Raw genomic sequence first — 230,686 nt, forward strand, 5'->3', positions numbered from 1 at the left:
CCCGCAAACGTCCCTTCCACTTCTTTCACTGGCTCTGAGAACGTCACCTTAAATGACGGCTGACTATTATGAACCGGCCTGTCTACTGGTAACCAATTCGTTACGTTAAGCACTTGTGGTTGAATGTTATCTATAAACTTGATAGCCAGGCTTGCTTTATCAGCCTCCAGATCCTTACCATTCTTACCCTCGGCCGTGATTAAGATATCACCACTTTCCCACGTCGAGATGTTTTTCGGATCAAGAGTCCAAACACCGTTAGTAACCTGGACATCTTCATGTTGATATTTAAGTTCATCTTTCAAATACACTTTAATGGTCAGTTTCGCGCCATTCTGAATACCTTTCGATGTACCTGAAATAACGAAGCTTTTTGCTAGTTCAGAATCTGAGTTGAATGAATCAATATGATTGATAGCAATAACCGGCTTAAGATCAATATCTTTGCTAAAAGAACCAGGGTTTGGTTCATTTGCAGTGTCTTGGTAACCCGATACTTCTAACTTTGCAGTCGATGAATTGTTAGGTAAGTCTAATGCTACTGTATGGCCTACCCATTGGTTAGAAACATCTCCATCAGGTTGGTCAAAAGTAATGCTCTGGCTATTGAGAGATGCCGTCGGCTCAGTAACTCGCTCACTGAATTTCAGGGTTACTTTGGCAGTTTTACCATCAACCAGTACGCTATCTGCCAGAGACGTTTCCGCTCCACCAGACATTTGGATCATACTTCCGCTTTCACTAAGTGAAGGAAGGACCTTATCCTTGTACGTGACCTTATCTTTCGTTTGAGACGCTGGCACATTTTGATCATTCTTGCCAGACACAGTGATCAACATTTCAGCCTCTTCCCAACTCTGGAAGCTGAGCACCTTAGACCAAGTACCGTCACTTTGTACCTTTAAATCTTCAGTATCGTCAGACTCATACTTATCAATGTCCTTACGGCTATCTTTCTTTGAGGTCACCGCCAATGACAGCTTCGCACCGGACTCTATCCCCTTGGTGGAACCGCTGATCACGACAGCACTGATATCTTCATCACCATGCCGGATGATATCGTCTGTCGCTACCTTGTTGATGGTAAGAACTGGCATAACACCGACGCTGGCTGTGATTTGTTCCCCAGCATTACCCAATGCATCAGCATACCCTTTGTCTACTACGATTACTTTAGAAGTTTCATCGACTTGTAGACTAATTTCATTTTGGGATGTACCAACCCATTCTGTTTTCGTCTGACTTGACTCGCCAAAATCAATTTTGATGCCGTCAATTGTAGCTTCTACAGCATTAACCGGCTTATCGAAATTGACCGTTACATCGACTGTACTGCCATCAACTGGATATTCAGGTTCTGTCTTGTCAACCAAACCCTTTGGTGCCACGTTATCAACATTGAATGTGGCAAGTAACGCCTCTTCGTTAGTCGTATTGTTCTTTGCGTCTTTCAGTACCGTTGCATAGGCCTCAAAACGAGTCACGCCCAGATGGGCGTCACTTGTAGAGTCGATGGCGAACTTAAGTACCTTTTTATAAGTATCACCACTCGCCTCCTCAAAAATTATGTTGGCCTCTTTTCTTTCCGTTGGATTGTCAGAATGGTACCAATAGATTTTGAATTCGGAAGCGGCTAAGTCCACACCAGAGATATCAGTCACCGTTATTAGCGAATGGACTTTGCCCGCAATAGTGTAAACATTTTCGCTCACCGCAACGTAAGCACCATCATCCTGAGTGGTATCCATTGACACTATTGCTACTGGTGGCTCGTTATCAATACTCCCACCAGCGTCTTTAAATATCGGTGTGTCATCTATTGTCGGGTTAGCGGTTGCAAAAACGTCTGCCTGAGCAACAGCAATTTGAGAATCAACACCATAACTAACTGCGAGGTCGTAATAGCCTTTAGCTAGATTCTTTCTGTAAGTGTCCGCATTAATGTCAATAAATTTGTCGCCAACTTGAATTGGCTTCTGAGCATCACTTCCAGAGTCGCCCTCTGCATTACCGTTCGCTAAGCCATCCGCTTTTAGGTCTTTGTAAAAAGCAAAAGCGTACTCTAAAGACGTCGTTTCACTCGATAAGCCCGCTAATGATTCTAAAAGAATGCGGTACTGATAAGCCGTAGCAGGGTTATTGGGTACTGGGTTGTCGGCATTGGTCGCATATCTACTGCTGAAAGGATCAAAGCCCAGTAGAGGTTTACTGTCACTATCACCGACTATGGCCTTTGCCACATCCGTCAGGATGGTTTCAGCATCATTTACCGTTCTGGCCGACTTATTCCATAGATACTCAAACAACCCTGTGTGGTAAGCGGAAAACTCAGTGAGATAAATGGTTTTGGTTTCTGCTTTAGTGAAATAGGTTCCAATAGCACCTGCTGCATCCGCAAAGTCAACTGTATACTTCACAGAATCTTGGCCTGCACTCTTAGACCATTGGTGATAATAAGTATCCTGACCATTTTGCAACGTCACTCTGAACAGATTGTAGAATTGAATCCGAGTATTGTAAGGCATAGAACACGTAGCAACGTTCGCAGCAACGTTCTTCGGATCATGCGTGAAGTCCGTACACGATTGTATTTGTTCGAACTTTTTATCTTTATCATTCCAGCCTTCAACTGTGGCTATCGCGCCAACAAAAGGAGTGACGATTGTTAACGTCGGTCTTTCAAAAGTGGTTTTAAAGTAGACCTGTTGTGAGGCACTAGAGTTGCCAGCCGGGTCTTCCACACTGACTTGGATTAGTTGCGAATCACCTTCTGATGCGTTGGAGAAGTCACTAAGCAGATCCGCCGTCAGTGGAAGATAGTAGTCCATTGAGAACACACGCTCTCCTGAACTTTCGTCAGGGAGTCGCTTAAAAGGAATACCACTATTATCGTCAAATGCCTCACTAGCAACCTGCGTCTTTGTACTTACAAGTGAGTATTGTTCTTCCGTCGAGCGCTTACGCAGGTACTCAACTCTTAAGGTTAAGTCATCTGCTGATGAACCGTAGGTATTTCTATCACTTAAGTCTTTAATCGTAGCAATAAAGTAGGGGATTGAATTACTTTGCAATACGCCTTCTGAAAGCTCGAAATCCTTATAGTTCAAACCTTCATGGGTTTCGTTTAAGCCAGAGGTGGCGAGAGCAAAATCAATATCCAAGTATCGATCGAGACTATCAACGCTACCTGAAGGGAATGTAGTTTGATCAAATAATCCAGAATACCCACTGCCATCAGTCTGTTTGTAATTGAAAAGTGCTTCTGAAAAAGTTAGGGATACTTGTGGTTTTTGATCATCTTTATAAACTGTAAAGCTTGCTTCACCCTTGTTACCATAAATATCCGTTGCAGCAACGGTAAACTCAACACTGGCTGAAAATAATTCCGTATCATAGCTGTGACTGAACTGGCATTGAGTGTTCAACTCTTTACACTCGATTTTAATCGGGTCGCCAGATCTCGCAATCGTCAAATAAACTGACTGTTCAACGATATCGTTCAACGTTTCTTTAACTATCCCTTCAAGAATATACGTTTTGATCTTGTTATTGTTATTGTCTGTATTTCGTACACTCTCGCTGGATGTAAACTCAATCACAGGCTTAACATTGTCCCATTTAAATGGGAGTGTGATGCCTGAGTTATCTTCATTGTCTAGGACATCAACTGTTCGAACGATTAAGTTTGCGTCTACAGTACCTTTAACAACGTTCTTATCAAGGGAAGTTGTATTGACGAAGACTTTCAAAGTCGTTTTACGTGGTCCCTTAACAAAGCTGGTTTTGTCCAACCAACAAATTGAAGCGGTATCCTGCTCACACAATACTTCTACTTCAGTACCAACGTTTTCATTGTCTTTATCTTTCTCAAGATATTTAACAGTCACACTTAAACCTTCAACACCAGTCTCGTCTTCAAGAGTGACTTCCATTGACTCCGTACCAACCAAAACACTACTGTCTGAGCGCTTCGCAGTTGGTGCGTTTTTATCCATTTCTTTTGGCTGACGCGACGGTATTGAGCCTTCACCACCGCTAGTCCCTAAATTATTGAGGTGGTTGGCTGTTGTTTCGTACTGATTAACTGGCGTACCTGAAACATTGACATTTGGATCACTCACCACGATCAGTGTGTGCTCTGCTACCGAGTGAGTGTAAAAGTCGGAAGTGATATATTGAGTACCAAAGCGCGCGTCTTCTAAGAAGTCTCGGCTATCATCAAGCACTTTTCCGTCTAGTAAGCCATCAGCAACAATATCGTCATAACCAATTCTAGCTAAGTTGATTGACGTATAAGTATCGGCACCCGTTGAGTCGTTTTCCAAAAATGAATAGGCATAGGAAGAATAGGCAGTTAACAGCGCACCGTATTTATGGCCATCTGTCGCTACAGCGTCGTGTCCGCCTGTAGTAATATCAATAGGGTTGACCGTATTAACGTTAAAGCCATACATTGAATTAATAGTACTTAGCGCGCTATTGATTGCAGATGAAGCGCTTTGCCCTTCCTTTTTAATTTTGTACTCCGCTAACCCTTGAGCCATATAGGTCATAGGGGTGATCATCACTTGCGCAGTTTCACCTTCGGAAAAATTAATCACACTGGCCAGTTCGATAACACCGTTAGAGCTCGTCCTAACAACATTATTTGAGAACGGGTCTCGATACCCACCACCCTGAACTTTTATGTAAACAGGCATGGAGGCAGAGTCTACGTTCAGAGTGTATTCGCCACTCGCGTTCGTTTTAGTTTGGCCTAACTCTCGACCTAACACGCCGTTTTTATATTCGTATGCCGTCACTACACCACCAGAGATAGGTGCATCGAATACAGTACCGGTGATAGTGCCCGTTTTACGTGACTGTGGTGAAGAGTCCCCATCTCCACCACCGCCGCCACAGGAACTTAGTGACAGGATGGACAGGATGGTGAGAATAAGTTTAATTTTATTAGTGAATCTCAACATGGTGCCGAAGTGACGTTGCAAAAAAAGTGGCTCAAGTATATTTTTGGCACTAATAATAACAACGCGGCGAATCACCACTAAATATGGAAAAATCGTCAGGGTTGTAGCGAACTTTTGATAAGAAAAAAGAAATTCAGAGAGGTATTTAGCACTGTTGTAGTAGTCAAAATGCCGTTCAATTGGCATTTCTTATACATCAACAGACAATATTTTTTTTATTTATGAGACCTAGATCACCCATAAATCTTCTTTAGCAAGGTTTAAAAATGCAACGCATTCATGTATTTGAAAGCGGTTAAACTTCAATCAAAACATTAAGTTAATACAGAATCACTATAGTTCACTTAGTTGATTTATAAAATACGACCAGTTCACAAACACAGAATATCAATTCATAAAGTGACTATTTGAGGCTTCATGTAACAACCATGTTTATCAAATTACTGATGGCATTTTGTCGCCAAAGGAACTATCCGGAGTGCCACTCAATGACTGATGATACTCAGTGCGGATTGCGCCCAGATGGATAAGAAGGATAACAACGAAAAGAGCGTATATCCTTTCGAATATACGCTCTTGAATGTAGATGGGTTGTCGCTAATTATTCAGTAGGTGAAATTGTTACTGGCTTGAAGGTCGCGACAGCATTGCCACCAGCTCCAGGACGATCGACATAAGTTGTGTTCTGCATCAAGGTATAATAAACATCAACGTAGTCATCATCATTGGTTAGTAAGCCATCTGGAATCACGTCAATGATCTTACCAGTAATCTGAGCAATGATAGCGTAGCCTTGAACTTCAGGATCCGGAATCATTTTAAGGATTTCTTCAGCAGCTTTGACCAATAGCTTCGCCAGCTCTTTGTAGTCAGTACCATCGTCTTGCTCCATCAGGATCATGTCGACAGCGCCCCAGCGGTAACGTGGCCAAAGCACCATTGTCTGTCCTGGGTAATAGTCTTGACCATCGTAGTCAAGGTAAGGCATTTCAACTAAATCAATTTCCGGTTCAACGCGACTTGGATCGACACCAGTAATGATGGCGTAGACTTCAGCTTTGCCAGAAATCCAAGGCTCTTGGTCGTCATTTAAACGAATTTTGGTCAACTGAGTGGTGTTAAGAGGCTCAACATCCGCAGCCATGACCGAGCGGCTCATTTTACTCATCTTAGCAGCAGGTTTTGGTGCAGAATCATTGGTTGTCAGCTCCGTATCCTGACCTAAACGCTTCATTTCTGCTTGCATGGCCATCAAACCAGCACGTAGTTCTTCTGCGCCATTACTATCGACAACCAATACAGGCACATCTGGCATCTCATAAACATCCAGTTGATGCACCTGGCCATAAACATCATACGCCTCGATAAATTGCCAGTTAGAGTCATCACCTGAAGGCTCGAACGCGAACAGTGGGCTTTCACCTTCTTTCCAGTTTTTCACCATTGAAGCGTCCGCGATACGCAGCTCCATGATTGAATCACTGTACTCACTAATGCCTTTCATTGCGCGATAGCTGCGATCCGCTTTTTGCATTTTTTGACTAAACGCAGAATACGGCTGAGCAGACTGTAGGTTGTTCAGAGGTGCTGATAGATGCTCTTCGTTAATCTGTGACTTGATAGAGGATTCAAGATCAGCATAGCGAGCACTGATCTGCAAAGCGATGGATTGTTTCTGTTGTGCAATCGCCTCAGCCTTAGATTGAGCATCTGTTGTGTCTACAGTCTGCGCATTCGACTGGAAGCCAACCACCGCCGTTGCAAGCATCATGCTAATAGATAGATTTGGTCTCATAAAAATGATCCTTATTTTAATTTTTATCATTATATAGAGCATTTGCCCTACACATAAAAACCTATCAGCAATATCAATAAGTGGAAGTAAAACGATTGCTTTTTGTTCCATTTTCCAGCTCAAGATCACTTTTTAACCAAATTGTATGATATTTAATCTTATCTAAATTAGAATGTGCGAATTAATAATCCAATCAATAATTAATTCATAATATTATTAGCTAAAAGAGCACCTTAAGTGCTCTTTTGTCTTTTCTAATAAGTGGCGTAAAGTTCGACTTCTCCACCTTGCTGTTCAGCGCTTAACGTAAAGTGAACATAACCCGCTTTCTCTACCTCAAACTGGACAAACTCATTGCTACCAGTTTGCTGACTAGCTGCATCAAAGTCTTCTCGTGTTGCCCAAGAATGTTTGCCAATAAAGACGTCCACGTTACTTGGAGTTTCGTCTAGCGCGCTTATCCAAAGCCGAACCGTTGCTGGTCTTTCAACATACATACCCACATAACGTGTCTTATTCACCTTTACTCGCAGGGGTTCATTCGCTGACATTAGTTTTGGCGTCAGGTCATCTTGCTCAACGGTAGGGGATTGAGTGACTGTTTTGCTTGTCACCCTGACAGATTCAAATGATTCGCGGGCTGTTAAGCTGAAATAGTAGCGACCCGGCGTAATGTACCCGTTTGGCTGTGGTTCAATCTCGATTGACTCTTCACTTCCTCGCTGAAAGTCCGAAAGCTGGTACTCATAGTAGTGCGCAACACTCTGGTAACTTGCATATAGATCAGCGTCCCCATCACCTTCAATCGAAACGGAGAATTCTGTCACTTCCGCAGGGATATCGATGTAAAACAGGTGCTCCTCGTAGGCGTTAGCGTTAAAGATCTGGGAATGGTTGGCGGCAAAACTCACTATTTCTGCTGAGTCTTGTGGCGATGGTTCTTTCTCACCGTCATCGTTGTGCGAGTCAGAATCGGTAGATGAGACTGCTTCTAGCCACAATTCAAACTCGTCATTGAACTCAACACCCAAACGCTTCGCTTGTTCGCTCCAAGTCACATAGTCTCCTCTCCTTGCAGACTCTAATAAACTAGCCATGTGCTGAGGGTGCTCTTCCAACATAAACCGAACCCCGAGATAACCCCAACGGTAGATACGGTTTACGTCATCTTCATACGTAGTTTCAATGACCTCGCTGAAAGACAGTGGCTGATGTTCAATCAAATCTATCGCCGCTTGGTAACCTTCTCGGTAATGCATATACTCTGCGAATCCTTCCAGCCACCAGACCATACGACCACGGCTTAAAGTGTCACTAAAGTCACCATAGAGGTTAAAACGACCATCTAAATAGTGAACGTATTCATGCTCAAGGTTTAGGATGGCAAGCTCATCACCGGAGTCGTAGCGATAGGCTAAAAAGCGAGCCACATTATCAGGTTTGGATGGATCACCCTCTAGATATTGCCCTCCATTGTCTGTGCTGTTGCCGAACAGAAAATTAGAGTAGGTAACGTAAGCATCATTGTCCTTCCAGACCACCACTTCAACATTATCATTGTGATCATCATCGACCGGAGCCCAACCAGAGTTCACCACTTGATGAAAATCGGCTTCAACCGCTGACAGAACGTCACACGCCTGTTCAGATTGTTGCTCTGATAAGTTTTGCGAACGAATGATCGCGGCACCCTGACATTCATAACGGTAAGGAAGAAGGCTAAGCTCAAGCTGCGATTTACTTTGTTCAAGCTTTAGTTTTTTGCCTTCCTCTGGCGCATAAAACAAAATCATCTCCGCAGCCGCAATCCATAAACGTTCGCCTTCACTGCCGATCGCATTACGTTCTAACGTACGTTTCATAAACGCCATCACCTGGTTACGTAGCTTCTCATCTCTACTCGCCAATAGTCGGCCAGATTCACGTACCGCATTGTAGATAAGAAATTCAGCGTCTGTGCCCAGTGCCCAGCGATTCTGTTCAACAAACCGTTCCAGCCTCACCAGATAGTAAGGGTGAACCGCGACATCCGCATAAAAATAGTCTCGCGCCACGTGACCACTCATCGCTCTGAACAAATTGTTTAATCCATCCACATACTGCAACTGTTGGCTATTTTGACGGTTGAAGCTTTCAAGCAGGTCCAACATGGCAGGCATTGCGGTAGGCAATTGTTTCACGCTATCGACCATTATGCTCATCGCAGACATTGCACGTACCTGTTCGCGCCCCAGCGCTTGAGCATATTGGCTACTTAAGAATCGAGCTGAAATTTGGGCAAGCTCACGACTCAACTCTTCAGAATAATAGCCATAGCTTGATTGAGTTGAGTAACGCGCAAAGTACGCCGCTTTGATAAATTCGCTAAGGTTGGCAATTCGCTTAGCCTGCTGTTCATCTCCTTCATACTGCGTCACTTCTTCAAGCAACTCGCGCTGTACTTGTCTTATTGACGTTTCGCTGTAGATGCCCGTCGCTGCTTCTTCTGGCGCATTGAACCATGAGTGATAACACGACGAATCGGCAAGTTTGATCTGTGTCAGCCAGTCAGAAGAGTGCGAAAGTAACTCATACTCACACTCCGGAGCAGATAAGGCATTGAAACTGATGCCAGCTAATAGCAAAGCGCTAGCAATTCTCTTGGGAATAAACAAACGTTGATTGTGCTTCATACGCAACACCACACTTATTGTAATGATTTGGAGCTGCGTTATATCAACGATCTATAAGTCACATAAGACCGATTGATGAGCAATTTAGAGGCTGGTTCCGATAATTTCTTAGATTAAATCTTCGCAAACGATTAAATAAAACACTTACTTAACAATTAGTTATAGTTAAAAAAGTTAATACGAAAGTCGCTAATCTTCTGCTCAACGTACTGTTGCCACTCAAGATCAGACATTGCTGACCCCGCCGTTGAACGTTGCTGATCGAGTGATTGTTTGAGATCAGATAACTGGCTTTGATAGCTTGCGACTTGTACCTCCTGACTCGCGACTTGCTGCTCTCGTTGAGCAATGGATGCCGACTGTTCAGCATTGAGGTATTTGGTGGCGAGCTGTGCTTTTGCTTGATCCTTTTGCTGCTGCGTAAAAGTGCTTGGTATTAGACTCACGCCTTTTTCATAACGTGCAGCACCGCTAACTAAAGACAGCGACTCATCATTGTGTTGCCATTTATTCAGCAATGCTTCATAGCTTTCAACATAACTCTCAGCGTTATCAGTCGCTAACTCCTGGGATGCCAAACTAAAGTCATATAGCGCATATTCTCCAGCAAACATAACACTTGCGAGCTCGCCCCAAATTAACAATGCCTGCCGCTTCATTTCTGCAATTCGATCAGCTAACGAGTGGTATTGGTTAAGATCCAGCTCTCCCATTACCTCTTGCCACTGGGCTTTCAATTGAGGGTAACGAGCAAGGAGGTGATACCTAGCGTCCGACAGTTCAGCTTGGTTCTGAACCAGTAGCTGTTCACAATCGTTGCGCTGTTGGCACTGTCGCCAAAAAGATTCCAACGCTTCAACTAGCGCGTTTCCTGACGCTTCCGCAAGAGGGTTTAGTACTTTGCCTTGATGGGGAATCGTATTTTCGGACTGACTTTCACCCTCTTCCACTGTTCGAGCAAGACTCTGGTTAGCAGCGACATATTGTTCCGAAAACTCCCTCTCAACCATCGCCCGAGAATTAACAACCTCATCGGAAGGCCAGAGAAAGATGCCCGCCACAACGGCGAGCATCAACAACAGGTAACGATAAACCATTATTTAATCACCGCCGACACAGGGAAATGGTCGGATAGATTGTAATGCTTCCACAAGCGTTCATCTGTGCTGCGCGGTACATCTACACGGTTATCGTTGAATGCTTTCACCGCATACTCGTCACTCACCATCACGTAGTCAAGATATTCGACATTCTCACCACCGGACATGGCTTCGCCAGCAAAATCATTAATGCGTGGATCGAAAGTCGATTCCGTATAGCCTGAGTATTGCGGTTCAATTGCGCTGAGGTTCGCAATCATCTGCTGATAGTCACCCGGGAACTTACGCTTGTTAACATTGAAATCACCACTGTAAACCACCGTTTCACTGGACGGGATATTGAGTGATGTCGCCAGTTCACGGATCTGTTTGAACTGACGCTGGCGATAATCACGAGCGGTGTCTGTATCGAACGACGCTGTATGCGTAGCAAACACGTGATAAGCCTTACCACCTTTAATTACTTCTGCGTAGTTGACGCCTTTGTCTGCGAAGCAATCTGTTCCGGTACAATCAGGAAATACATACTGGGCTTGATTGACGATTGGGTAGCGGCTGACGATAGTGACACCGCCGTCGTAAATGTTGATGCCATCTTTATCTAACATCTTGGTCTGATAAGGGTACTCTTTTGCCAATTCGCGTAGAAACTCCTCTCGACCGCTAGCAAACACTTCTTGCAGAGCCAACACATCGTAACCTTTGACGTATTCAGGGATCAGTGCGTAGCGATCGCTAATGTGTGAAGCAATAACAGGCAACGCCCAAATGTTGTAAGTCATTAACTTAAGCGTGTTTTCATCTGGCTCAACCGCTTCATCGACTTTGGCAGGTGTGATGGTGTAGTAAAGGTCATCATAACGGGCGGTATTCGCAGACTTAAACGCCAACTCCGCTTGTCGCTCACCAAATGCAGCCGTATTAAAGCGGTGTACATTACGGTCATCTTTTAAAGCCAGTTCAACATCAGATGAAGAGACTCCATATTCAATGGTTGAGTTATACCAATGACCTTCCATTACTTGGTTTAGTACAACGCTTTCACCTACAGGATTGGAAACCACGGTGTTGAATTGGTATGTCTTGCCCGATTTCACCCCTTCCCAGCGATTGAAGCTGAGCACTTGCTTGGTCTCCCATGGCCCAAGTGTTTCTGTGTGCTGTTTCCATTCTTCCCCATATTCAAGTAAATCGGAGCCATCATGGCTCACCTGAATAGTCAGAGACTGGTCTGAATTATTGGTCAAATATACATCTGTGTCCGCTAAAGCGGGAAGCGCAATCAAAGACGCTAACAAGATATTCCACTGCTTAAGATTCATGTTTTGTTCCTTAGTTTTTGTTTGAAGGCTAGAACTTAAAGCAAACAAGTTGCATATTTGTTATAAATATATGAAAAGACAAAAATCACGCAAGTTAATGAAAATATGTGATGAAACGTCTATTTTTTGATCGATTATTGTTCAGAATTTAACATTCACCCACACCTTACTAGACTCGATGTAGATCAATAACTTTATCAGTAGAGATGAGATAATTTCGGCACATTCTCCAGATGTTTTCGACGATGAGTGACGCAGAAATCCAACGAAAAATTGCCCAGTTCTCCTCCATAGAGGACACGTTAGATTATTTCGAGATCGGTTATGATCCAGCTTTTATAAGTGAGTATCGAACACCTCTAGTGAAGAGGTTTAATGGCTACTTAATTATGGTAAAACCTGAAGATTGGTTTGCAGCGCGGCGCTGCCTGAAAAGTGCCTACTGCAAAATTCAGCGTAGCCGTCTGGATCCTCATTCCCGCTCCGCATGCAGAGGGTGCACCACTTGTCAGCGACGTTAATCCCTCAGTGAAGCTAACAACGAAAAAGCTCAGCGAATGCTGAGCTTTGTTCGAAGTCACAACCTACTGACGGCAACCTGAAGTATTGAAATCAACCACCAGTGCTGCGTTGCTGAACTCTCCAGACACTTTCAAGTACCCCCAGTAATTCGCCTGACCATTAATAGTGATACATTCTGAGTTTCCTGAATTATCAGACCATCCATGAAGGTTGGAACCTTCATCATTTGGCCAGCCAAAGTTACTGTATTCCAGTTTGAGATCACCAGTACCATGCGCCGATGTAATCGACATCGACTGATACTCATTAACCCCTTCGATACTCAGCCATATTGGTGACTGAGGCGCCAAACATACTGGCTCTCCGGCGGTCAATCGCCCACCACTGACTTTCGGGCGAACGGCACAATCGGTAGGCAAAGAATCGTTGTCACCTTGGCTGCGAATATTGATCGATGCGCTGGTATTGGCCGTTAGGCCATCATTGTCTGTGACCGTTAAGCGGACCGAATAACTCCCCTCACTACTGTATTGGTGCGTCGGATTGGCCTCTGAACTGGTCGCGCCGTCACCGAATTCCCAGAGGTAACTCGAGATTTGACCGTCGGAGTCTGAGCTACCTTTACTGCTGAATGAAATGGATTCACCTACTTGTCCCTCACTATTAACCGATATCACCGCTGTTGGTGGCTGTTGTTCCGAACCACCATTCACCAACTCTTGCTGCCATTGTTCAAACTCACTTTGGTAAGCCGTAGACCAGCCGTTGATGATGGTTTTATATTGCGACCAATTACCTTTACGCGTTTCCACCAGCATCTGATTTACGTCGTCCATGTGGTGCTCAAACATGAAGCGGACTGCCAGATAACCCCAACGATAGATTCTGTCGACATCAAAACCGTCATACGTTGTTTCAAACACTTCACTCAGCGTGTAAGTTGAGCCGTCTTTGATCGTATCTATGGCTTTCTGATTGCTGTCTTCGTTGGCGATATACTCCGCTACCCCTTCACTCCACCACACAACCTTTTCAGTTGGATGACCAAAATCGCCATACATATCAAATCGTCCGTCCAGATAGTGGACATACTCATGTTCTAGGTTCCAGACAAAATGATCAGGATTAGCGTAAGAGGCTTCATAAGCAATGAAGTTAGGCACGTTGCCTTGCTTGGAAGGGTCACCTTCGAGGTACATACCGCCGTTGTTAGTATCAATACCAAAGATCGGTCCGGCGTATTTTCCGTAGTCATTGCTGCTGTCGAAGATGTTCACTTGCAATTGAGTATTGTAGTCATCAGCCACCGGTTGGTTACCCGTTTCTAAGCGCTGATGGAAATAACCTTCCTCATAACCCATTTTGTCACAGGCCGCTTGGTGTTGAACCTGAGTCATATTCTGGGACAAAATACGAACCGACGGGCCACAGGTATAGCTTTGTGACAGCACTAATGACTTCAATTCTGTTTTGAAGTTACATATGCCCAGCTCTGTACAATCTGAGTAGTATGAAGCAGTGTCCGCCGTTCCCAGCCACACTGCATCACCAAAGCCGTACATTTCATACTGATCAAAGATCTGCTTCACCTTCGCTTTGACACTAGCCTCAATAGTCGTGCTTTGATAACGCGTTAGTCGGCCCAGTTCACGGCCAGCATTGGCAGTCATAAACTCATCATCACGACCAATTGAGTTACGGTTTAGAGCGAAACTCGATAACGCATTCACTAGGTCAGTCTGCTCACCAATTTTCGCCTTGTATTCATCATTCCAACTGCCACCGAACAACACGGTGAAAACGCTGTTTACCGCGTTACGCATGTACCAGCTTTGCGCATAGTCGGCGTTCCAACGGTTGAGCCATTGCGTGACAACATCGATGTAATGATGTTCTAGGCTGGCGCTGTCCATAGTGATGATCACTTCTGCTAACACCTTACCGTGAGCATCACTGTTCTCGTAGAAATTGCTGTTAGCAACAAACGCATCTACTGCCTCTTTCACCGCTGGGCGCACCCAAGTGGTGAAGCTGACCTTATCGTTGTAAAACTCCGCGTAATAGCCAGCACGTAGATAGAGGAACAAAGCTTCCAGCTCATCGCTTCCTCCACCTTGGTAATTCTTAGCTAAAGTTGTGGTGTGTTTAGCGACGTTAAACATGTTGCCAGATTCAAACGTTGTTTCCTGAATACGGCTTTCAGCAGAGAACAGCTCATTAACACAGCTAGCACCTTGAGTTGTGATGGTATTAATCAGGCTGGTGCTGTTTGATGTCGCGAACGCTTCAACGTCACATGGTACAGCCGCTTCATCAGCTGCAATCATGTTGAACGCTTTGATGGTTGGTTGAGGCTTTTTGGGAGTGAGTTTCGTTGGGGCGTATTCGAGGTGTTGATCTTCTACACCATGGTGATGTTCGTGATTGTGTTCTGCATCAAGTTCGACAACCTGTGGTACGGGCGCGCTGATGGCGTAGGCATTCGCACTAAGTAATACACTAGCCACTGCCACTGTTATTTTTTTAAGTTCCATCTTTTTTTCTTCTGTCTGTCGTTAAGTAGGAGCACTTCGCGGTGAAGTGCCATATGCAATCGGTCACCCGATCGCTACTCACTCTAAACAGAGAAAAATGCGCATAGTAAGCAAAATATTAACACTGGATGTTGTGGTCTCAGTTTCTAATCTTGCTGGTTTCAGAAATGCGCTCTCAATTATATTTTCTGGTGGAAAAGCTATCTTATGCTACTAATTTAACAACCTTTTTAACGGCACAAGTTCCGTTAAATGCATACAAAAAAGCCACCTATTACAGGTGGCTTTCTTTTTACTCGTCGTCTGCTTTCGGGGCGACTTTCTTTTTCGGGATAAAGACCGAATCGCCCACAGCGACATTCTGATAGAAACCTTTATCACGCTGAGCAGGCTTCTTCGCTGTTTTCTTCGCTTGTGGTTTGGCTTTCTTAACCACTTTCTTCTTACCACGGTAGTCCGGTTTACGTGGTTTGATTCCTTTGAATTTACCTTTTAAACCTTCCAGTTCAGAGAACGTTAGGTCCTGCTGGAGGTAAGCTTCAACACGCTTAAAGCTATCCCAGTCTTTCGGGCCAACCAAAGACACTGCGTCACCTTTATTACCAGCCCGGCCAGTTCGGCCAACACGGTGAACGTACTCTTCAGTGTGCTTAGGCATGTCAAAGTTGACAACGTGTGTGACGTTCGCAATATCCAGACCACGAGAAGCGACATCTGTTGTGACCAGAATCTTGAACACTGCACGCTCAAACTGGCTCATGATGGTGTTACGCTGAGTCTGATTCAGGTTACCACTCAGAGCAATGGCTTTAAGCTTCTTCTCGTTGAGTTTGTCCGTTAAACGCTCCGTGTCTACGCGAGTCGCAGTAAAGATGATCAACTGCTTGTATTCCGCTTCTTCCAGAATGCGATCCAGAATCGCTTCTTTGTGATCAAGATGGTCACACAAATAGAATTTCTGCGTGATGTCTTTGTGCTCTTCATTAGAAACACCAATCGCGATACGTTTTGGAGCATCTAACATTTCAAAAGCAATCTCGTTCACTTCCGCGTGATCAAGGGTTGCTGAGAACATCAATGTTTGACGGCGACGGTGCTTAGCCGCATTGTGGATTCGACGTAGCTCAGGTGCGAAACCGAGATCCAGCATACGGTCAGCTTCATCGAGGATCAGAGTCTCTAATCCCTCTAAGTAAAGCGAACGGTGATCAAGGTGGTCAGCCAAACGACCCGGTGTGGCGACAATAAATTTCGGGTAACGACGCAACGCTTTCACCTGATCATTGAAGTTTTCACCACCCACAATCAGAGTCGCGTCATAAGACAAGCCACCCAGCATAGAACGCAGCTCACCGTAAACTTGCTTCGCCAGTTCACGGGTTGGAGCCAAAATCACACCACGAGGATCTTTCGCTGAAAATGCTTTGTTCTTTAACGACTTGTGTAGCATAGGTAGCACAAACGCCAGTGTTTTACCTGAGCCAGTTTTCGAAGAAGCCAACAGATCTTTACCAGCAATCGACACCGGAATGGCTTGTTGCTGTATCTCTGTCGCTTGCTTGAAGTCAAAGTGCTTCAGGTTTTTCAGTAAGCGATTGTCTAGGCCTAAATCTTTAAAGTGCAAAGTATTCTCCAAGTTCATAGATGTGTCTCAGCCCTGCTCTAGGTTATAGCTCAAACACGAAAGTTTTCAAAAACGCGCTATGATACCGTGAAAGATCCATACTGGATAGAGATCACAGAAAATTATCTTATTTCGCCGTGTTTACATCCCTCGATATAGTTAGCAGATTGACACTTATAGCTCTCGCCAGTGAGACATATATCAACTAATTTGATAATTGCTTAAATTCTTGGGTTTTTTTGACTTTTTTCTGCTTTTTGAAGCCTAGATTTGAGTCTACACTTTAGGAACCGTCACTATATGAGCAGAAATGTATAGGACGTCATTTTGATACTTACAATGCAAGGAGTTCATCTATGAACAAAATGTTGATCGCAGCTGCGGCGTCTTCTGTACTTCTTCTAGCTGGTTGTGCTTCTGGTCCAGACGAAGCATCTTCAGCAAAAATTGACGAGCTAAGCAATCAAGTTAGCCAGCTAAGCCAAGATGTACAGGCTCTACAGTCTGATGTACGTAAATCAGGCGATGCAGCAATGTCTGCTCAAGAAGAAGCAGCACGCGCTAACGAGCGTATCGACAACATTGCTCAGTCTTACACTAAGTAAGACAAAGGAATGGATTTAGCCTTTTTAAATCAATGATTTAAGTAATGGTTAAACGATAATTGGCGATGAAGTGGCGACACAATTTTGTGTCGCCACTTTTGTTTTATAGCTGACTACAAATTTGGCTTAGGTGTCTGAGCAGGTACATGTTTTCGTAGAATGAACTCCTCCCCTTTATACGAAAGATAAGGGAATGGATAGGCAAAATAGGCTTCTTTTTCACAGTTCGAGCACGTATGCCGCCACTGGTTATCTCTTGGGGCTTCTATTTTGTCTACTCGGTATACACCACCACTGCATTCATCACATTCAAACTCTACTAACTCTACCGTAATAGGTTTACTTTTCTTCATAATCAGTTAACAAAATCCGCTTTTTTGTGGTATCACTTTGTCTAATGTTATCGTAAAGATTTTCTTTTTTTCCTCTGTTCTATTTTGAAAAAATGTAAATCCACTAAAATTCGCTTTCAAGCCTTGTCTTATCTAGCTTAACAAGACACAAAAGAGATCATTACATATCCCTTTCAGATCATCAAAACAGTGACAAAAAACATCCCAGCTATTATTTATCAATAACTTACAAACAGACACTAGATCTTTTCTGATCGTTAATTTTTCAATTTTCTGAAAAAAACTGAAATGACTGAAATGACTGAAATTCTATATTGGGCTATATAAGCCATTTTGAGAAGGCTTGCCCCACCCCGAAGCCCCTTATATCAAAAGGCTTTGCACCTTATCCGCTTGGCTTTCTGACACCTTGATTTTTCATAACTCAAAAACTGAAAAAAAACTGATCGAAAAACCGCGCAGGCGGGTGAGGAGAGTGCGGATTTTGTCATCCAGTGGTTGTGCTTCGTGGCTCTGTGGTCGCTGTTTACCCCATAGTGGCGTTGTTCTGGTTTTGCCTCAGTTCAGGCAGCTGTTTGGCAACATTAATTGTAGGTAGGAACGTTTTCTATCAAATTCTATTAACACTAGCTATCAACGCCAATGTCACTCATTACAGTTGTTGCCAAAGAGTCTTGGTAGCTCAGCTAACTCTTCTTAGCTCGCAAATCATCATTAATCGGCTCTATCCCCGATAATATGTCGAGTATTCAATTGGACACTCTCAATGACTAGTTAAAGATTATTTTTAAATACATGGATTCGATTTGCAGCCAGATTGTGAAGTGGTTCAAGAATACAAGCGCTAAGAAACTATTTGCATAAGTGCAAGCTATGATATCAGTTGAGTATTAATTGTTATGAATTGGTAGGCTTAATATTTAGGTAAAAGATTAAGCTAGAGAGGAACACTCTAGTATCGATATACCCGAATAGGACAGCTCAATAAGGATATGAAATGAATCAAGAAATTTTAGAAAAAAATGAGTTTACTGATGTTTCAGAGATAGAAAAAACAGCAGAAATAGAAGGTATTTTGAAAGCGTTCAAAATATTAGAGGAAGATAATGTTCAAGATGATAGCAAGATACCAGCGTCATCTTATACCGGCGCAGTTACTAAAGGATTCACCCCTGACTCAACAACATCTAAGTTACTTTCAGAAGCTTCAGCCTCGGGACCGGAGTCTTTACAAAAGTACTCTGAATATTGTGCAGACTTAACTAATGTAATGGAAACAATAGCTGCGCATATTGATCCCGACAATATAAAAGTACACGAAATTCCAGAGACAGGAGAGGTTGTATTTCGTCAACACGCAAGTATAGGTGATAGAAAATTCACTTATACAGTAACCTCAAAAAGGAAGAGTAAAAGTCGAAAATTAATTAAAAATGGCCAGCCATATGTAACTTATGATGACCTAACTACTGAGGAGATATCAGAAGGTGGTACTACTGTGCACTCTGCTACATATATATCTAGTCTGGTGCTTGGGGTCTCAGAGTTTATTACTGGGATAACTACAGCTTTTTGTATAGCAAAAGTTTCTCAAGCTGTAAAAACGGCTAGAGCATCCTTAACTATAGATACAGGACTGATATACAGTGCTGCCGAAGGAGAATTTAAAGCAGCGCTAGACTTCCGAGTTAACAAACTTGTAAGGCTAAGCACGTCTAAATCAGTAAGACTTATCGCAAGAGTAGGCGTCGCCGCCAACGCATTAATGGTTGCTCTTTTAGTTACATCAATCGTGTTGTTATTTCTGTCTAAAACAACAATTTGGCAACTAACAATCTTAAACAAAAGTAACAAAAATATTTATTGGACTAATAAATTGGAACATGGAGATCTTAAGAGTGCTCCCTACGACTCAGAGACAAAGCAAACCTATGAAAAAATAGCAGCAAAATCAGTAACTTCTGCCGGTACAATTTATGAAGAGACTACATACACGCGAGCTGATCTCACGTTTGTGAACGAAGGTGCTTTATTTGGAGTTATAGGAAATCTAAAACTCCGACTAAAAAAAGATGCTAAAGTAGAACAGCCTACGTTTGATTTAAAATTTGACATACCTTATAGCGGTGCAAATACAGTTAGATTAACTGGTGATGACTCATTACCTACCGAAACTAATTATTTAGCGTATCAACTAGTCGATGAAAAAACTGGTCTTAAGTTTACGTATTCGTTGTCAGCAGAACATGATAAACATAGCGTTCCTACTATTAATCATGGGAAGAGTGGATGGAACTATACAAGTGCGCTGACCATCGAAGATTGGGAGAAGCCGAATAATGCCTAATGCAGCCGACACTTTAGTTTTGAATGAGCGACGATATATAGGCCGTTCTGAAGAAAGGGCTTATACGTCGAATATCACTGAGGTAGTTGTTGGCCCGAGGACAACGGATCTACATTTTAACTATGAGATGCCCTCGCAGGGCGCACTTGGTAAAGTACGAATCTGGGAAGGGCTGACCGTTAATTTCTCAGAAGAACCCGTTTATGAAGCTCCTTTAGATAATAACGAAGGCTTTGTTCAAGTTCTAACAAACGCCCTCAATTTTACCCAAGGTGCTTATATAATCACGATTTCTGCGGATGAGGATGTTCACTCAATAGCTGCCACCGAAACCTTGCTGAATGGTCAACCTCGTATGCGTGGGGATAGTTTTATTGCCGTTACAGCGAAAACTAGTAACTCGATTAGTACTGTTTATTCCAATCCTCCTAACTTAACAGCATACAAAGAGGCTGATTGGGCAATTATTTATGCTGGTTCTGAATTAGGAAAAGGAGAACCCCTTGCAAAAATGCCCGCTCCCTTGGACGAAACTTCGGGCATTATAACAATCAACTTTCCTAGGGGAACACTAAAAAGCGGTAACACTTATAATGTTTGTCTATCTGTAGGGTCAAGGTTATCAACAATTTCTGCGGCCTACGTCTTCAAATACCTGATATGAAGTACATTCATTCAAGCTAGATCTAATTCTTGTTTCAGAGAAGATAGTTTCCCGCTTTGATTAAGGACTTAGCTCCTTTCATCAAAGTGGGTAACTCGCGTGCATAATTCTAGCAATCCAACCCTTAAGGGTATCATCCAACTCTAACTCTTGAAGTATCGCAACAGATATATCGAATTTATACACAGGGTGTAAGAAATATTACTTGAACCTGATCAAGGACAACTAGTGTCAACAGAGTAAGTGCGATTAAATGCTATAAGCCCTCTGAATTATCGGGTCGATCCTTGCGTTTAGATCAGAGCTATCATCACCATGTTTGGTAATTGTGCCTGACTGATTAGGCGCTTGAGTGGATGCACCACCCGGCATAATCCCCGGATGAGTATGACTAGCCAATGTGTCGGCAAGTTCTTTCACTATCTGCATAAGTTCAGACAGAAGAATCAAGACATTCTCTTGCTTAGAGCCTACCCACGTTTTTGGTGACTGTAGCCATTGGTGATCAGCGGCGATACTTCGGCGAACTTTACCGATTGTCTCAACCAATTCGCCAGCGGTAGCCGTCTGCATGTTGCCCAAGCTGCCTAGCACAATGTCATCACCTGCTATTAGGTTAATTGCTCCTAGTGCTTCAATTAGCTTTTTGCCGATCACTTCTTCAATGCTGTGCTCATCAACCAAAATATGGTAGTGACCAAATTCACCACGATAGCGTTCTGCTTGGTCAAGTTTTTCGAATGCTGTTCGGTTGTGCGTTTGGTCTGTTTGCTGGGTGGTGTTTCCTGCTGCATCTATTCGGTTGCTTACCTCTTCACGTTGCTGCTGCAGTTGTTCCCCCGGCTCTATCGACGGCATAGCATATTCACGGCCATAGACACCACGAATGATAGGTCGGTCATTCCGACCATAAGCAAAAGCGATTTCAACCAATGTCCCCTCTAAAGGGTAAGACAGTAATCCAGATTCATGCCCACTCATAAGAACAGGCAATGGAATCGAACGATAGACAGGCACGTTAATATCTGGGTTTAAGTTTTCATCGAGCACCTGAACATCTACCGCAAACCTTGGGCGGAATGGGTCAGCGGCTTGCCCGGCAGTCGCTGTGTCTCTCACTACCTCAACACGGCCAAACTTAGGCAAATGAAAACCTGCTGCCAACTCAGGGAAGTTCTGCAGCGTTTCACGTTTCTTTGGTGATACTTCTGATTGCTCAGTTTTCCAATAAGCGGTCATTTCATCTTGAATCAAATCAACTCGATTAACTCGCTTGTCGTTCATGACTCTGCCCGGCCTTAGCATAGGGAACGGAACAAAGGTGACACTGTTACCACTTTGGCGACTGGTGAACTCTTCCGGTATCGGCATAGGTTTGTTGTTGAAGTGGCTATCTTGATAGGAACCGAAGTACACGACCTGATCAGTATGTTGGAACCAAACACAATCAGGAATAGAAAAAGCCTTAGCAATTTGCTCTAAACACTGATAGCCCGTGCCTTGACAAACAAAGTTTGGAATAGTGGTTTTGATGTAATCAGCATCAGGCAGATTGAATTCAAGCCCTGTCATATCCGAAAGAACGCCGATCACCTGCTCTGCGGTTGGGTGCTCTAAGCTAACCGTCCAGCGTTTAGACAAAATGCCAACCAGTTCTTTCACCGTAATCTTATGATAGCCGTTAGCAGCAGGTTGAACTTTATCGATATACCCCTCAAACCAAGGGGCGGTTTTATTCTCATAACCAATATCAAACCGAACAGACGCAAACTGCTCTGGCTTTTGCTTGGTTTCTACTTCGAAGATCGCAACACTGCCTAGTGATAGCTTTAGGCTCACCATGTTACTAACCAGTTTGACTTCTTCACCACTGATAAACAGGCGTTTTTCTAACTTCATTGCGTTGCTTCCTCTGCGTTATTCAGCGCCTGTCTTAGTCGGGTGTTTTCTCGCTGTTCCGGTTTGGTTTGCTCTTTGGCTCGTTGCTCTTTTTGTTCTGCCACACTGTTTTGCTCTCGCAACTCAAAAGAGACGTTCCAAGCCTGCAAAGTTTCATGCTCTCTCGCATTGATACGGCCAGTGAATTTCACGTTGCGAATCTTGAGTGCTAACGCAATATCATTACCAATCCGATAAACCCTGCGTGTATTGGTTTCATCTTTGTCCGATGCAAGCGAATACAACTGGGTGAGCGTTTCTACACGTGTGAAAGGAACTCGACCACTAAAGGTCAGTTTCTTGCCTTTATCGCCTTGCTCTGCCGTATCGGTACCCGATGATTGACCGCTCATGTCTTGGTCTTTTAACTCCATCGACATTTCAACTTTCATCGAGTCTAAATTAACCGGCACACCATCGAGAGCTAACATAGCAATTCCTCAAAAAAGGTCATTGGTTCATGGCTAAGCAATAGACTCGCCACGGTGAATTGATGATTGTTTGGCGCACCTGCTTGGCTAATCTGAGTTGCGATACTTTCAGCATTACCAGTAACAGAAAAAGCGTAAACACTGCCGTTTAAGTTTTTAAGTGCATTTATCTGGGCTTTGACATCACCCAACCTTTTAGCTCTCTTTTCTGCCAGTGCCTCCAGTTTGCCGATCACGTTACTTGCATCATCAGCTAACGATTCTAGTGTGGCGATTTGTGCACCCTGCCAATGCAAAGCGTCATGCAAAGGATTGGCATTGAGTTTCGCCATGGGTTTAAAGCGAGGTTGGACGATTGCAGCAGATTGGTGAAGCTTATCGGTTTCATTGGTCACTAATGCTTGAGTTTGCCTAGCCACCTGACACCAATCTGGCAAAGGAAACACGGAAACAAGATCCGCCAACTGATTAGCGAACTGCGCTAACTGTGAAGCGGTCACCATAAGCGCAATACAATGAAGATTGCCATTTGGTCGGTACTTGTCAGCATGATCACGGAGTTTGCCAGATAGCACTTTGACTGCTGCCTGTGGATTCAAGTAACAACCCGAATCCAACTTGGTACCTACTTGAAACTGGTAAGGTGTGGCGGTTAATACAGTGCCCGTTCTTAGCAAAGATTCAAGATCACCACGCAACCCAATTAACGCACTTGCATCTTCACTTAAAGAGTGACGCCCATAACTGGCGTCACTTTCAAGGTTGGTTAAGCGGCTAACTGAATCATTCATCGTTGTGCCGACTTGGTCTATTACCTGTTCGGCACTGGTTTGGATTGCTTGCGAGCTGCTAGGCCAACTGAGTGGTGACGTACTCCACATTCTATTTCTCCGAATATTTCAACTGAGTTACCGCTAGTATTGGCTTAAGTAGCATTGCTCATAATTTCTGGGCGACTGATTTCTTTTGGATCAACACCGAGTCTCGGCCTTATTTCTTGAATGTATGATTTAACTGCATTCATTTCTTGTTCTGTTATCTCTAACAAACCCAAGCGATAGTCTTCTTCAATACGAAGCGCTATCTTTTTCTCTTCATCAAAAAACAGAGTGGCCAATTGAAATATTTCTAGATCGGTTTTTGCTCGAACAAAGATTTTGTTTGTTGCTATGTCAATATCCCAATAATCACGCTCCCCTCGATCTTTTGGCATTTCTTCCACTAGGTAATCATTACTATTAAGAATTTCCCCATCAATGTATTGCACTATTGATATGCTGTTATCTGCATTTTTCGTTACCTTGTACATTAAGCTAGCTCCCCAAAGACAATGACATACGCTCTAGATACATCAACATTACGCTCTCGTCTTGAAAGCAACCGTATCTGTGTTTCTGAAATTAATGTTGGTGTTGTATCGGCTTTAACGTGTTCACCAAAGGTATAAGCATCAGCCTGATTTAAAATTGCAAACTGACCACAGATAATCACTCGCTTTTCAATGGAAACAGGATTCTCAAATTCGATTGTGTAATCTCCAATCCCATTATCAATGATACGATTAACGTTAAATGAACCGCGAGCTGGTACGTTAGGGGTCGCACCATCAAAATTAACCATCGCCACCATCGTCATACCACTAATATCTGACATTTTTGGACGGTTATATGTTGTGAAAAAATCGACCCAACGACCAGAGCCCCACTGAGGTCTGAACTTCGCATATCCATCACCAAAAAGTAATTGAGTTGCGTGGCCTTCAGCAGACATGATTTGGAGCTGATTACCTACAACTGAGGTCAATCCGCCAGAGTCTACAGGATCACCATTATTCCATCCTGTATATAAGCCAGCCTTGCTCACAAAAGACATGACATTGGTCTTTAAATTTAATTCTGAAAAACGAGCAGTGAGCTGTTTAGCTATTCCTCGCCAGAACTGAGGCAACTTAATGTGTTTACTCGCCGTGCTACCGCTGTCTATATCTGAGTTACTTGCTGCATTACTTTTTAGTTCAGCTAGTGCCAAACCACCTTTAACTCGCCAATCAACCACAGAACCATCAGCATTAATTCCAGCCAGTTCAGCAACGTAGTGTTGATCACCGTTGCCGTCGACATAATCGGTTAGCTCAGTTTCAGAAACTGTAATCGTGACTTTGTTTTCCCACACTGACAGTGCAGTACCTTGGCGAACGACATCCACGTACAAACCGTTTGGTTTAGTGGTGATGGTTTGCAACACTTCACCAGTTAACACTCCACGTAAACCTCCGACGTAAACGACACCAGGAGTCACTTTGTATTTGTTCGGGTCAGCTTGTTGGGTAACGTCGAACCCATCAACAAAAGCCGTATGACCATAGCTATCTAAGCAAGCCAATCGGTGGTCTTCTTCGATACCTTTCAAACGTGCTTGATAGTCAATCTGCCAAGTCGAAGCATCAACGGTAATTCCAGCAATTTGCGCGGCTCCGTCATAGGCTTGCACCAATGACTTAGTGCTAGCCATACCGTTTTCTTTGGTCTCTTCGGCTTTGTGTACCACCATTCCGCAAGAATTTGGCACACTCTTGTCACGTAGATAAATCGCGTTAAAGGTGAACTCTGCAACGGTACCGGGGATCACAACTGAATATGCCAGTGCGTTGTCACCAAGTTTACCCACTTGGTCGATGTCTTGTTGGTGAACCCATAGCGAAACATCAGGCAAACCATTTTCACGGTTAATTGGCTGGCTTGGGTCTAGCCCCGGAATGTGCGCAAAAATCATTTCGTTCATGTCTGGTGCATCACCGACACTAATCTGATTTTGCAAGTAACGCTCAAATTCGAGCGGGATTGCCGTTTGGCTCATTGGGTACCTCCCAGATACCTGTACAAATGTTTACCAGCTAAAGGCTGGCAATAAATACTTGTTGTTGATGTTCAACTGGCTGTGGTTTCACATTCATTTCAACGGCTTGCTTAGTCTTTGCTAAAAACAGGCTGAAATTGTGCGAGAACTCACCACTGGCAACGGTTAAGGTTGTCGGGAACGTCACTTGGAAACGGTAGCGGCGGCATGTCCGGCCATACTGTTCAATCAGTGTTTGAACCAACTTGGTGTTATTGGAAATATCACCGTCTGTTAGCTCAATGGTGCAAACATCCCACTGCACTGCATCTTCACGCTCTTTAAACGCAACGATACCAATGCCCAACCTTTCAAAAATTCGCTTAAACCCTGCAACGCTGCCTGCGTCTTTGGCATTCACAGCTGCGTATTTCACTCGCTTACGAAACAGCGAAAGCGGTTCGCCCTCAAAGCGTTTGATGTCTCTATCCCAAGCCATTAACTCCAAGGTGTTTTCGCTGCATGTCAGCGCATCCATTTGGCAAAGTGGAAACAGCAACCAACCCCAAACCATTTGAAAGAATGCAAACACGCCTTTTGATAGAAAGTGCGGCTCTTTGATTTCTTCCGATGTGGTGCTGCCGTCTTGCCACCATGGAATAACCGTTTCCGGTAACTCTGGTGCATGTTGTTCTTGGTTGTAGCTTTGAGGTTCAGACATGACTTACTACCTTACCGTTAGCGTTTTCAAACGTGGCTGCTCTAGGTCGCTGATAATGTCCTCTTGAACCTTTCCGCCTACGGTGAACTTTACCGATTCAACCTGCGCCATATTGGTGTGAATTTCAGTACCAAGCAGAGAAAGGCTAAAGCGACTTTCAGGTTTTGCGCGAGTCATTTCTGGATAAGCGGCAGTCTCACGAAATGCTGCCCTGATACGGTCTTCGACTTCCAGCAGTTCGTTAACCTTGGTTGCCTCGTCTAAGTTAGCCACCAACACAACATCGGCGATCACATCGTGCTCTGTATCTGGAATAGCCTTACAAGTCAGCACATCACCATGGCCGTGATGCCCTTTAGCCATAATGTGGTCATTTAACTGGTCAAGAACGGGTTGTGGTGTTGCTCCGACTTCCATCAAGATCAATGCTTCTGCAGTGCCCGGCGTCACTTCACCTGTATTGTTGAAATAGATGTTGTCGCTACGAATCCCGGCGACACTGGAAATAATGGAACGGTAAACATCATCAATGTGCCATTCACCTGAACTGGTGAAAGCGTTCTGAATACGCAGTGCCAGTTCTTCATTGCTTTCAGCGTCTGCGCCTATTTTGGTTATCCAATCAGGTTCGTTAACCGCATCGACAATACCCGGAATCTCTTCTGGAATGATATTGAAGTAACCTGCAGGTAAGTTAAAAGCTGCGCCTGCTTCGAATGCTTCAACCAGAACTTTGCCCGTTAGCTGACCCGCATCAATCACGGTTTCAGCAAGCACTCGAACTTTATACACCACTCCATCAATCGGCAGGGTTTGAACCACTTTACCCGCTTCTATCGTGACAGCATCAGCAGCGTTCGCCTTGGTTAAGGTAATCTTGCCTTGTGTTTTCTCTGCGTCTTTCGGCTCGATGTCATGTTCCCAAGCTTTCAGATCTAAAGCCCAACGTTCTGCCGTTGCCACAAACATATTTGGCATAACATGTTCAGCTAGTAGTGTTCTGATCAGCCACACGCATGGCGTAACTACAGCGGCGCGAACCCATCGCCAAAACGGTGACATTTCAGAGTCGTTAGATACTTTGCTGCCAGCTCCCACGACTTCTTGTTTTAGCTTCGCTTCAAATTCATCTTCGGTAACAGGCACACCCGATTCACTTAGAATCTCAACAAAGTCTGCGTTTGGTCGTTTGCTCATGCCCCGTTCTCTCCTACAGAAAGTTCTAGATCACCATATTCATAAGCGGTTGCCGTTAAGGTGAATTCACCCGCATCTAACTCTGTTGCCGTTGCAGTGCCGGGAACGACTCTCACATCACGCTCAGCTAACTGCTCAATCTGCACCATCACATCAGCGCGTAATGCTGGATTACGTTCAGCAACCAATTGACGGGCCAAACCCGACTCCATAATGGCGTGCTTAATATCTTGTGCGATGCTGTATAAATCACTGCATTCGGCAGGCTGTTGACCTGCGTCCATATCCCAGCCACCGTCAATCACTTTAATGTCGATGTACTTTTTGCTTTCTGATAAATAGCTATCCGGCATTGAGTTCATCCCATTCGGCTAACTGGTCTGGTGTAATTCCATTCGGCGCAGTGATGTAAACGTCACCGTATGAGTTCATGTTGCCGCCTTGTGGTTTATGGGTAGTCGTTACGTTTTGAACCATGCTTGGAGGTAGTGTTGGCATTGCTCCCGGCTGTTTGTATTCGGCAATGCTGCCACCTTTACCCGTTGGCATTTCTGGAGTGTCGAACGACATTGGCTGAATTGATGTCGGTGCGTTTCGCTCTGCTTGAACGGCTGCACTCACTTCTGGCGTATCAACCTTACTACCCAGTTCAATATCCACACCGGGGATCATGTTCAGTAAGTCAACAATGCTCTCAATCGCGACGGCAATAACATCAAACCAATCCGTATCTTTGAATGCTGCGGTTAAGTCATCCCACCAATAGATTGCAGCAGCCACACCGCCAATAAGCAGTGCAATACCAGCCACTACCCAAGTGATTGGGTTCGCCCATAAAGCGGCATTAAATAGCCAAGCAGCGGCGGTGCTTGCTATTGTGGTAATGCGTAGCAGTTTCATGATGCTGTTTAAGCCTGTCATGGTGACGGCCCAGCCTGCAGACATCATTTGCCCAATACCCATGGCAAGCGATAGTGTTGCGACTACGCCGCCAAGGGATAAACCCGCAATAGCGACATAACCCAGAATTTCAGCAAGCCAAGGAAATTCATCAGTCCAACCTACAACGACCATTAGACCATCAGCCATTGAACCCACCACTGCGTTAATAGACGGCAGAACAGCACCAAAAACCGCAGCGCGAACGGCAAACCAAACGGCTTGAAGTCGTTCCCACTGGTCAGTCATCGCACTGGCCATCTTTTCGGCTTTTGACATGCCTTGCACTTGGCCAAGAGTATCAATGCTCCCAGCTAGCCCTTCTGTATCAGCCATAAGTAACTTGATCATGGCGGTGGCTTCTTTTGTGCCAAACGCTTTATCGAGTTCTGCAGACTCTGCAACTGATAAGGTGTCACCGTACTTCCCTTTTAGCTCTTCAAGAATTTCGAGCATTGGAAGCATATTGCCGTGACTATCCGTAAAACTGAGCCCTAGTTCATCTTGAGCCTTTGCTACCCCACCCAAGAAAGCACGATACTTAGTACCCGCTTCACTGCCACTCATCGTCGCCTGCAGAGTACCCAAAATCGCCATTTGCTCTTCCATGGCGATACCTGCCGCCGTTGCATTCGCCCCCACACTGGTAAATGCACTGCTCATTCCTGCGCCCGTGGTCTTGAACATCTCAACAGATTGAGCGGTCATGCCTGCGACTTGCCTAGACCATTCGCCTACACCCATTTCATCAGCGGAGTTTTTAAATACTCCATACATGGTACCCATGTAGTCAGTGATAGTTGCTGTATCGGCTTTAGTCGCTGCGGCTAATACAGCGGAACTTTTAGTAATATCAGCAAGGCTCTCACCATCAATGTCGCCAAAAGCTGATTTAATATCGTAAGCTGCACCAACCATCTCTGTGGCAGATTTACCATATTGAACCGACGTGTATAGAGCCGTTCTAGATAGCTTGGCTAAATCTTCATCAAGAACCCCAAGCGATTTCACTTCACCTAGTTTTCTGTCCATTTCAATCGCAGGCATCAACGCATTTTGGATAGCAAAGCCAGCAGCAACCAAACCTGCGCCACCTGTCGCCATGTTCTGCATGCCTTGCTTGCCTGCTTCCATGGAGGATTGCACTTCTTTGGTAATGCCTTGCAGTGGTTTGGTTATTTGGTCAACCAGTGCCACATGCATTAATAGCTTTTCCATACTCATGCGTGATGCTCTACCTTACTTACTAAACAATCGGCTAATTGCGCTCATTACTGCTCGTTCGCTGCGTTCGAACTGGTGTTTATCCAGCCAGATAGCGCGGCTTAAACTTTGTTCGTCGTCTGGTTCATTGGGTAGAAGATGACGACGCAGGGCAAAGGCTTGTTCAAGTGGGTTATCTTCAATTCGCTTTGCCCTGTCAGTTATTTTTTTAGTGAGATTTCAATGCCACCTTTAGAGGCATTACTCACGGTCGCATACAGCTCGATGGTTAAACCGGGAACGCTATCAAGCAACTCGATCAGCGCATCTTTCTGCTCTGTTTTAACTGTGCGAGTCAAATACGTGTATGCAGGAGCCACTTTGTTATTTGGCATCATGTCATTGGTGTAGTTGTTCGCATCTTGTACCGTTGGGGTGAATTCGAAATCAGTACCACCGATAGTCACTTCTACAGGTTTTGATGTGAAAGCAGGTTTAGTCATGCTGCGTCTCTTCCTTTCAGTAAGTTGTAAATTCGATCAAAGCCCGATGCCATGTTGCGTTCCATTCTGTCGCCCAACTCTTTTACATCGTCTTTGGTTGCGTAGGTTTCAGCTACGTGGGTTTTGTGTTCTGCCAAATCTTTAGAAACGGCTGTTAATCGAGTGATAACCGCACCCACTACTACGGCAATCAGCATTCCTACTGCTGCGAGTGCAGCCACCCAATCCGCCATTTAGCCCCCTTTAATCGCTGTTTTTAGGGTGTTGAATGTACCTAATGGTGTTTTTCCCATAGACACTTGCTTGTCTTGCGAACGTTTGTGAATGTTGATGCCAAGCACAGTCAGCCCAATACCAAACAATGGCGTCATTGCTACCACGCTATTCACTACATTGGCTGCATGCTCTGGATGAAACATCATGACCACTGCAAGGCTCAAGAACAGCAATACCCAAGCGGCACACATCGAGTAACCCCAAGTAGGACGCCAACGGCGCACGTAAGGGTCATTGCTTGCAAGCTCGGCCTGCATCGTTGCGTGTTGTTGAGTCATAGCCAATTTACGTTCTTCGCTCTCAAGTTTTGCATGCTCAAATGCCAACTGTTTGAGTTCAATTTCATGTTCTACTTCTAACTGTTTGAGTTTCAAAACGGCTTCTGGATTTGCAGCTAACTCTTGCTCTATTGCTTGCGGTGTATTTTCAACACCTAGAGCACTAGACACCAAACCACCTACAGCGGTACCAACAGGGCCACCAATTAGCGTTCCAATCAAAGGGGCAGAATTACCGATCAGCGATTTAACCTTATCCCACATAGTCAGTCCTTAATGATGGTAAGTTGCGCAGCTTCGCCGGCTAACTCTTTCATTAACGCATTGAATGCAGCAGTTGAGTTCACCACCGCCCACTCACCATTCACAAACCCAAAATCAACACCTGGTGCTAAACAACCTTGTAACTCATTAGGTGAATTAGCTTTATGAATCAGAATGTGTGTGCGTAAGCTTGGCCCTTGTCGAGTTACACCCAACGTGTCAGCTTCTAAGGCATAGCAATCGCCAAATCGTGGTGACTGATGAGGGAACAGACTATAGGTACCCTCAACAATGCAAGATTCACTGGGTTTGTTGTTCAGCATTGGGCGTTCTACAACACAGCACACTTTGCTACCGTCTTCACGGTGTAACGTCGAATACGTTCCGTGTTCAAAGTAGCGGCGTTTCATCAAGTACTTTTTCATGGAATAACCCTAAATTAGACCTTTCTCTGCTAGCTGCTGACAGCTAACGCAATACTTACAACCTGCGACGTTAATACGGCGCAGCTCTGGGATTTCATCACCACACTCGTGGCACTCTTCCGCGCTTTCTTGGTGGCCTTTCTGCACTGACCGTTTAAGTTGGCTTGCAATAGCCATTTCGGTGAATTTGGCTTCATTTCTACTGGCATGGTCGATAAAATCCGGCATTCGTTATCTCTCTAGTTAGGCTTAAAGCAGACCGCGTGTGTCGTCTGAACTCAGGTATGAAATACCATTGATGCGGACAAAGTGTGGACTCGTCACAAAACCTTTAAGTTTGCGTTTGGTCTTATCACTGCTGTTAGGGTCGACACTCAGTAGATCTGAGATTTGGAGCTTCACACCAAACAACTCAACTTTGTCTTCATCGTCACCTGTATTTGCATAGAACATGCAATCGTGAGGCTTGATGCCACGCCAGCTACCTGCTTCACGTGCTTTTTGCTGCAACTTGCGGAAGTTGTTTAAATCCAACTCATATTCCACATCACAGCTAACTGCACCATGAGTAAAGCCCGTTGGAATCCCACGCTCTTTATCAACGGCTGATTCGTCATTGATGGTTGCGGTTGCCGATTCCACATGAACCAGAACACCCAGCATGTTTACGTCGAAGCTTCGACCTGTATAACGAGAAGTCATTGATTACTCTCCTAGACGTTGGTTAAGCATGATGCCGATTGTGATTTTCACTGGACATTCATAAGGCGTAACAGCTAGCAGAATTTCCACTTCTTCACTGTTAATCCAAGTGATGGTGATGTCTTCATCTTGTGGCGGTTTGATTTCACCGGGGAACTCGTAGTCACCAATTTTCGTTACTACCGCCATTTCGCGCAGGTCTTGGGTAAAGTAGAGTTTTGCGCTTGCTTCACTGCCCGGCGTTGAATTGAACTCACGATCAGCGATTCGAGCAATCGCACGTACACGAACTTTACGGGCTGCTTTCATCGCAACACGGATATGGCGAATATCTTGAAAGTCACCACCCGGAACATCTAAAGTACGGCCCGTTGTCCAGTACTGCCCCGGATAATCTGGGTACCACATTGGAACCGCAATTCGGGCGGCTTCCAGTGCTTTAAGGGTTGCCAACTCCAACGGTTTGCCGTCTTTATCCGTTGCTAGAGTCATGCTACCCAATACGCTGCCTGTTTTGACTCGTGCAGGGGAATCAGCAATAGACACTTCTTGGTTTGCTAAGCGGCCAGCGTAAATACCGACTGTTGAATTTTCTTTGTGAACTTGAGGAACGACGGTGATGTACTCACTTGCGATGCTGGTTGGTACCGCAACTTTCGCAGCCAACCACTCCGCCCATGTTTCACCCGTCACCGAATCATCATTGATACCCGGCAAGGTGCAGATCATGAACACTTCACGGCCTAACTTGTTTTTCAGTTCAGTGCGGAAAGCAACAGCACCTTCAAGAGTCGATGTGCCTGTATCTGGCTTATCAAGCACTACGGCTTCAAAGCTTGATGTTTCATTGGCTTTAAACACTGCGGCTTGCCAACTGTCTGCGGGGCCTAAGACGATCACACCTGCAGTCCAGTTCTGTTTCCCGTTTAACTGGGCAGCTTTTAGCGTAAGCATGTGCACAGGGTCGATGTTATCGAACGTGCTATCTGCAAAATCCGTGGTGTTGTCCACCATAATTAGGTTGCGCTCTGTCCCTGCGACTGTGCCGTACACAACAAACAGAAAGTGAAATTCAACGCCCGGAATCGGTCCGCGCATCATGTTCAGAATATTAATAATGACGGTAGGCCATGCCATGTTTAGTTGCTCCTGTTTCGATTCAATTCCCGTTTGATAATCATTGCTGCCCGTTTGGGACTAATGCCTATCAATCGGCGTTCTGGGCGATCTACTTCCCACTTACGTGATGGAGTTTTGTTTTCCAGATCACTAATCAGTTTTGCGGCTTCGGCTACGGTCATATTCTGAGTAATGAATTTGAGCGTTGGCTTTTTGCCTCTCTTCTGCCTGCCTTGGGGCGGAAGTCTGTAACCTAAATCGCGTAGCTCTTTAGCTTGCTCTCTAGTTGCTGGGTCGGTTTTCTTTGGCTCTTTCGCTTTCTTGGCTTGCTTGAATCTCTGTTGCAAACCGCTTTTCTCTGCTTCACCTGTATGGTGAGCCAGTGCTACGGTTCCTCGTCTTGAGGGCCAACCAACAACCAAAACCCGGTTATTGTCTTTTTGAAAATGCTTCAGCTTCTTGGTGAAGCCTCTAAGCATCTTGCGCCTGCCTTTTTTGCGCTTTGACCACGATTTACCGTCTGGGTCACGCTGTGCTCGAATGTTCTTTTTGGTCGTCTTGGTGATGTATTTACCAAGTTCTTTCAGCACTCTGGCTCTGGCTTTTTTATCAAGCTTTAACAGCTCGAATTGCTCTTTAACTCGCAGATAACTGCGCTTATCTGCCCGTATCTCATACATTGCGAATAACTACATTTGATAGTCTTTCCGCCTGCCAAATCTCGTACTCTTCAATCTTCCAGCGTTGACCATTCCAATGGATTGGCCCGTCTGGGTCAGCAGTCACTTTGACTGGTTCTTCAAACATCACTGAGATCAGCACTTCGGCGTTTTTCTCATCTTCCAACACTACATCTACGTCTGGGTCGTCTAAGTCTTCAATGTGAAAACGGTCAGAGTCGTTATCCATCAGCCAAGCCCCTACATTCGCAAACAGCACTGCAGGGTCGTATTCTTTGAAAGGAAATTTGCCAAAGTAGAATTCAGCAACGTAACGCTGATAAAGCAGATCAAAACCATGGCCCATGTGCTTGGTTTCTAGTTTCAATTCAACCTTGCCCATTTCACATTCCATGCGCTTGGCTATCTTGTCGCCCACAACGCTGATTAAAAATGCGTTTAGGTCACGCAGCTTGTAACCAGCTTGATACTGCGTACTCATAGCCGTTCCCTTCATAACAAAGCAACCGATGAACGGTTTAGCCCTTTCATATTTCGAATAATGCGCTGGCTTTCTGAAAGCAGTTCAGTGCGCACCTCTGCGCTTCTTTCTGCCATGTGATCGCCTTTGTCCTTGGTATGAACAGTCGCAATATCTGGCAGCAAATCAGCTTTGGCTCTCGCAAACACTGCTGATTCGTATTGATAGACAACACGGTTTTTACCGTGCAGCTTCGGAAAAGCAGGAACATCGCCAACAGTTGCATGTTCCTCTTCCTGATACTTCGCTTTTAAGTCTTCAAGTTGCTGATTAACTTCCGAAACAGCATTAACCAGAGCAATAGCGATACGTTCTGAATCTTGAGCTGCAGGAATACCGCGACGTTTTTCAAAGTCACCTGCATTGATGTTTGGCCAAAAACCGTCATTGGTGATTTCTGTCGTTTGGTAATCTGAACCGGAAGATCCTGTAAACATCGTTATTCCTCTTTAAATAAGTGAGCCTCTAGCCACTGGGTCGACGGTATTGAGTTAGCCGATTGGCACTCTTACCTCACCAGCCGAGGCTCGGCGGCGTAGGAGTCTTTAAAGATTCTTGCCATCTTTAATGGCACGAATACGTTGCTCGATTTGACCAATCTTGGTTTTCACACCCACTTTGTCGTACTTGTCGTGAGCGTGTTGCAGAAGCACCAAGGCTTTTTCTAGTGTTTCTAAACACCCGATTGCCGTTGGTTGTGGTTGGCCCTCTTCATTTCGAATAAGGTACAAGCCTGCGAATCGGTACCACTTGGCATGAACTTCTTCATGCAATCGCCACTCTTTCTCTACCTTTTGAAACACCTTGCCGAAATAAGGCTCAATTGAGTGACCACGGCCAGATTCTTTTTCTGCCCACGCAAGCACTGCATCAGCGCAGACAGTCGGCCAATCACGACGGAAGTTGTCAGGTGTAGGCAAGTCCAACTCAATAGCTTTCAAACACCAATCAATAGCGGTTTCCATGTCGTTGACATCGAACAGCCAAATCACCATATTGGTAAAGATTGGATTTTCGAATACTTCGCCTCTTTCCAAATACGCTTCCACGTAAGGTTTGTGCTTAGGTACTAAAACGTCTCGCTTATGCTTCACTTTGTCTTCAATAGCATTGAGCTGTTTTAGGTACTTACGGTCTGCTTCAAAGTCGATCAGTTTGATGTGCAGGCTTTCGGCATCTGCACCGGAATTCATTTCCGATGCAGACGGGTTAGCTTGCTTCTCAAGAATTTGTTTGCGCTGTCTTGCCAATGGGCTAACCATGTTTCACCCCTTATGCCGCTGGTGCAGGGTCAACAACCGTGACCGCTTCTATAGCAGCAAACTTGTGCAAGTTGCCGATGGCATAACCTTCCATACGTAAATAAGACGTTTCGTAACGTTTACGATCTTCGACATTGCCTGACTTACGCCACTGGGTACCCTTTTGAGTAAGAATCTGCAGGTTCTTAAGATTCGTCACCCAAACCATATTTTTAGGGAAGAAAGGTGGAATGTAGGCTCTCTTGCCTGCAATCGTCTTAGCAAGTTGCTGCGCAGCTTTGTGTTCTGTGGGAACGTCGGCTGCTTCTAGCAATCGGTGTTGCTCAGCTGAAACTAGGTCTCGCCCGATTAGCACTACTAAATCCGCATCTTCGGCATGCACTTCATGAATGGTGGTATTGACCAGATCATTCACCAAGGAATCAAGGTTTTTGTAACTATCGGGAGTTTGAGCAGACGGGTCTAAAGTCGCCGCAGACAAAACTTGCTCACTGGCTTTTTCTTTCGCTATCGCCAGCCAACCTTTATTGACATCCTGCCCTAGCTTGTTCGTTGATGGATTGGTCGTATCTGCTGTCGCAGCGGTACCATGAAAGCCAATGCGCAATTTATCCAAAGCAAAGCTTCGAGTAATTGCATTGTTCATCAACTTAGACCACTGCCCCTTAGTACCTGAGTTGGCCCAAATAGTTAAGGTAATCCAGTTGATATGCGCACCTGAGTCGGTTTCAACCAGTTCATAGTTATTACCCGATTGGGAGAGCTCTGCACTGAAGCGACCATCTTTAACACGGCCAGTAGTTAAGCCACTGTCACCCACGTCAATCACCTGACCTTTAATCTGGTCAACAAGAATGTTAGAGATCAGGTTAAGGAATGAATCGGACTCAACAATCGCCTGCTGAAGCTTGGTTTCCATTACTGGAGAGATGTTAAACTGCTTAGCCGCGTCCTGTACTTCAGCCGCTATGGCAATTTCTTGGCAGTACTCTTCAAGATACTTAGTAGATATAGCGTTCAACATTTACACCACCTCCATTCGGGTTTCACCTGCACCTGCTGGGTCTGGCAGTTGTCCCGGTACTTCTTGTGAAAGTTCTGCGAACTTGGTTTCCAAACCCGACACTTTTTCGAGGATTGGATTGAGTTTGTCATCCAAAGCTGCAGAGAACTGTTCAACAGTTGTCCCTGTATTTACTTCCGGCTCTGGTTCTGGGTTTTGCTGCGAAAACTCTTGCTTGAGTTCATCTTTCAGCTCGGTTTTTAAGGCACTAAATTTTTTATCAAATAGTGCTTCTAGTTGCTCTGGAGTCACGTCAATGTCCTCTGGTTCAGGCTCTACAGGTGTAATTTCTGGCAGTGCCCCGCCAGATTGGAAATGTTTTGCCAAATCTGAGAAAAACTTAGAGATAAAATTTGTTGTGAAGCATTCAGACACGTCTAACTCTTCAAGATCACTACATTCAATCTTGGTCACTTCACCTTGCTTGCGTGAGAACTCAAGGCGGTCTGTTCCTGTAGATGCTGGGGAGTCAGTCACAGCTAGGCCCATCAGGTAACATCGCCCCTCGCCTTTGTAATCAGGATTCGGCTCAATAGATGTAAATAGCTTTTGTCCGTCTTGGTTAGCATCAAGCAAATATTGGTTTGGCGTAATCTTGGCGAATAGCCTCAACTTGCCGTCTTTCTTTTCGGCTTTTAGCTCTTCAACTACACCCCAGTTTTTACCCTCAAACACACTCCAGTGAGAACGTGCGTGTTCAGGCCAGATCATCGCGGTGTACTCAGATGTTGAATACAGCGCTGCCATGTCTTTAATCCATGCTGCAGTTATTTGGCGACCATCTACAGTGGCTCCATCAGTTGCAACAATTTTCCAATCACTGGTTTTGCTCATGTTTGTCGTTTGCCTAGCTAAATCACGTCAAATAAATCTCGGTCACGGCAAACAATACGCCTTTGAATGGGTGGTTTCAGCCACTTCAATTCCTAGGAATTCGGATTTAGCCCATATCCGAATTCATCCGAATTTCGGTTAGTCATTTGCGAGATTTCGGGGCGTATGATGCGCTTATGGCATATTCTCCCGAAGTACGACAAGCCGCCCGAGCACTCTATTTGAAAGCTTGGACGCCACGTGAAATCGCTACCGAACTGAACCTGAATAATGAGCGCATCATTTATTACTGGGCAGATAAATTCGGTTGGCGCGATATGTTGCGTGAACAAACTATTGATGAAGCAATAGCAAACCGCATTCAAACGTTGCTCGAATTGGAAGACCCAAGCAAAAACCAGCTAGACATGCTCGATAGGCTTATCAAGCATCACGCAGCTTTGAAGAAACAAAGGGCACAAGAAAAGCAGCAAGGTGAACAGCCTTTAAATGCTGGCAACAAAAAACACGAGAACAAAAGTAGCCGTGGTGATCAGCAATCTGGCAGCAACTCAAAATCGAATAAGAAACGTAAAGGCAAAAAGAATGACATTAGCGAACTGAGTGAAGAAGACTTTGCCACGTGGCACGATTCGCTTTTCGCCTATCAGCACGTAATGCGCAACAACATCAAACAGCGTATTCGAAACATTCTTAAATCCCGCCAGATTGGTGCAACCTACTATTTCAGTGGTGAGGCTTTAGAAGATGCGATTCTAACTGGTGATAACCAAATCTTTTTGTCAGCATCACGAGCACAAGCCGAAGTTTTTCGCAGTTACATCATTGCGATTGCAAAAGAGTTCTTAGACATCGAGCTGACCGGAAATCCGATCATTCTCTCTAATGGTGCTGAGCTTCGCTTTTTATCGACCAACAGCAAAACCGCGCAGAGTTACCATGGCCATGTTTATGTTGATGAATACTTCTGGATACCGAAGTTTGACGAACTAAACAAACTCGCTTCGGCCATGGCTACCCATAAAAAATGGCGTAAAACCTACTTTTCGACACCCTCATCAAAAATGCACCAGGCATACCCATTTTGGACGGGCGATCAATGGAGAAAAGGCAGAGATTCACGCGCCAAGATTGAGTTTCCAACGTTCGAAGAATACCGCAATGGTGGTGTGCTTTGTCCTGATAAGCAGTGGCGTTATGTCGTTACTATTGAAGACGCCGCAGCAGGCGGTTGTGACCTATTTGATATTGAAGAACTGCAGGACGAATACAGCAAAGACGATTTCGACAACCTGTTTATGTGTGTCTTCGTCGACGGCTCTTTGTCTGTCTTCAAATTCACTGACCTCGAAAAAGGTATGGTTGACTCTGCCCAATGGCAGGACTTCAAGCCGAAAACAAAATCACCGTTTGCTGGACGTGAAGTATGGCTGGGTTATGACCCTAGCCGAACACGCGACAATGCTTGCTTAGTGGTAATAGCGCCACCTGCAGTTGCGGGGGAAAAGTTCCGTGTTTTAGAAAAGCACTACTGGAAAGGGCTTAACTTCCAGTACCACGTGAGTGAAATTGAAAAAGTGTTTAAACGCTACAAAGTCACTTACATAGGTGTTGATACTACGGGGATTGGCGGCGGTGTTTGGGACTTAATCAAGAAAAAGCACCCACGTGAAGCCCACGCCATACATTACAGCAACGAAAACAAGAATCGCCTTGTGATGAAGATGATCGACATTGTAGAAGCCAAGCGACTGCAGTTTGATGCGCAGCACAAAGACATTGCTATGGCATTCATGGCGATTAAGCGTGTACCAACCAACAGCGGTAACGCTATGACCTTTAAAGCAGAGCGAAGTGAAACAACAGGCCACGCCGATGCGTTTTGGGCCATTTCACACGCCATTATTAACGAACCGTTAGATCACGATACTCCAACTAAATCAACCTGGGCCACTGCAGCATGACCAACACAACAGAAACACTCGTTACGCAAGAAGAACAACATGCAGAATCTGTTTACCACATTGACTCTTCGCCAGAAGCTATCGACTCTAGCAGTTGGATGACGTCATACAATGAGCTTTTTTATAACGAAGATGATGACTACTGGGAACCACCAATCTCGCGACAAGGTTTGGCGGAAACATCACGCGCCAACGCCTACCATTGCTCACTGCTCAAGGCACGCGCCAACTATGTAGCTGCTCGATTCATAAATGGTGGCGGCATTCGACGTAGACAGATGCAAGCGTTCTGCAATAACTACTTTACCTTTGGCGATGCAGCATTCTTGAAAATCCGTGACGGCTTCGGCCGTGTAGTTCGACTGTTTCCACTACCAAGTATGCATTCACGACGACGCAAAAATGGTGACTTTGTGTTACTTGAACGAGACAACAAACAGCGAGTATACAAACAGAAGGACGTCATATTTTTACCCCAAGAGGACCTGCAACAACAGATATATGGCTTACCGGACTATTTGGGTAGTTTACAAAGCAGCTTACTGAACAAGGACGCGACGCTGTTCCGACGCCGATACTACAAGAACGGGGCTCACATGGGCTTTATCTTCTACGCGACCGACCCAAACCTGAGTGATGATGACGAAAAGATGCTCAAAGACAAAATCGCCAGCTCTAAAGGTGTGGGTAATTTCCGCAGCATGTTCGTCAATATACCCGGCGGCCATGAAAAAGGTATTCAGTTGATACCTGTTGGCGATATTGCTACCAAAGACGAATTCGAACGCATCAAGAATATTACAGCGCAAGACATCTTAGTAGGGCATCGTTTCCCAGTTGGTAAGGCTGGCATTATTCCGCAAGGAACAACTAGCCTAGGTGACCCGATCAAGATTGGCAGTGAATACGCTAAAGATGAAATCATTCCCGTCTGTGAATTGATAATTGACGAGGTGAATAGCGACCCTGAGATACCACGAAGCATGCATTTATATTTCAATACAACGCTATGAGTAGGCTCGAAACAAATCGGTCAAGCTGTTTCTTTCATCAATAAAACCAATCGTAAGCCGTTTCAGTTCCTTATGATCTCTAAAACTCTGTTGATGAGGGAAGCACATGAAAAAGGAACTGATTAAGGACTCACCAAAAACCTATAAAATTGAAAGCGCTAAATATAGTGCTATGTATGATAACTGCCAAATTATTCTACATCAGGAAAACAAAAACCATCGATTTGATAACTATAAAAACATATGCGATTCACTTGAATCGACTCATAAGAACATAGATGACGCAACAAGCAATAGTTCCTGTTTTTGTATCGTTCAATACGAAACCGAGAGAGATTCGTACATCGCTCACGGTAAAACAGGGGAAGGTCATGCAGAGTTTATGGCACTCAAATCTCTAGCAAAAATGATGTTTGATAACAAGGAAAAAGATTTTGACTTTTCAAAGGTACAATTTATATACACCAACATGAATAGCTGCATTGGGTGTTCTTATCTTCTTGAAATTTTAGGAGTGGACCATGATTGTATATCCCGAGTTGCTCCCAGTACATTCTCCGAATCAAAGTCATACAAGTTTCCCAAATCATTACTAAATACCCCCCTAATCGGCGCTAAAATCATAAGCGAACTCGAAGAGCATGGACTGACGAAAGGATCTGCAATATCAACTGAAAGAAACATCGGGGACAATGTTTATAAAAAAAATCATTTAGACGCGGCAATTTCAAATGAGAAAAAAACACTTAGAAAAAAAATAGGAAAGAAATCTCTTGCAGCTCCGCTTTCACAATTTAGTGATCAGAAAATTACTGTTCGCAAACCCAAACAACCCAAACAACCCAAACAACCCAAACAAGTAGCATCACGAAAGTCGGCCCGTATCAAGCAGAAAGATCAGGACAAGATTGAGATTGAATAGACACTGTACAAAAGAACAGCACTTATTCTATTATTGAACCGTCAGTCAATCAGTTAGGTCAATGTATGCGAGTTTATTGCAAATGTGGTGAACGCGCGATTGTAAGTAGAAGCATCGCTAAAGATGCCAATTGCGCAGATTTATCTTGTTCTTGTTCTAACCCAGAATGTGGGCATACCTTTGTGAGTTCTATCGGTTATCGCCACTCACTAAAACAGTCAAAGCTTCATTTCGGAATTGGTGCGACTAGTAAGCCGTCTTTGTTTGGTAGTCGCATTACTTGCGGTTGTGGCGAACGGGCGGTGATTAATAAAACCAACCGCCTATCGAACGATTGTGCAGATCTGTATTGTGAGTGTAAGAACCCAGTGTGTGAACATCAGTTTGTTATGTCTTTGTATTTTAGTCACACACTAAGCCCGTCATCGAGAGATACCAGTGAACTGGCTAACTGCTTAATCAAGGTGCTAAAGCCTGATCACCGTGACCACTTAAAGCAGCAGTTAGCTTTGTTTTAACCAATTCATTCTCGCATTCAGACCCCGCAACATGGACAGCTTTTAGCTGTCCTTTTTTGTGGGCAAGAATCAGCGAAAGTAAGAATAATCCTGTATCTTGATTCTCTTGATGGTCACCACTTGTATTCTCCGCCATTGCACATAATACAAATGCCTCCGCATTATTATGTAGTTCAGACATTTAGGCTCCTAACTGACGATTTCACTGTATATTAATACAGTAGTTTTTATCTAACAAATTTATTGTGGAGTTTTGTCGCCTATAATTTTTTGTAATGCGACGCTAACTCTTACCTAGCCTGCGCATAATACATAAGGTGCATAGCCACAAAGTTTATGTGGATCACCATTATTAGAAACCTCGTCACCGTTGGCATATTAATAGCAATAACTAGTCAGAACTGACTTGAGAAAGTGATACTGTGCCACGAAAAAACAAAGCTTTAGAGCCAATAGTTGAGTATTTAGTCCAACTCAGAATGACAAAACGCGAAACCCAAGAGCAAATTGCAACTCAAACTGGGATATCGCTGTCATCCTATCAACGCATTGAACAAGGCAATCGAGACCCTAGGCTAAGCGAGCTAAAGGGGTTGTTGGAGTACTATAATGTAACTTGGTTAGATGTTGCATGGGCAGAGCTCAACAAGAGAACAGCAACTGAATCAGACTTGGCGGCAGCTATGAAGCATGTCCCTGCCCATATCCGCCAACCAATACTTGAGCTGATAAAAGCTGTTAGTGATTAATGATCAACTTCATGCTGGTAGATAAAATCTCTCATACAGGCAAAATGTTCATAAAGTGCCAGTCTTTCTTCTGGGTCTTGCTCTAGGGCAATAAACTCAGATTCTATCAGTCTTAGTAGTATCTCAAGTTTCATGTTTTTGTAGCTCATTTGCTCTCCTCTCATCGGTTTAATACTCACAATACTCAGACGCACGTAAGGCAAAGTTCTGACCATATTTCCGCCAAAAATGCGGTTAACTTTTCCAAATTATCACGGCTTTTAAATTTCCAAAGCTTGCCGTCATAGCTGAGGTTAGCGAGTTGATAAACACCATACACACCTCAAAACGAGACTAGCTAATCTCTGCTACGGTTTGACAAAGGTGTAATAGTCCTTAAATAAAAAATGACTGTGGGGAGATGAGAAATCAACAAACATATGTGGGCGGCGTTTATTGACATGTATGTATTTTGGTTGTATCTGCCAAAATACATACATCAAAAACTAAAATACTCAATTAAATCATACAGTTATAACTATCTGATTTATAATGCATACTTTTTTGAACCTAGGTATGCTCAAACAGAGCATTAAAAACCAATGTCCATTAATGTGACAAACATCAACATAGAAAAACATGTCACCCCTAATTTGTTTGCGGCACATCAGCCGTTGCAGCATTAATCATCTCAAGTAGCTGTTCAATATCTTCCTGCTTACCGCCCCCGATTACCGTTTGAGTAAGCTGTTTCTGTAGTGCTGCGAACTTCTCCCTTCTGGCTTGGGTTGCGGGGGCTACCTTTGGTGTTTATTTAGCTTCATAGCTATTCCCCTATATTAACGGCCAGTCACCCCCATCAGGGAAAATCGACAGGTCGGGTTGTTCATAATCTTGCCTTTCCGGTTGAGCGAATAAGTTGCCCCAACCTTCGAAATCCATCCAATTCGTGTCGTCCGGACGTTGACGGCTCACTTCTACAAACTGGGCAGGACGTTTATTGCCGTGTTCGTCTAACTCCGCAGGCCGGATTTGAATACTGGTTGCATCGTCGATGCGAATTGAGCTGCCTTTTAGCAGTGCGGCCAGTGCCGCTTCATCAATATTTGGAGATTTATTCACCCGTTTATTTACTGGGTCCAATAATCGGGTTAGCTGATCGCTGACCTGTACTTTCTCAGGCTCCGTACAGTTATTGACAGAACTCCGAGAGGAGCCAGAGGCTCCAAAAGCGGTCGCTTCGCTCCCAAGAGCGCACGCTTTAGCATCATCATTAACCTTTGATTTCTTCTGAATCGTCCAAACTTTGGTGCGTGTTTTGATGGTTTCTTCTGGTGTCGCGAAACCTTCGATTTTGTGAACGTCTTCCCCATGTGGTGAGGCAAACGGAAAAACCTCATAAGAGTTCACGATCAGCAAATCTTCACGTTTAACGAATGGACCACCTTGCCCCATGATGTAACCTTGCCAGTTACCATGGTCGGCAGCTTTCAAAGTGTCTGTAATGCTTGCATCTTCTGACTTGGTGCGTGCTTGGTAGCTATCACCAATCACTTTCATTAACTCTTCATTGGTGATCAGCCTGCTCGGCTTGATAGGCCCAACCAAATCACGTTGCAGCATCGAGTAAATAGTGAGTAGGTCAACACGCTCTTGCATAAAGAGGTATTCCATAAACACTTTTTTGTTCTGGTTGGCAAAGCGACGCAATTCACGGTAAGTCGTAACTGGTGCACCACCAAAGAACTGGAACTGGCGAATGTTCCAACGGCTTTTCCAAGCACTCACATTCTTCGCCATGTCTTTCACTGATTTGCCAGTTTCATCGGACACTTCATCGTCCATCGCAAAACCGTCGATATTCTTGGAAATGTATTTAGCGATGTAGCCTGTTGCAGTGCCTAACTCTGGATCAATTTCACCTACATCACAGCGAGCTGAGTGATCAAATTTTCCTTGCTTATCGAATAGCTCGTGTTTATCTTCTTTCGTTGCGTAATCGACAAATATATCTGTAACTAACTCTGTGTCCTCTGGCTTAACCCAGATAAGCAAATGCCAGTGCGGGGTGCCATCGTGATGCGGCTCCGCAACACGAACCCCAAACCAACGGATATCTACGCGTCCTAACTTGGCTCGGATTCGTTGCCAGACATTGTTTAAGTATGTTTGGGCATCACGTGGACTTGCACCATTCCAGTGGCCAATGAAACCGCCTTTCTTGTATGAGTTGTGATACTTAGCAGGTGTAGTCAGCGTTAAGAACAAACCTTGCAAACCCAGCTCGTTGCCAATGTCCTCACAACCACGGCAACGAACCATTAATTCGTGACGGCGAATTGCAGGGTTTGAGACGCTTTTTAATACCATTGGTGCTAAGTCGGCCACTTCTTCGGTTTCTTCATCAAACAACTCACACTGCTTAATGAACTCCCAGTTTTTTAACTGCTGCTCTTGGTGCTCACGAACACAATCCCAAGACGCATAAGGTGATGCTTTTGAAGAGACCTGACCCATAGCAATGGCTAAGTGCTCACGCATTGTTTTGCGAATCTTCTTTAAGCGATTGCACCACCACTTTTCGCTGATTAGCTTTGAAATGTCTTGCAGTGCCGATAGTTCTGATTGGTCTTTGTACTTTCGAGGTGGCTTAACGCCGAAAGTGTTGATTACGAACTTAGCAACTTGTTCATAGGTGAACACCACTGCCATAGTGGCACCAAGTTCGGTCCTAGAGTGATACTTGTTGCTTTCTAATCGAGTGAAGCGATCAACGATGACAGAGATTTTAAAAGCCATCTCTTTGATTTCAGATGGCTCAAGCTCTGCCAGTAGTCGGCTTTTAACTGGCCTTCGGTTGCGCTCTGCCATTTCGAAATCAAAGCGCGTTTGCTCGTTTTGTGCAAAGTCGCTTTGCTCAGTGTCGCTAAACTCTTCACTAAGCAAAGAAACCTTTTGGGTTGTCGGTAACTTTTTGTATTTGCGTAAAACCATCAGCGCACGTTCAGCGGCTGGGCCCATACGCTCACGCAAAAATATGTTGGCGTCTTTACGACCTTTCTTTTCGAATACTGAAACGTAACGAGTAACAAAGTACTTGGTTAGGTAGTCCGGCAGGTCTTTAATCTTATCTTTCGCCCACTCGAAGTCGTCTGGGTTAGCATCAAATAACTTACGTTCCAGAACTGTAAGATCATCAGGTTCAATGATTGTATTGTATCGACGCGAACCAAAGCAGCCCGCTTCAACCTCAGTTAAAGGGGCTTGCCATGGAAAATCGTATAGGTCGATTTCAGTTGGTTCGATTAATGATTTCAATATGTTAATCTCAGTCTCAACGCATATAACAAAGAGTTGGCTAATGAAAACAAAACTATTTAAACCAGAACTAAAACTGGACTTTGACGATGCAATTGTTTCATTCGTTGAAAACTATGAATCAAACGAGCACCTACCTGAACTCAAGGTGGCTGTGCTATCTGATAAAGCTCAAAGCCAGTACCGTTCCATAACAGTCTTCGGTCAGGAGGCTTTAGAAGACCTGAACGAAGAAATGGAAGATTGGAATCTTGTTAATCTACAACCGGCCCATTCAGTTTCTTCTCCGTACGCGGCAATCTACGGTTTCGAGCCTGAGCCGCTTGATGACGATGAAGACGAAATATTCTTATAGCGTCATTAAAAGTGCCATCGGATAACACGGTGGCTTTCAAACATGCAAAATAACCCCAATTATTTAATTTCCAGCTATTGCCCACTTCTGTCATAAGCTCTTTCACCAAATTCAGGTTTCCAAATTTGCGGCTGCATTCTTGCTCAAAGCTTTCAATCAAATCATCCAAGGTAATTAGTGGGTCGTTCATACTTCCTCCAACTCCTGAGTAGTCACCAACATGTAACCACCTTTTCCTTCTCCCTTACTCAACACTCCTTTCGCTAAATGAGTGCAATTGAGGGAATTACATGCCTGCTCTATGGCCTGAGTGAGTGATTCAAAACTTCCAACCATTTCACAAGCAACTTCTTGTGTTATTTTGTGGCGCACAATTCCGCCATCCGGACAAAGAGCTATCGCTGCGTATTGCATGGTTCACCTCCGACTTTCACAACAAACTCGTTAGCCATTTCAATAAATGCACGAGCATCATTCGCCGTTCTTTCGGCATCTACAGTCGTATGTCCTGACTGTTTGATGATGTCGTGGCTTGCATCAATGCAGTCGCACGTTTCCTGCAGACGATCACGTAAAAAGCAGATCAGGTTTAGCGCTGATTTGCTGGTACCGCTTTTTAGGGACAAAACACACCAACCTTCCGCGATACCAAACTGACCACCCTGTAAAACGTGGCTAACTTCGGCATTCGCTTCTTGTCCGGTGTATTCCCCGTTTACATCAATCTCACGTAGGTTTAAGCAGTCACCTGCTTGGTAATCACGATCATTAATTCGAACTTCATGTGTTTTGCTGTGTGCAAGAACGTCAGCGAAATGAACTGATTGAATTTTTAATTCATGGATAGTGCTGCTCATGCCACTTCCTCCGCTTCCTGTTCGTAGCGGAGCTGTGCGACTCGCTCGATAATCTTGTCTTCCACTGCCAACAAATCTTCCAATGCTTTTTCGTTGTCCAGCAGCACTAGGTTGTGGGCGTGATGTGTAGTGGTATCCGAAAAAATGACAATGTTCATCAGCTTCATCTTTGATGAATACTCAATTCGAATACTGATTACATCCGCACTCTCTATAGCTAGTGCATACAAGCTGCTGATGGTTGATAGAATTGCGCGCTTAATAGCGACTTCGGCTACGGTCTTATTCATCTTTCATGCTCCTACGCTAAGACGAAAAAAAGCCCCCTGTTACAGGGGCAAGGCTGGCTAGGTTTAATGTGTACTACTGAATTGGAAGTGCTTGAGGCGACGAACATCGCCCAACTTGTTGTCGAACCCGACAATGGCATCTTTCAGATACCCCATACCCTTGCGCACTTTATGCAGCTCAAGGTCTGTGAAATCGTCAAAGTTTCTTTGATAGTCTCTAGCGGGCATACCACCTGCGATCAGAATTAAGCCGCGGGTTTTATCCGGTAGAGAGTTATAGAAACTGCGAATCTTGCATCGTGTCGCGGCGCCATTGAACAAAGCTCTGCAAGAGGCAATGCTCTCTGCTACATCTGGTGTTTTTTGGAATTCTTCTTGTTGTGTAATAGCTAACTGACTCATGGTTGTAACTCCTTAGGCGATGCCGGGGATTGGAGCACCATTAGCCAGAAAGTCTGTGCCCATTTGAACTAAGGGCTGCAGGCCTGTGGTGCGGTTTTCAAGGTCATTGATAAGCAAAACGAGATTGCCCAAAGCAGCTTGTGCTTTGGCGAGTGTTTTGCGTTTGGTTGATCGCGGTAAACGCTCTGCGGTGCACATGGCTAACGCATCGCTAGAAAGCTCACCGGAAAATGCCGAGTGTTTTAAAACCTTTTCGAATAGGTTCAGTTCATCTTCTGCTTTAGGAAGTGGGATAGTGACCACTCCATCATCTGCAAATAACGTGTTTACGATTGAGTAGTCACCGGAATCACGGCTAATCAGACTAAGCACTACTGGAGTAAGTACTCTCGACTGCGCAGGATTAAGCATATTTCGAATGACTTGCCCATCAACGCCGATTCTGCGCCCAATCGCTTCACAATCGTGATTGACAACAAAATCGCAGCAAGCCGCATCAAAAGCTTGTTGTTTGCGTTCACGTAATACATACATTGCGTCATTTACGTCCATAACTAATACTCAAATGAAGAGAAATGGTGCGAAAACGAATGCCCAGCCAACGAAATTGAGCCATAGCGGACATTTGTTTGGATACTTGTCTTCCCAAGACTCACTCATTGCATCTTGCAGGGAGAGTTTGGTTTTGGGTGGGGTAGCGAAGCTCATACTTGTTGCGCCGCTAGCTTTTCCATGTACTTAACCATGTTGACCATGATCAGGCCTTTGGCTTCTTGTTTTGGAACGACTGGAATGTTGCCAAGGTCTTTTTGGCGGTCGAACGTGGATGAAGACATACCAGTACGACGTAAAAATTCTTTTTTTGTGCAGATAGGCGCATCAATTGCTATTTGTAGTGTTGCCATAAGTGGTATCCTACTTGTTTGAGATTTGTTGATGCTTATTGGTGAAATATGAAAGCATCAACTCACATACGACACATTCTTGATCGCAAATACGAGTTAGTCAACTGTCATTTTCGACCGAATTAGCTGAATGCGACTTAAAAAATAACTTAAATGTGATCAAAAACGCACAATTAGTGCGCCATTTAGATAAGAGAACATCGAAATGAGCAGGGTTCCAGCAAAAGTACCAGCATTTGATTATTTGAAAGGCAGAGATTTCACGGAAAAGCTTAAAGAAGTGACGGGCTGTTCTACATTTGACTTAGTAGCTGATCACTACGGCGTACCAAAATCTACTTTCTTCACATGGCACACCCATAACCGAACAGGCTTTGAACTAATCGTTAGGGAGCATCTAGCTTCCGGTGCTTCTGTTCGTTATTTGGCACTGGGACAAGGTGAACCATTTCCCAAAAGCGAAGCCGCTCCAACTTCAAGCAGCATAGACAAATTTGCAATTGTTAACGGCGAACTAGAAAAAGTTGGTACTGTAGAGTTAGGTTTATCAACACTCAATGAATTCGGCCTAATCAAAGAAAACCTATTCGTTCTTGAACAAGATGGTAGCCATTTGTATATCAACACTGCTGAACGTCAACCTGCTTCTGGTGATTACTTGTTGGACATTGATGGCGTTCTATCAGTTAACTACCTCCAACGACTACCAGGTAAAAAGCTAGCTATCGCATTTGAAACTTCAACTATTGAAGTATCTGAAGAAGATATCAAAGTTGTTGGTCGTGTTGCGATGGAAATGAAGAAGAAGTGAATTCTATAAAAGTGTTTTGGTAAGTTTTATGGTTATGGCAAGCCCAGTGGGACATCTAACGGAGCATAGTTTTACATCCACATCGCGTGGTCTTATGACTTTGTTTGTAATTGGTCTTATCAAGATAGTTATTGGTATAGAGTTTACAACCAATACAATTTCAATCCCTTGGCTACCTAAAATCGAGTTGGCTCATATAGATAAGCTAGTGCTTATCTACTGGGGGATAGTGGTATATGCCATTTATCGATACAGCCTCTACAATATGGTGAGCTTTAAAGAGCTTTGGTTTGAAGCTCTATCCAATTCATTGCAACCTGGCGCAATAGGCGAAAAACTCGTGCATTCGGCAATTTTTACTGATGATATGTACTATGAAGTAAATACAAAAAAAATTGTGGACGATATGCCCCATCATTACATCAGCCTTAACCAATTCGCTGATGAAGATGAAGTGGCTTGCAGCTTCGATTTTTGCTTTGATCACAACTACAAATTTGATTTCATCGATTGCCAGATAAACCCGCATTACTCTTGCGAACACTTCGCACCGAACATTACAGAATTAAAAGAAAAATGGGGCTTTTACCATTACTCTGGTTCTCCCAATGGTGAACAAGGCTACAGAGTAAAACATTTTAATGGTTTCAAACTAACATTGTGGAGACTGGCTTATAGTCACTACATCAAGTTGTTGTTAACAGATAAAAGAGCATTTGACATGCTCTTACCTATTCTTCTCAATTGCTCACTTTTCGTCTACTGGGTAACCACTTACTTAACCCCGTAGCTTTCCTAAAACAAACTACATGGATGTACGTATGATTTTAGAAACTATCGAATTTTTTGGACTAACACGCTTAGCAAAGAAACACCTTGATAACCCAGTAAACTGGGTAGCGTTTATTAGGCGTTACAACCTTTCAAAAGAACAGCAAATGCATTGGCGCGACAGGCTTTGTCTGGAGCATCACTTTGATGGCGAGCTCAATGCGTAACCCTAGGACACCCCATGACTACATTTAAGAATCTAAAAGTTACTGGATGGAATCAGTTTGGCTCTGTAGATATATCTTTCGACAAGCGCTTTACCATTCTCACTGGTGCTAATGGCTCCGGTAAAACAACCTTGTTAAAACTGCTAGCACACCACTGTCAATTCCTGTCAGATCTTCACTATGTACCACAGGAAGGGCAGCAGAACTTCATAGTTTCTGTAGACGAGACGCACGACATAGTGGGACCTGCTAGGCCAGTAACAGTTGCAGCACTGACAACAACTAATGGCAAAATAATGCACTATGTAATGCCTTTTCATAGTAAAAGTGCTACATATCAAAGTACTTGGCAAAATATGACTGAGCATGTGCCATCTATCTTTATCCCCTCCGCGCGTCAATCTTTCGCCTATACCAAAGCTTCAAACATCCAGCCTGTAAAACTTCCAGTGCAAGCGGAAAAAGTTGTGAACATCCAAGGTGCATCGAGAAACGTAGCTCAAGAGATGAAGAATAAACTCATTAACTGGGCTGTTACAGGTTTTGGAAATCAAGTAATGCCAGCTGATGATGAGGCTCGTTTGTATTACGAAGGCTTCCAATCCCTACTAAAAGAAGTTCTCCCTAGAGAGCTGAAATTCTCACACATTAAAATTGTTAACTTTGAAGTTGTTATGTACTGCGAAGGAGGCTCTAGTTTTCTACTGGAATCCGTATCATCAGGTATAGGAACTTTAATTAGCATTGCTTGGCAACTGTTCCAATACAAATTCAACGATGAACAACCCTTCGTGATTATGATTGATGAAGTCGAAGCACATTTACACCCAAAAATGCAGAGAGAAATTCTTCATTCGTTAGCAGAAGCATTTCCGCGAGCTTCATTCATAGTATCGACACACAGTCCTTTGGTGATTAACTCTGTCGAAGATGCAGCGATCTATGTTCTTGCACCTAACGAGGCAGGAAAAATTGAATCGACAAGATTAGATTTCCAGAATTTTGCAAGCACAGCTAATGGAGTACTAGACGAAGTATTGGGAGTTAGCTCGACTTACCCTATCTGGGTTGAAGAGAAGCTAACTGAAATTGTGAACCGTTATTCTTCAATGCAAGCTGAAGAAATTGATTTTGAAGCACTAAAATCTGAGCTGTCCCGAATTGGACTAAATTCCGCATTTTTGCCAACCATGACAAGTGTTATGGAGAACATGAATGATTAAGTTATCTCGCCCAGAGTGTCCAAAACCAGAAGCCTTAGCAGATAAGGATTACAACCATCCTGATAACAAGGCAGCATTGAAGTCAGCCAGTAACAACAAATGTATGTACTGTGAAAGCGAAGTTTTGACTGTCGATCATGGTGAAATTGAGCACTTTCGCCCGCGCTCTAAGTACCCCGCGCTGATCTATGATTGGAATAACCTTGGATTCGTTTGCCATAGGTGTAACCATGCAAAACTAGCCAAGTTCGACGAAGGCACTCCATATATCGACCCTTACTCAGAGGACCCAGAGAACCACATCTTGTTTTGTGGGTTCGAGGCTAGACCTTTTCGGCAATGTGAAAGGGGTGAACTAACAATTTCAGACATTCAGTTAAACAGACCAGATCTACGAGAAAGTAGAATAGAAAAGTTAAAGGAAATAGACGCCTTTATTATCACTTGGAACAGCAAAAATAACGACAGATTGAAAGAAAAAGCGCTAGAAGAGCTTATTAAACTATCTCGTCCAGGTCACAAGTATTCTTCTATGGTCAAAACCTACTTAAGATTACAACAGCTTTTGTAATGTCAGTTAGAAAGATAGAAAACCGGAACAACAAGCTTTGGCTCTGCGAGTACGTTGCATTAAATATAAATTAGAGGTTGAAATGGGTCACCTAGAAGATTGGCAAGAGATCATCGCTGACCTCAAAGAGAGTAGCGATATTGAATGTAAGCGAGCTAAAGCTGCTGCACCAAAAGATATGTGGTCTACGTACAGCGCTTTTGCTAACACTTATGGCGGCACTATATTTTTGGGAATTACCGAAAATGATGACGGCACTTTTGAAGTAACAGGCGTCAATGATGCAGATAAGATAAAAAAAGATATCTTTAATAATCTGAGTAACCCTCAATCTGTAAGCGTAAATCTGTTTGAAGGTGACCCTGAAAAGTATGTTCAAGAGCTGAATGCCAATGGTAGGACGATTCTTAGGGTTACAGTACCAAGAGCTAATCGCAACCAAAAACCTGTATTCATTAAAAACAATCCTAAAACTGGCACATACATACGTGGGCACGAAGGGGATAATCATGCCTCCGCTGCAGTCCTTCAACACATGTTTGCAGAAAAAGGTACCGAGCCACGTGATTCGCTTGTTCTCGCGAACTTCGGCATGGAAGACATAGAACTTTCTACGCTAAAGAAATATCGCCAACATTTTCAAGCTCGTTCACCCGAACACCGATTCAACGATTTAGATGACAAAAACTTTCTTATCCGTATTGGGGCGTGGAAACGAGACCGAAACACAAATGAAGAGGGGCTAACACTGGCAGGCCTTCTAATGTTTGGGCAAGATATTGCTATAAAAGACTACATTAGCCACTACCACCTTGATTACATTGAACGTGAAAACGCCTCTCGGTCTTCACGTTATATTGACCGAGTTACACTCGATGGTAATTGGTCAGGAAATCTTTATGACTTTTACCTCATAGTATACAAAAAGCTAACGACTGACCTAAAAGTGCCATTCAAACTGGACTCTGATCAGCGTTCTGACTTCACCCCGATACATGAGGCCATTCGAGAAGCACTCGTAAACACGCTTGCACATGCCGATTTTTCATCCCCCAGATCAATTATCATAGTCAAACGCCCAGATATGTTTGGATTTTTAAATCCTGGGTTAATGCGCATTCCCCCTGAACAGGCCATGATAGGCGGTGATAGTGATTGTCGAAATGCAGCTATCCACGACATTTTCCGTATGGTTGGGCTTAGTGAAAGGATGGGCTCCGGTGTTAACCAGATTTTTTCTAACTGGAGTACTCAACATTGGCAAAAACCAAAACTGTATGAGAATACAATTGAAAGAAATGGTGCAATTCTTGAACAGACGGTGCTTGAGTTAAAAATGGTCAGCTTGGTACCGAGTGAAACAATTACCCGTCTTGAAAATTTGTTTGGTGATAAGTTCAACTGTCTAAGCGAACTGGAACGTTTAATCCTGATTACTGCAGATGTCGACCAATGGGTCAATCATGAGCGCATCATGCAACTTACAGATGAGCCCTCACGTACCGTAACATTAGCCCTGCCCAAGTTAGAGAATATGGGAATGTTGGTACCTAACGGTACCCACAAAGAAAAATTCTACACTTTACCCGGAGTGAAAGTATCAACTGTAGACGAAGTGTTTAAAAATGGCTCTATGAATGATGATAATTTCACCGCTACGAGTAATAGCTCCGAGTACTCGAAGCTCACCTCCGAGTACTCGGAGCTCACCTCCGAACCTTCAGCGAAAAATAATTCTTCCAAGCAACCTTCTACTGAATGTCGTGATGAACAAGGACGACGACTAATTGATGGTCTAGACTTGCCTATCATTGATAACATCGATGCATTGGACAAGAATTTTAGAGAAACTCTTGAAGGCATTACAGAAGATATTCGCAATAAAACTCGAGTTTCAAAAGGCACACTCGAAATATTAATTTTTGCCTTGTGCCATGAGCAATATATTTCACTAAAGGCACTTGCTACCTTACTAGGCCGAAACCCTGATGCATTGAGACAAAACCAGCTAAAGCCATTAGTAAACAAAGGGTTTCTAAAATTCGCTTTCCCTCAACAGAAAACACATGAGCTACAGGGGTACGCTTCAACTAATCTTCCTTCAACCATACCCAAAGATGAATAATGTCTGTTCGAAAAGTAGAAGATGGGAATAAAAAACCATGGCTTTGTGAGTGCTACCCGCAGGGCCGAAGCGGTAAACGTATTCGAAAGCGCTTCGCGACCAAAGGCGAGGCACTTGCGTTCGAAAAGTTCACCATGGCTGAGGTTGACGATAAGCCTTGGCTGGGTGACAGAAAGGACTTGCGCACACTTCAAGACTTAGTCGAACTCTGGTACAAGCTGCACGGCCAGTACCTCAAATCCGCTAAAAAGGTTTACCCCCGCCTCTGCACCATAGTCGAAGAACTCGGAAACCCATTTGCCATTAAGTTTACAGCAAAAGACTTTGTTCACTGGCGTTCTACCCGAATAGCGAAAGACCGATACGGGAAAGAGACTAGTGCGGGTAAAATGATTTCCGCACCTACTAATAATCTTGATTTGAGATATCTACGCTCTGTATTCAATGAACTCATTTCACTTGGCGAGTGGATGCAACCAAACCCTCTTGCCAGTGTGAAATCGATTCAAGTGGCTGAATCCGAAATGGGCTTTTTTTCAAATGAAGATATAACTGAGCTATTTGAGAGGATCAGTAAAAGCAAACGAGCCAAAGAGTTTGAACTCGTCTGCAAGATTTGCTTGTCTACTGGTGCTCGTATTTCCGAAGCGAATAACCTCCGCCTTTCACAGATTACGAAATACAAGATCACGTTTCTTGATACCAAGAGCAAAAAGAACCGGACTGTACCCATCACAGAGAAGCTGTATGACGAGCTGATGGAGTTTGAGCGAACTGGTGAAAAGGACAAGTTGTTTAAAAACTGCCTTCATGGTATTGCGTATGTTATCAACCAGACATTTCCTGACTTACCGGAAGGGCAAAACACACACGTCTTTCGTCATACCTTTGCGAGTCGATTTATGGAGGCAGGAGGAAACATTCTGGTATTGCAAAAAATCCTTGGTCACAGTGACATCAAAATGACGATGCGTTATTCACACTTCTCGCCCGATCACCTAATTCAAGCTGCCGAATTGAACCCTATTTCCAGCTTAGGATTGTAACCATACACTCGCAAAAAATGGCGACAAAGTGGCGGCAAATTTTATTAACATTGATGGTTATTGGGTTGTATTGATAAAACGGCACCTCTATAAGACTTTGAAATAACAGTGAAAGCCTTGATTTTGCTGGGCTCTAGAAATAACTATGCATTACACTAAGTAATTCTGTCAATTTTCGATAAGAAAGGGCCTGCAATTGCAGGCCCTTTCTCTTTAATAACAAGGCTCAGTTGACGTATGAATAACTCGGAGAGACCACTTCCACTGGTACACCATTTTGCGCAAGAATCGCCGCTCTCGCTTTAGCATCCGATAGATCAAACTCTTCCAGCCACCACTGTAATTCCTGCGGGATCTTCAAATCCTTTTTGCTACCATCGCTTCGCGTTAACGGTTCATGAGCTTCCAGAAACACACTGCGATCCGGCTCTAGTGCAATTTTAACTGGCTCGTTGATCACGCGAACTTTTTCACCCAACTCCACTTTCGGAAACAACCAGTCAATGTCCTTGGGGTTCATACGTATACAGCCTGAGCTGACACGCAGCCCAATACCAAAATCTTTGTTGGTACCATGGATAAGGTAGTCACCAACACCATAAGCCAGTCTCATCGCGTATTCCCCAAGTGGGTTTTCCGGACCAGCGGGCACAACAGGCGGAAGCTCAATGCCTTTCTCAAGGTACTCTTTGCGAATAGATGCGGGTGGTGTCCAAGTTGGATTGGGTCGTTTTTGACTAATACTGGTCACCATCTCAGGGGTATCGCGGCCAATTCGACCAATACCAACCGGAAAAATATGTACTAGGTTCTTCTCCGGCTGGAAGTAATACAGACGCAGCTCTGCCAGATTGATGACTATCCCTTCTCTTGGCACTTGAGGAAGAATGATTTGCGTCGGAATCGTCAGAACAAAGTCTTCAGCAGGTAGGAAAGGATCCACACCTTTGTTTGCTGCCATCAAAGTAAGAAAGCCGACATCATATTGCTTAGCGATATCTGCTAGGCTCTCACCGCTTTCCACTTGATGGTATTGTGTGCGCCCAACCATGCTGCTTCCCTCTGGAGGTAGTTCGTAGGTTGCAGCAAATAGTGAGGTACTAAAGCAGCAACAGAGGGAGAGTATTTTTCTCAGCATTCTAAGCGTCCTTCGCTTCCTTATAGAGCCGTAAGGTTACTTCTCTTTCCACCTTATGATCAACTATTGGCGGCGGATATGACAAGCTTCTTACACCACTCCATTTCCACGGTTTGTGCAGGTATTTATCAGGTACTTGTGCTAATTCAGGCAACCACTGACGGACAAATTCTCCTTGCGGGTCAAATCGCTCCCCCTGGGTAATAGGATTAAAAATTCGAAAATATGGCTGACCATCGCAGCCTGTCGACGCACACCATTGCCAGCCTCCATTATTCGCCGCGTAATCGCCATCAATCAGTTTATTGAGGAAGTACCGCTCCCCAATCCGCCAATCAACGTGGAGGTCTTTAACCAGAAAGCTCGCGACTATCATTCTGAGGCGATTATGCATCCACCCAGTCTGGGTGAGTTGCTTCATGGCAGCATCGACTATCGGGAAACCAGTTTTACCCTGCTTCCACGCCTCAATATGCTGTGGTTCATTCTTCCATACCAAGCGATCCCCCCAATCAACGAAAGACCTTCCTCTACTCAGCTTAGCTTCAAAGTAAATCAGATGCTGATAGAACTCGCGCCAGATCAACTCACTTTGCCAGACTTCTCTACCTTGGCTGAGAGGGGGAACCTGGCCAATCATCAAACGCGCCATACATTGACGAACAGATAAAGCGCCGATAGCTAAGTAAGGAGACAGTTGACTGGTTCCAGCAACAGCGGGAAAATCTCGGTTATCGGCATACCCTTCTACGTCTTGGCTACCAAAGTCTCGCAGCTTTTGAATTATCGACTGGGTATGTACGGCATATTGGTCGCTCGGCTCTCGCGGGTAACTGAAGGTCACATCATCAGCGAATAGTAGAGATTTCAAGTGCTCAGGTAATTCACCCGAAGACACCGTTTGTGGCTTTCTAACTTGAAACGAGCATTCACCGAGTTTAGCAAGATAGGCCCTCTTGAACGGCGTAAACACTTTGAAATAGCTACCTTGCTTGTTCACTATGCTACCGGGAGCAAATATGCATTTGTCATCACTGGACTCAAATTGAATGGCAGTGTCATTCAAACACAATTCAAGCGTGGCATCTCGACGCTGCTCATTAACCTCATATTCCTTGTTAACAAATACTCGATTCGCACTGAGCAAAGTAGCAATCTCAGCGACACGCTCGGCGCTCTCAGTATATGTATCCACTTGTTCATAAAGCAGTGGAATACGTAAAGACTCCAGATCTTGCTTTAATGCCTGTAGTCGACGGTAAATCAAATCCGCCTGCATAGCCGCTAAACCATGTTCATGCCAAGTCTCAGGAGTTGCAGTGTAAATGCAAATAACCGGCTCACCAGTCTCTACCGCATTAACCAGTGCTGAGTTATCTTCGATTCTGAGGTCACGCCGAAGCCAAACGAGATTCATTGCTTACCCTTTGAGACGCTGCAACAGATCTGATAGCACTAACTCACCAGAAAATGCCGACTCTAACTGTTTTATCGTTGTAAGCTGAGCCTCACTCACCGCACGAGAGCTGTAAACGGCAATTGCCGAAACTTCCTCAAGGCTCGAATGCGCCAGCAAGCCAGAAAGATCCTCGACTTCATCGATCAAAGTCACTTTATACCCTTGCTCAACCAACGAGAGTGCCATTAATCGAGAGTCGATATCGGTGTTACCTCGTATACATATCAAGAGCGCTGTGCCTGAGCGAGCGGCTTTGTTTTCGGCTTCAATGATGGCGTTGAGCTTGGTTAACATCAGCGTATGGAACAAACCAAACTGAAGTGAACGCAGGCTCTGCCTGACAAGTCCAAGCGCTTGCACTATTGGCTGAATAAACTGAACTTCAACAACGTTGAGTGGGTACTCCTTTAACACCGAGTTAATGAGGGTTTCAGCTTTCCCTTTGTTTAGGTTTGCCAAAGCATCTAAAACAGGTTCAACGTCATCTAATTGAGTTATGTTGTGCGAGACTTCGGATTCAGCCTGATCTCCAGATTCCAACAAGGCTTTCACTTTACCAATCGACACACCTTTACCTAGCCAGCCTTGAATGTCATTGATTAAGTCGATGTGCTTTTGGGTATATAGGCGATGGCCTTTCTCTGTCCTTTCAGGCTCTATCAAGTTATAACGGCGCTGCCAAGCGCGGAGCGTGACGGGTTTCACTCCCGTCAGCTCTGATATTTCTCTGATTGCGTATTTCTTCATTCTATAGTCCGTATCGCAAGCGCATTTCCTGAGGATGCGGCTGCAAATATTTCTGCTCAGATAAATAAGCATCCGGATAAGCAGCCAAGTAATGTTTAATTAAAGTGATAGGAGCCAGTAGTGGTAACGTACCTTGACGGTACTCATCAATCACACCACACAATTCCGCTTTCTGCTGCTTGGCAAGGTCTCGCTTGAAGTACCCTTGAAGATGCATCAAGACATTGGTGTTATTCTTACGACTGGCTCGGTGCGACACCGCATTCATCAAACCCACGCGGTATTTCTGATAGAAAGTATCGATATCATACTCTTTAATATTTGCGACCAAGCGCCCTAATTCTTTGTAAGACTGAGGGTGATGAGCCATTAAGGTAAGTTTATAGCGCGAGTGGAACGCTACAATTTTACCGGCAGTCGGAGCACCGTTCATTGAGTCGTAAAAATCTCTCAGCGTGTAAACACGAGTAATGAAGTTCTCTTTCAGCACGGGGTCATTCAAGCGACCATCTTCTTCGACGGGGAGCCAAGGCATTTGCTTCATTAGCTCTTGAGTGTAGAGACCCACGCCAGTATTGTCCGCCCCGCCTTTCTTGTACACTTTCACCCGCTCCATGCCACAGGTTGGTGATTTGGCACACACAATATAGCCGCACAGTTCTATGTCACTCAACTCAGCCACTTTGTTTTTAGAGTAATCCACCATTCTGTCGGTGTGGTCGATAGACGCGTTTTTTGTTTCTACCAGAGCAATCCGTTCTTTATCCGACACCAAACGGATAGTCGGCCTTGGCACGGGCATCCCCACTCCCACTTCAGGACAAACCGGAACAAACTCGAAAAAGTGAGCCAACTCTTTGGTGACAAATTTGCTGATCTTATGCCCTGAGTCAAAACGAACATTTTCACCTAAGACACAAGAACTGATACCGATTTTTATTACGTTGCTCATAGTTATGCTCCAGTTTCCTTTCTTGGTATACAAAAATTTCTTTTGTATAACTATTAGCACAGCATGATAAAGTTGTACAAGAAATTAAGATGTACAATACTCACTCGTGTTACGTAAATGATCCAATTTCAGGCCAAATCAAAAGCAATCGTTTTTCCAAATCGATTGCTTTAACCCTTTCAACAAAAAACGTTATAAAGACTTATATCTGTAGTGAAATGGATTACTTTTGTGACGAACTTCTCACGGAGCCTTGGCATATCTAGCTAGTATTGCTTCAACAGATTTTTGAGAATCAACAAAATTAGTAATCAGAACACAGGATTACTAATAAATTTGGAGTAACAACTATGGCAACCCCACACATTAACGCTCAACCAGGTGATTTCGCAGAAACGGTTTTGATGCCAGGCGATCCACTTCGCGCTAAATACATCGCGGAAACATTCCTAGAAGATGTAAAACAAGTTTGTGATGTTCGTAGCATGTTTGGTTTTACAGGCACTTACAAAGGTCAACGTGTTTCTGTGATGGGCCACGGTATGGGTATCCCATCTGCTTGTATCTACGTTCACGAGTTGATCGCTGAATATGGTGTGAAAAACGTAATTCGTGTTGGTAGCTGTGGTGCGGTACGTGATGACGTAAACCTAATGGACGTTGTCATTGGTATGGGTGCATCTACAGATTCAAAAGTGAACCGTATCCGTTTTAACGATCATGACTTCGCAGCAATTGCGGATTACGGCCTTCTAGAAGAAGCGGTAAACCAAGCACGCGCTCAAGAAGTACCAGTAAAAGTGGGTAACGTATTCTCTGCAGACCTTTTCTACACGCCAGAAGCCGACATCTTCGAGAAGATGGAAAAACTTGGCATCCTAGGTGTTGATATGGAAGCGGCTGGTATTTACGGTGTTGCTGCGGATCTAGGTGCAAAAGCACTGACTATCCTAACGGTTTCTGACCACATCATCCGTGGCGAGAAGTTGAGCTCAGAAGAGCGTCAAAAATCTTTCAACGACATGATGAAAGTTGCGCTTGAGACAGCCATCAACATCTAATCGCCATTCCTTCGCTGCCAGAACTGATGGTCTGGCAGCCCAGATAATCCCGAGGGGGAGATAGTGACGACTGGCAAACTGCCACAGGAAGCAGACGGGTTACAACTCAACTTTTGTAAAACATTGGCGTGTGACAACTTTGGATTGAGTGATGCACATCGATACGTCGTGCAACATGCTAACCCTAAGCGACCTGCGATGGTATGTCGGGAGTGCGGTGCTTTCCCCCCCTTACTTAACAATCAGGAAGTGCTAAACGAACTCCATCGTTTAAGACAACTCCACAGTGACGGCTTGCCAACCTGTCGCAATACCGATTGCGAAAATTTTGGCTTATCTGTCCATACTCACAAACACCTGTATCATGCCTTTGGTTACAGTGGTGACCGTCAACGTTATCGTTGCAAACTTTGCCAATCGACGTTCGTTGATAAATGGTCAGGTGCCAATAAAAAACTCTCCTTTCAGGAAAACCTCCTCGGTTTGCTCTTTATGGGCTACTCAGTACGTGAAATCTGCCGCAAATTAGAGATCAACCCGAAGACGTTTTACGATCATCTCGATCACATTGCTAGCCGGTGTCGTCGCAAGTTGGCTATGTTTGATGCCCGCTGGGTGAATCATGCTGAAAAGTATGAACTGGCCTCTTACTACGTGCCTCTGCAACCTAAGAGTAACAATGGCGTACTATGGATCGCGACCGGTGAAGCCAACTCAGGCTACATCCTCTGCCAACACGTCAACTATTCCGGTAATGAAGAGCCATTAGGCAGTATTGACCACGATCCGTATCAGGAAACAGCTCGATTCGTTTCGCGCGATCACTCATCTGAAGCCAGCATCCCAGTGCCTGAGCCATCACCTGTGCTCAGAGAACGTATCGATCAGCAATATCAAACGATCCTCGCGCGTGGCAATGTTGAAGACCCAATGGGTAATCTGACCGTGTTCAACTACCCATCAAAAGGGGCATTGATCAGACCGCCATATACGTCTTACGCCCACTTCCTCCATGTACTGGACCTGTGTAACAGCGATCGTCAGGTTTCTATCTATCTACCCCAAGACCCTGTTCTACGCTCTGCGGCACTAAGCGTCTGCTTGTCGCGCATCCAGCGTCAAAATGTCGACCTTATGTATGTTGAGGAAGATGAAAACTGGAATGAGCACAGCCTAGTCGGAAAAATCGATATTGTTCATATGGGCTGGTGGCGCGATCGCTGGGCTATCACCTCTTTTGCAAATTCATCAAAAGGGATTTGCTATCTTGCAGGGCAGAATAACGAGCCGAAAGAATGGCTTAGAAAGGCAAGCGTTCGCCAAACTGAATTCTACCAACAGCGCTTTCAAACTCTGTTTGAGAGCTTTATCAATGAGCCTCGTCGTAAACTTCGCCCTGGCGGCTTGTTACCAATGTTGGATATTTTCCGAGCATGGCATAATTTGTGCTATCAAGATAAGACCGGTATGACAGCGGCGCAAAGTCTTGGTTTAACTCAGTCACCTTTGACTCTGCGGGAACTGCTTTCATAATTACCAATATTGTGAAGTACGCCATTAAACCTTAGGCGTATTAATGCTTTTACTAGAGTTACATCAGTCACTATTTTTATAATACTTTTGAATGATATTAAGAATGGCTGTTAAGGGATTGATTCATTGGATAAAAGCCAGCATCTGCTAGACACAGAGATTGAACAGCTCAAAGCACGAATTGAAAGTGAGCCTGAGAAGGTTTTAGCCATCGCTGAACAGTGCGTGACGCGCGCCAATCAGATTCTGTATCCAGAAGGGGCTGTACAGTGCCTGATTATCATGTCTCGCTGTGCTTGGAGCTTGATGGACTACCGACGTGGGCTGAAATACATCAAAGAAGCCCATAGCAAACTCAACTCCCTAGATACCGACGACTTTCTTCCTGAAATTCTCCATATCCATGCGCTTCACTTCTGGGGCCAAGCCAAATATTACTCCGCCCAACAATTCTGGATTAATGCCCTTGAGCAATCCGCTTTAGTCGATGAGATCGAAATACAAATCGAGTCTTTAATCGGCCTGGGGAACGTCTGGCGAATCACCCATGAATATCAGCTTGCAAAAACGACCCACGAACTGGCCGTGACCGTTGCCAATAATACACGCATCGGTTGGCTCGAAGGTAAAGCAAGGATTCTACTGGCATGGGACCTTTACCTGCTCAACAGCTATGTCGAGATGCTGACTGTACTTGACGGTGCGACCGAAGCGCTCAAAGGCCACGAAGATAAAACCTGGCAAGCAGAAGTTTGGGATTTCAGAGGGTTAGCCCTGTTAGGACTTGAGAGAATTGAAGACGCAGAAATTGCGACAGGCAAGGCTCATGATCTGGCGGAAAAACACGATCTGGTGTGGATGAAAGCACATTCCTACATCAGTCAGGCAAGATTGGAATTACTGAGAAAGCGTCCGGAAGAAGCCACCAAACTACTAGTACAAGCCGAACGATCTGCATCGTCTTTCGATAACGGCGAACTGTTATCACAGATTTGTTTTCAACAGTCACGCGTGGCAGAAGAGCAAGGTAACTTTAAAGAGGCGCTACACGCGTTTCAAAAATATCGCAAACACTCAACGGATATGCTCAGAGAGCAAACCGCCCGCGTCAGCAACGACAAAGCCCGAGCGTCTAAACGCCAGCTTGAGCAACGCGCACGCAAATTGATTAACCGCATTCGCGGCCAACACGAATACGATCCGGAAAAACACCTCAATCAGATGGTGTCTGAGATTTACTGGTGGGAGCAACTGGTTCTGTTCAAGACCGAACTGAAACGTTCTAACCATGCAGTCGTTATCATTCAGCACAGCGACCCTGAATACATTGAAGTGTGTGCTGAACTCGCACACTCTTTGTGTACACAGCAAGACCTCCTTTCTCGACTCAGTAGTGATCGCCTCGGTGTCCTGTTGGCAGAGAAAGACGATGCCGCTTTGCAAGTGTTTCACGTATTGGCAAAAATGATCGAAATCTACCCATGGCACCGAAAAGGACTCGATAAGTCACTGCCTAAAGTGGTTTTTCAGGACATCCTGACGTTCCCATTTACTTTAGAACAACTAGAAGAAAGCCAACCATTGGAAGTACAGAATGGAAACTTTGCTTAATAAAATCTCCGAATCGGGTTTAGATGCTTCTTCTGTTTCAGGTGAAGAGGCGATTATTTTCTGGAACCACATTCGTCAGCATATTGCGACAACGCCTCAGGAAAAGGCGCAAAGCTTGATTATCAGTGCTGAGTATCGCAATGAGCTCAAGCAACCAAAAACCAGCATTGAAGAGTTAAGAAGTGCCCTCGAACACCTAACTCTGCCGAGCGACGCAGAGTTGATTCTAGAGGTGAAAAACAGCCTAGCTGACCGACTGGTTGAAGGGGGCGACTACTCAGGTGCTTTGCAGGAGTATATCTCTTCATCGACCATAGCCGTTGATACCAGCCATATCGACGCTTACGTACTGGCGGTGTTGGGCATGGGCAACCTATGTGATGCCTACGGCGACCACAACCGAGCATTGCGCTACTACCAAAAGATAGATGGCATCGATCACGCCATCTCCAGCCGCTCACTGCGTCTACGCTACAAGCTGTATATGTTGTCGTGCTACATCGAACTCAATCGTACCACGGCGGCAAAAGACCTACTTAAAGAGTGCGCTGAGTTGGCGATTCTAGTCAGCGACAAGGTACTTGCTGGGCAGATACTGCTCTATCAGGCAAAACTGTATCGTCGACAAGGCAAACAAGATAGAGCGATAGAGTGTTTGGGCAACGTTCAATACACAGCTGGTAATATCCACTCGATCTGGCTGTCGAATATGATTCGCCTTGAGCTGGCGCATAGCCTCAATGAATCAAACAAACCTCATCTGGCTAACTGGGTATTGGAAAGTGCTCAGAAGAAGATCAGACGTTACGCTTCACCTGTACTCAACCTCAAACTAAATACGGCATTAGGAGATATCTACGAGCAACAAGGCGATTTCCAAAAAGCACTGGAATGCCAGAAGCGAGCATTTCGCATCGAAAGTGACTTGATGAAGCAGATCCCAATCGGTGAACTTGGTGCGGCACAGCTGCGTCGTTTATCGCGATTTGAACTGCAACTCAAACTGATTCTATCTGAGCTTGAAAATCGTGAGCTCAAAGAAACCACGGAAAGCCAGAAGCACACCGTAGCTCAGCTCCAACAAGATGTGTTTACCGATCCGCTGACCAGCTTGCACAACCGACGCTGGCTGGATGTGAAGCTCAAAGATCTATTGCTGCATGACGTGCCTTTTGCACTCATGGTGATCGACATTGACCATTTTAAATCCATTAACGACGAGCTGAGCCACTTAGTTGGCGATAAAGCCATCGTGAACGTCTCTCATGAGCTGTCTGCCTACTTTAAGTTCCGCGATGCATCGAGCGTACGATTTGGTGGCGAGGAGTTTTTGGTGATTCTAGAGCGTACCACGATGGAGCAGGCCACGATGCATGCTGAAAATTATCGTGAGCGTATTTTTAAATTTGGCTGGCAAGATATTCTTGGTGAACGTGGCCTAACCGTCAGTATTGGCATAACCCTTCACCGGGAAGGCGAGAATACTCAACGTACATTCTACCGTGCAGATAAAGCTCTATACCGAGCAAAAGCCAACGGCCGTAATCAAGTCTGTACGGAATAAGCCTCAGCGCAGGAAAAACAATGATATCCCGCCAACCGCAGCCAAAGTACCAATGATGCTTTTGGCTGTGACTTTTTCCCCTTTCACCATATAGATAAACAACATAAATAACGGGCTGGTCGCAATCAGAGTTTGAGCGACAGCTGGGTTGGCGTGCTTCAAAGCGATTTGTTGAAGCCATAATGCTAAAAAAGTCCCCACAAAAATCGCACCTAGCAGCCAAAGAAAGGCCGATTTCGTAAGTTGTCCTAAGTGCTTTTTCATTGACGAGAAAGGTTTTTTCTCAAATACCACGATAACCATAGCCACCGCCAGCACACCGACAGACAGTCGAATTAACGCTCCTAACAGAGGCGGTAAATCTCCGGCCACCAAGGCGTAATGTGAGATCACCACTCCCGATGCCTGACACACACTCGCCAGCAAGCCAAAGCCTACACCTGACCAATTCGTTTGTTCACCACTGGCATCAGGCTGAAAAATCACGAAAGTGACGGCTAACGTCGTCAGTAACACACCAAGCCAACTTTGCAGAGGCAGAACTGAACCTAAGGCGACCAACGCCAACACACCAGAAAGCGGCGGCGCTAAGGATTCCAGTAACAAAGTTTTATTGGCACCAATTCGCTTTAAAGAGGCGAAATACGCGCTGTCTCCGATCGCAATTCCTATGATTCCTGACACTGCCAATATAGCCAGATGCGTAGAAGATATCGCCGTTGTGGGCATCTCAATCCATGGCATCACCACCAGCATCATGCCCGACGCAGCGACACCTTTGACAATATTCAGCTGCATGGCAGAAAAGTGGTGACTGAATTGACTGTAAATCCAAGTCGCCAACGCCCAGACCACCGCCGCCGACAACGCGGCAATCTCTCCCTGAAATTCCATCTACTGACCTTAGTATTGATTTGAAAAAATGAGGCAGACTCGCAAAGTACCTCTAATATCTTGTTTTTATTTCTATACTTAGCTTTGTATCACCGTACGTTTTATTGAATATAAACACAATAACAGGGACGCATTTATGTTTTTGGACTATTTCGCGCTAGGTCTACTCATCTTTGTTGCTCTGGTCATTTTCTACGGCATCATAGTAATTCACGATATTCCGTATGAGATAGCCAAAGAGCGAGAGCATCCACATCAGGATGCGATTCATTATGCTGGCTGGGTGAGTCTCTTCACACTTCACGCCATCTGGCCTTTTCTCTGGATATGGGCCACCTTGTGGCGCCAGGAACGAGGGTGGGGTTTTCAAAAACTCGAAGAGGAACAACATGATATTCATCACCGGGTTGATTCACTCATTGACCAAGTGAACCAGCTACAACAGGAAGTCCTTGAACTTAAGCAGCAACACAATAATCAAGCGGCTGTAACACCCCATATCAATGAACATGAGGAGGAGCAATAATGGATTTACTCCTCATTCTGACTTACGCCGCGTTGTGCATTGCGATTTTTAAAATCTTCAATATTCCCCTCAACAAGTGGACCGTTCCAACGGCCGTATTGGGAGGTGTGGTTTTAGTTGGTACCCTAATCTTGTTGATGAACTACAACCACCCCTTCACTCAGCTTGGCAATCAAGTCTTTTCCAGTACGCCTATCGTTTCAGGAGTCCGTGGCCGTGTAATCGAGGTGCCTGTAGAGCCCAACAAGCCACTCAAGCAAGGGGACATTCTCTTCATGATTGACCCTATCCCATACGAAGCTGAAGTTGAAAAGCTTGAAGCGCAGATTAAAGAGGCCAGCCAAGGTGCACTTGGATTGGAATCTGATGTGCAAGAAGCACAAGCCGCTCAAGCTCAGGCCATCGCAGACAGGGACAAAGCGCAGCGTGAATACGCCCGTTATCAACGTGGCTACGATAAAGGCGCCTTCACCGAGCAAGAGCTGGACACCCGACGCCAAGAATATAAAGCCACAGAGGCCGCGGTCAAAGTTGCGGAAGCCAGAGTGGATCAAGCCAAGATCGCACTCAACTCTGAAATTGGAGGAGAAAACACCACTGTGGCGCGCTTGCTAGCGGAGCTACGTCAAGCTGAGTTCGATCTAGAACAAACCATCGTCAGAGCGCCGACCGATGGCTTCGCAACCCAATTAGCATTGCGCCCTGGGGTGATGGCAGTCCCACTACCATTAGCACCAGTGATGACCTTTGTTCATACGGAAGAAATGCTCTATGCGGCCGCGTTCAGGCAAAACTCACTGCAACGCTTACAACCGGGTTATGAAGCAGAGTTTCTCTTCAGAGCGCTTCCTGGCAAGGTCTTTAAGGGAGAAGTGGTGGATGTGCTACCCGCCATTGGTGAGAGCCAATTTCAGGCCCGTGGCGCCCTGCTTGGTACGGAAGCATTACGCACCAGTGGACGAGTTTTCGTCACTCTCAATATCACTGATGATTTATCCGACTATCACTTACCCATGGGGACAGCGGTCGAAGTGGCAGTTTACTCCGATCAATTCACTCATGTTTCCATTATGCGCAAAGTGCTCATTCGAATGAAAAGCTGGCAGAACTATCTCTATCTGGACCACTAACATCAGTCAGAAAGCAAAAAGGCCTCTTAAAGAGGCCTTTTCATTTATATATGAGCACATTAGCCGATAAAGGAGATGTACCCTTGAAGAATAATTAAGTTCACAATGTCGATAAAGAAAGCACCCACAATCGGCACTACCATAAACGCTTGAGGTGAAGGACCAAATTTATTCACCAGAGAACCCATGTTCATAACGGCTGTCGGTGTCGCCCCAAGACCAAAACCACAGTGACCACCCGCAATCACGGCTGCATCGTAGTTTGAGCCCATCACTTTGAACGTCACAAAGTACGCAAAAATACCTAAAATGACAGACTGGACCGAAAGAATGATCAGGAACGGAATCGCCAGATCAAAGATATTCCATAGTTTCAGGCTCATCAGTGCCATGGCCAAGAACAAAGATAGTGAGACCGTGCCTAAAATATCAACAGTTTCTGCGTCTACCTTGTGTGTCTTAGTGACTTCCATAACGTTGGTGATGAAGACACCGATAAACAGAGCGTAAACAAAGTCTGGAATCATCAGCCAACTGATTTCTAAGCTACTCACCCACTGTTCAAGGTATTTAGCACCAGTCACACAGATAAGAAGAATAAACAGGATTTCAATGACCTTTTTCGCCGTCACCTTATCTTCTTCGTACTCGTTATACGTCACGACTTCTGGGAACTTTTCATGGGTTTGTGTTCCGCGTCCGTATTCAGATTCAAAGTTATTTTTAGTCACCAACTTCTGAGCAACCGGGCTACCGATAATACCGCCAATGATCAGGCCAAAAGTCGCTGACGCCATTGCGATTTCAAGTGTATTGCTCAACCCGTAAGTGTCAGTAAAAGTCTGAGACCACGCTGCACCCGTACCATGTCCACCTGACAACGTAATTGAGCCAGCAATCAGCCCCATTAGGGGATCCAAGCCAAGTGCGGTTGCCATTGATACACCAACACCGTTTTGAATGATGATGTAAAAAGACGCAACGGCTAGGAATAGAAAGACTTTAGCGCCGCCTTTCATCAGTTGAGTATAGTTTGCAGCCAGACCAACAGTACTGAAGAACATCAACATAAAGGTGTTTTGCAACGGTAATGAGAACTCTAAGCTAACCCCATTAAAATGCATTCCCGTGATGATCATCGCAACGATTAAACCACCAACAATAGGCTCTGGAATATTAAACTTCTTCAGAATAGGGAGCTTTGAGTTTACAAAGTGACCAAGAAACAACACGCTGATTGCGATTAAGAAAGATTCTAGTGGTCCAACCGAAATTATCTGATTCATATAACCTCTTTATTGTCTGTCACTCATCTTCCCTAACGAGTTAAGAGCATACTGCTCTGGGCCATTTTGCTACCAAGGTCTCAGGTAACAATTGCAGGCACTGATTGAGATATTCTCTATTGAAAAACGTCCTCTCTACAGCGGGTTTCCCCACTCCATTTCAACAGCGAAACCCTACGGTGTACTTTAGGGCTACAAAAAGAAAGCGGACATTATTAATAAACTCGCAGGCGTTTGTCGAGTATAGACAGAAAATTCGTGTCATGAATCCGTGTAAATTGACGAAGAGTTAACCAACGGACAAAAAAAAAGCCAACCGCAATGTTGGCGATTGGCATATATATAGTGTGAACAAATTCATTCACTAACAACGTCAGTTGGCTAGGTGACCCTCGGCTTAATAAGGGTCAGTTATATTAATGCATGTAGCGTGCCAACTTTAAAACCCATAAAACCACAATATTGATCCAACTTTTAGCCGATTTATTATATTGAATGTGCAAAATGAAAATTGCATTTTGCAAATAAGTGCAATTCGATATTAAACAAGTATCTTATCAACTAGTTTATCAATGCACTATTTTCATACTTTTTTTACGTTATTGTCGATATACTCCCACTACCTGAACTGAATTGCTGTATCGAATGAATTATCTATCCACTTTCTGCAAAGGCTTAGCCATGGGCGCGGCCGACGTTGTACCAGGAGTTTCTGGTGGCACTATCGCCTTCATCACAGGCATTTATGACACATTGTTGGAAAGCATCCGACGCATTAATCCCAGCCTGATTGGTGTATTGAAACGCGATGGCGTTAAAGCTGCGTTTAACCATATCAACGGCTTCTTTCTTATCGCCTTATTCGGGGGCGTTCTCACCAGCATTGCAACACTAGCTAAGCTGATTTCGTGGTTGTTGGTGACACACCCTATTCCGTTATGGTCTTTTTTCTTTGGCCTGATTCTGGTTTCCGTTTTCCATATACTGAAACAAATAGAAAAAAGAACCTTCAGTCGCCTTATCTTCCTATTACTTGGAGTCGGGTTTGCTTACAGCATTACCATCCTCAAACCCCTTCAAATGGATCCGACCAGCATTAATGTCATGTTTGCTGGAGCGATCGCCATTTGTGCGATGCTCTTACCCGGTATCTCTGGCAGTTTTATCCTGCTGCTCATTGGTATGTACAGCCCTGTACTTGGCGCAGTCAAATCATTGGATATCACCATTCTGCTGTTATTCCTCACGGGCTGTGTCATTGGTTTACTGAGCTTTTCCCACGTCTTATCCTGGCTCCTAAAACGATTCAGAGACATCACTCTTATCTTCCTGACTGGCCTAATGATTGGCACATTACCAAAGATCTGGCCTTGGAAAGAAACGTTGACGTGGCGCACTAACTCAAGTGGTGAACAAGTCCCGTTGATTGAACGCAACCTATCACCGTTTGATTTTGAAGCCATCACCTCACAACCTGCTCAGATAGGCATCGCCATCGTTCTCATGTTGTGTGCCATTGCGCTGGTCCTCGGCTTGGAAAAATTTGCCGAAAATCGCGATATCTAATTGTTTTAAAAGCAGCCTGTTGGCTGCTTTTTTTCATCTCTGTATTCTCAACCTCATTCCAAAAACTCATAACGGTCAACTTTTAATCGATTGCGCATCTAAGCTTTGTTGTACAGGATAAGGCTAATACGACCACCGAGTGACCTGTTATGTCCCACGTATTCCACCGACACTGTCATACACAACTACCTACTATCAGCCACGGCGAAGGTGTTTATCTTTATGATAAACATGGAAAAGCTTATCTAGATGCTTGTGGCGGCGCTGCAGTTTCTAATCTTGGCCATAGCCACCCGATGGTCAAACAAGCCATCGCTGAACAACTTGAGCGTATTCCTTTTGCTCACACTGGTTTTTTTACCAACGAGCCCTGTGAACAATTGGCGGATGCACTGTGTGCTTTGATGCCTTCGCAATTCAATCACGCTTACTTTGTCAGCGGAGGTTCTGAAGCCGTGGAGTCGGCGCTAAAAATGGCTCGACAGTATTTTGTTGAGCTAGGAAAACCAAGCAAGACTCAGTTCATTGCGCGTAAACAGAGTTACCACGGCAACACGCTAGGAGCACTTGCTGTCGGTGGAAATGAATGGCGTCGTGAGCCATTTCAGCCACTTCTCACAACCAGTCACCATATCGATCCTTGCTACGCCTACCGTTTACAACAACCACAAGAGTCAGAGCTGGACTATTCACTTCGCAGTGCCAATCAGCTTGAAGAAAAAATCCTCGAATTAGGCGCAGAAAACGTCATGGCGTTTGTCGCTGAACCTGTTGTTGGCGCGACGGCTGGCGCCGTGCCTGCGACAGAAGGCTACTTCAAACGAATTCGAGAGATTTGCGATCAATATGAAGTGTTGCTCATTTTGGATGAAGTCATGTGCGGAGTCGGTCGCAGCGGCAGTTTCTTTGCATTCGAGCAAGAGCAGATAGAACCCGATTTGGTCTGTATTGCAAAAGGACTGGGAGCGGGTTACCAACCTATCGGTGCCACCATCGCCAATGATCGGATTTACCAAGCCATTGCCGATGGCAGCGGCTTCTTCCAGCACGGTCACACCTTTATGGCGCATCCGATGGCATGTGCCTCTGCACTGGCCACAGTCGAAGCTATTCAACAACAAGCCTTGTTATCAGCGGTGCAATCCCACGGCGCAGACCTTAAACAAGCTCTGTCGAGTGAGTTGGGCGATTTGCCTTACGTGGGCGATATTCGCGGTAAAGGACTCTTCCTCGGCATTGAACTCGTCAAAGATAAAGCAAGCAAAACTCCGCTCGATGTCGCCACAAAAGCCAACGCTGCTGTTAAGTCTCAAGCGATGAAAAACGGCCTGATGTGTTACCCAATGTCTGGGACCATTGATGGAAAACAAGGTCATCACATTTTGTTAGCGCCACCTTTTATCATCGAACCAAGCCACATCGACGAGATTGTGACTAAACTGAAAACCACATTGGCTGAGGTGTCCGGAACATGGATTTAGCAACAGGTGATGCTGGCCACCAGCAAACCAGCGCAATTATCGTGGCACCAAATGGAGCACGAAAAACCAAGCGAGATCATCCCAATCTTCCAATGACCGAGGAGGAGATTATCTCTGAGGTCATTGCATGTCGTGATGCTGGCGCTGTAATGGTTCACCTTCACTCTCGAGATGAACATGGTCAGCACAGCCTAGAGATCGAACCCAATCGCCAACTGTATGACAAGGTGAAACAGGCCGTCGGTGACAGCATTATCGTCCAGCTGACAACTGAAGCCGTAGGGATTTATAGTGCAGAACAGCAAATAGCACTGACTAAAGCGGTCAAGCCCGAAGCCGCCTCATTCGCACTGCGTGAATTGATACCCGATGACAACCATATTGAGTCTGGAAAGGCCTTTTTCCACTGGGTCGCGGAACACGGAATCATCAGCCAAATCATTCTCTACGATCAAGATGATATTGACCGCTACTTCCAGCTACGTGCTCAGGGAATCTTGCCTACCGTGAATCAACACGCTCTCGTCGTTCTAGGCCGATACCATAACGGACAGCAATCCAGTCCGTGGGATTTAAAGCAACTTGACTTGAGTCTGTTTGTTCAACAAAACGTTCACCTCGCAGTATGTGCGTTTGGCGATCGTGAGCAGGACTGCCTCATCAGTGCCATGCTACTCGGCCTCGATGTACGAGTTGGGTTTGAGAACAATCACCTTGATCCACAAGGAATTCCAGCCATTAATAATGCGGAACAAGTGAGAAACCTCAAAAAAATTAACAAATTATTAAACATTTGCATTCATGATGCTTATAGTTTCCGAAAGGCGCTAAGCAAAAACTGATTAGTGTCTCTGGTAAGTAAGATAGGATCGTTACACGCAATAAAAAGGAATTATTATGACATTGCTAAAAAACGTACTGACTGCCGCCTCAGCAACTGCACTTTTAGGCGCCACTTTTTACGCTTCGGCTGCTGACAGATTTGTAACTATTGGTACTGGTGGTGTAACAGGCGTTTACTACCCAACAGGCGGTGCTATTTGCCGTTTGGTAAACAAGACGAAAAAAGAACACGGTATTCGTTGTTCTGTTGAGTCTACCGGTGGTTCCATCTACAACATAAACACGATTCGTGCAGGTGAACTGGACTTAGGTATCGCACAGTCTGACTGGCAATATCATGGCTACAACGGAACAAGTAAGTTCTCTGAAGCGGGCCCATTCAAAGAGCTACGCGCTGTGTTCTCTGTTCACCCAGAACCGTTCACCGTTGTTGCTCGCGCCGATTCGGGCATCAAGAGCTTTGAAGACCTGAAAGGTAAACGTGTCAACATCGGTAACCCAGGTTCGGGGCAACGCGGCACAATGGAAGTTCTGATGGACCAGTATGGTTGGACAACTAAAGACTTTAAGCTGGCTTCAGAACTGAAAGCGGCTGAACAGTCGAAAGCATTGTGCGATAACAAAATTGACGCGATGGTTTATGTGGTAGGTCACCCAAGTGGTGCAATTCAGGAAGCCACGACGTCATGTGAAAGTAATATCGTTCAGGTAGCAAGTCCGCAAGTCAACAAGCTTCTGTCTGATGCCAGCTACTACCGTACTGCAACGGTTCCTGGTGGCATGTACAAGGGCAACCCTGATGATGTGCAAACATTTGGTGTTGGCGCAACGTTTGTCTCTTCTACTGCGGTACCGGAAGATGTGGTCTACAACATTGTGAAAGCGGTATTCGAAAACTTCGATAACTTCCGCAAGCTGCACCCTGCGTTCGCAAACCTGAAAAAAGAAGAGATGGTTAAAGACGGTCTGTCTGCACCTCTTCACCCAGGAGCACTGAAATACTACAAAGAAGTGGGACTGATTAAGTAACCACGTCATAAGTAACAAACCCGGCAAACGCCGGGTTTTTTTATTTGCTTTCTTCGAGTTCGTCTCTGAGCCACTGGTGAAAGAGCTGAACTTTCCTTGAAGCCAAACGGTAATTCGGCACACTCAAATAGTAGCCATAGCCACTTAGCATAGATAGGCCAAGCAGATTGCTCACCTGAGCGTTTTCCAACATTTCACTCGCCATAAAATCAGGCACCAAAGCCAGCCCTTTCCCCCGCTTCACCGCCTCCAGTGACAAGTAAAAATGTTCGTAGCCAACACCATAATAGTTGAGCGACTCCGCGCACTGATGTTCTAACTTAAACAGCTCCCACAACTGTGGTCTGGTGGTGTGAGGTATCAATGCATGCTGAGTTAAGACAGAAGTGACGTCGCTACAGGCCGCGGCCTGCTCGCCAATCAAAAGTAGCTTTTCCTGACACAATAATTGACTGTGCTCGTAGTGCTGGGACAGTGGCAAGCAACGCAAGGCAATATCCGACTCACCCGCAAGTTTAAGCTGGGTATTCTCGCGAGTGCGAATTTTAACCTGCAGCTGAGGATGCAAACGGCGGAACTCTTCGATCTTAGGCAGCAACCATAAGCTGGCAAACGAAGGCGTCACATCAATAGTCAGTAACTCTTGCTGAGTGTCACTTTGAATCAAGCTGGCGGTAGCGTGCTGGATGATCTCCAGCGCTTCAATAACTTTGGGTAAATATTGCTTTCCAGCAGTCGTCAACTCAATGCCATTCAACTGGCGCTCTAACAGTGGTTGACCAACCATTTGCTCCAGTATCGCTATCTGCTTACTAACAGCACCCTGAGTGACATAAAGCTCTTCTGCTGCTTTTGAAAAACTCTGATGATGAGCAACAGCGATTAAGGATCGCAGTGCTTTAATCGATGGAAGTTCGCTTCCTTTGAGCATAGGTGTGAATCTATTCCTTTAATTCATACATGCAGAATAAGAGGCGTGACGGGCGGTTGTAAAGGGAAGTATCAATCCAAAACAAAACAGCCTGTCGAGTGACAGGCTGTTGTAAGATTATAAGTTGTTCTTGCGGCTTGGCAGGAAGACCTCACCCAACATACAACGAACACTACCACCACCGATTGATTCAATGGTCTGGACGTTGAATGGAAGAAGCTTACCGTGGCTCGACAACTGAGCACGTTGTGCAGGTGAAAACGCATCGTACGCCGATTGCGACATTGCAATCACTTTATCACCATTGACCGTCTCAAGCTCCAAGATGTTGCCACAGAACTGGTTCATCTGCTCAAGGCTGATAGAAACAACCTGCTTATCTTTCGCAAGAGATTTGAGTACAAAACGACGCTCAAATTCAGGAATCACTTCATCGCAAATCACGCAGAAATGCTCGCCGATCGCCATCATTACATTGGTGTGGTAGATAGGCTTGCCCGATGGAAGTGCCGTCTGGAAAGAAACCACACGCTCGTAGCCAATTCGCTGTGCGTAATCTTCCAACACTTCTCGATCACAGCGTTGTGACAGCGCAGCATAAATGGTGCGATTGACATGATCGATCACCATCACGCCGGTACTTTCTAGGTGGGCATTCTCTGCTAAGTAATCCGTCAGCGAATTTTCGCTAGATACAGCTCGACCTGCTGCTTCTAGAGCTTCACGCAGCGCATCTGGGCGAACTTCCTGTTGACGGTTCTCACACGCCATTGGGAACGTATACAGAGCACCGTCAGCAGTGGTGCTAAACCAGTTGTTTGGGAATACCGCGTCTGGCGTTTCCACGTCTCCAAGCGGGTAATCAAATTCGACCACTTGAACGCCGACCTGACGTAGCTGACCGACCATTGTCTTGAACTCTTGCATCGCTTGCTTGCGAACTTGTTCGGTCGACTCGGTCACCTGATGTTGAAACTCATTGTCTCGAGCGGTTTCAGCATTAAACGCAAATTCTTTTGGTGGCACCATCACCACGCAGTTAGCGTTTTGCACTGTAGAAACTGACTTTTCTAGTTGTGTTTGCTGTTTGAACATTGCGATAGACTCGTTATATCTCACTCACTTACGTAGAATTGTAGACATATTGTTAAAACAACAATTGCTGAATTCATCCATTTCAATAGATACAGACCGTGTATTTTTACTGTGAATTTCGTATTTTCCAGTAAATTTTATGGTCGGCATGACTTTTTAAACTTATTGCCTGAATAATATGCAGCAGTTCGTATAACAAATGGTTGATATATGGTTACATTTCAATCATTAACCAGCTACCATATGACACAAGCGCAATTGCCATGTCTGGCTCTCTCCTGCGTTGTAATATTTAAGGCGAGATATGTTTAAGAAATTTGAAGGCTTTACGAAACCTTTTCCCGATGAAGAACCCTCTCAGCCACCGAGTGGGATCTTTGCTTTTTGTCGCTATTACACCCGTGGATTTGAGGTACCTCTGATCCTGATGTCATTGATGGCCACTGTGGTTGCGATAGTGGAAGTATCGCTATTTGGTGCCATGGGTAACCTCGTTGACTGGCTATCAACCAGCAACCCAGACACTTTCTGGCAGGAAAATCAGTCAGAGCTGATGTTGTATGGTGGCTTGCTATTAGTAGTCATGCCTATATTGGTCGTTGCGTATTCCCTTTTGGTTCACCAGACACTGCTCGGCAACTACCCAATGTCTATTCGCTGGCTCGCGCACCGCTACCTGCTCAAACAGAGCCTGAACTTCTATCAGGATGACTTTGCAGGCCGCGTGGCGACGAAAGTGATGCAAACCTCTTTAGCCGTGCGTGAAACCGTGATGAAAACCATGGACGTTTTCGTTTATGTGTCAGTTTACTTTACCGCGATTGTTGTTCTGTTGGCGCAAGCTGACTGGCGTCTAATGATCCCAATGGTGATCTGGCTGATGTGTTATGTCTGTATTCAGCTTTACTTCGTGCCGAAATTGAAGAGGGTCGCGTCAGAGCAAGCCGATGCACGTTCGACCATGACTGGCCGTATCGTCGACAGCTACACCAACATTGCGACAGTTAAGCTGTTCTCCCACAGCAAACGTGAAACGGTGTACGCAGAAAATGGTATGCGTGGTTTCCTTGATACCGTTTACCGCCAGATGCGCTTAGTGACCGGTTTTGACGTCGCTGTTGAGATTACCAACTACCTACTGGTCTTCACTATCGGTGCACTCTCTATTTACCTGTGGATGGATAATTCGATCAGCATCGGTGCCATCGCAATAGCAATCGCTCTGGCCCTGCGCATCAACGGCATGTCTATGTGGATCATGTGGGAAGTCGGTGCGCTGTTTGAAAACATGGGTACCGTTGTCGATGGTATGAAAACGCTCTCCAAACCGATTGATATTCAGGACAAAGACAATGCTAAGCCTCTTGTGGTTGAGCAAGGTGGCATTGAGTTTGACAATGTCAGCTTCCACTACGGCGATGAAAGCAAAGGAGTGATCAGTCATCTCAATCTCAATATTAAGCCGGGTGAAAAGGTTGGCTTAGTTGGACGCTCTGGTGCAGGTAAATCGACCTTGGTCAACTTGCTGCTGCGCTTCCATGATGTCGAAAGTGGCAGCATTAAGATTGATGGTCAGGTGATTTCTGATGTCACTCAGGACTCACTGCGCAGCAATATTGGTATGGTTACGCAAGATACATCCCTACTTCACCGCTCTATTCGCGATAACATTCTTTATGGTAACCCTGACGCCACAGAAGATGACCTACTACGCGCCACTAAACAGGCTCATGCTCATGAGTTTATCGAGTCACTCAATGACCCGTTTGGCAACAAAGGTTACGATGCTCAGGTGGGTGAGCGAGGCGTTAAGCTGTCTGGCGGTCAACGACAGCGTATCGCCATCTCACGTGTGCTGCTTAAAGATGCCCCTTTGCTTATCTTGGATGAAGCGACCTCTGCTCTGGATTCAGAGGTGGAAGCGGCCATTCAGGAGAGCCTCAATGAACTGATGCAAGGCAAAACGGTTATTGCGATTGCACACCGCCTATCAACCATTGCAGCTATGGATCGATTAATCGTGCTTGATAAAGGCCAGATTGTTGAACAAGGCACTCATCAAGAATTGATTCAGAACGAAGGCATCTACGCTCAGCTTTGGGCCCATCAAACGGGTGGATTCATTGGCGATGAAAGCGAGCAGAAACAAACAGCCTGATCAAAGCGATCACCCAATACAAAAGCAGAGGTATTCCCTCTGCTTTTTTGTTTCCGATATTCAATCTCTACTAGCAATTGAGATATACTCGCGCCATTCCCATTCAATATTTTTCCACAAATCTAATGAATAAAAGCTTACTGACAAATTTGCTGGCACTAGCGCTATTGGCTGGTGGCTATCAGACAGACAACCAAATTGCTTTTTACGCAGGCCTATTCGCTTTCTCTGGCGCAATCACTAACTGGTTAGCGATTCACATGCTGTTCGAGAAAGTACCCGGCTTATACGGTTCTGGCGTGATCCCTGCGCGTTTTGAAGAGTTTAAGGCTGCCATCAAAAACTTGATGATGGAACAGTTTTTCACCGCAGAAAACATTGATCGATTCCTCAACAAAGAGATGTCGGGCAAAACACTCAATCTTGAGCCTGTACTAGAGAAAGTCGATTTCAATCCAACGTTTGATTCTCTAGTCAATGTCATTGCAAACTCTTCTTTTGGTAACATGCTGGCCATGTTTGGCGGTGCGGAAGCCCTGCAACCACTTAAAGAACCGTTTGTCGAAAAAATGCAGGAAGCGGTGGTAGAAATCAGCCAGAGCGATGCGGTTAAAGAAGCGCTAAAGGGTCAACTGGAATCGCCAGCCATGATGGAAGAGATTCAGGCCAACATTGAAAACATTATTGACCAGCGCCTAAGTGAACTGACGCCAAAACTGGTCAAAGAAATCGTCCAGAAAATGATTAAAGAGCATTTAGGCTGGCTGGTAGTCTGGGGTGGTGTGTTTGGCGGTCTAATCGGTATCGCATCATCATTCATTGCCTGATGTAGAACTCAGCAATTGACGAAAAAGGGAAGCGAATGCTTCCCTTTTCTTTTTCTACAGTGTTGCAATCAAATCCGCGTTTACACCAAAGCTGGTTTTATGCTCTTCAATCACCACTTCACTTCGCGTCTGTATCACACCCGGTAGTGTCCCGAGCTTGGTAGACATAAAGCTCTGATAGGCTTTCATATCTTTAACTCGTACTTTGATCATGGTGTCGAAATCGCCGGATAACGAATAGCACTCTTCGATCTCTGGCATGTCTTCCACTGCCTTGGCGAACTTTTCAAAGATAGAGAAGCTGGTTTGATCAAGACGAATATGGATGAAAACCTGAACGTCTAAGCCGAGTTTTTCCGGATTCAACTCTGCGTGATAGCCCTTAATGTAACCTTCTTTTTCCAGTCGTTTGACACGATCAGAACACGGGGAGGTAGTCAGGTTCACTTGCTTAGCAAGCTCGACGACAGGCAGACGCCCTTTAAGGTTTAGGGTGCGAAGGATTTCACGGTCAATTCTATCTAAGTCCATTTAACGCTCTGATTAGATGTCTTTCTTTATGCTTATCATAATCGAAACGAGTCAATGAAACCTAATAAAGGAACCGACTTAGAAGAAATTTTATTGAGAGGAATGGAAACTTAAGCGGCTTCAACGTTCGAGAGCTCACGCTCTTCGACTAAGTCTGCCTGAGTGTTGCACACTCGACAAAACGTCTGCTTTTCCATTTTTACATAGTGTGCGCCCTGAAAGAGGGTCGCAAAGAAACACGCCAAACTCTTTTTCACCGAGTCATGCTCTTCTTGGCATCGCTTCATAACAACTTTGTGGGCAGTCACTTTTTGGCAGCAATGGCAATATACCTGAGGCATTTTCTCTCTCCGTGAGCGATGGCGTTATTGATAGTGGACATATTAGTAAGGCCTTAGTTCCAATTGCTCAAATTTTCATTTTCAATTTGTGAACCAAGTTCAATTATTAACCAACTTTATTAAAAAAGCCCCGAATATCGGGGCTTTATGTTTCGTCAGTTTACCGCTTATTCAAGCTCAGTAAGCTGTTTTTCAAACTTAGCGTGCTGTGCTTTCACGGATTCTTCTGGTTCACCTGTCATCATGCTCACAACCACAATTGCGATAGTAGAGAAGATGATTCCCGGAACGATTTCGTAAACATCGAACCAACCACCCGTTAGCTGCTTCCATACCACGATAGTCACACCACCAATCACGATACCTGCAAGCGCACCGTTGCGGTTCATACGAGACCAGTACAAGCTAAGCACCAATGCTGGACCAAATGCAGCACCAAAGCCTGCCCAAGCGTAAGACACTAGGCCAAGAACTGAACTGTCTGGCGTCATCGCTAGGATTAGCGCCACGATAGAGATAGCCACTACCGCAATACGGCCAACCATCACAATCTCTTCAGATGTTGCGTCTTTTTTCACAAGCTGCTTGTAGAAATCTTCTGCCAATGCTGAAGAAGAAACCAAAAGCTGTGAGTCCGCAGTACTCATGATTGCCGCCAAGATCGCCGCAAGAAGAACACCTGCAACCACTGGGTGGAAGATAGAGTTCACCAGTAGCATGAAGATCTTCTCGCCGTCATCAATGGATACGCCAGAGTTGGTCACGTAAATCAGACCAACCAGACCAACCAGCATCGCGCCAACCATAGACAGGGCAGTCCAGATAACAGCGATACGGCGAGCCGTGGTCAAATCTTTGTTGCTACGCGCTGCTTTGAAACGAGCTAGAATGTGTGGCTGACCAAAGTAACCTAGACCCCACGCAACCAAAGAGATGATCGCGATCGCTGACAGCGGCTCACCTTTAGTATCATTCCACAGTGTCAGAAGCTGAGGGTTGATGTTAGATAGATCTGTACTTAGTTGACCAAAACCACCTTCCATCGCTGCAATAGGCACAATCATTAGCGCCGCCGCCATCAGAAGGCCCTGTACAAGGTCAGTCCAAGATACCGCTAAGAAACCACCAAACAATGTGTAAGAAACCACACAAACAGTACCAATAATAACTGCTGTGGTGTAATCCAATCCGAATACCGTTTCAAACAGTTTTCCGCCCGCTACCAGACCAGAGCTGGTGTAGAAAAGGAAGAATAAAAGGATAAAGAAAGCAGAGATAACCTGAATCAGTTTCGAATTATCGTTAAAGCGACGTGACAAGAACTCAGGCAGAGTCAGAGCATCTGTCGTAATACTGTATGTACGTAGACGTTTTGCACTGATTAGCCAGTTCAGCCAAGTACCGACTAGCAGACCACCAGCCAGCCACAAAGCCTCGATACCCGCTGCATACGCATAACCAGGCAGGCCAAGTAGCAACCAGCCACTCATGTCCGATGCACCCGCTGATAGCGCCGCAGGCCAAGGGCCTAATGAACGACCACCTAAGAAGTAATCGGTCGAGTTTTTCGTTCGTTGATAAGCAATAACGCCTATCGCCAACATCAGAATAAGATACGCAATAAACGTGGTCGTAATAGCAAAGCTATTTTCCATGTGTTTGTCCTCTATTAAGATCGCCTTCCATGAACGCCCTCACTTACACTGAGTGAGGGCTCTCTGAGAAAGGATTAGTGGGCCTCACTCCCAAGTTCTAACAAGGTCGCGTTGCCGCCCACTGCTGTTATATTTATTGTTCTCGTTCGCTCTGTGATAAAGCGAAGCGATAGATGTGGATCATGCGCTACCGGAATAGCCACAACATCCGTCTCCGAAACTAGGCCAACAATAGCACCTGTACGCTTCGACAATTGGCGGTTGATTGTTTGTTCAACCTCTTGATTCCCTATGTATCCGACACTACGTACATCTGACTCCAGCAGCTGATGATAAGCATCAAGAGAGGCAAATTGTAATAGGTTCATAGGTAAGGAAGACTGCGTGTAGGCAGCTTCCAGATTTTGAGTAAGCTGTGTGTCATCACTACACAAGATGACACTGTTACCCGCAACTAACGCAGCAGTCACCTGTGCAATCGTTGCTTTTTGTGCTGACTCTGACGACTCATCTTGAATAATCAGTGCCACACCTCGACCTGCGGTATACAGTTCGTTTGTTTCCCCAGTAGGGCCTACCAGTTGGTGCGTTTCAGCCAATAGTGCTGACGCATGTTCCATGTGATATGCCACAACAGAAGCTAAGTTCGGCTGTACTGATTGCAGAGCCTGTTTAAAAGCCAGTAGACACTCGCTTTTTGAATCAAAGTTAGTCAGATTCCAGTTTTCCCACGCTGAAAAAGCATCAGAAAAACGAGTTACTTGATGAACCATAATCTTTCTCCTTGCTTACAGATTAAGAAAACGAAGTTTGTGTAAAGCGGAATAGGTAGTGCGGACCGCCAGCTTTTGGACCAGTACCAGAAAGGCCCTGACCACCAAACGGTTGCACGCCAACAACAGCACCCACCTGATCACGGTTAATGTAGCAGTTACCCACACGTGCGTGTTTTTCAATCCAGCGGTAAGTGGTTTCGTTACGGCTATGAATACCCATAGTCAAACCAAAACCTGTGCTGTTAATACGCTCGACAATCTGGTGAAGTTCGTTCGCTTTAAAGCGGACAATGTGCAGAATCGGACCAAACTGTTCTTCTTCAAGACAAGAAATATCGCGAATCTCAAAGGCACTTGGCGCAACGAAATCACCGTGTTGATGTTCTTCACCCAAAGTAAGCTCAGCCACTTTCTTTTCCGTCGCGGTCATACGCTCAATATGCTTAACCAGTTTGGTTTTTGCTGTCGTATCGATAACCGGCCCCACATCAGTGGAATGAAGATAAGGAAGACCGACACTCAGTTCCTGCATCGCACCTTGAATCAGTGCAACGATGCGATCGGCAATGTCTTCCTGAACATAAAGTACGCGCAGAGCACTACAACGTTGGCCTGCTGATGCAAACGCAGAACGAATAACATCGCGCACAACCTGTTCAGGTAGTGCCGTACTGTCCACAATCATTGCGTTTTGACCGCCAGTTTCTGCGATGAAAGGCACAGGTGTCGCATCACGAGACGCCAATGTTTGATTGATTCGTTGCGCTGTTGCCGTTGAACCCGTAAAGGCAACACCAGCAATGGCAGAGTGAGAAGTTAACGCAGAACCAATTTCAGCACCGCGACCTGGCAGCAATTGAATTGTACCCGCTGGGAAACCTGCTTCATTCATCAACTCGACGGCACGTGCAGCAATCAAACTGGTTTGCTCGGCCGGCTTCGCAACCACAGTGTTACCTGCGACTAAAGCGGCTGTAATCTGACCGAGGAAAATCGCCAGTGGGAAGTTCCAAGGGCTGATACACACAAACACACCACGACCTTGACGAGACACTGTACGTGCCTGTCCATCAAAACCGTTTAAGTGAATCTCGCCTAAAGCATCGACCTGCTTAGCGTAGTAGCGACAGAAGTCAACAGCTTCACGAACTTCATCAATGCTATCGTGAATAGTTTTACCCGCTTCCTGATGACACAGAGCAACAAGTTCAGCAAGATTGGCTTCCAGTAGCTCTGCCAGTTTGTCCAGCATAGCGGCTCTCTGAGCTTTATCGCTGGTCTGCCATTTGGCAAACGCTTGCTGTGCACCATCGATGGCAGCGGAAACATGATCAAGAGTCGCGAAGGCAACCTGACCCACTTCAATACGGCGGTCGTAAGGCGCTGTTACAGCTTCAACATTGATGTTTTCCTTGATCATGCTTTCGGCATGAGCCTGACCATTGATGATCGGACCTGCCTGCCACTGATTCTTCAGGAAGCTTTCGACAGAGTGCTCAAATGGTTTGGCTTCTGATTCAATATCAACGTTCACACCATAAGAGTTCTGACGCTCAGGGAAGACCTGTGGTGGCAGTGGTATCTTAGCGTTGTTCAAGGTATCGAACGCTTTTAGCATATCGACTGGGTGCTGAGTCAAAGTTTCTACCGGGCAGCGAGCATCAACTAAGCGGTGTACAAATGAACTATTTGCACCGTTTTCAAGAAGGCGACGAACCAAATACGGCAATAGATCTTTGTGGCTGCCGACTGGTGCGTAGATACGCACAGATTGCTGATAAGCTTCCATCGCGTGGTTGTACAGGGAATCACCCATACCGTGCAAGCGCTGGAATTCGTAATCTTTGTGCTCAGCCATGACTGCAATAGACGTCACCGTCTGAGCGTTATGACTCGCAAATTGAGGGAAAATATTGCCACGAACATTCTCAGAAAGTAGGAATCGAGCACACGCTAGATAAGCAACATCCGTCGCTTCTTTGCGCGTGTAAACTGGATAGTTATCGTAACCAGCTTGTTGAGACCATTTGATCTCACTATCCCAGTATGCACCTTTAACCAGACGCAGTGGGATCAAATCACCCTGCTCTTTTGCCAAACCGTTAATCCAAACCAGCACAGGCAGTGCGCGTTTTGAATAAGCCTGAATAACCAGGCCAAACTTACCCCAGCCTTTCACTAAGTCGCTGCGATACACTTTCTCGAACAATTTCAGTGAAAGCTCAAGACGATCGGCTTCTTCCGCATCGATTGTGATAGCAACATCCAGCTCAACAGCTCGACGAAGAAGCTGCATCAGAGTATCAGCTAACTCAGTTAGAACGCGCTCTTCGTTTGCTACTTCATAGCGTGGATGCAAGGCTGACAACTTGATAGACACAGAAGGCGCAGGGCTAGTGTCTAAGCCATATTTGTCGCGGCCAACAGCTTCAATCGCCATCAGGTAATCTTTGAAGTATTTATTCGCATCTGCTGTCGTCAACGCGGCTTCACCCAACATATCGTAGGAGTAGGTAAAGCCTTTATCGCGCATGGTGCGACCGTTTTTCTGTGCTTCGGCAATACTACGCCCAAGGACGAACTGGTGGCCCATCACCTTCATCGCCTGATGCATCGCTTTGCGGATAACAGGCTCTGACATCTTGTTAACTAGGCGGTTAACCGCTGAAACAGGGCTTTGTGATTCGGCTTCTGACAAGCCAACCACTTTACCAGTCAGCATTAGGCCCCAAGTCGAGGCATTCACAAATACAGAATCAGAATTCTTTAGGTGAGATTTCCAATCGGCAACACTCAGCTTATCTCGAATCAATGCATCTGCCGTCGCTGAATCAGGGATACGCATCAAAGCTTCTGCCAGACACATCAACAAGATGCCTTCTTGAGTATCTAGGCTGTATTCGAGTAGCAAGGCGTCAATCATCTGGATTGATTTCTTATCAGCACGAATCGATTCGATTAGCTGGGTGGTCTTGTCGCTAATTTGTGCTTTTTCAGCATCAGTAGGGATTGCCAGAGGCAACAGTTGTTCAAGCCATTGGGATTCGTCCACCATGTAAAGTGGCGAGATCAATGACCATAACTTATCAAGCGGCTGCTCGACAAACTCGGCATTCAACACATCAGTTGCTGTAAACATGCGTTTTCCTCAATCTCAACCTGATAATTTCATCAGGATTCTTACAATGGCTTGCAGTGTATTTTGAGCGCGAGAGGATTACTTGTCAAAAACTCCGAGTTTTTTGCTAAAAACTCTGATTATTAACAAAACAAAAACAGAGTCACATGCATATAAGCAAAATAATATATGGTTTATCTTTTCTTATTTAACCAAATTGTTTCTTGTAATGAGATGGAGACATGCCTTGAAGGCGAGAAAAGGTATGAGTAAAAGCACTTTGGCCGGAGAAGCCCGTCAGCTCTGCCACTTGACCTAATGAGAGGTGGCCTTTTTCAATCAATGACTTGGCCATATCTATCCGCTTACCCAACACATATTGGTGGGGTGTAATACCCATCTGTTCTTTAAACAAGTTGTGAAACTGGCTCTCGCCAAGGAACACACTGCCTGCTAACTGAGCAACGGATATCTTCTGACTAAGATGTTGTTCAATGTATCTGTCGATGGCTTCAAGGTCGAAGCGTGAATCTTTACGAGATGTTGCAAAAGTCGACATGTGGCGCTGCATCAAAGCAATCACTGTGTCGTTGCAAGCTCGGCTAAGAAGCAAGTCCTCAGGGCTAGACTGCATTTCTGCAACGAGCATTTGTATCAGCTTCTGAATCTGACCATCGAGTTGGAAATAAGTATCGCGCTGATTGAGCTCATTGAGTTTTTGCAGCATTAACGGGTCATCACCCGACGGCGCTGGCATGTTCAACACCAGAATATCGGACTGCCCAACCACACCGCCAAACGCATGACCGGAACCTGATGTCACCACACAGCCTTGACCAGGCCCAACTAAATTGCCAAACCCACTCACTTCGAATTCCGCCTGCCCTTTCAATCCAATCACAATTTGGGTATAGCTGTGATCATGACAGTCCATATAAGACGGCAATGTCACTAGCTCTGCGGGCTTTGGTGACAAAAGTTTGGCATGTTCACCAATCAATGGTGTGTACTTAGATGCTGTCATGGCACAATTTGTGATCTCGAATGGCACTAGAGTCGCATGTTATACCAAAATCCCTTCAATTCGAAATTTATCGATTAATATGCAATTGGGTACAGCATCACATTATTGAAGAGTGAAAAAAGTACCGAACATAGGTTAAAAAGCACACTTTCAACCGCTCCGGAAGAATGATCAAGTGCACATAAATTACGGTATATGTCACTTCTAGCAACTTTTCTTTTTGAAGATGCCCAATCTTCACTTGCATATTTCCCCAATCAACTCAAAATGATAGATAGCATCCAAGTTTTATATACTTAAGTTAGATTAATCTGATTAATCTGTTAAAAAGAAAGATGCTAGGTTAAAAGAAAACTTGGGAGAGGCAGGGAAACAAGGACTGTCAAAAGTTTGTCTTTTTTTGGTTTTTACGTTGGTAAAATGAAACGTTAATTGTTGCAGGGAAATATGATAACACGTCGCATCCCAGCGCTTTTACTTGCGCTAAGCCCTATGTGGGTATCGACTTCGGTTTTTGCGGAAACGGCAACCTCTGCCGATCCTGTCGCAGCTATCGATGGAAAATTAGAGAACAAACAAAGTGAACTACAGACACTTGGAGCTGAGTTTGAACAAGAATCTGAGCGTTTACAGCAGCTAAGGGCTGAGCTGACCAAGTACCAGCGTGAAGAGCAAGAGCTAAACGCCAAACGTAACCGTGCCAAGTCTGCACTGGACAAACAATATAACCGCCTTCTAGACGATCCAGATGTTGACCTGCTTTCTTTCCAGCAGGAGTATCAACAAGCTTGGGCTTCTGTTAAAGAGAACCAAAGTCAGATTCTGGAGCAGAAACAGACCATTACCGAACAGGAAATGCGTTTGTCGCAAATCAAACAAAAACGCTCTCGCATTAACTCTGAGTTGTCTTACCTAAAAGAGCAGAAAGTCGAAGCGCGAGTGAAGCGTCTTGACGCGGAATTGCGCGAAAGCGATGTGCTCAACACGGCATTTAAGACCACTTGTTCTGCGACCATGACACTTGGTGAGTGTACCAATCAAGGTAAATACCTGACGAAGCAGCGCGCTGTAAACACGTTCAAAGCAAAATTGCTTGATGGTTTAACAGAAGCCAATTTGGCTAAGCAGAACCTTAAAGGTGTTCAACTGAATGTGTTTGTTCAGGAAAGCCAAATCATCCGCTCTGGTTTTGAAGGTAACAACAGCTACTACACTGAAATGCAGGCTCAACTTCAGGCGCGCCCAGAAGCTTCTGCAGCGTGTAAGCTATTGAACGTATCTTCTCGTTACTGCCTAAACGGCACTGAAGTTGTCAAAAAAGAACAAGGCAACAAAGAGAAGAGTTGGGCAAACATTACCATTCGTTCAGATCAGTACGAAGATCGCGTGACCATTAATGGTGTCAACTACGGCAGCACGCCAGTTGAAGTTGTGTTACCAAGAGGCAAACACCAGTTTACTGTGTCGAAAGATGGCTACCAAACCTACAACCGTACAATTCCAGTCAATGGCAACGATACAGTATGGGTGAAGTTGCGCCCAGATTCAGATATTTAACCCACTTCTCTTTTTGGAAAGAGGGGAGTTGCACAAAATTGACCTAAAACGCCGTTTTGTCGTAAGTTATCGCTTTATAACTTAAGACAAAATGGCGTTTTCGTTTAGAATAAGCCCATTAGATAGAAAAGAATTGTAGATATAGATAATGCGAACTGGTTTACCAACGCTTCTTCTTGCTTTATCACCATGCTTCATCACAGCTAATGTTGCGGCACAGGATACTCGTGATCCGATTGTCGAAATTGATCAGCAGTTATTTGATAGGCATGGAGAGCTGAAAGCGGCAACTCAAGCTCGGGATGAGCAAAAAGCGACGTATGAGCAACAGCAACAATCTGTCTCTGAGTTAACTAAGCTGGCCAAATCGCTTGATGAGGCACTGACCGAGGCAAAAACACGTCTTGAAAGTGACTATTCACGGATGATTGAAGACCCGAACATCGATCTCGCCGCCACTCAGAAAGCCTATCAAGATGCCTGGTCAAAGGTAAAACAAAACCAGAAAGAACGTTTATCAGAAGAACAGCAACTGCAAGAGCTTAAGCACCAGCTTGATCTCGCGAACAATGAAGTTGAGTCGATTGAGCAAGGCATTGATGCTCTCGACCAGAATAAGTTGCGTGCACGCGCAGAGCGCCTTCAAGAAGAACTGCAACAAGCCCATTCTTTATCTGTGAGTTTCACCAATCGTTGTCAGGCAGATATGACTATTGCCCAGTGTGATCGCCAGACTCGCGATCTTGCATTGCAGAAGGCGGTTAAGCAATTCCAGTCAGAACTTGTAGCAGGTACCAGTGAGCCTCAAGTGGTGAAACTGCATGCCAATAAGGTTCCCTTCAACATCCACGTTTTACGCTCAAAAGCGAAAGAATCTGGCTTCTATGATGGTGTTCGTTACCGTAGCCTGATGGATGTTGAGATGCAGGCCAGACCGACTCAGAGCGCGGCTTGTACCTTATTGGGCATCGATAAGAAATACTGCTTCGAACCTGAAGCACTCAGCGATAAAGATCAGTTTGTCAGCAATAAAGAAGTGGCTTGGGTCACGTTGAATATCCGTTCTAACCTCTACGATGATAACGTTGCGATCAACGGCGTAAATTATGGCAGTACACCTGTCGAAGTCATGTTACCCGTTGGCCCACATATGATTACCGTCCAGAAAGAAGGTTACCGCTCGTTCCATCGCGAACTAACCGTCAGACGTGATCAAAACCTTCGTGCCGTGCTGGTTGAAAAAGAAAACCCATTGCGTGAAGGTGACAAATTCGCAGACTCGCTGGGCTCTGGTTATCAAGGCCCTGAGTTATCCACGATTCTGTCAGGCCAATACATTCTTGGTGAACATGGCTCGAAGCAACTTCAACTAAAACACCCATTCGGCTTTGGTACGACTCCTATTACCGTCGGTCAGTTTAAAACGTTCGTTGACGCTACTAACTACCAGACTGACGCGGAGCTTAAGAACACCTGTACCGCTATTGTAAAAGGCGAAGTGACCCCCATCTCGAAAGGCTACTGGCGTAACCCAGGCTTTAAACAAGCAGCGAACTCTCCTGTGGTTTGTGTGAGTAGAAACGATGCTCAAGCCTACGTAAACTGGTTAAGCACAAAAACCAAGCATACCTATCGCCTACCAAGTGAAGATGAGTGGGAAGTGGCCGCAAGAGCAGGCGCTGAAACCAACTATTGGTGGGGTGACAGTTTTATCCCTAATCAAGCCAACACAGGTTGGGGTGGAACGCCTTGGTCAAACAAGAGTACCTCTCCAGTCAATGCATTCAAACCAAACCGTTTAGGCATTTACGATACTGTAGGTAACATCTGGCAATGGACCAGTGACTCACGCGGCCTGCTAAAAGGTGGCGCATGGAACTTTTCGCCAGACATGGCAGCGGCCCATCAACAGCTTTCGCTATCAAGCTCGTCTGCTGCTAACTATGTCGGATTCCGTGTCGTAAGAGACATCAACTAAATAAACAATACACATAATGGTTTAGGGGGGATTTCCCCCCTTTTTTGTACGTCATTTCCACGTAGAATTTCCCCTGAGCTCACCCAACAATGGGCTCAGTATCGATTGATACGTCTATGCTCAGTTCCTCGTACTGAGTGCATAGAACCTCTTCTACACGTCGACAAGAATTATTCTTGTGTTTGCCAGCCATCCTGTCGATCGCTGGCTTTTTTTCGTTCGATACTTGTCGATTTACCGCAAAAATTCTTATCTTTAAAGCCCTTACAGCAAATCTGGGATGGATTGACAGATTACTCATCTGATATCATAACCGGAGTACTGTAAAAGGTAGACATCGCTTTGGAACCGCACCTAATTTCTTTATTCAACCAACTCCCTGGCTACTGGGGTTGTAAAGACCTCAATTCCGTTTTCGCTTACGCCAACCACTCTTATGCCAAGCTCATTGGCTTTGAACTGCCTGAGGATTGTATCGGTCTTACCGATCATCAGATGCCCAGCCCAACCACTAAGTGTGCCAGTGACTTTCAGGAGCAAGATAGATTCGTAATAGAGACTCAACAGTCAATCAAGGTACTGGACGTTCACCCCTACCCTGATGGCAGCTGGCGTACACACATTTTCAGTAAGTCCCCTTGGTATGACACACAGGGAAACGTACAGGGCACTATTTTCTACGGTCAGGAGTTGACTGATACTGCGGTGTTGGAGGTCGGTCATTGGATTTGTCGGGCAACTGGTCTACACAGTGAAGAGCGAATCTCATTGAATCAATTGTCGCCGCAAAGCCATCAAATCAAGCTGACAACAAGAGAGTCGGAAGTACTGTTTTTGTTGTTGTACGGTAAGAAACCGAAGTACATAGCCAGTGTTATGAACATCTCGACTAAAACGCTGGAAAACTACGTGTTGCACCTGAGAGGAAAATTTGGAGCACACAGTAAAGCACAATTGATTGATATGGCTTTGGACGCCGGATTCGGCTCGCACATCCCTCAAACATTGCTGCGAACACAGCTTTCAGTGGTATTGAGTAATGAATACGCCGCATAGTGCGGCGTATTCAACATTTGTCTGGTAAGCGGTTAACTTATGGGGCTAAACGGTCAATTTGCCACTCGTTCTCTGACTTAGAGAATAAGAAACGGTCATGAAGGCGGTGATCGCCTCCCTGCCAAAATTCAATGCTTTCCGGCTTAATACGAAACCCTCCCCAAAAGCTAGGCACTGGAATCTCACCCTGAGCAAACTTTTGCTTCAGCTCGAGAAACTTACCTTCCAGTACGCCACGTGTGGAAATACGGCTACTTTGTCGACTAGCGATCGCCGCCAACTGGCTCTCTTTTGGACGTGAAGAGAAGTACTTAATATTTTCGGCAACACTCAGCTTTTCAGCCACACCCGTAATATGAACCTGACGCTCCAAAGGATGCCACGGAAAGTGCAGGCTGACTTTTGAATTAACTTCAATTTGTTGCGCTTTACGGCTGCCAAGGTTGGTATAAAACACAAACCCTTGTTCATCAACATACTTGAGTAACACGATTCGCTGGAATGGCTGACCATTTTCATCCACGGTTGCCACTGTCATTGCGGTTGGGTCAGACAGCTTGGCATCCATCGCTTGCTTCAACCAGAAATTAAACTGGTCAATGGGACTGGTTTTGAGGTCTTTTCTACGTAAGCCACCTTTGCTGTACTCACGGCGGATATCTTCGAGTTCCATCTTCTCTCCTGCGAAATTTTTTTGCTGATTGTGCGCTCATATATACAAGAACTCAAGCTTATGGGCCACATTGTGTTAGCGTTTAGCCCATCATTGCACCGGATGTGTGATTCGACTTAGGGATATCAACACAAATCACCGTATATACTTAGTACAACCGATTGATTGTTTTCTATTATTTAACTGCTTGATATGGAATATCGTTCTGTCAGCAACAGCTTAACATTTGGTATTTTGGGTAATAGAATCAATAAAATACGCAGAAGTAACAAGGATCATCAATGGGTCAAGACAATTACAACAAGCTCGCTGGCGATGAGCTTGAGTATGTGGACGACAAAACAGCAGCGCTCTTGCTCAATACGCCAAGTAGCGCGAGAGTTATGCTGTGGGTGATGGTTCTGTTTTTTGTCCTTGCAGGGGCATGGGCGTCTTGGGCTCAAATCGACAAAGTCACAGTCGGTCAGGGGAAGGTGGTTCCCTCATCACAAATACAGGTCGTACAAAACCTTGAAGGGGGGTTGGTTAAAGAGATTCTGGTTCGTGAAGGCCAAATTGTACAAAAAGGTCAGCAACTGCTCTTAATCGATGATACCCGCTTCCGCTCAGATTTTCGCGAACGCGAACAGCAAGTGGCGAACCTGACAGCCAGTGTATTGCAACTATCAGCGTCGATCACCAGCGTGAGTGTCAATGAAGACGTCAGTGAAAAATCTTGGCAACAAAGTGTTCAACTCGACTTCAGTAAACTGGCCTTTCCACCAGAGCTTGAAGAACGTCAACCAAAGCTCGTCGCCCGCCAACGTGCTGAGTACCGTCAAGACTTAAACAACCTACGTAACCAAATCTCTGTTATAGACCAACAAGTTAAGCAGAAGCAGCAAGATCTCGTCGAGATCCAGGCGAGGGTAAGAAACTTGCGTGAGAGCTACAATTTTGCTCGCAAAGAGCTGGAAATCACCAAACCACTTGCTGATGAAGGTGTCGTTCCGCGTATTGAATTGCTTAAATTGCAGCGTCAGGTGAACGATACCCGCCGTGAGATGACCTCCAGTGAGCTCAAAGTGCCTGTCTTAAGATCCGCCATCAAGGAATCCATGCTCAGCCGGATAGATGCCGCGCAGAAATTCCGCTCAGAGCAACAAGAAAAGCTCAACGAAGCGCAGGACAAGCTATCCGCCCTAACCGAGTCAACCGTCGGGCTCGAAGACAGAGTAAATCGAACTGTGGTCGTGTCCCCCGTCACCGGAACAGTAAAGACACTGAATGTGAATACCGTCGGTGGTGTTATTCAACCGGGCATGGATATCGTTGAGATTGTCCCAAGTGAAGATACTCTATTAGTCGAAGCAAAAATTGCCCCACAAGACATTGCCTTCCTCCGCCCTGAATTGCATGCCATCGTTAAGTTCAGTGCGTATGATTTCACCAAGTACGGTGGTCTTGAAGGGACACTAGAACACATCAGTGCTGATACCACCACAGACGAGGAAGGTAACAGCTTCTATCTGGTTCGAGTCCGAACAAAAGAGACCACGTTAAACAACGATAATTCATTGCCAATCATTCCAGGAATGACGGCTTCTGTCGATATCATCACAGGTAAACGCACCGTAATGGAATACTTACTCAAGCCAATTTTGGGTGCAAAGGACAATGCACTGAAGGAATAAAGATGCGAACAGCGACGACAAATCAGGTCAGAGCTCAGGCAGCATGAAGTACTGGCTCGCGACTATGCTCATCATACTGGCTTCCACAGCTTCACAAGCGCTCAATACACAAGAGCAGCGCTGGGTTGAAGCTGTGCGTAATACTTATGGTGATAGAGCAGGTAAACGTGTCGAGACATGGCGTCGTGAGATGGAGCAATTTCAGAGCCTGTCAGAAAGAGAGAAACTCACAGAGGTCAACGCTTTCTTCAACCAGCTAAATTTTGTTAACGATGATCGACTCTGGGGTAAAAAAGATTACTGGGCGACCCCGCTTGAGTTTCTAGGCAGTAATGCCGGTGACTGTGAAGACTTCACCATCGCCAAATATTTCTCTTTGCTAGAACTTGGCGTCTCAGATAAAAAGCTGCGTTTAGTATACGTTAAAGCCATCACGCTCAATCAATTCCATATGGTGTTGGCCTACTACTCCAAACCGAGTGCCGAACCAATTCTGCTCGATAATATCGACCCAGAAATAAAAAAAGCCTCCAAACGCAGGGACTTACTACCGATTTACAGCTTTAACGGTAAAAACCTTTGGCTGATGAAATCAAAACAAGGACAACTGGCAGGAAAATCATCCAGACTTAGTCTATGGAATGATCTTCGTGCACGAGAAAAATCACTCAAACTCAACAAACCAATAGTGAATTACGATGAGTAGGCAATATGACTTTATATAAACAGCTTGTCGCGGGAATGATTGCTGTATTTTTGATGCTGATGGCTTCGGTCTTCATCATCGAATTTAACACCACGCGCAATAACTTAGTGCAGCAGCAGCGCTCTGAAGTGAATAACACCATCAACACAGTCGGTCTTGCTTTGGCTCCTTATCTGGAGAACAAGGATCAGGTCGCCGTTGAATCCGTCATTAATGCCCTATTTGATGGCAGCAGTTATTCAGTCGTTCGACTGATTTTCCTCGATAACGGCGAGGAAATTCTTCGTTCGTATCCCGTCAAGCCACTGGATGTGCCAGATTGGTTTACCAAACTGCACCTGTTTGAGAAAATTCACGAGCGCCGAGTCGTTACTAGCGGATGGATGCAACTGGCAGAAGTTGAGATTGTCAGCCACACTGGGGATGCCTACACCCAGCTGTGGAACGCATTTGAGCGCCTAGTTATCGCGTTCAGTCTGATTTTCACTATCGGACTCTTATCGATTGCCTTCATTCTTAAGCGCGCCCTTCGTCCTCTTCAGCTCATCGTTGAAAAAATGGAGCAAGTGGCACGTAATCACTTTGGTGAACCACTTCCAAGGCCGAGCACGAAAGATCTTATTTATGTCGTTGACGGCATTAACAGCATGTCTGCTCAAGTAGAACAATCCTTTAAGGCGCAAGCAAAAGAAGCACAGCAATTACGTGAGCGTGCTTACATTGACCCAGTATCAGGGCTTGGAAACCGCGCTTACTATATGAGTCAGCTTAACTCGTGGCTTGGTGAAGGCGGAATCGGCGGTGTTGCGATTCTCGAAGCAAGCTTCATCAACGAGCTTTATGAAGAGAAAGGCTACGAAGCCGGTGATGGGATGGTACGTGAGTTGGCTGACCATCTTAAAATCTCTCTCACGTCTCCAGATGTGACGTTGGCTCGAATTTCCTCCGCAGAATTTGGTTTCATCTTACCGAATATGGATGAAGTGGACCTTAAACTGGTTTCGGATAGCATCGTAACTTATGTTCAGGACATCAACGCCGATCCGACAGGCATGGCTACCTCCAACCTGTCACTGGGTGTTGTATACAGTGAAACGACTAAGAACCCATCTGAAATTTTGACCATGCTGGATAATGCATTGGCGACGGCTAAGTCTGATCCGGAAATTACCTATGGCTACGTCACGGGTGATAACTCTGAGAATCTGATGGGTAAACAGCAATGGAAAACATTGGTTGAGGAGGCCATCAGTAACGATTGGTTCCAGTTCCGATTCCAGGCAGCCAATGACGAGGGCGGAAGAACTTATCACCGAGAAGTCTTTTCTGCGATTGAGAAAAATGGTGAACGCTTCAGTGCTAACCAATACCTGTTTGCCTTAGAACAGCTCAATGCCAGCCACCTGTTTGATGAATACGTTATCAAATCCATTGTCGAACGCCTTGAGAAAGGGGAATTTTCTGAACCTGTTGCCATCAACATTTCGCAAAGCAGTATCGCTCAGCCAAGCTTTATCCGCTGGATTACTCAGATGTTGAATCGCCATAAGTCCGTTGCCGATAAGCTACATTTCGAAGTTCCAGAAAGCTGCTTTGTGAATACACCACACCACACGGCTTTATTCTGTAATGCAGTTCGTGGGGCAGGTGCAGACTTTGGTGTCGATAACTACGGACGTAACTTCCAATCGCTGGATTACATTAACGAGTTCCGCCCGGCTTACGTCAAACTGGATTACCTATACACGCACCATCTGGATGATGAGAAGCAGAAATTTACCCTGACTTCTATCTCGCGTACCGCACATAACCTTGGTATTAAAACCATTGCGTCCCGAGTTGAGACACAAACCCAGTTGGATTTCTTGTCTGAGCACTTTATTGATGTCTTCCAAGGCTTCATTGTCGATAAGTAAAAAGGTTATAGATGCAGGATCCTTTATTAAATTCGCTGATTTACGTCAGCCGCTATTACGGTCTGGCTAACTCGCCGGAAGCCTTGATAAATGGCTTGCCTTTAACCGAAGGCAAGCTGACGCCATTTTTATTTCCTCGCTCGGCTGAGCGTGCCGGTCTGGTCGCGAAAGAGAACCGTTCCAAACTCGAAGATATTTCGGATTTAGTTTTGCCCGTGGTCTTACTGCTGAAAAGTGGTGATGCGTGCGTGCTTAACACTATCAACAGTGATAAACAAGAAGCAGAAATCGTCACGGGCGAATCCGGCTTAGTACCAATCGCCATTCCGCTTGATGAGCTGGAAGAACTCTACATTGGTCGCTACTTTCTGGTTAAGAAACAGTTCCGTTATGACGAACGTTCTCCAGAAGTCCTTAAAACACGCGAAGGCCACTGGTTCTGGAGTACGATTTGGCAGTCGAAAAACATCTACCGCGATGTATTGATTGCTTCGATTCTGATCAACTTGTTCGCTATCGCCGCACCGATGTTTACCCGCTTGGTGTATGACAAAGTAGTGCCCAACCTCGCCTTCGAAACGTTGTGGGTGCTGGCGAGCGGTATCTTTGTCATCTTCCTGTTTGATCTGACACTCAAGATAATGCGCAGCTACTTTATCGACGTAGCAGGCAAAAAATCCGATATTCTGATTTCCTCCAAACTGTTCAGTAAAGTTCTTGGCATTCGAATGGAGGCGAGACCACCGTCGGTCGGCGCGTTCGCTCGTCACTTACAAGAGTTTGAGTCCATTCGGGAGTTCTTCACTTCAGCTACCATTGGTTCTTTGATTGATTTGCCTTTTGCGCTGCTATTCCTTGTTTTGATCTGGCTGATGGCGGGTAATCTTGTTCTGGTTCCGATAGCAGGCGTACTGATCCTGATCATCTACTCAGCGCTGATTCAGGGACCGTTACGACGCACAATTGAGGAAGGCTCACGCCTTGCCTCACAAAAGTACGCCAACCTGATTGAGAGTTTGTCAGGGCTAGAAACCGTCAAGCTATTTGGTGCGCAAAGCCAGTTCCAGTTCCGCTGGGAAGAAGCAGTTGCTCATATGGCAAACTGGAATATCAAGAGCCGCCGAATCACCGACGGCATACAAAACACTGCGGGTTTCGTTCAACAGGCATCCAATGTCGGTATGATCATTCTTGGTGTGTACCTGATAGCTGAAGGTGACCTCACTATGGGTGGCCTGATTGCAGCCACCATGCTCAGCGGCCGAGCCATTGGCCCTATGGTTCAGCTTTCTTTGCTATCTACACGATACAACCAAGCCAAGTCTTCAATGACCATTATTGAACAAGTGATGGAAATGCCGGATGAGCAGGAGGAAGGGAAACGCTATATTCACCGTCCCATTGTTCACGGTAAGATTGAATTGGATAAGGTCACCTTCCACTATCCTGACTCACCGATAGCCTCTATTCGAGATCTGAGCATTACCATTAATCCCGGTGAAAAAGTCGCGATTATTGGTCGAATTGGCTCAGGTAAAACCACGCTTGAGCGTTTGATCCTTGGATTGTTTAAACCAACTGAAGGCCATGTTCGTATCGATGATACCGATATCGAGCAGCTGCATCACATCGACATCCGACGCAACATTGGCTGTGTGCCGCAAGACAGCCAGCTATTCTATGGTTCAATTCGCGATAACATTACCTTAGGTCGTCCATTGGCCGACGATCGTGATGTGATGGATGCGGCTAACCGCGCTGGTGTGACCGTATTTACTCAGCAAGACCCTGCTGGTCTGGAACGTCAGGTCGGTGAAGGAGGTCTCCTGCTCTCAGGTGGTCAACGTCAAGCCGTTACCATCGCACGCGCCTTCCTTGGTCGCCCACCAGTACTGTTAATGGATGAACCAACCAGTGCTATGGATAACCGCTCTGAAATGCACATCAAGCAGCAGTTAGCACAACTGAAACCATCGGAAACACTGATCTTGATTACGCACAAAACATCCATGCTAGATGTGGTAGATCGAGTCATCGTCATGGAGAAAGGCTGCGTCATCGCTGATGGACCTAAGGCTGAAGTACTCAACAGTCTTAAGCAAGGTAAAGTCAGAGCCGTTAACTAAGCTGACAGAAACAACAAAGCCGCTCAGTATTGAGCGGCTTTTCTTTATCTACGATAAGAAGAGTTGTCTAGATTAGCAGTTTGCAGGGCCTACTTCTTTCCAAACACCCCACTGGCCAGATTGAGTAGGATCATCACCTTGTGTCCACCACTTCGCTTCCCAGACTTTACCATCCCAAGTCACTTGGTCACCGCCATTGTAGATTGCGCCAGAATCCCAAGCGTTGGTACAAGTACCGCCACCAGTATCTTTCTTCGCGACAACAACAGTAGCCGAAGCAGAAGACGTCGCTTGAGAGTCACTGACCGTTACAGTAAATAGCAATGAAGTATCTTGCGTGTACTCAGCAGCAGTGAATGTCACCGTTGCACCACTAATGGTGGCATTGAGTCCCGCAGGCACATCCCAGCTGTACGTTAATGTGTCATTATCTGCATCACTAGAACCTGAGGCGTCTACCACCACTACGTCTCCAGCATTCGCTGTCGCAGGCGCCGATACTGCAGCAACTGGCGCAGTGTTTACAGGGCCAGTGTCTTTCGCCTGTACTGTCACTACCACAGTGTCGGCACCCGTAGCCCCTTCATTGTCTGTCACTGTCAGTTTGAAAGTAAGCGTTTCAGTCTGCGCAACTTCTGCCACATCGAAACTCGCCTGTGCGGTGTTGGCACCCGTTAGTGAAACGCTAGTACCTGAGAGTTGTTCCCACGCATAGCTTGCCACACTGCCATCCGAGTCGCTTGAGCTGCTGCCATCCAGTACAACCGATGCAGGGCCTGTCACTGAAACATCCGCGCCTGCTGCAGCAACTGGAGCTCGATTCGCTGGTGTTCCACCAGCTAGCCCTTCATGCATAGCATTGAGAATATCACCGTTATCAGCGTCAATCTCCCAAGAGAATAGACCAGCCAGGCCTAAATCACGTACATATGCCCCTTTCGCTTTCACAGAGCGGTCATCATCAAACGTAATCAGCTGACCTGTAGAACGATTCCAAACCCAAGGTGCTTCAGCTTGCGCGTCGTAGCCATATTCAAAACCGTTGATGCCAGTATTGTCCGCGCCAAGCATAAAGGATTTCACGCCTTTATAATCAATCACACCATCTTCCCAGACACCTTGCGCTGTGCTGCCTTTCAGCTTACCAGTACCTGTGCCTGTCATTGGGTCGTTAGGATCGGTGAGTGTATCAGGTGTCACGCCTTCCCAACCACGACCATACATGGCAGTACCCACAACGAGTTTATTCGCAGGAACACCTTGCGCTAGCAGAAGCTGAATACCGTTGTCCGTGGTGTAAGCAGGCCCTTTATACGCTTCGCCATTTTCATCTACACCAGTGCCATCACACTGGCCTGGGCGCATGAATGTACCGCAGTACAGTGCCGTCTGATGACCAGGAACATTGTTCCAACCGCCGTAGAAGTCATAGGTCATGGCAAAGATGTAATCCATGTACTGAACTGCATCCCCGTAGTTCACATCTTCAATTTTGTCGTAACCCACACCGATTGCTGACGTAAGCTCATACGTTCTGCCGGTGTCCGCTTCCAGCTGGTCAAGCATAGCGCGAAGCTCTTGCATTAGCGCAATATAAGCCGGGCCATCATTCACAGGGTCTCCTAAATCAGGAGCAGCACCGCCGCCACCTGGGAATTCCCAGTCAATGTCCACACCATCATAGAACTTCCACGTCGTCAGGAAGCGCTTAACAGAAGCGACAAACGTGTCTCGGTTCGCTTTGGTAGTAAAGTCAAAGAATGGGTCTGATAACGTCCAGCCACCAATGGAAGGGATGATTTTCAGGTCTGGATTGCGTTGCTTAAGCGCCATAAGCATGGCGTAGTTGCCTTTGATAGGAGAGCTGTACTCATGGCCTGCTTGAGGGAAGCTCTTCTGATAAGCCGCCCATGGGTCATGAATCACGACTTCATAGTCTGGAACCCCTTTACATGCAGTCATCAGTGCGTTGTAGCTGTTGCCACCGACTGATTTCACTGATTCATTCGGGCCACAAATTGGAATAAAGCCGTATAGAATATGGGTCAGGTTATCGGCAGGAATATTGTCTACCGTAAAGTCACGGCCATAGATACCCCACTCAACAAAGTAAGTACCAACGACCGTGTTAGGGTCCGTGTTGTAACTCTTGTTGTTTGGATCAACATTCATCGCCAGCGGTGCAAGGTGAGCACCATCGGTGTCAGCAACCACAATTTCAGCAGGCGCGCTCGTGCTACAACCGCTTGCGTCACACGCTTCAATCGTCATTTGATAACGACCGCCATTTGCATATTTGAAGCTTGCTGTGGTCTGGCTACCCGTAATTGCTCCGGTTGCTACCTGAGCACCGTCAAAGTAAACCTTGTAGGTGTCCCCCGTTGTGCCACTCCACTGATTAAATTTAATGGTGATATCTGCTTCATCGAAATATTTCACCATGTCGTTGTAACCAGAAGTGGTTTCCATTGCTAACTCAATCTTCGAGAACTGAAGATTGTTCGAGCCGTAAACATCAATACTAGGGGCTGTTGGTGCAGCCATCGCGGTGCCGGATAGCGCCAAAGCGATACTAGCGGCGCACAAAGTTATACGATTCATACCTATTTCTCTCATTCCTTGTACATTTACCCGAAAGTTGGGATGTGATACCTATCATCGTAAGCCGCGTTTAACTGCCTGCTGGCCAAGTATTGTGCCGAAAGACTTAGCGAGGATCGGTATTCGCTGTTCTACGGATACGTCGTGAAGAACATCACTTTCAGTATTTGAGAGACTTTTTTTTTGATGAAAAAAATAAAGGTTGTTTTCGAGGCAAGGTCAGAAAATAGTTGTATATACGAGGTCTGTTACATTACAAATCGGATTTCGACCCATAATTTATAAAATCACATCAGGACGAAAAACATACTTATTTGTCAATAATTTAAAGAATGAGATACCAAATATTAGAGGATTGCCATTACAAAATACTGCCCCCTAAAAATTTTAGGAGGCAGGTTTTAATCAAGGATTATTTGGACTTAAATCGCGCCGTGAAATGACGTAGCACAGGTGGTTCGTACTCAAACGTTAAACCTTTAAGTTCATGAGCACGCTCTTTGAGCGCAATGATCGCATCGGCAATGTAATCCATGTGATCGTTAGTGTACACGCGACGAGGAATGGTCAGACGCATCAGTTCCAATTCCGACGGTTTTTGCTTGCCTGTTTCCGGGTCACGCCCTAGCAGCAACGAGCCAATCTCGACCGCTCGAACACCGGCTTCAAGGTATAAGGCATTACACAAAACATGGGCTGGAAACTCTTCTGGTGGAATGTGAGGAAGAATCTTCGCTGCATCGACAAACACTGCGTGCCCACCTGTTGGATACTGAATGGGAATGCCCCCTTCACGCAGACGCTCACCAAGATATTGCACCTGACTGATCCTATAGTGGAGATAATCTTCGTCTGCACCTTCATAAAGACCACGAGCCAACGCTTCCATGTCTCGCCCTGCCATACCGCCATAAGTGACAAATCCTTCCATTGGCACACAACGTGTTTGCACGGCTTGGAACAACTCTTGGTGATCACGAATACAGCACAGGCCACCAATATTGACCATAGGGTCCTTCTTAGCGGACATAGTCAACATATCACCGTATTGATACATCTCTCGGATGATTTCGAGGATCGACTTGTCCTGATACCCTTCCTCACGCTGTTTAATGAAATAAGCGTTTTCACAATAGCGTGCGGAATCAATCACAACAGGGATGTCATTCTTGCTTGCCAACTCATAAACCGCACGCATGTTAGCCATAGACACCGGCTGACCACCAGAGCTGTTACAAGTCACCGTGGTGATGATGGCGCAAATATTATGTGCGCCATACTGCTCAATAGTCGCTTCAAGTTTGTCGAGGTCGAAATCACCTTTCCAGTCATACGGGGTCGTCGTATCGAAAGCATGTCTGTCGACGACATTAATAGCCTTACCCCCATTTAACTCAATGTGACCCGCCGTGGTGTCAAAGTGATAGTTGGAGATGAAAACTGGCTCGGTCCCGCCGCGAACACTGCGCATACGCTCAATCAATGCCGGGAAGAGAATTTGCTCCGCCCCGCGACCTTGGTGAGCGGGCACCGTTAGCTTATAACCAAAAAAGTGCTCTACGGCCTGACAAAGATTGTAATAGTTGCGACTCCCTGCGTAAGACTCGTCCCCCATCATCAAACCCGCCCACTGGTTGTCACTCATCGCACCTGTGCCCGAGTCAGTCAGAAGGTCAATATAGACATCATCACTTTTTAGCAAGAAAGGATTAAGACCGGCTTCATCAAGCGCAGCAACTCGGTCTTGATAAGTGGTCATTTTGATCGGTTCAACCATTTTAATGCGAAAGGGTTCTGGAATGCGTTTCATGTTTAATTTCCTATAGATAGATCGATCCCTGCAGACAATCTGCATCGGATTTAAAGCGTTAAATTGCGAAGAGGTGGTGCGAGTGCACCTAGGAAATCAAAGCGAAGGGGATTCTTTGCTCAAAAGCGATAGGCAAAAGTCTAAGTTGTACCATGACGACAACACAAAACGGCTGTCTTGCATCCAAATGCAGTTCATAGCGTTATCCTTCTCGTAGGTTATAGACATAACCATCAATATAGTCGTAGTTTCACCAATTTACCGTGAAACGTCACTCAAAATTTATAAATTTAGCACCCTGTAATGTTCAATTAATAAACCTTCGCTATAGAGGTCCTCCATAGCCATAAGCACTGGTCACACTTAGCTTGCGCTTAGTTAGTGGTTTATCATCACTGAAAGTTAAGTTTCCGTGAAATCTTATCACTTTGACATTCATCTAATTGAAATATCTGGACTTGCTAGGCAAAGTGTTGGCTAAGCAAATCAAATGGATCAAGTCATGAAAATCAAAACAACATTATTGGCCGCGGCTGCATTAAGCATCAGCGGTATGGCGGCGGCTGAAGTAACCATTACCGTCCCTGACACCGTGGATGTATTGGTTGCGAACGACGCAAAACCAGAGCTTTCTGGTGGCTTCTTTTCAGCAAATAAAACGCTGACTTTGCCGGACGGCGAAAACCAAATTTTGTTCCGCTACCAACCCTACTTCACGCAAGGTAATGACCGTATTATTCTTGAAAGCGATCCCATTATTGCCACGTTTGATACCAAGGATACTGAACTGACATTCGACATGCCTAAATACCGCGATCAACACGAAGCGGAGAAGAAGATTAAAAATGTCGACTGGCAGCTCACAACTGCAAGTGGCAGCGCCCTAGCAGTTACGCAGGATAAGCTCGTAAAAGATGGTATGCAGATTGGCCGTAACTTCCAGATTGAACTGGCTGATTACAACCGCCGAGGTGGTGTTGCCGCGGTTTCTGCTGCCGCTATTGGCGCTGCGGTACAACCTGTAACGTTACCAGCGCAAGTCACTAAAGAAGGCGTCAAAGGCGACTCGACTGCCGAAGAGATGCTGCACTTCTGGTATAACAAAGCCGATGCGGAAACACAGGCGCGCTTCAAACAGTTCTTACTAGAAAAGTAATCGAGCTCAAATAAGCCAAAAGCCAGCGCATTAAGCGCTGGCTTTATCTATGGCAGGGTGCCCTGTTGAAATCTGATAGCACTCCCGATCGTTCTCCATCAAACACTCAAACACAACAGAATCCAACTTCGATTCATCCACCAATTCCTGCAGTATTTGCATCGTTTCCTCAAGTGACACGCCTTGTCGATAAGGACGTGATTGAGTCAGAGCCTGAAACACATCGGCAATGGCCACAATTCGGCTTGGTTGATCGAGATCTTTGGCTGTTTTCCCTAACGGGTAACCAGACCCATCCAGCCTTTCATGGTGATTCGATGCCCAATCAATAACTTGGCTAGAGCGAAACATGTTGGTCAACGCGTGTCGAGTATCCGTTGCATGGCGCTTTATGCATGCATACTCTTCATCCGTCAGCTCTGCGGGTTTATGCAGAACCGCCACCGGAGTTTTCAGTTTTCCAATATCGTGCACTAACCCTGCCAGATACAGCATACGTTGTGCTTTGGTCGAGTACCCCAGCTGTTTACCCAGAAATGACGTTAACTCTGCAACGTGACGGGAATGCTGGAACGTGAAAGTGCTTTTGGCATCGACAATCTGGGCAAAGAATTCCGCCACCGCAATCGTGTCTTCTAATCCCAATCGAGATGAAAAGAAAGGCACCGACGGAAAGCGACTTGCCATTGTCTCGATATAGCGAGATTCCATCGAAAACCAGAAGTCATCGTTGTCTATCAACTCGCACATGTGCTGAACCATGTTAGGCTCAAACAAGATCCCAGCATTGGCGGTCAATTCGCCGATGATCGACTTTTTGTTGTTCTCGGTTATATTACCGTATTGATCTGGGTAAAAACGTGAGTAGAGATAATCAACTCGGTCAGAGATAAATAGCAGACCTGCGAGTAGTTTATCGTTTTCTGAGGCGCTGGTTTCGCCGCTCAGTTGCTCCCACCAGGTGTGATGGTACAAAACTGGCAAAGCTAATCCGGCCAGAGGCGGGCAAGCGTTTAACAGCCCATATCCTTTAATACAATGCTTTTTGGTGTTCTCCGGAACCATCGACTTGAATAGATAGGAACGCTCATTTGACTGCGATACACCGCAATCATGGATCAATCCTAGGGAAAAAGCGATTTGAGCCTGCTCTTCCTCCCACCCCATTCGTTTAGCACATTGATAAGCAATGTATGCAACCCGGTGACCGTGATTTATATCATCAATTCCGACTGCATCGAGGGCTGAAGCGATTTCAAATAGCACCTGACGTAAATCTACGCTTACGTTATCAAGCGGCTCATCCATTCGTAATAACCTAACTGACTAATTTTTCTTATTTTAGGCCTGCAAGGCTAAACGATTTCATTTCATAAAGACCACAAATTATTTAAGACTATTTATATAATTGTGATTTGCATAACGTCTTGGGTGAATTCCGTGCTACATAGAAAAAGTTTTTTGCAACAAGAGTTTATGGTCATACCAGTCTTACTCTGTTAAGTTAGCTTTTCATATTCAACTTGTTTAGGTTCCTTATGTTCACAATCTCTATCGACTCTGAACTCGAACTCGCTCTTGTTCAGGAATCATTTGCCACTCATTACAGTGAATTAGTATCCAGTCAAACCGAGTATTTATCCCAGTGGCTAGCCTGGCCGCCCTACTGCCAGTCAGAGCAAGACTTCCGTATGTTCGTTCAGCGCGTATTACATGAATATGCAGACGGGAAATCAATGACCTGTGCGATCATCTATAACAGCAACATCGTAGGAAACTGCAGCTTCAACACAATCAATTACGACACAAAAACTGTCGAGATTGGTTACTGGTTATCGCAGCACCAGCAAGGCAAAGGCATCATTACGCGCGTTGTGAACAAATTGATTGATATTGCGTTTAATGAATACCAGATGGAGAAGGTCCAGCTATCTGCCGCCAAAGATAACCTGCCGAGCCGACGAGTCGCCGAGCGAGTAGGTATGACCCTCGAGGGTATCATCACCAACAAAGAAAAAGTTGGAGATCGAATTCTCGATCATGCTGTCTATGGAATTCATCGCCAGAACACCCATCATTGAGTAGATTGATTCCAAGCACAGATTTATTTGTTGGCTGAGGTATTTAGACTCACTTGGTGCTAGGATTGCGGCTTTAGAATCAAAGAGAGAACACCGTGTCTTCAATGTTAAAGCTGCTCTTGGTCGTCGTAACGCTCGGTGCAGGCTTCTTCGCCGGTGACATTTACCAGTGGTTTAAAACCCGTTCCCAAGTCAAACCTTTGTCAGAATATTGTTTACTCACTACTGAAGCTTGTGAAAGCAACGATGTTCGTATAAAAGTTGATCGCGACATCAGTCAGCCACTGGTACCCACTGAAATCGTCGTCGACTGGCCCGAAGCTCAACAGGAAAGTCTGTTGCTGACTTTGGAAGGCCACGAGATGGAAATGGGTACCGCCGTATTTAAACTCAATAAAAGCTCAACAGGTCAGTTTACAGGCCAGGTTATTCTGCCGGTATGTACGACTGATGCCATGACTTGGGTTGGCGAACTCACTGACGGCCAACGGAGTGTGAGCACCTCGATTAGGATGGAACAATGAGTAAGAACTGGTCTTTAATTTTAGTTGCTGCGTTTGCACTAGGCTTTGGCGTGAAAGCGTATCTGGATTCACAGCCAGCGACCGAGGCTCCTGCTGCAACCAGTAAAGAAGTCGTCCTGTTCGGTGAAAACGATAAACCGGTCAAAATCTTCGATCAACAAGACTCTCGCGTACGCATCGTTTACTTTGGATTCACACGTTGTCCAGATGTCTGCCCAACCTCGCTAGCCATGTTAGCAGGCGCGCTGAATCAGGTGGATGATGAGGTAAAATCTCACTTCAGACCTATGTTTGTTTCGCTCGATCCTGAACGTGATGCCGCGGCGGACTCTTACAAATACGCCCAGTACTTCCATCCAATGATTGAAGGCTTGTCCGCGCCACTCGATGTCACCACACCTCTAGCACATAAATACGGCGTCATTTTCCGTAAGACCAAATTAGAAAACTCGGAGCTCAAGTACACCCTTGACCACAGCTCCTATTTTTATTTCCTAAAACCAGATGGCACATTAATTACTAAAGTGCCACACACGCTGACACCGGCTCCTTTGGTTGAAGCGATGAAAACACTTACGTCACAAGGAAAATCCTAATGAAGTTAAAAGCCCTCATTTTAGCGTCTATCGCACTTAGCCCACTTGCTCACGCTGCTTCAGACATCATGCTATCCCATACCTATGCACGTGCGACACCACCGAGTGCAGCCACTAGTGCTGTGTTCACTGAAATCATGAACCACAGCGCAAAAGACCACGTTATCGTATCAGCCAGTACAGACGCTGCAGGCAAAGTTGAGCTGCATGATGTGATTAAAGATGGCGATGTAATGAAAATGCGTCAGGTAGAGCAAATTACTGTGCCAGCCAATGGCATGGTCGAGCTAAAACCCGGTAGCCTACACATTATGTTATTTGACCTGAAAAAGCCGCTGGTCGAAGGTGAGAGCATTGATGTGAAACTAACCTTCGCAAACGGTGAGGAGCAGACTGTCTCAGCACCTATCAAGAAAGTCATGAGTGGAATGAGCCACAAACATCATCACTAAGTTTTGTTGATTAGCCCGGCCTTCGCTGGGCTTTTTAATTGTTCACTCTTTAGCGAGTTGGGTAGAGGTGAGCAAAGTTGTCCACCTGCTTTTCCCAGATTGGTGGTGTACCAATATGTGCCTGCACCGCAGAAATAAACTCTCTAACCAGCGCCGTTTGCTTACGATGTGGGTACAGGGCGTAAAGGGCGAGGCCGCGATTACATAGAGTGTAATGCGTCAGGATCGGTTTCAGGCTCATCTCGGCAACTGGACGGTATAGGTTGGAAGATGAAATCATGGCATAGCCAAGCCCATCTTGGACGGCCGCCAGTAAGGTCAGCACATCATTGACCTTATATTTACCCGTCATTTTGTGATTAATGAAGGTACTGCCACCCGGCGTTTCGCTAATACGTGCCGTATCTACGGTTAATGGCCCATTACTATAGACGACAGAAGGCAAGCTCATTAGCTCGTCCGGCGTCTGAGGTTCTCCGTGCTGCTCGATAAAGCTTTCAGACGCCAAAATCACCGGTCTGATATCAGCGATTTTCTTCGCAATCAAACTCGAATCTTCTAATCGACCCAGACGAAATGCGACATCAAAGTGATCAGAAATAATATCTGAACGCTTATCATCCATTTGCAGGTTAATTTCCACCTCAGGATAACTGCGCATAAATTGCGTAATCACAGGCTGAAGGTAGTGCTGACCAATATGCAGAGGGGCGGTAATACGTATGCGCCCTTTCGGCCTTTCCTGATAAGAGTCTGCGATGGAGTGAACATGCCCTAAAGTCCCAACCAGATTATGTGCCTGCTCGAGAATTTCTTCACCCGCTGGCGTTAGGGAAAAGGAGCGCGTTGAGCGATTAAGAAGCTGCACACCCAGCTCTACTTCCAGTTTTTTGATCTGTTTTGACAACGATGAGTTGTCCATATTGTGTAAGGTCGCAGCTTTAGTAAAAGAGCCCTGCTGCACCACATCAATAAACAGCGCTAACTGGTTAACCAAGGACATCCACTCCTCCTATTTTTGCGCCCTTTGCCACTGCACTAACCATTTGTCTAAATGGTTAGCAAATTGCTGTCGATCCGCTTGGTTTAGCGGTGCTGGGCCACCTGTTTGCACACCACTACTGCGCATGGTTTCCATAAAATCACGGATATTGAGGCGTGACTTTATGTTCTCTTTGGTAAACTGCTCACCCCGAGAACTTAACACGTGACCACCTTTGGTAATGATCTCGTCGGCCAGTGGGATGTCACTGGTGATCACCAGATCGCCGGCTTCACAGCGCTGGACAATCTCATTATCTGCGACGTCAAAGCCAGCCTGAACTTGTAGCATGGTGACTTTTGGAGAAGCAGGAGTACGGATAAACTGGTTAGCCACCAAAGTGACTTCCACACCAGTTCGCTCAGAAGCTCGAAAGAGTATGTCTCTGATAACGACCGGACACGCGTCTGCATCAACCCAAATTTTCATCTGTTACTTTCCTATATCTGCAATTGGCGCCATTACACCGCAAAAGCGCCTTGCTGAATAGCCTTATTTGAACTTCACCGCGGTACCACTGACGCTCACCATCATCATGCTGCCACCACTGCCAATCACTTCGTAATCAATGTCGATACCGACGATGCCATCGGCACCCAGCTCGCGTGCCCGCTCTTCCATTTCAGCAAAGGCTATCTCACGAGCTCGGCCCATCTCTCTTTCATAAGCACCAGAACGGCCACCCACTACATCTCGAATTGCACCAAACATATCTTTAAAGATGTTGGCCCCTAAGATAGCTTCACCGACGACAACCCCTAAGTAATCTTGTACAGGTCGGCCTTCAACTACGGAAGTCGTTGTTTTAATCATCATTTTTCTCCTTTGAATAGCTGTGATCCATATTAGCAGCGTTTAGACAAAAACCACGGGTGAAAAGTAATCTTGCTATATCAGCCACAAACAAAAAAGCACCAAACGTCATGCGCTTAGTGCTTTTAGCAACGAAACACTTCAAGTTGAAGCCGTAAACCCTGAATAGAGCTACACAGAGATCCATCATTTGAGCTTCAATGTGCTACTTTTCGCTGCACTCACATCGACGTCTAGTTGCGCGCTGCTGCTGGTTTCGCTGATCTTGATATCCGAGACCGATAACTCAAACTCATTTGACTCTGGGGCGTCACTGCAACCTGAAAATGCAAAGACTGCAATCACTACCACAACACCTTGTATGACTTTCTTTATCATGAGTTACCTCCGTTCTGTAGTGGCATCACAGCTCACCAGTCCTGTAGGGCACTTTTTGAATTGATAGGTGATGACCAGATGCGTATCGCCAGCGCTCAATTGCAAAGGCGTGGATAACGTGAACTCAAGCTGACCGTCGTCTTGAAGATAAATACCACTGGCGAGCAAGGTATCGCCTTCACCATTCGCATCGGTATCTTGATAAAGCGCGACTAGACTTAAATCAGTTTGCTCATTCAGATCACCCGACGAGGATATTTGTAAGCTATCCAATTGGGTTCCTGCCAAACTGGCTGTGACTTTCAACCGCAATACCACTTGTTCTTGGTCGTTACGACTAAAGGTATTGGCGTTATTACTCACCACCGCGATGCTGACTTCTGGCGTCGTCGAAGCGACAGCGATACCACCTGGGTCGCTGACAATACCATTGACCTTACCATCGGCGTCATTAGGGCCACCATCTTCAATCGTGAGCTGAATGCAGTCATCCCCTTGATTCAAACCGCTTTTGAAACTGGCATTACCCGGCGCGGGACAGTCGTCACTCACACTCGCCGCACTGGCAAGCGAGTTATTTGCATCTTCGACAAACGTAAACCACCCTTTTGATTCAATGTACTTACGATAAATCGCGTTTGCGGGAATAGCAGAGCTCAGCCGCAGTACAATCTGCGCGGAAGCGGCCAGTCGAAGTTGCTGCACTTCAAAGTCAAACAAGCCGCTTGGATACTGATAATCCCCATCCTGCTGCTGAGTGCTGAGGTTGTAATGGTCGACAATGTTATCCATCGACACACCGATGTAATCTTGACCATTGACGTAGGGAACATCGCCCAGAACAAACAATAAGCCAGTCTCGGTGTAAGCCAAATGATGGACAGAATCTGAATAAATTTGTGATGAGTTTTGGATTGGGTCAAGGTAATCGGGAATGCCATTTCCGTTACTGTCGCCGAAGCCTTCGCTGAGATCATCATTCCCATCGCCATCACTGTCTATTAACGCGCTCAGGCTAGGTAGTGCTGAACGAACGCTAATTTCTCTGCTAATAGTGACGGTGGTTCCGACGGGATCCGTGACCACAACACTCACCTCATGATTTCCGACGTGTCCCTGAGGGTCAAAGCTGAAGGTTTCACTGTTGAGGCCTTCACTAGGATCAAGTTCAACGTTTGTTTGGCTCCAGACAAAACTATAACCCGCAGTGCTACTCGCACTGTCCACTTGGGCCCTTAGCACCGCTGTTCCTTGATCCGCAAAAAATACAGAAACTGAGCTGCTTCCCTGACTCAGGACAATACGTGAACTCAAGGCTGCATCATCCAAAATGGCGAAGCTGACGCTCACATCATTCGCTGCTTCATAGTTGGTATCTCCTGACTGACTCGCGACGATAGTACATACACCTGAAGCAACGAGCGTCACCACGGCATTGGTCACCGTGCATACGGCGGATGTTGAGGAAGTGAAGCTGACGGACAACCCAGAGGTTGCGGTCGCGCTGATTGCCAGAGTGCTGGCTGATAAAGCCTGAGGGCTGATTGCTGCAAAGTTGATAGTCTGGTTGGTTTTATCAGCATTGTCTCCGATGCCGTCTCCATCGGTGTCTTTGGTTTCCGAAGCATCTAATGGAAAGGCATCATTAACGTCATCAACGCCGTCACCATCATCGTCTGTATCGGCGTTGTTCCCTATTCCATCTCCATCCGTATCGAGAGCTTCTGAAGCATCGAGTGGGAAAGCATCACTGCTGTCATCAACACCATCACCGTCATCGTCTGTATCGGCGTTGTTGCCCGTACCGTCGCCATCCGTATCGAGGGTTTCTGAGGCATCGAGTGGGAAAGCGTCGCTGCTGTCATTGACGCCATCGCCGTCATCGTCTGTATCGGCGCTGTTCCCTGTTCCATCTCCATCTGTATCGAGAGTTTCTGAAGCATCGAGTGGGAAAGCGTCACTACTGTCATTGACACCGTCGCCATCGTCGTCTGTATCAACGAGATCACTGATGCCATCACCATCGGTATCAAGGTCGTTAATCAGCTTTACAAACAGCGCCTGCTCGGTGGTATCCGTCATCTCTGCATAGCCCGCAAACACGATATCATTGTCACTGTCCAGCACCATATCTCTGGTAATGAACCTATCGTTACCCGGGTCGAGTTTGACCTGACCATTGTCACCAAAGTAGGTATCTAAGCTCCCGTCACTCTTCAAGCGCGCAACATGAAGATCACCATTTGAGTCATAGCCGGAAACAACAATGCGCCCATCGCTGCTTTTCGCGAGATCGACCGTTTGCAGCGTCTGATTGAGCGTCTGTATCCCCCCGTCACCAAAGCTTTCGGCGATATCTCCGTCCTCGTTCATAGCGATGATTTGCGACGCTGAGTTGGCCATAAGAATTTTATTATCAGCGGTGCCTAACATGGTTTGAATGGTGCCAAACACGCTAGGATTAAGGCCCGTGACACCTAAATGAACAAAACTGGTATCGACACTGCCGTCTGTTTTGTTTATTCGAACCAGATAGCGAGAACCATTGTTTTGCTGAAGAATGGTAAACAGATAGTTAGCCGTTTCAGCAACCGCCACTGACGTCACGGCGAAAAAGCTCGTTGGTCGTACATCCGCAGAGCCAGCAGTACCAAAGCTGGTATCCACCGTCAGGTCACTTTTAAAACGAGTGAAGTAAATCGTTGAGATGGGCACGCTGCCATTGGTACTACCTACCATAAAGCCGCCATCACTGAGTGGAAGTATCCCAATCGGAAACTGAGCTGGCAGCGTATAAATACCAGAAGAAAAGGCACTGGTCAGGCTGCCGGTCGAGTCGATATTGACCAACCTAGCTTCAGAGGAGTTACCTTCCCGGCCTATCGCCACATAGCTACCATCATTGGCAACGAACACATCGCCGAGAATTTCATTACAGCCAGTTGTGCAGGAAGCGGAACTGAATTGAAGCTTGCCGTCACCATCAAAGGTTGTATTTAGCGTTCCGTCTGAGTTGACCGAGATAACCGTGCCAAACTGACCACTGAATCCCCCAGCATTATTCTCGTTTTGACCCGCTGCAATAATGCCATCCGTCGACGTGACATCCACGCCATGTTGGTAGGTATAATCTTCATTCGCTTCTGTGGGAGTGACCAACCACCCCTGACTGTTAAAGCTCAGATCCCAGTCACCTGCATCATTCGTATCCGCGTTGTTCCCTGTGCCATCACCATCGACGTCAAAGGACTCACTGGCGTCATTGACGAATGCATCCAACTGGTCGATCACGCCATCTCCGTCGGTATCATTGTCAATGTAAAATGACAGTGTGACCCGATTGGCGGCGTTATTGTTACTGTCACCCGCTTGGTCAGCGTAGACCATACACAGACCACTGGTCACAAAGCTCAAAGTGGTGCCAGAAACCGTACAGACACTGGTCGTATTCGACCCAAATGTGACGCTTAAATTGGCAGTGGTCACCGCCGATAATGTTAATGAACTATTGGCTAAATTTTGCGGGCCAGGATTAGGAAAGAGAATACTTTGTGTATCTTTCGCTATCGTGGTTGACTGCGAAACATCTGGCGCTGGGTCGTAAGTGCCATCACCTGCCTGTGAAGCAACAATTGTACAGGTTCCGGTCGCGCCAATCGCAACATAAGGGCCTGAAATCGTACAGACAGAGGGCGTAGAGGAGGCAAAACTGACCGTTAAACCAGAGGTTGCCGTTGCGTTGATCGCAAATCGTGTATCCCCCACGTCATAGCTACCCGTCAGCGTAAAATCTATTGTTTGACTGAGCCCTGCCATGGCACATAGAGGTAAGAGATAAAGGCTAACTCCTAAGCTGAAATTTCGCCTTTTTCTGCACCTGCCCATCATCCACCAAATCCCTGTATTCTCTGGATACGGAATACATAGCTAATGCCTTACAATTAGCTAGCTCGCTTTCCTTCCACTTAACGACTTATCTATCAATAATAGTCAATAAACAGGGCTGGCATTTAATTTGGAGGTTTTTGAAATAGGGTCGTTTTTATCCGTTGCTTGGCGATTGAGCACTTGGAATGGCTTTAACATTCAGCTCATTAGGTAAGTGATCTTTATTGGTGTAAATACGTTCAAAATGAGCAAGAGGCGCAACCTTGATCGCAGTAGTGCGCTCCCATTTAGTGGCATCCGCCACCAGCCAAGTTTGGCGACTGTTGCGCATGATGGATTGAGACAAATCCGATTCTAACTGCTCGTGCTCCATTGCGAAGTGACTGCTTGTCACCGATGCGCAGCCGCATAGGCCGATATCGGCTTCAAAGCCCTCGAAGAAGTGAACCACACTGCTCCCCACCAGATCTTGATGCTCACGGCGAAACAGGCCGCCGGCAAGGTAGACTTCAATGTTCTGATTGGCTTCTAAGATTTTCGCGACTTGCAGGTTATTGGTAACGACGCGCAAGGTAGTTTTCCCCAATAGAAACTGAGCAATGCGCGTAACCGTAGTTCCAATACCAATCATCACGGTCGCACCATCTGGAATCGCTTCCGCGACCGCCATGGCGATGTCATCTTTGGTGGTCGACTCCACCTCTGAACGAAAGCGATAGCTGGTGTTTGTTAAGGTAGCAGGCAAACTGATCCCACCGTGAACTCGACGCGCTAGCCCTTGCTCGCACAAATTGTTTACATCGCGCCGAATGGTTTGCGTGGTCACTGAAAACAACTCGGCCAACTGGTCGATCTGAACATCCTGATCCACTTTAAGGGTCGCGAGAATCTGTTTTTGGCGTTGGTTCAGTTCCATAGTTCCTACTAAAATTCGTTTGGCTTATCCGTGATGATGTAATCCACACCCAAATCGTAAAACGCTTGTGCTTTGTCTGGTGCATTCAACGTCCAAACCTTTAACACCAAACCCGCGTTTTTAATCGACTTCGCAATCTTAGCATCAAGAATTTTGTGATCAATGTGGATGCTGAACAAGTCCAAGTCTTGCAACGACTCTAGGCTAAAATCATTCCACACTTCGCAGATGAATCCACGTCTTACTTCTGGTATCTGCGCTTGGCAAATGGCCAGTGCCTCTTTGCTAAAACTTGATAAAAGCAGCTTATCCAACGGGTAGTTTTTCTGCTTCACTACCTTAACTACTTGCTCGACCAGAGTGTCGATAGTTTTGTCATCGTAGGTTTTCAACTCAAGGTTCAGCGTGAGCCCGAGTTCGACACATTTATCCAACGCCTCTTCGAGAGTGGGAATGGATACTCCTTCGAACGATGCACCGAACCAACTCCCTGCATCGAGTGCTTTAAGCGCCTTAGTATCAAGGTCTGATACTTTACCTTTGCCGTTGGTACAACGATCAACCGTCTTATCGTGAATGATAACTGGAACGTTGTCGGCGCTGAGTTGGGTGTCGATTTCTACCCATAGGGCACCTGACTGAGCAGCGTATTCAATGCTCACCAAAGTATTCTCTGGTGCTAACGATGCTGCACCGCGATGGCCTGTAATCATAGTGTACTCTCAATGTTCATTTGAAAACCAAGCGACAATAGATTGGTTTTATTACAGTTTTATTATTTATAACGATCTATCCTTTAATTTAGCTGAAAAACGACATCAGCGGCAATGGCTGATGTTGCTAAACAATTGTGAGATCTCATTCAAAATATGTTCATATTAATAATGAAAATGTTCATATGAGTGTAATAATTCACTCGCATACTCTACAAATATTACATATCACTCTCTGATTTTTATAAAACAGCCATCAATAAGGTACTGACAAATGAAAAAGCTATTAGGTGCGGTAATTACAGCGGCAGCGCTACTTTTAGTAGGTTGTGGTGAATCGAAAAAGCCTGAAGCTGAGGCGACTGCTGATCCAATCAACATCAACATGAGCCTGGTATTTACGCAAAATGAGTTACTGACCAAGGAACTCATTAAGGCGACAGACAAAATCCGTGAACGTACTGACGGTTCAGTGAACATCAAAGTATTCCCAGGCGGGCAGCTACCTGTATACAAAGATAACTTAGAGCAGGTTGTGAACGGTGCAAACTGGATCGCGGTCGAAGATTTAACCTACCTAGGTGACTACGTGCCAGACTTCGCGGCGCTTGCCGGGCCAATGCTTTACAACACATACGATGAATACCTAGCAATGATGGACACAGAGTTTGTCGCTGGGCTAAAAGCGAAAGCAGAAGAAAAAGGCATTAAAGTACTGAATGCAGATTACATGTTCGGCTTCCGCCACATGATCACCAACAAAGAGATCGTGAACTCTGCAGATATGAAAGGCATGCGTATTCGCGTACCACAGAGCCAACTGTTCATTAGCACGCTATCTGCAATGGGCGCAGCACCAGCTTCTCTGCCATTCCCAGAAACTTACGCGGGTGTTCAGCAAGGTGTGGTTGACGGTCTGGAAGGTTCTATTCTGACGATGTACTCGACTAAGATCTATGAAGTCGCGAAGAACATGTCACTCACCAAGCACTTCCTTGGCACAGTCGGCATCTATATTTCTCCTAAGTTATGGGACAAGTTCACTCCAGAGCAGCAGCAAATCATTAACGAAGAGCTGGAAGCGGGCGCGATTTCAAACACCTCTGAGCTGGTCAAGCTAGATACGGAATATACCCAAAAGCTGGAAGAACTTGGCGTAACGTTTAACGAAGTCAACTCTGAAGAGTTCAACCAGCTAACGGCTGATGTCTACAACCAGTTCCCTGAATGGAGCGAAGGCATCCACGCTAAGATCATGCAAGAGCTAGAAACGATTCGTGCGGCTCAATAACTCACAAAACACTAACTAACCTAGATGCGGCTTGATGTTTTTCAGGCCGCATTGTTCGTAAATTATCTATGGTTAGTAGGTAATTTACCGGAGAAGATTTTTTGTTTTTACTAAGAAATATTGAAGAGATCCTCGCTTCGATTGCTATTTCAATCACAGTACTGGTTGTGATTGTGAACGTGGTTTTACGTTACGGGTTTGGCTTTGTCGTCCCTTGGAGCGAAGAGCTGTCTGTGATCTGCTTTATCTGGGCGGTGTACTTAGGTATCAGCTCTTGTTACAAGCACAAGCTGCATATGGGCGTCGACGTCATGGTCGCTATGCTGCCAAGCAAAGCGAAACCTGCATTTAAGCTCGGTGTATCCGTGTTCTTACTGGCCCTCAATATCTTGATGGCGATTCTGAGCTATCAATACCTGATGCTTTCTAACAAAGTTACGCCTGTAATGGGCCTGTCGTACTTCGCCATTAACGGCGTACTGGTACTTTGTTTTGTTCTTATGGCTATTCACACAGTGAAGTTCATTGTGGATGACGTCGCGTTACTTAAGCGTTCACATAAATAGGTTCTGTCGATGGAAAGCTATCTGCCAATCATCATTCTATTTGTCCTTTTTCTGCTCAATATTCCCATTGCTTTTTCACTGATCGCCTCATCGATGGTCTACTTCTTATTCATCAATGACTCGATTCCCGTGAGCTTGGTTATGCAGCGTTTCATCAGCTCCGCTGAATCTTTTCCGCTGTTAGCGATACCGTTTTTCATTATGGTCGGCTCGGTCATGAACTACGCCGGGATCAGCCGAAGCCTACTGGCCTTTGCGGACTCTATGATTGGTCACAAAACAGGTGGCCTGGCACAGGTTAACGTGGCATTAAGCACTCTAATGGGCGGCATCTCAGGTTCTGCCAACGCTGATGCTGCGATGCAGTCGAAAATACTGGCGCCAGAAATGACTAAACGCGGTTATGACCTACCCTTTACCGCAGCAGTAACCGCAGCTTCTTCAAGCATCAGCCCAGTGATTCCGCCGGGTATCAACCTGATCATTTTTGCGTTGCTCGCCAATGTTTCTGTTCACCAGATGTTTATTGCAGGTTATGTACCTGCGCTTCTGATGGCGGCTTCACTGATGCTGACCATCGCGTTTATCGCCCGCAAACGTAAGTACAAACCGTCTCGTTCGGAGCCTGCAACAGCGAAAGAGCGTTTCCATTACTTCCTGAAAGCTGTGCCTGCATTATTGATTCCTTTCGGCATCATTTTGGGAATGCGCTTTGGCTTATTTACACCGACAGAGGCAGGAGCGATTGCGGTTCTACTCTGCATCATCATTGGCGCATTTGTGTATCGCGAGCTTGGCTTTAAGCATATTCCAATGATCATGCGTGAAACGGTTCAAGGTACCAGTAGCGTCATGTTCATCATTATTGGTGCCATGGTGTTTGGCTACTACATGACGCTGGAACAAATCCCACACAATGTGGCCTCAGCACTGATTGAACTGACAGACAACAAACTGGTATTGCTGCTACTCATTAACGCTCTGCTGTTAGTTGTTGGGATGTTTATTGAAGGTGGCGCGGCGATGATCATCCTCACGCCATTGCTACTGCCAGCCGTACTGAACTTGGGCGTCAACCCAGTTCACTTCGGCATCATTGTCATTGTAAATATCATGATTGGGGGTGTGACACCGCCATTTGGTTCAATGATGTTCACCGTATGTTCCATCCTAAAGGTACGTATGGTTGATTTTGTACGAGAAGTGGCGCCACTACTGTTGGCGCTACTTACGGTGTTGATGCTGCTGACTTTCTCAGAAAGCTTAGTGATGTTTTTGCCGAATTTACTTTAACACGATGTATTGAAAGAATTTTGAGGTGTAGAAATGAATTCGGTAACGAATGATTTAAACCAAAACTGGAAACAGGTCGACTGGGTACTGACGGATGTCGATGACACCCTAACTTGGGAAGGCCGTTTGCCGCCAGAGACCTTAATCGCGCTACAAAAATTAAGAGACTCAGGCAAGAAGGTAGTCGCTGTAACTGGCGCTTGTGCGGGTTGGTGTGACCATATTGCCCAGCTTTGGCCTGTGGATGCCGTATTAGGTGAAAACGGCGCGTTTATTATGGAAAAGAAGGAGGGCTATCTTACCCTGCGCTCTGGTGTTCCGCTGGAAGCTATCCGCGACGACCAAACAAAGCTAAAAGCGCAGGTTGAAGACATCCTACGTGACTACCCAGATTTGTCACTGACGCTGGATCAATCCTATCGCTTGTGTGAAGTGGCGATTGATATCGGCCAGAACCGCCCCCGTGTAGACGAAGCCGTGATCGAAGAAATTGTCGCTAAGATTCATGCTTTAGGTGCCCACGCCACCGCCAGCTCGATTCACATTAATGCATGGTATGGCGAGCACTCGAAAAAGGCCACAGCAACAGCATTCCTTACCGAGAAAGGCCTGTCTAGCCAAGAGATCACAACGCGCGCCTGTTATGTCGGTGACTCAATGAACGACCAGCACATGTTTGAAATTATGCCAAACAGTGTTGGGGTTGCGAATATTAAGCACTATTGGGATCGCTTGGCGTTTCACCCTTCGGTCCTAATGACGGAGTCAGGTGGCTACGGTTTTGCCGAATTCACACAAAAGCTGCTCGCCATAAAATAGTCAAACATAGGCAGCTAAATGAACAAAAAGCGCTGACCTTATGTCAGCGCTTTTTAATTCTACTAAACTAGGTGAATCCGCGCGGTTCTCAGGTGCTCTTTACAACTCCTGCATCAGTTGGATGTAGTTACCACACGTATCGTCCAACACCGCAATCATAACGGGCCCTGCCTCTCGGGGTGCTATTGAAAACTGGACACCTAAATCCACTAGCCTTTGGTGTTCTTTATTAATGTCTTCCACAGCAAATGAAGTCCAAGGTATTCCCGCTTCCTTTAATGCGTTTTGATACTGCTTCGCGGGCGCAAAAGCCATAGGCTCTAACAACAGCTCAACACCTGACTGCTCTTGTGGAGACACAACAGTCAACCATTTATGCTCACCTAAAGGTACTTCTGTTTTTTTGATAAACCCTAAGATATTGGTATAGAAATCCAATGCTTTTTCCTGATCATCAACAGGAACACTCGTTAAACAAATTTTGATCACTTATATAGCCCTTTTCAGTGATGGAATAAGTACAAGATAGCCAAAACACCGAACAAAAACTTATTCCAGATTGCTTTTATGACGTTTTTGAAAATCTCTAGGGGAATAGCCCGTGCATTTTTTAAACACGCTAGAGAAAGTCGTTAAGCTTTCATAGCCAACCGAAAAACACGTATCCGTCATTGAGTGGCCTTCTCTAAGCAAAGTTTTAGCTCTCGAAATCCGCATATCTCTTAGATAGCTTCGAGGGGTAACACCATAGATTTGCTTGAAGATCCGCACGTAGTGAAAGCGTGACATAAGCGCCGCTTTAGCCAAATCATTTAGGTCTATTTTTTTGAAATAGTGTTGCTCCATGAACACTTTGGATTGCCTAACCAGCACGTACTGTTTGGGTCTCAGCGGTAACTCGCTATACAGGCGATCAAGCTCTTGTTCATAGAATGTCTTCGGCATAATTTCAACGCGTTGGAAGAGAAACATACGTTGATTTTAACACGCTAAGTTCAGCTGTGAGGTAGCCAATACTTAACTGTCGAACCACAGTTTTTGTAGCGATAAAATCCCAGCACTGTCCATTTCTAATCCGTGTAGAGAATTTGACACATCATAGCTTTCTGAGTCACGCCACAGAGGCACAAAGACACCATTTTGAATCAGCCAATCCTCACATCGATGGAGTTCACTAAGGAACTCCTCCTCGCTATCACTCACCATCATCAGTTGATCAACAATGGAGAGAAACGCTTGTTGTTGCCGAGCGGATAAACAAGAACTGAATACGGAGCTGCACAAAAGCCATTTGTAGTAACCAAAAACACTGTTCTTAGGGAACACATAGCCCCCAAGCTCGATATCAAACCATGTGCTTTTTGATTGCTCGACCGAGATAACTTCAAATTCCAACCCTTGCTGTCGAAGATACTCAAGCAATTGAAGCCTAGATGCGGTCTTCCCCGAAATACACACTCGCAATGGCCGACTTGGCTTAGCTTGGTTGGGGTGATATAGGAAGACACTTTTGTTTTGATGATAACCCGTTATCGAATTTGCTTGTGACAAAAATTCGTTTTCCCCGCTACGACAGAACTCTCGCGCTTGGTGAAAGATCCACGCCTTTTCATCCATCGACAGCTCTGACTGGTGATGTTGAAATTCCAGTACGTCACAGCCTGTTTGCAAAGCGATCTTATCGGCTCCAGCTTGTGGAGACGCCGGACACCTATGATGCACGATATGGCCTTGAACATTACTATCAACGCCGTCACTGGTCCAAAACTCCGCACGCTCAATAAACCCTCCTGTTGCGAAGTAATTTGGATTTTTAGTCAATACCCAGTGATGTTCAGAGCTCGATAACAGCATAAAAGGTCCCGTTCCATGCGGTATGCTATGAGCGCTAGTATCCAGATAGATGGCGGAATGCCCTTCTGACAGCAAATGTAGGATCGATTCATGCCTCTGAGACAGCTTAATCACAACCCATAGCCCCTCGGCCACCACTTCCAATACATGGCGATACAGAATTTGGTAAGTGTGTGACTTAGCGACTCGCTCCTCAATACATTTCGCCACATGGTGAGCTGTCAGTTTTTCACCATTATGAAAACAAACATCGGGACGCAATCGGAGCCAAAGCTCATCCCCTCTGAATTCGTAATGATGCGCTAGATGAGGTCTTACCCTTCCTGTCTCACTGTCATACCTGAGCAAAGTGTCGTACATGGCCTCCAAATACAGTTGTGAGTTAGCTCTGTACGCCCACAAAGGATGTAAAATCGGAAGAGAATAAGGAACTAAGGTCACTAGGGTGTTCAGGTTTTTGAGACTTTCTTGTGCCTGGGTTAACCAGTTGGGTAACTGCTTACGAAATGTTTCTGCGTAGCCAAAGTAATCAGCATACCTCGCTGCTTCACTTAGGCTCCCCTTTTTGCAATGCTGTTCAAGCACATGCATCAACGCCGAATCAAAACTCTCCAGTAGAATGATTTCAGACTTATTGCCACGCCCTCTCCCCGGCTGCCAAGATATCCAGCCTATATTCGCTAAGGTTTTCATCAACTTAGCAATATTACGTTCAGAGCAGCTAAGTTGTCCTGCCAAAGTTTGAACGTCCGTTTTCTCAGCGCTATTCAGAGGGTAATAGCGACTTAGTTGCTGTAAGCGCTGTAAATGAATCTGAGTGATAAAAGATGAACTCCGATTTTCTACCATATCATTATTACTTCCTGTTTATTTAACAATAATAACCAGCAGAGACAAAGAGAGCAGGAGACGTTTTTATGGACCCTTTAGGCTATACACTTTACACCTTGAATGGGAAGGAATATTTAGTCAACCCAGACGTGAAGCATCCCATTGTTTGCCATTCACACCGGCCCTCAACGCGTACGCAGTTATTAAGTGTCTTCTTCGTCGGTGTGTTGGTTGGGATGTTATTCTGATTGAGCGCAATAAACTGGAAGAAATCGAAAGCCATGGATTGGCTGAGGCAGGTCAAATTGGACGCTTTTACAGAGCTTTCAGTCGTTGATACAAAAAGGGAGAGACTTCTCCCTCTCTAACAATCGTACTTACTGATGCGCGCTCACCAAACGTTTATGAAGGTCATCCTTCATCACCGCGCGATCATGTTTCATCTTATGCATTTCTTCATCACTGAGTGGAGAATCCATCAGTTCAAGCTTGCGGATTTCTTTATCCAACGAGTCATAGGACTTCATCTCAGACAGAAAGCTGTCATCCATTTTGGCCAATGCACGAATGGTATCTTTGTATTGCGGGAATTCGCTTAATAGAGAGTGATCTTCACCTAGCATAACAACCCCTTTGTTTATCTTGGTGGATTTTACTGGTTAAATTTCATACAAACATAGCACCATTATGTGTCCATATTTGAGATCCAAATCGACAACTTCACTCTGAGAGCCAATTCTGACGGAATCTTAACTTTTCCTTCTTAAACCCTTTGTTCATCGGTCGCGCCGAAAATTCCCTGACTCTGCCCAATTAGTCACACCTCGATTCCAGTAGCGTTTGTAGGGATCAATCAAACCAGAATACATGGAGTCAAACATGAAAGAACTCACCTTATCCTCGTCGGTTGGAATTGGCGCGGACAACACACCTGATGATGTACTCAACGTACAAAAAGCCCTTAATCAATTGAGCGAAAAAATTGGCCTGACCGCACCACTTAAAGAAGATGGTGTCATCAGCTCAGAGCTTGGCCAATCGCCGACGTGTCAGGCGATCGCCGCTATGCAGAAAACAATTCTGGGTTTTCATAACCCTGATAGCCGTATCGATGCCAACGGCAAAAGCCACCGCACACTCAACAAAGAGCTGAGCGAAGGTCAAAATGCACTCAGCTCGTTATTCTTGCCAGCGATTGAACCTATCAAAGGGCTGACTGACGATGACTACAATGACGCAGCCGACTCCCTTGGCTGCGAAGTCGCTGCGATCAAAGCCGTCTCAGATGTTGAATCATCAGGCAGTGGTTTTTTTGAATCTGGCGCGCCTTGCATCTTGTTTGAAGCACACCAGTTCTCCAAATACAGTGGCCATCAATTTGATGACTCACACCCTAACATCTCTTCCCCAAAATGGGATCGCTCACTCTATGTGGGTGGTGAAAAAGAGTATGACCGCCTGAAGCAAGCCATCGACTTAGATAGAACCGCCGCTCTGAAATCCGCTTCCTTCGGCCGTTACCAAATCATGGGCTTTAACCATCAGGCAGCAGGTTATGACGATGTCGAAACCTTCGTTCGCGACATGTTCTTTGCTGAGCGTCACCACCTGATGGCTTTCGTGAATTTCATCAAATCAAACTCGAAACTGCACGAGGCGATCCAAGCACTCGACTGGCCGACCTTCGCCCGTTACTACAACGGCCCTGGCTACGCAGAAAACCGCTATGACGAAAGACTGGAGTCCGCCTACCAGACTCACTCAGCTTAAACGGCTTGCGCAGGGCAACCTGCGCAACATTCATTCAGGCGAAGAAAGGAGTCTATTCATGAACAACGTCCAATCTACAACTATCGCCCAATCCTACGACGATTATTATCGCATCGGCCTGTATACCTCTCGCTATCCAAAAGCCAATATCCGAGTTCTCAACACGCTCTTTCAGCACGCGCAATTTCTCGCTCAGGACTCATTAGCACTGGACTACGGATGCGGAAACGGCCGCTATAGCTATCCGATCCTCAAACAGACCAACTTGCACCTCTATGGCTTCGATATCAGTGAAATCGCCGTCCAACAAGCGAAGCAAGCAACACAACCATTCTCCGAGCGCGTCGACTGGTTCAGCGACCAAAATCAGCTTCATCAACACGTTGAAGACCGAGATGAGAAGTTCCAGCTAGGCATGCTTCTTTTCGGTGTCATGAGCCATATACGAGAACAGAAAGAACGCGCTAAGCTACTGAAATGGTTTTACAAACACATGAAGTCCGATGGATCACTGATCTTATCCGTGCCCAATCGACGACGGCGTTTTCTCACACTGCAATGGCGACAGAGAAATCAACAGAACTTGCCCGGAGATATTCAGTACCAACGCTTTCAATCAGGCCGAAAAATCCCTCTTTTTTATCATCTTTACACTGTAAACGAGATCAGAGCAGAGCTGATTGAAGCAGGGTTTGACATCGAAAAAGTCACTGCAGAAAGCATTTTTCCAGAGCGTTTTGTCATTCAGAACCCCGCCATGGCCTTTTTAGATAACCTGCTGTGTAATCTCCTACCCGCTTCGCTGGGTTACGGCCTACTGGTGGTCGCAAGGAGGCGTGCATGACTCGTTTCTTTACCCTCCTTATAGGTTGTTACCTATTGTTACCCAGCGTTCAGGCGCAAGATCTGCTGAGCAAAATTAAACAATCTGGACGGATTGTTATCGGCGTTAAAGCCGATTACCCACCTTGGGGAATGCTGGACAGCAACAATCAACCTGCTGGTTTTGAACCCGATTTGGCGCAAATGATCGGCCATGCGCTCAATGCAGAAGTGGAATTCAAAACCGTCACCAGTGCCAATCGTTTTCAAAAGCTAAACGAAGGGCAAGTAGACATGTTGATTGCAACGGTCGGTGACTCCATGCAACGTCGACAGCGTGTCCGTATGATCACGCCTCACTATTTTCGCAGTGGTGTCACCGCTCTGACTCACAAATCGAACAGTGTCGAAAAGTGGACTGACTTAATCGGCAAGCCGGTCTGCCTGACCGCTGGAGCCTATTTTAATAAGTCACTGGTACAGAATTATCGCATCAAACCGATCATTCTGATGAGCAACCGCGACTCAAAACTGGCACTGTTAACCAACAAATGTCAGGCATGGGCTTACGACAGCGGCATTCTGTTCCATTTATCGAATCAGAAAGAGTGGAGTGATTATAGCGTTGATGTAGAGACCATTATGCCAATCCACTGGTCGATGGTGACTCGCAAAGATACGGCATCACAGTCTTTAGCAAACTGGTTGTCTCGTTTTATCGCCAGCCGCATCAGAGATGGTCGTCTGAAGAGTCTCGCCCAACAATGGCAGCTGCCAGAACAGGATTACCTTGCTCAGCAACACAAAAACTGGAACTCAGTGGATGAGAATGGCGATGCCGTGTGTCAGGCGGATAGCGACAAAGTCAGCAAGAAAAAACTCTGCTTTGATACCGTCATTTCGCTAGGGCAACAAGGAGATAAACAGTTTTGGCCTTTTGACCAGTTCGATACCGAGCGGCTGATTCAATCTATGCTTCACACTGCTCTGTTTACTGTGGTTGCGATCTTAACCGCCATCGCTCTGGCGTTAGGCTTTACTCAAATGACGATGAGTAGCAAAAACTGGGTCGCCAAACCCATCGCGTTTCTCACTCATCTGCAAAGCTCGATTCCACCCATTTTGATGCTCTACCTGATTTACTTCGGCGCGCTGTCTTTTTGGAACGAACACGGCCAACACTGGCTATTGAGCGGGGCCAGTGTCGCCTGGCTGGTACTGGCGCTGTACACCGCTTCTGGTATCAACAACCTAGTCACCGCAGATGTGACATCACGGCTTTCCTTAACTCAGCGCTATCTTCATCACAGTGCTGGGGTCAAAGCTAACTTGGTCAACCTTGCCAAGGCTGCCGGTATGGCGAGTGTTATTGCTTCGCCTAATGCGGTTCTGGTGGTCAACACCTTAGTATCCAGTTCAGGCTACCCCGTTCTGCTCATGACACTTCTGGCTCTGTTTTATTACCTTGAGGTACTGCTGTTTGCCTATCTCCTCGGCAAGCTGTTCACCCGCTATTCCGATTATCTGAAAAGACAAACATCGCCCGACATCAACAACAAAGGAGCGTTGCAATGATTTTATCGGACATGACTTTATGGCTGTCGCTTACCTACTCCTTCAGCCTCAATATTCTTATTGCTATATCAGCGATGACGATAGGTTTTCCTATCGGAGCTCTGCTGAGTCGCGGCACCAATCACACTCAAGCACCAATCAAGTGGCTGGCAAAAGGAGCTCAGTCTCTGCTGTGTAACGTCCCCAGTTTTGTGATGCTGTTTTATCTTGCACTGATCGTCCCCTCACGCTGGGAAATGATGGGCTTTGAAATGTACGTACCCGCGCTCGGTAAAGCCATTATCGCTCTGGCGATCCCTGTTATGGGTTACAGCTGTGATTTAGCCACACAAAAGCGCACCAACGGTAAGTCCTTCTCGCTATCAGCAGTGAATCAGTTTTTTCTGGTGATCTTGATGGCCTCCACCACAGCATCGGCCATCGGCGTGGATGAAATACTGGCGACGGCAAACTCTTACATTGCGTCTTCCGGTCAAGCCGATGCGATATTGCCGATTTACACCATGGTGGCTTGCTTTTTCATCGTCAGCGGCGCTTTGTGTCAGAGCTTTTTGAAGACCTTTATCACGCTCACTGAAAAGCGCCAAAATCGGCATATTGAAGCGGGAGACGAATCATGATCAAACCTTCCGAACTTCAGTATTACCATTTGCGCTGGATTGCAGCGCTTATCTGGTCTGTTGCGGCTTTTATCACCATCACGCTTTACCAATTACACGCAGATGTTGATACTGACATTCGCCATCACTTGGTCGAACAGAGCCAAGCCGCGACTCAAGCCATCAACAAGCGCTTAGCGGAGTTATCGCAGAAAACGGAACTGTTAGCGGCGGCAATCAACCAAAAGCAACGCGATGATAAAGAACTGCGCCACTTGATCACTCAGTCAGTCATGACAACCCAAGGAGCGCACCGAGGTGGTGTGGCCTTTCGTAAGAACCGTTATTCGGATCCTGCGAATCCTTTGTATTCGCCCTACTTTCAGAGAAACGGAGACAATCGCCAAAGCCAGCAGATTTCTGAACGTTACGACTACACCTTGCCTGACAGGATGAACAACGGTCCGCGGACTTTTTGGTTTCATCAGCCGATGTCAAAAGGCAGTATGTGGATGGAGCCGTACTTTGGCACCACGGCCAATACCTGGCTGGCTGAATTCATCGTGCCCTTTGAGTCCAATTATGACGGGCAAATGAACAATGGTTTTGACGGTATCGTCTTCCTCAACTTCTCGCTCAATAGCCTGACCAAGCAAGTCTTGAATCTCGGTCTTGGTAGCCAAGGCTTTGGCATGCTGATTTCACGCACAGGTCAGATATTAGCCTACCCGAACAAGTCGGTTCTCGGCAAAGACATATACAGCTTGGACCCGACCGAGTACCCGCTGCTTGCTTCTATTTCGGAGCAGCTGACTAAGGGGGATCTGTCCACTTTTTCTCATCCGGTCACTGGGCGTGAGGAGTGGATGGTACTGAGTAATATCGAAGGGCTCGACGCTCAGCTTGGGCTCATCATCGACGCCGATGAACTCAGAACATCGACTGCATCTCACGCTGGGTATCAAGATCTGATTTGGTTTCTCAGTATTGCCGGTTTAATCATTTTTGTCGCTTCACTGCGTTTTCCCGATGCGTCGCGCGCCAAATTAAGACGCCTGTTTACTGTCTTGTCACTGTGCCTGTTGTCCTACCTGCTCCTGCTTTGGTATCAGGCTTTAGCACCCAAACCACTCAGCAAAGGCGAAGCTCTATTGGTCAATGAAGAAAGCGCGTACCTCGCTTGGCAAGCCCAATATCCACCGGGGAAAAAAGCCTCTTCGGAGCACATTCATCAGATCAACTTAACCGTTGAGTCACTTGATTTAGTTGAAGCGGATCAGGTCAGTATTGTCGGCAAAATCATCACCTCTGATCAGGCAACCGATGAGCCGCCACTGCACATCAATAATTCACTCGATACCTCTTGGTCTCTGATTCGGGAGAGTGAAGGATTCCAGCTGTGGCAGTTTGTCGCTCTCATCAAACAACCTTTTGATTACGAGTCTTTTCCGTTCGATCGTGAAGTCATTGAACTGACAATGATTCCGAGGCCAGACTCGGGCTACCTGATGCTGGTTCCGGAGTTTGACAGCTACCCTTCCATGCGACCCGAAGACTTACCCGGTATCAGAATGGCTGAACATGATTTTGGCAGCTGGAAGCTACTACAAAGTTACTTTAGCTATCAAACTGACAAGCTCTACAATGGCCATCAAACCGTCAATTTGAAGTACAACATGGTCATACAAAGGAGTATTACGGGGCCTTTGATCAGCCATATCATGCCACTGCTGGTCGTGAGCTTTCTTACTTATTGTATGTTGCTTCTTTGGACCAAGGACGAAAAGCAGCAAGCGCTGTGGGGCTTTAACACTGCCACCGTTCTCCAATATTGTGCTTCGCTATTTTTCATCTTGGTCATTGCGCATGTCGCACTTCGTGAGGAGCTGAATGCTCAAGGCGTTATCTTTATCGAGTACTTCTATTTCCTCGCTTACCTGCAGATTATTTTCACCTCCATCGGCGCTCTGGCGTACACCACGGAGATGAAAATACACGCGTTAGAATATCAACAAGGGCTGAGAGTCAAACAGTGGTACTGGCCACTACTCCTCATGCTTTCGCTGATTATTACCCTGCTGTTTATCGAAAAATAACCGAGCGTCGATTAGCGGCAATTCTGGTCAGGAATCCCCGAGTATCTTTCGGGGATTTCGCTACATTGGACACGTTAAATACCTCAATCAACAAGGAGTGACACGTGTCAGTGAATACCCAATACATTCAGCAGGAAGTGCTTAAGATCCTCAACCAAATGGCGTTACCAGAAAAGCTATCGAAAGAGGAGATGGACGAGTGTTGGCAACAACTTAACCAGCTTCAAGTACTGAGTCAGGTAGAGATTTCATCTCTAGACTTTAAAGGGACAACCTCACCTCTGGATGAGTCGATCACGATTAGAAATCGCGGCGATATGACTGCCGACATCGGTGGTTGGCATATACAGGCAGGTTCGCCAGATCAGCAATATATCTTCCCAGAACATACCTTCCTGTCGCCGTTTGAGTACATCAAAATTGATACATCTGGTAAGTCGGAGCACAGTTTTGGTTCCAATCAGCCCGTGTGGAATAACCGAGGCGACCTTGGCACTTTGGTCAACCACCACGGCCAAACGGTTTCAAGCTTCATTTATGGCGATAAAGCTCACCCCCATGCCATCATCAGCCACGTCAATTATGACGGTAAAGAGTTTCGCAGCGAAGGCGATGAGTACGTCGAGATTCACAACACGTCAGAGTATACGGTCGACCTTAGCCAGTGGCGTTTAGAAGCACTGCTCAATGACAATTGCTTTGTGTTTCCTGAAGACACTCAGTTGGCGCCGCTCACTTCCTTACGCGTTTTTACCAACAAAGCGTCGCTTGAAGATAACGAATACAGCTTTAATAGCCCTACAGCGCTTTGGAACAACGACGGTGGCGGCTGCAAGCTGATTGATTATCAGGACAGAGAAGTCTCCAGCTATAACTATTAATCGAAGGAGATAGCCGTTGGCGAGTGATTCATTAGTAAAATCGCGGACTCACGAATCGATCCCTGAGTCTGATTTACAGCAACTGATCCGTGAAGGTATTCAGCTACTGCAATACGTTGCTCGCCACGGTGATCTCACTATTGATCCAGAGATTGCCCAGGGAATATATCGCGCCAAATATCGTATTGATACTCGACACTGGAGCGTAGAAGATGAAACCTTGCTGCTGCAATGTTACGACCGTTTAGCCAAGCAGGTATACCCAGTGACGGTCGAGAGTATCAAAGCCGTCGTGCCTGACACTAAAGACGGCAAGCTTGAATTACCAGGCGCCTCAAGGGTAATAACCTGGTATCGGCGCTACACCGTATTAACCCTGATTTTCCTGCTCATTGTGCAGATGTACTACTTATTTGGCTACGCACTGACACAAAACCTTCTCACCTCTGTGGGGTCAACGGACGCCCTCAATTCTCCTATGCCCCCAGATATGGAAGCCAATTACCAGCTGCTGCGAAACTGGAACCACATCTGGCTAGGCGGACGTAACATACCATTGGATGCCGAAAGGACCGCTAATGAAGATTCACCCGTCGAATATTCCGCTAACCTGATCGCCGCTCAGTCGGTATTGCAAATGCTACAAAACTACATTCTACCGCTGATGTATGGCCTGCTTGGTGCTTTTATCTTTGTCCTGCGAAGCCTGCTGCAACAGGTGCGTACTCTGACGTATACCGCGAGTAGAGAGGTCGGCTATCGACTGCGCCTCACTCTGGGCTGTTTAGCGGGGATGATAACCGGATGGTTACTCAAGCCGGAAATGGGCGACATGGCACTTTCCCCAATGGCGCTGGCCTTTATCGCAGGTTACAGCATTGAGGTTCTGTTTACTTTGCTTGATCGTCTGATTGATGGGATTCGTCGTCAGCCTGACTCTGCTCCTGAGGCTTCTTCAACGGGGCGAGCGCCTGATTAGCCATCGTCGGTGCCTGCTCAACAAACGTTTTGACCAACTTAGCGACCAGTTCGAGAGACTCTTTCTGGAGTGATTCCAGCTTATCCATTCCTTGAAGTACACCGGTGACTTTCTGGTGTACTTTGACCTTCTGCTTCACTTGCTCCGGCGTCATCTTCAGTTTTTGCAATTTCGGCTTGTAGGCTTTTTTGACCAATTTAAGCGCATCGATTAAATCCGACATAGCATTTCCTTGCTAATTTTTCCTGCTTTTAACTTATCACTCAACAAGGAATAATCACGGCCAAATAACCCAATTATTCAGCCAATTAGCCTGAGCTACTTACCCTCTTTTCAAGTCATCATGGAGTGAAACCCGAAAAATAAGGACACATAATGAAAACTCGTTACCTCGGCTGGATCGCCGCCTGTTTGATATTACTGAGTGGCTGTACGTTGCGCTTGGTGGCTCCCTACGATCCTCAAACCGTTCAGCAGGCACAAAGTATCGAACGCGATATCGAATACCTCTACCTGAGCATGCAGGCGCTGCCTGAAAGTGAACGCCTCTACGCGAGATTCACCGAACAGTACCTCAAGATAGACGTGAGCGTGCGTGGATTAGAGCGCAGACAGGCAAGGCGAGAGCAAAACCAAGAGACCTTAACGCAGGCTCAAACACTAGTGCAATTCTGGCAGCAGGACATGAAAACTCATCAGCAAAAGCAAACCTTGTCAGATTTTCTCATCAAGCGTCGCTTAGATCAGTACAAACGGCTTATTGATGCGTTAATTCGTGGTGAACTCGCCAAACAATAATTCATTCAAGGAGCAGAAAGATGACGGAAAGCATAGATAACATCATTGAACAAATTACTAGCCAAATTGAAGACTCACCGATTAAGAACCTGCTGACCAGTGCGCTGACAGTCACACTGGATAAGCAAAAGGCTACCTTACAAGAGCTGATAGAAGCTAGAAACAACGGTGATTTAACCAATGAAGATTTTGAGCTTGAGATATTACGTGAAAAGCAAATTGCTGAGGCCGAAATGCTGACGTGGCAAATCAGCGCTAAATCCGAAGTGCAGAAAATCGTTAATAAAACCTTTAGCACACTAGTCGATACGCTGGTGTAACTGTTTCTGGCGGGAGCCTCCCGCCAATCTTGCTCATAAGGGGGAAGCATGGGCAAATATCGACGCCGCAGAGTCGTATGGGTTCCTCGTGGCTACCGACTCAAATCCCGCTATCGCAAAGCTAACAAAACTCAACCGGTAGAAGCGACTGTGCAGGAAGAGTCCGTTTTTTCGTCACCGGAAGAGTCGGAAAATACACCACCCGTTTCCCAGGCTAACCAAGATTCACCTTCACCAAAAGAACCACTCATGCAAGAGACGGCAGAAGTAACAAGCACGACCAACACCGAAAGCAAACTGGCGGAATTTGACGCCGGCTTTAACCCTTATCAAACCTATGTGCAGGATCTGGCGCGCTGCCTGACCAGCATGCCTAAAAGTGTGTTTACGGCCAGCTCGGAAGAGAAACCAGAGGTGCCTAGCGATGCCAACCATGTAGAAGAACCTGTCGACCACCTAAAAAAGCCATCAGAGCCCGTGCGCCCAAAATCTGGTAGTGAACGCCTCAGGCTCGAGCCAAACGCTTTACCACAAGACGATTCCAAGCCCAAAGCCAAGACTCAAACAACCAAAATCAACTGGTCTCAGCCTTCAAGCTATCAGGGCCATTCAAGTTACCCGTATCAGTTTAAGTTTGTGGCCAATGGCACATCAGATCATAAGCAGGAACCTGCAATACCAGAAGAAGATAAGCATGGCTTTCAACATGCTGAAAATAAAAGACAAACGGTGGAGAATTCCGCTCACTCAAAGCCTCAAAGTGCATTTCGACAACCTAATCTTCGCTGGCTCACGGGCGTGCGTTCCTGCATGCGTGCAACGGATCGTCAATAACCCCAAAAGAGTGAACTATTGCACCAAGTATGTAGTGCCTGAAAAACCTATTCTGCGGAGGTAACTACTCAACAGGAGAAACCAATGAGACAACTACTATTTCGCCTTTGCGAAGCTTCTGACGGACGTACCTTCGCATTCCTGACTGACCAGCCTGACGTTGAAGATTATTTTGATAGCGGCTACAAAGTCGCTTATAAGTATCGAGACGGGCACAAAGGGAAACAACTCCTAGCCCGCTGGCGAAACTCATACTCGGTGAAATCACAGAACTACAGTCAGGTTCCAGAGCAAGATGAACTGCCTGAAGGCGTCCAAAACGCGTTTGATACTATGATCTCCAGCCTGATCCCAGGTGTCGATGTCTTCTTCTGCGATTATAACTTAGCCATCGAAGCTGACCTGCCTATTTGCAATCAGGTCATGGATAACTACCGCTCTACAGACTTCGTCCTCTTCTCGTGTGAAGAGCTGATCGGTAACGATCCTAATACCCAGCCTTACATGGTGTCTTATGCAGCCCCTCGCTACCCAGAGTCGGGCAACACAGGCAGCCAACACCGTATTTACAGTAAAACGGATGGGTTCGCTTTTGCTCAGGCGGTGAATGCCATCGTCAACCAAAGAGATCGTGATGCGTTAAACGGTGGGCATATTCGCTCAGAAGTGGATACCTACATCAGTGAACCTTCCGTCAAAGAGTCCGTCGCAGAACAGGTCATCAACCGCTTTGTCGAAACGCTGCCGCAGTTTAACAGCAACGTGAAAGCCCTTAGCGCACCCACTGAATAATCCCGACCGGGAGGACTCTTAATGCGATCAGACCAAATGTATTATGCGGCCTTCAGCGCCGCATTATTGGCCGGAGCAGAGCCCGGCCTCGCCCAACGGCTGGCGTACCAACTGGCTTATCTGGCTCTTTCCTCCCCAGTGCAAGAGGAACCGCCCGCTTGTGAAAGCTCATCAGATTTACCTGAATGGTCACAACACTCACAAGCTGGTAAACCCATGTCGATACGCCCGATTAACCCTCTCAGCCATGTAGACTGGCTCAATGGTGGTGCACTGAATGAACGAGGTTCCAGACTCGGACAACACGGTATTTCCGGTCACTACCATTACTCTCATGAGCCAAGAGAGGTCAATCGACCACCCAAGCAGCCAACACCTGAGGAGAAATACGCTGGCAAGATCAATCGTGCCATCTTATTGGCAATGACCAATGCAGATAGCCTCGCCACCAGCAAATTTGTTGCTGCACTGTACCAGTACATGACAGTCGCCAAACCGAATGGAGCGGATGTTCAGCACGATTACTGGCTACTCATGCACACCATCCGCTGCTTTTTGTTTGGTACGACTTTTCAATGGCAATCGGGTTATGCCAAAAGTACCGATTCAAGGCAGCAAAGCAAACCTATGTATCCGGTCATCAAAGCATTGTGGTCATGCTTTGAAGGGGGAATTGAAGAGCCTGAGCTTTCCGATATTTTGTCTGAGCAGCTCAGTTATTTTTCTCCCACTCAGCAAGTTCAATGTCTATCTTTGGGCACAGCCTTTCGTCCAGAACTATTGAACGATTACAACCTTGCTAATCATGCCAGCCAGAGCAGAGTGTATCTACATGAATTGGATGATGCGCAGCTATGGCTAGAGAACGCATAACCGCAACCTAACGCCAGCATCCCCTATTCTATGCTGGCTTATCCCGAGTTTCTGCCCACTTCGATTGATACTCTGAACGCATCGCTCTTTCGGAGAAACCTTATGATTCAGCAATCACTACTTAGCCATCTCGCCGGCCAGCACGATTTCAACAAAGCGAATCAGGTCATCGCCATGCCTCAGGCAAAGCCTTTTGTACATTCCTGGCTCACGCTCGATCTCAGCCTGTCGCTGGCTCAATCTTCAGATATCGAGGATATCCATTTCGCCTCCCCCTACAGACATAATGACGAATACCTCAAATTTGTTAGCAAATCGGCTTCCGTCGAACCTTGCGACAAACGCTACGCGTCAAAAGCGGATCTGCGTATTTCAACGCCGGGTAAAAACCTTTGGTTTGAATTTCACGTTCTGCATCAGGACGAATTAGCGTCAAAAAAAGATCGCAACAAACTCTATGACGATACCAAACGTGTCGCATCCTTACGTAAGTCTTTACCCGAAGATGAAGTGATGCTGCTGGTCGGATTATGGGGAAGCTTCAGTGGCGAAGACATCAAGCATTTCGAGCCATTGGATAACAACACTCAGTGTGCGTATGTGCTTGATACCAGCTTAACGGGCAGCACTCAGATTGCGCGGCTCAGTCATATGAAAAAAGAAGGGGAGCCACGTTTTCTGCTGGCTGCATTTTGAGACGGGACATTAGTCCCGCTCCCAACATCATGGTTATCACGCGATGTAGCTTTCAATCGCGGCACGCGCATTATTTTGAATATGAACGTTGGCAAGATCCTTGAACAACTTACTTTGCTCTCCCAGCGGACCCGTTAACCCAGACTCACTGGCATAGAAAGTGCCACTCTTGAATTTGTCATCCAGCAGCCCATCCACAAAGCGCTGTGCACCCACTTCCAATTTATGCACTTTTCCCAGCATCAGCATGACCTGCATCATTCCCTTCATCATGTACTGACGCATTGGGCTAAGAGTATCAAAGCCTTCCGTACCTGTTGTCGCACCGGGGCTCATGGTCACAAAGCGGACTTGAGGATACTCACGAGCGATGGACGACATCCAAAGCGCCGCCATATACTTCACAGGCCCATAAGGGACCGTCGCGTCTTTTTGATGGTTGTATAATCGCCCTTCACAAATGTCCGCAAATTCCTGAACCGACGAGCTTTTCAGCTCAGGGCGTTTCATTCCCATCGACTTCACACCACGCGCCGCTTCAGAACCGGCATACAATGCGACCTTGTTGAGTTTATTGGCTTTTAGCAGACCGTTCGTCAGCGCCACATGACCAAGTAAATTCACCGCAACGATTTGGGTTACGCCAGCGCTGTTTCGCTCATAGAAACGTGCGCCACCTGTGCCACCCGCATTCATCACCAGTGCATCCACCGCTTCCGGTAGGGCTTCAACCGCAGCGTTAACTGATGCAAGATCAGAAACGTCGATATCCACAATATCAAATATGGCTCTTCCGGTTTGCTCCTCCAGCTCTCGCTTGGCAACCAGAGCTTTAGTGTAATTGCGACACCCTAGATAGATCTTCTCGATGTTTTGATTGGCCGCCAGCTGTCTCGCTGTTTCTTTACCTAAACCTGCATTCGCGCCTGTAATTAATACACTCTTCACCATGTTTCACCTCTAAATTTGACTATTGTTGCAGCTAATGCGCCGTCTTGATGGTGAAACTTTATCAACTCAGATGAAGCCGTTTTTGATATTTCTTGCGCTCTTTGAGGTGATTTCAATTTGGCCCCCTCTTCTAGACAAACAAAAAAATCCGCCAGTAATGGCGGATTTTTTCCTTACATCGACTGATTTAACCTTTCAACTGACGATACAACTCCATCAGTGGATAGCGCACTTGAACAAGCATGATCGTTTGCAAATAGATACCCAACAAATCTTCACAATTGGAAGACCTAAGCTTATATGGCACACATGAATCCAACGCTGCCCACGGCCCGTTGTTCTGACCACCTACCGCTTCGTAATAATCGTTAGAAGGGTTGTTGTTATCCAAGTTAGCGTCAAGAGTGAAGCAGATGTAAGTCGTATGAGCTCGGTTGTTCTGGTTCAATACTCTTTGGTTCATACCTTGTTGTATCTGGCTATTAAAACTGACCAGAATCTCTTTCGAGTTCACCGTCTCAATCACTCGAACATTATGGATATTGGTGGTACCAAACTTTTTGCTCTTCAGGTCAACAGCTCGGTTTTTAATGTCTGTATAGGCGTTGGTATTGACGGTAAGCTTAACTAGCCCCAGAGGGAAATCCATATTCTTAAAGAAGTCCTTACTGTCAAGTTGCAACCAAGCACTCAACAAAGCATCGTTAACCACTTTGAATTTGTCGTTTGGATTGACCTTCTTCGATTTTGGCTTGAGCAGTATTGATAGTGCGGTGTTGACTTGAGAGAAGGTTAAAGGGTTAAGAATGCAGGCTTTAAGGTTAGGTAGGTTTTTCATCAGTTTGTTGACATTACTTTGATCACAAGCCGCAGTGAGCTGCAAACCAGACCCCGTGATCGCTAAGTCATAATTACCTTCTACTGCTTTATTGATGTAACCATTCACGTCACCGGTCGGCCCTTGCTCATTGACGGAAGCCGCAAAGTGATTCACTTTACCGAGCAGATCATATTTTACCTGCGGGACGATACCTCTACGATGTGTACCGTTTTGCTGGTTGGGAATTTCTTGAATGGTTGCCGCGTTTCCAAGTGCTTTAAGATTCGCTCGGTTGTTGTTCAAACCGGCAATGGCATACATGGCAGCAGCTGCCCGTTTCTTTCTCTTTGCTTCTTTATGTGGGCTACCACTCACCCCTAATTCAATTTCACCAATAAGCAGTAGGTTTTCAAACAGCATATAGCGCCAACCCGGGATCTTAAAATCGCCGTTCTGGTCATCGTGCAATACCGTCACTTCATCCTTAGCTGAAATATAGGATTCAGGGTTACCCATACGCGGTGTCGATAAATCGACAACTTCAGATTTAAATCGGATATCCTCAGTATTACCGCCATGGGTGATCCTGAAGTCATACACAATGGCCAAACGGTAGAGTAAGAAGCCGGGGATGGTATGGTTAACATAGATAGTTGGAGTACACTGGGGCTGATAACCTAACCCACTGATATTATCGGTCATCGCGTGTGAAACCGTATCACCAAGTCCAAATTCAATTCTCTGAGTGTGATTGTTGAACAAACGATGGTTACGCATATCCCATTCAGGCAAATAACGCATATCGCGACCGACTTGGTAGCATCGACTTTGGTTATCCCGATACGCCACAGTTATTGGCCCGACGAGCCCAGTCTCTTCTCTGACCACATTTTCAATGATTCCCAATAACTCTCCAGTTAGCCAGTTATTCATCGTGGTGTTCATACCCACGGTGACATCATTTGGCCCTACACCCGCTCTCAGAGCTTGTGCGGCATCCTCTAGCACTTCAATCATTGCATCATGGACAGTATTAAGCTCCGCGTTTGGATTGGCACCCGTCGCCCACTTAGTGTACGTTGCCAAGTCAGGCATCACCTGAAAATCCCAGTCACTCGTTGGGTGCCCACCAGTATCCAACTTGGTTAACGCAGCCCCGCCCTTTAGGTAATGGTAATAAATGTTATTGGTGTTGAGACCTGCTTTCGTACGCAGCGCCGCATCAGCCCTTAACGCAGCAGCTTCCGTAGGTACTGCAACAACTTCAAGAAACTTCTCGGTAATTTCGCTATCGACACGACGCTTAATTTCACGCGCTTTTTGCTGAATGGCATTAATTGGCATCTTAGATTCCTGTTTACTGAACTAAAGGTTGGAAGCGCGCCTTTACGTGGAATTTGTTAACTCATCACAGCTCAAAAGTTGAGCGGTTACGAAGACGCACGGCTCCCTCCACTCTAACTAGGCAATGACTCCAATACTTTGGCGAACCGATGTGAAACCTAGGCGAACCGATGACGAAGCTTGTAGTTTTATAAGCCAGCGAATCGCTTCCATTTCTCAACTCAGCATTGCATACCCCGAGAAGATCACAGCTAACCCTGAGTGAATCCTTCGGCACATTCATATAGTTGAACCACTTCATGTGTAAGTCGTCAGCACAACGTCTGACGGCTTTTGAAATTCCACGCCTTGGACGCATCGTCCAGCCATTCAACCTAATTGGAGTGACAACAATGCCAACCAACACTAATCCGTTAAGACAGGGGGCTTCAGGCAGCTCAACTGAAAACGAGAGTGCCCCTCTCACAACCAGCCAACAGCAAGCTATGGATGAGTATCTGTGGCAACAACTCATAGCGTTAGAAAACATGAACGCAGAAGAACAGTAAGGAGCCCGTGATGACCATCAGAAATAGAGCGTGTAAGCATTTGGCTTCAATCCTCAAAAGCCGAGGGGATTGGGAAAAGGGCATGATACAAATGGATGTGGACACGATACCTGAGAAAGTTCAGTACAAAGAGTGGACGCATTATCTGTTGACTAGCGGTGACTTCGTGTACTTCCTGTATCAGGACTTTCCGACTGTTTTAGCCCATATGCAGACTGTGCTATCAGATTTACTCGCCAACAAAAATGTGAGTACACACACCTCCTTCTTGGATTCGCTTATCAACTCAAGCTCGAAAGAATCCGTTAAGAGCCTGAGTGGTGCTCAAGTCCACCTAGCCAAAGCAAGTAAACTATGCCCCAGCCTTGTTTCCCCTCTTGTTTTAGAGAAATCCAATGCTGCAACGATGGCTCAAGCTTTGTATGCTGATCTCAAGACCAGCTTCAATGGCATTAAAACCGAGATATCTGAATATCCTAAGAAGCTCCCGAAAGATATTCTTGATACTAACCCTGCTTCTACAAATTATGCCGATTGGTTAATGCAACTAATTAGCTCAGATTCCTTTAATCTGTTCTGCAACGAATATTCCCCACAAGCCATCACAGCGATGAACTTTTTGTGGCAAAAAATCAAATATGACACACATGTTGTCACCAGCACGGTAGAGGCGCCTTATGTGGTCTGTAGTGGATTATTTAGCAGCGACACCCCCGCCAACAAAGATGGTTTCGTCAAGTTCTTTGACGAGCAACTGGAGATCATCACGAAGAAGCTTGATTTTCCGACACCTGAAATCGAGGCGCCTGAATCGATCCATTTCGTCTCGATTCCGTTCGAGAAGATGCCACTCGCAGGCTTTCATTCGATAGATACGCTCATTACCCAAGTAAACCCAATGCTCGATTTAATTAAAGCCACACAGCGCCAGACCAGCGAAGAAACTTGGCTGGAGTGGTTCACTAAAAAAATCACCAGCATTCCAACAAAACTAAAAGATAATGCCCGCAGCATTTTATGGTTTGCACTGGGTCAAATCGCCAGTAAAGGGGGAACAGCGTTAGGCCTCCATTTCGGCGGAAACTTGCTGACTCCATTAACCGCAACGGTCGACTTTAATGTGTATATGGCCAAACAGCTGCTTCTATACGATCTCAAGCAACATGGCAAAGAGACGCTCAAACTCAAAGACGACGATCCTGTTGTGGCATCCATCATCTTGGCAATCGACAATATTGATTGGGCGGCCGTGCGCTACTCATTCAAAGTCACGCCATTCGGTCTGCTTATTTCTGCTTACAGTGGATTTAAATGGGTAGCGAGAAAAACGGGCGTGAGCGATGGTGATAAACCACAGGCGCAGAAACTGTTAGAAGTGGCCGATCTAATTCACAATAAAGATCACCACAATGATGCTCAGGTGCGCCTAGCACTGATTACCATTTTCCACTTAATGGAGCAAAAACCACACAAGTTCGTCGAGATCATGACGTGCCGAAAAGATGCTGCTATCAGTACTCTCGCAGGTAAACTAAGAGTCTAACTCTTTTGTTACGGCTCGATTCAAGCCCATAAACCATTATGGGCTTTCCTTCTACCTACAAGACGACTTTTCTTACCTTTCCGCGTTGAACTTAAATTCAATCAAAACCAAACTTTTCGCCATTATTTGTTGATAATGATTTTCATTCGTATAAATTATCACTCTGATGATATCAAGCTAACGGCGGAGGCCAATATGAATCAACCAGACATCACTGAACTGCTAATTCCTCAAAGCGAGTGGGCTTCCCCTGAACTTTACCTGTACGAAAACGATGACCGCCTATGCCTAGATTTAGCGGGGGCTATTCAATACAGCGGTATTAATAGTGTCGGTGGATTGGTGTTAGGTTTCAGGTTGGTTCAATACGCAGTTCAGCTCGGCGCAGGTAGTGAAGTATTACAGCGAGATGGAGTCAGTATCTATACTGCCTTCCCCGGTCGCGGCACACAGGATGCTTTTGAATACACCTGCCGAGCGCTACGCGATAAGCGCTATTGCTGCGATACCACCTTGCACCACCCAGGTGCTCAATCAGGTCAACGAGGCCAGTTCTTGTTCACGATGCGAGTCAATGAACAGTCCATGGTCATGACGCCTGCCGACGGTTTACCGAGACACAGCTATTTTGAGGCAGACAGAAGGTCCAAGGAAAGCCCGGAAGCTGGGCTGCAGTGGCGCAATGAAAAGATTCACTTTGCTAATACGCTGCTCAGTATTCCGCCAGAACAATGTTTGAGAGTGTTGTAGAAGACTTGATAAGCCACTTATAAAGTAAAAGCCCATAGGGACTGATCTCTATGGGCTTTCTCTATAACCAACCATCAACAAGCAGCTGGAATAATGCATTGAACTGGTAAAGTGTTAAAAAGCTCAACCAAATAATGAAAACTAAGTCTAAAATCCGCATTCACTTTCCTACCTTTCGAATGTCAATCCAAACTCTACAAGGTATTCACAAGTCATTCTCAGTTTAACCGAGGCATCTTTTTGGCTTAGGCATTAAGTCATGCTTTATCTTGGTTTTTTGGGTGGTGGAGCTGGATGATCTCTTTTTGTCACAGCATCTTCCATAGAATAGTGTGCTCGTTGATGGCGAAAGGATTTGAACTCTTGAGGTGCTTTTTCCCAGTCAAAAAGCACGCTTTTGTCATTGGACTCTATACACTCAAGACTAAGATCATCTTTAAGTAGCTTTAAAACCTTCTCAAACCGATCATCATTATCAGGGAAGATGTACAACCAAGACTTACCCAATACTCTGAAGACAGAGTCATCATGTTTAGTAGAAGGCTCACAAGCATCAGAACGGCTAAATATACATATAACCCCTCGATCTCGATTGTAACGCGAGCACATGAATTGTTCTGAGAGTACAACTTTTTTGTGAATATCATGAGGCTTTCTATTCACTAAACCAAAAGACACCAACATAAATGCCCCAACTCCAACTAATGCCTTTGGTCCAATAATAAAAATTAAGATAATACTTGCAATGCTACCGAAAAAACCAATACCTTTAACTAGTTGAGGAGCCCATTCTGGTTCACCAAATGTTTGGTACAAAGCCAACCCTTTATCTGACAAGATATAGTCAAATTTATCATCAACAGCATAACTAATATAAGAAGCCCACCAAACGACAGACAATGAGACTATTGTTGCTAATGCTAGCCCCTCAAGATTTATCCACATTTCTAAATCTAGTATCATCCCTAAGCCTATGAAAAGAAAAGATATCGCAGATATTATTGCGAACCACCATTTTTTTCTTATCCATCTGTCCGCTTCATCTACATTGCGACTGCTCCAACGCATAGAGCTCTCATCTTCTTTAAGCAAAAGCTCATGCTCCGCAACCTGCTCATCAAATTCACTTGGAGTTATATAAAATGGAAAACTTGACACCAACTGTACCTCAATAAATTATTGTAATACTCTCACTTAATGATTCAGATTGATACAACGCAACCTTCACCTCATCAAATTCTGCAGTATATGTACTTTCATCCTTCAATGTATGCTGATAATAATATGAATCAATAACACTTCCACTGCTGTACTCACTTGCTAACGTGACATATTCAACTTTAAGCAATAAATACTTGTCAGATATATCAACTGGCAATGTGAACGCACATTTTTTTCTGTCTGGATGCTCTTGCTCTTCTTCCCATTTAATATCCGTCTCAGAAGACATATCCAGATTAGTATACACTTTAATAGCGTCGAAACGTTCTCCTACAGGCACCTCTACTTCTATTTTGATCCCAGTTTGAGTTACAGACACTGCATTTACGCCATGCCACCTCGGCTCAACTATATTTATAGGGGTCTGCGTAATTACTGGCTGAGTAATGATTTTACTTAGCAACTTCATGTATCCTGTTACTAGCTCATTGTTCTCATTAACCTGTATTTCTAAATCTGAATTCGAGCTCCATTGCCTGCGACTTGGAGACGTACCCCACGGTAAAGATGATAGCCACTTTTGGTAATCATCCTGCTTATTTAGTTCTAGAAGTAGGCTTGTAGATACATAAATAATAACGGCTACTGCTAGTACACCAGTAATAACCAACCCTGCAGTTGCAGAAACTGATAATAATCCAGTATAACCAAAAGCTTGGACTCCCAATGCAGCTCCTGAAGCCATTAGAGACCCACCTTGGATAAGCAAGAGTTGTCTATCAACACCAGAACTAGTTGAGTATTTATTATAAACCCTGACGAGCTCAACCATGGTGGCGAAAATCCCTAGAACTGCGGTAACCCCTAACCACTTATTATATAAATTTAGACCTCTAAGTTGGCCTGAAACAAGCTGTAAGTCATAGCGATTTCTCATTAAGTATCGTAGTGAATGCTTCCTCAATAGAGGATTCCCTGAAACATTAGACCAAGCTTTACCCGCGCGGATACCGATTAATGCAGATAGCGAGTACATGCCTGTTTGTATTATTGCAAGATATTCATCCGTCTGGACAAAGTCATCTTCAAATGCATCATCTAAAGCATCATGAAAAGCAATCAAATTAAAGAGCAAACCAATAAAACCGAGACCACCAACTGAGTTGTAGTATTTACCTAGATTATCAATCTTACCCTTAAGAATATTTATATTCGTCCGTACCATCGCTGCTGCAAAGTCTGGTGGTAAAACAATTTTTTGAGGGTATTCCAATATATTTGCTCTGAGTACTTTTTTAGCATGAAGGTACTTTTTTCTGGCGACTTTGAAAGCACTTTTAGAGACCGATTTATCATTTCGATTAAACGCATCTATGATAGCTTTAGACTCTTTTAGTATCTTCACATTACGTTTGATCTTATCACGCCATTCGGCAAACTTAGTGGCATAGTCACCCGGTACTTCCACTCCCACTTTGAGAGCAAGGCGCTCTGCCATGGCCATTCTCATGTAAGTTGTATTTGCATTAGGCATGGGAGCAACCGCAGATAATACGAGCACTGAAGCTTGTGCAACTAAGCTGGCTCCAGCTTTAGGAACTGCGAGTGACAGTGCTTCGACTAATTCGCCAACAAGTAGCTGAAGATTCTTAGACCCTTCCGATAGTGACTGAATCAGTTTGCTACTATAAACATCCTCGTTGGTGAGAAAATCCACCAGTTTACTGTAAATACCTGTTGCATTTCCCCAGTTTGCAGCGGCAGATGCAAATTTATCTTGGCTTGAGGGGTCTATTTGCTGCTCCGCAGAAGCAACAGAAGCGTCATTGATACTCTCTGGAATAACAGAACCTATCACGTTGAATAGCTCACGACTAAAGCCGCTGGTGTTTAGCGGGATAATCGTCGTCGGACTATCAAACTGAGCGGCAATAAACTCTTGCTCTTCTTCACTCTGGATAAAAGTGACGGCCTCAACTATTTGCATGTGATAGTGAAGTAGCTCGTCCTGAGTCTCTCTATCCCATAAATCCATCAACCACTCAATACGATGAGGTGAGAATATCTCCAAGTTCTTGCGAAAATCTTCTCTCACCTTTACTACGGGTTCGAAGAGTTCCTCGCGCTTCTTGGTCAACTCTTCCATTTCAGAAAACATGCGCTGCCAGTCGAGCATTTTTCTCCATTTATCGGTTGCCGCCCACGTTTGATAGCTTTCTAACTTAGATGGAGAAATACTATATTTTTTTTGAAGATAAGCTTCGGCAGAGTCAGCTTCAGTAATAGCCTCAGACAATATTTGCTGCGTTGCATGCCCATATTTATCAGTGAACATATAGGGCATTTTTTTCACGGCATGTAAGCTTTCCTTACTAGAAAAGTAGCTAGAAAGGTCTTTATAGAACTCAAGCTCTTGGCCTCTTCGCTTGACGATAGATGGCATCTTGAGATCATCTTTTGAGCCAAACATGCAAAGCTGCATGGCGGTTTGCATCAGAGCCCATTGGTTGGTGTATTGTTCTTCGAATAACCGATAAGGAGATGCAACACCTACAAAATACGCAGAGACATCCCGCCCTTCTGCCAAGTAATCATCAATTGCCATGATGCAAGCAGCTTCTTCAGGGGGTAAAGCACTTTTAATCTCGGCTGCGGATGCCACAGGTTTCACTTCTAGATCTGGGTACTCACTATCCATCGAGGTTAGAACACTGCTGTTAGCAAAACGCTGGTCCTCAACCGCACTCTCCTCTATATCCGCCACTTGTGATAACAGCTCAATATCGCCGACATCAGAAGCATCTGGCAGCTTTAATGCCCGAGTAGACATAAACTGGCCGTTCTTCGCTTCGCCAGCACGGACTCTTTCGTAGCTCTCCCAGCTCCAACGATGTTTTGAGAACACACATGAAATGGCGGTTTTTGTAGAATAAGTGATATAAGGCTTTGCTTCTTGTGCCTGACCGCGGCTGTCTTTACCTAGTTCAGGATCTTCACTTTCGCCCATCAGATACTGAGTGAAGTTCACGCCCTTTACTTCGTATTCATCGAGCTCTTTTGTCATGTGGTCATAAACGTATAGCCAACCATCACGCAGTTGTCTTAGCGTATAACTTAAGCCTGAATCTGAACTGTATTTTGTTGAGCCTTTCCCCTTCCACTCTTCAGGCAGTCCAAATGGCTTTGTAGTAGGCTCAGCTTCCGGGTCTTCGATTTCATCTATCGCGTAACGCACAGGAACAATATTGATCGTTTCCCCTTCTACCTCTTTTTTCTTAAGGTTGAGTTTTTCTTCGGGCACGCCTTGTTCTGGCGGCTCAATCTTTTCCGTCTCCCCTTCCCAAAACATGCTGTGTTCAGGTGGCGATCCTGCAAGATCATCAGATTCCAAGTCAGACATCTGATTAAAGGATGTAAGAGTGCCATCTTGCTCATACGCTGTGACCGCATCATCATGGCTGAAGCTCTGATCGTTCCAAAACATGGATTTCTTAGGAGGAAGGGGGTTGTGGTTGCTCATAGTTACACCAGACGGACAAAAATTATCTGGATTAAGCAAATAGCGTACCTAATAAAAAGTTAACTAATTCAAATGATTAAAATGTTTCTTTTCTTGGTTACACAACATTTTGCTAATTTGAACAAGAAGTTGTGTTTTTAAACAAATTCTTGAGCACCTGACTATCCAAATTTCTTTGCCACATCAGCCGCTTTTTCACCCAATTCGGCAAAGTTGGCGGTGCCTTTTTCCATGATTTTCTGAGCTTGCTCGATAACCTGAACGTATTTTGGGTCACCTGTGGCAAGAAGTTCAGACAGAGCAACACCGATAGCGGTGGTACTGATGGTGTTGAGATTGCGCAAGTTGTCGGCAGCGTCTTGCACTGCGATGGCGGTAGATTGAGCGACCGATTGTTTGGCCTTGTCAGTCGTGCTCTCATTCGACATGAGCGGCTACCCGTTAGCCGCCTTTTTTGAGGATCAAGGCGCAAGCTGTCGAGGTTGAAGCATTGCTAATTGCCTGCATACCTTGTTGTATGGTCACGGCGTTTTGCATGTGCAGACCCATGGTGTCTGACATGGCTGACTCTGTCAGCTGATCGATCATCTCTGACACTTGTTTGAGGTCTTCCGCACTGCTTTTATCACTCATGGCTCACTCCTAAAACAAAAGGCCAATGTCATTAACTGAATTGGCCGTTGGGTCAAATGGTACTTTTGGCAAGAAAATCAAAGTGTGCTGACGTTTATTCTTCGTCTTTTTCGACGATCGCTTCTGTTGCTCGACCCAAAACTGCAGTACCAATAGCCGTTAGTGCGTTGACACCTTGAACCGTCGCCGCCTGCATACCAATGTTTGCCTGTTGCTGCGCTGAAGTCGCGTTATTGTTCAGGTTCGACATCGCCAAGCCCATAGAGGTAAACAGGTTACCCATCGCATTAGCTGGTGATCCCGCCAGCACTTGAGTATTGGTTTGAGTTACAGAGTCCGTGATCTGCTCGTTGACTTTTTTCGGCATGATAACCTCACTTATTGAATTTCATTTGGCAGCAGCTCCTGCAGCTGCTGATTGATTTTGCTGATTTCCTGCTCAAGCTGGCCTTCGATGTTATCCAACATACCCGTGACCGCGCTTTCCACTTCATCAATGGACTCAGTCACCTGGCCTGAACCAAAACGCTTCTGTGACTCTGCAATCAACTTTTGCACATCCTGTTGTTGCCGCTCGGTGAACGACTCAATCTGCTTGAGCTGTTCATTGACATCAAACTTCATCGTGTCATTGCTGGTCATCGTTCGCCCCTTTGTTTCTCTTCAGAAAACGTAACAAACTGAATGAGCGTTTTTTCTCTTCAGCGTCTTCCTGAATGTCTTCACTGCCGCCGTCCTCTCTTCCTAACCGATGACTGGCATCGACAAAGATGGCGGGCTCGGTTTTAGGCTCAACTTTCGCCTCAACCGTCGGTCGAGTTTGAGTCTGAAGTAAGCGGGCACAGGCGTTCGTCACCGAAGCCGCGGTGGTCATTTGTGACTGTTGCTGAGTGCTGACCGCGTTATGCATGGACAAACCTAACGTGTCAGCCAATGTGGTTTCCAGCAAGCTGGTTGGTTGCGACGAGAACGCCTGCAACGTATTAAACTGGTCGATAGCGTTTTGCGAGAGTTCCTGTTCGAACTCGTTTTCGAATCTTGTATCCTGCTCTTTCATGTTCACTCCTTGCGATGCCTTCAACAGGCGCTGAAACGAATGCTGAACTCACAAACCTGAAATGGAAATGAGAAGAACAGCAATAGTTACTGAGAGCGATCGTGTAGCACAGTCGCCACTTTATCGCCGACAACACCGAAGTTTTCGGCGCCGTTTGTCACTACTTTTTGCGCCTGGTCGATAATGTCCATGTACTTAGGATCACCCGTTTCCAGAAGTTGGCTTAACGCCGTGCCAATCGCAGTGGTGCTCAATGTGTTCAGGTTGCGCAGATTGTCTGTTGCATCCGCAAGTGCCATGGCGGTGGACTGAGCCACAGATTGATTCGCCGCGTGGAATGCTGACTCTGCCTGATCAGGGGGTGTGTTTACCGTTTTCATTCACATCTCCTTCAAATACACCTTTGCCAGTCATCAGACTGACAAAGGTGCGTATGGCATTACGAGTCTTTTTCGATGATGCCTTCTGCACTTCGGCCAACAACCGAAGAACCGATAGACATAAGCGAGTTAACGCCTTGAACCGTTGCTGCCTGCATAGTAATTTGTGCTTGCTGCTGGCCGCTTGTCGCGTTGTGAGCTGCAGTGCCTAACGCTTGGCTGGTAGACATTAGCAAGTTACCCATTGCCATTGCCGGAGTTTCACCAACCACTTTTGTGTTCACCTGTGTTACTGAGTCTGTTACTTGTTCATTAACTGGCATTGTTTCGTTCCTTATTTGTTGTTAACAATTAGTTTTTCCAACCTGGCTATAATTAGCCTTTTTCGATGATGCCTTCAGCACCACGGCCAATGACCGAAGAACCGATTGCCATCAAAGAGTTCACACCCTGTACTGTTGCAGCCTGCATAGTGATTTGTGCTTGCTGCTGTGCAGCCGTCGCGTTGTGAGCAGCATTACTCAAAGCGTGGCTGGTAGACATCAACAGGTTACCCATTGCCATTGCTGGCGTTTCGCCAACAACTTTCGTGTTCACCTGTGTTACTGAGTCTGTTACTTGTTCATTAACTGGCATAATTTGCTCCTAATTTCAGTTAATTAGCTTGCGCTAGGTTCTAGGATGAGTTCGACACTACGGCCTATAACCGCGGTACCTGTAGCGAGCAAAGAGTTCACTCCCTGCACTGTCGAAGACTGATGGACCAAAGTCGCTTGTTGGTTCGCCCCTGTACTGTTGAGTGCGGAGATGCCCATTGCCTGACTGGTAGAAAGCAACAGGTTTCCACTCGCAACAGCGGGGGTATCACCCACTACCTCGGTGTTTACTTGCGTCACGGAATCGGTGACCGCATCATTTACTGGCATATCAAATGCTCCTTTGCTGGTTAAGAAGTGCCGCATTGCACCTCAAAACTGACTAAGACCCTTTTGCTGCAATGGAATAAATCAACCCGGAACCTAACGCCGTATTGGTGACCACTATGGTCTGAATCTGCTGCTGAGCATGAGTTGCATTTTGTGATGCTTTCCCTAACGAATCGGCCACCATATTGAGGTACATATTGCGCGATGTTGTCGGGGTAAATTGACTCAGCATTTTCTCGATGTTGATTTCCATTTCAGAGGCTCTTGATGTTCGTCTCTATGCTTTCCATATTAAGAAGAAGTCCGCTTGATAACTTGGTCGAATCCATCAAGAATTGCGGCCTTTTCACCAACTTAGTTCGCCGCAAAGAGGCGAGCTTTTTCTCGTTCTTTCTGGCGGTACTGGCGTGGTGTGCATCCGACATTTCTCTTGAACATTTTCTCGAAATGACTCAGGTCGCCGAACCCGGATTGCAGGCATACTTCCGTCACTTTCATCATCGGTGACTCATCAATCAGCTGCTGGGCATAACAGATACGCACCTGTACCAGTAGTGACTTAAATGAGTAGCCAATGTGCTGGCGGAACAGATAAGAAAGGTGGGACTGGCTAGTAAACGCGGCGTTAGACAGGTCGGCTAACGTCAGTTCTTCGGTGAAGTTCTCGCTCATATAGTTGAGCGCTTTTAGCAATCCTGGGTGAAGATGACGGAATCCACTGAACTCTTGGCTTAATACCGCTTCAACAATGTCGAAGGTTTCACTTTCGGGGAAAAGATCGAGATTCTGAATGTCTTCAACATCAATGTTGTTATTGCAACAGGACGCTAGAGTCACAATGACTCTCTGCAACTGCTCAACATTGCCCGGCCAATGGTATTTATGAAGAAGTTGAATCGCTTCGGGGGTAAATCGTGTCGTGGTAAAGGATTGAAGTTTATTGAGTATATGATCGATGTGGTTGGAGAGGTCTTGCTTACGCTCCCTGACTGGCGGGATATGAAGCTCTAGGTGAGGAACCTCTGTCCCCAGCAACTTAGCCAAAAATTGCCGATTTCCTTCCGCACTGTTGATTGATTCGGTACAGGAGACGATCAGCTGGACCTTTTTTTCAGTCAAACAACTTTGAAACTCTTCCTGACTGAATAAGGTGGTCAGATAGTCTTTCTTTTCCTGTGGCAATACATCAACTTCAGAGAGATACAAGGTGCCTTGCTTCGCTCGATTGAGGCTACTCTCTAGGTACGCTTTAAATTGTGACTGATTATGGATGGTTGGCGGGATAAGAATAAAGCGGCCTTTACCTTCCAGTCGGTTTAGATGAATAAGAGAGGCGATGGAGCGTTTTTCCGTCCCTGTCTCTCCGCTGATAAATACTGGGTAGTTGGTTCTAGCAGCAAATTCAATCTGACTTTGGATTCTCTGTATTGAAGGGGATAAGCCTAGCAGAGGGTACTCTGCTCCACTTCTATTAACAGGGTTATGTGGGAACGAATTGTAATTATTAAGTACCATAGGAACGCCATTTCCGGTCGCTCCTGTATTGGCGTAGCTTAGCTCTGACATTGTAATTATTCCTTTATTTTAATGTAGTCTCTGACGTCGAGCTTCTATGCTAAGGGGAACATCCCTAGGTAAATTGGTGTTATTGGCTAAATTCACGGTTAAAGCAGTGAGAAACCCGTTGAATATGAAGTGACTAGCATTTACAAAGGAATAATTAACACGATAACTGTTGTTATCCACGCCCAACGCACGAGAAACAAGTGATGGCAAAGGAAAACCGTGCGTTATTTCGATGAAAAGGGCTTAACATCTCCCTATCAGGTACACTAAAAAGTGCATAACTATTGATTATCTATGCAAGCATCAAGTCATCCGACCTCCATATGCACCTGATTCCACAGGTAATGAGAATGACTTGTTTTTTAACACCTCCCAAACAAGATGTGAAATTTGAAAATACTTAGATAAAACATTTAACTAATATTGTTATCACAGAGTTAAAACCCAATAATCTCCAGTGATAAAGATCACATCTATAAATCTGATAATGCATTTTACTTTCGTATTTTCCGGTTCGACTGATAACCTCCTGCACGCCTTGAAGTGAACTCAAGGTGCATAACTATAAGGAGTGTTCACTATGAATACCAAGAAACCAATGTCGCTAACCAGCCGAGTAATTCTGGGCATGGTTGCGGGTATCTTGACAGGTTTTGCGATTCGCAGCCTTTTTGCCGACAACGGATTTGTCGACACATACATCGTCAATGGACTGTTTGAAGTTGGTGGCCAGATTTTCGTTGCCAGCTTAAAAATGCTTGTTGTCCCACTGGTTTTTGTTTCACTGGTTTGTGGTACAAGCTCACTGAAAGACCTATCTACTTTAGGCCGAATGGGTGGTAAAACACTCGCTTTCTATATTACTACAACCGCTGTTGCGATTACGCTTGCACTGACTATGGGTAACCTATTCCAGCCAGGTGCAGGTGCTGATCTGACCGCAGCGAGCTCATTCAAATCCGCAGAAGCACCGTCTCTGGGCCAGGTCATTATCGACATGTTCCCGACCAACCCGATCAGCGCCATGGCTGAAGGTAAAACCCTTCAGGTCATCGTATTTGCTGTACTGTTTGGTATCGCGATCAGTGCCGCGGGTAAACCAGGTGAGCGTATTGCCGCGGTATTTGCTGACCTTAATGAAGTCATCATGAAGCTGGTTGCGCTACTGATGAACCTAGCCCCTTACGGTGTGTTCTTCCTAATGGCGAAGCTATTCACAGGTCTAGGTCTGAGTGCAATTCTAAACTTAGCGGAATACTTCCTCGTTCTGGCGGGCACACTTGTGATTCACGGCCTAGTCACCTACAGCGTGATGCTGAAAGGCTTCACTGGTCTTAGCCCAATAACTTTCCTGAAGAAGATGGAAGACGCCATCATGTTCGCGTTTTCGACTGCATCTTCCAACGCGACAATCCCTGTCACGATGGAAACCGCAAAGAACCGAATGGGTGTTGATAACCGTATTTCTTCATTCACGGTTCCACTAGGCGCGACTGTGAACATGGATGGCACGGCCATCATGCAAGGTGTTGCGACAGCCTTTATTGCTCAGGCATTCAACATTGACCTGACTATGGGTGATTACCTGATGGTGATCATGACAGCAACACTTGCATCTATCGGTACGGCTGGTGTTCCGGGTGTAGGTCTGGTCATGCTAGCAATGGTACTTAACCAAGTAGGTCTACCGCTAGAAGGTATCGCACTAATTATGGGTGTAGACCGTCTACTAGACATGATCCGTACTGCTGTAAACATCACAGGTGACAGCGCGGTAACGGTTATCGTTGCTAAGTCAGAAGGGGCTCTGGATGAGTCACGCTTCAACGACCCTATGGCCGGTGCGAAAGAAGAAGAAGTTCAGCTGAAAAAAGCCAACGCTTAAGCTTGTTCTTAAAGTGAATTAAAAATCCCCGTGCCAATGCACGGGGATTTTTTGTTTCTGGGTTAAGAAGCGGTACGGAAGAACTGTAACTACAAAGACTGGTATTCTGATAGTTCAAAGTTTCACTGGAGAGTGGGTTAAGGGGCGCATATTTATTGGCGCTATTGGGTTTTCAAGCTAGCTATATAAATATCCCTGCTGGAGTCGATAGCCGAGGCGACTAAGCACCTCCTGCTGAGTGATGGTTTCAACACCTTCTTGAATGATTTGGCAATCGGAGATCACGCCTATCTCCGATAGCGTGACTAACAAGCGTTTTTTCACTTCATTGGATTCAATGCCATGAATAAATTCTTTATCAACTTTGAGGTAATCAGGGGATACCCGGTGAACGATTTCGACGTTATTGTTGCCCGTACCGAAGTCGTCCAGCGCAATCATAAAACCCAAAGACTTTAGGTATCGAATGTTGGCGTATATTTCTTCGTTATAGGCAAGCTTCGAATTTTCAGCGACTTCCAGCACAACTTCATTGGGCTCTAAGGTAAGCAGATACTTTTCTAACACATGGAAATTGCGATTCTGTAATGAGCTGGGGCAAATATTCATGCCATAAACCCCTACTTCACCGGCATGTCGGCCATTTTGAATCGTTTTAGCGATCAATACGGTATGTAGGGTAACCAGATTGGTTTCTGCCAAATTTGCAATGTACTGCAAAGCACTGCGGTGTTTCACACGAGTGAGGATCTCATGATAGAGCACAGTTTTTCGGTCCGTATCCACGATTTTTTCCAGCTTGAAGCGTATCGAATACCAGTCGTGACAAAATCGACTGAAACGTAACATGCATTTACCGTAGAAGAGCAGCGAATACAGAAAGCACAGAGATGCCCACTCGTAGAATAAGTTTTGGCTGTAAAAGGCGACTCGGGTCCCATTGTCCAGAGTCACATCATAAATTTTAACGCCTGACAGGTCCCCGATCTTAAAAACGTCTTCGACTTTGTTATTCACTCCCATCGAGTCAATCAGTACCGGCCAAAGGTTGTTACTATAACGATTACTGACGGCATTCGCGGAAATACGCCCTAGCACCAAGGTTCCATTGGTGGCATTTTCCCGAGTGGTATAAACAAACTGCGGCAGGTTAAGTAGCGCTTCAACGCTATTTTTATCGATCACTTGAGCCTGTTCCCTATCTACCAAACAGGCTTGGGAATCTGAAATCACAATCGCTGAATCTAAATTTAACGTGTCATTAAACGCCGACACTAAATTATGATCGTGACACCCCATTAGCATGAGATTTTTGGTCACTTTATCCGTATTCAGGCTATACCGTTCCACAATCGAAGTCAGATGGAGCACTTGGACCATGTAAAGCATGACGAGAATCAGCCCTGAAAAGAGTAGTGCTTTAGCCGCTTTATTGAGGATAGAGAAGTGGTATATTTCCATACATGTCTTGAACATGCTGAAAATGGTTGGTTTATAACTGTTAAAGTTAGTGGCGATGCTCTCTTTAATCTGATTGTTTTCTATCCGCTCTAAATCAATGTAATACCCCTTCTTGAATACATTGACGATCAACTCCTTATCTTCCATATCGCCATCGTATCCAGCGATAAGTTGCTTATACTTCTTACGTAATGAAGCAATGGTATTTTTGAGTGCATACAGTCCAAATTCATCGTCATAATATTCTTTGTATGCTGCTTCAATGTCTCTTGGACTGGATGGAAATTCTCTTGACGAGTTTTCTACCAAGAACTCAAAAATGAAGCGTTCTTTATCATTTAAGTCGAATTCTAGTTTTTTATCTTTGTCTTCAACGCTGTATAGAAGGCTTCCATTCAGAATTAAACTCTGAAGTCCATTTTCACTCAAACTAAATGAATAGAACATTCCTTACCCCATTCTATTATTTTATTTATATTTTTATAGCCTCAGTTGTAGATTTGATAAAATTACTATTGTCTATCAAGTCAATATAATCTTGATAAAGATAAATTAAGTTAACTTAAAAACACTTGATGATTTGGTATTTTTATCTCGTTCTTCTTTTTAGTTATTTATCCGAACTTGAGCCATATAACCTCACGCCAAGTCATTAAAACAAGAAAAAAGTAGGATATAAAGTAAAAGCAATTGGATAAAACTTAACTTTCAACAAGTTAAGACCATGATTCCAAATGTGTAAAAGTTCAATAAAGCCGCTTCTAACCCACATGGATTTTACCAAATGGTCCAACCACCATTCTAATTAACGTGTTTGCTCTATACCCATAATGAGTAATTATGATTATTTCCGATATCGTTATTAAACCTAACAATATCTAAGTTTGTGTACTAGTAATGATTCAATTAAGACTATTTTCATTGGGGAGATTAAGATAAAAAATCATCACGTAATTTTATATTTAACACGACATCAACAATCAAGTGAATATTATTAAGGTTTGTCTTATGAAATTAAATCCAAGGTTAATTATCTCTACTTTGTCTGCTTTAATTTGCTTCCCTAGCCAAGCGGATGAAGATGGCATGTATGTCATCCTCCTAAACACGGATAACACTAGGGCGATGACCAGCTACTCACAACAAGTCAGTGTCGAGGAAAGGGCAAACCGCATACTCAATAGTATTGTGAGCCAAGATGGACAAACTCAGTCATTCAACGCCCAGAGCAAGCCCTCACTCACCCATGCTTATGAAAACTTTAATAGCTTTGCAGCTCAGTTAACGAAAGAACAAATTGAACAACTGAAAAACCACCCCGCCGTCAAAGGGGTGTATAAGAATGTGACATTTACATCAGATGATATGGTTCAAGCGCAGCCCAGCTCCGTCGCATCATGGGGGTTAGATCGTTCCGATCAGAGATATCTTCCACTCGATGGTGGCTATGATGTCGGGCAATATTCGGGGAAAGGCGTTTCAATATACATCGTTGACTCGGGCATCGACCTCTCCCATTCAGATTTTGGGGGGCGTGCAGTATCTGGCTGGGACTTTGTCGACAACGATAGTGACGCATCCGACTGCCGTGGGCACGGCACTCACGTTGCTGGTACTGCAGCAGGCAGCCGCTTTGGTATTGCACCAGAAGCTGACATTTATTCAGTACGGGTGCTCAATTGTGAAGGCTCAGGCAACGGCTACGAGATTCTTGACGCATTCGACTGGGTCGTCGAGCATGCCAAACAGCAAGGTAAGCCTGCGGTCATCAACTACAGTATCTCTCGCAGTTCTCGTTGGGAGCCCATGGATACCGCCGTTGATGAAATAGTGCAAGTACACAACATTTCGTTTGTCCACTCCGCCGGTAACAGAGATAGTGATGCCTGTACTAAAAGCCCACACTCAGATTACTCCGTCACAGTGGGGGCATCGACTGATGATGACTATCGTAGCGATTACTCAAGCTGGGGAAACTGTGTTTCACTGTTCGCTCCCGGAGATAATATAACCTCTGTGGCAGATGGGGGTGGCTCAAAAGTAATGGACGGTACCTCGATGGCAACCCCGCACGTCACTGGTCACGTCGCCCGTATGCTACAGATGAACCCGCAAGCCACAACAGAGGAGATCAAACAAACGCTCATCAACCAGACAACCAAAAACACCTTGTTTGATGTTGGCCCCGGCTCTCCGAACCGCTTACTCTACACGCAGCTCGAAAGCGACAACACCAATAGTGCGCCTGTCGCACAAGCCACAATAAGCCACACTGAAATCAACCAATCTGGTTACGTTGAGCTGGATGCGTCAACATCTTATGATCCTGACAACGATACCCTTGCTTATCAATGGAAGGTAATTTCACCTCAATCCCATCAAGTCAATATCGCCAATGACAACGCAGTAACCACACAAGCCTATATACCTGAGACTCAGCAAGACACGCACTACGTTTTTCAGTTAACGGTATCTGATAGTCAACTCAGTGACAGTTCTCAAGTGTCAGTCCACTATGTGGTCGACGACGCGTCCTGCGAAGTCTGGGATGAATTCAAAATCTATGACCTACCAGGGAATGTTGTGACTTGGGACGACAAGTTCTGGGAGAACCAATGGTGGACCCAAGGGGATATACCTGGCACTGGAGGTGAATGGGGCGTATGGCGAGAGGTACAAGCCTCAGCCTGCAAATAACATTAAGAACAAAGAAAAAGCAGCCAATTTGGCTGCTTTTCTACTCTACCTATCGGGAAATTAGAACTCGTATTTGACGTTCACTTCTATGGTCTGTTCAGCACCATACCAACAGTTATTGCTGTCATAGCAGGTATAGTACTCTTCATTAAACAAGTTATTGACAATAAGGTTGGCATTCGCGCCCGTTAAAGACTCGCTGACTCTGCCTAAGTCATAACTAAGAGATAGATCTGCAATAGTGTAGGATGGCACCTTACCAGTGTTCTGAGCATCAATTTGCATCTCACCCACATAACGCCCTCCACCACTAACTCTAAGGCCATTTAATGCACCGTTATAGAAGTAGTAGTTTGCCCAAAGATTTGCTGTATGATCCGGTACATAAATTGGGGTTTTACCCTCAAATTGAACGTCCTTACTGATCGTCATATCGGTGTAGGTATAAGATGCATTCACATCTAATGCTTCATTAACAGCCCAACGACCTTCAAGTTCAACACCCTTGGACGTCACTTCGCCGACCTGAATCTTACGTTGATATGTCGGATCCGATGGATCAGCCACAAGCATGTTTTCTTTTACAATCTGGAATAAACCCAGTGTGGCCGCTTTCGAGTAATCCTCTGACTCGTATTTGATACCGCCTTCAATCTGCTTACCTTCTTCTGGCACAAACTGTTTGCCATCATTCCCACCTGTAACAGGTTCAAAGCTGGTCGCGTAGTTAACGTATGGCGAGAAACCGTAAGGCAGTTCATATAAAGCCCCTACTCGATAAGAGAAATGGTTTTGATCCGCTTTTGAGCCATACCATTCGCCTTCATACAAGTCATAACGTCCACCAGCAATCAAAACCAGTTTATCCAAGCGCACTTGATCCTGGAGATAGAAACCCAGTTGTTTTACTTCCACTTCATCTCGCGCAGTAGAAGATGCTCCCATGTTATCGCGATCAATCAAATTACTGTTTGGATTGATGATGTTCGTCATAAATGGAGTCGAGAAGTAGACTTGATCGGAGGTACCATCTAGATTTTGGTAATCAACGCCAAGCAAGATGTTATGCTCTGCCCCAGCAAGAGCTATGGTGCCAGAAAGTTGGTTATCAATCGTAAAACCAGTTGATTCCTCATCCGTACTATAAGCCAACTGTGCAATATTCCCTGTCGATGGATCAAACCCGCCACTCGGCATATAGGTATTTTCCTGATAGAGAGATGCATCCGTAAAGCGAGCATTTTGCAAGAATGTCCAGCCGCTCTCAAACTCGTGATTGACCTTGTAACCCAGCATCAGCACTTCACGTTCGAATGTGTTCCAGTCTGTATCACCAATGAATGTCGAAGGTGATGTTGAGCCATTTGGATTGCTAACAAACATACCTGACGACGGCAATGAAGAGTTCATCCCCATTTCAGGATCATTCTGATAGTACATATTGAAGTTAATCAGAGTACGATCAGACACTTGCCAATCCAGCGATGGAGCAAACACATAGCGCTCTTCTTTGGTGTTGTCGACCTGACCATCCTGAGTGCGTGCGAGTGCGATAATGCGGTAAGAAAGTGGACCATCTCCAATTTGACCTGTGGTATCAATGGATGCTTCAACAAGGTTACGCGATCCCGTTGCAAAGCTGACTTCAGTCGCTTTTTCTTGCTGAGGTGCTTTGGCGATCATGTTAATCATACCACCTGGAGGCATGGTACCGTATAGAACGGACGTCGGGCCCTTAAACACTTCTATTTGTTGTAACGCAACCGGATCAATTTGTGGTTGTAGATTCCAACCTGCCAGAGACTGGAGCACTAGGCCATCATAGTAACTTTGGTTAACTTTAAAGCCACGAATCGAAAAGGTGTCGTACATGGTGACAGCCGCGCCTTTCTGCTCTGTCACAACACCTGGCGCATAACGTAGCGCTTGATTTAAAGACTTCACACCACGCTGTTCAAGCTGCTCTCCTTCAATAATCGAGATACTTTGTGGTGTTTCTTCAGGTTCTAGCGATGTCTTGGTCGCCGTATTCCGATAGGCTTTGCCCATCACAGTGATGGTTTCTAGTTCAGTTGTATCTTGACTGACTTCATCCGCAGCCATTACGGAGGCTGAAAAGGCGGTAAGCAGCGCTAAAGTAAGTGTTGAGCGCTTAAAATTTGTTGGAGTTGTCATGTGTCCCTCAAGTACCAATGCTTTTTCTTATTAAGAATAAATCTCATTTGCATTCTACAAACCTGAGAAACAGGAAAGTTAACAATTTGGTGCATCTTGCGCGAAATAATTTAGTTAACTATCAGTAGTTCATTCATTTGATCATTGAGACAGGCGTTCAACAGGAATCCAATATTCCATAACTGCATCGGTATCATGTTGATTGTAATTGGCGGGATAGCATTCGAGTTCATAGCCATCAATGCCTCGATAGCCAGAATTAGGTAACCAATTAAGCAGAAACCACTCCAGCGTTTTTGGCAAATGCATCACCGGGCCACAATGTTTAACAACCGCGTACGTTTGCGCAGGCACCACCAAGGTACTCAGCTCAGAAGAGATGGCAGAAGGTAGTTGAGGCAACAACAGGTCATCGGTTAATTCCACCCCTGCCCAATATTCCATATTACTGCCGTCAAAGTGGCTTTGGGTGATATCAATGACGCCTGTTAAAGCAACCGGCCGCTCAGATTCATTTGGGAGGGTTTGCTCTAATCGGTGCCACAATGCCGGGACTTTTTGCTGAAAGTCAGGGTTGAGTGCGAATAGCCCATTAATTTCACCGTGAAGCCCTTTTAGGAAAAACTCATTCTTGGATTCCACTCTCACTTCAACGAAAAGCGTGCTGGCCTCTTCTGTCGTGCGTTGAGAAACTTGAATAGGTTTACGTAACCCCGTTCTGAGACCTTGCTGACGATAAGCTCTGGGACTGAGGCCAAACACTTGCTTAAACGAGCGACTGAAGCTGATTTCGGAGCTGAAGCCAAGCTCCAGAGCGATATCAATCACCCTATCAGAAGTGTCTATCAACCGTTCTGCGGCCTGACTGAGTTTGAGTTCTCGAACATAAGTAGCAACCGCCATGCCTGTTTCTGTCTGAAATACGCGCTGCAGTTGCCAGCGTGACCAACAGCTTTGGCGGGCAATATCATCCAGCGATAACGGTTCACTGATGTGCTGATGAATAAACGACAGTACCTTGCTTATCCGACTAAACGCGTTAGAAGGTCGTTCTGTGGACTTGCCTGTCGTCATGCCGTATCTCAATCAAGTAAGAGGGAATCCGACTATCCTAGCAAATTCATAAATGAGAATTAATACCAACTGACAAAATACCCATCTAACATAAAGAAGACTAGTGAAATTCCACTCACAAATACCGACTAAGTATTCACCTTGGTGCACAAAGATAAAAAAAGGTTGAAAAAGATAAAATCAAATACATTTGCTGCTTTTATATGCTCCATATAAAACAATATCAATATCAACGGCAACGTACAAAAACTAGAGGATTCATAGCGTCACACCCTAATGATCAAAAATTAATCACAATTTAACATTTGAGAAGCAATTGGCTGTAATCAACGATATGGGGGCTAACTAACCAATGAAATGCACTTAATACACAAGGAAGAACAACATGAAATTAAAAACAATTGCTCTCACACTAATTGGGATCTCTTCTATAACGGCGCTACCTGCGACAGCAAAAGATTTATACATGTTGTCACATTTTCCGGATTCAAATAGTCATAATGAGTTAGGCACCATAAATCTCGAAACTAAAGAATATAAAAAGCTAGAAGATGTAACTGCTGGCGCAGGGTTAGAAGTCGCAAATCAAAAAATTTACATCACAATTAGTTCAGGCAGTGAGTTCTCGCTATGGACAACCAACCTTGATGGTTCTGATGCCCAAATATTCAACAATGTCCCATTTGCAGGCAGTATGCCTATTAGTGTAAACAAGAACACCGATGACGTTTACATCAGTAGCTATCAGCAAGATGCCATTGCCCAAATTTACCCAGACTACTCTGGGACTCCAGGGGGAGCCGTTGAAGGAGAAGACTACACTTTAGTTTACCATCCAGTAGAAGAGGGCTGTAAGGCCGGTTGTGATCCCACAGCTACAGCTATCGATGAAGAAAACGAGCGGTTTTACTTCGCGCTAGGTACAGGGGAGTCTACTAAAATCATGAGCTCTGCGTTAGGGGATGATACTACTGTAGATCGGAGTGAAGAGCTGACCGAAGCAGATGGGCTTAACCACACGGAGCACTACCATAAGATAAACGCAATAAATATAGACCCTAAGTCTAAATATATGTATTTCTCTAATGAACACTCTATTTTCAGAGCGAGAATCAACAAAAATAATCCGAAAGTCGAGCTTCTATACACTACTGATTACACTCTGGGAATTAATGATATGGTTGTCGATTTCGAAGCAGATACAATCTACTGGACACTAGATGAAAACAAAAAATTGTACTCATCAGATATAAATGGAAACAATGTTGAAGTTATATTTGAGAGTGAGGACAAAGTGATGTACCAGCTAGCATTTAAGAAATAAATAAGTGGGATACGCATTTACCTCCTCTAGGTGCAAGTAGCCTCGCAACTTTTGTAAATGCATACCAAAGTTTCAGTAACACTACTGACCCAAAAACTTATACCTTCCTACAAAGATACTACTGGAATGAAAAAGCCAAAGCGTCGTAACACTTTGGCTTAAATACTTTAATTCGTTCAGCAAAACTCAAACAAACAGATTCATAACCAGCATCGCACCAAATGCATTAAGCACTGAAATAATGATCATGACTGGAATATAGCGACCTTCGGTACCAATTGGCCCCATAATACGTCCCATATACTGAACTTGTGAACCCATTAGGTAGATCGCTGGGGCCAAAATGGCAATGTGCGCGCCGTTAAGAATGCCTTGATCAAATAAGGTTATGACTACACCAACAGCACCTCCCATCGACATCCATGCTCCAATCAATACGGCAGCAGCTTCACCGGGTAAACCAAATATCGCCATAACGGGTGCGAAGACCGTCCCCATCATGTCTAACGCTCCTGTGATTTGCAGTGCTTTGATGATTACAAACGCCATCAGAACATTTGGCACCGTTGAAGTCGTTGCAATCACCCAACCTTTCTTTGCCCCTTCGACAAAAATATCCGTCACCATGGGTTTTCTCGTTTTCACTTCACTCATTGTGCAGCCTCCTGTTGTAAACGTTGCGTATCTTTATCTTGTTTACCTTCAGTGATGTTGAGGTAGATGCGAAACAGATTGGCGCCAACAAACTTAAAGACAAACATAATGGTTACAGCGAGACCAATTGACGACGTCACGGCCAGCGACCCGTCAGCCAAAGTCAGCGTGAACAACACGGCACCAGAAGAGAAGAAATTGACAATAGTCGCCCCCGCAGTGAACTGAAACATGGTAAATACATCGGTTTCACGTTTGGTCAGACGACCTTCATCCTTGAGTTGGCGCGTCATGGCAGCGCCGGCATCAGTACTTTGCAGTGACGCAATCAATGCAAGACCGGAGCTACCCGGTATTCCCATCAAAGGTCGTAATAAAGGAGTAAGCAATTTACGAGCAGCATCTAGTGCACCGTAATGCTCAAGGACATTGATCACACCGAGTGCGAACATCACGGTTGGAATCAAAGTTAATGCGAAGATAAAGCCATCACGTGCACCACTACCGCCTTTACCACGCAGTGACGTTGTTGCAGCTTCAACGCCATCCGCCGTTTCAGTCACGTTATACGCAACCTGCCCGAACGAGCCATTGAGAGTTGTAAAATCAAGCACACCATACCATTCGCCGGACTTCATCAAGCCAGAAAAGAATATGACAGCAAATGCGAGAGCAACGTAGCATCCCCAGGTTACTTTACGCTGCTTTGTGTTTGGATCGGACATATATCACCTATGTTTTATGTGGAACAGGACACATAGGATCTTGTTTTAAATCGTACGCTATAGTGATGATCCGTATCAATTACTTAGAAGGGGCAACTCTGACTAGAGATCTATTATCTTATTTTGTGATTATGTTCATAATCAGCGCTTTTATCTGCATATGAAATTCAACAATGCATATCAACATGATTCATAAATCGTTCATTTATTGATAAAAACTGGCGATAATTCAAACAGATCAAACCTATCTCACATACCGAAAATCAAAACCTCTTTAGAATGGCTCCACCATAACAACAATCTTCTTTCAAGGAGTGAAAGTATGAAATTGCAGTGGTCCGCTTTTGTCGCCCTTTTATTACTTCCCTTTTCGACTTTTGCAGCCAACAGCCCCCAAGAAACCTTACCTTTAACTCAATCTACCATCGGCTATGTGGCCATCCTGATTTTCACCTGTGCTTATGCGTTGGTGATGCTGGAAGAGTACCTGTCGCTGAGGAAGTCCAAACCGGTCCTGCTCGCAGCGGGCCTCATCTGGGCCATGATTGGTTACGTCTATTCGCAACATGGTCAAATTGAAGTCGCCAAGTCCGCTCTGGAGCACAACCTGCTGGAATACGCAGAGTTATTGCTGTTCTTACTAGTCGCTATGACCTATATCAGCGCAATGGAAGAGCGGCGATTGTTCGATGCACTGCAAGCGTGGATGGTTGGGAAAGGCTTTAATTACAAGTCGTTATTTTGGTTAACTGGTATTCTGGCTTTCTTTATTTCTCCGATTGCCGACAACCTCACTACCGCTTTATTGATGTGTGCCGTAGTGATGAAAGTCGCCGGAGATAACCCCAAATTCATCAACCTAGCGTGTATCAATATTGTGGTCGCTGCCAACGCCGGCGGCGCCTTCAGTCCATTTGGTGATATCACAACATTGATGGTGTGGCAGGCGGGCTATGTCTCATTCTCTGAGTTTTTGCCTTTGTTCTTGCCTTCCGTCGCCAACTACGTTGTACCGGCGATAATCATGTCGATGTTCGTGCCGAGCACCACACCGGATGTTGTCCACCAGCACGTAGAGTTAAAACGTGGGGCACGCCGGATTGTGGGGTTATTTATACTCACCATTGCTACTGCCGTCGCCTTCCATGCCGTGCTGCACTTCCCACCCGTAATTGGCATGATGATGGGTCTGGCTTATTTGCAATTTTTCGGCTTTTTCCTTCGCAAAACTCTTAAAGCATCGCTGCATAAGAAAGCGGCGCTCGCGATTGCCAATCGTGATGACATTGCATTGAAACGTCTAGGCTCCGTTGTGCCTTTCGATGTGTTTAGACGAGTCTCTCATGCGGAGTGGGATACGTTACTTTTCTTCTATGGTGTAGTGATGTGTGTCGGCGGCTTGAGTCTACTCGGCTACCTAGGTTTAGTATCTGAAGTGATGTACACCCAGTGGGATCCGATCTGGGCGAATGTCATGGTGGGGATCTTGTCTGCCATTGTCGATAACATCCCAGTTATGTTTGCCGTCCTGACCATGGAGCCAACCATGTCGATGGGTAACTGGCTACTGGTTACGCTGACCGCAGGTGTCGGTGGCAGTTTGCTATCAATAGGCTCTGCTGCTGGGGTTGCGCTGATGGGGGCTGCGCATGGTAAGTATACCTTCTTCGGCCATCTCAAATGGGCACCTGTGATAGGTATCGGCTATGCCGTCAGTATTGCGCTCCATCTGATGCTCAACTCTGCATTGTTCTGAAGCACCTAAGCACCCTACAACAAAAAAGGACAGCCAAATGGCTGTCCTTTTCAATTGCATCTAAACAAGTACGTGGTTATTCCAAGCGTTTCTGCCACACACTTGCCAGTTGGTATCTTGCACAGGTGCTGCAAGTGAGCGCCTCATTTTCCCCATGAATGCGCATAACAATGTCTTCGCGTTTCTCTTTAGAGTTGTTGCGCATTGTTATGGTAAGAAAGTTATCGTCCACCACAAAAGGTTTGGTGACATCTGGCGCACCGACGCGACTAATCGTCACCATCGCATCTTTAAACATCAGTAAATCTTGGGTATACAAATTTTCATATACCCCTTCAAACTCATAGGTTTGTTTGTTGATCATTCGATCAAGCTTTTCTTCAAAACACCCTTGCAGCAAAAGCATTACTAGCAAGGAGAAAATTCCTTTTTCTAACCGCATCACTCAGGTTCCCAATGCTCTATCTTTAACAATGCCGCCTTCCTTTCCAAGCCACCAGCATAACCAGTTAGCTTACCGCTTTTACCAATCACTCGATGGCAAGGCACAATCACAGAGATAGGATTCTTACCATTTGCTAGCCCCACAGCTCTAACGGCTTTTGGGTTACCAATGGCATCTGCAAGCTGTTGATAGCTCCACGTTTCTCCAAAAGGTATGGTCGTTAATGCCTTCCATACCTGCTGCTGAAACACCGTTCCTTCTGCTGCTAATGGTAGATCAAATTCCTTTCGGCTACCGGAAAAATACTCGTCTAACTGTTTGATTGCTTTAATAAGTATAGGATGTTCTTTATCGTTTTTGCCTAACTCTTCAGGTTGTGTGGTCTGAGTCTCAAACCAAGCACCTAACAAACCTTGCTCATTAGCCTGAATCGTCATCTGTCCAAGCGGCGTTTTAAAGGTGGTATAACTCTTGTTCATGCGTGACTCCAGCAATGGAATGTGGCGTAACTCCCCCATGGAGATACACTTTCAGCATTCAGTTCAGGGAATTGATTCAGGGCCTTCTTGACCACTAAATCACCCTCTAGGAAACAGTTGGGCTCAGAGGCGCCTCTCAATCTGGCGTAACTTACCGTCCACGGGCCAACTCCTTTTACATCAAGCCATTGCTCCAGACTCGCTTGAGGGTTTTCTACAATAAACTGCGCGAAGCGTGCCAATGTTTCTTTGCGACTTTGCGGCATACGTAGAAAAGATAGGTCTGCAACTGCCACCTCTTGTGGCGTGGGAAAATGTGTTACACCTTCCGGCTGCAAGGTTTGAACCAAAAGATTGAGTTGACCAATGGCCGCTTTGATCGACACTTGCTGGCCTAAAATGGCTCTAACGCCACCTTCCCAGGTGCTCCAGACGCCAGGAATACGAATCCCGCTACGCTGTATCAGGCTTGAATTCAGCGTATTCAGTTTCTGTTCAATGGTCAGAATGTCCGTATCTAGGTCAAACATTCTGCGCAGTTGATTCACCAACGCTTTCAAGCGGCGGGTATCAGATAGCTCAAACTCTACCCGCATGATTCCGGGTTTATGATAGCGAATCGCAAACCAGCCTTTCGCCCCTTCAATCTCAAACTTCCTCTGATAGCTTTCGTCGCGGATTTGCTCTAATCCTTTAATGGCTCGCAGGCGGTAAAAATCCAGCATATGTTGCCAATCTAAAGGCCCTTTAAACGCCAGATCGATATAACTACTTTCCACCGTAGAGGCGACCTGCTCTTTTCTGACCTGAGTCGGAGTCAGCTTAATAACCTGCTTAAAGGCATCATTAAAACGACGCACACTGTTGAACCCACTGGCGAACGCGATATCCGTCACCGACATAGAGCTGGAATGGAGCAGTTGTTTGGCAAACATCAGTTGATGGTAAAGGGCGTATTGTTTTGGTGCCATCCCAAGGTGGTCTTGAAACAGCTGTCTTAAATAGCGGTCACTGATCCCAAGACGTTCAGCCAATTCAGCCAGACTGGATGTCTGCAACTCCCCTTGCTCAATCATTTTCAGAGCACGAAGAAACGTAGTTTCGACCCCTTTCCATGCCCAAGAACTTGGCGCACTGTCAGGACGACAACGCAAGCAAGGTCGATAGCCCGCCTGAAGCGCCTGCGCTTTCTCGACAAAATATTCTACATTTTCTTCTTTTGGTAAATTGGCTGGGCATATGGGGCGACAAAAAATGCCCGTGGTTTTAACCGCCACATAGAAGCGACCATCGAAGCGTGCATCCCTTGCCTGACGGGCGCTTTGACACTCTTGCAGCGATATTGATGATAATCCGTTCACACTCTTAATCCCGACATCTTTCAAACTCTTAAAACGAGTCTAATCGGCTCACTTTTTAATACTAGCCATTTTCGGAAGTTAATCGAATTTGCTATCAGTTTAAACTCTTCTAGAGTTAAAATGCAGATGATACAAATAATAAGGAAGTTGGCTATGAACCTGCACACATGCACGATAGTGCTAAAAGATAATCTCACCCTTACGTATGACAGCGTCGAACAAAGCCTCAGCGTCATTGAACAACATGGTCAGTCAGGTATCAATAATATATTGATTGATGCGACTGATGGTCAGACCATTCGATCCTACCATAATCTATCGATTGAGGAGTCAATTGAAAGCCTGATGGACTTGTAATACACAACTTCACTTCAGGAACATTCATTCAATCAGACAAAGAAGTGGACGTATCCTTCATTCATTGATTCAATTTATGTAAACAGTGAACTGGAAGGATACATAAAGCATGAAATTGCTGCTGGTTGAAGATGACGCAGAGATTGCTGAGTTCATACATAAAGGCTTAACAGAACAAGGCCATTCTCTTTGTCACGAACCTGATGCGAAAACCGGACTCGTTCGCGCCGCGAGCGAGTCTTTCGACGTCATCATTTTTGACCGCATGCTTCCCAGCATGGATGGTATCGACGCGATACGCGTACTCAGGCAAAGCCAGATACACTCTCCCATTCTGATTCTCACCGCTAAAGACAGTATTGGTGATCGAGTCGCTGGCCTCGAAGCCGGTGCTGACGACTACATGGTCAAGCCTTTTGCCTTCGAAGAATTAAACGCGCGAGTCAAAGCTTTAGCGCGGCGCCAGCCAGTCAGTCAAGCCTCCACTCAGTTAACCGCCGGCCCACTCACGCTCGATAAGCTCAGTCGCAAAGTGACTCATTCAGGCACAGAAGTAGACCTGTTGCCCCGTGAATATCAGATTCTGGAATTGCTGATGGTTAATCAAGGTGAGTTGGTAACCCGAACCATGCTGCTGGAGCAGGTTTGGGGCTTTCAGTTTGACCCCAATACCAGTCTGGTTCAGACCCACGTAAGTCGCCTGAGAAACAAAGTCGATAAAGCCTTCAATACGGAACTGATCAAAACGGTACGCGGGGCTGGCTATGTCCTCTCGTTCTAATACCAACCCAACCACACTTTGGCATTCGTCCATTTTTAAATATACGCTGGTTTCCTCTGCGCTGTTTTTTGTGTCGGCGTTGATTTTGTTAGGTGTGGTTGGCGGAACCTTCCTGTACAACACCAATCAGATCGACAAGCAAGAACAACGCGACACGTTCCATTGGCTGGCGGAAGAAATCAATGACAATGGCATAGACTGGCTAATCGAAGAGTTGGGGCTGGAAACTGAGGAAATCAACGAGCCTGACTTTTGGCACAACCGGATAGAACGTAATCTCTATGTGATGTACCTAGAGTTCGGCGACCAAAGTTACGGTTTTGAACCTCTCCACCAAGCGCTGCCGGGTTGGAACTGGCAGCCTCTTGAGATCACTCACTATGACGAAGAGGATCAGCCATACGAAGAAACGTATCAGGTCAGAACCTTGCGCCAAAATCTGGACCAAGATGTCACACTGATCGTTGCCACCAGCGAGAGCTACGATTACCAATCCATCTTCAACACACTGTCGAGTGGGTTACTCTGGGTCTGCCTGACCGCTCTGCCTCTGTCTGTCCTGATTGCCTACCTGCTGAGCCGCAAAGTGTATCAGCGTCTTGATCTATTGTCGGACGAATTAGAGTCCATCGGCGCCACCAATCTTAGCCAACGAGTTCCTTTATCCATTCATGCCGATGAGTTTGATCGTCTGTCAGAAAACATCAACCAGATGCTAGAAAGGATCGAAAACCTCCACACCAATATCGAAGACGTGACAGTAGGTATCGCCCATGACTTAAAAACACCGCTTACCCGATTGGCCAATCAGCTCCAACTGATGGCAATGGATAATGACCACTCAGAGCAACACATCGAGAAAGCCCAAGATCAAGTTGCAGAGATGCTTAAAACGTTTAACAGCTTGCTGCGCCTGAGCGAAATTGAATCGGGCAAACGTAAAGCGCATTTCACCCCCATCAAATTGTCCGAGCTTGTTGAGGATCTGGTGGAGAGCTATCAGCCTGTCTTTGAAGATCATCACTTACAGCTCACCAGTGCTATCGTGCCCGGAATAATGCTTTCTGGGGATAATGAACTGCTGAATCAGATGATCATTAATCTGTTTGAGAACAACCTCAAGTACAGCCAAGAAAATGGCCAGATATGGGTGCACTTACAGCCTTCTGAATCAGGTTTAACTCTGCAACTGGGAGACGATGGCCCGGGTATCGCCTCTCAGCACCAAGCAAGAATTTTCGAACGCTTCTACACCGCCGACACCAGCCGAAGTAACGCCAGCAATGGTCTCGGGTTGAGCTTGGTTCAGAGTATCGCTCATCTTCATGGCGCCTCAGTTACTTTGTTACCCGACACTCAAGGGACAGTGTTTAATATTCAGTTTTTCACTAACCATACAAATTTGTAAGGTTAGCTGCCCTGATATGTAAACCGCGCTAGCACGCCAGATACATATACTCCTTTCAAGCCTTATGGAAAGGAGTATTGGCCATGCCATTGAATTACAAGTTATCGGTAATACTGTTACTGAACGTATTACTGACGGCTGCTTGTCAGAGCTCAGAGGATGAACAAGCAAACGAGGGCACGCTATCAACGAACACCCATCAAAACTGGCATTGCCAGAATTCCGATACCTCGCACCAAGTGCGTTTTCTGAATCAATCAACGTTTGGCGCAAACCGCACCGATGTGGCCCGTTTATGCCAGCTTGGGCAGTCGCAGTGGTTCCTAAATCAGCTCGATGAGCGCCCAAGTTATCTGATGCCCTATGTTCAGACTGAACTGGCACAAGCCGACCGAGAGTCAGAAGACGAGTTGAGCGCTTTTGTGTTTGAATCGCCTACGTTTGGTTTCTGGACGAATGCGATTGCAGGCAATGATCAGCTTCGACAGCGCATGGCCTTTGCGCTGTCTGAGATTTTTGTCATTTCGACGAAAGGGGGCGAGGTGCTGGCTGAAACGCCAACCGCAATTGCCCGCTATCAGGATTTGCTGATTAAACACGCTTTCGGCAACTATCGAACGCTCTTGGACGACATTACTTATTCAGCCACCATGGGCTACTACCTAACGTATATAGGCAGCAAAAAAGCCGACCCAGCAACGGGGAGAGTTCCAGACGAAAACTATGCTCGTGAGCTATTGCAACTGTTCAGTATTGGCGTCACTTTACTCAATCAGGATGGGACGCAAAAAACTGACAGTCAGGGAAAGCCTGTTGAAGCCTACAACAATCAGGATATTACCGGCCTAGCCAAAGTGTTTACGGGCTTTGACCTCGACGTGCCAGCAGCGCTCGATGAAGATGAACGCCACGATGCATGGATGGACGCCGCGCTCAAACCCATGGTCATCCGCACTGGGGATCACTCTCGGGTAGAAAAACACTTTCTAGGTAAGACTCTCGCGGCCAATACTCCCGCCAGACAAACGATTCAGCAAGCACTCGATCATATCTTCGCTCACCCGAATGTCGCACCATTTTTCAGTACTCAACTGATCAAAAGATTGACCTCCAGTAACCCATCCCCAGCTTACGTTAAGCGGGTTGCCGACAGCTTTGATGCGGGTTGGTACACCTTACCCAATGGGCAAGTTGTCGGCACTCGGCAACGTGGCGACTTAGGAGCAACGTTGGCGGCTATCTTATTTGAACCTGAAACACGCCAAGATCCTGCTTCTCAATATGGCAAACTGAGGGAGCCCATACTCACTTTCACGCAATGGGCACGCGCTTTCGAGATAAGAAAAGTCACTCCTCAATTTAAGCTCGATCTCTGGTCAACCGACAGTGCAGACGCGCTCTCTCAACACCCCTATCGTTCACCTTCGGTATTTAACTATTTCCGCCCCGGCTACGTTCCTCCGGGCAGTCACAGTGCCGATATGGGCTTAACCGCTCCTGAAATGCAACTTATTAATGCTTCTAGCCTTCCCGGTTACAGCAATTTTCTCACTCATTTTATTTTCAACAATATGGTGGAGGAAGATATTGACGACGCACAGGCTGAGCTGGCTGAAGAAGGCAAAAGAGTCAGCCGCTCACAAGTAAAACAGAGCTTTCACGCTCGCTATCAATACGAGTATCAACTTGCTCGCCACCCCGACAAACTGGTCCAACACTTAGACCTGCTTCTGACTGGTAACCGCCTGTCGACCGATACTAAGCGCTCTATTGCCACCAGCATCAACGAACTCGACTCAAACGAGGATCGCTTACTGCGAGTCCAGCTTGCCATCCTGATGGTCATGACGTCACCGGACTACCTATTTCAGTACTGAGGAGTAACGGATTATGAACCGTAGAAAATTCTTAAAAGGCGGTATAGCAGCAGCGACTATGACCCCATGTATGGCTTCATTTGCTGGGCTACTGTCGTCACTAAACAGCTCAGTGGCAAAAGCTGACACGCCCAGCGAGTACAAAGCCTTAGTATGTCTGTTCCTCTACGGGGGAATGGATAACCACGATACTGTGATTCCTTACGACGCAACAAACTATGAGCGATGGGCCAAAGTACGTCGACCTTTACTGAGCAGCAAAACGAAACGTGCCAGAGAAGATCTTAAGCGACTCAGCGGTACTGAAGGCCAGCAGCAATATGCGCTCCCCCCAGAATTATCCGGTATTCACTCGCTATACGAGCAAGGACATGCCGCGGTGATTGCCAACGTGGGCCCTTTGACTCGACCTACCAATGCCAGCAACTATGACAGCGTTCCAAACATTCAACCTGCTCGGTTGTTTTCTCACAATGATCAGCAATCTACATGGATGTCGGGACTTCCAGAAGGTGCTCGCTACGGATGGGGAGGCCGCCTTAGTGATGCTCTAGCTCGAAGTGGTCACTCGCCAGACACGCCATTCAATAACATTTCAACTGGGTCTGGTGAGCTGTTGTTAACCGGAGCCCGCAGCTACCCCTATCGAGTTGAGGGCGGGCAAGCAAGGCAACCTTACATACTGGAAGAAGCCGAAGGCGAACTGAGAAGTCACCTTCTGCGACATTTTCGTTCTTCCCACTATGTTTCATCAAACCCCATTCAACAGGATCTAGCTCGTAAAATGATGCAATCCTTTGATGCCAACCAAAGCTACAACCGTGCCACTGGTGGTGTCCGCATTGCGACTAAATTCCCTGATACAGAGCTGGGCAGTCAGCTTTGGAGCGTTGCCAATACGATGGCTGCGCGGCGTCAACTGGGTGTGGCGCGCCAGATATTTTCGGTAGATTTGGGGGGCTTTGATACTCACTCCAATCAAGCGACAACCCTGCCACAGTTACAACAGCAAATGAGTGCAGCGATCACCTCATTTTATTCCGCACTGCAAGAGCTCGGGCTGGAGAATCAAGTCACCCTATTTACGGCCTCAGATTTTGGTCGAACCTTGGCCGTCAATGACGACGGCACGGACCACGGCTGGGGCGGACATCACTTTGTGATTGGTGGCGCGGTGCAAGGTCGTCAAATCATCGGGGCTATGCCACCTCCGACGTTCGGACATAACCAAGATGCGGGCAACGGCAGGCTAATTCCAACGACTTCCGTTGACCAGTACGCTGCGGCGCTCGGAAGTTGGTGGGGAGCATCGGACAGCGCGCTATCAGAGATTTTCCCTAACCTGAAAAACTTTACGAAGATTAACGGCTTATTTAAGAGTTAAAGTGCCCAGTAAAGGTCATTTGAGCAAGACAGCCCTGCTGTTTTGGGTTGTCTTGCAATTCAAACTTCCAGCCATAACTCTGGCAGATACGGTTAACAATCAACAACCCTAAACCGTGCTCCGTTTCAGGCTTATCACTCAAGCCCGGCCCAGTATCGGTCACTTTTATCGAGTGTGAATCAATGGCAACGCTAATCTCGCCCTGCTCGGTAAACCTCAGCGCGTTTTCAATCAGGTTTTTTAAGACCATATTCAAGACACTCATCGGCAGGTTTATCTGACATCCGGTTGCAATCTCCAGAGTCAGTTCAACGCCCGGCTGAAGCTTTTGTCGATAACGCTCCATCACAATATCTTTCTCAACCACATCGAAATACTGATCGTTGCGATTGGCGTTTTCCTGCTTAACGATGTTAAGCAGCACTTCCACCGTTTCCTGCATTCCGGTTGCCGCTTTCAGAATGCGCTCTCGCTGCTTCGCCTGAAAATCGGTATCGGATTTCATGTTTTGCAAGTTTGCGGCACCAAGCACCACTGAAATGGGTGTTTTTAATTCATGACTGGCGTATTTGGCGAACATCAGCTCCTGCTTTGCTAAGCTCTCTTTCTTCTGTTTGTAGCCGTTAAGATGACGAGTCAGTTGCTTGATCTCATCGATCGCCTGTTCTGGTACATCAAAATCTTGATCCTTTTTCTCTGCTAATTGGTCAGACAAGGTCGAAATGGGCGACATCAACCCATCAAATACGCGTTTCAGAGATGCTCTCAGCACTAACAGTAAAAAAAACATCAGCAGCATTGAAATACCCATCAGCGTATCCCAATTATCATCACCAAAGTCGAGGGCAAAAGAATCAATAGCAAGATAGGTCGGAATCACCGCCCCTTGATATTCAAACTCAAAGTAAAACGCGACGTTACCGTGAAGGTCATAGGAATCTAATAGAAAGTCGGGAACATTCGGCTTGATATCCCGCTTGAGTTCATTGATGTGGTAATCGCGTTTAACCTGATTCGGCGCGAAAGGCTTCATTCTTTTCACCGCGTCACTCAGATAGCTTTCTCCATAATAGGCAATCACATGCTTGCTGAGATAGGACATAGGCACCTGTTCCAGCTGATAGTGCTTTATCGCAACTTGCTGAAAAGAGCGGAGGTGGTCTTCAAGCTGTTCCTCTTCTTGTAGTACCAAACCAATCGAGAACGCAAAAAAGACCAAAAATGATGTGGTCAGCGCAATCGCTGAGAAATTAAACAGCAAACGAAGTTTGACATCTTCTATGGAGTTGCCGCGCGGTTTTCTGAACCATTTTTTAATCGACATGATCGGTCACCAATTTGAAACCAAATTTTGGCACTGTTACCAGCATGGGGTAATCGAATGGCTTATCGAGGGCATTCCTCAGCAGATAAATGTGACTGCGCAAGATGTCTTTGTCTGGCGCGTCTTCCCCCCACAATTGCTGAATCAACGAGTCACGAGATACTACTTCGCCTTTGGCTTTCACCAGCATCAGCAAGATTTGATAGGTGGCGGGCGTCAGGTCAAGCTCGACATCAAGACGGGTCACTCTATGGGTCTTTTCTTCAATCGACAAATCGCCGTAGTTTAGGCGTGTACGGGTAACGTTGCCTTTATAACGCTTAATCAACGATATCAACCGGACTTCCAACTCTGGAAACTGAAATGGTTTACTGACGAAGTCATCGACTCCAGATTCAAATCCAGCCAGCAAGTCTTGCTGCCCATTGAGTGCGGTCAGCATCAAAATCGGCGTAGTGATTCCATTCTCTCTCAACTCTTTAGCAACTTGCATCCCATCTTTTTTCGGCATCATCACATCAAGAATAATCGCGTCAAACTCATGTTTTAATGCAAGATTAAGCCCTAATAAGCCGTTATTGGCAAAATCGACTTCAGCCCCTTTCACTTCGAGAAAATCAGCCAGAATCCCCTGCAACTCCTCGTTATCTTCGACGACCAGAATTCGACTACCTACTAACATATCCAGCTCCGATGATGGTGTTTCATTCATGGTGAAATCGCTCTTGTCGAAAAAATGTCAAATTGAGTGTGAAAGAGAATCTCAGTGCTGTCGAATACATTTCGACAAAAAGTCGACATCCCCAAATTCAGACTTTCTGTCATAGAACACGGGGAGACCACCATGAACATAAAACTTTCGATTCTCGCCCTCGCAGGCATTCTCATTACCGGACCCGCTCTCGCCATTGAGTTGATTGGTCAGGTGCAAAGCAAACACAGACAAAGCATCGTTGCTGAAGTCGACGGTGTGGTGGAGTCTGCACTGCTCGAACCGGGTGACTTAATTGGCAAAAATCAGATTCTAGCCAGAATCAAAGTGCAGGATTTTCGCTTTGAAGTAGCTAAAAAGAAAGCCAGCCTAGAGTTAGCCCAAGCCAATCTGCAACTGACTAAAGCCACGTTTGAACGTTATCAGGAGCTGGTCAGCAAAAAGAGCCTATCTGCCAACGAGTTGGATATCGCCAAAGCGGAATACCTCAATGCCAGAGCCAATGTCGATCTGGCTAAGATCGAGCTTGAAGAAGCGGAACAAGACCTAAGTGACACCAAAATAACGTCAAACATCGAAGGTTTTGTCGTCAGCCGTAGCGCAGAATCTGGTGATTGGGTCAATCAGGGCGACCTACTCTATCAACTGGTCAATATTGATACCTTGACCATACGCCTGCTTGCCAGTGAGCACGATATGAAGGCGCTCAATGTCGGGCAACCCATTGAACTCTGGACCGAAACCGCGCCAGACAACCGTATTCAATCCACCATTAAACGCATCGGGGTGGAAATGGATACCGAAACCCGCGCCTATCCGATTGAGATTGAAGTCGACAATCCGGGTTTCCACCTCAAGCCAGGCATGTCTGTCTACGCAACGACTTCACTTCCATCAAACTCAATCAGCGCTAACGCGCAAGATTAAGATCGGGAGGAACAATGGAATCACTGATTGCTTACTTTGCCACGCGCCAGTTTTTAGCCCGTATCATTACTATCATGGTGATGCTGGCCGGAGCCGCTTCTCTCTATACTCTTAAACTTCAAGAGTACCCTGATATCGCTTTTGATTCAGCGGACATAGAAACCTTTTACCCAGGCTCCACCGCTCAGGATGTTGAGCTCAACATTACCAATCCGATAGAAAAAGAACTGCGTAGTGTTGAAGGTATCAAGTATTTTTCCTCTCAGTCGACAGATGGTGTGTCGGCGATTGAAGTAGAATTCTTACCCGGCGAAGACGCTGCCCGCATTCTGCGCGACATTCAACAGGCAGTTGATCGAGTAGAAGGGTTACCGGAAGACATCACCAATCCTCCGGTCGTCACTCAGATGCAAACATCCTCACTCGATATATTGCGCTTTGGTGTTGAATTATCGAACCCAGAAGACGATGAGGCGCAGCTACAGAATTACGCTTACCAGCTAGAAAAGAGCCTCAACAATGTGTCCGGCGTCGGTAAAGTGACAATGTTTGGCTATAACGAGCGTGAATTCTGGGTTCAGATTGATCCTGAAAAATCCAGTCGCTATCAGGTGACGTTTGACGATCTCAGTCAGGCTGTAGAGCTGCACAACCTGTCCCAATCCGGTGGTGTGGTGGAGTCTTGGAGTCGAGAGCAAAAAATCGTCACCATGACACAAGTACAAACCGCGCAAGACATCAGCGATATCGTAGTCAAAAGCCTCAGCAACGGCACCATAGTCAAAGTTGGGGATGTCGCTACTGTGGTCGATACCTTTGCCAAGGCCACGCAGAAGGGTACAGTCAACGGCTCAGATGCGATTATTTTCTCCGTCACTAACAGCAGCAATGCCGATATCATTGCGACGGTTGAAAACGTCAAAGCACTGTTAGAGAAAGAGCAAACGCATCTTAACGGTCAGTTCCAGTTCGAGATCAGTGAGAACATTGCCGATGACATGAACGATAAATTTTCGATTGTCGCCACCAATGGCGGGATCGGACTGGTGTTGGTTTTACTCGTCTTAAGCCTGATTCTTAAGCGTCAAATCGCGTTCTGGGTGTCGGTGTCGATTCCATTCTGTGTGTTTGGCGTGATGATGGTGTTGCCTGTCATCGGGCTTAACTTAGACAGCATCACGTTGGCCGCACTGCTGTTGGTTGTCGGCATTATTGTCGATGACTCCGTCGTGGTGGCAGAAAGTATTTATCAGGAAAGAGAAAAAGGGAAAAAAGGCGTCGAGGCCGCAATCTCAGGCACCAAAAAGGTAATGAAGCCCATCATTGCCAGCTTAACCACAACCGCTCTGGTCTTTATCCCGATGGCCTTTATCCCCGGCGTGATGGGTAAAGCGGTCTTGGTGATTCCAATCACCGTGATTGCAGCGCTGCTGTTTTCCATGGCGGAATGTACCTTTACCCTGCCCGCGCATTTATCTGGCTCATTAGAAAGTAAAAAAGGCAATGACAAACCTGACCGCTTCGCCGCTATCAGCGTATTTTACACCGCACTTCTCACACGTTGTCTGAAATTCAAGAAAACGGTCTTGCTTGTGGCCATTGTGTGCTGTGTTGGCTCACTGGGGTTAATCAGCACCTTGAAGCTCGATATTTTCCCTTCGGAATCAGCGAAATACATCGAGATTTATACAGAAATCGAACCGGGCACACCTCTCGACAAAGTGCGTGAAGCCCACAGCGCCGTTGAGCAAGCCATTACTTCTCTGCCTGACAGCGAACTGGTTTCCTGGGATATGACCTACGAAACACCAGTCAGTGAAGGCGTTGTCACACTGACCAGCTATGATCAGCGCGAGCGCAGTGCAGCTCAGATCATTGAAGATCTCAATCATCAGTTGGAAATGAAGAAAAAGGACTTGTTCGTTAAATTCTCTATTGATGCAGGCGGGCCACCTCCGGGAGAGCCGGTCGAAATCCGTGTTCTTGGCGGAACCACCAGTGAACGTGATCAGGCCGTCGAACTGGTCAGCCAATGGCTGGAGCTACAAAACGGCGTTGCAGACATCACCAATAACGAAGCCCTCAAAGATCCGCAGCTAAATATAGTGCCGCAATACGACTGGCTCGCGACCTACAATCTGACCGTGTCTGACTTAGCCAACACACTGCGCCTAGCATTTGATGGTGATAGCGTGACATCAACTTGGCTCGGCGATCAGGAAGTCGACATCCGACTTTTACTTGATGCTCCATATCGAGATATAGAAAAGTTGAGTACGACCAAAATCTACACCTCGGATGGTGACCGAGTTCCACTCAGCCGATTGGCGACGGTTGAGCAGATTGAGGCACCGCGATTGATCAAGCACTACAATGGTGAACGTGAAGTCACGGTCACTGCGCAAATCACCAGTGACGACGTCAGCCCACTCGCGCTCTCGAATCAGCTTTTGAGTGACCTCAATGGCAAATACGCGTCGAGCATCACAATTGATGTCGGTGGTGAAGCGGAAAGCACCAACGAAACCATGAGTGGCTTTGTTGTCGCCTTCCCCGCAGCGATTGTCGCGATCTATTTCGTCTTAGCGATCATGTTCAATTCACTGCTACAGCCATTGTTGGTGATGTCGGTGATCCCTTTTGCCGTCGTTGCAGCGTTAATGGCGTTGGTGGTTCACCTGCAACCTCTGTCTATGTTCGCTTTGATCGGAGTACTGGGCATGACAGGCGTCGTGGTTAATAACTCGTTGGTTCTGATTAATCGCATCAACGAACTCAGAGCGGAAGGGCTTGCGGCTCTTAATGCAGTGGTTGAAGCGTCAGTGAGTCGACTGCGCCCGATTTTGCTCACCTCCATCACCACGGTAGCGGGCCTATTACCATTGGCGTATGGCCTGGGCGGAACCGATGTTTACATGGGACCAATGTCACTCACTCTCGGCTATGGCTTGTTGTTCTCGTTGCCCGTGGTATTGATTGTTGTTCCAGCGCTCTACGCGTTATGTTTCGCTCGAAAGCAAACCCTCGCAGAACAATGAGGTAACCAAGAAAATAACTAAGAATAAGGCTCACTTTGACCACTGCCATGGGGCTCAGGCTGAATATCTTCAGCTGGGCTAGTCTCAAAGTGAGCCGCTTTACACGCTAAATAAAGTCATTCAAAAATTTCGAATGTCTCGCTCGAAGAGAATGGATTTTTTCTCACTTCGGTTAAACCTAAACTTCGTTGCAACAGACACAAAGGCTCGATTGAATCCAGCCTGACTAGACAGAGAAACATGATTATGACGAATACACTTGTTCTTAAATCCAGCATTCTGGGCCCTCACTCTCAATCAAACCAGCTGATCGATCACGCTCTTGAAGGCAAATCGGGCATTATTGAGCGCGACCTAGCCGCAACACCTGTACCTATACTTGATATGAATGTCGCAACAGCACTGCGCAGTGACGGCAATGACCTATCAGATGAACTTAAAGCGGTACTAGAGCTATCTAACCAACTGATTGATGAGCTAAAAGCAGCAGATACCATTGTCATCGGTGCACCTATGTACAACTTCATGGTACCGACTCAGCTTAAAAACTGGTTTGACCTAATTGCTCGTGCTGGCGTGACCTTCTCTTACACTGAGAAAGGCCCGGTTGGCTTAATCGAAAACAAGAAAGTGATCGTCGTGACTACTCGTGGTGGCTTGCACAAAGACTCGCCACGTAACTCCATCGAAAGCTACCTGACGACAATGCTAGGTTTCATTGGCATTACCAATGTTGAGTTTGTCTACGCAGAAGCCCTGAACATGGGTGAAGATGCCGCAGCTGTGGCGCGTGAAGATGCACTAAAGCAGTTGGATGAATTGGTTTAACCCGATTCAGTAAAGCCCTCGGAACACCGAGGGCTTTTTGTTTATTCATCTAATGGCAAATCCGCCATTTGTTGTAATGAGTACGCGGTAATCGGGTCAATATCTTTCACCAACTCCTCCACCTGCTCAATCGCTTCAACCGAAGAGCTCGCCTTACGGTAACTTAAGTAGATAGGTCGGTGCCAGTCCTCAACACCCACCACTTTAAATAGCTGCCCGCTGGCAATAAATGGTTCCACTAGCGACGCAGGTAAGTAAGCACTTCCTCCTTTTTCAAGGATGAAATCCATTGCAATACGTGCAGTCGAGGTTCTCAAATAAGGTGCTGGAATTTTCGGATGTCGCTCAGCATGTTCAGACGCAAACTTGGTTCCCCAATCAACATAAGCATACTTATCCTCAAATACACTCTCTAGCGTATGCTCTTCTGTTGAAACCAGAACCAAAACGATATCGGCAACCTTTTTACAGTGCAGTTCGTCCGCTTTAATCTGGTCAAACGCGAACGCCATATCCAGTGTTCTCTCCTGCAAGCTGCGATTCAGCGCTTCTCGCCCCATCACTTCCGCCATAAACCCGTAACCACCAAACGAATCCGTCACAATGCTCAGGCAATTCTGCAAATACGCATCCCAGACATTCGGCGTTCCGCCCATCGTCAGTTGTAACGCTTTACCACTTTCCAAAGACAACTCCAACTTTGCTTGTTGAAGGGTCGCCACCATGACTTCGGCGTAACTCACCAAACGTTCACCAGACGACGTCAGTTTGATATTGTTCCTGTCACGAATAAACAACTGGGTATCAAAATAGCTTTCCAGTTGCTTAATTCGCGCACTCACAGCCGCCTGAGTGATGTATAGGTTCTCCGCCGCACGCCCGAAGTGACGCACATTGGCCAGTTCTAAAAATGTTTTGAAGACTTTGACGTCCATCGAAATACCTCAGTAAAGAGCATTAAAGGATAACAATAATGGGTTTCACTTATTTTCCCGTTAAACAAACTGTTATCTAACCTTCATAAAAGTGTTTAATTGAGACGATAAAAAGGTTTTGTTTTTCTTTTGTTAAATTTACGCCTACTTTTCGTTTTAGTTCAACCAAGTAGGTTTATAGAGGCTACCAAAATGTCTGACACTCTATTTCGTCACGGCAAAAAACGTTTTTATGACAACACCAAATTCCCACGTGGCTTTGCCAAGTCCGGGGATTTTACGCTTGCAGAAGAGGAAATCCTAACGCTTTATGGGGATACGATGCAGGGTTTGGAGATGCGGATACTTGAACCGGAAAATGCCGAGGAAAAGCACTTCATTAAGGTGATAGAAAATCCAGGTAAAGCGAAATCAAAACTGGAGCGAGTCTGGCTGAAGTATGTGCAGTTAGCGCGTGGTCGTAAGCGTTTTCATACCCTTAATGGTCGCAATAAGCCAGACGCCATTGAAGACTATTCTGAAGATGTTAGCTTGGCCGAAGAAGATTAGTAACAAAGACAAAGCCCCGTATCACGGGGCTTTTCATATCGCGAATGCATTACTTCGCTAGGGTCGCGACTTTCTTCAGAAAAGTATCACGCAGATGCTCCTGATCGTACTCCAGATGATAGGTATTGTGGAAACCGATCTTAAGCTCAACGCCGTTACCACGTAGATACACACTGTATCCGTCATAGTCCGAGAAGGCTTCTACCCCTTCATACATCTTGCCGTATTCAGTCGGCGTCCCGTTTGCCATCACCGTCTCATACGCGTGAAGTACTTTGGTCGGATCGAGTTCGTTTTTCATCACTTGCACTCCGTGTTTATACCTCTTAAGTATGAGTAGCACGTCTATTTTTCGCCATAACAGACTTTGAGCAAGGTCAAAAGTTAGGCAACTTTTCTTTCACTGTATACCCCAAAAACATTCATCGCCCGCATGAACAGTTAGATGAATTATTTGTAATGTTCAGGTCAGAAGGGATTTAGTTCCGTCACGTAATCTTGTTTGGGTCAACACAACATCCCTTACAGATCGAGGATTACACTATGTTTAAATCATCCATTGCTTTCATTTGCCTTTCACTCACTATGATAACGCCAGCGATGGCAAGCGAGAGCCAAAGCGGTCCAGCCCTCAGCGCAGTCGAAGCACTGCAACAAATCAAACGTGAATACCCAGCCAAATATGAGTACATCGCTTTGGCAGTCGATGAAAATGGTAAAGATCAATACATTGCTCAAGTCGAAGAAGCCAATCCACCACAATTGGTCAAACTCGACGGTCAGGGTGGTGCAAGCCAAGTCGTCGACACCAGCTCAACCAAATACAGCCTTTTGGACGTGCTGACATTTGTTGAGAACAACTTTCGTGGACAGGTTGGCGAAGCGTTTAAAGAATATCAGCCGGTCGGTGTCGTTTATCAAGTGATGCTGATGGACAAAGCTTACGCTGAGGAAGCAACGATGCTGCAGATCGACGGCAACACTCTAAAAGTCACCTCCATTTACCAAGAGTCCTTTGAAGACATGGAAATGTATGACGAGGATGTCGAAATGCACAACATGGCAGAACTATAATTTAAGATTATCTCATCATCAGCGTATATTAAGTCGATGATATCTAACGCCCTGGCCATCGTCAGGGCAAAGCAGTGGGTATATCCATAGATGAAACTATTACTCGTTGAAGACAATCAGGAGCAGGCTGACTTTTTGCGTCAGAGCTTTAGCCAAAGCGGTCATCAGATAGACGTTGTCGAGAATGGCAAACTGGGCCTGATCAGTGTCATGCAGTCTGACTACGACGTCATCATCACCGACCGTATGATGCCGGAAGTTGATGGCTTACAAATGGTGAAAGCGATTCGCTCCAGTGGTAAAGAGACACCTATCCTAATCCTCAGCGCTTTGGACAGTGTCGAAGAACGCGTCAACGGGCTGCGCAACGGCTGCGACGATTATTTGGTCAAGCCGTTCGCCTTTTCAGAGCTACTGGCTAGGGTTGAGCTACTTGCCTTAAGAGCGAATAGCAACTCTGACAAAACCGATAGCCAGGTTTTAGTGATTGACGATTTGGAGTTGGATCTGTTGTCCCGTCAGGCCAAGCGCGGCGACACTGTGATTAGCTTTAACAATCGCGAATTTCAGATCCTCCAGTACCTGATGAACAATGCAGGAAGAGTCATCACCAGAACCATGTTGCTGGAAAAAGTCTGGAGCTTCAGTTTTGACCCGCAAACCAATGTCATAGATGTTCATATCAGCCGTCTGAGAAAGAAAATCGACCTTGATGGCCACACACCTCTACTCCACACCGTGCGCGGCGCGGGCTACATTCTTCAGGTAAAAAACGATGTTCCTGACTGATCCATTTAAGAAATTTCTCTCATTTTATGGCGTTCTGGTGATGGCCGGAATTCTGATCATCTTGTTTGCCAAAAAAGAGCTCAGCAACTGGGTGCTGGATGTAGGTGCCTACCCTTTACTGGAGTCAGAAGCCAGAATGGTCGAAGACCTATGGTATGACGACGGGCAGTCTATCGTGCTCAAAGAACTGGTTCGGCAAGAGAGCAACCCCCTGTTTTATTATCAGCTTGGTCCAGTAGTCAGTAATGAGCAACTCAGCAACACACTCGGTGAAGAGTTGATCCCTGAAGGTTGGGATGTAGCTAAAGGTGAAGCCTCTCTGCTCGATGATCTCGGTATGCTGCCAGATGATGAAGACGCCGACGCGCTCTCATTATCGGATGTCCGTTTTAGTATCACTTTCAGTGGTTTAGACGATGCTGAAGCCGAAAGGAAAATGATCGAACTGCTGCAAAGCGACCCTGAAATTGAGCAGCCAGAACTCGCTCATCCGATCAACAATGACACGACAATCATGTTACTGCTGCCTAACCAGTCCCAGTGGCAAGTCATGTATATCTCGCTGAATTTGGACTACTTCGACTCCTTTACCAACACGATCAATTTGCTGCTGATGAGCATAGGGGCCGTCCTGATTGTGGGTTATCTGATCACCATGCTGATGTTGCGTAACATCAAAGCGCGCCTTACCGACATCAATACCACCAGCCACAAAATTCAGCAGACCAACAGTCTCAATCAGCGGATTGAAATCAATCAGCTCAGTGGGCCATTAGCAGAAACCAGCCAACAGATTAACCTGATGCTGGATAGCATTGAAGAGCAGGTCAACACCACTCGTGAGCAGGCCAATAACATTGCCCATGATTTACGCACTCCGATTACAGCGGTGTACAACAAAGTGCAAAGGTTAGCGGCTGAAAGCCCTCAGTTGGTTGATTTGGAAGTCACACTAGGAAAACTGGTCCACACCTTTAATACGCTGCTGCGAATCAACCGTCTTGAACGAGGTAGCGAAACACTCGACCTTCAGACCAATCACCTCAGTACCGTCATCAACAGTGTTCACGAGCTGTATGAACCGGTCATGGAAGAAAAACAACTCAACCTGACGCTAAACCTAGGGCATGATTTACAAGTCATGGCTAACGATGAGCTGCTGTTTCAGGTGTTGTGTAACCTGATCGATAACGCCGCCAAATTCTCCCCAACAGGAGGAGCGATTGAAATCAACACTAATGCCGACAATGATCACATCGTACTGACCATTGCCGATCAGGGTGGCGGCGTGGAAACGCAAAGCTTAACTAAGCTCGGTCAGAAGTTCTTCAGACAGGAAGCCAGCCGCTCAACAGAAGGCAATGGATTAGGGCTAAGTTTCGTCACCAGTGCCGTAGAAAAGATGTCCGGCGAAGTTAAGTTCAGTAACACGACTCTCAACCACCAGAGGGGGCTGAGGGTGGAGGTTAGGTTGAAGAAATCTTAGTCAGAGATAAAAGGGAGCTTCAAACAGCTCCCTTTTCTATTACGCCCAGAACGTAATGGCGATAAAGGTAAGTGCGACAATACACGCGATATTGAGGATCAGGCCGACGCGCATCATTTCACTTTGCTGAACATGCCCGGAGCCAAACACAATGGCATTAGGCGGGGTGGCAACGGGCAACATAAAGGCACAAGATGCCGCCACGGCGATCAATACAGACAACACCACTGGCGATAATCCAAATGCTTCTGCCACGCTGGCAAATACAGGGATAAGCAGCGCTGCACTGGCGGTGTTACTGGCAAACTCCGTTAGGAAGACCACAAATACAGCGATCACCGCAACGATGAAGAAGATGCCTAGGTGTGAAATCAACTCACTCAAGCCGTTGGCTAAGAAAACGCTGGTACCGGTTGCTTTAAGCACGTTGCTCAGACAGATACCACCACCAAACAACAGTAATACGCCCCAGTCAGCCGTCTTCTCGATGTCTTTCCAGTGCACCACGCGGGCAAAGTTAACCGCGACAATCGCACCCAAAGCGACAACTGTATCGAACTTAGCATACCCGCCAATCAACGCATTGATTGGCTTACTGAAAATCCACAGGCAAACCGTTACAGCAAAAATACCCAAGGTGACAATTTTGCCTTTGTCCCAGTTTACTGGTTCATTGTTAAGTTCAAACTGACCTTTCAGGTCTGGCTTAAGCACCATAAACAGCACAGCGACAGCGATGGGCAGCAAGGTGATGGCAGTCGGCAGGCCAAAGCTCATCCAGTCTGTAAAGCTCAGACCTACTTCTGCTGCTGCAATGGCATTTGGTGGGCTACCAACGATGGTCGCGATACCACCGATACTGGCGCTGTAAGCGATCCCGAGCAGGACAAACACGTAAGTTTTGTGGCCACTTTCGGAGTTCACTTTGCTCAAGACACCCATCACTAACGGCAACATCATCGCAGTGGTCGCGGTATTACTGATCCACATTGACAGCGCTGCAGTCACACCAAACAGCATAAAGACCGCGACACTCATCTTTCCTTTAGCGATGAGCAACACTTTATCGGCTATGACTTTGTCTAGCCCCTGACGGTGCATCGCTGCAGCCAATGCAAAACCGCCAAGAAACAGAAAGATGATGGAATTAGCAAAATTGTTTAAGGCCGTTTGAGTATCAAACACACCAAACAAAACGGCCATAACAGGCACCAAAATAGCGGTAACGGTTACGTGCAGCGCTTCAGTGAGCCAGAGAATGGCGATAAACGTTAACATGCTCAGACCAAGAACGACCTGAGGTTCGAAGGGCAGTGTAAAGTAGAGGGTCGCGAATAAGGCGACATTGGCGAGAACAATCAGGCTGTTGCGGTTTAACAGCCACTCCCGAGTGTTTGTGGGCAATGGAACACTATCATTTCTATTCATTATTATATTTCCTCATGAGGGCCAGATGGCAATGCAAATGGTCCCACATAAGCTCATGAGGAAATATTTTTCATTTCGAAATTGTTAACCATATCAAAAACGTGGTTAACTCTGTTAACACAATGAAATAACTGGAGTTTTATTTATAACCAATTTGTCTATTACGCAATCAACTCATCAAAACTTTGCATGACTTGAGGGCATTTCATTACTCGCCCATGGCCTTGTCCCTGAGTCGCGACCAAGGTGACATTTTCCATATCCTGTGCCGCTTTCTGCGATACAGAGAACTTAGCAAATTTATCCCCTTCGTCATGCACTATGATGGTTTTCGACTGGCGTAATTTCAGTTTGTTGTATGGGTCAATCGACTGAATCGGGTAGCGGTATTGCTCCTCCACTTCAGAGACTACCGCACTAAACAAACGCATTGAGTAGCCTGAGCGAGCGACGCTGCCAAACAGGTTATCAAGGTAATCCAATACTGGCGCGATAAGCAGTAACGGCTTGTCGACCAGTTTCTGATGGTGGCACTCAATCGCTGAAGCAGTTCCCATACTGTGGCCCACTAAACCTGCCACTTCATCAACGCTATCAAGAATTGCCTCCAAACCGTGCACAAACGCCGGAATATGTCCGTATAATCCGCCACTTTCACCATGTCCTGGATGATCATACGCCAGTGCGGTATAGCCCTGTGAAGCGATATGCTCCATCAATGGGAAGAACTGGCTCGCTGTACCAGACCAACCATGAGTGAGCACCCAAACCGGGCCTTGACCGAGTTGATAAGTCTTAAGTGGCCCTTCTTGAGATTGAACTTCGCCCATGACTAAGCCTTCCGGTTGAGCATTCTTTGGCTTAGTTCTCGCTGGCGTCAGCAGCAATTTGCGAGCCGTCTGCTTTGCGTGACTCGGTGCCAGCGTGTGATGCAAGCGTGTCGTCAGGTTAACTAAGCTCTTCTTAACACTGAACTTGTTCGAGGTATTAAAATAAATCTTCTCACTCATGGTCGTTATCCTTTTCGGGTTCGCCTCACTAAAAAGCGAACGACCGTGCTATTTTTAGTTAATTTATTGGCCGAGCCCAGTTCACGTTCAGACTAGTGGCTCAGCCAGCTAATGCTTACTTCCAGCTTGTCATCATGCGTTCAACGCCTTGCCAGAAATGTTGGTAACTCTCGTGCTCTCCGTGAATCGAATAGAACAAGTGAGCACTTAAATACAAACCATACAACTCAAACGTGGCCTGCTTCGGGTCAAGATCTTGGCGAAACTCACCATTTTCTACCCCTTTTGCGACCTGAATTCTCAAGTACTCGACCCAAGTCGCGATGGTTTTTTTCAACGCTTGTTGCGTTGGGTTCGCTTCTGGATTGGTCTCTTTCCATGCATCCAAAAACATGCAGCTGCCCTGAAACGAATGATTCCAACCAAGCCAATTATCCAGCAGGGTACGAATCTTCTGCTCCTGACGAAGGGCACTTTGCTCTCTCGCTGGCGCAATCACTCGTTGGGTAAAAATCAGGTTCGCATGCTCCAAAACCGCGATCTGTAAGTTATCTTTGGAGTTAAAATGGGCAAACAAACCACTTTTCGACATACCGCATTGCTTGGCTAATTCACCGATCGTGAGGCTTTCCAGCCCATTCTCGCTCGCCAATTCAAACGCCTTACTCAGGATATTGTCTCGGGTTACTTTACCTTTGCTCATCATGCTCTCACTTATTCACTCTTGTTATTTTTAGCACGTTCGTACTTTTTTGCAATCTATAAATGTCTCGGTAGTCAGGAATCCAGCCGATAAATGTAATAATTGTAAGGCCTCGACCCGACTCGCAGAATTGGCTCAATATCCAAGGAAACGCCCGAGGAGTTTGACCTGACACCGCTTATCGGCATCCTAAAACTGTTAGCGTAAGTGCAAATTATTCCTTATCCATGTTGCGATGAAAAAAGATAAAATTCACAGCATTGAGCTGGGTCGCATTATCGCTATTTTTGCGATTCTCGCGATGCACTGTCAGATGTTCCTCACCTATTGGCAATATCAAGGCACACCTTGGTTTGGCTACATTTTTAACCAGACGACGCGCTTCGCTGTGCCGCTGTTTTTCCTCATAGCCGGTTACCTGATTCAACCTAAGCTCAGTATCGCACCAATGGAAACACTCAAGCGCTACATAACACCATTATTTAGAATTTTTGTGGTCTGGAGTGTGATATGCCTGCTGATGCCATTCAACTTCGGTGTTTTATTCGAGCATGGCTACCTAGCTGAAAGACAAGGCTATTGGCACTTTCTGGCACAAAATCCGATAAACTCGCTGATGGAAGGAGGCTTGGTGCACTTGTGGTTCTTGCCTGCCTTAATGCTAGCGGCAACTCTGTGTGCGTTCTTCATTCATAAAGACATGCTCGGCTGGATGCTTCCTGTCGCCGCTTTGCTCTACTTATACGGCACGCTAGCAGGCAGCTACCAACTTGTTACTGAGATGTGGGCGCCCTTCTTTACTCGTAACGGCCCATTTTTCAGTACATTGTTGTTTACTGTAGGTTTACTCATTCGCCAGCAAAACCTTTCTGTCACCGCCAGACAAGCCTTGCTCATCGCACTTTCGGGTATGGTGATTCATTTTGGTGAAGCTTACTGGCTATCAGGATTAGGCCATACGTTTAACGAGAACGACTACCTGTTCGGCACTCTACTCTGGAGCCTAGGCTGCTTTCTCTGGCTACTCGCCAAACCAGAACTAGGCAAAGGTTGGGCAATAACATCGCTGTCAAAATATGTGCTGGCAATTTACGTATCGCATCTTCCAATGATTATTTTGATGATGAATATCACCGGGATGGCAGGCATGACTGGGGCAAGCAAAGATGCGGCAGTGTTGATCGGGACTGTTTTCTTAACCCTAACTTTCGTCACCACAATGAGCAAAACACCTCTCAGGCGCTGGCTATTCCGCTAGCCATGCACTGAGTTGGCCTTGTTTTTTCAATCTACAAATGCCTCAATTAAAAAAGAAAAGCTTCAGAATCATCGATTCTGAAGCTCAGTTTTAGGTTAACTCTTTTTCTGGACTCCACGTTAAGCACATCAATTGAAGTGAGTCTTTAAACTGTTGAGTATGCTTACGACGGAGCTTTAGGACATGTCGCTATGTATTACCACCGCAGTAAATACCAATACCTGTTGGGATGCAGATTGGGGAGCTCGGTGCACTACTAACTGCACATCCAGACAGAAACAAAACATAAAATGTAAGAATCACTCTCGCCAAGGAAAACCTCATTCTATTTAGATACGTTTTGTAATTAGTTAATGCAGATTCAATAAAGTTCCATGATGCTAAGCTACTTAGATGCATCCATGGAAATATATAAAAAGTCTCTTATTTAGGTCACACCTAGTTGAAGATCGGCTTAATCAGGGTTTTCTGGCCAAATCTCGCGCCAGAATCAAAGTCAGGCCAAAGACTTGCAAAAACAAACCGATGTTTTTGTACCAAGCGATTTTCTCATTCAAAGCCGCCATGACTTCGGTAATGGTAAGATTTTTCAGATAATAATCATCAATCTGATTGCGATAACCCTGCTGAGCCTGATTAATCTGCATCATTAATGGACTTAGATTTTCACGGCTGATCGGCGGAACACTTCCACCTAGCCAAGCACTAAGTTGGCCTTGAAGCGCGGTTTGTAGCGCATCATCGATCTTATCGTCTCCGACCTGACTCAAGTGCAGCAAAATAGCTTCGCGCTTACGCTCCAACGTTTCGACACTGCTCCAGGCGAGCTGAATCGAATAGATATTTTCGTCTTTCTGCTCTGCCAGAGTCGCGATCTGCGCACTCAACCTATCCAACACCACACTCGACATGACAATCGCAAGAATATTGAGGACTAGGCCAACCAGTACCAGAGACCAAGCGGGCGGAACTTTGAAAGGCATTACCATAATTTTCCAAAAGGCAGATACACGAGGTTAAGGACAATAAGCACCGCCATAACCAGAAAGGTCAACTTCATACCAGTAATTCGACCTTTGAGCTTCTCAGCCAATACCGCCTTAGCATGCATGAGTCGGCCAATGACAAATACAGCCCCAGCCAGATGGATCATCCAAGGGCTGGCACCGTTAAATTCAACCATCGCCATTAAGAACAAAGTGATTGGGATATAGTCCATCGCATTGCCCTGTGCACTGCGAGCAACCTGAAGGGCATTCACTCCACCATCTGCATAGGCAACTTTGGCACTGCGACGCTGTTTGATTACCTGTATCGACAGCCATATCATCAATGCGGCTAATATCGACGCGTAAAGCGCTGTAATCATAAGTATTTCTCCTTGTTACTCTGATTATTGTAGAGAATAATTTCAGAAGTTATGGAGAAAATCCATTAAAAAGCCCCACTTATGAGTGGGGCAAACAAACTCGAGTCTGGATTATTAACAGCAATTAGTGCCGCAACCTGAGTTGGCAATGCAATCTTCACCTTTACCTAGGAAAGTCTGATCAGACAGGTAAAAGCCGGTAAATGCTTCTTCAAAGTTTTCTGCGACGGTTTTTTCCACCAAACCAGACTCCAGAATCTTGTTCTGCCATGCCTGAACTTTTGGTAAACCTTCCAACATGTCAAAACAGGTACGAGACTTGATAATGTGCGCTCGATGCAACAGCGGCAGCCAAGCCATATCCACATTACTCATCTGCTCGCCTTTAAAGAATGGCCCAGCTAACTGCTTCTCAGCCTTGGCAAACGCTTTTGCCAGCTTCTCGACACGTTCCGTCAAGGTCGCTTCATCTGCGCTGCGCATTGTGCTGCACTGAACCAAATAGTGTTTTGACGCTAGATAGCTCCATGCACGATCCAATGCACGCTGCTCGTTTGTAACCCCTTGTTCAAGCGGGCCGAATTCATCTTCGATGTACTCAATAATCGCATCCGATTCAAACAGCGCCGTACCGTTTTCCGCTACCATGACCGGAACCTGACCATTAGGTGAGATATCAAGGAACCATTGCGGCTTGTTTTTCAGATCAATGTACTCAATCTCGTACGGGATCTTTTTCGCTTCCAGCGCAGCAGTCACACGTTGAACAAACGGACAAATTTTGAAGCTAACTACTTTAATCATCTTGTACACTCTCTTGTATCTTAAGAATCGATGCTTTTGCATCACTTACACCCTTAAGACGAGGCTAAGAAAAGGAAGACGATAAAAAGGCGAAATTATTTTAGAAAAGTCCAGCCAATAGGTTTAGCAACGACCACAACTATCTGATTTCTCGTCACAATCGATCACATTGCCGTGCTTGTCTAAAGAAAGAGAACAGCAGCCTTCGAACAATTTACGCAGCTCTGTTCGGCCTTTCTGTACGCGAGATTTCAGTGTGGAGTAGCTCACACCGGCCTTCTCAGCCAGCTCTTTCTGACTTGCACCTTGCAGTTCCACCGCGTCCAATAGTTCCGATTGATCGGCAGGTAACGCCTGAATGAAAGGCTTGATGCATTTCATCATGTCCTGCTCGATGGATTTTTCTTGCTCTTCAAACCACAAATCATTGGCTTCCAATTCACCGTCACGTTGCTGGCGGGCTCGCTTGCGGTAAAAATCAATGATGGTTCGGTTGGCGAGCTGAAACAGCCAGGATTTGACACTCTCAGCGTCTTTGACTGTGTTCAGGTTCTGATAGGTTTTGATCAGAATCTCCTGCTGAAGATCATCGACATCATCGGGGTTACTGACTTTGGAATGAAGAAAGGATTTAACCGCTTGCTGATACTGAGTCCAGACATCTTCAAGTTTTAAGGTGGGGTTAGCAACGTTCATCAGCACAACACTCATCTTGTAAGAAACCAATCACTCCTTCAAGGCACTCATACTCTGCAACACAATAAAGTGTGCGGCCTTCGCGACGCTGGCTGATTAAATTTGCCGATGCCAAACTGGAGATATGGTGAGACAACGTCGAACCGGGAATATTCAGCTGTTCCTGAATCGCACCAACGGCGATACCCTGAAACCCAGCTTTTACAACACTTTTATAGATGGAAAGACGCGTTGGGTGGCCTAGCTCTTTCAACGCTTTTGCGACAACTTCAAGTTCCATCAGTCACTCCTACATAAAACATTATTTCCAAGATAATCGAAATATATGTATTTTGCAATGTACTCAACAGAACATCCTAATATGGGCATGCTATTTTTCAGCAGTGACTCATTAAGAGTAGCCACCTAATCCTCGATTCCTGTTTTTTCGAAAACAAATCCTGAAGTGAATTTCACATTTAGCCAACCCGTTTTTGATATAGTCACAAGATAACGTGCTAATTAAGGGATAAAACATGAGAGTATCATTGATTGTAACGGCCATTGCTCTGCTGATTGGCGGCTGTTCCAACACATGGCAAGGGGTTAAAGATGATTCATCAAAAGTGTGGGGCGACACAAAACAAGCCATTCACGAAGCCACAGCAGAAGAGTAAAACCACGTCCTTTCTCAAAGCCAGAGGCTCAGCGTATCTGGCTTTTCCTTATCTCCCCCAACACTTGGGCTATTAACCGACAACCTCATTGTTAGGTTTAGAAGCCTCCAATTTAACTATCTGGTTTGACCATATTTTAGTCAGTTCATTCTCCTCCCCTCTGTCTATATGATGAGTTTGATCGGCTCAGATATTGAACTAACGCTTTGCGATATTTATCCAAACAAGTGCTTTGAGGAGAAATGAACGTGTCAAACTTTCTGTTTGTAGGTGACTTGCGATTGCAATTTAATTTTTGCGAATACCCCCACCGTATCAAGCTGACGGAAGGTGATTTCTATATGGATTTCAATTGCCTCCAACGCAAAACTACTAATATCCCTATAACTTTCCGTTTAAGTAAGTGCTACGAGCTTTCAGCTAGGGATGATGAAGATTACCTACACAACATGATTAAAGAGTGGCGACGCAATACACTAGCCTTATACAGAGGCTTTCCCGGTTGTCACTTTTGCTGGCCAGACTTACTCATGGGGGAATTAAAATCAGAAGGCACTAACGACTACCCAGAGTTCACCATGAGTGACACTGGCAAAGGCACAACTTGCTGGCTACCTGCCGCTGAGAAAAACATTGCCCAAGGTGTCTCTATTCAATGTTGTGATCAGTTCACACTAGGTCTTGCCATGCAGGAGGATGTCGCCATTCCAATTGGCTTCACGGTCAGAATTCCAGTCGGGAAAACTCAAGGTCAACGTATATGCTGGCTAAACAGTGGCGAAATATTAGTGCGTGGCCCGTTGATGAGCGGTCAGTACAACATGGACTCCATCACTTGGATGAAAAATGGTGGCCCTTCATTCACTAGTTGGCCTGCTCAGTTTCCAAATCTATTCTTACCGCCGCAAAGACCTTTTCAACCTGCGCACAAGCCGCAGATTGAAGACTGGTGGAAAACATGTAAAAGATGGATGGACGAGGTGCCCAGGAGCTTGAAAATATAAGGGGCGACCAGCGCCGGAGACAGGCTTCCGGCGTGACACTATTTGTTCGATGTCCATGAATAGTATTTATGTAGCTATTTAGGAATAAACAACACCGATTAAGTGTAGAAATGATCGTATCTGCCGGATTCTTGTGAACCCGCCACCAGAACGAGAAGAAACATCAGCTATTCATTAAATGTCCCACTGATTAGCTATGCACTCCAAGTGGAATATTCCAAAAGAAATAACCACGATCGCCAGTAGGAATAATTATTTCTGGATATTTCCTCTTTAAGTGAATAAAAATCCTGATTTTCTCAACTCTTCCTGCCAAATTGTATTTTGATTTTTATCACAATTGCCAGCTAACTATTCGCCTACTATCTCGTCACTCTCATCCAACACATAAACCCTACCAAAGATACACAGATATCTACGGACAACAGAGAAGGATAAACATCGACATGAGTGGCGGTATCATTAAAGTCTCCAGAAACACCGAACGCGCGCCGATCTGCGAGCTATCTTCGCAAACAGTGGCGTTTTCTCATTACAACAATATTTCGGCCCAATTACCTGTCAGCCCAGAAACAGGAGAGATAATTGTTGGAGATATCAAACAACAGGCGAAACAATGCCTAGAGAACATCAAAGCGATTGTTGAAAGCATCGATCACACGCTTGAGGACGTCGTAAAGATTAACGTTTTCCTTAGAAATATAAATGACTTAGACGCGGTCGATGAGGTCTACGCTGGCTACTTCCATCAACATCTACCTACACGTACCGCACTCGCCGTTGAAGACTTGCCGCTAAGTGATGCGTTAATTCAAATGGATGCCCTGATCTCAAATGGCGAAGGTACGGCACCACAAGCCCCTTGCGACTTGATTAAATTGTCCAGAAATACTGACAAAGCCCCAAAGAGTGCGTTATCGACACAAACAGTGGCCTTTTCTCACTACAACAATTTGTCGGCGCAATTGCCGATAGACCCAGCCACTGGCAGCCTTATTCAAGGCGGAGTGAAAGAGCAGGCTAAGCAATGCTTAACGAGCATCAAAGCCGTGATGGAAAGCATTGATGTTCCCTATGATGACATCGTTAATGTTCGAATCTATCTGACCGATTTGGCAGATCTCGACGCCGTCAATGAGGTTTATACAACCTTCTTCCCTGACTCAGCCATCGCCCGCAGCGTCGCTTATGTGCCAGCTCGAACCATCGTTTCTGCAAAAGCTTTACCAATGAATGCCTTGGTTCAGATGGATGTTGTCGTTTCGCATGGTGACGGCACACCACCACAAGAAGTCGAAGACAGACACGGCATTGTCATTAGAGCCCACAATACTGACGGCGCTCCTTTCAATGCATTACACACTCACACCGTTGCGTTTTCTCACTACAACCACATCGCGGCTCAGTTACCCCTGAACCCCATGACTAATCAACTGGTAACTGGTGGCGTGAAAGAACAGACACAGCAATGCTTGAACAACATTAAAGTCATTATTGAAAGCATTGAACATGAGATGGATGACATTGTAAAAGTGAATATTCAACTGCGTAATATTGAAGACCTGCACATCGTAGACGAAATCTACGCGGCGTATTTTGAAGGAGATCTACCAGCAAGAACCGTCGTTGGAGTCTCTGATATTGCCATGAATGCACTGATACAAATCGACGTCGTTGTTTCAAACGGAGAAGGGACTCCTCCTAGAGGGTAACCGATAAGAACGACGCGTTTGAAAAGCCGACTAAACCAGTCGGCTTCTTATTTTAATGCAAAGACGGTACTTAGCGTCCATACTGAAATTGGTTCAAAAACGCACCATAAAGGCGCATTTTTATCTATATCGTCACATTTTTGGTCCACATATACTGATTGAACAATCTGATATGTCAGACCTAGAGGAATGTGATTATGAATATCTTAAAAGTCGTTGAAATCAAGCGTAAATCATCTGATGTGTGGAAAATTGTTGCAGATCAGTTCGAACATGCGCACACGTGGATGGGGTTTGTTGTCGACTCCTATGCGCTGAAAGAAGGCAATGTCTTAGATGGCGCACCTGTTGCGGGTCGTGTCTGCGAGTTCACAGACAAGCCAAATGGGCTCAAAGCAAAAGAAAACATCTTGTACTTTTCAGAGCAGGATATGCGCTTTCAGTTTGATGTCGTGCCATTCAACGCTCCAAAAGTATTTCCTGTAAAGAAAAACATTGTCACGCTCTCTGTTAAAGAAGTGTCCGCAGAAAAATGTTTGGTTACTTGGGAGTCTAATATTGAACTGTCCGCGTTTGGCTACCTAGCTTACCCATTTCTAAAATTAGGGCTATCAAAGAACTTTGGGCAAGTGTTAGATGACCTTCGACACCACATGGAAAACCAGAACCCAAGCTATAAATCCGTACATGCGATATAAGGCTTAGTGCTTTTATCAAAGGCTCAGCTAACTAAACCAACAAAAAAGCAGCGCTATACACGCTGCTTTTTCACCTCCCCCACAGAATCTATCCCGCTCGACAGCCATTTGGCACTTCAGATTCTGGCATGGCTAGACACGGCGTTATCTTATCCTCGTAGCCAATATCAAACAGCATGCCTTGCGAGATTTCACCGGCCATTTTTCTTTCAGGAAGATTAACAACAAACAGAGCTTGTTTACCTTCAATCTCACGTGGATTTGCTCGCTCCTGTTTGATCCCCGCCAAAATTGAGCGAGTATGATCACCAAAGTCGACTGTCAGTTTCATCAGCTTATCTGATTTTTCAACTTCGCTAACTTCTGTAATTGTACCGACTCGAATATCCAGCTTGGAAAAGTCGTCATATGTAATCAAATCTTTGATTGGAGCTGGTTTCATATATTGGTTCCTTTGTATTCGTCTCAACATCACTACTAATACTCGAATTTGGCCTTCAACAAATTGATATTCATAACAAACGCCGCAAATCGTTATGTCCCTGATGCCTCTTTATAAGCTCAACGAGTGTACCACTATACCGTAAGCCGCAATCACCACGATACTTACCATGGTTTCTACCGAAATTCTTGCCGCACTCGTTCCTGTGCCCAGATAGGAGGTTTCCAGGACAATAATGTTAGCAGCAGGAGGAAGTAGACAGATTAAAAACAGCCACGGCAGTTGTTGATACACAATCTCTGAGTTTGATATTTGGCTGATGCCAAAAACGACAAGAACCACTGTAGTCAATATCAAAATTCTAAATGCATAAGACTTGGTATAAGCCAACACATCGCTTTTCTTTAAACTTGTTTCAGAAAGCCAAATACCAAGTATCATCATGCCTAAAAAGCTCATCAGGAATTTGGACACGAGATACATATGGTATCCGTATACTTCGATATCGCTCCCAACTGGAATCAACAAACAACCAATAAGTAAAGCAATCACCGGTGGCGAACTCAGAATCTTTAAAACCGAGAATGCCTCTTTTTTTAAATAGTTCGCGCCAATTGAGTTACCAACAATGGAGCTTCCAATATACGCAGCTAATACGAATCTAGCAGCTTCATCCCCCAGCAATGTGTGGGCAATTGGCAAACCCAACCAACCTATATTCAGATAGCAAAAACATAAACTTCGAATTGCATCTTTTCCCATCCAGTGTCGGCAAGCGAATATCGCTAGCATAGACACCATCGTCAATGCGATAACCCATGCCATTTCCTCTAAATGAAGGGAGATGTTCCAGATGATAATTAAAGGTATCACTATCTTAGTGAGTACGAGAGATGAAAACGTTTTGACGTTTAACTGCCTTTTGCCAATCAGAATTCCCACAAGCAAATAGATAAAAGGGAGCAAAGTTGCCATTACTAAACCACCACCTTATGTTCAGTTGCCCATGCTTCCGCTCGCTTCGCCCACTGATGAGCCCATTTTTCTGAACATTGAGCGTTAAACCAAAATGCATTAGTGGAGAACAAAACGCCCTTGTTTAGTGGCCCAATGTTATATAAACCACTGACCTCATTACGACTGGAAGATACTTCAAAAGTTTTAGGGTTTATATAAATACCACCACATGGGTGCGGCTCGACATATCCTTCACTAATCAATTGATCTAACAAAGGACTGACTGAATTACGTATTACTGGACTACCGCCTGTACCATCCCACAACATTCGTGACTCCATGGTACCTCTTACAGTAGGAACCCGAAATACACCATTCTCATAAGTTGGTTTAGATGTTGCCTTAAAGAACTCGAGCCTTTCCTCGTCAACCGCATTACCCAACTGGCTAAATGAACTCATCGGAATAGGATGGCGCCACGCAGCCCAAAGAGAGCCAAAACAGGAGACAAACTGATATTTCTCTTGTATTGGCATCGCCTTCCAAAACTTATGAAACCAATACCTTGTGGATACTAATACATCTTGCCAAGGTAAGTCGGCATTAGCAGCACGGTCCTCCAAATACCTAAAGTATTCTGCTTGTTTTCCTGTGCGTAACAAACGGAACGCCGTCTTGAATTCGCTTTCATTTTGAAGTGAGCGATGTTCTTTCAAAAGCAATTTCATAAAAGCTTTTAGAGGAGATAAATGGTTTTCTCTAAGTAAGGAGTTCCAAGTTAAATGTTTTGGTGCATATAGATGTTTTTCACTCAAACAGGTTGGCGCTAATCCATTTCTTGAAAAGATATTTGCTCTCGCATTCTTTGATTTATCAAGATGCCGAAACGCATCTACCGCTGTCAGACCAGAGCCCGCTATTAGAACTGGTTCATTAACTGTTTGATTATATTGGGTGTGATGATTGATAAACCCTGGTAGCTCTTCTAGATCGGAGAAGTTGGAAGAATTGAGAGATCCCAAGCATAAAACAATTTCACGAGCTTTAATCAATTCTCCATCTTGAAGAGCTAGCTCAAACACACCTTCAACGTACTCTAACGAAAGCACATCTCGTTGGACCTCGTGGAGGTTGAGTAGGCCAGTAGCTTGGATATCGCTGTAAACATACTCCAGATATTTAGCGAACGTGACTCTAGTCGGCCACCTTGAATCCATTGCATTTTGCTCACGCAACCAATGCCAAAACCCGTTGGGCTCTACAACTGACGGCGACATTAACTCTGGTGGTGTGTTTACTATATGTATTGGCGATGCATCCCCAAAGGCTTTGCCTTTAGCAAAACTTTTTTGATTATTGAATATGGCGATGTTTGGTTTTAGGTGACGTTTCGTAAAAACTTCATTCTGTATTTCATTTAATAAACCAACACCACTAGCACCAAAACCAATGATTGCGATATCAAAAACTTCCATTTATACCTCAAATAGAACTATCAGCTAGTCGAATGAATTGAGGATTTTATAAAATTAACATCAATATGCAACAAGTTTGTATAAAATTGGTTTTATTTTTGAAAACATAACTTTGGATATGTGTAACAAACCGAAAGAGTAGACTTCCATAACAAAAAGCAGCTCAAAAGAGCTGCAAGCCAAATCTAATATTTCAATTTCGGATCAACGGTCAGCACAATTTTTCCAACCGCTTTGTGCTGTTCAGAACGTTTATGGGCGAGTTGGATGTCCTCAAGTGGATAAACCGTATCTCTCGGGATGGTTAACTGGTTTTCATTGAACAAGCTGAGTACATTACTAAGATCATCAGCGTTGTTTTCGACCCACATTCTAGTGAACGAAATACCATAAATGCCAACTTCACCTTCAGAGAGCTCATCAAAGGTGGAGACAATTCGGCCACCTGGTTTAACACAGGAAACCGTGCGATGAAGCAGATAAGCACCTGCTTTCGCGACAAAAGCCAGATCGAACCTCATCGTCGAGTGCCAATCGGTCTGGCTTTCATCGTGCACTTCGTCTGCCCCTAATGTTTTTATGTAGTCCAGCTTAGCTTGAGAGGCCGTGGCGACGACATAAGCCCCGGCAGCCTTGGCTATTTGCACCGCAAGTGACCCAACACCACCGGAAGCATTATGGATAAGAACAGCTTGCCCCTGCTTGATGTGACCATGCGTATGTAACCCTTGCCACGCAGTGACAGAGGCCAATGGCAAAGCGGCCGCATCGATAAAACTCATTTGCTCTGGTTTTGCCACAACGAGATCCGCGTTCACCGCAATGTATTCGGCGTTGGTGCCCTGTTCCGAGATAGGAGTGAAAGAGAGCACCTTGTCACCTGGCTTAAACCTATTCACTTCGTCACCAACTTGCTCAATAACACCGGAGCAATCCCAGCCCAATACCAGTGGCAACGCAAGGGTATCACTGTCGGCCATCATGCCATTGCGAATATGGAAATCGACCGGGTTAACACCCGATGCCACGATTTTTATCAATACCTGATTGGATGATGGCTCTGGCTTATCCAACTGACCAACATTGAGTTGAGTGATATCTCCATATTGTTTGATGAATGCTGCTTTCATACTTTTTTCCTTATCTGTGATGAGAACAGCTTCAGTATTCAACTAATAACCTATTTCTTCTAATTAATAGTTGATATAAACGTTATTCCAAACAGGAATGAGTTGTATGGCTAAAACTGATTTAAATCTGATAGTTATCTTTGACGCAATCATGCGTGAGCAGTCGATCACCATTGCAGCAGAGCAGTTAGCAATGACCCAACCTTCTGTGTCGAAAGCCGTATCTCGGATGCGCTACGCATGGAAGGATCCTCTGTTTATCAAACATGGGCGAGGAGTCACGCCCACTCCTTACGCAAGGCAGCTATGGCAAGAAGTCGCGGAACCTCTCAATAAGATCAGCCATACCGTTTCTCCACCTAAGTTCGATCCTATGACTTCTTCAACTCAGCTTAGGGTAGCGTTAACCGACGGCATCAGCAGTCTTTTCTGGCCACGATTGCGAGCGATCATCGAGGACAGCGCCCGAGCTATAGATTTATATGCCGTCCCTTTTCAAGGAAATGGACAAAAATTGCTGCTGGAAGCCGAAGTGGATCTTGTCTTGGATTACTACCCTACGACTCACGAGCAAATTTCAGTTCAGCACCTTTACGACAACCACTTTACCTGTGTCATGAGGCCAGATCATCCACTCGCAGACCGTGCGCTTTCGCTGGAAGATTTTTGTGGGGCAGACCATTTGTTGGTCTCACTTTCTGGTGATCCAAGTGGCGCTGTGGATTCTACACTGGCTCTCAAAGGACTCCAGCGACGCGTCGCCATGACCGTCAATAGTTTTTCAGGTGCCATGGACTTATTGGAAGAGTCCAATCTGATCAGTGTTCTGCCGTTTACCGTGGCCAGCAAAGCAATAGAGAAAGGGAGGCTGATTCAAAAGCCAATGCCAATTTCTGTCCCATCTCCTACCATTTCCGTCGCTTGGCACCGAAGAAATCAGCATAACCGAGCTCTGAAATGGCTAATTAACGAAGTCGAGGCGATCGTTTCAACAGAGACCCATGTGTTTGCCAGCGGAGTAACTGGTTAGCGAAAAAAACATTCCTACTAACTGATTGATATTATTAGACATGCTTTTTATTTCGATTTTTATCGAAATATTTTTCTTGATCATTTGTTTTTTATTTCTATAATTCGAGAAAAATAGAAATGAATTTGAAAGTGTTCAGATTCATAAAACCCGAATTTTGGAGTCACCTTATGAACAATGAATTTATGTCCATGGCCAGTGAAGCGCTCGATATGTTTGCTTTTCTCGCGACTGAGCTGATCATTCTGTTTCTTGCCATCAGCTATATCGTTGGCGTGTTGCAAGAGTTCCTTACACCAGAAAAGATCCAGTCGATCCTGAGCTCACGGAATGGCAAAGGCTATGTCGTAGCAGCACTACTGGGCGCCATCACGCCGTTCTGTTCTTGCTCAACCATTCCTTTCCTCAAAGGTCTGCTTCGAGCGCGTGCAGGATTCGGCCCTATGATGGTCTTCCTGTTTGGTAGCCCATTGCTTAATCCAGTGATCATTGGCTTGTTTGTCGTGACCTTTGGTTGGAAAGTCGCCCTGTTCTACTTCATGATCGCTATGGTTGTATCTGTTGTCGCGGGCTACGCACTAGAGAAACTCGGTTTTGAACGTTACGTAAAACCGGAGGCGTATCAGGCGGCAGAAGCCAGCAGCTGTGGAACAAGCTGTGGTGAAAGCAAACCTGAACCGAAGAAAGAGAGCACATGTGGGACATCCAGCTGTGGTGAACCAGCGCCAGCAATGGCAAAAGAATCCAGCTGCGGCGCAAGTGCAGAACCATCAATCGGTGTTGCAAGTTGCTCAGCAGACGGCAGTGCAACCGCGACTTTAGTTGAAGAGCGTAAGCCAAATCGCTGGGTGAAAATCTGGCACTCAACATGGAAAGACTTTAAGCAAGTATTCCCGTACCTAATGCTGGGCATTGCGATCGGCTCATTTATTTACGGATTTATTCCAACAGACTTGATTGCAGAATACGCAGGCGCGGGCAAGTGGTATGCGATTCCAGTTGCCGCCATCATCGGTATCCCACTGTACATTCGTGCTGAAGCGGTGATTCCTCTAAGTGCTGCACTGGTACAAAAAGGGATGGCGCTGGGTTCTGTGATGGCACTGATCATCGGCAGCGCAGGCGCAAGCTTAACAGAAGTAATTTTGCTTAAATCTATCTTTAAAAATCAGATGATTGCTGCATTCCTGACTGTCATCCTAAGCATGGCGATCGGCGCTGGCTTCCTATACAGCTACCTGTTTGCTTAATGTGATAAAAGGAAATCAAAAAGGGGACACGCCATGCGTATCCCCTTTTTTATTATCGTTCGCCCAGCACTTCGAATTCATCGTAAGTTAAGCGAGCTTTACCATCTTCTTGCAGTGTCCACACTTCTTTATGTACCACACCGAATGCTTTGTTCATCGTCCACTTTGACGACAAGATATAGTTATTGTCATCGACTTTTTCCCACGTTGTATCTGTGTAAGATACATCGCTAAAGCCTTGGTCAATGATGTTTTGCCAAAACGCCTGAATTTGCTCGCGACCTTCAAACGTACCAAATGGCTTGGCGATCATGGTTGTGCCTTCGGCGTATTGCTCTGCACACTCTTTTGCGTCCTGACGGTTAAATGCTGCTTTCCACGCGTCGATACCTGCCTGACACGCTTCTAATACTGACTGACTCATTGTGTTTCTCCTTCTTGTCTGATGGAGAGAAGTTTAGGCCTATGATTAACTAAGAAAAACAGATAAATTAGAAATCACTGTTTGGATAAAGAGAACAATAATGAACAAGCACAAACAAATGATGATCTTCAAAGCGATTGTCGAGGCAGGCTCGATTTCAAAAGCTGCTGACAAATTAGAGTTGTCGAAATCAGTCCTGAGTACTCACCTTAAAAAGCTGGAGAGTGAGCTCGCCACCGATCTGTTAAAGCGCACCACTCGTAAGCAGTCACTCACTCCTGCGGGCGAAAGGTTCTATCAACACTGCATCACAATGAACGACGTTATGTCGACAGCCTGGGATGATATTCGTCAATTACAAAAAGAGCCCAGCGGCAAACTGTCTATCACCGCGCCCATTGCGTTAATGGAGAGTATTGTTGTTCCTGCCCTGAGTGATGCTTTTGCTCCTTTTCCCGATGTATCACTCAACTTAGTTGCAGAAGACAAGCAGTTGGACTTAATGCAACATGACATTGATTTAGCCATTCGAGTTGGCGAGTCGCCAGACAGCAATGTAAAACAAAAGCGCATTGGTCAATTTCGCGATGTGTTATGCCAGTCAGTTGAAAGTCGCCAATCGCCTGAAAGCGCTAAGTACATCGCCAACAACTGGCAGCCAAAAACCATCACACACCTTTTTCACGATACCAACGGCGACAATGCAACTGAGCTTAGCTACCTCACCCATCATAAAGTCAACACAGTCAGCCAAGTGGCTAGCCTTATTCGGCAAGATATGGGGATTGGTTTACTTCCAGACTTTATGCTCAGCCAATATCCAGACTTGCGACCCTGTTTTAAACAAAAACAGCTGATGCACAATAATGTCTATGCGCTTCATCCTTACTCCAAGTCTCCCCCAACTTCGGTGATCAGAGCCATAGATGCGATCGAGAAAAGACTGAAATCCGTGACGGAATTTTGAACAGCTGTTTAACCTGGATCAAGCTTCACGATTATTTCACCAATTGTTCAAAAACTGTGTCCTACAATTGTAAAACGCGTCAGCAAACTAGATAAGGAGGACAGCATGATTTCAACATTTAGGGATTACGAATTACAAGACAAAAACCATTGCCATGCTCATATAGAGGTCAACCCGACGGGGTTGTTAGATGTTGATATTATTGAGAAAAATGAGCATCACCAAACGGAGCTGTGTGACATCAGTTTCGAAAAGTTGGATGGTAAAACACGCATTAAAGGAAAAGAAGCACAACACCAATGGCAGCTAGATTTGGATGATAGAGATGCAACTGAGTTGCACCATCTGATTTCTGAAGCTAATGAAGAATATGAGATTTTGATGCGTGATTTGTAAAGCTTATTAGTCAGGAAAAGTGCTATTTGCTGGCGCACTTTTCCTGGTACATCCGCTTATCGGCTTCTTCAAGTAAAGAATCAATCGACACATCCGCAGACGGCTTAGCTACCACAATCCCGGCACTAAATTTAATCTCGTAACCTCTGTTTTCTTGATCATTAAATCGCTCAACTGATTTTCTAAACCGTTTCACCGCAATTTCAGCCACTTTTTCGGTTAAGCCAGACATGAAGACCACAAATTCGTCGCCACCAATTCGGGCAAAAACATCCGAATCGCTGAATGAACTTGCCATCAAATCAGCAAACTGCTGCAGTACTTCATCACCCACTTTATGACCTAACTCATCGTTGATTTCTTTAAAGTCATTCAGGTCAAAATACGCCAGTGCGACACAAAAGCCACCCATTCGGCAATACTGCATCGACTTCTCACTGAGTTCGAAGAAACCACGGCGATTGGAAATCTGCGTCAGCGGGTCAAGCGTTGCTTGAATGGTTGACTCCAACTCTTGTTCAGCCATCTTTGCTAAATCAACTAAGTCCGCCATTTGTTGCATGGTCAACTCACGCGGTTTCGTATCAATGATACACAATGTACCGAGCTTGCTACTGTTGTGATAGACCAAAGGCACGCCTGCATAAAATCGAACAAAAGGCTCACCCATGACAAGCGGGTTATCAAGAAAACGCGGATCTTTGGTGGCATCATTAATAATGAAAGGGCCCTCATCATTGATGACATGTCCGCAAAACGAGACATTCCTTGCGGTTTCACGAACAGGAAGACCAATACATGATTTAAACCACTGACGATGGTTATCCACTAAGCTCACCACTGCAATCGGCACATCAAAAAGATGCTTCGCTATACGGGTGACACGATCAAAACGTTCTTCAGGTTCGGTATCGAGAATATCAAGAGAATGAAGGTCTTTTATTCTTTGCGCTTCGTTATCAGGAAAGTCAGGCTCTTTCATCAGTACGGCTCTTTCAAAATGACTAACTATGAGCTTAGCACTGAACGCTCAGCTTGCTGGGTTTGAAAGCTATTGATGAATACTTGAGTAAAAAACTGTGATATTTAGCTGAATATCAAGGTAGCGGCGCAGGTGAGTTACGCCGCTAAGTCCATGTTTATGATAAGGTTAATAGCGGTTCAAACTTGAACATATCATCAAAGCGACAGAACTCTACAGCACCATGTTTCAGTCGTCCGAATGACTGAGAAAAACGCTCTGAAATACGTTCCGCAACTTGCTGCAGCTCTACCTTTTCACTCTCTTCAAGCTCAATGATGCGATAGCTGAGCGTGATATGAAAATGATAAGCGTCAAACTCAGGCATATTGATGCCTGTTGATGCTCTTAGTTGTTCACGGCAATTTTTCAGTGCCAGGTTTGATTCGTCCGTCGCCGGTTTGATTCGAATTGACGTGCCACCAATCGGGCAGTTGTAGACATAATCAAACATCATTTCAAAACCTGAGTGGGCCCCGATCTGACTGACTGCACTAGCAAAAAAATCCGTAGTTTGAGCTAAAGGCGCATCAAGGGGCAGTTTGCTGGTCCACTTCTCTGGCTGTCTGACTTGATCACATACCCCCTCAAATACCGTCATATGCATTGAAGAAATTGGCAGAAAAGAGAACTTAGCTGCACATTGCATCGCCTTAAGCTGGTTCTGTGCCCACTCAAGTTCAGCAATTAAATCAATAGATTGATCGATATGGCAGATAAAGGTGTTGCCGGGGAAGTGTCGGACTGTGCCGTCCTGATTAAATTTGACCCCAACCGCTGGTGCATAGTTCATGAGTAGCTCTCCGCATAATTTTCGATATATACTACTCCCAATAAGTTAAATTAGTTAAGTTAATTTATTCAAAAAAGTGAAATTGTGAGCTTTACAGGGAATTGGTTCCCTTTATTGGCGACAAACCATTACCCAGATAAGCCCACCAACCTGTCAGACAGGCAGGAAAGCTAATCAATAACGCGCTGATATATAAGGGTAATGAATGAAAAAGCTAACGTGCTTTAAAGCCTATGATATTCGAGGCAAACTCGAACAAGAGCTCAATTACGACGTGGTGTATCGTATCGGTCGAGCATTTGGTCAATATCTGAATGCCAAAAAAGTCGTGGTTGGCGGTGACGCGAGAGCCACTTCCGAGCCGCTTAAACTGGCACTGGCCGATGGCTTGATTGATGCTGGTGTTGATGTCATCGACCTTGGCCTGACGGGCACCGAAGAGATCTACTACGCCGCGCAAGTCATGGATGTAGACGGTGGCATTGAAATTACTGCTAGCCATAACCCTATAGATTACAACGGCTTAAAGCTAGTTCGAGAAAATGCTCAACCCATCAGTGGTGATACTGGCCTAAAAGACATTCAGGCGTTGGCAGAACAGGCTGAGTTTAATGAACCAGCACAAAAAGGCCGCTACCAGCAAGCCTCTCACCTCAATGAGTACACCGAACACCTGCTCAGCTATATAAGTGCAGAGCATATAAAGCCACTGAAACTGGTCGTAAACTCAGGCAACGGCGCAGCTGGTCACGTGGTCGATGCTTTGGAGGAGCGCTTTCAGCAACTGCAGATACCGATTGAGCTGATTAAAATTCACCACGAGCCGGACAGCAATTTCCCCAATGGAATTCCGAACCCTCTGCTCCCTGAAAACCGCCACGCGACCTCATCCGCTGTGCTAGAGCACAAAGCCGATATGGGCATCGCTTGGGATGGTGATTTTGACCGCTGTTTCTTGTTTGATGAACAAGGCCAGTTTATCGAAGGCTACTATATTGTTGGCCTATTGGCAGACTCATTTCTTGCCAAGCACCCTGGTGCAAAGGTGATCCATGACCCTCGTTTAACTTGGAATAGCATTGATATTATCGAGCGTAGTGGTGGTGAAGCCGTCATGTCCAAGACAGGTCACGCCTTTATCAAAGAAAGAATGCGCAGTGAAGATGCAGTCTATGGCGGAGAGATGAGCGCGCATCACTACTTTCGAGATTTCGGCTACTGTGACAGCGGTATGATTCCATGGCTACTGGTCAGCGAACTTATCTGTCGCAAGGGCCAACCCCTGTCGAGCTTGGTAGCTGAGCGCATCGCAGCCTTCCCATCTTCTGGTGAAATCAATTCAACATTGGATAACCCAAATCAAGCTATCCAACGTATTCAAGCCATATTTGAGCAAGATGCACTTACCGTTGATTACACCGATGGTATCAGCATGGAGTTTAACGACTGGCGCTTTAATCTACGCAGTTCTAACACGGAGCCAGTTGTGCGCCTCAACGTTGAATCCCGAGCAAACGTTGAGCTTATGAAAATTAAAACTGAACAAATTTTAAGCTTATTGCAGTCAAAATAATCTCTTTTTATAGAGCTGTCGAATAGACGGCTCTATTTTTTCATACACTTAAATTAACACCTTTAATCAATATCGCCATTTTCCTCAAAAAAGATCACACTTTTGTGTTCTTTTATTCAGCAAAAACCTAACAAAGCTCAAGTCGTGAACACTTTCACAAAAACATTAAATTAACTTGGTTAATATAATTGTCATATTAGTCCTCTACTCTACGCGTTGATGCTAGAACAACTTCGACAGGAAAAAGGCAATCGAATGTCACGACTAGAACTTAAAAACATCTGTAAGAACTTTGGCGACTTTGTAGCGTCAAAAGACATCAGCTTTATTGCAGAAGAAGGGGAAATGGTTACCCTTCTGGGTCCATCCGGTTGTGGCAAGACAACACTGCTCAAGATGATTGGTGGATTCCACACGCCTGACTCTGGCGAAATCATCATTGGCGACGAGGTGGTCAATACGGTTTCTCCAGAAAAACGTAATACCTCAATGTGTTTTCAGTCTTATGCCTTATTCCCTCACTTGAGTGTTGATCACAATATCGCTTTTGGTCTCAAGCAGAAGAAAGTCAGCAAGCAGGATCAAATCACTCGCGTAGAGGAAGCCGTCACTCAGGTTGATTTGGATGAACACGCACACAAGATGCCGAGTGAGCTTTCCGGTGGTCAGCAACAGCGTGTTGCACTGGCGCGTGCAATGGTCACTCGACCAGCCGTTATCCTTTTCGATGAGCCTCTGTCTAACCTAGATGCCAAACTACGTGAGTCGGTCCGTTTCGAGATCCGTGAACTTCAAAAGCGATACAACCTGACCGCCATCTACGTGACGCACGATCAGGCAGAAGCATTGGCAATGTCGGATAAGATCGTGGTTCTGAACAAAGGCCGTATCGAGCAGATTGGTACGCCAGAAGACATCTACTATCGCCCAGCTAACCGATTTGTCGCCGATTTCATTGGTGCCGCCAACATCATGCCTGCTCAAGTGAAATCTCTAGGTCAGGACAATACCTACCAAATTGACACCGAGTTGGGCCAGTTTGTTGTCGAATCGGATGAAAAACCAAAAAGCGAATACATCTATGTGAGCTGGCGTCCGGAAGATGCCGAGATCGCCACCAGCGAATGTGAGAATAGCTTTGCCGCTCACGTGCAGAAAATGGCCTTTATGGGCAATGTCACTGACTTGGTGTTACAGCCAGCGGAAGGTTCAACCATGGAAGTACGAGTTCAGTTACCGAAAAAGCCGGTATTTGATGATCAATCACTGAACTTCTCCATTCCAAGAAAAGGCATTCGCTTCCTAGAAGAGGTCAGCGCATGAACAAGAACATCGCAAGCTGGAAAGTGTGGCTGATGCTGCTTCCCGGCGTTGGCACCATCATGCTTTTGATGGGCTCCACCTTCTACATGGTGGTCTCACAAAGTCTGGGCTTCCACAATATGATGGGCGAAAGTGGTTTCTCCCTCACTTTCTGGCAAGAAGCATTGGCCGATGCCAAACTGCACAAATCTCTAATTTACTCAGTCAAAGTCTCGGTGATTGGTGCACTTGGCGCCGTAGCTATGGCTTACCCACTGGTACTGTGGCTACGTAAGCCGTTCCCGGGCTCAACCACCATCACGGGTGTGTTAAGAGCACCCATGTTCATCCCAGGTTTGGTAGCGGCTTTCCTTCTGGTTAACGTGATCTCTTACCACGGTATTGTTAACCAGATACTCATGGCTGTCGGCATTACCGATAAACCGATTCGTATGCAGAACGACGATTTCGGCTGGGGCGTAATCATGCTACAAATCTGGAAACAGTTGCCATTTGCCATGATCTTGTTGGCAGGTGCGGTGAACTCTATCCGAAATGACGTGCTAGATGCTGCCTCTGATCTGGGTGCATCAGCGTGGAGCCGCTTTAAAGGCATTATCTTCCCGATCTCTATTCCATCGCTTCAGGTGTCACTGATTCTGATCTTTATCGGCGCGCTGGGTGATTACTCGTTCTACTCCATCGCGGGTCCGAAGAACACCTATTCACTATCGATGCTGATGCACATCACATCGACAGAATTTATGGAATGGAACAAAGGCGCGGTTATCGCTGTGATCATCATGGTCACTGCTGTTGTCGCTGCTCTGGCTATCTCTCTATTAACTGCTCCACTCGCTCATAAGAAAGGGAGATTGAAATAATGACTTCTCTGGTATCGAAAGCTTTGCCAAACAGCAGCAAACCGAAAATAAAAACCGCCAATGGCAAGCTTATCAATAAGATCGCCATCGGTCTGTTTATTGCGGTGAACTTCTTCTGGTTGGGTGTTCCTTTCATCATGGCGTTGTTGTGGTCTCTGGTTGACCCTGAGCACCCTTGGAGCTACCCAGATGTGCTTCCACAGGTTCTTTCATTTGGCCGCTGGACAGACATGTGGGAAAACTCCGGTCTGGTTGAAGCGCTGCAAAACAGCTACACCATCGCTCCAGCAGTTGCGATTCTGACCGTACTACTGGCCCTACCGACCGCTTACGCGTTAGGCCGTATCGATTTCAGAGGCAAGCGCGTGGCAGAAGTCATCACGCTACTGCCACTGGTTATGCCTGGCATGATCATCGGTGTCTTCTTCAGCTCCATGTTGATTGCCCTTGATTTTTCAAATGCCTACGTCGGTATCGTTATTGGCCATACCGTTCTGGCATTGCCTTACGCAATCCGTATTCTTTCGGCGAGTTTTAAAAGCGTGCCGCAAGACTTGATCGATGCGAGCCGTGATTTGGGTGGTAACTCTTGGACGACATTCAAAAACGCCTACCTGCCAATGCTGAAACCTGGCCTGTTGGCGTCACTGATCTTCTGTCTGGTGATCAGTATTGAAGAATTCAACATTGCCTTTGTACTGGGTTCACCGGATTACGTTACCGTTCCGACCATTTTGTACTCCTACTTAGGTTATTCCTTTATTCGTCCGAACGCGGCGGTGGTTTCTCTGATACTGGTGATTCCTAACGTGATTCTGATGCTAATTATTGAACGTCTGCTGAAAGGTAACTATCTGGCAGAGTCGACAGGCAAAGCCTGATTCATAACGAATGTACCCCTAAACATAGAAATCTATAAAGAGACACAACAATGAAAAAATTGCTTCTTACCGCTGCCATTGCAGCCACTGCGGGTCTGTCGACCAATGCTCTCGCCTATGACTTGAACGAGATGACTTGGGATCAGATCGTCGAGCAAGCCAAAAAAGAGAAGATGGTGAACGCGTACATCTGGTACCTCCAACCAGAGTTCCGCCAATTCTTCCGCTCGTTCGAGAAAGAGTACGGCATCAAAGTACGTGTACCGGAAGGCAACGAAGCCGGTAACAGTAACAAGCTGCTTGCAGAAGGTAAAAGAGAGCAAGGTTCTATTGATGTGATGGCGCTCGATACCGTCAAGCTGCCAATGATGATGCAAAGCAACCTGGTCTATGGCCCATTGACGGATATTATTCCTGGCAGTGACAAGCTACGTACGAAGTTAGTGGGTGTAGAGACGCAAGGCTACGCTTATGCCTTCTGGGGTAACCAAACAGGTTTTGCTTACGACCCAATGCGTGTCGATGAGAAAACACTGCCTCAGTCATTTGATGACCTGACAAACTGGATCGAAACCCACCCAGAGCAGTTTGGTGTTAACGACCCGAACAAAGGTGGTGCGGGCAACGCGTTCATCCAACGTGCCATCTACCACGTATCGGGCAACAACGACGTTTACTTCCAGAACACAATGGATCAGTCTGCGATGACGCAGTGGTCTAAGACTTGGCAGTGGTTTGATGACCAGAAAGACAACATTGTCATCACTGCATCGAACGCAGACAGCCTGACTCGAATCAACGATGGTGAAATCGCGATGGCACCAGCGTGGGAAGATCATCTCGCAGGTCTGCAGAAGAAAGGGGCGATCACTAAGCGCATCAAATTCTACATTCCTGAATTTGGTATGCCGGGTGGCGGTAACATCATCATGATGCCACAGAACGCCAAAAATAAAGCTGCCGCTGCCGTCTTCATTCATTGGATCACCTCGGCGCAAGCACAAACAGGTTTGAATACCGCTTTCGGCGCAGCCCCTCAACACCCAGACGCTGATGACTCAAACGCCTTGGTCGATAAAACCCAGCGAGGCTACAGCTCAGAGTTCTTTACTTCAGACTACGCAACTGAAGCGAAAAAAGCGTTTGTAGAGAACGTATTAATGTAATAATTCACGCCCGGTTTCGGCCGGGCCTATTCGATTAGTCACTCGAATGAGGTTGTTTTGGTGATTAATCAAATAGAACAATTAGGTGGTGTGCATACACGGTGTCATGCCCTCTACCAGACGAACAATAAAATTAAACCTAATGGGTTAAGGATTGAATGTGATTGATTTTGGCTCCGATACACAGCGTCAAATACTATCGATAATCCATCGCAACGCGCCAACAACGCGCGCCGCGATCGCAGAGAAGAGTGGCCTGACGCCAGCTGCGATCACGAAAATCACCAAGAAGATGCTCGATGATGAGTTGATTCAGGTAACGGGTAAACAAAAAGGTTCACGCGGTCAGCCGGGCATTGAGCTGGGCATTAATCCAAGTGCCGCGTACAGCCTTGGCATCAACATTGAACTTGAAAAAATCAGTATTGAGCTGGTCGACTTTACCGGAGAAAGTGTTTTTTCCCGCGCCATTCGCGGCATTTTTTCTGATCCTGAATCCGCTATTGATGAACTCTCCGATCTGCTTCAGGTGACGTCCAAAGCATTTGCCGAAGAATTCGACAAACTGATCGGCATTGGTATGACTACCAGTTGTAACTTTGTGCAGGGTAGCGACAGCATCACCATGCCACCGCATCTGAAAAAGTGGGAAGACATCGATATTCCTAAACGTATCGGCCAACATTTCAACTGCCCGTGTTGGATAGATAACGATGGTAACGCCGCCGCACTGGGGGAATCTGTGCGCTCTAAACGTGCTCGCCATGCGAACTTTTTCTACCTTTATCTTGGCTACGGGATTGGTGGCGGCCACTTCTTCAATGGCCAGACTTATCGTGGTGCAGGCGGAAACGCGGGCCGTATCGGTAAACTGTTCCCGGATCGCAACAACCGCCCTTCTCTCTCTTGCTTGTATGACTACTTAGGCATGTCAGAGCCGAGTCCGCATCGTGAAGAGATCCTGTCGACTTTGTTATCGAAGAATCCAGAAAAAGTCACCGAGTGGAAGAAAAACGCGCAACAACAATTGGTGTCTGCGCTGCAAGCCATTCGTGCCATCTGTGACCCAGAAGAGATCATCGTCGGTGGTCTGTTGCCACCAAAACTGGTTCAGGAGCTACACACTGCCAGCATGGAATCACTGCAACACTATCTGGAAGACGAAGAAACCATGCCCAACATCACTCCCGCTACCTTGTCCGGAGACAAGATGGCGGCGACGGGGGCAGCAATGATTCCGCTCTACCAACTGGCCTACTCCGCGGCCTGACCGACCCTACAGGGCGTGCATTATCACGCCCTGCCTAAATTCTGTTCCTAAGCGTGTAAAACACCCATGAAAAATCAGACACATAGCCCGAAAACCAACCAAATTTCAACCGATGCGTGCCAAAAGCTCTCGGCAGAGCACTGGAAAACGCAGACGATCGCACCCGCTGCCTACTTCAATCCCAACGCACTGACAGGATTCAAAATGGCACAGGGCCCGCTTGGTAATCCGCTCCACCCTAATACAGAGTCAGCATTTGAAGCCGATCTGAGTGAGCTGTTCGAGTCAACTCAACAGTCACAACCAGAAATTGAACTCAAACGCGTGCATTTTCAGATGCCAGCGATCAATCCAGAGTCACTGCCTGGGCCGCAAGATTACACGCAAGTAGAAGAGCCACAACCGCTTTCCACTACCTCAGTAACTCTCGCATGGGTGAAACAAGAGAAGCTCAAGCAGACTAGCATCGGTTATCACTTTGAGGGCAACCAACTCGCTAACCTGAGAGACCGCTTGGCTGAGGGTAAAGCCTTTCGCGGCTTAGTGGGCAATCTTGGTTACTTCATGACGAAAGAGCTCAACGTCGGCGACCATCTTTGGTCACACAGCAGGCGCTACCCTGCCTCAGAGCATCAGTTACCAGAAAGGTTAGCTTACCTCGGTTTTTACTACTTTGGCGATGTTAAGGGACAAGTCGAGAGCGCAGGCTTTCAGAGCGCGCATAGTGCTGGTATTGGCGTCAAACACAGCGGCGAAGTCAAGATTCTACCTGCGATTCAGTGCAATGCTTATGATCTAACCATCGCCGGGCAAACCCTAAAAGTTGAGAACATCAACCCAGAATTAGACAAGGTCGCTCAACACGATATTGCACTCTTCAATGTCAACTTTCCGCTGAGCCACAAAGGGCCATTAGTCGAATTTTCTCCTATGCTCCCGCTTGAAGATCGCGTCAACGTTTTCATTAGTAACCAAGGGGATGGCCAGCGACCGCACGAGCATGTCGTTAAGGTTTGGCGCGGAGAGTGTCCACTGCCATCCTTTGGCGTCGTGCTCTCAATCAAATCTTGCCTGTTTGACGCGCTTTACCCACATGGGTTGGAGACAAATACACCAGTCTCGGTCACGCCATACTCTCACCAATGTGATTTCGCCGAATATGCACAAATTCTTGCCGGGTTGGTGCCATCCGTAATCGACGGCCAAAGTATTGTCCCGACTGGCGCAGCATTTACGGCTCAACAAGCAGAGCAAGCCCTAGATGAGGTGGCAAACACTGACGCGCCTCTGTCACGTACAGGCAAAGAAACTAATAACTTTGACGCCATCATCCGTGAGCCGGGCGGCTTGTTTATCGAAACAGAAAACCATGTGGGCTATCTTCTGTTTGATGGCCGCCATGAAATGAGTGTTGGCGTGAACATTGTCGATGTAGCGAATTTAGTCAGCCGTTTATCGCAGTCTGATATTGACCTGTTTGACGGTGAGACGATACGCAATGCCATATCGATTGACGGTGGTTCAGCAATGAAAGCCTACGCAGTCAATGTCGGTAACGGCACTGTCTCAATGGATATTTTAAACCGCGTTGCTGCGGGCAGTCGAAATGCTCCCGGCAACGACACACAAGGGTTAAACCTTTATTCAACAGTTGTAATGGAGCTATAAGTCATGCGAATTTTGTTAACCCACTATCGTGTCGGTGAAACCGATGGTGTGTCACTAGAAATGGATAAATGGAAATGGGCACTGGAGCAGCAGGGTCACGACGTATTTTACATGGCGGGTAGCTCTGGCAGTGTGGAAGCAGAGTGCATTGATGCGCTACGTTACGAAGACGAGCTGAACGCAAAAATCACTCAGGATGCGTTCATAGCGCCAACCTACTTTGAAAGCGAAGAAGCGTTGCTGGCCGCGATTCACAGCCAAGCGGAAGAGATCGCGACACAAGCAACAGCGATTATCGAAAAGCTCGACATCGACGTGATTGTTCCTAATAACATCTTCGCTGTTGGCCACAGTTTGGCCGCTGCGATTGGACTAGAAAAAGCAGTAGAAAACACAGGCGTCAAAGTAGTCAATCATCACCATGACTTCCATTGGGAACGCGAGAAGTTCAGCCAGCCGTGTTACCCGAGTATCCAACGTATTCTCGACAAGCATTTCCCTCCGCAACGCCCGCAGGACAAGCACTGTGTGATCAACCAGTTGGCAAATGAATCTCTGAAAAATGCGACGAGTTATGACTCAACAGTAGTACCGAATGTCTTCGACTTCGATGGTTGTGATTGGAAAATCGACGACTACAACCAAGATCTGAGAAGCGAATTCGGTATTCGCGAACAAGACATCGTTGTCTTACAAGCTACACGCATCGTGGCTCGCAAGGGGATCGAGCTGGCCGTCGACCTGATCGCCGACCTTCAGAAAAAGCTACCACAATGGGTAGGAAAGTCGCTGTATCGTGGACAAAAAATTGAATCTGATAGTCGCATTATTCTCGTGTTAGCGGGAATGAACGAAGAAGACGAATACTACGACAAACTCAAAGCGAAAGCTCAGCAGATGAACGTTGAGCTATTGGATATCAACCATCGTATCGAGCATTCACGTGGTGATAAAAACGGCATCAAACAGTACTCTCTTTGGGATGCCTACGTTCACGCCGATATCGTCACCTACCCAAGCTGGCTCGAAGGCTGGGGGAACCAGTTCCTAGAAGGTTTAGTGGCAAACGTTCCTCAGGTGGTGTATCGCTACCCAGTATACAAAACAGATATCGAGCATTTTGGTTTCCACATTATCGACCTCGGTGATGAGCTAAGCTGGGATGACAACAACCTCGCGCAAGTGTCTTTGCAGCGCATCAGTGCAGCCGCCGAACAAACTGAAGCGTACCTGTTCGACACCGCCCTACGTCAGCAGCACATGCAGGAGAACTACGCCATTGGTCAAAAGCACCTGTCGTACAAGGCATTGAGCGACATTCTGGCGACGGTATTCTAAAGCTATAGACACAACAAACGGGCCTTTCGGCCCGTTTGTTGTTTTTCCCACATTAGACTGAAACGGGAACGGGTGCTGGCGTCGCGGATTTCACCGTAAACTCATGACCATCCAGTAACCCTTTACCTTTCTTCAGTTCATTCAATCGCGCATTGACCACACCGTCTTTACTAGTGAAATCAATCTTATAGCTATCGACATACTCCTGAACATATTTACTCGACAGCGATTTTAGTTTGTCGATATAGACAACCGCTTTATCGAAGTCACCTTGCGACACGACTTCAAGCTTAGGTGTCAAAAGCTGAGCAAACTTATAGGGGTGACCGACAAAGCCACTGCCCATCACCAGAGACGCGACAACAGGCGTGGTAATCACCGCATTCTGGAACCATTCTGAGAACATTTTATGGTCATTCACTAGGCTGCTTGGCGCAGTACGGTTATTCCACTCTTTCTTAGCACGTTTAACAACTTTGGCCAGAAGGCTACGTTGTACAAAGAAGTCCACCAGTTTGATGATACGCTCAAGAATACTGGTGATTAAGCTGATCAATGAGCCTACCCCTGCGGCAACATCACCAGCCGCCTGAAGGCCAATACCAGCAACGCCCATGGTAAAGTCTTTGATTCCACCCAGCGCGCCTTTTGCAGAGTGGCGCGCCAAAGCATTTGAAATGATGCTCGGGTGACCACCAAGCAACTCAACACCACGGCCGCGGTAGATTTGTGAAATCAGGTCTTTGGATTTCAGCACTGACTTTTTCGCCGCAGAGTAAAGCCCAGAGGCACTTTGTACATAGCCCCACCCCGGAATGATATTGGAGAAGGTGCCTGCGAATTCACTCGCCAGCCAAGTTCCGACTTCAGCAAGCCACTCGATGCCATGCAACAAGTCACCATAGATGTTCTTCACTTTATCCAGCAAAGAACGGAAAAACTCGGAGAATAGCCGTTTCAGTTTCTCCTTAACCGCAGAAGTGATCTCACCCACTTTATCCGCCGCTTTAGACATCTTTTTCGCGACCTTGCTGTTTTTCAGCTTGGTCATGGTATCGGTTTTATTCAGCAGGCCCATTGCCGCATCTTTAAAGTCAACGAAGGGCTCGGTTCCGACCACAAAGGCTTCAAAAAAGTGCGCGTTGGAAATCTTCGCCACTTTGGTAATTTCGGTACTGGCTAGCATGTACATCGCACCCATGCGAGCATCGGCCATCTGTGCAACCTGAACGCCCAGTGCTGTATTCTTGGTTTTACTAAACATTTTGTCTTTAATCAGACGCTTTAATAGTTTTATCTGCATGCAAACCTCTGCCCAAACGATAACGACACATAAATTACTTATGCCAAAAGTGATAATTACATAAACAAGATAAATAATAGCGAGTTTTATCAATTATGTGGTCTGTTTTGCTACTTTAGTTACAAAAAGGCACATTAAACATAGGGATTAATGTAGGAGTATAGTCAAGAACCTAAAAAAAGCCCCGCAAGTAAGGACGTTACTCGCAGGGCTAAGGGCAGTTAGGTAAAACTGGATTCAGGTTGTTAATTGCGACCAACGGGTGAAGAGCTTTTCAGTGATCCGATCAAATTTGGGGGCCAGCATATACAGCATCAGTACAAACAAAACCGAGCCAACGAGATCTATCGGTCGGTGCATTCCCAGCCAAAGGCGACTGTATGCCATGCCCACCGCCCATATACTCAGTGCAGCGGCCAAGCCATAACGTCGGTTTTGGATAAACAGGTTGCCAAAAAACGCCAGACAAATGGCAGCAAAAATCGTGTGACCAGAAGGGAATGAGTAGTCTTTCTCGCCTAACCAGTGGCGAGTTCGCCACGAGCTCACGCTATGAGAAATATCGTCAATCACATGCTGCTGTTGGACGGTGTTTAGATTGTAAAAGTGAGAAGGCTGCGGGATCAGCAATTGGTGCGTTAACAGCTCAGTGTATGGGCGAGGGCTTTCCGTCACTTGTTTTAACGCTGTTTTGCTGGCAAATCCGACCAGCAGAATCAAACCAAGCTGAGCCATTTTACTTAGCCACTCAACACGGTTCGGGATCAGCTTCCACGAGATCGCGACCAAAACGAATAAGGTGAAGAGAAACCCTTTAGATCCCGCTGAATCTGTCAGCAAAGTAAATGTCAGACCAAGTGGGTAGGAGACTGAGCTTAGTAAATCGATATGGCTAACCAGCAGACTCATCGGCGCAATAACCAAAAGAAATGCAACCAGAAGCCCAATACCATATTGTTTTTCGATCAAAAAATTCTTCACCGTGACGTCCCACACCGAATCAGTAAGATGCTGAATATTAGTCGACGTAACGTGGAAAATTTATCAACTCAATGTCAATTCGGTGAAAGATCGAACCGGCTTGCTTAGGTAATCACAAACAGCCATTTCAAGTGCAAATGTTCACTTGATGGATATTTATAAAGTCAATCAGTTGAGCTTATTTTTACACACAATATCAAACTGAGAAGGGGTCACTGGCTCAAGCTCGAAATGACGCAAAATCCCTTTAACATCATCACCACTAAGCCTAGCTACTACATAGTCATAGTATGGTGGGTCCAGTACTTCTTTAAGTTGGTATTCGCCTTTGCTCTGACGTGCCAACACCAAGGTATATGGTGCCAGATTAAACGCTTCCGCGTTCGCCCCAGAGACGATTCTTATCTGCGGATTCTGCTCAGCAAACTGATTGAGGAAGTACGCCCAATCACCATACCACTCCCCTGCCAGCTCAGGGCTTTCCCCGAGCACGGCGACGATCTGGTCAGCCGCATAATCATGGCAAACAGGCGGTAATGAATCCATTGAAGAAGAAGTGACGGCCTGACAGCCACTAAGTGAAGCGGCCCCAAGGACCGCTGTGATGAGAATCGTCGATTTCATTGCAACCTAACTTTTCTTACGTACTGGAATATTCAGGTACAGTTTATTCTCAGGGTCAGCATCGTTAAAGCCAGCTGGGTAGAGTTCGAAGTCCGGCTTTTCCTCATATTCATACGCGCTTTTCGGTAACCAGCTGCCCCATATATAACGCAGCGTTTCTTCCAGCTGGGCAATTGGCCCTTTATGGGTAAAACGAGCGTAAGTCTGCTCTGGCATCTCACGCGTGATCATACCCTCTGGTACCTGATCGAAATTTTCTACCCGAGCGGAACAGATATAGACAAACGTCGTGCTGTCCTCAGCCTCTTCATATGACTCATAAATACCGAAAAATTCATCGCCTACGCGGTTTGCAATGCTGTCCCGGTACGGCGCAAACCCCGACCATAAACGAGGCAGACTGAGGTCTTCATCTGTGTATTGATTGGCAATTCCCACCAGCTTCATAGCTGGCTGTGTGATGATTTCCGGTTCCATGCTAATGCGATTCTGCAGAAAACTGAGGTCGTCTTCATTAATTTGATTTTTATACAACAAACGGAAAGGTTCGTTCATTTTTCGGTATTGTGCAGGCGTCATGTTAAACAGCGCTTTGAATGCACGTGTGAACGCTTCCTGTGAATCAAATTGACAATCCATGGCGAGATCCAGAATGCCGACTTCTTCTGTGAGCAGGCGCTTGGCAGCCATTGTGAGACGGCGCTTACGCAAATACTCTTTAGGTGTATCTCCGACCAAAGCTTTAAATACCCGACTGTAGTGATAAGTGGAGTAATGAGACGCGGCGGCGATCTGATGAACAGAAATTTTGTCGTACAAGTGCTGTTCTATATATTCAATACTTTTAAAAAAACGCTGCATTTCATCCTCCTAGCTTATCTGTTTGTAATGTTAGAATTAAACGGTAGTAGGTTCTACCCATTCGCCACCCACTTGTTCAAATAAGTTTTCCACCGCAGGTTCCAGAATCATCCCTTCCATCATCAGATTAAGCACTGGTGCCACCAGACTGACATTCTTGTGGAAGTAATGGCGCCATGTCACCAATGAGCCACCTAAACCATCAGGTTCAACGGTAAACAGCGATAAAGGCTCTGTGATTGGAAACGAAACTGTCGAACGCTCCATATCAATCGTATAAGCATAGGAGCGCTTATTTTTGTCATAGTAAACAATGTCTTCATACAGTATCTCATCGTCCAAGCTGCAACTGCGTACCGAATGCGTGCCCATCGCTAACGGTCCGTTGAGTGACTTGAAGTTATCCATCTTAGGGTTCTTGATGCCGGTAAACCAAGTTGCCAGTTGATCAATTTCAGACACCAGTTCAAAGGTTCGATCCGGCGATGAGTTGACTCTGAACATCAGGACAATTTGCTCCGGCGCACTGGTCACAGAACGAATATCAAACTCGTTCACAGTGGTGGAGGTGTGATCATACTGAGAAGTGTACTGTGGCGCGCTGCCTTCTGGCGCAATGGTTGAACATGCTCCGAGCAACACCGTACCTGCCACTAGCGCTATGTTTCTCAAAGGTTTTATCGAGTTCATTTTCTTCATCTTAATGCCCTTTCATCCCTATCAATATTGCGCTTAAGCCGCTGAGCTTTGTTGGTTAGGCAGTGACTGCTCGGAATAGGTTTTCAGTCCATTGAGTAATTTGCCAAATGCACCGGGAATCGCTAAGCGGAGCAGTGGGTAGAATGGATAAGCGAAGAATTTAAGTTGCGGTTGGGCATGCCAAATCACTTCGGATTTGTTAGCACCTAGAGAGCGAACCGTCATTTGCACCTGATTCTTTTTCACTGGCACAATGGCCGGCACATTGATGGGTGTGATTTCAAACGTCAGAGATTTATTCACTTCGTTGTACTGTGTGATGACTTCCTTAGCCTTAGCACCGTTTGGATTCTTGCTCAGGTTACAGATGCGCCCTTCCATCGGAGCCCCTGTTGAGCTGTGGCCAGATCCAATTTCATACGAATGTGGGATTGGGTCCATCCACAGGTGTGCTTTATCAAATTGGTGAGCAATTAGGTCCCAGACTAGATCTGCAGGTTTGTTGATTGTGACTTTTTTAGTGATTTTCATGACATCTCCTTAATTTGAGCCGGTTGGCTCTCTCGTTGCCTGAGATGTAATTTAGAAAATTCACGCCACGCTTTTTTGATATTTCTTGCTATGTTGAGTGAGAGCAATAAATGGAATGAAAAAACCTCGCTGATAAGCGAGGTTTATTAGAAGATAAATCTAGGGCTAGGCTTTAGTCACCGTCTTCACCATGTGTGATTTGAAAGGTGCATAGAAGGTCGCCAACGTTTTCAACCAGCTTTCAAAATCTTTACTTGGCACTTCAAACTCACCATAGTTAGGTTCAAAAACATAGACGGTGTCGTTATCTGTTTTCAGGCTGCCTTGCTTCGGTGATAAAGAGCGGTAAAAAGCAATAGTGTGTGCACCGTCAGCCCCCACAACAGCTCCCGGGAACCAGAAAGAATAGATAAAGCCAGCGTGCTGCGGCTTAGTCACTGCCTTTACAATGTTTTTGATATTAAAGTGAGTGTAGTCATACAAGAGTGCGGTTTCTTTTAAGCCGCGCAGTGAAATCATCATCCGGTCTGCAACCTGATAAGATGCCCCACCCTCGGCCCAACGAGAAGCGAATGTCTTTTGCAAAACCGGGTTACCTGCACCATCACGCGCAGACAAACGCTTCATGCGTTGCTTAGCGTTGCCTTTTTTCTCAAACATAAAGCTCAGCCACTCGATACTGAAGTTATGGCAAGCCCCATTCGTTGCTGCTGCAGATGTCCCTTTCTTCGCCTTCATCGCATTGACCTGCGAAAAGTTAGCAACAATATTGTCCTTCATAGTCCCTCTCCAACCCATTGATGTTGTTAATGATACTTTCTATATCTATCTGGTAAAAAATAGCAACTAAGGGAGTAGTGACCTAATTATTTTTTAGAGTAAATAGTCTCTCTCACATCTTTCGTGTCGGAATCAGCTCAACGATATACGCAAGCAACAGACATAAAAAAGCCTCGCCAAAAGCGAGGCTTCATCATGATTTCGAACTATTTGGCATCCAGACCTTGCTGCCAGAACGCCACTTCCATTCGAGTCGCGGTTCTGAACACTTCAATCAGGTTTTGTCCCCGCTGGCTATGAAGATCAATCTCTTCTAAGAGTTGGTTAAAATGCTCCGCACCTTGTGCCACTCCACTCTGGAATTCCTCACCACCATAGAGCTCAATCCAACTTGCGTAAGGATTTCCTTCCAGTACAGTGTCATTGCTTTCAATCAACGCTTTACCAATCACCGCATAGCCAATCGAACACGGCGCCAGCGCGGCATACAGGTCAACTAAATCACCTGTCATGCCTGCATCAAGCACATAGCGTGTGTAAGCAACGGTTCCAAAATCTTCAGGTTCGTTTTCCAGATCAGACTCCGTCAGCCCCCATTGACCACAATACGTCACATGATGACCAATTTCGGAATCTAGCAGAGCATGCACACTCGGCAAGGCACGACGCATGTCTTCCAGCGTGCGTGCTTTATAGATGGCTAACGCATAAGCACGCGCATACTGTTTGAGAAATAAAAAATCCTGCTTCAGATAGTGAAGAAAACTGTGCTGATCTAAAGTGCCTTTTGCTAGCTGCTGCACAAAATCATGCTGTGTGTATTCCTGCCAGTCCGGCTGACAAGCTTCGATAAGATCCTGATATTTCATTAGTTAAACTCCGGCACATAATCTGCGGCTTTAGGCAAAGTCTCGATGATCTTTTGTGAATACATGAACTGGGCGTAATCGTCATAGCGCTTGAGATCAACCGCAGAAGGACGCAGTGCAAAACGGGTTAACGTATCGTTCCAAGCTCGTTGGTTAAGTTCATTGTTGAGAGTGTCTGGCGCGTAGGCAACAAACTCCTTCCATGACGCTTGTGGGTGATTGACAATGTAAGTTGTGGCTTGCTCAAGCGCTTTGTTGAAGGCTTTGATAGCTTCCGCATCATGAGTTTTGGCATTCGCCACAAACACCAGTTCGTCATAAGCTGGCACACCGTGCTCTTCAGGGAAAAAGGCTTTCGCTTTGTAGCCTTCAAGCGCGAGCTGGTTAGTTTCAAAGTTGCGTAGACCACCCCAGATCGCATCGACTTTTCCTGATGCCAATGAAGAAGAGAGAGCCCAGCCCACATTGATGATGTCCACATCGGCGAACTTCACACCGTCTTGCGCTAGCATAGTCCCAATAGTGGCTTCTTCATTGCCTGCGATGGCAATACCGATTTTCTTGCCTTTCAGGTCGGCCAGATTGTCGTTCTTACCATTGTCTAGCACCATCAGCGTGTTGAGCGGTGTCGCGATTAGAGTTGCAGAACGAATAAGCGGCAAACCCGCCGCAACGTCGATAGTCAGACTTGGCTGGTAAGAGATTGCCAGATCCACTTTGCCAGCAGCCACCAGCTTAGGTGGCGTGCTTGGGTCAGCGGGCTCTTGAATATCAACATCAATGCCTTGCTGCTTGAAGTAGCCACGCTCTTTCGCAATCACGATTGGGCCATGGTTCGGGTTAACAAACCAATCCAGCATCAGAGTGAGTTTTTTCTCTTCCGCCAGCGATTGAGCAGAAAATGTTGAGCAAAGTAGTGCCACTGCACTGAGTATTTTTTTTGTTTTCACGGGAGTGTCCTTTCTTTTATTGGTTTTCCCAAGGAATCAGTTTCTTAAGTAATTTATCGGTGATGAAGTAAAGCGAGACAGACAACAAAGCCAGAATAAACAGCGCCGCAAACATCTCATCAATGATCATGCGCGCGTTGGCTTGCAGCATCAGGTAACCCAGACCTTCACTGGAACCTACCCACTCTCCGGCCACCGCGCCAATTGGCGCTATGACCACAGCGACACGTATACCGGAAGCCAAAGTGGGTAGAGCCGCTGGGAGTTGAATGTGTTTCAGCATTTGCCATTTGCTCGCCCCCATGGTTCTCGCCAGGTCGAGATAGCCTGTCGGCGTGTTTCTCAAACCGTCGTAGCAACACGTGGTCACGGGGAAGAAAATAATGATCGCCGCCATCACGACCTTTGATGCGATACCGTAGCCAAGCCACAACATCAAGACTGGTGCAATCGCGAACACAGGAATCGCCTGACTGGCAATCAGGATCGGTAACAACCAGCGCTTGAGCGGCTTAAACAACAGCATCTGTAAGGCGAAGAACAGCCCCATCGACAAGCCGAGTAACAGACCCAACACAATTTCTTGACCAGTCACTAGCGTATGTTTCATCAATACATCAAAACGACTGATGAGGCGCTCAAACACGTCAAGCGGCGCAGGGAGAATAAAGCTTGGCATATCAAACACCACCACGACTAGCTGCCAAAGCCCGACAATAATGGCAGCACTGATCGTCAATCGGAGCACTGGGTGTGTCAGACGCTCCTTTTTCACTACGTCTCGTCGAATGGCGTCAAACTGAGTCATATCACTCATAATCACCCTCCAACGAATTGAGAATGTTCTGCTGCAATTGCGCACATTCTGCATCTATGACACGAGGCGGTTGAGTGGTTGGAACATCATGTGATTCAGCATAAGCGGGTTGACCGCGGAGGATGTACAGAGCGTCGGCCAGTCGAATCGCTTCTTGCGGGTCATGGGTGATCAGCACCACCGTTTTGCCACGCAACAGCTCAGCAGCCAATGTCTGCAATTTATGTCTCGTCACTGCATCTAGCGCAGAAAAAGGCTCATCCATGAGTACCACGGGTTTGTCTTGCATTAACGTACGAGCCAACGCCACACGTTGACGCATACCACCTGACAACTGTACAGGCATTGCCGTCGCCTGATCCGATAACCCGACTTGCTCCAGCAATCGCAGCGCTCGATTCCTGTCAGGTTGAGCGCTGCCAAACTTGCTACTCAGGCAAACATTATCCAGGACATTGAGCCATGGTAGCAGCAGGTCTTGTTGTGCCATGTAAGCGATCTGGCCTTGCAGTGCTTGGCTATGACTGAGCGTCAGTTCTCCAGCCCAGTGCACTTTGTCGTTCAACAGACCTGCCAGATAACGCAGCAAGGTGGTTTTCCCACAGCCACTTCGCCCCAAAATACACGTCCACAGCCCAGCGGGTATCGACATAGAAAAGTGCGCTAATGTCGGGGCTGGATTATCCGTGTACTGTAAGCTGGCGCGCTGAATTTCGATCCCAATCGGCTCAGCGAACATTGATGTGGCCACAGAAAAAGTGATGGACCGGTCCATGCCCTTTGCCAACATTGAGTTCATCAGCATGAGCGATGGCCTGCGAGATGTATTGTTTACCTAGATACACAGCTTTGTGCAGCCTATTGCCCTGCGCAAGATAAGACGCAATCGCCGAAGATAAGGTGCAGCCTGTTCCATGAGTGTTTTTCGTCGGGAATCGTTTGGCACTCAGAAGCTCACTCGTTTGCGCTAAGATCAGCAAATCATTGCTGTTGTCATCTTTTTCTAGATGCCCCCCTTTCAGCAGTACCGCTTTGGCACCGAGTGCGCGCAATTCTTCGATCATATTACCCATCTGATCTTCATTTTCCGGCACAGCGCCATCAATCAAAGCTGCCCCTTCAGGAAGGTTTGGGGTAATCAGATCCGCCAGCGGAATCAACTGCTCTTTTAATGTGCTAATCGCCGACTGCTCCAACAGAAGGTCACCGCTGGTTGCAACCATTACAGGGTCAACCACCAGATGGGCGGGGTTGTATTGTCTGATTTTGTCCGCAACGACCTTAATAATCCGCGCGTCAGCCAACATGCCGACTTTAACGGCAACCACATTGAGATCCGTAAACACGGCGTCGAGCTGACTTTCAATATGCTCTAGAGGAATCGGGTGAATTGCGCTTACGCCAAGCGTATTTTGCGAGGTAATGGCCGTAATGACAGAACACGCGTAACTGCCAGTTGCAGATATGGCTTTGATGTCCGCCTGAATACCGGCGCCACCACCGCTATCAGATCCTGCGATGGTTAATACAATGGGTGGCGTGTCTTGTGAATGTGGCATAGGTGCTCCTATTACAAGACGTATAGGAACTCTCAGCCAGACATGAAGTGATCAATAAAAGGGAAGATCGAATCATAAAAAGCGAGTGCACCAAAGCAAGAATACTCAAACATCGATGCTAATAGTTCCCTACGTCAGTGCTAACTGAATCAGGTTCTACGGGTCTCGCAATGCGATCTCAGCCCTAAGGCTCCCCGACTATTTCCCGCTGATAATAACAGTAATTAAAAAGCGAATGCACTTTTAAATGTGCAAAAAGTGCGAGTGGTCAATCAACACAGGCCTCAAACCAAAAAGCCACTCATGAATATGAGTGGCTAAATCGATTATTGGTAAGCACCTGCTGAGTAATGCAGCTCGTAGCTATGAGAGTAGATTTCAAGGATGTTACCGAATGGGTCTTCCATGTAGATCATGCGGTAAGGTTTCTCGCCCGGGTAGTAGTAACGTGGCGCTTTCATACGCTTCTTACCACCTGCTGCAACAATCTTCTCTGCCAGTTCTTCCACATTTGGATCTTGTACACAGAAGTGAAAGATGCCTGTTTTCCAATATTCGAAGTTGTCTTCTGGGTTTTCCTGATTTTTGAATTCAAACAATTCAACACCAATGCGATCGCCTGTTGAAAGGTGAGCAATACGGAAGCGCTCCCAACCTGCACCAAACACATCAGTACACATTTCGCCAATCGCAGAATCGTCTTCAACGATTTCGGTCGGTTCCATGATCAGGTACCAACCAAGTACTTCGGTATAAAATTTAACGGCTGCTTCTAAATCAGGTACTGAAATACCGATATGAGAAAAATTACGTGGGTATGGAGTCGACATACTGGCCTCTAAATAGATTGTCATATTAGGCGGTTGCCCTGTTTCGTTAGACTCATATTAGCCAGACAAATAACACAATAAAAATTATCAATTTTTCTCATTTTAATAATTTTTTGTTATTGAAAATTTTTCTAAACTTCTTCGTTTCCAACTTTGTATGAAACTAATTTACTGTTCTATAGTAAGAAAGCTCATAAATAAAAAAGGAGAACGCCCATGAGTCAGGAGGCTTTAATTTCTCGCCTTAACGAGTTACCAAGGATTCAAAAAGTACTACAAGAGTTACTCGATATGGTGAATCAAGACGAAGTAGATTTTGGCGAGCTCTCGAGAAAAATCTCTACTGATCAGGTATTGAGTGCTCGATTGCTGCGTATGGCGAACTCTGCCCATTTTGGTGGTAATAAAACTGTCTCGTCAGTAAGTGAAGCGCTACTTCGTGTAGGTACGGGGCCGGTACGAACTCTGGTGGTGGCATCAGTGCTTTCTGGTGCATTTCCAAAAATCAAAACACTGGATATGGACCAGTATTGGGAAGACACCTTCGAGATTTCCGTTATCGCCAGCAAGATTGCTGAAGAAACGGGCATGGATGCAAACGAAGTCTTTACAACCGGGATTTTGCACAATATCGGCGAACTGATGATTCACACCCTCGTTCCTGATGCTGCGGTGAAAATACATGAACGTTCCGATGCAGGTGAAGATGCTATTTCGGTTCAAGAAGAAGTACTGGATATTACCGCTCCAACGCTGGGTGCAAAGCTAGCCAAAACTTGGAAGTTCCCAGATCCAATGGTGGATGCCATTGCCAATTTCCATGATCCACGTGACGCAGAACTGTCGCCTAAAATGGCCACAACACTGCACTTTGCGCGCTCAATTCACCGAGACTGGGACAAGCTAGAAGATGACGAAACAAAGGCTCGTTATCTAGCAGAGCACCCTGATTCACGTTTACTGCACATTTCCGCTAATTTTGCTCCGACCGTCGATAAATTCCGCGGTAATGGACGCGATCTGGCAACTCAACTCAACGCAGCATAACTTTGGATGGCGAGGTGATACACCTCGCCATTCTACTCTCACTACCAAAATTTAACGTTATCACATAAACTATTAAGCATAATTTTTTGTTATTAAACGATGACGATGCTAAACCCTCTGTGGCTTAAAACCTTTCAAACGCTTATCGACACCGGTCACTTTACCAAAACCGCTGAAAAGCTATTTATGACCCAGCCCGGGGTTAGCCAACACATCAAAAAGTTAGAGCAAACATGCGGTCACGCTCTCATTGCTAGGCACAACAAGACGTTTGAGATTACTGAGGCCGGACAAGCCGTCTATCAGTACGCCCTGCAAGTCGAACTTCAACAAGCTGAGCTACTTAACTCACTCAATATGGAAGATCCGTATTCGGGCAGCGTTTCGCTTTCTTGCTCTGGCTCACTGGCACTACGGATCTATCCGCATCTTCTTAATTTACAATGTAAATATCCAAAGCTGGTTCCAAAGCTGGAAGCCGCTCCGCATCATAAGATTTTGGCTGATGTCTTATCGGGTGAAAGCGATGTAGGAATCGTGACTCACGTCCCTTCCGATTCACGCTTTGAATCGGAAACATTGGGCTGTGAGCCTTTATGTCTGATTCTTCCTGCTAAGTTGGCATCAAAGCACTTAACGCCTGAAGGATTGAAGTCGATTGGATTAATTCAACATCCAGATGCCGTTCATTATCTGTCTCTTTATTTTGCTCAGTGTGGTGAGCCGCTGTTAGAGAAGTTGAACATCGACGATATCCCAGTCACCGGATACATCAATCAACTTAGCCAGATACTACTGCCTGTTGCAAACGGGCTGGGATTTACAGTGCTGCCCAAAAGTGCACTCGATTCATTCCCAGATCGAGACCGAGTAGCTATCTATACCGCGAATAACGAAGTGACAGAAACCTTGTACTTCCTGACTAAAAGACACCGCCAGTTACCACAACGCTTTTCGACCATAAAGCAAGAGATTTCGCCTTACTTTCATCATGACTAACCGACCGTAATTTCTGTCGCCAACTCTTCGATCACAGCACCGCCATCGACTCCAACCAAGGTCAAGGTAATGGTAATCGGCTCTCCAGCGTCAGAGTACAGAGAGAAGCATTCCAGCTTGCGCTCGCCTTGTTTTAGAAACTGCATTTTGATGTTGTAAACCGAGTAATCCCAATGACCATATTTGTCGATGTTCAACGACCCCAAAGTCCCCTTGCCCGCAACCACACTATTAGGGTCAAACTGAGTTTGACGACGATGACCGCTTGAAACGAGAAGTCGGCCGGAATCGCTTAACAACGGGGACATGTCCCAATTCACAGACTCATGTTTTTCTTCTTCGTAATCCGATGTGCTCTGATGATAACCCCTGCCCAGTAATTGGCTGGCTCTGCCATTCTCTGATTGAGGGGGGCTTGGTAGAAGTGAAAGTGATGCAAAGCGATAGGCTCTTGCGCTATCAGCGTTAGATAAAGAAGCACCTGCAGACAGAGCATAGGTATCTGTATGGTTTACAGCACTTCTCGAACGATGTGTGTGGATTGAATAAGCCATAACCTTCTCCTATTTTCTCTGATTACACTTGTCAAAGTCGAACTCATATTGAATCAAGCTGGGTAAAGTGACTAACGCAAACCACGTGCCAAAAAACAGGAAATATAGATACGCACAAAAGTGCATATAATTCATAATGATAGAAATTGGCGAAATCAGAGCACAATCGGATTCTCAATATGAGACGCAAAACACAATAAAAAGCGATGGCTCATTTTCAATTTGCTAATCGCCTTAATACACCAACATTTAACAATTTTCTTAATCAGCATGGCGGTCTGGATGCTATCCTGACGCCGCTCAACAAAACAATAAGTATGCAAAAATGAAACTAGAACACATCGATACACCAGCTTTGTTTATCGACATCGACGCTGTCGAACATAACTTAGCTGAGATGCAACGCAGAATTAATCAACTAGGCTTAACCCTACGCCCTCATACTAAGGCGCATAAAATCCCGCAACTGGCTCACAAGCAAATTGAATACGGTGCGCAAGGCATCTGTACCTCAAAGCTGGGTGAAGCGGAAGTGATGCTTCAAGGTGGTATCACCGACATCCTAATCACAACCCCTATTGCAGGTCAGGCCAAATATCAGCGCCTGATTGATCTTCATCGCCAATACCCGCAAGCGACGCTCTACCAAGTTATTGATCATCCGCAGCACGTGGAATCAATCGCTGAGCTCGCTCAGCAGGCCGGTGTCGTGGTCAACCTTCTGATTGAAGTCGAAAGTGGTCAGCAGCGATGCGGTGTCGCAGTGGGTCAAGGACTGCTGGAGATTATAGAGAAAGTCGTTCAGACCGAAGGGGTTCATTACGCTGGAATTCAGGCGTACAGCGGGCACTTACAGCTGATTAAAGGCTTTGAACAGAGACAACAACAAGCACGCTCCGCCGTGACTGAGCTGTTTGATTTTATCGAAACTCAATTAAAGCCACGCCATCTTGCCCCAGAAATCATCAGTGGAGGCGGCACTGGGACGTATCAAGCTTATCAGGGGCTAGCGTACACTGAGATACAAGCAGGTTCTTATTTGTTTATGGATAACTCTTATTGCAATATTGGCGATGAGCAAGATGCAAATCTTAATCAACAGTTCAATTCTGCACTCAAAGTGTTAAGCACCGTCATTAGCCACCCAACCCCGCAACGCGCCGTTATTGATGCGGGTATGAAGTCACTCTCAATTGATCTAGGTATGCCGATTGTTGAATCTCGCCCTGAGCTTACCTATCAATGTGGTGGGGATGAGCATGGCATTGTTCATCTTAGTGAAGACAATCTGCTTAGTATCGGGGAAACCCTGGTGTTAACGCCGAGTCACTGCGATACCACGCTGAACAATTTCGATTATTTATACGTGGTTAAACAAGGTGAGATTGTCGATAAATGGAAGATTGCAGGGCGTGGTCGTTCAGACTAACTTTTCTGCCTATTTTTGACATTAAAAAAGGAGCCAACGGCTCCTTTTTGCGATATCCATAAGCAAGTGAAATTTATGCTTCCAATACGTCTTTTCCAGCGGCTTCTGCAAGGAGAAGCTGATCAGTTTCATCCAGCTGCATGCCAAAAACTGGCAGACCGTGTTGGCATACCCAACAAGCAAAGAAAACAACGATACCCAGAGTTACTAAACCCAGAACAACCATAGCCAAACCTCCTCCTTGGTTATCAACATACGTACCGATAACTTAAGATGTGGCGTCGCCGGAGCGATGAGCTAAAAGGCCTTTGTAAATACTTTATTCTTCGACGCTTTCGATTCACTCTCAGTGGGAACATCACTGAGCCATGTGTTTCGTTTTCGTTCAATTTTTCGTATCAACTCTGTGAGTTTACTCGGGTCTCTACACCTTTAAATCATGTGGGCACCTTTTCACTATAGTTATACCGTACAAACTGAGCA

At 45.8% G+C, this 230,686-nt stretch carries 222 protein-coding genes, 2 pseudogenes and 1 riboswitch; of the genes and pseudogenes, 98 read left to right on the top strand and 126 right to left on the bottom strand.

Annotated features, from left to right (window positions below; translation table 11 throughout):
• The 5 genes and pseudogenes from F0265_RS00005 to F0265_RS00025 form a co-directional block, all read right to left on the bottom strand.
• Positions 1 to 5,153, bottom strand: a pseudogene (locus tag F0265_RS00005) (hypothetical protein); the annotation flags it as partial.
• Positions 5,154 to 5,568: 415 nt separating this feature from the next.
• The gene (locus tag F0265_RS00010; RefSeq protein WP_006960238.1) at positions 5,569 to 6,762 is read right to left on the bottom strand and encodes a DUF3103 domain-containing protein; all 1,194 of its coding nucleotides are present in this window, start codon (positions 6,760 to 6,762) and stop codon (positions 5,569 to 5,571) included.
• A gap of 254 nt (positions 6,763 to 7,016) precedes the next feature.
• Positions 7,017 to 9,434: a M9 family metallopeptidase gene (locus F0265_RS00015; RefSeq protein ID WP_171747269.1), complete on the bottom strand. Its 2,418-nt coding sequence runs from the start codon at positions 9,432 to 9,434 to the stop codon at positions 7,017 to 7,019.
• 155 nt (positions 9,435 to 9,589) lie between these two features.
• Complete coding sequence (locus F0265_RS00020) at positions 9,590 to 10,531, bottom strand: chromosome segregation ATPase (protein WP_171747270.1); 942 nt, start codon at positions 10,529 to 10,531, stop codon at positions 9,590 to 9,592.
• Entirely contained in the window at positions 10,531 to 11,856 is a 1,326-nt protein-coding gene (locus tag F0265_RS00025; RefSeq protein WP_171747271.1) for a sphingomyelin phosphodiesterase, read from the bottom strand. The genes F0265_RS00020 and F0265_RS00025 overlap by 1 nt, the downstream gene beginning before the upstream one ends.
• Before the next feature lie 245 nt (positions 11,857 to 12,101).
• On the opposite strand from F0265_RS00025, the gene F0265_RS00030 reads away from it, so the two are divergent.
• Positions 12,102 to 12,377: a nitrogenase-stabilizing/protective protein NifW gene (locus F0265_RS00030; protein WP_171747272.1), complete on the top strand. Its 276-nt coding sequence runs from the start codon at positions 12,102 to 12,104 to the stop codon at positions 12,375 to 12,377.
• A gap of 63 nt (positions 12,378 to 12,440) precedes the next feature.
• On the opposite strand, the gene F0265_RS00035 is transcribed toward F0265_RS00030, so the two are convergent.
• Both F0265_RS00035 and F0265_RS00040 read right to left on the bottom strand, forming a co-directional pair.
• The gene (locus F0265_RS00035) at positions 12,441 to 14,912 is read right to left on the bottom strand and encodes a collagenase (protein WP_171747273.1); all 2,472 of its coding nucleotides are present in this window, start codon (positions 14,910 to 14,912) and stop codon (positions 12,441 to 12,443) included.
• 292 nt (positions 14,913 to 15,204) lie between these two features.
• A complete protein-coding gene (locus F0265_RS00040; RefSeq protein WP_043011091.1) occupies positions 15,205 to 16,548 on the bottom strand; it encodes a DEAD/DEAH box helicase in 1,344 nt (447 codons plus the stop codon).
• 344 nt (positions 16,549 to 16,892) lie between these two features.
• Between F0265_RS00040 and F0265_RS00045 the strand changes: the two genes are divergently transcribed.
• On the top strand, positions 16,893 to 17,141 hold the full coding sequence (locus F0265_RS00045) for an Lpp/OprI family alanine-zipper lipoprotein (RefSeq protein ID WP_006960232.1): 249 nt from the start codon (positions 16,893 to 16,895) through the stop codon (positions 17,139 to 17,141).
• Positions 17,142 to 17,254: 113 nt separating this feature from the next.
• On the opposite strand, the gene F0265_RS00050 is transcribed toward F0265_RS00045, so the two are convergent.
• Positions 17,255 to 17,494, bottom strand: coding sequence for a hypothetical protein (locus tag F0265_RS00050; RefSeq protein WP_171747274.1), 240 nt, complete (start codon positions 17,492 to 17,494; stop codon positions 17,255 to 17,257).
• 997 nt (positions 17,495 to 18,491) lie between these two features.
• Here F0265_RS00050 and F0265_RS00055 point away from each other — a divergent pair.
• On the top strand, positions 18,492 to 19,841 hold the full coding sequence (locus F0265_RS00055) for a hypothetical protein (RefSeq protein WP_171747275.1): 1,350 nt from the start codon (positions 18,492 to 18,494) through the stop codon (positions 19,839 to 19,841).
• Positions 19,834 to 20,505 (top strand): hypothetical protein, encoded by a 672-nt coding sequence (locus F0265_RS00060; RefSeq protein ID WP_171747276.1) that lies wholly within the window; start codon positions 19,834 to 19,836, stop codon positions 20,503 to 20,505. The genes F0265_RS00055 and F0265_RS00060 overlap by 8 nt, the downstream gene beginning before the upstream one ends.
• Before the next feature lie 249 nt (positions 20,506 to 20,754).
• On the opposite strand, the gene F0265_RS00065 is transcribed toward F0265_RS00060, so the two are convergent.
• From F0265_RS00065 to F0265_RS00170, 22 genes are all read right to left on the bottom strand, one after another.
• Positions 20,755 to 22,404 (bottom strand): hypothetical protein, encoded by a 1,650-nt coding sequence (locus F0265_RS00065; protein ID WP_171747277.1) that lies wholly within the window; start codon positions 22,402 to 22,404, stop codon positions 20,755 to 20,757.
• Positions 22,401 to 22,874 carry a DNA-binding protein gene (locus tag F0265_RS00070; RefSeq protein ID WP_171747278.1) on the bottom strand — a complete coding sequence of 158 codons (474 nt, stop codon included), beginning with the start codon at positions 22,872 to 22,874 and terminating at the stop codon, positions 22,401 to 22,403. Before F0265_RS00070 ends, F0265_RS00065 begins: the two co-directional genes overlap by 4 nt.
• Positions 22,868 to 23,755 (bottom strand): hypothetical protein, encoded by an 888-nt coding sequence (locus tag F0265_RS00075; protein ID WP_171747279.1) that lies wholly within the window; start codon positions 23,753 to 23,755, stop codon positions 22,868 to 22,870. Before F0265_RS00075 ends, F0265_RS00070 begins: the two co-directional genes overlap by 7 nt.
• A gap of 44 nt (positions 23,756 to 23,799) precedes the next feature.
• On the bottom strand, positions 23,800 to 24,183 hold the full coding sequence (locus F0265_RS00080) for a hypothetical protein (RefSeq protein ID WP_171747280.1): 384 nt from the start codon (positions 24,181 to 24,183) through the stop codon (positions 23,800 to 23,802).
• Positions 24,183 to 25,730: a phage tail protein gene (locus F0265_RS24530; protein WP_253809260.1), complete on the bottom strand. Its 1,548-nt coding sequence runs from the start codon at positions 25,728 to 25,730 to the stop codon at positions 24,183 to 24,185. The genes F0265_RS00080 and F0265_RS24530 overlap by 1 nt, the downstream gene beginning before the upstream one ends.
• A 37-nt stretch (positions 25,731 to 25,767) precedes the next feature.
• Entirely contained in the window at positions 25,768 to 26,430 is a 663-nt protein-coding gene (locus tag F0265_RS00090; RefSeq protein ID WP_171747281.1) for a phage tail protein, read from the bottom strand.
• Between the two features lie 6 nt (positions 26,431 to 26,436).
• Positions 26,437 to 27,627, bottom strand: a complete 1,191-nt coding sequence (locus F0265_RS00095; protein WP_171747282.1) for a baseplate J/gp47 family protein — start codon at positions 27,625 to 27,627, stop codon at positions 26,437 to 26,439.
• On the bottom strand, positions 27,624 to 27,989 hold the full coding sequence (locus tag F0265_RS00100; RefSeq protein WP_171747283.1) for a DUF2590 family protein: 366 nt from the start codon (positions 27,987 to 27,989) through the stop codon (positions 27,624 to 27,626). The genes F0265_RS00095 and F0265_RS00100 overlap by 4 nt, the downstream gene beginning before the upstream one ends.
• Complete coding sequence (locus tag F0265_RS00105) at positions 27,970 to 29,790, bottom strand: phage tail tape measure protein (RefSeq protein ID WP_171747284.1); 1,821 nt, start codon at positions 29,788 to 29,790, stop codon at positions 27,970 to 27,972. The genes F0265_RS00100 and F0265_RS00105 overlap by 20 nt, the downstream gene beginning before the upstream one ends.
• 200 nt (positions 29,791 to 29,990) lie before the next feature.
• Complete coding sequence (locus F0265_RS00110) at positions 29,991 to 30,272, bottom strand: putative phage tail assembly chaperone (RefSeq protein ID WP_171747285.1); 282 nt, start codon at positions 30,270 to 30,272, stop codon at positions 29,991 to 29,993.
• Complete coding sequence (locus tag F0265_RS00115) at positions 30,269 to 30,505, bottom strand: hypothetical protein (RefSeq protein ID WP_038157310.1); 237 nt, start codon at positions 30,503 to 30,505, stop codon at positions 30,269 to 30,271. The genes F0265_RS00110 and F0265_RS00115 overlap by 4 nt, the downstream gene beginning before the upstream one ends.
• Complete coding sequence (locus F0265_RS00120; RefSeq protein ID WP_171747286.1) at positions 30,506 to 31,090, bottom strand: 3TM-type holin; 585 nt, start codon at positions 31,088 to 31,090, stop codon at positions 30,506 to 30,508.
• Between the two features lie 2 nt (positions 31,091 to 31,092).
• Positions 31,093 to 31,515, bottom strand: coding sequence for a DUF5675 family protein (locus tag F0265_RS00125; RefSeq protein ID WP_171747287.1), 423 nt, complete (start codon positions 31,513 to 31,515; stop codon positions 31,093 to 31,095).
• Positions 31,516 to 31,524: 9 nt separating this feature from the next.
• Positions 31,525 to 31,743 (bottom strand): TraR/DksA C4-type zinc finger protein, encoded by a 219-nt coding sequence (locus tag F0265_RS00130; protein WP_171747288.1) that lies wholly within the window; start codon positions 31,741 to 31,743, stop codon positions 31,525 to 31,527.
• Positions 31,744 to 31,764: 21 nt separating this feature from the next.
• On the bottom strand, positions 31,765 to 32,217 hold the full coding sequence (locus F0265_RS00135; RefSeq protein ID WP_038157303.1) for a phage protein: 453 nt from the start codon (positions 32,215 to 32,217) through the stop codon (positions 31,765 to 31,767).
• A gap of 3 nt (positions 32,218 to 32,220) precedes the next feature.
• A complete protein-coding gene (locus F0265_RS00140) occupies positions 32,221 to 33,354 on the bottom strand; it encodes a DUF2586 domain-containing protein (protein WP_171747289.1) in 1,134 nt (377 codons plus the stop codon).
• Between the two features lie 2 nt (positions 33,355 to 33,356).
• Positions 33,357 to 34,016, bottom strand: coding sequence for a phage virion morphogenesis protein (locus tag F0265_RS00145; RefSeq protein WP_038157299.1), 660 nt, complete (start codon positions 34,014 to 34,016; stop codon positions 33,357 to 33,359).
• Positions 34,009 to 34,497 (bottom strand): phage tail protein, encoded by a 489-nt coding sequence (locus F0265_RS00150; protein WP_171747290.1) that lies wholly within the window; start codon positions 34,495 to 34,497, stop codon positions 34,009 to 34,011. The genes F0265_RS00145 and F0265_RS00150 overlap by 8 nt, the downstream gene beginning before the upstream one ends.
• Before the next feature lie 11 nt (positions 34,498 to 34,508).
• Entirely contained in the window at positions 34,509 to 34,973 is a 465-nt protein-coding gene (locus tag F0265_RS00155) for a head completion/stabilization protein (protein ID WP_171747291.1), read from the bottom strand.
• A gap of 108 nt (positions 34,974 to 35,081) precedes the next feature.
• Positions 35,082 to 35,798 (bottom strand): phage terminase small subunit, encoded by a 717-nt coding sequence (gene gpM, locus F0265_RS00160; protein WP_171747292.1) that lies wholly within the window; start codon positions 35,796 to 35,798, stop codon positions 35,082 to 35,084.
• A 10-nt stretch (positions 35,799 to 35,808) separates the two neighbouring features.
• Positions 35,809 to 36,822, bottom strand: a complete 1,014-nt coding sequence (locus F0265_RS00165) for a phage major capsid protein, P2 family (RefSeq protein ID WP_171747293.1) — start codon at positions 36,820 to 36,822, stop codon at positions 35,809 to 35,811.
• Positions 36,823 to 37,695 carry a GPO family capsid scaffolding protein gene (locus tag F0265_RS00170; RefSeq protein WP_171747294.1) on the bottom strand — a complete coding sequence of 291 codons (873 nt, stop codon included), beginning with the start codon at positions 37,693 to 37,695 and terminating at the stop codon, positions 36,823 to 36,825.
• Between the two features lie 176 nt (positions 37,696 to 37,871).
• Here F0265_RS00170 and F0265_RS00175 point away from each other — a divergent pair, with 176 nt between their 5' ends.
• The 5 genes and pseudogenes from F0265_RS00175 to F0265_RS24540 all read left to right on the top strand — a co-directional run bounded on the left by F0265_RS00175 (position 37,872) and on the right by F0265_RS24540 (position 42,112).
• A complete protein-coding gene (locus tag F0265_RS00175) occupies positions 37,872 to 39,659 on the top strand; it encodes a terminase family protein (RefSeq protein WP_171747295.1) in 1,788 nt (595 codons plus the stop codon).
• Positions 39,656 to 40,672: a phage portal protein gene (locus tag F0265_RS00180; protein WP_038157279.1), complete on the top strand. Its 1,017-nt coding sequence runs from the start codon at positions 39,656 to 39,658 to the stop codon at positions 40,670 to 40,672. Before F0265_RS00175 ends, F0265_RS00180 begins: the two co-directional genes overlap by 4 nt.
• Before the next feature lie 106 nt (positions 40,673 to 40,778).
• Complete coding sequence (locus tag F0265_RS00185; protein WP_171747296.1) at positions 40,779 to 41,594, top strand: hypothetical protein; 816 nt, start codon at positions 40,779 to 40,781, stop codon at positions 41,592 to 41,594.
• A 65-nt stretch (positions 41,595 to 41,659) separates the two neighbouring features.
• Positions 41,660 to 41,770: pseudogene (locus tag F0265_RS24645) on the top strand (ogr/Delta-like zinc finger family protein); the annotation flags it as partial.
• A gap of 84 nt (positions 41,771 to 41,854) precedes the next feature.
• Positions 41,855 to 42,112, top strand: a complete 258-nt coding sequence (locus tag F0265_RS24540; protein ID WP_253809288.1) for an ogr/Delta-like zinc finger family protein — start codon at positions 41,855 to 41,857, stop codon at positions 42,110 to 42,112.
• Here F0265_RS24540 and F0265_RS00195 read toward each other — a convergent pair.
• Positions 42,054 to 42,293, bottom strand: a complete 240-nt coding sequence (locus tag F0265_RS00195; protein ID WP_038157274.1) for a hypothetical protein — start codon at positions 42,291 to 42,293, stop codon at positions 42,054 to 42,056. The two genes, F0265_RS24540 and F0265_RS00195, sit on opposite strands and share 59 nt — an antisense overlap.
• Before the next feature lie 241 nt (positions 42,294 to 42,534).
• Between F0265_RS00195 and F0265_RS00200 the strand changes: the two genes are divergently transcribed.
• Positions 42,535 to 42,861, top strand: coding sequence for a helix-turn-helix transcriptional regulator (locus tag F0265_RS00200; RefSeq protein ID WP_051912465.1), 327 nt, complete (start codon positions 42,535 to 42,537; stop codon positions 42,859 to 42,861).
• Here the strand turns inward: F0265_RS00200 and F0265_RS00205 are convergent.
• Together F0265_RS00205 and F0265_RS00210 are read right to left on the bottom strand one after the other, a co-directional pair.
• The gene (locus tag F0265_RS00205; protein WP_160174993.1) at positions 42,858 to 43,010 is read right to left on the bottom strand and encodes a hypothetical protein; all 153 of its coding nucleotides are present in this window, start codon (positions 43,008 to 43,010) and stop codon (positions 42,858 to 42,860) included. The two genes, F0265_RS00200 and F0265_RS00205, sit on opposite strands and share 4 nt — an antisense overlap.
• Before the next feature lie 664 nt (positions 43,011 to 43,674).
• Positions 43,675 to 46,158, bottom strand: coding sequence for a replication endonuclease (locus F0265_RS00210; RefSeq protein WP_171747299.1), 2,484 nt, complete (start codon positions 46,156 to 46,158; stop codon positions 43,675 to 43,677).
• Positions 46,159 to 46,201: 43 nt separating this feature from the next.
• Between F0265_RS00210 and F0265_RS00215 the strand changes: the two genes are divergently transcribed.
• The gene (locus F0265_RS00215; protein ID WP_171747300.1) at positions 46,202 to 46,513 is read left to right on the top strand and encodes a hypothetical protein; all 312 of its coding nucleotides are present in this window, start codon (positions 46,202 to 46,204) and stop codon (positions 46,511 to 46,513) included.
• A 186-nt stretch (positions 46,514 to 46,699) separates the two neighbouring features.
• Here the strand turns inward: F0265_RS00215 and F0265_RS00220 are convergent, their stop codons facing one another.
• The 6 genes from F0265_RS00220 to F0265_RS00245 form a co-directional block, all read right to left on the bottom strand.
• On the bottom strand, positions 46,700 to 46,927 hold the full coding sequence (locus F0265_RS00220; RefSeq protein ID WP_171747301.1) for a hypothetical protein: 228 nt from the start codon (positions 46,925 to 46,927) through the stop codon (positions 46,700 to 46,702).
• Complete coding sequence (locus F0265_RS00225; protein WP_171747302.1) at positions 46,909 to 47,370, bottom strand: DUF3850 domain-containing protein; 462 nt, start codon at positions 47,368 to 47,370, stop codon at positions 46,909 to 46,911. Before F0265_RS00225 ends, F0265_RS00220 begins: the two co-directional genes overlap by 19 nt.
• Positions 47,367 to 47,660 (bottom strand): hypothetical protein, encoded by a 294-nt coding sequence (locus tag F0265_RS00230; RefSeq protein WP_171747303.1) that lies wholly within the window; start codon positions 47,658 to 47,660, stop codon positions 47,367 to 47,369. The genes F0265_RS00225 and F0265_RS00230 overlap by 4 nt, the downstream gene beginning before the upstream one ends.
• 63 nt (positions 47,661 to 47,723) lie before the next feature.
• On the bottom strand, positions 47,724 to 48,062 hold the full coding sequence (locus F0265_RS00235; protein WP_171747304.1) for a hypothetical protein: 339 nt from the start codon (positions 48,060 to 48,062) through the stop codon (positions 47,724 to 47,726).
• A gap of 12 nt (positions 48,063 to 48,074) precedes the next feature.
• Positions 48,075 to 48,614, bottom strand: coding sequence for a phage regulatory CII family protein (locus F0265_RS00240; protein ID WP_171747305.1), 540 nt, complete (start codon positions 48,612 to 48,614; stop codon positions 48,075 to 48,077).
• Positions 48,615 to 48,766: 152 nt separating this feature from the next.
• Complete coding sequence (locus tag F0265_RS00245; RefSeq protein ID WP_171747306.1) at positions 48,767 to 48,967, bottom strand: hypothetical protein; 201 nt, start codon at positions 48,965 to 48,967, stop codon at positions 48,767 to 48,769.
• A 205-nt stretch (positions 48,968 to 49,172) separates the two neighbouring features.
• Between F0265_RS00245 and F0265_RS00250 the strand changes: the two genes are divergently transcribed.
• From F0265_RS00250 to F0265_RS00280, 7 genes are all read left to right on the top strand, one after another.
• On the top strand, positions 49,173 to 49,778 hold the full coding sequence (locus F0265_RS00250) for a phage repressor protein CI (protein WP_171747307.1): 606 nt from the start codon (positions 49,173 to 49,175) through the stop codon (positions 49,776 to 49,778).
• A gap of 94 nt (positions 49,779 to 49,872) precedes the next feature.
• Positions 49,873 to 50,568 carry a hypothetical protein gene (locus F0265_RS00255; protein WP_171747308.1) on the top strand — a complete coding sequence of 232 codons (696 nt, stop codon included), beginning with the start codon at positions 49,873 to 49,875 and terminating at the stop codon, positions 50,566 to 50,568.
• Positions 50,569 to 50,599: 31 nt separating this feature from the next.
• Complete coding sequence (locus F0265_RS00260; RefSeq protein ID WP_171747309.1) at positions 50,600 to 50,776, top strand: hypothetical protein; 177 nt, start codon at positions 50,600 to 50,602, stop codon at positions 50,774 to 50,776.
• Between the two features lie 14 nt (positions 50,777 to 50,790).
• Positions 50,791 to 51,999 carry an AAA family ATPase gene (locus F0265_RS00265; RefSeq protein WP_171747310.1) on the top strand — a complete coding sequence of 403 codons (1,209 nt, stop codon included), beginning with the start codon at positions 50,791 to 50,793 and terminating at the stop codon, positions 51,997 to 51,999.
• Positions 51,992 to 52,570 (top strand): HNH endonuclease, encoded by a 579-nt coding sequence (locus F0265_RS00270; protein ID WP_171747311.1) that lies wholly within the window; start codon positions 51,992 to 51,994, stop codon positions 52,568 to 52,570. Before F0265_RS00265 ends, F0265_RS00270 begins: the two co-directional genes overlap by 8 nt.
• Positions 52,571 to 52,652: 82 nt before the next feature.
• Entirely contained in the window at positions 52,653 to 54,695 is a 2,043-nt protein-coding gene (locus tag F0265_RS00275) for an RNA-binding domain-containing protein (protein WP_171747312.1), read from the top strand.
• The gene (locus tag F0265_RS00280) at positions 54,695 to 55,741 is read left to right on the top strand and encodes a tyrosine-type recombinase/integrase (RefSeq protein WP_171747313.1); all 1,047 of its coding nucleotides are present in this window, start codon (positions 54,695 to 54,697) and stop codon (positions 55,739 to 55,741) included. Before F0265_RS00275 ends, F0265_RS00280 begins: the two co-directional genes overlap by 1 nt.
• A 226-nt stretch (positions 55,742 to 55,967) precedes the next feature.
• On the opposite strand, the gene F0265_RS00285 is transcribed toward F0265_RS00280, so the two are convergent.
• The 4 genes from F0265_RS00285 to F0265_RS00300 are packed head-to-tail and all read right to left on the bottom strand — an operon-like array spanning position 55,968 to position 60,037.
• A complete protein-coding gene (locus F0265_RS00285; protein WP_171747314.1) occupies positions 55,968 to 56,879 on the bottom strand; it encodes a L,D-transpeptidase family protein in 912 nt (303 codons plus the stop codon).
• A gap of 1 nt (position 56,880) precedes the next feature.
• Positions 56,881 to 58,296, bottom strand: coding sequence for a deoxyribodipyrimidine photo-lyase (gene phrB, locus F0265_RS00290; RefSeq protein WP_171747315.1), 1,416 nt, complete (start codon positions 58,294 to 58,296; stop codon positions 56,881 to 56,883).
• A gap of 3 nt (positions 58,297 to 58,299) precedes the next feature.
• On the bottom strand, positions 58,300 to 59,085 hold the full coding sequence (locus F0265_RS00295; protein ID WP_171747316.1) for a MerR family transcriptional regulator: 786 nt from the start codon (positions 59,083 to 59,085) through the stop codon (positions 58,300 to 58,302).
• 1 nt (position 59,086) lies between these two features.
• Positions 59,087 to 60,037 carry a DUF523 and DUF1722 domain-containing protein gene (locus F0265_RS00300; RefSeq protein ID WP_171747317.1) on the bottom strand — a complete coding sequence of 317 codons (951 nt, stop codon included), beginning with the start codon at positions 60,035 to 60,037 and terminating at the stop codon, positions 59,087 to 59,089.
• Between the two features lie 350 nt (positions 60,038 to 60,387).
• On the opposite strand from F0265_RS00300, the gene deoD reads away from it, so the two are divergent.
• The 4 genes from deoD (at position 60,388) to F0265_RS00320 (ending at position 65,806) form a co-directional block, all read left to right on the top strand.
• On the top strand, positions 60,388 to 61,098 hold the full coding sequence (gene deoD / locus F0265_RS00305; RefSeq protein ID WP_006960227.1) for a purine-nucleoside phosphorylase: 711 nt from the start codon (positions 60,388 to 60,390) through the stop codon (positions 61,096 to 61,098).
• A 63-nt stretch (positions 61,099 to 61,161) separates the two neighbouring features.
• Positions 61,162 to 62,631, top strand: coding sequence for an IS1 family transposase (locus F0265_RS00310; RefSeq protein ID WP_171747318.1), 1,470 nt, complete (start codon positions 61,162 to 61,164; stop codon positions 62,629 to 62,631).
• Positions 62,632 to 62,757: 126 nt separating this feature from the next.
• Positions 62,758 to 64,242 (top strand): hypothetical protein, encoded by a 1,485-nt coding sequence (locus F0265_RS00315; protein ID WP_171747319.1) that lies wholly within the window; start codon positions 62,758 to 62,760, stop codon positions 64,240 to 64,242.
• Positions 64,226 to 65,806 carry a GGDEF domain-containing protein gene (locus F0265_RS00320; RefSeq protein ID WP_171747320.1) on the top strand — a complete coding sequence of 527 codons (1,581 nt, stop codon included), beginning with the start codon at positions 64,226 to 64,228 and terminating at the stop codon, positions 65,804 to 65,806. Before F0265_RS00315 ends, F0265_RS00320 begins: the two co-directional genes overlap by 17 nt.
• A 3-nt stretch (positions 65,807 to 65,809) precedes the next feature.
• Here F0265_RS00320 and F0265_RS00325 read toward each other — a convergent pair whose 3' ends face one another.
• Complete coding sequence (locus F0265_RS00325) at positions 65,810 to 66,700, bottom strand: DMT family transporter (protein WP_171747321.1); 891 nt, start codon at positions 66,698 to 66,700, stop codon at positions 65,810 to 65,812.
• A 136-nt stretch (positions 66,701 to 66,836) separates the two neighbouring features.
• Between F0265_RS00325 and F0265_RS00330 the strand changes: the two genes are divergently transcribed.
• Both F0265_RS00330 and F0265_RS00335 read left to right on the top strand, forming a co-directional pair.
• Positions 66,837 to 67,226 carry a DUF3302 domain-containing protein gene (locus tag F0265_RS00330; RefSeq protein ID WP_171747322.1) on the top strand — a complete coding sequence of 130 codons (390 nt, stop codon included), beginning with the start codon at positions 66,837 to 66,839 and terminating at the stop codon, positions 67,224 to 67,226.
• A complete protein-coding gene (locus F0265_RS00335) occupies positions 67,226 to 68,356 on the top strand; it encodes an HlyD family secretion protein (RefSeq protein ID WP_171747323.1) in 1,131 nt (376 codons plus the stop codon). Before F0265_RS00330 ends, F0265_RS00335 begins: the two co-directional genes overlap by 1 nt.
• Before the next feature lie 59 nt (positions 68,357 to 68,415).
• Here F0265_RS00335 and gltS read toward each other — a convergent pair whose 3' ends face one another.
• Complete coding sequence (gltS, locus tag F0265_RS00340) at positions 68,416 to 69,642, bottom strand: sodium/glutamate symporter (protein ID WP_171747324.1); 1,227 nt, start codon at positions 69,640 to 69,642, stop codon at positions 68,416 to 68,418.
• 645 nt (positions 69,643 to 70,287) lie between these two features.
• Between gltS and F0265_RS00345 the strand changes: the two genes are divergently transcribed.
• From F0265_RS00345 to F0265_RS00360, 4 genes are all read left to right on the top strand, one after another.
• Positions 70,288 to 71,208 carry a DUF368 domain-containing protein gene (locus F0265_RS00345; protein WP_171747325.1) on the top strand — a complete coding sequence of 307 codons (921 nt, stop codon included), beginning with the start codon at positions 70,288 to 70,290 and terminating at the stop codon, positions 71,206 to 71,208.
• A 149-nt stretch (positions 71,209 to 71,357) separates the two neighbouring features.
• Complete coding sequence (locus tag F0265_RS00350) at positions 71,358 to 72,689, top strand: aspartate aminotransferase family protein (protein ID WP_171747326.1); 1,332 nt, start codon at positions 71,358 to 71,360, stop codon at positions 72,687 to 72,689.
• Positions 72,680 to 73,531 carry a 3-keto-5-aminohexanoate cleavage protein gene (locus F0265_RS00355; RefSeq protein ID WP_171747327.1) on the top strand — a complete coding sequence of 284 codons (852 nt, stop codon included), beginning with the start codon at positions 72,680 to 72,682 and terminating at the stop codon, positions 73,529 to 73,531. The genes F0265_RS00350 and F0265_RS00355 overlap by 10 nt, the downstream gene beginning before the upstream one ends.
• Before the next feature lie 55 nt (positions 73,532 to 73,586).
• Positions 73,587 to 74,561 (top strand): TAXI family TRAP transporter solute-binding subunit, encoded by a 975-nt coding sequence (locus F0265_RS00360; RefSeq protein ID WP_171747328.1) that lies wholly within the window; start codon positions 73,587 to 73,589, stop codon positions 74,559 to 74,561.
• Positions 74,562 to 74,601: 40 nt separating this feature from the next.
• Here the strand turns inward: F0265_RS00360 and F0265_RS00365 are convergent, their stop codons facing one another.
• Positions 74,602 to 75,492, bottom strand: coding sequence for a LysR family transcriptional regulator (locus tag F0265_RS00365; RefSeq protein ID WP_171747329.1), 891 nt, complete (start codon positions 75,490 to 75,492; stop codon positions 74,602 to 74,604).
• A gap of 117 nt (positions 75,493 to 75,609) precedes the next feature.
• Entirely contained in the window at positions 75,610 to 76,587 is a 978-nt protein-coding gene (locus tag F0265_RS00370) for an arginine deiminase-related protein (RefSeq protein WP_171747330.1), read from the bottom strand.
• 304 nt (positions 76,588 to 76,891) lie between these two features.
• Between F0265_RS00370 and F0265_RS00375 the strand changes: the two genes are divergently transcribed.
• A complete protein-coding gene (locus F0265_RS00375; protein WP_171747331.1) occupies positions 76,892 to 78,745 on the top strand; it encodes an ABC transporter ATP-binding protein in 1,854 nt (617 codons plus the stop codon).
• Between the two features lie 125 nt (positions 78,746 to 78,870).
• Complete coding sequence (locus F0265_RS00380) at positions 78,871 to 79,572, top strand: DUF445 domain-containing protein (protein WP_171747332.1); 702 nt, start codon at positions 78,871 to 78,873, stop codon at positions 79,570 to 79,572.
• A 54-nt stretch (positions 79,573 to 79,626) separates the two neighbouring features.
• On the opposite strand, the gene F0265_RS00385 is transcribed toward F0265_RS00380, so the two are convergent.
• The 6 genes from F0265_RS00385 to F0265_RS00410 all read right to left on the bottom strand — a co-directional run bounded on the left by F0265_RS00385 (position 79,627) and on the right by F0265_RS00410 (position 87,017).
• Positions 79,627 to 80,103 carry an Lrp/AsnC ligand binding domain-containing protein gene (locus tag F0265_RS00385; RefSeq protein ID WP_019276970.1) on the bottom strand — a complete coding sequence of 159 codons (477 nt, stop codon included), beginning with the start codon at positions 80,101 to 80,103 and terminating at the stop codon, positions 79,627 to 79,629.
• 110 nt (positions 80,104 to 80,213) lie between these two features.
• The gene (locus F0265_RS00390) at positions 80,214 to 80,444 is read right to left on the bottom strand and encodes a hypothetical protein (RefSeq protein WP_006960210.1); all 231 of its coding nucleotides are present in this window, start codon (positions 80,442 to 80,444) and stop codon (positions 80,214 to 80,216) included.
• A gap of 167 nt (positions 80,445 to 80,611) precedes the next feature.
• Entirely contained in the window at positions 80,612 to 82,099 is a 1,488-nt protein-coding gene (gene putP / locus F0265_RS00395) for a sodium/proline symporter PutP (RefSeq protein ID WP_040122291.1), read from the bottom strand.
• A 74-nt stretch (positions 82,100 to 82,173) separates the two neighbouring features.
• Positions 82,174 to 82,872, bottom strand: a complete 699-nt coding sequence (locus tag F0265_RS00400) for a 1-pyrroline-5-carboxylate dehydrogenase (RefSeq protein WP_171747333.1) — start codon at positions 82,870 to 82,872, stop codon at positions 82,174 to 82,176.
• A 22-nt stretch (positions 82,873 to 82,894) separates the two neighbouring features.
• A complete protein-coding gene (gene putA / locus F0265_RS00405) occupies positions 82,895 to 86,014 on the bottom strand; it encodes a bifunctional proline dehydrogenase/L-glutamate gamma-semialdehyde dehydrogenase PutA (protein ID WP_171747334.1) in 3,120 nt (1,039 codons plus the stop codon).
• A gap of 187 nt (positions 86,015 to 86,201) precedes the next feature.
• The gene (locus tag F0265_RS00410) at positions 86,202 to 87,017 is read right to left on the bottom strand and encodes an AraC family transcriptional regulator (protein ID WP_040122404.1); all 816 of its coding nucleotides are present in this window, start codon (positions 87,015 to 87,017) and stop codon (positions 86,202 to 86,204) included.
• A gap of 447 nt (positions 87,018 to 87,464) precedes the next feature.
• Between F0265_RS00410 and F0265_RS00415 the strand changes: the two genes are divergently transcribed.
• The 3 genes from F0265_RS00415 (at position 87,465) to F0265_RS00425 (ending at position 91,608) form a co-directional block, all read left to right on the top strand.
• Complete coding sequence (locus tag F0265_RS00415; RefSeq protein WP_171747335.1) at positions 87,465 to 88,574, top strand: PEGA domain-containing protein; 1,110 nt, start codon at positions 87,465 to 87,467, stop codon at positions 88,572 to 88,574.
• A gap of 148 nt (positions 88,575 to 88,722) precedes the next feature.
• Positions 88,723 to 90,552 carry an SUMF1/EgtB/PvdO family nonheme iron enzyme gene (locus F0265_RS00420; protein ID WP_171747336.1) on the top strand — a complete coding sequence of 610 codons (1,830 nt, stop codon included), beginning with the start codon at positions 88,723 to 88,725 and terminating at the stop codon, positions 90,550 to 90,552.
• A 342-nt stretch (positions 90,553 to 90,894) separates the two neighbouring features.
• A complete protein-coding gene (locus tag F0265_RS00425) occupies positions 90,895 to 91,608 on the top strand; it encodes a helix-turn-helix transcriptional regulator (RefSeq protein WP_171747337.1) in 714 nt (237 codons plus the stop codon).
• Between the two features lie 37 nt (positions 91,609 to 91,645).
• On the opposite strand, the gene pdxH is transcribed toward F0265_RS00425, so the two are convergent.
• Positions 91,646 to 92,281, bottom strand: coding sequence for a pyridoxamine 5'-phosphate oxidase (gene pdxH / locus F0265_RS00430; RefSeq protein ID WP_171747338.1), 636 nt, complete (start codon positions 92,279 to 92,281; stop codon positions 91,646 to 91,648).
• A 281-nt stretch (positions 92,282 to 92,562) separates the two neighbouring features.
• Here pdxH and F0265_RS00435 point away from each other — a divergent pair, with 281 nt between their 5' ends.
• From F0265_RS00435 to F0265_RS00450, 4 genes are read left to right on the top strand one after another with little or no spacing between them, the layout of a single operon-like run.
• The gene (locus F0265_RS00435; protein WP_171747339.1) at positions 92,563 to 93,954 is read left to right on the top strand and encodes an HlyD family type I secretion periplasmic adaptor subunit; all 1,392 of its coding nucleotides are present in this window, start codon (positions 92,563 to 92,565) and stop codon (positions 93,952 to 93,954) included.
• A gap of 43 nt (positions 93,955 to 93,997) precedes the next feature.
• A complete protein-coding gene (locus F0265_RS00440) occupies positions 93,998 to 94,660 on the top strand; it encodes a transglutaminase-like cysteine peptidase (RefSeq protein ID WP_171747340.1) in 663 nt (220 codons plus the stop codon).
• A 5-nt stretch (positions 94,661 to 94,665) separates the two neighbouring features.
• Positions 94,666 to 96,576, top strand: a complete 1,911-nt coding sequence (locus F0265_RS00445; RefSeq protein ID WP_043010864.1) for an EAL domain-containing protein — start codon at positions 94,666 to 94,668, stop codon at positions 96,574 to 96,576.
• A gap of 11 nt (positions 96,577 to 96,587) precedes the next feature.
• A complete protein-coding gene (locus tag F0265_RS00450) occupies positions 96,588 to 98,702 on the top strand; it encodes a type I secretion system permease/ATPase (RefSeq protein ID WP_171340119.1) in 2,115 nt (704 codons plus the stop codon).
• A 72-nt stretch (positions 98,703 to 98,774) separates the two neighbouring features.
• Here F0265_RS00450 and F0265_RS00455 read toward each other — a convergent pair whose 3' ends face one another.
• Together F0265_RS00455 and F0265_RS00460 are read right to left on the bottom strand one after the other, a co-directional pair.
• Complete coding sequence (locus tag F0265_RS00455) at positions 98,775 to 101,303, bottom strand: glycosyl hydrolase family 18 protein (RefSeq protein ID WP_171747341.1); 2,529 nt, start codon at positions 101,301 to 101,303, stop codon at positions 98,775 to 98,777.
• A 412-nt stretch (positions 101,304 to 101,715) separates the two neighbouring features.
• Positions 101,716 to 103,113 carry a tryptophanase gene (locus F0265_RS00460; protein ID WP_095663249.1) on the bottom strand — a complete coding sequence of 466 codons (1,398 nt, stop codon included), beginning with the start codon at positions 103,111 to 103,113 and terminating at the stop codon, positions 101,716 to 101,718.
• A 502-nt stretch (positions 103,114 to 103,615) separates the two neighbouring features.
• Between F0265_RS00460 and F0265_RS00465 the strand changes: the two genes are divergently transcribed.
• The gene (locus tag F0265_RS00465) at positions 103,616 to 104,269 is read left to right on the top strand and encodes a DUF2057 family protein (protein ID WP_171747342.1); all 654 of its coding nucleotides are present in this window, start codon (positions 103,616 to 103,618) and stop codon (positions 104,267 to 104,269) included.
• 30 nt (positions 104,270 to 104,299) lie between these two features.
• On the opposite strand, the gene F0265_RS00470 is transcribed toward F0265_RS00465, so the two are convergent.
• Positions 104,300 to 105,577, bottom strand: coding sequence for an HD domain-containing protein (locus tag F0265_RS00470; RefSeq protein WP_171747343.1), 1,278 nt, complete (start codon positions 105,575 to 105,577; stop codon positions 104,300 to 104,302).
• 230 nt (positions 105,578 to 105,807) lie between these two features.
• Here F0265_RS00470 and F0265_RS00475 point away from each other — a divergent pair, with 230 nt between their 5' ends.
• The 4 genes from F0265_RS00475 to F0265_RS00490 all read left to right on the top strand — a co-directional run bounded on the left by F0265_RS00475 (position 105,808) and on the right by F0265_RS00490 (position 107,922).
• The gene (locus F0265_RS00475) at positions 105,808 to 106,350 is read left to right on the top strand and encodes a GNAT family protein (protein WP_065742283.1); all 543 of its coding nucleotides are present in this window, start codon (positions 105,808 to 105,810) and stop codon (positions 106,348 to 106,350) included.
• Positions 106,351 to 106,454: 104 nt separating this feature from the next.
• Positions 106,455 to 106,874, top strand: coding sequence for a hypothetical protein (locus F0265_RS00480; protein WP_216607763.1), 420 nt, complete (start codon positions 106,455 to 106,457; stop codon positions 106,872 to 106,874).
• Positions 106,871 to 107,470, top strand: a complete 600-nt coding sequence (locus F0265_RS00485) for an SCO family protein (RefSeq protein WP_171747345.1) — start codon at positions 106,871 to 106,873, stop codon at positions 107,468 to 107,470. The genes F0265_RS00480 and F0265_RS00485 overlap by 4 nt, the downstream gene beginning before the upstream one ends.
• Positions 107,470 to 107,922 carry a copper chaperone PCu(A)C gene (locus tag F0265_RS00490; protein WP_171747346.1) on the top strand — a complete coding sequence of 151 codons (453 nt, stop codon included), beginning with the start codon at positions 107,470 to 107,472 and terminating at the stop codon, positions 107,920 to 107,922. The genes F0265_RS00485 and F0265_RS00490 overlap by 1 nt, the downstream gene beginning before the upstream one ends.
• Positions 107,923 to 107,971: 49 nt before the next feature.
• Here the strand turns inward: F0265_RS00490 and F0265_RS00495 are convergent, their stop codons facing one another.
• The 7 genes from F0265_RS00495 to F0265_RS00525 all read right to left on the bottom strand — a co-directional run bounded on the left by F0265_RS00495 (position 107,972) and on the right by F0265_RS00525 (position 115,672).
• Positions 107,972 to 108,925 (bottom strand): LysR family transcriptional regulator, encoded by a 954-nt coding sequence (locus tag F0265_RS00495; protein ID WP_171747347.1) that lies wholly within the window; start codon positions 108,923 to 108,925, stop codon positions 107,972 to 107,974.
• Positions 108,926 to 108,934: 9 nt separating this feature from the next.
• The gene (locus F0265_RS00500; RefSeq protein ID WP_006960182.1) at positions 108,935 to 109,393 is read right to left on the bottom strand and encodes a YaiI/YqxD family protein; all 459 of its coding nucleotides are present in this window, start codon (positions 109,391 to 109,393) and stop codon (positions 108,935 to 108,937) included.
• A gap of 63 nt (positions 109,394 to 109,456) precedes the next feature.
• The gene (locus tag F0265_RS00505; RefSeq protein ID WP_019276990.1) at positions 109,457 to 109,777 is read right to left on the bottom strand and encodes a heavy metal-binding domain-containing protein; all 321 of its coding nucleotides are present in this window, start codon (positions 109,775 to 109,777) and stop codon (positions 109,457 to 109,459) included.
• Between the two features lie 186 nt (positions 109,778 to 109,963).
• Positions 109,964 to 110,155 carry a hypothetical protein gene (locus F0265_RS00510; protein WP_019277192.1) on the bottom strand — a complete coding sequence of 64 codons (192 nt, stop codon included), beginning with the start codon at positions 110,153 to 110,155 and terminating at the stop codon, positions 109,964 to 109,966.
• A 3-nt stretch (positions 110,156 to 110,158) separates the two neighbouring features.
• Positions 110,159 to 113,971: a choice-of-anchor U domain-containing protein gene (locus F0265_RS24545; protein WP_253809261.1), complete on the bottom strand. Its 3,813-nt coding sequence runs from the start codon at positions 113,969 to 113,971 to the stop codon at positions 110,159 to 110,161.
• Positions 113,972 to 114,197: 226 nt separating this feature from the next.
• Entirely contained in the window at positions 114,198 to 114,959 is a 762-nt protein-coding gene (locus F0265_RS00520; RefSeq protein ID WP_171747348.1) for a DeoR/GlpR family DNA-binding transcription regulator, read from the bottom strand.
• A gap of 8 nt (positions 114,960 to 114,967) precedes the next feature.
• Positions 114,968 to 115,672 (bottom strand): glycerophosphodiester phosphodiesterase family protein, encoded by a 705-nt coding sequence (locus tag F0265_RS00525; protein WP_171747349.1) that lies wholly within the window; start codon positions 115,670 to 115,672, stop codon positions 114,968 to 114,970.
• A gap of 274 nt (positions 115,673 to 115,946) precedes the next feature.
• Between F0265_RS00525 and F0265_RS00530 the strand changes: the two genes are divergently transcribed.
• The 4 genes from F0265_RS00530 to F0265_RS00545 all read left to right on the top strand — a co-directional run bounded on the left by F0265_RS00530 (position 115,947) and on the right by F0265_RS00545 (position 119,641).
• Entirely contained in the window at positions 115,947 to 116,963 is a 1,017-nt protein-coding gene (locus F0265_RS00530) for a C4-dicarboxylate TRAP transporter substrate-binding protein (RefSeq protein ID WP_006960162.1), read from the top strand.
• A 101-nt stretch (positions 116,964 to 117,064) separates the two neighbouring features.
• Complete coding sequence (locus tag F0265_RS00535) at positions 117,065 to 117,529, top strand: TRAP transporter small permease (protein WP_019277198.1); 465 nt, start codon at positions 117,065 to 117,067, stop codon at positions 117,527 to 117,529.
• A gap of 9 nt (positions 117,530 to 117,538) precedes the next feature.
• Positions 117,539 to 118,822, top strand: a complete 1,284-nt coding sequence (locus F0265_RS00540) for a TRAP transporter large permease (RefSeq protein ID WP_006960159.1) — start codon at positions 117,539 to 117,541, stop codon at positions 118,820 to 118,822.
• A gap of 33 nt (positions 118,823 to 118,855) precedes the next feature.
• Positions 118,856 to 119,641 carry an HAD-IIB family hydrolase gene (locus tag F0265_RS00545; protein ID WP_171747350.1) on the top strand — a complete coding sequence of 262 codons (786 nt, stop codon included), beginning with the start codon at positions 118,856 to 118,858 and terminating at the stop codon, positions 119,639 to 119,641.
• Between the two features lie 99 nt (positions 119,642 to 119,740).
• Here the strand turns inward: F0265_RS00545 and F0265_RS00550 are convergent, their stop codons facing one another.
• From F0265_RS00550 to F0265_RS00565, 4 genes are all read right to left on the bottom strand, one after another.
• Positions 119,741 to 120,130 carry a VOC family protein gene (locus tag F0265_RS00550; protein ID WP_333001905.1) on the bottom strand — a complete coding sequence of 130 codons (390 nt, stop codon included), beginning with the start codon at positions 120,128 to 120,130 and terminating at the stop codon, positions 119,741 to 119,743.
• Between the two features lie 60 nt (positions 120,131 to 120,190).
• Positions 120,191 to 120,586: a helix-turn-helix transcriptional regulator gene (locus F0265_RS00555; protein WP_171747351.1), complete on the bottom strand. Its 396-nt coding sequence runs from the start codon at positions 120,584 to 120,586 to the stop codon at positions 120,191 to 120,193.
• Positions 120,587 to 120,658: 72 nt separating this feature from the next.
• A complete protein-coding gene (locus F0265_RS00560; protein WP_171747352.1) occupies positions 120,659 to 122,344 on the bottom strand; it encodes an SgrR family transcriptional regulator in 1,686 nt (561 codons plus the stop codon).
• 359 nt (positions 122,345 to 122,703) lie between these two features.
• A complete protein-coding gene (locus F0265_RS00565; RefSeq protein WP_021456120.1) occupies positions 122,704 to 122,949 on the bottom strand; it encodes a DUF465 domain-containing protein in 246 nt (81 codons plus the stop codon).
• A 256-nt stretch (positions 122,950 to 123,205) separates the two neighbouring features.
• Here F0265_RS00565 and F0265_RS00570 point away from each other — a divergent pair, with 256 nt between their 5' ends.
• From F0265_RS00570 to F0265_RS00600, 7 genes are all read left to right on the top strand, one after another.
• Complete coding sequence (locus F0265_RS00570) at positions 123,206 to 124,096, top strand: N-acetylmuramidase family protein (protein WP_171747353.1); 891 nt, start codon at positions 123,206 to 123,208, stop codon at positions 124,094 to 124,096.
• 58 nt (positions 124,097 to 124,154) lie between these two features.
• Entirely contained in the window at positions 124,155 to 124,940 is a 786-nt protein-coding gene (locus tag F0265_RS00575; RefSeq protein WP_171747354.1) for a methyltransferase domain-containing protein, read from the top strand.
• Positions 124,937 to 126,493, top strand: coding sequence for a transporter substrate-binding domain-containing protein (locus F0265_RS00580; RefSeq protein ID WP_171747355.1), 1,557 nt, complete (start codon positions 124,937 to 124,939; stop codon positions 126,491 to 126,493). Before F0265_RS00575 ends, F0265_RS00580 begins: the two co-directional genes overlap by 4 nt.
• Positions 126,490 to 127,113, top strand: a complete 624-nt coding sequence (locus tag F0265_RS00585; RefSeq protein ID WP_171747356.1) for a hypothetical protein — start codon at positions 126,490 to 126,492, stop codon at positions 127,111 to 127,113. Before F0265_RS00580 ends, F0265_RS00585 begins: the two co-directional genes overlap by 4 nt.
• Positions 127,110 to 129,188, top strand: a complete 2,079-nt coding sequence (locus tag F0265_RS00590) for a hypothetical protein (RefSeq protein WP_171747357.1) — start codon at positions 127,110 to 127,112, stop codon at positions 129,186 to 129,188. Before F0265_RS00585 ends, F0265_RS00590 begins: the two co-directional genes overlap by 4 nt.
• 104 nt (positions 129,189 to 129,292) lie before the next feature.
• Positions 129,293 to 130,069, top strand: a complete 777-nt coding sequence (locus F0265_RS00595) for a lamin tail domain-containing protein (protein WP_171747358.1) — start codon at positions 129,293 to 129,295, stop codon at positions 130,067 to 130,069.
• Positions 130,070 to 130,085: 16 nt separating this feature from the next.
• Positions 130,086 to 131,048, top strand: a complete 963-nt coding sequence (locus tag F0265_RS00600; RefSeq protein ID WP_019277209.1) for a hypothetical protein — start codon at positions 130,086 to 130,088, stop codon at positions 131,046 to 131,048.
• On the opposite strand, the gene F0265_RS00605 is transcribed toward F0265_RS00600, so the two are convergent.
• On the bottom strand, positions 130,960 to 131,271 hold the full coding sequence (locus tag F0265_RS00605) for a hypothetical protein (RefSeq protein WP_040122268.1): 312 nt from the start codon (positions 131,269 to 131,271) through the stop codon (positions 130,960 to 130,962). The genes F0265_RS00600 and F0265_RS00605 overlap by 89 nt on opposite strands.
• Before the next feature lie 152 nt (positions 131,272 to 131,423).
• On the opposite strand from F0265_RS00605, the gene F0265_RS00610 reads away from it, so the two are divergent.
• The 6 genes from F0265_RS00610 to F0265_RS00635 all read left to right on the top strand — a co-directional run bounded on the left by F0265_RS00610 (position 131,424) and on the right by F0265_RS00635 (position 135,361).
• On the top strand, positions 131,424 to 131,846 hold the full coding sequence (locus F0265_RS00610) for a hypothetical protein (RefSeq protein ID WP_038157176.1): 423 nt from the start codon (positions 131,424 to 131,426) through the stop codon (positions 131,844 to 131,846).
• Between the two features lie 20 nt (positions 131,847 to 131,866).
• Entirely contained in the window at positions 131,867 to 132,166 is a 300-nt protein-coding gene (locus F0265_RS00615) for a hypothetical protein (protein ID WP_006960134.1), read from the top strand.
• A gap of 48 nt (positions 132,167 to 132,214) precedes the next feature.
• The gene (locus F0265_RS00620) at positions 132,215 to 133,000 is read left to right on the top strand and encodes a hypothetical protein (protein WP_171747359.1); all 786 of its coding nucleotides are present in this window, start codon (positions 132,215 to 132,217) and stop codon (positions 132,998 to 133,000) included.
• An 84-nt stretch (positions 133,001 to 133,084) separates the two neighbouring features.
• Positions 133,085 to 133,792 (top strand): hypothetical protein, encoded by a 708-nt coding sequence (locus tag F0265_RS00625; protein ID WP_045987409.1) that lies wholly within the window; start codon positions 133,085 to 133,087, stop codon positions 133,790 to 133,792.
• A 21-nt stretch (positions 133,793 to 133,813) separates the two neighbouring features.
• Positions 133,814 to 134,665: a hypothetical protein gene (locus tag F0265_RS00630; RefSeq protein WP_171747360.1), complete on the top strand. Its 852-nt coding sequence runs from the start codon at positions 133,814 to 133,816 to the stop codon at positions 134,663 to 134,665.
• Positions 134,666 to 134,767: 102 nt separating this feature from the next.
• On the top strand, positions 134,768 to 135,361 hold the full coding sequence (locus F0265_RS00635) for a hypothetical protein (RefSeq protein WP_171747361.1): 594 nt from the start codon (positions 134,768 to 134,770) through the stop codon (positions 135,359 to 135,361).
• A gap of 36 nt (positions 135,362 to 135,397) precedes the next feature.
• Here F0265_RS00635 and F0265_RS00640 read toward each other — a convergent pair whose 3' ends face one another.
• Entirely contained in the window at positions 135,398 to 136,312 is a 915-nt protein-coding gene (locus tag F0265_RS00640) for an SDR family NAD(P)-dependent oxidoreductase (RefSeq protein ID WP_171747362.1), read from the bottom strand.
• Positions 136,313 to 136,499: 187 nt separating this feature from the next.
• On the bottom strand, positions 136,500 to 138,476 hold the full coding sequence (locus tag F0265_RS00645) for a hypothetical protein (protein ID WP_171747363.1): 1,977 nt from the start codon (positions 138,474 to 138,476) through the stop codon (positions 136,500 to 136,502).
• 299 nt (positions 138,477 to 138,775) lie between these two features.
• Here F0265_RS00645 and F0265_RS00650 point away from each other — a divergent pair, with 299 nt between their 5' ends.
• The 3 genes from F0265_RS00650 to F0265_RS00660 all read left to right on the top strand — a co-directional run bounded on the left by F0265_RS00650 (position 138,776) and on the right by F0265_RS00660 (position 141,317).
• A complete protein-coding gene (locus F0265_RS00650; protein ID WP_171747364.1) occupies positions 138,776 to 139,024 on the top strand; it encodes a hypothetical protein in 249 nt (82 codons plus the stop codon).
• 10 nt (positions 139,025 to 139,034) lie between these two features.
• Positions 139,035 to 140,567 carry a hypothetical protein gene (locus F0265_RS00655; RefSeq protein ID WP_253809262.1) on the top strand — a complete coding sequence of 511 codons (1,533 nt, stop codon included), beginning with the start codon at positions 139,035 to 139,037 and terminating at the stop codon, positions 140,565 to 140,567.
• A 195-nt stretch (positions 140,568 to 140,762) separates the two neighbouring features.
• A complete protein-coding gene (locus tag F0265_RS00660) occupies positions 140,763 to 141,317 on the top strand; it encodes a hypothetical protein (protein ID WP_171747365.1) in 555 nt (184 codons plus the stop codon).
• Positions 141,318 to 141,581: 264 nt separating this feature from the next.
• Here the strand turns inward: F0265_RS00660 and F0265_RS00665 are convergent, their stop codons facing one another.
• The 13 genes from F0265_RS00665 to F0265_RS00725 form a co-directional block, all read right to left on the bottom strand.
• Positions 141,582 to 142,475 (bottom strand): hypothetical protein, encoded by an 894-nt coding sequence (locus F0265_RS00665; protein ID WP_029236259.1) that lies wholly within the window; start codon positions 142,473 to 142,475, stop codon positions 141,582 to 141,584.
• Positions 142,476 to 142,485: 10 nt separating this feature from the next.
• Positions 142,486 to 145,998 (bottom strand): T6SS effector BTH_I2691 family protein, encoded by a 3,513-nt coding sequence (locus tag F0265_RS00670; protein WP_253809263.1) that lies wholly within the window; start codon positions 145,996 to 145,998, stop codon positions 142,486 to 142,488.
• A gap of 161 nt (positions 145,999 to 146,159) precedes the next feature.
• Positions 146,160 to 146,426: a hypothetical protein gene (locus F0265_RS00675; protein WP_006960116.1), complete on the bottom strand. Its 267-nt coding sequence runs from the start codon at positions 146,424 to 146,426 to the stop codon at positions 146,160 to 146,162.
• Between the two features lie 13 nt (positions 146,427 to 146,439).
• Positions 146,440 to 146,631 (bottom strand): RebB family R body protein, encoded by a 192-nt coding sequence (locus F0265_RS00680; protein WP_171747366.1) that lies wholly within the window; start codon positions 146,629 to 146,631, stop codon positions 146,440 to 146,442.
• A 94-nt stretch (positions 146,632 to 146,725) separates the two neighbouring features.
• Positions 146,726 to 146,998: a RebB family R body protein gene (locus F0265_RS00685; RefSeq protein WP_019277222.1), complete on the bottom strand. Its 273-nt coding sequence runs from the start codon at positions 146,996 to 146,998 to the stop codon at positions 146,726 to 146,728.
• 11 nt (positions 146,999 to 147,009) lie between these two features.
• Positions 147,010 to 147,273: a hypothetical protein gene (locus F0265_RS00690; RefSeq protein WP_006960113.1), complete on the bottom strand. Its 264-nt coding sequence runs from the start codon at positions 147,271 to 147,273 to the stop codon at positions 147,010 to 147,012.
• On the bottom strand, positions 147,260 to 147,688 hold the full coding sequence (locus tag F0265_RS00695) for a RebB family R body protein (RefSeq protein WP_045974326.1): 429 nt from the start codon (positions 147,686 to 147,688) through the stop codon (positions 147,260 to 147,262). The genes F0265_RS00690 and F0265_RS00695 overlap by 14 nt, the downstream gene beginning before the upstream one ends.
• 86 nt (positions 147,689 to 147,774) lie before the next feature.
• Positions 147,775 to 148,068: a RebB family R body protein gene (locus F0265_RS00700; RefSeq protein WP_006960111.1), complete on the bottom strand. Its 294-nt coding sequence runs from the start codon at positions 148,066 to 148,068 to the stop codon at positions 147,775 to 147,777.
• A gap of 59 nt (positions 148,069 to 148,127) precedes the next feature.
• Positions 148,128 to 148,391 carry a RebB family R body protein gene (locus F0265_RS00705; RefSeq protein ID WP_006960110.1) on the bottom strand — a complete coding sequence of 88 codons (264 nt, stop codon included), beginning with the start codon at positions 148,389 to 148,391 and terminating at the stop codon, positions 148,128 to 148,130.
• Between the two features lie 52 nt (positions 148,392 to 148,443).
• The gene (locus F0265_RS00710; protein ID WP_006960109.1) at positions 148,444 to 148,704 is read right to left on the bottom strand and encodes a RebB family R body protein; all 261 of its coding nucleotides are present in this window, start codon (positions 148,702 to 148,704) and stop codon (positions 148,444 to 148,446) included.
• Positions 148,705 to 148,727: 23 nt separating this feature from the next.
• The gene (locus tag F0265_RS00715) at positions 148,728 to 148,994 is read right to left on the bottom strand and encodes a RebB family R body protein (RefSeq protein WP_006960108.1); all 267 of its coding nucleotides are present in this window, start codon (positions 148,992 to 148,994) and stop codon (positions 148,728 to 148,730) included.
• A 52-nt stretch (positions 148,995 to 149,046) separates the two neighbouring features.
• Entirely contained in the window at positions 149,047 to 149,247 is a 201-nt protein-coding gene (locus tag F0265_RS00720; RefSeq protein WP_006960107.1) for a RebB family R body protein, read from the bottom strand.
• Positions 149,248 to 149,348: 101 nt separating this feature from the next.
• Entirely contained in the window at positions 149,349 to 150,560 is a 1,212-nt protein-coding gene (locus F0265_RS00725) for an AraC family transcriptional regulator (RefSeq protein ID WP_171747367.1), read from the bottom strand.
• A 580-nt stretch (positions 150,561 to 151,140) separates the two neighbouring features.
• Between F0265_RS00725 and F0265_RS00730 the strand changes: the two genes are divergently transcribed.
• A complete protein-coding gene (locus F0265_RS00730; RefSeq protein ID WP_171747368.1) occupies positions 151,141 to 152,445 on the top strand; it encodes a dicarboxylate/amino acid:cation symporter in 1,305 nt (434 codons plus the stop codon).
• A gap of 177 nt (positions 152,446 to 152,622) precedes the next feature.
• On the opposite strand, the gene F0265_RS00735 is transcribed toward F0265_RS00730, so the two are convergent.
• Positions 152,623 to 154,353, bottom strand: a complete 1,731-nt coding sequence (locus tag F0265_RS00735) for an EAL domain-containing protein (RefSeq protein ID WP_171747369.1) — start codon at positions 154,351 to 154,353, stop codon at positions 152,623 to 152,625.
• A gap of 561 nt (positions 154,354 to 154,914) precedes the next feature.
• On the opposite strand from F0265_RS00735, the gene F0265_RS00740 reads away from it, so the two are divergent.
• Entirely contained in the window at positions 154,915 to 156,603 is a 1,689-nt protein-coding gene (locus tag F0265_RS00740; RefSeq protein WP_171747370.1) for a S8 family serine peptidase, read from the top strand.
• Between the two features lie 60 nt (positions 156,604 to 156,663).
• Here F0265_RS00740 and F0265_RS00745 read toward each other — a convergent pair whose 3' ends face one another.
• Entirely contained in the window at positions 156,664 to 158,778 is a 2,115-nt protein-coding gene (locus tag F0265_RS00745) for a TonB-dependent siderophore receptor (protein WP_171747371.1), read from the bottom strand.
• 141 nt (positions 158,779 to 158,919) lie between these two features.
• A complete protein-coding gene (locus F0265_RS00750) occupies positions 158,920 to 159,852 on the bottom strand; it encodes an AraC family transcriptional regulator (RefSeq protein WP_171747372.1) in 933 nt (310 codons plus the stop codon).
• Between the two features lie 385 nt (positions 159,853 to 160,237).
• Between F0265_RS00750 and F0265_RS00755 the strand changes: the two genes are divergently transcribed.
• Positions 160,238 to 161,176: a hypothetical protein gene (locus tag F0265_RS00755; protein ID WP_171747373.1), complete on the top strand. Its 939-nt coding sequence runs from the start codon at positions 160,238 to 160,240 to the stop codon at positions 161,174 to 161,176.
• Between the two features lie 186 nt (positions 161,177 to 161,362).
• Here the strand turns inward: F0265_RS00755 and F0265_RS00760 are convergent, their stop codons facing one another.
• Both F0265_RS00760 and F0265_RS00765 read right to left on the bottom strand, forming a co-directional pair.
• On the bottom strand, positions 161,363 to 161,830 hold the full coding sequence (locus F0265_RS00760; RefSeq protein ID WP_006960099.1) for a YjiG family protein: 468 nt from the start codon (positions 161,828 to 161,830) through the stop codon (positions 161,363 to 161,365).
• Positions 161,827 to 162,555, bottom strand: a complete 729-nt coding sequence (locus F0265_RS00765; RefSeq protein ID WP_171747374.1) for a nucleoside recognition domain-containing protein — start codon at positions 162,553 to 162,555, stop codon at positions 161,827 to 161,829. The genes F0265_RS00760 and F0265_RS00765 overlap by 4 nt, the downstream gene beginning before the upstream one ends.
• Positions 162,556 to 162,877: 322 nt before the next feature.
• Between F0265_RS00765 and nhaD the strand changes: the two genes are divergently transcribed.
• A complete protein-coding gene (gene nhaD / locus F0265_RS00770) occupies positions 162,878 to 164,311 on the top strand; it encodes a sodium:proton antiporter NhaD (protein WP_038157137.1) in 1,434 nt (477 codons plus the stop codon).
• Between the two features lie 76 nt (positions 164,312 to 164,387).
• Here the strand turns inward: nhaD and F0265_RS00775 are convergent, their stop codons facing one another.
• From F0265_RS00775 to F0265_RS00785, 3 genes are read right to left on the bottom strand one after another with little or no spacing between them, the layout of a single operon-like run.
• On the bottom strand, positions 164,388 to 164,717 hold the full coding sequence (locus F0265_RS00775) for a hypothetical protein (protein WP_021456153.1): 330 nt from the start codon (positions 164,715 to 164,717) through the stop codon (positions 164,388 to 164,390).
• A gap of 35 nt (positions 164,718 to 164,752) precedes the next feature.
• Complete coding sequence (locus F0265_RS00780) at positions 164,753 to 165,235, bottom strand: methylated-DNA--[protein]-cysteine S-methyltransferase (protein ID WP_006960095.1); 483 nt, start codon at positions 165,233 to 165,235, stop codon at positions 164,753 to 164,755.
• Positions 165,232 to 166,596: an AlkA N-terminal domain-containing protein gene (locus tag F0265_RS00785; RefSeq protein WP_171747375.1), complete on the bottom strand. Its 1,365-nt coding sequence runs from the start codon at positions 166,594 to 166,596 to the stop codon at positions 165,232 to 165,234. The genes F0265_RS00780 and F0265_RS00785 overlap by 4 nt, the downstream gene beginning before the upstream one ends.
• Before the next feature lie 153 nt (positions 166,597 to 166,749).
• Here F0265_RS00785 and F0265_RS00790 point away from each other — a divergent pair, with 153 nt between their 5' ends.
• From F0265_RS00790 to F0265_RS00810, 5 genes are all read left to right on the top strand, one after another.
• Positions 166,750 to 166,953 (top strand): hypothetical protein, encoded by a 204-nt coding sequence (locus tag F0265_RS00790; protein WP_038157134.1) that lies wholly within the window; start codon positions 166,750 to 166,752, stop codon positions 166,951 to 166,953.
• Between the two features lie 109 nt (positions 166,954 to 167,062).
• On the top strand, positions 167,063 to 167,734 hold the full coding sequence (locus tag F0265_RS00795; RefSeq protein WP_171747376.1) for a response regulator transcription factor: 672 nt from the start codon (positions 167,063 to 167,065) through the stop codon (positions 167,732 to 167,734).
• Positions 167,718 to 169,142: a HAMP domain-containing sensor histidine kinase gene (locus F0265_RS00800; protein WP_171747377.1), complete on the top strand. Its 1,425-nt coding sequence runs from the start codon at positions 167,718 to 167,720 to the stop codon at positions 169,140 to 169,142. The genes F0265_RS00795 and F0265_RS00800 overlap by 17 nt, the downstream gene beginning before the upstream one ends.
• 83 nt (positions 169,143 to 169,225) lie before the next feature.
• The gene (locus F0265_RS00805; RefSeq protein WP_171747378.1) at positions 169,226 to 171,019 is read left to right on the top strand and encodes a DUF1800 family protein; all 1,794 of its coding nucleotides are present in this window, start codon (positions 169,226 to 169,228) and stop codon (positions 171,017 to 171,019) included.
• A 13-nt stretch (positions 171,020 to 171,032) separates the two neighbouring features.
• Positions 171,033 to 172,403, top strand: coding sequence for a DUF1501 domain-containing protein (locus F0265_RS00810; protein ID WP_171747379.1), 1,371 nt, complete (start codon positions 171,033 to 171,035; stop codon positions 172,401 to 172,403).
• On the opposite strand, the gene F0265_RS00815 is transcribed toward F0265_RS00810, so the two are convergent.
• Together F0265_RS00815 and F0265_RS00820 are read right to left on the bottom strand one after the other, a co-directional pair.
• The gene (locus tag F0265_RS00815; protein ID WP_171747380.1) at positions 172,393 to 173,727 is read right to left on the bottom strand and encodes a HAMP domain-containing sensor histidine kinase; all 1,335 of its coding nucleotides are present in this window, start codon (positions 173,725 to 173,727) and stop codon (positions 172,393 to 172,395) included. The genes F0265_RS00810 and F0265_RS00815 overlap by 11 nt on opposite strands.
• Positions 173,717 to 174,439 carry a response regulator transcription factor gene (locus F0265_RS00820; RefSeq protein ID WP_253809264.1) on the bottom strand — a complete coding sequence of 241 codons (723 nt, stop codon included), beginning with the start codon at positions 174,437 to 174,439 and terminating at the stop codon, positions 173,717 to 173,719. Before F0265_RS00820 ends, F0265_RS00815 begins: the two co-directional genes overlap by 11 nt.
• A gap of 132 nt (positions 174,440 to 174,571) precedes the next feature.
• On the opposite strand from F0265_RS00820, the gene F0265_RS00825 reads away from it, so the two are divergent.
• From F0265_RS00825 to F0265_RS00835, 3 genes are all read left to right on the top strand, one after another.
• Positions 174,572 to 175,366: an efflux RND transporter periplasmic adaptor subunit gene (locus tag F0265_RS00825; RefSeq protein ID WP_171747381.1), complete on the top strand. Its 795-nt coding sequence runs from the start codon at positions 174,572 to 174,574 to the stop codon at positions 175,364 to 175,366.
• Between the two features lie 14 nt (positions 175,367 to 175,380).
• The gene (locus F0265_RS00830) at positions 175,381 to 178,404 is read left to right on the top strand and encodes an efflux RND transporter permease subunit (RefSeq protein WP_171747382.1); all 3,024 of its coding nucleotides are present in this window, start codon (positions 175,381 to 175,383) and stop codon (positions 178,402 to 178,404) included.
• 246 nt (positions 178,405 to 178,650) lie between these two features.
• Positions 178,651 to 179,232 (top strand): FMN-dependent NADH-azoreductase, encoded by a 582-nt coding sequence (locus tag F0265_RS00835; protein ID WP_171747383.1) that lies wholly within the window; start codon positions 178,651 to 178,653, stop codon positions 179,230 to 179,232.
• A gap of 41 nt (positions 179,233 to 179,273) precedes the next feature.
• Here F0265_RS00835 and F0265_RS00840 read toward each other — a convergent pair whose 3' ends face one another.
• The gene (locus tag F0265_RS00840) at positions 179,274 to 180,167 is read right to left on the bottom strand and encodes a LysR family transcriptional regulator (protein ID WP_038157118.1); all 894 of its coding nucleotides are present in this window, start codon (positions 180,165 to 180,167) and stop codon (positions 179,274 to 179,276) included.
• A 192-nt stretch (positions 180,168 to 180,359) separates the two neighbouring features.
• Here F0265_RS00840 and F0265_RS00845 point away from each other — a divergent pair, with 192 nt between their 5' ends.
• Entirely contained in the window at positions 180,360 to 180,716 is a 357-nt protein-coding gene (locus F0265_RS00845; RefSeq protein WP_006960082.1) for a DUF413 domain-containing protein, read from the top strand.
• Positions 180,717 to 180,765: 49 nt separating this feature from the next.
• Here the strand turns inward: F0265_RS00845 and F0265_RS00850 are convergent, their stop codons facing one another.
• Complete coding sequence (locus F0265_RS00850; protein WP_021458631.1) at positions 180,766 to 181,017, bottom strand: DUF3081 domain-containing protein; 252 nt, start codon at positions 181,015 to 181,017, stop codon at positions 180,766 to 180,768.
• A gap of 242 nt (positions 181,018 to 181,259) precedes the next feature.
• Between F0265_RS00850 and F0265_RS00855 the strand changes: the two genes are divergently transcribed.
• The 3 genes from F0265_RS00855 (at position 181,260) to F0265_RS00865 (ending at position 184,065) form a co-directional block, all read left to right on the top strand.
• Entirely contained in the window at positions 181,260 to 181,790 is a 531-nt protein-coding gene (locus F0265_RS00855) for a hypothetical protein (protein WP_082314882.1), read from the top strand.
• Positions 181,791 to 181,880: 90 nt separating this feature from the next.
• Entirely contained in the window at positions 181,881 to 182,579 is a 699-nt protein-coding gene (locus F0265_RS00860) for a response regulator transcription factor (protein WP_064486910.1), read from the top strand.
• Positions 182,566 to 184,065: a HAMP domain-containing sensor histidine kinase gene (locus tag F0265_RS00865; protein ID WP_171747384.1), complete on the top strand. Its 1,500-nt coding sequence runs from the start codon at positions 182,566 to 182,568 to the stop codon at positions 184,063 to 184,065. The genes F0265_RS00860 and F0265_RS00865 overlap by 14 nt, the downstream gene beginning before the upstream one ends.
• A 39-nt stretch (positions 184,066 to 184,104) precedes the next feature.
• Here the strand turns inward: F0265_RS00865 and F0265_RS00870 are convergent, their stop codons facing one another.
• From F0265_RS00870 to F0265_RS00880, 3 genes are all read right to left on the bottom strand, one after another.
• Complete coding sequence (locus F0265_RS00870; RefSeq protein WP_171747385.1) at positions 184,105 to 185,493, bottom strand: DASS family sodium-coupled anion symporter; 1,389 nt, start codon at positions 185,491 to 185,493, stop codon at positions 184,105 to 184,107.
• 161 nt (positions 185,494 to 185,654) lie between these two features.
• Positions 185,655 to 186,503, bottom strand: coding sequence for an alpha/beta hydrolase (locus tag F0265_RS00875; RefSeq protein ID WP_171747386.1), 849 nt, complete (start codon positions 186,501 to 186,503; stop codon positions 185,655 to 185,657).
• 115 nt (positions 186,504 to 186,618) lie between these two features.
• Entirely contained in the window at positions 186,619 to 187,206 is a 588-nt protein-coding gene (locus F0265_RS00880; RefSeq protein WP_171747777.1) for a TetR/AcrR family transcriptional regulator, read from the bottom strand.
• A gap of 235 nt (positions 187,207 to 187,441) precedes the next feature.
• Between F0265_RS00880 and F0265_RS00885 the strand changes: the two genes are divergently transcribed.
• A complete protein-coding gene (locus F0265_RS00885) occupies positions 187,442 to 188,464 on the top strand; it encodes an acyltransferase family protein (protein ID WP_171747387.1) in 1,023 nt (340 codons plus the stop codon).
• Positions 188,465 to 188,922: 458 nt separating this feature from the next.
• Here F0265_RS00885 and F0265_RS00890 read toward each other — a convergent pair whose 3' ends face one another.
• The 5 genes from F0265_RS00890 to F0265_RS00910 form a co-directional block, all read right to left on the bottom strand.
• Complete coding sequence (locus tag F0265_RS00890) at positions 188,923 to 189,447, bottom strand: DNA mismatch repair protein (RefSeq protein ID WP_171747388.1); 525 nt, start codon at positions 189,445 to 189,447, stop codon at positions 188,923 to 188,925.
• On the bottom strand, positions 189,447 to 189,833 hold the full coding sequence (locus tag F0265_RS00895; RefSeq protein ID WP_171747389.1) for an MAPEG family protein: 387 nt from the start codon (positions 189,831 to 189,833) through the stop codon (positions 189,447 to 189,449). The genes F0265_RS00890 and F0265_RS00895 overlap by 1 nt, the downstream gene beginning before the upstream one ends.
• Positions 189,834 to 189,947: 114 nt before the next feature.
• On the bottom strand, positions 189,948 to 190,637 hold the full coding sequence (locus F0265_RS00900) for a glutathione S-transferase family protein (protein WP_171747390.1): 690 nt from the start codon (positions 190,635 to 190,637) through the stop codon (positions 189,948 to 189,950).
• Between the two features lie 123 nt (positions 190,638 to 190,760).
• Entirely contained in the window at positions 190,761 to 191,333 is a 573-nt protein-coding gene (gene sigZ / locus F0265_RS00905; protein WP_171747778.1) for an RNA polymerase sigma factor SigZ, read from the bottom strand.
• A complete protein-coding gene (locus F0265_RS00910) occupies positions 191,320 to 191,613 on the bottom strand; it encodes a metalloregulator ArsR/SmtB family transcription factor (protein ID WP_019277332.1) in 294 nt (97 codons plus the stop codon). Before F0265_RS00910 ends, sigZ begins: the two co-directional genes overlap by 14 nt.
• A gap of 235 nt (positions 191,614 to 191,848) precedes the next feature.
• Between F0265_RS00910 and F0265_RS00915 the strand changes: the two genes are divergently transcribed.
• The 4 genes from F0265_RS00915 (at position 191,849) to F0265_RS00930 (ending at position 195,403) form a co-directional block, all read left to right on the top strand.
• Positions 191,849 to 191,989: a hypothetical protein gene (locus tag F0265_RS00915; protein WP_006960052.1), complete on the top strand. Its 141-nt coding sequence runs from the start codon at positions 191,849 to 191,851 to the stop codon at positions 191,987 to 191,989.
• Between the two features lie 530 nt (positions 191,990 to 192,519).
• Positions 192,520 to 192,993: a hypothetical protein gene (locus F0265_RS00920; protein WP_171747391.1), complete on the top strand. Its 474-nt coding sequence runs from the start codon at positions 192,520 to 192,522 to the stop codon at positions 192,991 to 192,993.
• Between the two features lie 446 nt (positions 192,994 to 193,439).
• Positions 193,440 to 194,705: a RidA family protein gene (locus tag F0265_RS00925; RefSeq protein WP_171747392.1), complete on the top strand. Its 1,266-nt coding sequence runs from the start codon at positions 193,440 to 193,442 to the stop codon at positions 194,703 to 194,705.
• A 197-nt stretch (positions 194,706 to 194,902) separates the two neighbouring features.
• Positions 194,903 to 195,403: an SRPBCC family protein gene (locus F0265_RS00930; RefSeq protein WP_064486902.1), complete on the top strand. Its 501-nt coding sequence runs from the start codon at positions 194,903 to 194,905 to the stop codon at positions 195,401 to 195,403.
• A gap of 88 nt (positions 195,404 to 195,491) precedes the next feature.
• On the opposite strand, the gene F0265_RS00935 is transcribed toward F0265_RS00930, so the two are convergent.
• The 4 genes from F0265_RS00935 to F0265_RS00950 all read right to left on the bottom strand — a co-directional run bounded on the left by F0265_RS00935 (position 195,492) and on the right by F0265_RS00950 (position 199,407).
• Entirely contained in the window at positions 195,492 to 195,845 is a 354-nt protein-coding gene (locus tag F0265_RS00935; protein ID WP_019277337.1) for a tRNA-binding protein, read from the bottom strand.
• 111 nt (positions 195,846 to 195,956) lie between these two features.
• Positions 195,957 to 196,820: a permease gene (locus tag F0265_RS00940; RefSeq protein ID WP_064486900.1), complete on the bottom strand. Its 864-nt coding sequence runs from the start codon at positions 196,818 to 196,820 to the stop codon at positions 195,957 to 195,959.
• A gap of 2 nt (positions 196,821 to 196,822) precedes the next feature.
• Positions 196,823 to 198,277 carry an FAD/NAD(P)-binding protein gene (locus F0265_RS00945; RefSeq protein ID WP_171747393.1) on the bottom strand — a complete coding sequence of 485 codons (1,455 nt, stop codon included), beginning with the start codon at positions 198,275 to 198,277 and terminating at the stop codon, positions 196,823 to 196,825.
• A gap of 185 nt (positions 198,278 to 198,462) precedes the next feature.
• A complete protein-coding gene (locus tag F0265_RS00950; protein WP_171747394.1) occupies positions 198,463 to 199,407 on the bottom strand; it encodes an NADP-dependent oxidoreductase in 945 nt (314 codons plus the stop codon).
• Between the two features lie 106 nt (positions 199,408 to 199,513).
• Here F0265_RS00950 and F0265_RS00955 point away from each other — a divergent pair, with 106 nt between their 5' ends.
• Together F0265_RS00955 and F0265_RS00960 are read left to right on the top strand one after the other, a co-directional pair.
• The gene (locus F0265_RS00955) at positions 199,514 to 200,437 is read left to right on the top strand and encodes a LysR family transcriptional regulator (RefSeq protein ID WP_171747395.1); all 924 of its coding nucleotides are present in this window, start codon (positions 199,514 to 199,516) and stop codon (positions 200,435 to 200,437) included.
• A 170-nt stretch (positions 200,438 to 200,607) separates the two neighbouring features.
• Positions 200,608 to 201,687 (top strand): permease, encoded by a 1,080-nt coding sequence (locus tag F0265_RS00960; RefSeq protein WP_171747396.1) that lies wholly within the window; start codon positions 200,608 to 200,610, stop codon positions 201,685 to 201,687.
• 52 nt (positions 201,688 to 201,739) lie between these two features.
• On the opposite strand, the gene F0265_RS00965 is transcribed toward F0265_RS00960, so the two are convergent.
• Positions 201,740 to 202,111: a nuclear transport factor 2 family protein gene (locus F0265_RS00965; protein WP_171747397.1), complete on the bottom strand. Its 372-nt coding sequence runs from the start codon at positions 202,109 to 202,111 to the stop codon at positions 201,740 to 201,742.
• Between the two features lie 100 nt (positions 202,112 to 202,211).
• On the opposite strand from F0265_RS00965, the gene F0265_RS00970 reads away from it, so the two are divergent.
• Positions 202,212 to 203,078: a LysR family transcriptional regulator gene (locus F0265_RS00970; RefSeq protein WP_171747398.1), complete on the top strand. Its 867-nt coding sequence runs from the start codon at positions 202,212 to 202,214 to the stop codon at positions 203,076 to 203,078.
• 105 nt (positions 203,079 to 203,183) lie between these two features.
• A complete protein-coding gene (locus F0265_RS00975; protein WP_171747399.1) occupies positions 203,184 to 203,474 on the top strand; it encodes a hypothetical protein in 291 nt (96 codons plus the stop codon).
• A 22-nt stretch (positions 203,475 to 203,496) separates the two neighbouring features.
• On the opposite strand, the gene F0265_RS00980 is transcribed toward F0265_RS00975, so the two are convergent.
• Complete coding sequence (locus tag F0265_RS00980) at positions 203,497 to 204,456, bottom strand: sensor domain-containing diguanylate cyclase (RefSeq protein WP_171747400.1); 960 nt, start codon at positions 204,454 to 204,456, stop codon at positions 203,497 to 203,499.
• Between the two features lie 157 nt (positions 204,457 to 204,613).
• Positions 204,614 to 205,288 carry a DUF1868 domain-containing protein gene (locus F0265_RS00985; RefSeq protein ID WP_171747401.1) on the bottom strand — a complete coding sequence of 225 codons (675 nt, stop codon included), beginning with the start codon at positions 205,286 to 205,288 and terminating at the stop codon, positions 204,614 to 204,616.
• Positions 205,289 to 205,493: 205 nt separating this feature from the next.
• Between F0265_RS00985 and F0265_RS00990 the strand changes: the two genes are divergently transcribed.
• The 8 genes from F0265_RS00990 to F0265_RS01025 all read left to right on the top strand — a co-directional run bounded on the left by F0265_RS00990 (position 205,494) and on the right by F0265_RS01025 (position 215,370).
• On the top strand, positions 205,494 to 206,861 hold the full coding sequence (locus F0265_RS00990) for a phosphomannomutase CpsG (RefSeq protein ID WP_171747402.1): 1,368 nt from the start codon (positions 205,494 to 205,496) through the stop codon (positions 206,859 to 206,861).
• A gap of 255 nt (positions 206,862 to 207,116) precedes the next feature.
• Positions 207,117 to 208,184 (top strand): ABC transporter ATP-binding protein, encoded by a 1,068-nt coding sequence (locus F0265_RS00995; RefSeq protein WP_171747403.1) that lies wholly within the window; start codon positions 207,117 to 207,119, stop codon positions 208,182 to 208,184.
• The gene (locus F0265_RS01000) at positions 208,181 to 209,047 is read left to right on the top strand and encodes an ABC transporter permease subunit (RefSeq protein WP_171747404.1); all 867 of its coding nucleotides are present in this window, start codon (positions 208,181 to 208,183) and stop codon (positions 209,045 to 209,047) included. Before F0265_RS00995 ends, F0265_RS01000 begins: the two co-directional genes overlap by 4 nt.
• On the top strand, positions 209,047 to 209,928 hold the full coding sequence (locus F0265_RS01005) for an ABC transporter permease (RefSeq protein ID WP_171747405.1): 882 nt from the start codon (positions 209,047 to 209,049) through the stop codon (positions 209,926 to 209,928). Before F0265_RS01000 ends, F0265_RS01005 begins: the two co-directional genes overlap by 1 nt.
• Positions 209,929 to 209,978: 50 nt before the next feature.
• Positions 209,979 to 211,094: an extracellular solute-binding protein gene (locus F0265_RS01010; protein WP_095663312.1), complete on the top strand. Its 1,116-nt coding sequence runs from the start codon at positions 209,979 to 209,981 to the stop codon at positions 211,092 to 211,094.
• A 160-nt stretch (positions 211,095 to 211,254) separates the two neighbouring features.
• Positions 211,255 to 212,364 carry an ROK family transcriptional regulator gene (locus F0265_RS01015; protein WP_038157052.1) on the top strand — a complete coding sequence of 370 codons (1,110 nt, stop codon included), beginning with the start codon at positions 211,255 to 211,257 and terminating at the stop codon, positions 212,362 to 212,364.
• Between the two features lie 66 nt (positions 212,365 to 212,430).
• A complete protein-coding gene (locus F0265_RS01020; protein WP_171747406.1) occupies positions 212,431 to 214,032 on the top strand; it encodes a hypothetical protein in 1,602 nt (533 codons plus the stop codon).
• Between the two features lie 3 nt (positions 214,033 to 214,035).
• On the top strand, positions 214,036 to 215,370 hold the full coding sequence (locus F0265_RS01025; RefSeq protein WP_171747407.1) for a glycosyltransferase family 4 protein: 1,335 nt from the start codon (positions 214,036 to 214,038) through the stop codon (positions 215,368 to 215,370).
• Positions 215,371 to 215,422: 52 nt separating this feature from the next.
• Here F0265_RS01025 and F0265_RS01030 read toward each other — a convergent pair whose 3' ends face one another.
• From F0265_RS01030 to F0265_RS01090, 13 genes are all read right to left on the bottom strand, one after another.
• Complete coding sequence (locus F0265_RS01030; protein ID WP_171747408.1) at positions 215,423 to 216,673, bottom strand: hypothetical protein; 1,251 nt, start codon at positions 216,671 to 216,673, stop codon at positions 215,423 to 215,425.
• Between the two features lie 237 nt (positions 216,674 to 216,910).
• Positions 216,911 to 217,654, bottom strand: a complete 744-nt coding sequence (locus F0265_RS01035; protein WP_171747409.1) for a phosphatase PAP2 family protein — start codon at positions 217,652 to 217,654, stop codon at positions 216,911 to 216,913.
• 168 nt (positions 217,655 to 217,822) lie between these two features.
• Positions 217,823 to 218,278, bottom strand: a complete 456-nt coding sequence (locus F0265_RS01040; RefSeq protein WP_171747410.1) for a hypothetical protein — start codon at positions 218,276 to 218,278, stop codon at positions 217,823 to 217,825.
• A gap of 6 nt (positions 218,279 to 218,284) precedes the next feature.
• Complete coding sequence (locus tag F0265_RS01045) at positions 218,285 to 219,139, bottom strand: AraC family transcriptional regulator (RefSeq protein WP_171747411.1); 855 nt, start codon at positions 219,137 to 219,139, stop codon at positions 218,285 to 218,287.
• A gap of 36 nt (positions 219,140 to 219,175) precedes the next feature.
• The gene (locus F0265_RS01050) at positions 219,176 to 219,838 is read right to left on the bottom strand and encodes an SRPBCC family protein (protein WP_171747412.1); all 663 of its coding nucleotides are present in this window, start codon (positions 219,836 to 219,838) and stop codon (positions 219,176 to 219,178) included.
• 33 nt (positions 219,839 to 219,871) lie between these two features.
• Positions 219,872 to 220,369, bottom strand: a complete 498-nt coding sequence (locus F0265_RS01055) for an SRPBCC family protein (RefSeq protein WP_171747413.1) — start codon at positions 220,367 to 220,369, stop codon at positions 219,872 to 219,874.
• 165 nt (positions 220,370 to 220,534) lie between these two features.
• On the bottom strand, positions 220,535 to 221,149 hold the full coding sequence (locus tag F0265_RS01060) for a YopT-type cysteine protease domain-containing protein (protein WP_171747414.1): 615 nt from the start codon (positions 221,147 to 221,149) through the stop codon (positions 220,535 to 220,537).
• A gap of 206 nt (positions 221,150 to 221,355) precedes the next feature.
• On the bottom strand, positions 221,356 to 222,018 hold the full coding sequence (tenA, locus tag F0265_RS01065) for a thiaminase II (protein ID WP_065742358.1): 663 nt from the start codon (positions 222,016 to 222,018) through the stop codon (positions 221,356 to 221,358).
• The gene (locus tag F0265_RS01070; protein ID WP_019277359.1) at positions 222,018 to 222,968 is read right to left on the bottom strand and encodes an ABC transporter substrate-binding protein; all 951 of its coding nucleotides are present in this window, start codon (positions 222,966 to 222,968) and stop codon (positions 222,018 to 222,020) included. The genes tenA and F0265_RS01070 overlap by 1 nt, the downstream gene beginning before the upstream one ends.
• A 16-nt stretch (positions 222,969 to 222,984) precedes the next feature.
• Positions 222,985 to 223,785, bottom strand: a complete 801-nt coding sequence (locus tag F0265_RS01075; protein WP_171747415.1) for an ABC transporter permease — start codon at positions 223,783 to 223,785, stop codon at positions 222,985 to 222,987.
• A complete protein-coding gene (locus F0265_RS01080; protein WP_171747779.1) occupies positions 223,778 to 224,524 on the bottom strand; it encodes an ABC transporter ATP-binding protein in 747 nt (248 codons plus the stop codon). The genes F0265_RS01075 and F0265_RS01080 overlap by 8 nt, the downstream gene beginning before the upstream one ends.
• A complete protein-coding gene (gene thiD, locus F0265_RS01085; RefSeq protein ID WP_171747416.1) occupies positions 224,514 to 225,344 on the bottom strand; it encodes a bifunctional hydroxymethylpyrimidine kinase/phosphomethylpyrimidine kinase in 831 nt (276 codons plus the stop codon). Before thiD ends, F0265_RS01080 begins: the two co-directional genes overlap by 11 nt.
• 109 nt (positions 225,345 to 225,453) lie before the next feature.
• Positions 225,454 to 225,551, bottom strand: a riboswitch (TPP riboswitch).
• Between the two features lie 119 nt (positions 225,552 to 225,670).
• Positions 225,671 to 226,174 (bottom strand): lactoylglutathione lyase family protein, encoded by a 504-nt coding sequence (locus F0265_RS01090; protein WP_045974159.1) that lies wholly within the window; start codon positions 226,172 to 226,174, stop codon positions 225,671 to 225,673.
• Positions 226,175 to 226,390: 216 nt separating this feature from the next.
• Between F0265_RS01090 and F0265_RS01095 the strand changes: the two genes are divergently transcribed.
• The gene (locus F0265_RS01095) at positions 226,391 to 227,221 is read left to right on the top strand and encodes an HDOD domain-containing protein (RefSeq protein ID WP_171747417.1); all 831 of its coding nucleotides are present in this window, start codon (positions 226,391 to 226,393) and stop codon (positions 227,219 to 227,221) included.
• A 105-nt stretch (positions 227,222 to 227,326) separates the two neighbouring features.
• Positions 227,327 to 228,220 (top strand): LysR family transcriptional regulator, encoded by an 894-nt coding sequence (locus F0265_RS01100; protein ID WP_171747418.1) that lies wholly within the window; start codon positions 227,327 to 227,329, stop codon positions 228,218 to 228,220.
• Here F0265_RS01100 and F0265_RS24550 read toward each other — a convergent pair.
• Positions 228,217 to 228,774, bottom strand: a complete 558-nt coding sequence (locus F0265_RS24550) for a VCBS domain-containing protein (protein ID WP_253809265.1) — start codon at positions 228,772 to 228,774, stop codon at positions 228,217 to 228,219. The two genes, F0265_RS01100 and F0265_RS24550, sit on opposite strands and share 4 nt — an antisense overlap.
• Before the next feature lie 325 nt (positions 228,775 to 229,099).
• Here F0265_RS24550 and F0265_RS01110 point away from each other — a divergent pair, with 325 nt between their 5' ends.
• Positions 229,100 to 230,203: a DSD1 family PLP-dependent enzyme gene (locus tag F0265_RS01110; protein WP_171747419.1), complete on the top strand. Its 1,104-nt coding sequence runs from the start codon at positions 229,100 to 229,102 to the stop codon at positions 230,201 to 230,203.
• A 73-nt stretch (positions 230,204 to 230,276) separates the two neighbouring features.
• Here the strand turns inward: F0265_RS01110 and F0265_RS01115 are convergent, their stop codons facing one another.
• Positions 230,277 to 230,435, bottom strand: coding sequence for a hypothetical protein (locus F0265_RS01115; RefSeq protein WP_154351826.1), 159 nt, complete (start codon positions 230,433 to 230,435; stop codon positions 230,277 to 230,279).
• Between the last annotated feature and the right edge of the window lie 251 nt (positions 230,436 to 230,686).

It is taken from the genome of Vibrio sp. RE88, assembly GCF_013113835.1.
In the GTDB taxonomy this organism is placed as follows: domain Bacteria; phylum Pseudomonadota; class Gammaproteobacteria; order Enterobacterales; family Vibrionaceae; genus Vibrio.

Excerpts from the sequence above, each read along its gene's own strand:
- F0265_RS00740 (WP_171747370.1), top strand. The coding sequence starts at position 154,915 with ATGAAATTAAATCCAAGGTTAATTATCTCTACTTTGTCTGCTTTAATT.
- F0265_RS00520 (WP_171747348.1), bottom strand. The coding sequence starts at position 114,959 with ATGGAACTGAACCAACGCCAAAAACAGATTCTCGCGACCCTTAAAGTG.
- F0265_RS00605 (WP_040122268.1), bottom strand. The coding sequence starts at position 131,271 with ATGTCGGATTTAATCGATGCGCTTAAATTGGTCAAAAAAGCCTACAAG.
- F0265_RS00710 (WP_006960109.1), bottom strand. The coding sequence starts at position 148,704 with ATGCCAGTTAATGAACAAGTAACAGACTCAGTAACACAGGTGAACACG.
- F0265_RS01050 (WP_171747412.1), bottom strand. The coding sequence starts at position 219,838 with ATGAAGAAAATGAACTCGATAAAACCTTTGAGAAACATAGCGCTAGTG.
- F0265_RS00700 (WP_006960111.1), bottom strand. The coding sequence starts at position 148,068 with ATGAAAACGGTAAACACACCCCCTGATCAGGCAGAGTCAGCATTCCAC.
- F0265_RS00630 (WP_171747360.1), top strand. The coding sequence starts at position 133,814 with ATGCGATCAGACCAAATGTATTATGCGGCCTTCAGCGCCGCATTATTG.
- F0265_RS00270 (WP_171747311.1), top strand. The coding sequence starts at position 51,992 with ATGATTAAGTTATCTCGCCCAGAGTGTCCAAAACCAGAAGCCTTAGCA.
- F0265_RS00685 (WP_019277222.1), bottom strand. The coding sequence starts at position 146,998 with ATGCCGAAAAAAGTCAACGAGCAGATCACGGACTCTGTAACTCAAACC.
- pdxH (WP_171747338.1), bottom strand. The coding sequence starts at position 92,281 with ATGGAACTCGAAGATATCCGCCGTGAGTACAGCAAAGGTGGCTTACGT.
- F0265_RS00495 (WP_171747347.1), bottom strand. The coding sequence starts at position 108,925 with ATGTCCTTGGTTAACCAGTTAGCGCTGTTTATTGATGTGGTGCAGCAG.
- F0265_RS00165 (WP_171747293.1), bottom strand. The coding sequence starts at position 36,822 with ATGTTGAACGCTATATCTACTAAGTATCTTGAAGAGTACTGCCAAGAA.
- F0265_RS00825 (WP_171747381.1), top strand. The coding sequence starts at position 174,572 with ATGAACATAAAACTTTCGATTCTCGCCCTCGCAGGCATTCTCATTACC.
- F0265_RS00850 (WP_021458631.1), bottom strand. The coding sequence starts at position 181,017 with ATGAAAAACGAACTCGATCCGACCAAAGTACTTCACGCGTATGAGACG.
- F0265_RS00445 (WP_043010864.1), top strand. The coding sequence starts at position 94,666 with ATGACTTTATATAAACAGCTTGTCGCGGGAATGATTGCTGTATTTTTG.
- F0265_RS01010 (WP_095663312.1), top strand. The coding sequence starts at position 209,979 with ATGAAAAAATTGCTTCTTACCGCTGCCATTGCAGCCACTGCGGGTCTG.
- F0265_RS00050 (WP_171747274.1), bottom strand. The coding sequence starts at position 17,494 with ATGAAGAAAAGTAAACCTATTACGGTAGAGTTAGTAGAGTTTGAATGT.
- F0265_RS00615 (WP_006960134.1), top strand. The coding sequence starts at position 131,867 with ATGACGGAAAGCATAGATAACATCATTGAACAAATTACTAGCCAAATT.
- putA (WP_171747334.1), bottom strand. The coding sequence starts at position 86,014 with ATGTTTACAGCAACTGATGTGTTGAATGCCGAGTTTGTCGAGCAGCCG.
- F0265_RS00845 (WP_006960082.1), top strand. The coding sequence starts at position 180,360 with ATGTCTGACACTCTATTTCGTCACGGCAAAAAACGTTTTTATGACAAC.
- F0265_RS00420 (WP_171747336.1), top strand. The coding sequence starts at position 88,723 with ATGCGAACTGGTTTACCAACGCTTCTTCTTGCTTTATCACCATGCTTC.
- F0265_RS00080 (WP_171747280.1), bottom strand. The coding sequence starts at position 24,183 with ATGTACAAGGTAACGAAAAATGCAGATAACAGCATATCAATAGTGCAA.
- F0265_RS01000 (WP_171747404.1), top strand. The coding sequence starts at position 208,181 with ATGAACAAGAACATCGCAAGCTGGAAAGTGTGGCTGATGCTGCTTCCC.
- F0265_RS00660 (WP_171747365.1), top strand. The coding sequence starts at position 140,763 with ATGAATCAACCAGACATCACTGAACTGCTAATTCCTCAAAGCGAGTGG.
- gltS (WP_171747324.1), bottom strand. The coding sequence starts at position 69,642 with ATGAATCAGATAATTTCGGTTGGACCACTAGAATCTTTCTTAATCGCA.
- F0265_RS00230 (WP_171747303.1), bottom strand. The coding sequence starts at position 47,660 with ATGAATAAGACCGTAGCCGAAGTCGCTATTAAGCGCGCAATTCTATCA.
- F0265_RS00400 (WP_171747333.1), bottom strand. The coding sequence starts at position 82,872 with ATGGTTCATCAAGTAACTCGTTTTTCTGATGCTTTTTCAGCGTGGGAA.
- F0265_RS00275 (WP_171747312.1), top strand. The coding sequence starts at position 52,653 with ATGGGTCACCTAGAAGATTGGCAAGAGATCATCGCTGACCTCAAAGAG.
- F0265_RS00860 (WP_064486910.1), top strand. The coding sequence starts at position 181,881 with ATGAAACTATTACTCGTTGAAGACAATCAGGAGCAGGCTGACTTTTTG.
- F0265_RS00450 (WP_171340119.1), top strand. The coding sequence starts at position 96,588 with ATGCAGGATCCTTTATTAAATTCGCTGATTTACGTCAGCCGCTATTAC.
- F0265_RS00205 (WP_160174993.1), bottom strand. The coding sequence starts at position 43,010 with ATGAGCTACAAAAACATGAAACTTGAGATACTACTAAGACTGATAGAA.
- F0265_RS01025 (WP_171747407.1), top strand. The coding sequence starts at position 214,036 with ATGCGAATTTTGTTAACCCACTATCGTGTCGGTGAAACCGATGGTGTG.
- F0265_RS00415 (WP_171747335.1), top strand. The coding sequence starts at position 87,465 with ATGATAACACGTCGCATCCCAGCGCTTTTACTTGCGCTAAGCCCTATG.
- F0265_RS00145 (WP_038157299.1), bottom strand. The coding sequence starts at position 34,016 with ATGTATGAGATACGGGCAGATAAGCGCAGTTATCTGCGAGTTAAAGAG.
- F0265_RS00505 (WP_019276990.1), bottom strand. The coding sequence starts at position 109,777 with ATGATTAAAACAACGACTTCCGTAGTTGAAGGCCGACCTGTACAAGAT.
- F0265_RS00915 (WP_006960052.1), top strand. The coding sequence starts at position 191,849 with ATGAGAGTATCATTGATTGTAACGGCCATTGCTCTGCTGATTGGCGGC.
- F0265_RS00260 (WP_171747309.1), top strand. The coding sequence starts at position 50,600 with ATGATTTTAGAAACTATCGAATTTTTTGGACTAACACGCTTAGCAAAG.
- F0265_RS00775 (WP_021456153.1), bottom strand. The coding sequence starts at position 164,717 with ATGCTTTTGCTGCAAGGGTGTTTTGAAGAAAAGCTTGATCGAATGATC.
- F0265_RS00020 (WP_171747270.1), bottom strand. The coding sequence starts at position 10,531 with ATGGTTTATCGTTACCTGTTGTTGATGCTCGCCGTTGTGGCGGGCATC.
- F0265_RS00120 (WP_171747286.1), bottom strand. The coding sequence starts at position 31,090 with ATGTGGGATAAGGTTAAATCGCTGATCGGTAATTCTGCCCCTTTGATT.
- F0265_RS00375 (WP_171747331.1), top strand. The coding sequence starts at position 76,892 with ATGTTTAAGAAATTTGAAGGCTTTACGAAACCTTTTCCCGATGAAGAA.
- F0265_RS01055 (WP_171747413.1), bottom strand. The coding sequence starts at position 220,369 with ATGAAAATCACTAAAAAAGTCACAATCAACAAACCTGCAGATCTAGTC.
- nhaD (WP_038157137.1), top strand. The coding sequence starts at position 162,878 with ATGAAATTGCAGTGGTCCGCTTTTGTCGCCCTTTTATTACTTCCCTTT.
- F0265_RS00810 (WP_171747379.1), top strand. The coding sequence starts at position 171,033 with ATGAACCGTAGAAAATTCTTAAAAGGCGGTATAGCAGCAGCGACTATG.
- F0265_RS00025 (WP_171747271.1), bottom strand. The coding sequence starts at position 11,856 with ATGAATCTTAAGCAGTGGAATATCTTGTTAGCGTCTTTGATTGCGCTT.
- F0265_RS00910 (WP_019277332.1), bottom strand. The coding sequence starts at position 191,613 with ATGGAACTTGAAGTTGTCGCAAAAGCGTTGAAAGAGCTAGGCCACCCA.
- F0265_RS00820 (WP_253809264.1), bottom strand. The coding sequence starts at position 174,439 with ATGAATGAAACACCATCATCGGAGCTGGATATGTTAGTAGGTAGTCGA.
- F0265_RS00440 (WP_171747340.1), top strand. The coding sequence starts at position 93,998 with ATGAAGTACTGGCTCGCGACTATGCTCATCATACTGGCTTCCACAGCT.
- F0265_RS00760 (WP_006960099.1), bottom strand. The coding sequence starts at position 161,830 with ATGAGTGAAGTGAAAACGAGAAAACCCATGGTGACGGATATTTTTGTC.
- F0265_RS00360 (WP_171747328.1), top strand. The coding sequence starts at position 73,587 with ATGACATTGCTAAAAAACGTACTGACTGCCGCCTCAGCAACTGCACTT.
- F0265_RS01100 (WP_171747418.1), top strand. The coding sequence starts at position 227,327 with ATGCTAAACCCTCTGTGGCTTAAAACCTTTCAAACGCTTATCGACACC.
- F0265_RS00795 (WP_171747376.1), top strand. The coding sequence starts at position 167,063 with ATGAAATTGCTGCTGGTTGAAGATGACGCAGAGATTGCTGAGTTCATA.
- F0265_RS00010 (WP_006960238.1), bottom strand. The coding sequence starts at position 6,762 with ATGAGACCAAATCTATCTATTAGCATGATGCTTGCAACGGCGGTGGTT.
- F0265_RS00925 (WP_171747392.1), top strand. The coding sequence starts at position 193,440 with ATGAGTGGCGGTATCATTAAAGTCTCCAGAAACACCGAACGCGCGCCG.
- F0265_RS00525 (WP_171747349.1), bottom strand. The coding sequence starts at position 115,672 with ATGATTACAGGCCATCGCGGTGCAGCATCGTTAGCACCAGAGAATACT.
- F0265_RS00455 (WP_171747341.1), bottom strand. The coding sequence starts at position 101,303 with ATGAATCGTATAACTTTGTGCGCCGCTAGTATCGCTTTGGCGCTATCC.
- F0265_RS00885 (WP_171747387.1), top strand. The coding sequence starts at position 187,442 with ATGAAAAAAGATAAAATTCACAGCATTGAGCTGGGTCGCATTATCGCT.
- F0265_RS00015 (WP_171747269.1), bottom strand. The coding sequence starts at position 9,434 with ATGAAGCACAATCAACGTTTGTTTATTCCCAAGAGAATTGCTAGCGCT.
- F0265_RS00380 (WP_171747332.1), top strand. The coding sequence starts at position 78,871 with ATGAATAAAAGCTTACTGACAAATTTGCTGGCACTAGCGCTATTGGCT.
- F0265_RS00530 (WP_006960162.1), top strand. The coding sequence starts at position 115,947 with ATGAAAAAGCTATTAGGTGCGGTAATTACAGCGGCAGCGCTACTTTTA.
- F0265_RS00920 (WP_171747391.1), top strand. The coding sequence starts at position 192,520 with ATGGGGGAATTAAAATCAGAAGGCACTAACGACTACCCAGAGTTCACC.
- F0265_RS00140 (WP_171747289.1), bottom strand. The coding sequence starts at position 33,354 with ATGGCATGGCCTACCGTCATTATTAATATTCTGAACATGATGCGCGGA.
- F0265_RS00970 (WP_171747398.1), top strand. The coding sequence starts at position 202,212 with ATGAACAAGCACAAACAAATGATGATCTTCAAAGCGATTGTCGAGGCA.
- F0265_RS00640 (WP_171747362.1), bottom strand. The coding sequence starts at position 136,312 with ATGGTGAAGAGTGTATTAATTACAGGCGCGAATGCAGGTTTAGGTAAA.
- F0265_RS01005 (WP_171747405.1), top strand. The coding sequence starts at position 209,047 with ATGACTTCTCTGGTATCGAAAGCTTTGCCAAACAGCAGCAAACCGAAA.
- F0265_RS00680 (WP_171747366.1), bottom strand. The coding sequence starts at position 146,631 with ATGAGTGATAAAAGCAGTGCGGAAGACCTCAAACAAGTGTCAGAGATG.
- F0265_RS00030 (WP_171747272.1), top strand. The coding sequence starts at position 12,102 with ATGAGTGACGCAGAAATCCAACGAAAAATTGCCCAGTTCTCCTCCATA.
- F0265_RS01095 (WP_171747417.1), top strand. The coding sequence starts at position 226,391 with ATGAGTCAGGAGGCTTTAATTTCTCGCCTTAACGAGTTACCAAGGATT.
- F0265_RS00725 (WP_171747367.1), bottom strand. The coding sequence starts at position 150,560 with ATGTCAGAGCTAAGCTACGCCAATACAGGAGCGACCGGAAATGGCGTT.
- F0265_RS00780 (WP_006960095.1), bottom strand. The coding sequence starts at position 165,235 with ATGAACAAGAGTTATACCACCTTTAAAACGCCGCTTGGACAGATGACG.
- F0265_RS00900 (WP_171747390.1), bottom strand. The coding sequence starts at position 190,637 with ATGATTAAAGTAGTTAGCTTCAAAATTTGTCCGTTTGTTCAACGTGTG.
- F0265_RS00335 (WP_171747323.1), top strand. The coding sequence starts at position 67,226 with ATGGATTTACTCCTCATTCTGACTTACGCCGCGTTGTGCATTGCGATT.
- F0265_RS00355 (WP_171747327.1), top strand. The coding sequence starts at position 72,680 with ATGGATTTAGCAACAGGTGATGCTGGCCACCAGCAAACCAGCGCAATT.
- F0265_RS00065 (WP_171747277.1), bottom strand. The coding sequence starts at position 22,404 with ATGAAGTTAGAAAAACGCCTGTTTATCAGTGGTGAAGAAGTCAAACTG.
- F0265_RS00300 (WP_171747317.1), bottom strand. The coding sequence starts at position 60,037 with ATGAGCAACGTAATAAAAATCGGTATCAGTTCTTGTGTCTTAGGTGAA.
- F0265_RS00705 (WP_006960110.1), bottom strand. The coding sequence starts at position 148,391 with ATGCCAGTTAATGAACAAGTAACAGACTCAGTAACACAGGTGAACACA.
- deoD (WP_006960227.1), top strand. The coding sequence starts at position 60,388 with ATGGCAACCCCACACATTAACGCTCAACCAGGTGATTTCGCAGAAACG.
- F0265_RS00715 (WP_006960108.1), bottom strand. The coding sequence starts at position 148,994 with ATGCCAGTAAATGATGCGGTCACCGATTCCGTGACGCAAGTAAACACC.
- F0265_RS00655 (WP_253809262.1), top strand. The coding sequence starts at position 139,035 with ATGACCATCAGAAATAGAGCGTGTAAGCATTTGGCTTCAATCCTCAAA.
- F0265_RS00110 (WP_171747285.1), bottom strand. The coding sequence starts at position 30,272 with ATGACTAAACCTGCTTTCACATCAAAACCTGTAGAAGTGACTATCGGT.
- F0265_RS00150 (WP_171747290.1), bottom strand. The coding sequence starts at position 34,497 with ATGAGTACGCAGTATCAAGCTGGTTACAAGCTGCGTGACCTAAACGCA.
- F0265_RS00435 (WP_171747339.1), top strand. The coding sequence starts at position 92,563 with ATGGGTCAAGACAATTACAACAAGCTCGCTGGCGATGAGCTTGAGTAT.
- F0265_RS00865 (WP_171747384.1), top strand. The coding sequence starts at position 182,566 with ATGTTCCTGACTGATCCATTTAAGAAATTTCTCTCATTTTATGGCGTT.
- F0265_RS00570 (WP_171747353.1), top strand. The coding sequence starts at position 123,206 with ATGAAAGAACTCACCTTATCCTCGTCGGTTGGAATTGGCGCGGACAAC.
- sigZ (WP_171747778.1), bottom strand. The coding sequence starts at position 191,333 with ATGAACGTTGCTAACCCCACCTTAAAACTTGAAGATGTCTGGACTCAG.
- F0265_RS00670 (WP_253809263.1), bottom strand. The coding sequence starts at position 145,998 with ATGAGCAACCACAACCCCCTTCCTCCTAAGAAATCCATGTTTTGGAAC.
- F0265_RS00320 (WP_171747320.1), top strand. The coding sequence starts at position 64,226 with ATGGAAACTTTGCTTAATAAAATCTCCGAATCGGGTTTAGATGCTTCT.
- F0265_RS00235 (WP_171747304.1), bottom strand. The coding sequence starts at position 48,062 with ATGAGTCAGTTAGCTATTACACAACAAGAAGAATTCCAAAAAACACCA.
- F0265_RS00890 (WP_171747388.1), bottom strand. The coding sequence starts at position 189,447 with ATGCCTTTCAAAGTTCCGCCCGCTTGGTCTCTGGTACTGGTTGGCCTA.
- F0265_RS00975 (WP_171747399.1), top strand. The coding sequence starts at position 203,184 with ATGATTTCAACATTTAGGGATTACGAATTACAAGACAAAAACCATTGC.
- F0265_RS00295 (WP_171747316.1), bottom strand. The coding sequence starts at position 59,085 with ATGAAGAAATACGCAATCAGAGAAATATCAGAGCTGACGGGAGTGAAA.
- F0265_RS01080 (WP_171747779.1), bottom strand. The coding sequence starts at position 224,524 with ATGTTCGCTGAGCCGATTGGGATCGAAATTCAGCGCGCCAGCTTACAG.
- F0265_RS00325 (WP_171747321.1), bottom strand. The coding sequence starts at position 66,700 with ATGGAATTTCAGGGAGAGATTGCCGCGTTGTCGGCGGCGGTGGTCTGG.
- F0265_RS00100 (WP_171747283.1), bottom strand. The coding sequence starts at position 27,989 with ATGAACTCAATGCCGGATAGCTATTTATCAGAAAGCAAAAAGTACATC.
- F0265_RS24550 (WP_253809265.1), bottom strand. The coding sequence starts at position 228,774 with ATGGCTTATTCAATCCACACACATCGTTCGAGAAGTGCTGTAAACCAT.
- F0265_RS00675 (WP_006960116.1), bottom strand. The coding sequence starts at position 146,426 with ATGTCGAATGAGAGCACGACTGACAAGGCCAAACAATCGGTCGCTCAA.
- F0265_RS00690 (WP_006960113.1), bottom strand. The coding sequence starts at position 147,273 with ATGACCAGCAATGACACGATGAAGTTTGATGTCAATGAACAGCTCAAG.
- F0265_RS00215 (WP_171747300.1), top strand. The coding sequence starts at position 46,202 with ATGAAAACAAAACTATTTAAACCAGAACTAAAACTGGACTTTGACGAT.
- F0265_RS00940 (WP_064486900.1), bottom strand. The coding sequence starts at position 196,820 with ATGGCAACTTTGCTCCCTTTTATCTATTTGCTTGTGGGAATTCTGATT.
- F0265_RS00815 (WP_171747380.1), bottom strand. The coding sequence starts at position 173,727 with ATGTCGATTAAAAAATGGTTCAGAAAACCGCGCGGCAACTCCATAGAA.
- F0265_RS00950 (WP_171747394.1), bottom strand. The coding sequence starts at position 199,407 with ATGAAAGCAGCATTCATCAAACAATATGGAGATATCACTCAACTCAAT.
- F0265_RS01060 (WP_171747414.1), bottom strand. The coding sequence starts at position 221,149 with ATGAAGGACAATATTGTTGCTAACTTTTCGCAGGTCAATGCGATGAAG.
- F0265_RS00965 (WP_171747397.1), bottom strand. The coding sequence starts at position 202,111 with ATGAGTCAGTCAGTATTAGAAGCGTGTCAGGCAGGTATCGACGCGTGG.
- F0265_RS00960 (WP_171747396.1), top strand. The coding sequence starts at position 200,608 with ATGAACAATGAATTTATGTCCATGGCCAGTGAAGCGCTCGATATGTTT.
- F0265_RS00385 (WP_019276970.1), bottom strand. The coding sequence starts at position 80,103 with ATGGACTTAGATAGAATTGACCGTGAAATCCTTCGCACCCTAAACCTT.
- F0265_RS00995 (WP_171747403.1), top strand. The coding sequence starts at position 207,117 with ATGTCACGACTAGAACTTAAAAACATCTGTAAGAACTTTGGCGACTTT.
- F0265_RS01045 (WP_171747411.1), bottom strand. The coding sequence starts at position 219,139 with ATGCAGCGTTTTTTTAAAAGTATTGAATATATAGAACAGCACTTGTAC.
- F0265_RS00115 (WP_038157310.1), bottom strand. The coding sequence starts at position 30,505 with ATGGCGGATTGGGTGGCTGCACTCGCAGCAGTAGGAATGCTGATTGCC.
- F0265_RS00175 (WP_171747295.1), top strand. The coding sequence starts at position 37,872 with ATGGCATATTCTCCCGAAGTACGACAAGCCGCCCGAGCACTCTATTTG.
- F0265_RS00560 (WP_171747352.1), bottom strand. The coding sequence starts at position 122,344 with ATGGTAGAAAATCGGAGTTCATCTTTTATCACTCAGATTCATTTACAG.
- F0265_RS00480 (WP_216607763.1), top strand. The coding sequence starts at position 106,455 with ATGTTAAAGCTGCTCTTGGTCGTCGTAACGCTCGGTGCAGGCTTCTTC.
- F0265_RS00060 (WP_171747276.1), top strand. The coding sequence starts at position 19,834 with ATGCCTAATGCAGCCGACACTTTAGTTTTGAATGAGCGACGATATATA.
- F0265_RS00090 (WP_171747281.1), bottom strand. The coding sequence starts at position 26,430 with ATGTCTGAACCTCAAAGCTACAACCAAGAACAACATGCACCAGAGTTA.
- F0265_RS00370 (WP_171747330.1), bottom strand. The coding sequence starts at position 76,587 with ATGTTCAAACAGCAAACACAACTAGAAAAGTCAGTTTCTACAGTGCAA.
- F0265_RS01110 (WP_171747419.1), top strand. The coding sequence starts at position 229,100 with ATGAAACTAGAACACATCGATACACCAGCTTTGTTTATCGACATCGAC.
- F0265_RS00475 (WP_065742283.1), top strand. The coding sequence starts at position 105,808 with ATGTTCACAATCTCTATCGACTCTGAACTCGAACTCGCTCTTGTTCAG.
- tenA (WP_065742358.1), bottom strand. The coding sequence starts at position 222,018 with ATGAAATATCAGGATCTTATCGAAGCTTGTCAGCCGGACTGGCAGGAA.
- F0265_RS00955 (WP_171747395.1), top strand. The coding sequence starts at position 199,514 with ATGGCTAAAACTGATTTAAATCTGATAGTTATCTTTGACGCAATCATG.
- F0265_RS24545 (WP_253809261.1), bottom strand. The coding sequence starts at position 113,971 with ATGGCAGGGCTCAGTCAAACAATAGATTTTACGCTGACGGGTAGCTAT.
- F0265_RS00650 (WP_171747364.1), top strand. The coding sequence starts at position 138,776 with ATGTGTAAGTCGTCAGCACAACGTCTGACGGCTTTTGAAATTCCACGC.
- F0265_RS00790 (WP_038157134.1), top strand. The coding sequence starts at position 166,750 with ATGAACCTGCACACATGCACGATAGTGCTAAAAGATAATCTCACCCTT.
- F0265_RS00345 (WP_171747325.1), top strand. The coding sequence starts at position 70,288 with ATGAATTATCTATCCACTTTCTGCAAAGGCTTAGCCATGGGCGCGGCC.
- F0265_RS24530 (WP_253809260.1), bottom strand. The coding sequence starts at position 25,730 with ATGAGCCAAACGGCAATCCCGCTCGAATTTGAGCGTTACTTGCAAAAT.
- F0265_RS00130 (WP_171747288.1), bottom strand. The coding sequence starts at position 31,743 with ATGCCGGATTTTATCGACCATGCCAGTAGAAATGAAGCCAAATTCACC.
- F0265_RS00075 (WP_171747279.1), bottom strand. The coding sequence starts at position 23,755 with ATGTGGAGTACGTCACCACTCAGTTGGCCTAGCAGCTCGCAAGCAATC.
- F0265_RS01090 (WP_045974159.1), bottom strand. The coding sequence starts at position 226,174 with ATGTCGACTCCATACCCACGTAATTTTTCTCATATCGGTATTTCAGTA.
- F0265_RS00220 (WP_171747301.1), bottom strand. The coding sequence starts at position 46,927 with ATGCAATACGCAGCGATAGCTCTTTGTCCGGATGGCGGAATTGTGCGC.
- F0265_RS00540 (WP_006960159.1), top strand. The coding sequence starts at position 117,539 with ATGGAAAGCTATCTGCCAATCATCATTCTATTTGTCCTTTTTCTGCTC.
- F0265_RS00870 (WP_171747385.1), bottom strand. The coding sequence starts at position 185,493 with ATGAATAGAAATGATAGTGTTCCATTGCCCACAAACACTCGGGAGTGG.
- F0265_RS00545 (WP_171747350.1), top strand. The coding sequence starts at position 118,856 with ATGAATTCGGTAACGAATGATTTAAACCAAAACTGGAAACAGGTCGAC.
- F0265_RS00840 (WP_038157118.1), bottom strand. The coding sequence starts at position 180,167 with ATGGACGTCAAAGTCTTCAAAACATTTTTAGAACTGGCCAATGTGCGT.
- F0265_RS00830 (WP_171747382.1), top strand. The coding sequence starts at position 175,381 with ATGGAATCACTGATTGCTTACTTTGCCACGCGCCAGTTTTTAGCCCGT.
- F0265_RS00390 (WP_006960210.1), bottom strand. The coding sequence starts at position 80,444 with ATGCCTCAGGTATATTGCCATTGCTGCCAAAAAGTGACTGCCCACAAA.
- F0265_RS00565 (WP_021456120.1), bottom strand. The coding sequence starts at position 122,949 with ATGCTAGGTGAAGATCACTCTCTATTAAGCGAATTCCCGCAATACAAA.
- F0265_RS00730 (WP_171747368.1), top strand. The coding sequence starts at position 151,141 with ATGAATACCAAGAAACCAATGTCGCTAACCAGCCGAGTAATTCTGGGC.
- F0265_RS00240 (WP_171747305.1), bottom strand. The coding sequence starts at position 48,614 with ATGGACGTAAATGACGCAATGTATGTATTACGTGAACGCAAACAACAA.
- F0265_RS00170 (WP_171747294.1), bottom strand. The coding sequence starts at position 37,695 with ATGAGCAAAACCAGTGATTGGAAAATTGTTGCAACTGATGGAGCCACT.
- putP (WP_040122291.1), bottom strand. The coding sequence starts at position 82,099 with ATGGAAAATAGCTTTGCTATTACGACCACGTTTATTGCGTATCTTATT.
- F0265_RS00580 (WP_171747355.1), top strand. The coding sequence starts at position 124,937 with ATGACTCGTTTCTTTACCCTCCTTATAGGTTGTTACCTATTGTTACCC.
- F0265_RS00125 (WP_171747287.1), bottom strand. The coding sequence starts at position 31,515 with ATGAAAAAGTACTTGATGAAACGCCGCTACTTTGAACACGGAACGTAT.
- F0265_RS00055 (WP_171747275.1), top strand. The coding sequence starts at position 18,492 with ATGAATCAAGAAATTTTAGAAAAAAATGAGTTTACTGATGTTTCAGAG.
- F0265_RS00180 (WP_038157279.1), top strand. The coding sequence starts at position 39,656 with ATGACCAACACAACAGAAACACTCGTTACGCAAGAAGAACAACATGCA.
- F0265_RS00880 (WP_171747777.1), bottom strand. The coding sequence starts at position 187,206 with ATGAGCAAAGGTAAAGTAACCCGAGACAATATCCTGAGTAAGGCGTTT.
- F0265_RS00410 (WP_040122404.1), bottom strand. The coding sequence starts at position 87,017 with ATGACAGCATCTAAGTACACACCATTGATTGGTGAACATGCCAAACTT.
- F0265_RS00895 (WP_171747389.1), bottom strand. The coding sequence starts at position 189,833 with ATGATTACAGCGCTTTACGCGTCGATATTAGCCGCATTGATGATATGG.
- F0265_RS00045 (WP_006960232.1), top strand. The coding sequence starts at position 16,893 with ATGAACAAAATGTTGATCGCAGCTGCGGCGTCTTCTGTACTTCTTCTA.
- F0265_RS00195 (WP_038157274.1), bottom strand. The coding sequence starts at position 42,293 with ATGTCTGAACTACATAATAATGCGGAGGCATTTGTATTATGTGCAATG.
- F0265_RS00555 (WP_171747351.1), bottom strand. The coding sequence starts at position 120,586 with ATGCCGAAGACATTCTATGAACAAGAGCTTGATCGCCTGTATAGCGAG.
- thiD (WP_171747416.1), bottom strand. The coding sequence starts at position 225,344 with ATGCCACATTCACAAGACACGCCACCCATTGTATTAACCATCGCAGGA.
- F0265_RS00155 (WP_171747291.1), bottom strand. The coding sequence starts at position 34,973 with ATGTTTACAGGATCTTCCGGTTCAGATTACCAAACGACAGAAATCACC.
- F0265_RS00135 (WP_038157303.1), bottom strand. The coding sequence starts at position 32,217 with ATGACTTCTCGTTATACAGGTCGAAGCTTCGACGTAAACATGCTGGGT.
- F0265_RS00990 (WP_171747402.1), top strand. The coding sequence starts at position 205,494 with ATGAAAAAGCTAACGTGCTTTAAAGCCTATGATATTCGAGGCAAACTC.
- F0265_RS01020 (WP_171747406.1), top strand. The coding sequence starts at position 212,431 with ATGAAAAATCAGACACATAGCCCGAAAACCAACCAAATTTCAACCGAT.
- F0265_RS00935 (WP_019277337.1), bottom strand. The coding sequence starts at position 195,845 with ATGAAACCAGCTCCAATCAAAGATTTGATTACATATGACGACTTTTCC.
- F0265_RS00620 (WP_171747359.1), top strand. The coding sequence starts at position 132,215 with ATGGGCAAATATCGACGCCGCAGAGTCGTATGGGTTCCTCGTGGCTAC.
- F0265_RS00105 (WP_171747284.1), bottom strand. The coding sequence starts at position 29,790 with ATGAGTATGGAAAAGCTATTAATGCATGTGGCACTGGTTGACCAAATA.
- F0265_RS00490 (WP_171747346.1), top strand. The coding sequence starts at position 107,470 with ATGAAGTTAAAAGCCCTCATTTTAGCGTCTATCGCACTTAGCCCACTT.
- F0265_RS01040 (WP_171747410.1), bottom strand. The coding sequence starts at position 218,278 with ATGAAATCGACGATTCTCATCACAGCGGTCCTTGGGGCCGCTTCACTT.
- F0265_RS01075 (WP_171747415.1), bottom strand. The coding sequence starts at position 223,785 with ATGAGTGATATGACTCAGTTTGACGCCATTCGACGAGACGTAGTGAAA.
- F0265_RS00750 (WP_171747372.1), bottom strand. The coding sequence starts at position 159,852 with ATGACGACAGGCAAGTCCACAGAACGACCTTCTAACGCGTTTAGTCGG.
- F0265_RS00755 (WP_171747373.1), top strand. The coding sequence starts at position 160,238 with ATGAAATTAAAAACAATTGCTCTCACACTAATTGGGATCTCTTCTATA.
- F0265_RS00835 (WP_171747383.1), top strand. The coding sequence starts at position 178,651 with ATGACGAATACACTTGTTCTTAAATCCAGCATTCTGGGCCCTCACTCT.
- F0265_RS00245 (WP_171747306.1), bottom strand. The coding sequence starts at position 48,967 with ATGGCAACACTACAAATAGCAATTGATGCGCCTATCTGCACAAAAAAA.
- F0265_RS00330 (WP_171747322.1), top strand. The coding sequence starts at position 66,837 with ATGTTTTTGGACTATTTCGCGCTAGGTCTACTCATCTTTGTTGCTCTG.
- F0265_RS00365 (WP_171747329.1), bottom strand. The coding sequence starts at position 75,492 with ATGCTCAAAGGAAGCGAACTTCCATCGATTAAAGCACTGCGATCCTTA.
- F0265_RS00945 (WP_171747393.1), bottom strand. The coding sequence starts at position 198,277 with ATGGAAGTTTTTGATATCGCAATCATTGGTTTTGGTGCTAGTGGTGTT.
- F0265_RS00645 (WP_171747363.1), bottom strand. The coding sequence starts at position 138,476 with ATGCCAATTAATGCCATTCAGCAAAAAGCGCGTGAAATTAAGCGTCGT.
- F0265_RS00575 (WP_171747354.1), top strand. The coding sequence starts at position 124,155 with ATGAACAACGTCCAATCTACAACTATCGCCCAATCCTACGACGATTAT.
- F0265_RS00265 (WP_171747310.1), top strand. The coding sequence starts at position 50,791 with ATGACTACATTTAAGAATCTAAAAGTTACTGGATGGAATCAGTTTGGC.
- F0265_RS00625 (WP_045987409.1), top strand. The coding sequence starts at position 133,085 with ATGAGACAACTACTATTTCGCCTTTGCGAAGCTTCTGACGGACGTACC.
- F0265_RS00930 (WP_064486902.1), top strand. The coding sequence starts at position 194,903 with ATGAATATCTTAAAAGTCGTTGAAATCAAGCGTAAATCATCTGATGTG.
- phrB (WP_171747315.1), bottom strand. The coding sequence starts at position 58,296 with ATGAATCTCGTTTGGCTTCGGCGTGACCTCAGAATCGAAGATAACTCA.
- F0265_RS00635 (WP_171747361.1), top strand. The coding sequence starts at position 134,768 with ATGATTCAGCAATCACTACTTAGCCATCTCGCCGGCCAGCACGATTTC.
- F0265_RS00590 (WP_171747357.1), top strand. The coding sequence starts at position 127,110 with ATGATCAAACCTTCCGAACTTCAGTATTACCATTTGCGCTGGATTGCA.
- F0265_RS00460 (WP_095663249.1), bottom strand. The coding sequence starts at position 103,113 with ATGAAACGCATTCCAGAACCCTTTCGCATTAAAATGGTTGAACCGATC.
- F0265_RS00985 (WP_171747401.1), bottom strand. The coding sequence starts at position 205,288 with ATGAACTATGCACCAGCGGTTGGGGTCAAATTTAATCAGGACGGCACA.
- F0265_RS00470 (WP_171747343.1), bottom strand. The coding sequence starts at position 105,577 with ATGGATGAGCCGCTTGATAACGTAAGCGTAGATTTACGTCAGGTGCTA.
- gpM (WP_171747292.1), bottom strand. The coding sequence starts at position 35,798 with ATGGTTAGCCCATTGGCAAGACAGCGCAAACAAATTCTTGAGAAGCAA.
- F0265_RS00765 (WP_171747374.1), bottom strand. The coding sequence starts at position 162,555 with ATGTCCGATCCAAACACAAAGCAGCGTAAAGTAACCTGGGGATGCTAC.
- F0265_RS00350 (WP_171747326.1), top strand. The coding sequence starts at position 71,358 with ATGTCCCACGTATTCCACCGACACTGTCATACACAACTACCTACTATC.
- F0265_RS00225 (WP_171747302.1), bottom strand. The coding sequence starts at position 47,370 with ATGAGCAGCACTATCCATGAATTAAAAATTCAATCAGTTCATTTCGCT.
- F0265_RS01030 (WP_171747408.1), bottom strand. The coding sequence starts at position 216,673 with ATGCAGATAAAACTATTAAAGCGTCTGATTAAAGACAAAATGTTTAGT.
- F0265_RS00720 (WP_006960107.1), bottom strand. The coding sequence starts at position 149,247 with ATGGAAATCAACATCGAGAAAATGCTGAGTCAATTTACCCCGACAACA.
- F0265_RS00585 (WP_171747356.1), top strand. The coding sequence starts at position 126,490 with ATGATTTTATCGGACATGACTTTATGGCTGTCGCTTACCTACTCCTTC.
- F0265_RS00485 (WP_171747345.1), top strand. The coding sequence starts at position 106,871 with ATGAGTAAGAACTGGTCTTTAATTTTAGTTGCTGCGTTTGCACTAGGC.
- F0265_RS00695 (WP_045974326.1), bottom strand. The coding sequence starts at position 147,688 with ATGAAAGAGCAGGATACAAGATTCGAAAACGAGTTCGAACAGGAACTC.
- F0265_RS00610 (WP_038157176.1), top strand. The coding sequence starts at position 131,424 with ATGAAAACTCGTTACCTCGGCTGGATCGCCGCCTGTTTGATATTACTG.
- F0265_RS00735 (WP_171747369.1), bottom strand. The coding sequence starts at position 154,353 with ATGTTCTATTCATTTAGTTTGAGTGAAAATGGACTTCAGAGTTTAATT.
- F0265_RS00185 (WP_171747296.1), top strand. The coding sequence starts at position 40,779 with ATGAAAAAGGAACTGATTAAGGACTCACCAAAAACCTATAAAATTGAA.
- F0265_RS00465 (WP_171747342.1), top strand. The coding sequence starts at position 103,616 with ATGAAAATCAAAACAACATTATTGGCCGCGGCTGCATTAAGCATCAGC.
- F0265_RS00250 (WP_171747307.1), top strand. The coding sequence starts at position 49,173 with ATGAGCAGGGTTCCAGCAAAAGTACCAGCATTTGATTATTTGAAAGGC.
- F0265_RS00875 (WP_171747386.1), bottom strand. The coding sequence starts at position 186,503 with ATGAGTGAGAAGATTTATTTTAATACCTCGAACAAGTTCAGTGTTAAG.
- F0265_RS00280 (WP_171747313.1), top strand. The coding sequence starts at position 54,695 with ATGTCTGTTCGAAAAGTAGAAGATGGGAATAAAAAACCATGGCTTTGT.
- F0265_RS00805 (WP_171747378.1), top strand. The coding sequence starts at position 169,226 with ATGCCATTGAATTACAAGTTATCGGTAATACTGTTACTGAACGTATTA.
- F0265_RS00800 (WP_171747377.1), top strand. The coding sequence starts at position 167,718 with ATGTCCTCTCGTTCTAATACCAACCCAACCACACTTTGGCATTCGTCC.
- F0265_RS00510 (WP_019277192.1), bottom strand. The coding sequence starts at position 110,155 with ATGATAAAGAAAGTCATACAAGGTGTTGTGGTAGTGATTGCAGTCTTT.
- F0265_RS00745 (WP_171747371.1), bottom strand. The coding sequence starts at position 158,778 with ATGACAACTCCAACAAATTTTAAGCGCTCAACACTTACTTTAGCGCTG.
- F0265_RS00980 (WP_171747400.1), bottom strand. The coding sequence starts at position 204,456 with ATGAAAGAGCCTGACTTTCCTGATAACGAAGCGCAAAGAATAAAAGAC.
- F0265_RS00500 (WP_006960182.1), bottom strand. The coding sequence starts at position 109,393 with ATGAAAATTTGGGTTGATGCAGACGCGTGTCCGGTCGTTATCAGAGAC.
- F0265_RS00070 (WP_171747278.1), bottom strand. The coding sequence starts at position 22,874 with ATGTTAGCTCTCGATGGTGTGCCGGTTAATTTAGACTCGATGAAAGTT.
- F0265_RS00285 (WP_171747314.1), bottom strand. The coding sequence starts at position 56,879 with ATGCTGAGAAAAATACTCTCCCTCTGTTGCTGCTTTAGTACCTCACTA.
- F0265_RS00035 (WP_171747273.1), bottom strand. The coding sequence starts at position 14,912 with ATGGAACTTAAAAAAATAACAGTGGCAGTGGCTAGTGTATTACTTAGT.
- F0265_RS00095 (WP_171747282.1), bottom strand. The coding sequence starts at position 27,627 with ATGAGCAAACGACCAAACGCAGACTTTGTTGAGATTCTAAGTGAATCG.
- F0265_RS00855 (WP_082314882.1), top strand. The coding sequence starts at position 181,260 with ATGTTTAAATCATCCATTGCTTTCATTTGCCTTTCACTCACTATGATA.
- F0265_RS00255 (WP_171747308.1), top strand. The coding sequence starts at position 49,873 with ATGACTTTGTTTGTAATTGGTCTTATCAAGATAGTTATTGGTATAGAG.